The organism is Vreelandella massiliensis, assembly GCF_900155385.1.
Lineage (GTDB): Bacteria > Pseudomonadota > Gammaproteobacteria > Pseudomonadales > Halomonadaceae > Vreelandella > Vreelandella massiliensis.
Genome location: NZ_LT699745.1, coordinates 471,724 through 649,618 on the forward strand (window position 1 = coordinate 471,724; position 177,895 = coordinate 649,618).

At 59.2% G+C, this 177,895-nt stretch carries 163 protein-coding genes, 1 tRNA gene and 9 pseudogenes (1 of these 173 cut by a window edge); 73 read left to right on the top strand and 100 right to left on the bottom strand.

Annotated elements, in window-relative coordinates:
* The 4 genes from BQ9846_RS16350 to BQ9846_RS06765 form a co-directional block, all read left to right on the top strand.
* Positions 1 to 2,528 carry the 3' portion of a PhnD/SsuA/transferrin family substrate-binding protein gene (locus BQ9846_RS16350; RefSeq protein WP_083651505.1) on the top strand. It extends 442 nt beyond the left edge of the window, so 2,528 of the gene's 2,970 nt are visible here — the last part of the coding sequence; the start codon falls outside the window, past its left edge; the stop codon is at positions 2,526 to 2,528.
* Positions 2,528 to 3,853: a sensor histidine kinase gene (locus BQ9846_RS06755; RefSeq protein ID WP_075880109.1), complete on the top strand. Its 1,326-nt coding sequence runs from the start codon at positions 2,528 to 2,530 to the stop codon at positions 3,851 to 3,853. Before BQ9846_RS16350 ends, BQ9846_RS06755 begins: the two co-directional genes overlap by 1 nt.
* A gap of 12 nt (positions 3,854 to 3,865) precedes the next feature.
* Positions 3,866 to 4,291 (top strand): response regulator, encoded by a 426-nt coding sequence (locus BQ9846_RS06760; protein WP_075880112.1) that lies wholly within the window; start codon positions 3,866 to 3,868, stop codon positions 4,289 to 4,291.
* Positions 4,292 to 4,397: 106 nt separating this feature from the next.
* Positions 4,398 to 5,867: a sensor histidine kinase gene (locus BQ9846_RS06765; RefSeq protein WP_075880113.1), complete on the top strand. Its 1,470-nt coding sequence runs from the start codon at positions 4,398 to 4,400 to the stop codon at positions 5,865 to 5,867.
* Between the two features lie 267 nt (positions 5,868 to 6,134).
* Here the strand turns inward: BQ9846_RS06765 and BQ9846_RS06770 are convergent, their stop codons facing one another.
* Together BQ9846_RS06770 and BQ9846_RS06775 are read right to left on the bottom strand one after the other, a co-directional pair.
* On the bottom strand, positions 6,135 to 7,571 hold the full coding sequence (locus BQ9846_RS06770; RefSeq protein ID WP_075880115.1) for an IS1182 family transposase: 1,437 nt from the start codon (positions 7,569 to 7,571) through the stop codon (positions 6,135 to 6,137).
* A gap of 79 nt (positions 7,572 to 7,650) precedes the next feature.
* A complete protein-coding gene (locus BQ9846_RS06775) occupies positions 7,651 to 8,073 on the bottom strand; it encodes an antitoxin Xre/MbcA/ParS toxin-binding domain-containing protein (protein WP_075880117.1) in 423 nt (140 codons plus the stop codon).
* Positions 8,074 to 8,580: 507 nt separating this feature from the next.
* Here BQ9846_RS06775 and BQ9846_RS06785 point away from each other — a divergent pair.
* The 3 genes from BQ9846_RS06785 (at position 8,581) to BQ9846_RS06795 (ending at position 14,832) form a co-directional block, all read left to right on the top strand.
* Entirely contained in the window at positions 8,581 to 9,126 is a 546-nt protein-coding gene (locus BQ9846_RS06785; protein WP_075880121.1) for a hypothetical protein, read from the top strand.
* Positions 9,116 to 11,512: a hypothetical protein gene (locus tag BQ9846_RS06790; protein WP_075880123.1), complete on the top strand. Its 2,397-nt coding sequence runs from the start codon at positions 9,116 to 9,118 to the stop codon at positions 11,510 to 11,512. Before BQ9846_RS06785 ends, BQ9846_RS06790 begins: the two co-directional genes overlap by 11 nt.
* A gap of 404 nt (positions 11,513 to 11,916) precedes the next feature.
* Positions 11,917 to 14,832 carry a site-specific integrase gene (locus BQ9846_RS06795; RefSeq protein ID WP_235818936.1) on the top strand — a complete coding sequence of 972 codons (2,916 nt, stop codon included), beginning with the start codon at positions 11,917 to 11,919 and terminating at the stop codon, positions 14,830 to 14,832.
* A gap of 80 nt (positions 14,833 to 14,912) precedes the next feature.
* Here BQ9846_RS06795 and BQ9846_RS06800 read toward each other — a convergent pair whose 3' ends face one another.
* The 4 genes from BQ9846_RS06800 to BQ9846_RS06815 are packed head-to-tail and all read right to left on the bottom strand — an operon-like array spanning position 14,913 to position 16,910.
* On the bottom strand, positions 14,913 to 15,197 hold the full coding sequence (locus tag BQ9846_RS06800; RefSeq protein WP_075880127.1) for a hypothetical protein: 285 nt from the start codon (positions 15,195 to 15,197) through the stop codon (positions 14,913 to 14,915).
* A complete protein-coding gene (locus BQ9846_RS06805) occupies positions 15,188 to 15,508 on the bottom strand; it encodes a hypothetical protein (RefSeq protein ID WP_075880129.1) in 321 nt (106 codons plus the stop codon). Before BQ9846_RS06805 ends, BQ9846_RS06800 begins: the two co-directional genes overlap by 10 nt.
* Before the next feature lie 9 nt (positions 15,509 to 15,517).
* On the bottom strand, positions 15,518 to 16,681 hold the full coding sequence (locus BQ9846_RS06810) for an Arm DNA-binding domain-containing protein (RefSeq protein ID WP_075880131.1): 1,164 nt from the start codon (positions 16,679 to 16,681) through the stop codon (positions 15,518 to 15,520).
* Positions 16,674 to 16,910 (bottom strand): hypothetical protein, encoded by a 237-nt coding sequence (locus BQ9846_RS06815; RefSeq protein WP_075880133.1) that lies wholly within the window; start codon positions 16,908 to 16,910, stop codon positions 16,674 to 16,676. The genes BQ9846_RS06810 and BQ9846_RS06815 overlap by 8 nt, the downstream gene beginning before the upstream one ends.
* Before the next feature lie 155 nt (positions 16,911 to 17,065).
* Here BQ9846_RS06815 and BQ9846_RS06820 point away from each other — a divergent pair, with 155 nt between their 5' ends.
* Together BQ9846_RS06820 and BQ9846_RS06825 are read left to right on the top strand one after the other, a co-directional pair.
* Positions 17,066 to 17,311: a helix-turn-helix domain-containing protein gene (locus tag BQ9846_RS06820; RefSeq protein ID WP_075880135.1), complete on the top strand. Its 246-nt coding sequence runs from the start codon at positions 17,066 to 17,068 to the stop codon at positions 17,309 to 17,311.
* A 380-nt stretch (positions 17,312 to 17,691) separates the two neighbouring features.
* On the top strand, positions 17,692 to 18,636 hold the full coding sequence (locus BQ9846_RS06825; protein WP_210433180.1) for a hypothetical protein: 945 nt from the start codon (positions 17,692 to 17,694) through the stop codon (positions 18,634 to 18,636).
* A 385-nt stretch (positions 18,637 to 19,021) separates the two neighbouring features.
* Here the strand turns inward: BQ9846_RS06825 and BQ9846_RS06830 are convergent, their stop codons facing one another.
* From BQ9846_RS06830 to BQ9846_RS06935, 21 genes and pseudogenes are all read right to left on the bottom strand, one after another.
* A complete protein-coding gene (locus BQ9846_RS06830) occupies positions 19,022 to 20,332 on the bottom strand; it encodes an ATP-binding protein (RefSeq protein ID WP_083651506.1) in 1,311 nt (436 codons plus the stop codon).
* Positions 20,333 to 20,776: 444 nt separating this feature from the next.
* A tRNA-Arg gene (locus BQ9846_RS06835) sits at positions 20,777 to 20,853 on the bottom strand.
* A 364-nt stretch (positions 20,854 to 21,217) separates the two neighbouring features.
* Positions 21,218 to 23,941 carry an AMP-binding protein gene (locus BQ9846_RS06840; RefSeq protein WP_075880137.1) on the bottom strand — a complete coding sequence of 908 codons (2,724 nt, stop codon included), beginning with the start codon at positions 23,939 to 23,941 and terminating at the stop codon, positions 21,218 to 21,220.
* A gap of 101 nt (positions 23,942 to 24,042) precedes the next feature.
* The gene (locus tag BQ9846_RS06845; protein ID WP_075880139.1) at positions 24,043 to 25,401 is read right to left on the bottom strand and encodes a diguanylate cyclase; all 1,359 of its coding nucleotides are present in this window, start codon (positions 25,399 to 25,401) and stop codon (positions 24,043 to 24,045) included.
* A 101-nt stretch (positions 25,402 to 25,502) separates the two neighbouring features.
* Positions 25,503 to 27,221: a methyl-accepting chemotaxis protein gene (locus tag BQ9846_RS06850; RefSeq protein ID WP_075881677.1), complete on the bottom strand. Its 1,719-nt coding sequence runs from the start codon at positions 27,219 to 27,221 to the stop codon at positions 25,503 to 25,505.
* 318 nt (positions 27,222 to 27,539) lie between these two features.
* Positions 27,540 to 27,833: pseudogene (locus BQ9846_RS06855) on the bottom strand (urease accessory protein UreF); the annotation flags it as partial.
* Positions 27,823 to 28,341, bottom strand: a complete 519-nt coding sequence (gene ureE / locus BQ9846_RS06860) for an urease accessory protein UreE (protein WP_075880140.1) — start codon at positions 28,339 to 28,341, stop codon at positions 27,823 to 27,825. The gene ureE and the pseudogene BQ9846_RS06855, both read right to left, overlap by 11 nt.
* 148 nt (positions 28,342 to 28,489) lie before the next feature.
* The gene (gene ureC, locus BQ9846_RS06865; RefSeq protein ID WP_075880142.1) at positions 28,490 to 30,205 is read right to left on the bottom strand and encodes an urease subunit alpha; all 1,716 of its coding nucleotides are present in this window, start codon (positions 30,203 to 30,205) and stop codon (positions 28,490 to 28,492) included.
* Positions 30,206 to 30,337: 132 nt separating this feature from the next.
* On the bottom strand, positions 30,338 to 30,652 hold the full coding sequence (locus BQ9846_RS06870) for an urease subunit beta (protein ID WP_075881678.1): 315 nt from the start codon (positions 30,650 to 30,652) through the stop codon (positions 30,338 to 30,340).
* Positions 30,653 to 30,824: 172 nt separating this feature from the next.
* Positions 30,825 to 31,127, bottom strand: coding sequence for an urease subunit gamma (locus BQ9846_RS06875; protein WP_075880144.1), 303 nt, complete (start codon positions 31,125 to 31,127; stop codon positions 30,825 to 30,827).
* A 16-nt stretch (positions 31,128 to 31,143) separates the two neighbouring features.
* Positions 31,144 to 32,040 (bottom strand): urease accessory protein UreD, encoded by an 897-nt coding sequence (locus BQ9846_RS06880; protein WP_075880146.1) that lies wholly within the window; start codon positions 32,038 to 32,040, stop codon positions 31,144 to 31,146.
* 468 nt (positions 32,041 to 32,508) lie between these two features.
* On the bottom strand, positions 32,509 to 33,045 hold the full coding sequence (locus BQ9846_RS06885; RefSeq protein WP_210433182.1) for a hypothetical protein: 537 nt from the start codon (positions 33,043 to 33,045) through the stop codon (positions 32,509 to 32,511).
* Between the two features lie 5 nt (positions 33,046 to 33,050).
* The gene (locus BQ9846_RS06890) at positions 33,051 to 34,235 is read right to left on the bottom strand and encodes an AAA family ATPase (RefSeq protein ID WP_075880154.1); all 1,185 of its coding nucleotides are present in this window, start codon (positions 34,233 to 34,235) and stop codon (positions 33,051 to 33,053) included.
* A 253-nt stretch (positions 34,236 to 34,488) separates the two neighbouring features.
* Positions 34,489 to 35,199 (bottom strand): urea ABC transporter ATP-binding subunit UrtE, encoded by a 711-nt coding sequence (gene urtE / locus BQ9846_RS06895; protein ID WP_075880156.1) that lies wholly within the window; start codon positions 35,197 to 35,199, stop codon positions 34,489 to 34,491.
* Positions 35,199 to 36,035 carry an urea ABC transporter ATP-binding protein UrtD gene (gene urtD, locus BQ9846_RS06900; RefSeq protein ID WP_075880158.1) on the bottom strand — a complete coding sequence of 279 codons (837 nt, stop codon included), beginning with the start codon at positions 36,033 to 36,035 and terminating at the stop codon, positions 35,199 to 35,201. Before urtD ends, urtE begins: the two co-directional genes overlap by 1 nt.
* Complete coding sequence (urtC, locus tag BQ9846_RS06905; RefSeq protein WP_422821880.1) at positions 36,032 to 37,189, bottom strand: urea ABC transporter permease subunit UrtC; 1,158 nt, start codon at positions 37,187 to 37,189, stop codon at positions 36,032 to 36,034. Before urtC ends, urtD begins: the two co-directional genes overlap by 4 nt.
* A 3-nt stretch (positions 37,190 to 37,192) precedes the next feature.
* Positions 37,193 to 38,791: an urea ABC transporter permease subunit UrtB gene (gene urtB, locus BQ9846_RS06910; RefSeq protein WP_075880160.1), complete on the bottom strand. Its 1,599-nt coding sequence runs from the start codon at positions 38,789 to 38,791 to the stop codon at positions 37,193 to 37,195.
* 93 nt (positions 38,792 to 38,884) lie between these two features.
* Positions 38,885 to 40,135: an urea ABC transporter substrate-binding protein gene (gene urtA / locus BQ9846_RS06915; RefSeq protein WP_235818975.1), complete on the bottom strand. Its 1,251-nt coding sequence runs from the start codon at positions 40,133 to 40,135 to the stop codon at positions 38,885 to 38,887.
* Positions 40,136 to 40,645: 510 nt separating this feature from the next.
* Complete coding sequence (locus tag BQ9846_RS06925; RefSeq protein ID WP_075880164.1) at positions 40,646 to 41,416, bottom strand: ABC transporter permease; 771 nt, start codon at positions 41,414 to 41,416, stop codon at positions 40,646 to 40,648.
* A 39-nt stretch (positions 41,417 to 41,455) separates the two neighbouring features.
* Positions 41,456 to 42,235: an ABC transporter ATP-binding protein gene (locus tag BQ9846_RS06930; protein WP_075880166.1), complete on the bottom strand. Its 780-nt coding sequence runs from the start codon at positions 42,233 to 42,235 to the stop codon at positions 41,456 to 41,458.
* 2 nt (positions 42,236 to 42,237) lie between these two features.
* Positions 42,238 to 43,308: an ABC transporter substrate-binding protein gene (locus BQ9846_RS06935; protein ID WP_083651508.1), complete on the bottom strand. Its 1,071-nt coding sequence runs from the start codon at positions 43,306 to 43,308 to the stop codon at positions 42,238 to 42,240.
* A gap of 337 nt (positions 43,309 to 43,645) precedes the next feature.
* On the opposite strand from BQ9846_RS06935, the gene BQ9846_RS06940 reads away from it, so the two are divergent.
* Positions 43,646 to 45,205, top strand: a complete 1,560-nt coding sequence (locus BQ9846_RS06940) for a BCCT family transporter (RefSeq protein WP_075881683.1) — start codon at positions 43,646 to 43,648, stop codon at positions 45,203 to 45,205.
* A gap of 16 nt (positions 45,206 to 45,221) precedes the next feature.
* Here the strand turns inward: BQ9846_RS06940 and BQ9846_RS06945 are convergent, their stop codons facing one another.
* The 3 genes from BQ9846_RS06945 to puuE form a co-directional block, all read right to left on the bottom strand.
* Positions 45,222 to 45,716 (bottom strand): ureidoglycolate lyase, encoded by a 495-nt coding sequence (locus BQ9846_RS06945; RefSeq protein ID WP_075880168.1) that lies wholly within the window; start codon positions 45,714 to 45,716, stop codon positions 45,222 to 45,224.
* Positions 45,717 to 45,856: 140 nt separating this feature from the next.
* Complete coding sequence (locus tag BQ9846_RS06950) at positions 45,857 to 46,681, bottom strand: bifunctional allantoicase/(S)-ureidoglycine aminohydrolase (protein WP_075880170.1); 825 nt, start codon at positions 46,679 to 46,681, stop codon at positions 45,857 to 45,859.
* 12 nt (positions 46,682 to 46,693) lie between these two features.
* Positions 46,694 to 47,632 (bottom strand): allantoinase PuuE, encoded by a 939-nt coding sequence (gene puuE, locus BQ9846_RS06955; protein WP_075880172.1) that lies wholly within the window; start codon positions 47,630 to 47,632, stop codon positions 46,694 to 46,696.
* A gap of 362 nt (positions 47,633 to 47,994) precedes the next feature.
* Here puuE and BQ9846_RS06960 point away from each other — a divergent pair, with 362 nt between their 5' ends.
* Together BQ9846_RS06960 and BQ9846_RS06965 are read left to right on the top strand one after the other, a co-directional pair.
* Complete coding sequence (locus BQ9846_RS06960) at positions 47,995 to 50,478, top strand: NAD-dependent epimerase/dehydratase family protein (protein WP_075880174.1); 2,484 nt, start codon at positions 47,995 to 47,997, stop codon at positions 50,476 to 50,478.
* A gap of 7 nt (positions 50,479 to 50,485) precedes the next feature.
* Positions 50,486 to 51,103: a rhomboid family intramembrane serine protease gene (locus BQ9846_RS06965; protein WP_075880176.1), complete on the top strand. Its 618-nt coding sequence runs from the start codon at positions 50,486 to 50,488 to the stop codon at positions 51,101 to 51,103.
* Positions 51,104 to 51,121: 18 nt separating this feature from the next.
* On the opposite strand, the gene BQ9846_RS06970 is transcribed toward BQ9846_RS06965, so the two are convergent.
* The 3 genes from BQ9846_RS06970 to uraH are packed head-to-tail and all read right to left on the bottom strand — an operon-like array spanning position 51,122 to position 53,497.
* Complete coding sequence (locus BQ9846_RS06970) at positions 51,122 to 51,907, bottom strand: GntR family transcriptional regulator (RefSeq protein WP_083651509.1); 786 nt, start codon at positions 51,905 to 51,907, stop codon at positions 51,122 to 51,124.
* 5 nt (positions 51,908 to 51,912) lie between these two features.
* A complete protein-coding gene (locus tag BQ9846_RS06975; RefSeq protein WP_075880178.1) occupies positions 51,913 to 53,112 on the bottom strand; it encodes a urate hydroxylase PuuD in 1,200 nt (399 codons plus the stop codon).
* 31 nt (positions 53,113 to 53,143) lie between these two features.
* Positions 53,144 to 53,497 carry a hydroxyisourate hydrolase gene (gene uraH, locus BQ9846_RS06980; RefSeq protein ID WP_075880180.1) on the bottom strand — a complete coding sequence of 118 codons (354 nt, stop codon included), beginning with the start codon at positions 53,495 to 53,497 and terminating at the stop codon, positions 53,144 to 53,146.
* 134 nt (positions 53,498 to 53,631) lie between these two features.
* On the opposite strand from uraH, the gene uraD reads away from it, so the two are divergent.
* Entirely contained in the window at positions 53,632 to 54,171 is a 540-nt protein-coding gene (uraD, locus tag BQ9846_RS06985; protein WP_075880182.1) for a 2-oxo-4-hydroxy-4-carboxy-5-ureidoimidazoline decarboxylase, read from the top strand.
* 149 nt (positions 54,172 to 54,320) lie between these two features.
* Positions 54,321 to 55,709: a uracil-xanthine permease family protein gene (locus BQ9846_RS06990; RefSeq protein ID WP_075880184.1), complete on the top strand. Its 1,389-nt coding sequence runs from the start codon at positions 54,321 to 54,323 to the stop codon at positions 55,707 to 55,709.
* Positions 55,710 to 55,757: 48 nt separating this feature from the next.
* On the opposite strand, the gene guaD is transcribed toward BQ9846_RS06990, so the two are convergent.
* The 5 genes and pseudogenes from guaD to xdhA form a co-directional block, all read right to left on the bottom strand.
* Positions 55,758 to 57,104, bottom strand: a complete 1,347-nt coding sequence (gene guaD / locus BQ9846_RS06995) for a guanine deaminase (protein ID WP_075880186.1) — start codon at positions 57,102 to 57,104, stop codon at positions 55,758 to 55,760.
* A gap of 4 nt (positions 57,105 to 57,108) precedes the next feature.
* Complete coding sequence (xdhC, locus tag BQ9846_RS07000) at positions 57,109 to 58,011, bottom strand: xanthine dehydrogenase accessory protein XdhC (RefSeq protein WP_075880188.1); 903 nt, start codon at positions 58,009 to 58,011, stop codon at positions 57,109 to 57,111.
* Entirely contained in the window at positions 58,008 to 59,303 is a 1,296-nt protein-coding gene (locus tag BQ9846_RS17235; RefSeq protein ID WP_422821891.1) for a molybdopterin cofactor-binding domain-containing protein, read from the bottom strand. The genes xdhC and BQ9846_RS17235 overlap by 4 nt, the downstream gene beginning before the upstream one ends.
* Positions 59,283 to 60,469, bottom strand: a pseudogene (locus BQ9846_RS17240) (molybdopterin cofactor-binding domain-containing protein); the annotation flags it as partial. The pseudogene BQ9846_RS17240 and the gene BQ9846_RS17235, both read right to left, overlap by 21 nt.
* Positions 60,453 to 61,925 (bottom strand): xanthine dehydrogenase small subunit, encoded by a 1,473-nt coding sequence (xdhA, locus tag BQ9846_RS07010; protein WP_075880190.1) that lies wholly within the window; start codon positions 61,923 to 61,925, stop codon positions 60,453 to 60,455. The gene xdhA and the pseudogene BQ9846_RS17240, both read right to left, overlap by 17 nt.
* Before the next feature lie 100 nt (positions 61,926 to 62,025).
* On the opposite strand from xdhA, the gene BQ9846_RS07015 reads away from it, so the two are divergent.
* From BQ9846_RS07015 to BQ9846_RS07025, 3 genes are all read left to right on the top strand, one after another.
* Positions 62,026 to 62,685: a TetR/AcrR family transcriptional regulator gene (locus BQ9846_RS07015; protein ID WP_075880192.1), complete on the top strand. Its 660-nt coding sequence runs from the start codon at positions 62,026 to 62,028 to the stop codon at positions 62,683 to 62,685.
* A 73-nt stretch (positions 62,686 to 62,758) separates the two neighbouring features.
* The gene (locus BQ9846_RS07020) at positions 62,759 to 63,031 is read left to right on the top strand and encodes a CopG family ribbon-helix-helix protein (protein ID WP_075880194.1); all 273 of its coding nucleotides are present in this window, start codon (positions 62,759 to 62,761) and stop codon (positions 63,029 to 63,031) included.
* Positions 63,028 to 63,309: a type II toxin-antitoxin system RelE/ParE family toxin gene (locus BQ9846_RS07025; protein ID WP_075880196.1), complete on the top strand. Its 282-nt coding sequence runs from the start codon at positions 63,028 to 63,030 to the stop codon at positions 63,307 to 63,309. Before BQ9846_RS07020 ends, BQ9846_RS07025 begins: the two co-directional genes overlap by 4 nt.
* A 33-nt stretch (positions 63,310 to 63,342) precedes the next feature.
* On the opposite strand, the gene folK is transcribed toward BQ9846_RS07025, so the two are convergent.
* Positions 63,343 to 63,774: a 2-amino-4-hydroxy-6-hydroxymethyldihydropteridine diphosphokinase gene (gene folK, locus BQ9846_RS07030; protein ID WP_075880198.1), complete on the bottom strand. Its 432-nt coding sequence runs from the start codon at positions 63,772 to 63,774 to the stop codon at positions 63,343 to 63,345.
* Positions 63,775 to 63,948: 174 nt separating this feature from the next.
* Here folK and BQ9846_RS07035 point away from each other — a divergent pair, with 174 nt between their 5' ends.
* Positions 63,949 to 64,707, top strand: a complete 759-nt coding sequence (locus BQ9846_RS07035; RefSeq protein WP_075880200.1) for an SDR family oxidoreductase — start codon at positions 63,949 to 63,951, stop codon at positions 64,705 to 64,707.
* Between the two features lie 76 nt (positions 64,708 to 64,783).
* On the opposite strand, the gene ybiO is transcribed toward BQ9846_RS07035, so the two are convergent.
* The 6 genes from ybiO to serA form a co-directional block, all read right to left on the bottom strand.
* Complete coding sequence (gene ybiO, locus BQ9846_RS07040) at positions 64,784 to 67,111, bottom strand: mechanosensitive channel protein (RefSeq protein WP_075880209.1); 2,328 nt, start codon at positions 67,109 to 67,111, stop codon at positions 64,784 to 64,786.
* Positions 67,112 to 67,203: 92 nt separating this feature from the next.
* On the bottom strand, positions 67,204 to 67,632 hold the full coding sequence (locus BQ9846_RS07045) for a YqaA family protein (RefSeq protein WP_075880211.1): 429 nt from the start codon (positions 67,630 to 67,632) through the stop codon (positions 67,204 to 67,206).
* 6 nt (positions 67,633 to 67,638) lie between these two features.
* On the bottom strand, positions 67,639 to 68,460 hold the full coding sequence (locus BQ9846_RS07050) for an IclR family transcriptional regulator (protein ID WP_075880213.1): 822 nt from the start codon (positions 68,458 to 68,460) through the stop codon (positions 67,639 to 67,641).
* A 132-nt stretch (positions 68,461 to 68,592) separates the two neighbouring features.
* Entirely contained in the window at positions 68,593 to 69,384 is a 792-nt protein-coding gene (locus BQ9846_RS07055; RefSeq protein WP_422821892.1) for an enoyl-CoA hydratase, read from the bottom strand.
* 33 nt (positions 69,385 to 69,417) lie between these two features.
* Positions 69,418 to 70,383: an oxygen-dependent tRNA uridine(34) hydroxylase TrhO gene (trhO, locus tag BQ9846_RS07060; protein WP_075880217.1), complete on the bottom strand. Its 966-nt coding sequence runs from the start codon at positions 70,381 to 70,383 to the stop codon at positions 69,418 to 69,420.
* A 101-nt stretch (positions 70,384 to 70,484) separates the two neighbouring features.
* On the bottom strand, positions 70,485 to 71,744 hold the full coding sequence (gene serA / locus BQ9846_RS07065; RefSeq protein WP_075880219.1) for a phosphoglycerate dehydrogenase: 1,260 nt from the start codon (positions 71,742 to 71,744) through the stop codon (positions 70,485 to 70,487).
* A gap of 286 nt (positions 71,745 to 72,030) precedes the next feature.
* On the opposite strand from serA, the gene BQ9846_RS07070 reads away from it, so the two are divergent.
* The 5 genes and pseudogenes from BQ9846_RS07070 (at position 72,031) to djlA (ending at position 76,325) form a co-directional block, all read left to right on the top strand.
* Positions 72,031 to 72,339: an exodeoxyribonuclease VII small subunit gene (locus BQ9846_RS07070; protein ID WP_075880221.1), complete on the top strand. Its 309-nt coding sequence runs from the start codon at positions 72,031 to 72,033 to the stop codon at positions 72,337 to 72,339.
* Complete coding sequence (ispA, locus tag BQ9846_RS07075) at positions 72,333 to 73,226, top strand: (2E,6E)-farnesyl diphosphate synthase (protein ID WP_075880223.1); 894 nt, start codon at positions 72,333 to 72,335, stop codon at positions 73,224 to 73,226. Before BQ9846_RS07070 ends, ispA begins: the two co-directional genes overlap by 7 nt.
* An 89-nt stretch (positions 73,227 to 73,315) precedes the next feature.
* A pseudogene (locus BQ9846_RS17245) lies at positions 73,316 to 73,969 on the top strand (1-deoxy-D-xylulose-5-phosphate synthase N-terminal domain-containing protein); the annotation flags it as partial.
* A 21-nt stretch (positions 73,970 to 73,990) separates the two neighbouring features.
* Positions 73,991 to 75,502: pseudogene (dxs, locus tag BQ9846_RS07080) on the top strand (1-deoxy-D-xylulose-5-phosphate synthase); the annotation flags it as partial.
* Positions 75,503 to 75,551: 49 nt separating this feature from the next.
* The gene (gene djlA, locus BQ9846_RS07085) at positions 75,552 to 76,325 is read left to right on the top strand and encodes a co-chaperone DjlA (protein WP_075880227.1); all 774 of its coding nucleotides are present in this window, start codon (positions 75,552 to 75,554) and stop codon (positions 76,323 to 76,325) included.
* Between the two features lie 27 nt (positions 76,326 to 76,352).
* Here the strand turns inward: djlA and ribA are convergent, their stop codons facing one another.
* Positions 76,353 to 76,988, bottom strand: a complete 636-nt coding sequence (gene ribA / locus BQ9846_RS07090) for a GTP cyclohydrolase II (protein ID WP_075880229.1) — start codon at positions 76,986 to 76,988, stop codon at positions 76,353 to 76,355.
* Between the two features lie 228 nt (positions 76,989 to 77,216).
* Here ribA and BQ9846_RS16830 point away from each other — a divergent pair.
* From BQ9846_RS16830 to BQ9846_RS07120, 7 genes and pseudogenes are all read left to right on the top strand, one after another.
* Positions 77,217 to 77,309, top strand: a pseudogene (locus tag BQ9846_RS16830) (hypothetical protein); the annotation flags it as partial.
* 115 nt (positions 77,310 to 77,424) lie between these two features.
* On the top strand, positions 77,425 to 78,432 hold the full coding sequence (gene hemE / locus BQ9846_RS07095; RefSeq protein ID WP_235818937.1) for a uroporphyrinogen decarboxylase: 1,008 nt from the start codon (positions 77,425 to 77,427) through the stop codon (positions 78,430 to 78,432).
* Positions 78,429 to 79,304: a polyamine aminopropyltransferase gene (gene speE / locus BQ9846_RS07100; protein WP_235818938.1), complete on the top strand. Its 876-nt coding sequence runs from the start codon at positions 78,429 to 78,431 to the stop codon at positions 79,302 to 79,304. The genes hemE and speE overlap by 4 nt, the downstream gene beginning before the upstream one ends.
* 269 nt (positions 79,305 to 79,573) lie before the next feature.
* Entirely contained in the window at positions 79,574 to 80,599 is a 1,026-nt protein-coding gene (locus BQ9846_RS07105; RefSeq protein WP_075880230.1) for an amino acid ABC transporter substrate-binding protein, read from the top strand.
* An 85-nt stretch (positions 80,600 to 80,684) separates the two neighbouring features.
* The gene (locus BQ9846_RS07110; RefSeq protein ID WP_075880233.1) at positions 80,685 to 81,875 is read left to right on the top strand and encodes an amino acid ABC transporter permease; all 1,191 of its coding nucleotides are present in this window, start codon (positions 80,685 to 80,687) and stop codon (positions 81,873 to 81,875) included.
* Between the two features lie 19 nt (positions 81,876 to 81,894).
* Complete coding sequence (locus BQ9846_RS07115) at positions 81,895 to 82,995, top strand: amino acid ABC transporter permease (RefSeq protein WP_075880235.1); 1,101 nt, start codon at positions 81,895 to 81,897, stop codon at positions 82,993 to 82,995.
* Positions 82,996 to 83,078: 83 nt separating this feature from the next.
* Positions 83,079 to 83,807, top strand: a complete 729-nt coding sequence (locus BQ9846_RS07120; RefSeq protein WP_075881686.1) for an amino acid ABC transporter ATP-binding protein — start codon at positions 83,079 to 83,081, stop codon at positions 83,805 to 83,807.
* Here the strand turns inward: BQ9846_RS07120 and BQ9846_RS07125 are convergent.
* Positions 83,785 to 85,305 carry a sensor domain-containing diguanylate cyclase gene (locus BQ9846_RS07125; protein WP_075880237.1) on the bottom strand — a complete coding sequence of 507 codons (1,521 nt, stop codon included), beginning with the start codon at positions 85,303 to 85,305 and terminating at the stop codon, positions 83,785 to 83,787. The genes BQ9846_RS07120 and BQ9846_RS07125 overlap by 23 nt on opposite strands.
* Positions 85,306 to 85,463: 158 nt before the next feature.
* Between BQ9846_RS07125 and BQ9846_RS07130 the strand changes: the two genes are divergently transcribed.
* Together BQ9846_RS07130 and BQ9846_RS07135 are read left to right on the top strand one after the other, a co-directional pair.
* On the top strand, positions 85,464 to 85,898 hold the full coding sequence (locus BQ9846_RS07130) for a host attachment protein (protein ID WP_075880239.1): 435 nt from the start codon (positions 85,464 to 85,466) through the stop codon (positions 85,896 to 85,898).
* Between the two features lie 163 nt (positions 85,899 to 86,061).
* On the top strand, positions 86,062 to 87,906 hold the full coding sequence (locus tag BQ9846_RS07135) for a methyl-accepting chemotaxis protein (protein ID WP_075880241.1): 1,845 nt from the start codon (positions 86,062 to 86,064) through the stop codon (positions 87,904 to 87,906).
* 2 nt (positions 87,907 to 87,908) lie between these two features.
* Here the strand turns inward: BQ9846_RS07135 and BQ9846_RS07140 are convergent, their stop codons facing one another.
* Positions 87,909 to 88,835: a LysR family transcriptional regulator gene (locus BQ9846_RS07140; protein ID WP_075880243.1), complete on the bottom strand. Its 927-nt coding sequence runs from the start codon at positions 88,833 to 88,835 to the stop codon at positions 87,909 to 87,911.
* Between the two features lie 188 nt (positions 88,836 to 89,023).
* On the opposite strand from BQ9846_RS07140, the gene BQ9846_RS07145 reads away from it, so the two are divergent.
* Positions 89,024 to 89,800, top strand: coding sequence for a ferredoxin--NADP reductase (locus tag BQ9846_RS07145; protein WP_075880245.1), 777 nt, complete (start codon positions 89,024 to 89,026; stop codon positions 89,798 to 89,800).
* A gap of 102 nt (positions 89,801 to 89,902) precedes the next feature.
* Here BQ9846_RS07145 and glnK read toward each other — a convergent pair whose 3' ends face one another.
* The 3 genes from glnK to BQ9846_RS07160 all read right to left on the bottom strand — a co-directional run bounded on the left by glnK (position 89,903) and on the right by BQ9846_RS07160 (position 92,003).
* Positions 89,903 to 90,241, bottom strand: a complete 339-nt coding sequence (gene glnK, locus BQ9846_RS07150; RefSeq protein WP_009098335.1) for a P-II family nitrogen regulator — start codon at positions 90,239 to 90,241, stop codon at positions 89,903 to 89,905.
* 134 nt (positions 90,242 to 90,375) lie between these two features.
* Complete coding sequence (locus BQ9846_RS07155; protein WP_075880247.1) at positions 90,376 to 91,623, bottom strand: ammonium transporter; 1,248 nt, start codon at positions 91,621 to 91,623, stop codon at positions 90,376 to 90,378.
* 41 nt (positions 91,624 to 91,664) lie between these two features.
* Entirely contained in the window at positions 91,665 to 92,003 is a 339-nt protein-coding gene (locus BQ9846_RS07160; protein WP_075880249.1) for a P-II family nitrogen regulator, read from the bottom strand.
* Positions 92,004 to 92,351: 348 nt separating this feature from the next.
* On the opposite strand from BQ9846_RS07160, the gene BQ9846_RS07165 reads away from it, so the two are divergent.
* A complete protein-coding gene (locus tag BQ9846_RS07165; protein WP_075880251.1) occupies positions 92,352 to 92,705 on the top strand; it encodes an accessory factor UbiK family protein in 354 nt (117 codons plus the stop codon).
* Positions 92,706 to 92,858: 153 nt separating this feature from the next.
* Entirely contained in the window at positions 92,859 to 93,587 is a 729-nt protein-coding gene (gene fhuF, locus BQ9846_RS07170) for a siderophore-iron reductase FhuF (RefSeq protein WP_083651510.1), read from the top strand.
* 79 nt (positions 93,588 to 93,666) lie between these two features.
* Here the strand turns inward: fhuF and BQ9846_RS07175 are convergent, their stop codons facing one another.
* Entirely contained in the window at positions 93,667 to 95,847 is a 2,181-nt protein-coding gene (locus BQ9846_RS07175) for a TonB-dependent siderophore receptor (protein WP_075880253.1), read from the bottom strand.
* 355 nt (positions 95,848 to 96,202) lie between these two features.
* Between BQ9846_RS07175 and BQ9846_RS07180 the strand changes: the two genes are divergently transcribed.
* The 8 genes and pseudogenes from BQ9846_RS07180 (at position 96,203) to BQ9846_RS07215 (ending at position 105,481) form a co-directional block, all read left to right on the top strand.
* Positions 96,203 to 96,970: an ATP-binding cassette domain-containing protein gene (locus BQ9846_RS07180; RefSeq protein WP_075880262.1), complete on the top strand. Its 768-nt coding sequence runs from the start codon at positions 96,203 to 96,205 to the stop codon at positions 96,968 to 96,970.
* A 74-nt stretch (positions 96,971 to 97,044) separates the two neighbouring features.
* Positions 97,045 to 97,881 (top strand): ABC transporter substrate-binding protein, encoded by an 837-nt coding sequence (locus BQ9846_RS07185; protein WP_235818939.1) that lies wholly within the window; start codon positions 97,045 to 97,047, stop codon positions 97,879 to 97,881.
* Positions 97,856 to 99,133 (top strand): annotated as a pseudogene (locus tag BQ9846_RS16355) (iron chelate uptake ABC transporter family permease subunit); the annotation flags it as partial. The gene BQ9846_RS07185 and the pseudogene BQ9846_RS16355, both read left to right, overlap by 26 nt.
* A pseudogene (locus BQ9846_RS16535) lies at positions 99,130 to 99,516 on the top strand (ATP-binding protein); the annotation flags it as partial. The pseudogenes BQ9846_RS16355 and BQ9846_RS16535, both read left to right, overlap by 4 nt.
* Positions 99,517 to 99,835: 319 nt before the next feature.
* A complete protein-coding gene (locus BQ9846_RS07200) occupies positions 99,836 to 102,034 on the top strand; it encodes a helicase HerA domain-containing protein (protein WP_083651512.1) in 2,199 nt (732 codons plus the stop codon).
* Positions 102,035 to 103,348 (top strand): hypothetical protein, encoded by a 1,314-nt coding sequence (locus BQ9846_RS07205; protein ID WP_075880266.1) that lies wholly within the window; start codon positions 102,035 to 102,037, stop codon positions 103,346 to 103,348.
* Entirely contained in the window at positions 103,341 to 104,468 is a 1,128-nt protein-coding gene (locus tag BQ9846_RS07210; RefSeq protein ID WP_075880268.1) for a DNA methyltransferase, read from the top strand. The genes BQ9846_RS07205 and BQ9846_RS07210 overlap by 8 nt, the downstream gene beginning before the upstream one ends.
* Before the next feature lie 389 nt (positions 104,469 to 104,857).
* Positions 104,858 to 105,481, top strand: coding sequence for a recombinase family protein (locus BQ9846_RS07215; protein WP_075880270.1), 624 nt, complete (start codon positions 104,858 to 104,860; stop codon positions 105,479 to 105,481).
* 185 nt (positions 105,482 to 105,666) lie between these two features.
* Here the strand turns inward: BQ9846_RS07215 and BQ9846_RS07220 are convergent, their stop codons facing one another.
* Positions 105,667 to 106,122 carry a transposase gene (locus BQ9846_RS07220; RefSeq protein WP_075880272.1) on the bottom strand — a complete coding sequence of 152 codons (456 nt, stop codon included), beginning with the start codon at positions 106,120 to 106,122 and terminating at the stop codon, positions 105,667 to 105,669.
* Between the two features lie 217 nt (positions 106,123 to 106,339).
* Between BQ9846_RS07220 and BQ9846_RS07225 the strand changes: the two genes are divergently transcribed.
* On the top strand, positions 106,340 to 106,660 hold the full coding sequence (locus BQ9846_RS07225) for a hypothetical protein (protein WP_075880274.1): 321 nt from the start codon (positions 106,340 to 106,342) through the stop codon (positions 106,658 to 106,660).
* Between the two features lie 33 nt (positions 106,661 to 106,693).
* Here the strand turns inward: BQ9846_RS07225 and tnpC are convergent, their stop codons facing one another.
* The 4 genes from tnpC to BQ9846_RS07245 all read right to left on the bottom strand — a co-directional run bounded on the left by tnpC (position 106,694) and on the right by BQ9846_RS07245 (position 111,036).
* A complete protein-coding gene (tnpC, locus tag BQ9846_RS07230; RefSeq protein WP_075878617.1) occupies positions 106,694 to 108,295 on the bottom strand; it encodes an IS66 family transposase in 1,602 nt (533 codons plus the stop codon).
* Positions 108,296 to 108,340: 45 nt separating this feature from the next.
* Positions 108,341 to 108,697 (bottom strand): IS66 family insertion sequence element accessory protein TnpB, encoded by a 357-nt coding sequence (tnpB, locus tag BQ9846_RS07235; RefSeq protein ID WP_075878618.1) that lies wholly within the window; start codon positions 108,695 to 108,697, stop codon positions 108,341 to 108,343.
* Positions 108,694 to 108,906, bottom strand: a complete 213-nt coding sequence (locus BQ9846_RS07240) for a hypothetical protein (RefSeq protein ID WP_075878619.1) — start codon at positions 108,904 to 108,906, stop codon at positions 108,694 to 108,696. Before BQ9846_RS07240 ends, tnpB begins: the two co-directional genes overlap by 4 nt.
* Positions 108,907 to 109,308: 402 nt before the next feature.
* The gene (locus BQ9846_RS07245; RefSeq protein ID WP_075880276.1) at positions 109,309 to 111,036 is read right to left on the bottom strand and encodes a recombinase family protein; all 1,728 of its coding nucleotides are present in this window, start codon (positions 111,034 to 111,036) and stop codon (positions 109,309 to 109,311) included.
* Between the two features lie 37 nt (positions 111,037 to 111,073).
* On the opposite strand from BQ9846_RS07245, the pseudogene BQ9846_RS07250 reads away from it, so the two are divergent.
* The 3 genes and pseudogenes from BQ9846_RS07250 to BQ9846_RS07260 form a co-directional block, all read left to right on the top strand.
* Positions 111,074 to 111,574, top strand: a pseudogene (locus BQ9846_RS07250) (magnesium chelatase subunit ChlI family protein); the annotation flags it as partial.
* A gap of 58 nt (positions 111,575 to 111,632) precedes the next feature.
* Positions 111,633 to 111,914, top strand: coding sequence for a type II toxin-antitoxin system RelE/ParE family toxin (locus BQ9846_RS07255; RefSeq protein ID WP_075880280.1), 282 nt, complete (start codon positions 111,633 to 111,635; stop codon positions 111,912 to 111,914).
* Between the two features lie 13 nt (positions 111,915 to 111,927).
* Positions 111,928 to 112,188 carry a HigA family addiction module antitoxin gene (locus BQ9846_RS07260; protein WP_075880282.1) on the top strand — a complete coding sequence of 87 codons (261 nt, stop codon included), beginning with the start codon at positions 111,928 to 111,930 and terminating at the stop codon, positions 112,186 to 112,188.
* Between the two features lie 11 nt (positions 112,189 to 112,199).
* Here the strand turns inward: BQ9846_RS07260 and BQ9846_RS07265 are convergent, their stop codons facing one another.
* A complete protein-coding gene (locus BQ9846_RS07265; RefSeq protein ID WP_075880284.1) occupies positions 112,200 to 113,180 on the bottom strand; it encodes an alpha/beta hydrolase in 981 nt (326 codons plus the stop codon).
* Positions 113,181 to 113,395: 215 nt separating this feature from the next.
* On the opposite strand from BQ9846_RS07265, the gene BQ9846_RS07270 reads away from it, so the two are divergent.
* Complete coding sequence (locus BQ9846_RS07270; protein ID WP_075880286.1) at positions 113,396 to 115,570, top strand: malate synthase G; 2,175 nt, start codon at positions 113,396 to 113,398, stop codon at positions 115,568 to 115,570.
* 140 nt (positions 115,571 to 115,710) lie between these two features.
* On the top strand, positions 115,711 to 116,127 hold the full coding sequence (locus tag BQ9846_RS07275) for a PaaI family thioesterase (protein WP_075880287.1): 417 nt from the start codon (positions 115,711 to 115,713) through the stop codon (positions 116,125 to 116,127).
* Between the two features lie 15 nt (positions 116,128 to 116,142).
* Here BQ9846_RS07275 and BQ9846_RS07280 read toward each other — a convergent pair whose 3' ends face one another.
* Complete coding sequence (locus tag BQ9846_RS07280; protein ID WP_075880289.1) at positions 116,143 to 116,517, bottom strand: DUF423 domain-containing protein; 375 nt, start codon at positions 116,515 to 116,517, stop codon at positions 116,143 to 116,145.
* A gap of 112 nt (positions 116,518 to 116,629) precedes the next feature.
* Between BQ9846_RS07280 and thiS the strand changes: the two genes are divergently transcribed.
* Genes thiS through trmB form a run of 3 tightly spaced genes read left to right on the top strand, consistent with a single transcriptional unit; the run spans position 116,630 to position 118,477 of the window.
* Positions 116,630 to 116,863 (top strand): sulfur carrier protein ThiS, encoded by a 234-nt coding sequence (thiS, locus tag BQ9846_RS07285; protein WP_075880291.1) that lies wholly within the window; start codon positions 116,630 to 116,632, stop codon positions 116,861 to 116,863.
* A 34-nt stretch (positions 116,864 to 116,897) separates the two neighbouring features.
* A complete protein-coding gene (locus tag BQ9846_RS07290; protein ID WP_075880293.1) occupies positions 116,898 to 117,692 on the top strand; it encodes a thiazole synthase in 795 nt (264 codons plus the stop codon).
* Positions 117,693 to 117,742: 50 nt separating this feature from the next.
* The gene (gene trmB, locus BQ9846_RS07295; protein WP_075880295.1) at positions 117,743 to 118,477 is read left to right on the top strand and encodes a tRNA (guanosine(46)-N7)-methyltransferase TrmB; all 735 of its coding nucleotides are present in this window, start codon (positions 117,743 to 117,745) and stop codon (positions 118,475 to 118,477) included.
* A 5-nt stretch (positions 118,478 to 118,482) separates the two neighbouring features.
* Here trmB and BQ9846_RS07300 read toward each other — a convergent pair whose 3' ends face one another.
* A complete protein-coding gene (locus tag BQ9846_RS07300; RefSeq protein WP_075880297.1) occupies positions 118,483 to 119,103 on the bottom strand; it encodes a glutathione S-transferase family protein in 621 nt (206 codons plus the stop codon).
* Positions 119,104 to 119,369: 266 nt separating this feature from the next.
* On the bottom strand, positions 119,370 to 120,290 hold the full coding sequence (locus BQ9846_RS07305) for an AEC family transporter (protein ID WP_235818940.1): 921 nt from the start codon (positions 120,288 to 120,290) through the stop codon (positions 119,370 to 119,372).
* A 132-nt stretch (positions 120,291 to 120,422) separates the two neighbouring features.
* Here BQ9846_RS07305 and BQ9846_RS07310 point away from each other — a divergent pair, with 132 nt between their 5' ends.
* Both BQ9846_RS07310 and BQ9846_RS07315 read left to right on the top strand, forming a co-directional pair.
* A complete protein-coding gene (locus BQ9846_RS07310) occupies positions 120,423 to 120,938 on the top strand; it encodes a hypothetical protein (RefSeq protein ID WP_075880301.1) in 516 nt (171 codons plus the stop codon).
* 4 nt (positions 120,939 to 120,942) lie between these two features.
* Positions 120,943 to 121,560, top strand: a complete 618-nt coding sequence (locus BQ9846_RS07315) for an SCO family protein (RefSeq protein WP_075880303.1) — start codon at positions 120,943 to 120,945, stop codon at positions 121,558 to 121,560.
* A gap of 8 nt (positions 121,561 to 121,568) precedes the next feature.
* On the opposite strand, the gene BQ9846_RS07320 is transcribed toward BQ9846_RS07315, so the two are convergent.
* The 7 genes from BQ9846_RS07320 to BQ9846_RS07350 form a co-directional block, all read right to left on the bottom strand.
* Positions 121,569 to 122,654, bottom strand: coding sequence for an alpha/beta hydrolase-fold protein (locus BQ9846_RS07320; RefSeq protein ID WP_075880305.1), 1,086 nt, complete (start codon positions 122,652 to 122,654; stop codon positions 121,569 to 121,571).
* 2 nt (positions 122,655 to 122,656) lie between these two features.
* Positions 122,657 to 123,337, bottom strand: a complete 681-nt coding sequence (locus BQ9846_RS07325) for a BamJ family beta-barrel-assembly machinery protein (RefSeq protein ID WP_075880307.1) — start codon at positions 123,335 to 123,337, stop codon at positions 122,657 to 122,659.
* Between the two features lie 109 nt (positions 123,338 to 123,446).
* The gene (locus tag BQ9846_RS07330; RefSeq protein ID WP_075880309.1) at positions 123,447 to 123,890 is read right to left on the bottom strand and encodes a universal stress protein; all 444 of its coding nucleotides are present in this window, start codon (positions 123,888 to 123,890) and stop codon (positions 123,447 to 123,449) included.
* Positions 123,891 to 123,918: 28 nt separating this feature from the next.
* Positions 123,919 to 125,202, bottom strand: a complete 1,284-nt coding sequence (locus BQ9846_RS07335; protein WP_075880311.1) for a TRAP transporter large permease — start codon at positions 125,200 to 125,202, stop codon at positions 123,919 to 123,921.
* Between the two features lie 43 nt (positions 125,203 to 125,245).
* The gene (locus BQ9846_RS07340; protein WP_075880313.1) at positions 125,246 to 125,824 is read right to left on the bottom strand and encodes a TRAP transporter small permease; all 579 of its coding nucleotides are present in this window, start codon (positions 125,822 to 125,824) and stop codon (positions 125,246 to 125,248) included.
* A gap of 227 nt (positions 125,825 to 126,051) precedes the next feature.
* Positions 126,052 to 127,104 (bottom strand): TRAP transporter substrate-binding protein, encoded by a 1,053-nt coding sequence (locus BQ9846_RS07345; protein WP_075880315.1) that lies wholly within the window; start codon positions 127,102 to 127,104, stop codon positions 126,052 to 126,054.
* Positions 127,105 to 127,268: 164 nt separating this feature from the next.
* Entirely contained in the window at positions 127,269 to 127,841 is a 573-nt protein-coding gene (locus BQ9846_RS07350; protein ID WP_075880317.1) for a TIGR02444 family protein, read from the bottom strand.
* A 30-nt stretch (positions 127,842 to 127,871) separates the two neighbouring features.
* On the opposite strand from BQ9846_RS07350, the gene BQ9846_RS07355 reads away from it, so the two are divergent.
* Complete coding sequence (locus tag BQ9846_RS07355) at positions 127,872 to 129,830, top strand: ATP-binding cassette domain-containing protein (RefSeq protein ID WP_075880319.1); 1,959 nt, start codon at positions 127,872 to 127,874, stop codon at positions 129,828 to 129,830.
* Positions 129,831 to 129,838: 8 nt separating this feature from the next.
* Here BQ9846_RS07355 and dtd read toward each other — a convergent pair whose 3' ends face one another.
* The 10 genes from dtd to BQ9846_RS07405 form a co-directional block, all read right to left on the bottom strand.
* A complete protein-coding gene (dtd, locus tag BQ9846_RS07360) occupies positions 129,839 to 130,276 on the bottom strand; it encodes a D-aminoacyl-tRNA deacylase (RefSeq protein ID WP_075880321.1) in 438 nt (145 codons plus the stop codon).
* Between the two features lie 48 nt (positions 130,277 to 130,324).
* Entirely contained in the window at positions 130,325 to 130,900 is a 576-nt protein-coding gene (locus tag BQ9846_RS07365; protein ID WP_075880323.1) for a chalcone isomerase family protein, read from the bottom strand.
* A gap of 82 nt (positions 130,901 to 130,982) precedes the next feature.
* Positions 130,983 to 131,828 carry a universal stress protein gene (locus BQ9846_RS07370; RefSeq protein WP_075880325.1) on the bottom strand — a complete coding sequence of 282 codons (846 nt, stop codon included), beginning with the start codon at positions 131,826 to 131,828 and terminating at the stop codon, positions 130,983 to 130,985.
* Positions 131,829 to 131,928: 100 nt separating this feature from the next.
* Positions 131,929 to 132,759: a bifunctional hydroxymethylpyrimidine kinase/phosphomethylpyrimidine kinase gene (gene thiD, locus BQ9846_RS07375; RefSeq protein WP_075880327.1), complete on the bottom strand. Its 831-nt coding sequence runs from the start codon at positions 132,757 to 132,759 to the stop codon at positions 131,929 to 131,931.
* Between the two features lie 127 nt (positions 132,760 to 132,886).
* Positions 132,887 to 133,999, bottom strand: coding sequence for a TRAP transporter substrate-binding protein (locus BQ9846_RS07380; protein ID WP_075880329.1), 1,113 nt, complete (start codon positions 133,997 to 133,999; stop codon positions 132,887 to 132,889).
* A 126-nt stretch (positions 134,000 to 134,125) separates the two neighbouring features.
* Positions 134,126 to 135,532 carry a TRAP transporter large permease gene (locus BQ9846_RS07385; protein WP_075880331.1) on the bottom strand — a complete coding sequence of 469 codons (1,407 nt, stop codon included), beginning with the start codon at positions 135,530 to 135,532 and terminating at the stop codon, positions 134,126 to 134,128.
* Positions 135,532 to 136,092: a TRAP transporter small permease subunit gene (locus BQ9846_RS07390; RefSeq protein ID WP_075880333.1), complete on the bottom strand. Its 561-nt coding sequence runs from the start codon at positions 136,090 to 136,092 to the stop codon at positions 135,532 to 135,534. The genes BQ9846_RS07385 and BQ9846_RS07390 overlap by 1 nt, the downstream gene beginning before the upstream one ends.
* Positions 136,093 to 136,197: 105 nt before the next feature.
* Positions 136,198 to 137,007, bottom strand: coding sequence for an endonuclease/exonuclease/phosphatase family protein (locus tag BQ9846_RS07395; RefSeq protein ID WP_075880335.1), 810 nt, complete (start codon positions 137,005 to 137,007; stop codon positions 136,198 to 136,200).
* A 46-nt stretch (positions 137,008 to 137,053) separates the two neighbouring features.
* The gene (locus tag BQ9846_RS07400; RefSeq protein ID WP_075880337.1) at positions 137,054 to 137,686 is read right to left on the bottom strand and encodes a thiol:disulfide interchange protein DsbA/DsbL; all 633 of its coding nucleotides are present in this window, start codon (positions 137,684 to 137,686) and stop codon (positions 137,054 to 137,056) included.
* Between the two features lie 123 nt (positions 137,687 to 137,809).
* Positions 137,810 to 138,436 carry a c-type cytochrome gene (locus tag BQ9846_RS07405; protein ID WP_075880339.1) on the bottom strand — a complete coding sequence of 209 codons (627 nt, stop codon included), beginning with the start codon at positions 138,434 to 138,436 and terminating at the stop codon, positions 137,810 to 137,812.
* Between the two features lie 292 nt (positions 138,437 to 138,728).
* Here BQ9846_RS07405 and yihA point away from each other — a divergent pair, with 292 nt between their 5' ends.
* Positions 138,729 to 139,367, top strand: a complete 639-nt coding sequence (yihA, locus tag BQ9846_RS07410) for a ribosome biogenesis GTP-binding protein YihA/YsxC (RefSeq protein WP_075880341.1) — start codon at positions 138,729 to 138,731, stop codon at positions 139,365 to 139,367.
* A gap of 7 nt (positions 139,368 to 139,374) precedes the next feature.
* On the opposite strand, the gene BQ9846_RS07415 is transcribed toward yihA, so the two are convergent.
* From BQ9846_RS07415 to BQ9846_RS07455, 7 genes are all read right to left on the bottom strand, one after another.
* Entirely contained in the window at positions 139,375 to 140,121 is a 747-nt protein-coding gene (locus BQ9846_RS07415) for an HAD family hydrolase (RefSeq protein ID WP_075880343.1), read from the bottom strand.
* Between the two features lie 747 nt (positions 140,122 to 140,868).
* A complete protein-coding gene (locus BQ9846_RS07430; protein WP_075880345.1) occupies positions 140,869 to 141,579 on the bottom strand; it encodes a DUF484 family protein in 711 nt (236 codons plus the stop codon).
* A gap of 25 nt (positions 141,580 to 141,604) precedes the next feature.
* On the bottom strand, positions 141,605 to 142,447 hold the full coding sequence (gene dapF / locus BQ9846_RS07435) for a diaminopimelate epimerase (RefSeq protein WP_075880347.1): 843 nt from the start codon (positions 142,445 to 142,447) through the stop codon (positions 141,605 to 141,607).
* On the bottom strand, positions 142,447 to 143,736 hold the full coding sequence (lysA, locus tag BQ9846_RS07440; protein WP_075880349.1) for a diaminopimelate decarboxylase: 1,290 nt from the start codon (positions 143,734 to 143,736) through the stop codon (positions 142,447 to 142,449). Before lysA ends, dapF begins: the two co-directional genes overlap by 1 nt.
* On the bottom strand, positions 143,737 to 143,862 hold the full coding sequence (gene lptM, locus BQ9846_RS07445; protein WP_083651515.1) for an LPS translocon maturation chaperone LptM: 126 nt from the start codon (positions 143,860 to 143,862) through the stop codon (positions 143,737 to 143,739).
* Positions 143,859 to 145,262, bottom strand: a complete 1,404-nt coding sequence (argH, locus tag BQ9846_RS07450) for an argininosuccinate lyase (RefSeq protein ID WP_075880351.1) — start codon at positions 145,260 to 145,262, stop codon at positions 143,859 to 143,861. Before argH ends, lptM begins: the two co-directional genes overlap by 4 nt.
* Positions 145,263 to 145,377: 115 nt before the next feature.
* The gene (locus BQ9846_RS07455; protein ID WP_075880353.1) at positions 145,378 to 147,873 is read right to left on the bottom strand and encodes an EAL domain-containing protein; all 2,496 of its coding nucleotides are present in this window, start codon (positions 147,871 to 147,873) and stop codon (positions 145,378 to 145,380) included.
* Positions 147,874 to 148,028: 155 nt separating this feature from the next.
* Here BQ9846_RS07455 and hemC point away from each other — a divergent pair, with 155 nt between their 5' ends.
* The 4 genes and pseudogenes from hemC (at position 148,029) to BQ9846_RS07475 (ending at position 152,620) form a co-directional block, all read left to right on the top strand.
* Positions 148,029 to 148,970 carry a hydroxymethylbilane synthase gene (gene hemC, locus BQ9846_RS07460; RefSeq protein WP_075880355.1) on the top strand — a complete coding sequence of 314 codons (942 nt, stop codon included), beginning with the start codon at positions 148,029 to 148,031 and terminating at the stop codon, positions 148,968 to 148,970.
* Positions 148,967 to 149,743, top strand: coding sequence for a uroporphyrinogen-III synthase (locus BQ9846_RS07465; protein ID WP_144049400.1), 777 nt, complete (start codon positions 148,967 to 148,969; stop codon positions 149,741 to 149,743). Before hemC ends, BQ9846_RS07465 begins: the two co-directional genes overlap by 4 nt.
* 16 nt (positions 149,744 to 149,759) lie before the next feature.
* Positions 149,760 to 151,343, top strand: a pseudogene (locus BQ9846_RS07470) (uroporphyrinogen-III C-methyltransferase).
* Positions 151,340 to 152,620, top strand: a complete 1,281-nt coding sequence (locus tag BQ9846_RS07475) for a heme biosynthesis HemY N-terminal domain-containing protein (protein WP_075880359.1) — start codon at positions 151,340 to 151,342, stop codon at positions 152,618 to 152,620. Before BQ9846_RS07470 ends, BQ9846_RS07475 begins: the two are co-directional and overlap by 4 nt.
* A gap of 100 nt (positions 152,621 to 152,720) precedes the next feature.
* Here the strand turns inward: BQ9846_RS07475 and aroQ are convergent, their stop codons facing one another.
* The 9 genes from aroQ to BQ9846_RS07520 form a co-directional block, all read right to left on the bottom strand.
* Positions 152,721 to 153,158: a type II 3-dehydroquinate dehydratase gene (gene aroQ / locus BQ9846_RS07480; RefSeq protein ID WP_075880361.1), complete on the bottom strand. Its 438-nt coding sequence runs from the start codon at positions 153,156 to 153,158 to the stop codon at positions 152,721 to 152,723.
* 157 nt (positions 153,159 to 153,315) lie between these two features.
* Positions 153,316 to 153,957 carry a NapC/NirT family cytochrome c gene (locus tag BQ9846_RS07485; RefSeq protein ID WP_075880363.1) on the bottom strand — a complete coding sequence of 214 codons (642 nt, stop codon included), beginning with the start codon at positions 153,955 to 153,957 and terminating at the stop codon, positions 153,316 to 153,318.
* On the bottom strand, positions 153,954 to 154,445 hold the full coding sequence (locus BQ9846_RS07490; RefSeq protein ID WP_075880365.1) for a nitrate reductase cytochrome c-type subunit: 492 nt from the start codon (positions 154,443 to 154,445) through the stop codon (positions 153,954 to 153,956). Before BQ9846_RS07490 ends, BQ9846_RS07485 begins: the two co-directional genes overlap by 4 nt.
* Positions 154,446 to 154,465: 20 nt before the next feature.
* Entirely contained in the window at positions 154,466 to 156,970 is a 2,505-nt protein-coding gene (napA, locus tag BQ9846_RS07495; RefSeq protein ID WP_075880367.1) for a nitrate reductase catalytic subunit NapA, read from the bottom strand.
* 50 nt (positions 156,971 to 157,020) lie between these two features.
* Complete coding sequence (locus tag BQ9846_RS07500) at positions 157,021 to 157,293, bottom strand: chaperone NapD (RefSeq protein WP_075880369.1); 273 nt, start codon at positions 157,291 to 157,293, stop codon at positions 157,021 to 157,023.
* 12 nt (positions 157,294 to 157,305) lie between these two features.
* Entirely contained in the window at positions 157,306 to 157,830 is a 525-nt protein-coding gene (gene napF / locus BQ9846_RS07505; protein ID WP_075880371.1) for a ferredoxin-type protein NapF, read from the bottom strand.
* A gap of 140 nt (positions 157,831 to 157,970) precedes the next feature.
* On the bottom strand, positions 157,971 to 158,153 hold the full coding sequence (gene napE, locus BQ9846_RS07510) for a periplasmic nitrate reductase, NapE protein (protein WP_075880373.1): 183 nt from the start codon (positions 158,151 to 158,153) through the stop codon (positions 157,971 to 157,973).
* Between the two features lie 147 nt (positions 158,154 to 158,300).
* A complete protein-coding gene (locus BQ9846_RS07515) occupies positions 158,301 to 158,711 on the bottom strand; it encodes a fluoride efflux transporter FluC (protein WP_075880375.1) in 411 nt (136 codons plus the stop codon).
* 4 nt (positions 158,712 to 158,715) lie between these two features.
* A complete protein-coding gene (locus tag BQ9846_RS07520) occupies positions 158,716 to 159,114 on the bottom strand; it encodes a fluoride efflux transporter FluC (protein ID WP_075880377.1) in 399 nt (132 codons plus the stop codon).
* Between the two features lie 30 nt (positions 159,115 to 159,144).
* Between BQ9846_RS07520 and BQ9846_RS07525 the strand changes: the two genes are divergently transcribed.
* Together BQ9846_RS07525 and BQ9846_RS07530 are read left to right on the top strand one after the other, a co-directional pair.
* Positions 159,145 to 159,999, top strand: a complete 855-nt coding sequence (locus tag BQ9846_RS07525; protein WP_075880379.1) for a DUF72 domain-containing protein — start codon at positions 159,145 to 159,147, stop codon at positions 159,997 to 159,999.
* 245 nt (positions 160,000 to 160,244) lie between these two features.
* The gene (locus BQ9846_RS07530) at positions 160,245 to 161,588 is read left to right on the top strand and encodes a sodium-dependent transporter (RefSeq protein ID WP_075880381.1); all 1,344 of its coding nucleotides are present in this window, start codon (positions 160,245 to 160,247) and stop codon (positions 161,586 to 161,588) included.
* Positions 161,589 to 161,652: 64 nt separating this feature from the next.
* Here BQ9846_RS07530 and BQ9846_RS07535 read toward each other — a convergent pair whose 3' ends face one another.
* Positions 161,653 to 161,874 (bottom strand): PA3496 family putative envelope integrity protein, encoded by a 222-nt coding sequence (locus BQ9846_RS07535; protein ID WP_075880383.1) that lies wholly within the window; start codon positions 161,872 to 161,874, stop codon positions 161,653 to 161,655.
* Between the two features lie 278 nt (positions 161,875 to 162,152).
* On the opposite strand from BQ9846_RS07535, the gene hexR reads away from it, so the two are divergent.
* The 4 genes from hexR to BQ9846_RS07555 all read left to right on the top strand — a co-directional run bounded on the left by hexR (position 162,153) and on the right by BQ9846_RS07555 (position 167,004).
* Positions 162,153 to 163,007, top strand: coding sequence for a transcriptional regulator HexR (gene hexR / locus BQ9846_RS07540; RefSeq protein WP_075880385.1), 855 nt, complete (start codon positions 162,153 to 162,155; stop codon positions 163,005 to 163,007).
* 48 nt (positions 163,008 to 163,055) lie between these two features.
* Positions 163,056 to 165,266: a DNA helicase II gene (gene uvrD, locus BQ9846_RS07545; protein WP_075880387.1), complete on the top strand. Its 2,211-nt coding sequence runs from the start codon at positions 163,056 to 163,058 to the stop codon at positions 165,264 to 165,266.
* A 54-nt stretch (positions 165,267 to 165,320) separates the two neighbouring features.
* Positions 165,321 to 165,797, top strand: coding sequence for a phosphate-starvation-inducible PsiE family protein (locus BQ9846_RS07550; protein WP_075880389.1), 477 nt, complete (start codon positions 165,321 to 165,323; stop codon positions 165,795 to 165,797).
* Positions 165,798 to 165,903: 106 nt separating this feature from the next.
* Entirely contained in the window at positions 165,904 to 167,004 is a 1,101-nt protein-coding gene (locus tag BQ9846_RS07555; protein WP_075880391.1) for a TRAP transporter substrate-binding protein, read from the top strand.
* Between the two features lie 67 nt (positions 167,005 to 167,071).
* Here the strand turns inward: BQ9846_RS07555 and BQ9846_RS07560 are convergent, their stop codons facing one another.
* Positions 167,072 to 167,512, bottom strand: coding sequence for an acyl-CoA thioesterase (locus BQ9846_RS07560; protein ID WP_075880393.1), 441 nt, complete (start codon positions 167,510 to 167,512; stop codon positions 167,072 to 167,074).
* 131 nt (positions 167,513 to 167,643) lie between these two features.
* Here BQ9846_RS07560 and BQ9846_RS07565 point away from each other — a divergent pair, with 131 nt between their 5' ends.
* From BQ9846_RS07565 to cysZ, 6 genes are all read left to right on the top strand, one after another.
* Complete coding sequence (locus BQ9846_RS07565; protein WP_075880395.1) at positions 167,644 to 168,585, top strand: PstS family phosphate ABC transporter substrate-binding protein; 942 nt, start codon at positions 167,644 to 167,646, stop codon at positions 168,583 to 168,585.
* 111 nt (positions 168,586 to 168,696) lie between these two features.
* Positions 168,697 to 169,833 (top strand): ABC transporter permease subunit, encoded by a 1,137-nt coding sequence (locus BQ9846_RS07570; RefSeq protein ID WP_075880397.1) that lies wholly within the window; start codon positions 168,697 to 168,699, stop codon positions 169,831 to 169,833.
* Complete coding sequence (gene pstA / locus BQ9846_RS07575) at positions 169,830 to 171,203, top strand: phosphate ABC transporter permease PstA (protein WP_075880399.1); 1,374 nt, start codon at positions 169,830 to 169,832, stop codon at positions 171,201 to 171,203. Before BQ9846_RS07570 ends, pstA begins: the two co-directional genes overlap by 4 nt.
* Positions 171,197 to 171,982, top strand: coding sequence for a phosphate ABC transporter ATP-binding protein PstB (gene pstB / locus BQ9846_RS07580; protein WP_075880401.1), 786 nt, complete (start codon positions 171,197 to 171,199; stop codon positions 171,980 to 171,982). The genes pstA and pstB overlap by 7 nt, the downstream gene beginning before the upstream one ends.
* Positions 171,983 to 172,061: 79 nt before the next feature.
* Entirely contained in the window at positions 172,062 to 172,787 is a 726-nt protein-coding gene (phoU, locus tag BQ9846_RS07585) for a phosphate signaling complex protein PhoU (RefSeq protein WP_075880403.1), read from the top strand.
* 138 nt (positions 172,788 to 172,925) lie between these two features.
* A complete protein-coding gene (gene cysZ, locus BQ9846_RS07590; RefSeq protein WP_075880405.1) occupies positions 172,926 to 173,687 on the top strand; it encodes a sulfate transporter CysZ in 762 nt (253 codons plus the stop codon).
* A gap of 19 nt (positions 173,688 to 173,706) precedes the next feature.
* Here the strand turns inward: cysZ and phoR are convergent, their stop codons facing one another.
* From phoR to BQ9846_RS07610, 4 genes are all read right to left on the bottom strand, one after another.
* On the bottom strand, positions 173,707 to 174,999 hold the full coding sequence (gene phoR / locus BQ9846_RS07595) for a phosphate regulon sensor histidine kinase PhoR (RefSeq protein ID WP_075880407.1): 1,293 nt from the start codon (positions 174,997 to 174,999) through the stop codon (positions 173,707 to 173,709).
* Between the two features lie 2 nt (positions 175,000 to 175,001).
* On the bottom strand, positions 175,002 to 175,688 hold the full coding sequence (gene phoB, locus BQ9846_RS07600) for a phosphate regulon transcriptional regulator PhoB (protein ID WP_075880409.1): 687 nt from the start codon (positions 175,686 to 175,688) through the stop codon (positions 175,002 to 175,004).
* 97 nt (positions 175,689 to 175,785) lie between these two features.
* Positions 175,786 to 176,676: a 4-hydroxybenzoate octaprenyltransferase gene (gene ubiA, locus BQ9846_RS07605; RefSeq protein WP_075880411.1), complete on the bottom strand. Its 891-nt coding sequence runs from the start codon at positions 176,674 to 176,676 to the stop codon at positions 175,786 to 175,788.
* Between the two features lie 38 nt (positions 176,677 to 176,714).
* Positions 176,715 to 177,218: a chorismate--pyruvate lyase family protein gene (locus BQ9846_RS07610; protein WP_075881689.1), complete on the bottom strand. Its 504-nt coding sequence runs from the start codon at positions 177,216 to 177,218 to the stop codon at positions 176,715 to 176,717.
* A gap of 163 nt (positions 177,219 to 177,381) precedes the next feature.
* Between BQ9846_RS07610 and BQ9846_RS07615 the strand changes: the two genes are divergently transcribed.
* On the top strand, positions 177,382 to 177,895 hold a 514-nt coding region (locus BQ9846_RS07615), incomplete at its 3' end, for an FAD-dependent oxidoreductase (protein ID WP_159437916.1).

The window sequence follows — 177,895 nt, forward strand, 5'->3', positions numbered from 1 at the left end:
GCAAACGTTTTCTTGGCGGGTTCCTTGCGCAAGCCTATGAAATACATCAGCAAGGATACGACCCTAAGCGCTTTGCCGACTACCGAGAGCTCGGCTCCCACGACGCGGTCATGCAGGCACTCATGAACGGCGAGATCGACGTTGGCTTTGTGCGCAGCGGCATTCTGGAGGACTGGCTAGCCAGCGGACGTTTAGCGCCGAATACGCTTGATGTCATACACACACACACCTTGCATGCGCACGCACATTTCCCACTGGCACATTCCACCCGGCTCTATCCCGAGTGGGCACTGGCCGCCATGCCGCATGTAACCATGGAAGATATTCGACGTGTCAGCAACACCCTGCTTCGCTTAGATGGCGTGGCGCCTAATGACAAGCACGCAGTAGGGTTTGATCCGCCGCAGGACTATCTTACGGTTGAATTAGCGGCGCGCGCGCTCGGCGTTGCACCTTTCGCGGCAACGCCTCAGACGCTTTGGCAGCAGCTAAAATCTCGCTTCGGCAATGCCATCTGGGTACCCATCGCCCTTGCGGCAGCGTTTTTCTTGTTGCTCGTGCTTTTTGTCGGGCTTTACCTACGCAAATCCCGGCTATTTGAGCGCTTTAACGCGCTTTTTTACTACTCACCGAGTGCCAAGTTATTGCTACGTACCGACGAACAGCATCGATTTGTCATTGCCGAAAGCAATTACGCAGCACTGTCGCTGTTTAAAGCACAAAGCAGTGACGACTTACTGGGCAAGGACATTATCGATCTGTCGCCTAACACGCAGCCCGATGGCCAATCCTCTAGCGCTCGCGCGAAGGAATTGCTAACAGAAGCATCCCATCAACGCCAGCGTTTCATTTGGGAGCACAAAGACCTACAAGGCACGCCCATTCTGGTCGAAGTCACGTTGATTAAGTTTGCTCGCCATTCGCTGCTAGGCGCGCTGAACCAACAGCCGACGCTTTTGGTTGCCCTGCACGACATCACCGAACACGAGAGCGCTCGTCTCGCGCTGGAAGAAGAACGCAATGCGCTGCAAAACATCCTCTGGGGCACCTCGGCGGGCACATGGGAGTGGAACGTCCAAACGGGTGAGACACGCTTTAACGAACGCTGGGCCGAGATGATCGGTTACCGCCTTGATGAGTTAACGCCCTCCACGATTGATACATGGATGGCATTTTGCCATCCCGACGATCTTAAGCGTTCAGAGGCGTTATTAACCGAGCACTTTGAAGGCAAGCGTGATGCCTATGATTTCGAAGCGCGCATGCGTCACCGCAACGGCCAATGGATCTGGGTGCAGGACCGCGGCCGCGTCGTTTCACGCACAAAGGCCGGCGAACCGCTATGGGTCGCCGGTACGCATACGGACATCACCGCGCGTAAAGAAGCAGAAGCCAAAGCCAAATCCGCCATGGAACAAACGCGCAAGCATGCCGCACTCCTGCCGGGCATGCTGTATCAGTTCTGGCTCCACCCCGATGGCCGTTGTGCTTTTCCCTACGCCAGTGTGGGTATTCAGGATATCTACGGCGTGTCACCCGACGAAGTTCAAGAAGATGCCAGTGCGGTATTCGATGTCATCGCGCCTGAGGACTTAGCGGTGGTGTCCAGCAGTATTTCCACCTCGGCCACCGAGCTGACCCTGTGGCGTCAGACATACCGCGTGAACCATCCCGACGGCCATCAAATCTGGGTAGAAGGTATTGCCACACCCGAGCGGCTGAACGATGGCAGCACCATGTGGCATGGCTACTTGCGCGATGTCACCGACGAGCACACCACTCAGTTACAGCTTGAGCAGTACCGCGAATCGCTCGAGCGCTCAAACAAAGAGCTTGAGCACTTTGCTTACGCCACGTCGCACGATCTGCGACAGCCGCTGCGTATGGTGACCAGCTACGCGCAACTGCTTGAACGCCACCTCGGCGAGCTCGACGAAGACGCCGAGATGATGCTGCATTACATGCGCGACGGCGCAACACGAATGGATAGCATGCTGCTGTCGCTGCTGGACTATTCCCGCGTGGGGCGCAAGGGCCAGCCGATGCAAAAGATGCCGTTAAAGGACGCCCTTGATGAAGCGCTGCACTTTTTGACCCCAAATATTGAGCAAGCGAATGCCAAGATCACAGTGACAGGTGAGTGGCCCACCGTTCATGCCAGCCCTGACGAGATGACACGGCTATTTCAAAACCTTATTAGCAATGCCCTCAAATATCGCGCACCAGAAAACACCGGCGTGGACGTCACCATCGACAGCAAGGCACTACCCGATAAGCAGCAGTGGCAAATCAGCGTGACGGATAACGGCATTGGCATCGCCCCGGATCAAATAGAGCGCCTGTTCAAGGTCTTTCAGCGTCTACACACTCGCGAGCAGTATGAGGGCACCGGCGTGGGTTTGGCGGTATGCCGAAAAATTGTGGAGCGCCACGGTGGCCAAATATGGGTGGAATCGGAAGGAGAAGGCAAAGGAAGCCGCTTCACGCTCACACTGCCCATGCCCCCCACCAAAGAGGGTAAAGCATAATGCGACGTTTTATTCGTAGATGCCTTATCGCGAGTGCCTTCGTTCTATCGTGGCTACCGGTAACAAGCTGGGCGCTGGACTTTAGAACGTTTTTCGAGCAACACTCGACGCCCATGTGGATGCTTTCCGTCGATAACGGAGACATTCTGGAGGCCAACCAGGCAGCAGAAGATTTTTACGGCTTCGATCAGCTAGAAGGCATGAACATTGATCAAATCAACATGCTGACGCCGGAGCAGTTAGAAGAAGAGCTAAAGCGTGTCGCGCAAGCCGAGCGCAATCACCTTTACTTTCGTCACCGCCTGGCCAATGGGGAAGTTAAGGTGATGGGGGTCTACACCGACCGTTATAAGGTGGATGGGCGTGAGGTGATGGTCTCTTCACTTTACGATACCAGTGAATTTGAAAGCTCCGCCGAGCGGCACTATGTGGCGCGTGTCGAAGAACAGGTCGACCTGCAAACGCAACAGCTTCAAGATTCACGGCAACGGACGCTATGGCTGGCAATGGGGGCAACCCTGCTACAGCTTGGTGTCATTGCCATTCTCTTGATTGTTCTACTGCGTTTACGTCGCTCTCAGCGAGAAAACCGCCGCTTGATCAAAGAACTTTCCTTTCGTAACCAAGAGCTTGAGCGCTTAAGCCATGTGATGGCGCATCATTTTCAAGAGCCCAGCCGGCGGCTCGTCAGCTTCGCCCAGCAGCTGTCTCAACAGCTCGCTCACAAACCGTCTCTGCCGAAGGCAGACGAGAATAACGAAGAGATGCTGATGGCCACGGGCTTTATTGAGCGCCAAGCGAGGCAGCTCAAAGAGCTGGTCAGCGAGATTCAGCGCTACCTCAGCCTCGATATCAGGCCAAAGCCGGAAACACTCGAGCCGGAACGGGTGATTGAAGCCGTTTGCCATCGTGACCCGGAGCTTGCAGAAATTAGCCGTGCCGGCACTGTGGAAATTCCTCAACGGCTGCCACCGGTAGAAGCGGATGCGCACCAGCTGAAAATGATTTTCCGCGCGATTTTGCACAATGCTTGGCTATACCGTGACCCAGATCGCTCCCTCAAAATCCGTATTACAGCACGCACGCTCGGTGAGCGCGTTCAATTTCGTGTCGAAGACAATGGTAGCGGTATTGCGCCTGAGTACCGCAAACAGGTATTGGATATCTTCTCTCGTTTGGTACCGCATAACGAACAGTACCCAGGTACCGGTATGGGACTCGCCTTAGTGGTCAAGGCCCTGCGCAATGTCGAAGGGCACATCGCTATCGAAGAGGGCATGTCAGGTGGCACCGCCATTATTTTTGACCTACCACGCGCAAGGTGACGTATTTTGGAAATGGAAAGCGATTTTACCGTTCTTCTTGTTGAAGACGAACCGGCCGATGTCCACCTGACAAAGATGGCTTTCAAACAGAGCCGGCTGCTGGTTAACGTATGCGATGTCGGTGATGGGGTTGAAGCCTTGGCCTTTTTACGACAGGAAGGACAGTACGGTGACGCCCCAACGCCCGATATTATCCTGTTGGATCTCAACATGCCGCGGATGGACGGCAAAACCTTTCTCCATCATTTAAAACGGGACGACACCCTAAAACGCATCCCTGTTGTTGTCCTTACCACTTCAGAGGCGGAATCGGACATTGTGGAGTCATATAACCTTGGCTGCGCCGGCTTTGTCACAAAACCCATCGACCTTACGCAATTTCTGCAGGCCATACAGAACGTGGAAAATTACTGGCTGACGCTCGTTAAGCGGCCTTAGGTCAACTACCTCCGGCTAAAAGCCCGATTGACCATGGAAAGCGGTAGCCAACCCAGCACTATTGGGTATCCCGCGCAAGCCTTATGGATATACGACGAGAACATCAATGAGTGAGAATCTCGAGCACGCCGATTACGCCAAGCTGGTTGACCACCATCCGTTCATGCTCAACCGTTTTTTGCCGGATACCACACTGGTTTATACGAATCCGGCAATGGCTGCTTTTTTCGAGGCCGAACCGGAAGCACTGATAGGTAAGCGCTGGTTGGATAGGGTGGGTGAAGAGGAGCGCCACCAATGGCATGAGCACTACGCGCTCTTTATGCCACAGGCACCGCGTCACCGCTTGGTAAATTGTGTCGAAGGGCCAAAGGGTGAACCGCGTTGGGTGGAGTGGACCAATACGGCATTTTTCGATGATGACGGCTCGCTTATGTATTTTCAGGCCGTTGGCATTGATGTGAGCCAGCGTATTCAGGCCCGCACCGCTTTGGAAACAAACGAAGAGCGCTACGCGCTCGCTCAGCAAGCCGCCGGTTTCGGCGTCTGGGAGTGGTACCCTCAGCGCGACGAAATTTTGTGGGACGCACAATGCTACCGCATGCTCGGGCTTTCCCCTTCTCATACCCCCCTTACCTTTAACGAGTGGCTCGCGCGGTTGCACCCCGACGATGTCGAACGCTGTACCAAAGCAGTGAACGAGCAGCTGCTTAAAGGCAATGAGTTCATCATTGAGTTTCGCTATCGAGCGGCAAATGACTACTTCTGGGTGCAGGGGCGCGGCCAAGTATTCGAACGCGATGAGTCTGGGGCGCCCGTGCGCCTGATCGGTACCCATCTGGATATTCAATCGCTCAAATCCGTACAGCAAGAGCTGACGCGCTCCAATCAAGAGCTTGAACAGTTCGCTTATGCGGTTTCGCACGATTTACGCCAGCCGCTGCGCATGGTTAACAGCTACCTGCAGCTTTTAACCCGCGAACTTGGCCACGACTTAAGCGATGACGCCCAAGAGATGATCCACTTTGCCCGGGATGGCGCTGAGCGCATGGATGAAATGATCCTGGGGATTCTCGACTTCTCGCGCGTGGGGCGCAAGACATCGCCAATGGAGTGGGTCGACAGTCGCGCCGTTCTGGAGGAAGTCATGGGCTTTCTTAAACCCATGCTAGCCGACAGCGGCGGCTACGTTCACATCAAGGGCGACTGGCCCGGGGTGTACGCCAGCCGTGACGAGCTCACGAGGCTACTGCAGAACCTGCTTGATAACGCCCTGAAGTACGTTGATGAAGGCACAACACCAGAGGTGACCATTACAGGCCGCCAGCAAGCGTCCGAATGGCAAGTTGACGTGCAGGACAACGGCATCGGGATCGCACCGGCACAACAAGATCGACTCTTTGGTGTTTTTGCACGCTTGCAGCCGCGCAGCCGCTTTGAGGGAACAGGTATTGGACTCGCCATTTGCAAACGTATTGTCGATCACCACGAGGGGCAAATAAGCGTCACCTCCCCCGGCGAAGGTTATGGCAGCTGCTTTACCTTTACCCTGCCAATCACTGGACACTACCAGTAAGAGTGATTGGCCAGCTTCGTCTAAACAAATAGTGTTTGAGAGTATATGCAAAGCGGCTAAAAGGCCGCTTTGGGTCCTGGCCGTGTGAAAACAGAAAAAATCTGGTATGACACAAGAATCTTCCCCTTCAACTGCCCGTTGGCCCCATCTGAGCCATTGCTACGATAATCGCCGACCGCTGCTGTTGTGACATATGGAAATGATGGAATCATCAGGAACCCACTGCATTCGCAATCACGGCCCTAGAATACAGAGAAAAAAGGGCTGTTACGCCCTCGCAGCCCTCATCAACGCATTGACGCCCAGGATCTTTATGACGCGCTTCAGGTTGTACGCCAACACATGAAGACTCATTTCCGTGCTCACATTTCTAAAACGCTTTGTCGCGAAGTGTGTCGCCCCCATCCACGCCTTTAGCGTGCCGAATGGATGCTCCACCGTTTGTCGCCTTAGGCGCATCATCTCTGGATTCCAATCGAGACGTGACTGTGCAGATTCAAGCACATCTTCATGCTCCCAACGTCTGATCCGTCGTTGCTTGCCAGTCGTGCATTTTTCTTTCATAGCGCAGCTTGCACATGCCGAGCTCCAGTAAGTATGCAGCTTCATTCCCTTTTCTATCGTTTCATATCGCCATATGAGCCGCTGACCAGCGGGACAAAAATATTCATTACTTTCAGGCAAGTACCGGAATGCGTCTCTTGGGTAAAAGCCCTTGGCCTGGTTTGGAGATGTCATCGGCTTCGGCAGGTAGGTCGTTATCCCTTCTTTATGGCAGGCGAGAATCTCTTCCCCCTTGAAGTAGCCTCTGTCAGCTACGACCTTCAGCTCCTTAATGCCAGTGGCTTCACGCGCTTGCTTCGCCATGTTGAAGAGCTGCCCCCGATCATGCCCAATATTGGTCACCTCATGGGCCACAATTAAATGGTGCTGGCTATCGACCGCTGTCTGCACGTTATAACCTACCGTCCCGGTGCCTCTACCACTGGTGGCCATCGCCCTGGCATCTGGATCCGTCAAAGATACTTGCTGGTCGGGAGATTGCAGCCGCTGTTCCTCAACTGTTTGTAATCGAGCCGTTTCTTCCCTGAGCTTTATAATTTTCTCCTTCAGGTGTTCCGTCTTGGCCTCGGCCAAGGCGGGCTCCGCGTGGTCGGCTGTGTCTAGTTGACCAAGGTACCTATTGAAGCTTTCTTCGATCTGCTCAAGGCGACGCTTCACCTTGGTCGCTGTGAAATTGCGATTGCGGTTGTTGACGGCTTTGAACTTGCTGCCATCGATGGCCACGATGGCTTGGGAGAACAGCTCCAGTCGCCGGCAAAGCACGATGAACTCTCGACACACACGGCGGATGGCATCGCCATTGTCCTTTCTGAAGTCTGCAATCGTCTTGAAATCTGGTGTCAGGCGCTCTGTCAGCCACATCAGCTCGACATTGCGCTGCGTCTCGCGCTCTAAGCGGCGACTCGACTGGATGCGATTAAGGTAGCCATAGATATAGAGTTTCAGGAGTACAGCGGGATGATAGGCGGGCCTACCTGTTGCATGCGGATCGACGCCCTTGAAACCAAGTTCTCTGAGGTCGAGACCTTCTACGAATGCCTCTATGGCACGGACAGGGTTATCGTCTGCGATGAAGTCGTCCAAAAGCGCAGGGAACAAGGTGCTTTGGTCTCGGGCCTCGCCTACCACGAATCGCTTCATCGCCATTTCCTCATCGGACCTGGTCAAAGTATAGCGGCCAACACGTTTTCACACAGCCTCGGTCGTCTGCTGTCCTTTCTCACTCATTTCCACCCACCTTTCCCAACGGCAATAACGCATAAACGCGCTGAGGATTTGTCTCTAATACAGCAATAGGACGTTGGTTTTCCAGCTGCGCATGGGGGTTTACCATCCAGCGCTGGGCGTGTGCTTCGCCAAGCATATTGACGGCTGCTGCCCGTACGTCTTCCGGGCTGGGAGGGTCTAGCACTTCTCTGCCAACGTCCGGCATGTCGCGCCACGGTTTCATCGCTACCCATCGCGGGAAGATACGCTCCATCGCTTTGCAGGCATTCCTGCGCATCACGGAACATTGGGCCGTGGCTTCATTATTTACCTCACGCGAGACATCAACGCCCTCAGCCAGCATGTACATCTGCGCGCGGTCAAAAATGCGATCCTCAGATTTGTCGTGGGCTTTTGCAAGCTCACGAATCAGCATGTTCAACCCCGCTTTACGCAGTGGCCCCCGGCGAGTGCCGCCGTTAAGGAACACCTACCCATGGGGTGTGTCGTCTATACCGAAATAGCTCACGTTGAGCGGATCCTCAGCCGTGATATGGCCAGAAAGCTGGTAGGCCAGCGGGGTAGCGTTCATGGGCAACCCTGTGCTGATCCAAAAGCGTCGCCGCTATGATGGCATATCGTGCAAGTGGGTGAGTGCAGGGTTTCAGAATCACTTAAAACGTCAAAATGACGATGCCACAGACAAATAAAAAATTAACTATAACTAATAAAATCGAGGTATCATGAAAATTATTTGTGTTAATAAATATCTGCTCACCACCTCTTAGTGCATACTTCACTGTGACATCGTCACGCTGAAGTTTTTTTACATAAAAGGGGTTGCGCCGTTTAAAATTCATGATAAAAAGTAAATATACATACCTTGAAATAGTGCCATTATATGGCAGCGAAAGACATCTCCTTATAAAAAATGGGTGTTGTAATGCTCAAGGACTGTGGCTCAAGAAGGATTTTTCTATCTCAGATCGAGGTAGACCACCATATGTCATATCGCGCTAAAGCGCTCTTCTTGGCTCGCCCACCGTCGCTAAAAGACTCACAGGCAATGACAACTTTAGCTATAAAAGCGCTTATCATTCAGCATCCTCCCATCGTATACGAAGACCCCAAAAAAAAGAGTGGTGCTCAATTCGCGTGCATCGGCAACCTTTATGCACTGCATATCGCAAAATCTCGTTTACCTGGCAGCGAAAAAGTAAGGGTTAACGTCGTTGAAGCTCCCTTGAAAAAAGACGTAGAGGCGCTGGCACTGTCTTTAGCATTTTCAGCCGATGCTTTAAATGCGCTCTCACCCAAAGAATCTTCAACGTACTTAGCATCGCTCTGGCAATACCTAGCTTCTCATCACCCTCAATCGTTAGCGAACGTGTCTGAACAACTAGGACACAAAACCTCCTTTGCTGATGCATTCAATATTAACCGTCGAGACTTGGCGAAAAAGAAAAAGAAGGAGACTCGTGAAAAATAATACGCAGCTTCTCACCCTGCTGGAAGAAATCCTGCAGCCTCGTCAGGACTTCTTTGCCATTGAAAAGCTTCAACCGCTATTGGCACCCACTATTGAAAACGTGGCTAGCATTGGCGACGAAGCCTGGGATTCATCAGCGCTTTTAACGCTGGCCGAGGCTATCAGTAGTGGTAAGTTAGAACTATCGTCACAGGAGGGCCAAGGCGAAAGAGGTATTCACGGCTCAAACCCTGTGCACGGTGCCCTGCTCAAGCTTGCCAAAGCACCAGATGAGACAGAAAGGCTAGATGACCGGCTGATGCTGCTGGCCCACGTCATCTATGCGGCGTATCAATGGCGTGCCGATATGCAGGCTGCTGAAGAAGATCAAAATTTTACCGAACAGCGCGAAAAGCGTCTTAAGAAAACCACCTACCTGAAGAACTTAGAAGCCGCTTGCAAAGTGGTTCGGCGCATAGAAGCCGACTGGCTGGACTTTCTTTCGCCGCTAGACCAACCGACGGAAGAGCTGCGCAAACGGTGCGATGCGTATGAAGTGGATGATGATACCAAGCAACAAGATATTTATATCAAAGAGTTAGGCCGTTTTTTGGCTTACGCATTGAATAAGCGCCAGCCCCGACGGGGATACCAAGAAGAAAAAGAATCCTCTTCAGAAAATAGACCAACTCGTCGGCGTCACTTTGACGATGATCCTGACGACCGCTGGCAGGAAACATCTGCTTCTACCGTTGCCCTACCACCGGATATAAGCGCAAAAGCTGAAGGGGAACTTCGTACGTCGGGGTTATCGACAACAGAGGAGCGTCCATCTACCGAGCTGACACAAAGTGACGCCCCCATCAAAGCCGCAAAGGGCGACTCCTCTCTACAAGCGGTGTTTCGCACGCGTAGCCAGCAAATTTTTCAAGACAAGGCAGCGCAACTGCTGCCGGGGCGGTGGGAACAGCTGAGTGCTTTTGATCTTTATCAGCTAATGCAGCAGCTCAACCAATTAGATTCAAGCAAGCGCCGCCGTATTGGCTGCGTGATCGGATTGTTGTTAACAACTGGCCGAAGCTTGGAAAGCGTTCTCAATGCACAGATTGTTACGCGTAATAAGCAAATCCCTCAAGTCATTAGCGAGCAATCCATTTATGTCTTTTATAGCGACGCTCCCTATTGGATATCCGGCGTCTACCGACCGGAAAGCAGTCGCCAGTTGACGGGTGAGTGGCCTGCCCACATGCGCAGCACAAAAGACCGTATGGCATTCCCTATCTTGCCGTTTTGCTGGCAGATGATGGCATCCCACGCACGCCACCTCGCCTCAAGGGCTAAAGAGCGCTCACATTCATTGCCACTGTTCACAAAAGACGGCTGGGCGGAGCTAGAGCGCGACCTAAAAACACTTCTCTCCGACACTAACCGTCAAACAGGAGCCCGTTTAACCGAATACCGCTTAAGCACTCATCTTTTCAATATGCTCAACCAGGGTGACGCGGATTTAACAGCAGCATGTTTAGTGGCAGCTCGTAATCCCACGCTCGGCCAACAGGCATCGCTCTACTATTACGCACCGAGTACGTGTTATCTGGAACAGCGCTATACCAAGGCCCTAAACGCCATCGAGCATCAGGGCTCAGATGCACAGCATCCAGCAGTAAACGAGAGTGTTGCTATCGCAGGCACGACAAAGCAATCAGAAGAAATGACCTATGTCGGTTCTAAGCTGGTGCCCCAAACGGCTTATATAGCAGATCTCGTTGCTAGCATGCAAACGCAGATCAAAGCCGCCAAAAAGAACGCATCTCCTGTAACGCTTTTCCGAATGCATAACGCCTATGTGGCCTATACCGTCGCCATGCTGATGTTTTCAACCGGCTATCGCAGCGTTCGCGATCCGCTGCCTCTGTGGAACAATATATCCCTGTCACGTCAACTGATTGTGATTGCCGACAAAACCGACGATAAGCAAAGCCATGCGCGTTTTTTACCGCTCACCAACATGATGGTCGAGCAGTTGCAGCACTATCACCGCCACCGCCAAGGCCTTTTAGGGCGCCTGCAATTTTTTCTGCAGAAGGATTGGGACACACCGTTTATGTTTTTGGACGATAACGGCAACCCCAAAGCTGTCACGCCCTCACGGTTGAAAAGCCAGCTCCACTGGCCTGGTGACCCGCCTCTGAATATCAATCGGCATTTCCTTCACACCCACCTAAAGGAAAATGGCTGCTCATCAGAAATTGTTGACGCGTTCATGGGGCACTGGGATGCAGGCCAAGAACCCTGGGCAAGCTACTCAACATTGTGTCCTCAAGAATACCGAAATCTCTTAACGCCGATCATCGAGCGCTTAATGTTGCGCCTAGGCTGGAAAGCTTTAAAAGGAGCAGCACTGTGAACGATAAGACCATCTGGCCCGGCTGGAAGCTAGCGAAACCAACAAAAATGGCAACTGATGGTCAGGAAACACGTCGTTACCAGCGCACAATGGGCCAATATAAGAGCTTATTAGCGACTCTTGAGACTTTGGAAAGTGCCGTACCTGGAGCTTTAGAAGGAAAGCACGGGCTCGTTTTTCCGGACAAAGCCATTACGGCTGTCTTCGACAACCTTCACCAATCAGCCTCGCCTCACGCGCTGCAAATCGCACACAATTTGCTGGTAAAAGGGTTAGAGCGCGGCCATGCCACACTTAGCTGGCAGGTCTCTATTCCTAGCCCCCTGGTGGTCGTTAAGCGGCCTTCACCTACCGTAACGACCCACTCATTCGCCGAATTGCATACGTGGGATCCTGTGGTAGAGATGCACGATGCAATGCCAAGCTCGACGGGACTTAGCGGGCATGCCCTGCATAAATGGCTTACCGGGCGATGGATATTTCAACTAATTCGCGAAGGCGCTCTGCTGCATAAACGTTACTTCGAGCAATTGCCGGATGCTTTTGAGCAAGGCATCACCTTTTCAGCTGGCACGGGGTTTCTCACGTTAAAAGAATGCGTACAGCCCGCCAATGCAGGCGACGAAAATGAAGCCCCAGAAAACGGTAACGACACATCGAATGCCGACCCACTTGCCAAATCGCCCCCTGAACCTCCCATCGAAGAAGAGCAGCGTTTTTGCTACCGGCGCTTATTTTTAAGCCCGCTGAATCAACTGCTGCTTCTTAACACGTATCAGCGTATCGGCAGGATATGGCCTCGTACTGCTTCCAAAATTATCGTGCCCGTCGAGCAGTGCTTGATGTTTTATCTCAATCAGATTGCCGCCAATAAAACACCGGCGAGCTTTTCAGCTCTTTTATCAATGGCTAAAACAGCGGCGGCGCTGGAAATGATGCCGTTGCTGACACATTACGCAAGCAAAACCGATATTGCGTTATCACTACGCCCATCAACGTGGCAGAGACTGCTTCACCGCAACGTGTTAGCCGCTACTGCAATGGAGAGCGCTGGCGATGAGGTTTACCTGGACTTTCAGACACCCACTCTGGCTCGCACTACCGCTTCCGACCAGCTAAAACAACTTCGCCAGCTGCAGCGGTGTTTCTCGGCATCGTTGGTGGGCCAAACAGGCAGACGCGAGGCAATCGCCAATATTGATGCCTTTCTCGCTGTTTCAAACAATAACGATGTCATGGTCACGTTATTGGCAAAATGGTGCCAAAAGTTGATGCAAAAAGGCGGCCGCGTTAAATCCAGGCTTGCCGCCCGGTCTGCTGCTACGTATTTATCGATCATAGCGCGCCCACTTGTCGCCCATAGCCAAGCGTTTGGAGATGTATCTTCAGCGAGTGCTAATGAGTGGGAAGCGCTCTATGAAAACGTCCTGAATAGCATAAAGCCAAACGGAGATCGGGCAAAAACGCAAAACCGCCTCTGCGATTTCCATCATTTTTTGGTCGACACACAGGCAGCGCCCCCTATCGACCTGGAAAACACAAGTGGCGTAAAACAGCGCGTCGATGTGAATATCATTACGCCCGCCGAATTTCGCCGCGCTCTGGCATTGATTGACGCCTCCCAACAGCCCGAGCGCTTTCGTACCATGCAAAAGCTTGCGCTAATACTGGGTTACCGCCTCGGGATTCGACGTAGTGAATGCGCGGGGCTGATGTTAAAAGATGTCCCCTACCTTTTTGATCACGACGCTCAAGATGGCGAGGTCATCATTCGCTCCAATGAGTACCGACAGGGTAAGAGCTACTCGGCCACACGACGGTTGCCGCTGTGGCTGTTGATGCCAGAAGAGCGGAAGCAACTCATTGACTGGGTGAAGCGTCGCCAAGGGGAAATCACCACCAAACAGATACAGAAGCAGTTACTTTTTTGCCGCGGCGGAAATGGCCGTTTACTGCTGGAAGACAAGGCCCTCTTTCACCCCATACAAACCGCCTTGAAAACAGTCAGTGGCGATCACTCGCTACGCTACCACCACCTGCGGCATAGCTTTGTGACCTTTATCCTGCTGCGTCTGCTGGAGCGCGTACCAGGCGAGCTACTACCCCGCACATGGCTAACGGATGACCATCGCACTATCGCAATGCCAAACGCTGACGCCGATATATCGGCTTTAGCCGGCCTTGCGCCTCAAGATCGCCCTTCTCGCAAACGGCTCTGGCAACTCGCGCTTTGGGCAGGGCATGCAAGCCCCGAAGAAACGCTTAGCTCCTATACCCACTTATTGGACTGGGTGCTTGGCCAAGCCCTACGTGAACGCTTTAACCCCACGCTCAGTATCGATCAACAGTTCGTGCTGCTGAACCTTCAAACAAAAACAGCGCTGAGCAGTTGGCGTAATCGCCGGAAGTTAAAAGGCCAGACACAAGCCAGCGAACTATTGCAGTATCTAACAGACGACTGGAAGAAATACCTGACAAAAGATCCTCTGGACGACGAATGGCAACCTTATCAGGCGCCGACCGAAAATCCGCTGGATAACCCCATGGAAGCCGCGTTTGACTGGCCGGAAGCCACGACGATTTATCAAAGCCTACGGCTTGTCGAGCAACAAGAGCAACGCAACGTACCCCTTGATGATGCTATCTGGCAGACCGCCAGGCGGTTCGTTCTCGACCCTGAGCAGCTTTCTCTCTGGTTAGAAAATGGCGAAGTGCTGATGCAACGCAAAACGCGACGCACCAATCAGCAATTTAGCCGTGAAGACAATCGCTATGATCGGTCGCGGCGCGTCGCGTCAAAAAATATTTACCAGCCAGAGCTGGAACGTTGCATGGCCCCGCCGATCAAGCCGCCCGTGTTGAGAGAAGCGGGGCAGTTTTTTCACCGCCTGCTCGATTGGCATCAATCACAGCCCACCGTTGCAGAGGAAAGCCTCATAACGCTGCGTAATCACATGCAACGCAGCACCGGGCAGCTCGCACTACCCGATGCGGAAGCCATTAACTGTGTTCGCGAACTCTTACGCCCGCTGCGCTGTTTTCAGCATGTTTATCTCGTTGTAGAAGTCGAGGCCACGGCGAAGGAGAAGAGCATTAAACAGCATTGGTCTAAAGCGACCGGCATTCCCCATAAGCGTATTGATTTAATACCCACGCCCTCCCCTTCAGGCCGCACCCGCCACTGGTACGGCAATGCCAACCTCAAGATCACGCGGGGCCATTACTCAGAGTTCCAGCAGCCGCTATGGGAAGCGGTTCGCTTTGCCGCGTTCATGGCGATGCTGGTGTTGGGCTTGGGGGATGACTCAACGTCAAGTTAAGTTCTATAAAAACTATCCCCACCGCCTGGCTAAGAGGGGGTGGGGATAAGTCGAGCTGATAGATGAGGATCTGCCTAGCTTTAGCCGCTCAGCACCTCATAGGCGTTGATAAAGCAAAGCTTCTGACTGACAAAGCGCGCCCACTTGACCGTTACGTTTAGCCGCTGCCCCATGGTCGGTACGCCCTGCGCTGTAACGTGACGATCAGTGAGATAGAAGCGGTAATTGCCCTTCGGGCCAATCAGGTAAAGCGACCACACTTGGTGCTGCATCAGCCATTCGGGGCCCTCAACCCCCGCCACATAAAGCTCACCCTCAAACTGACGCCCTGCCCGCTGAGCCGTGGTTTTTTGTGTTACTGCCATGTTTGATCCTCCCACGCCCAGAGCGTGCGCTCGAGTTCCGCCAGCAGCAGCGGAATGGCATAGCGGTTGGCGTCAAGCTTCAGCTGCTTCAGCGTGCTGCCCACCCATGTCACGAGTGCTTCAAAATTATTCGCTTCATGCCCCTCGCCGAGCCACATGACCAACGCGCTGCCGTTGGCTAAATGTGTGGCGACTGCCAGAGACTCCGCTAGGCGCCGTTCGACACGGCGCTGGGCCTGACGCGCTGCCGTCGCGCGTAGTGAATGTTCGATATCGTTCTGAGTCATCATCAGATCATCAAGGTTTTTCATCGCTATCTCCTAGGCGCGTTTTTGTTCGAGCATACGTTCAAAGGCAGAGCCGTCTTGGCGCGTTAGGTTGGGCACAAAGCGCGAGTAAACGCGGAACAGCATTTCCGTGGTGGTATGGCCCATTTGGCGAGCGATCCATTCCGGGCTCTCGCCAGCGGCTAACCACAACGTCGCGGCGGTATGGCGAGTTTGGTAAGGCCGGCGCTTTTTCAAACCAAGCTCTTCAAGCAACGGATACCAAACACGCTTGGTGACGTTGTGATGCGAAAGCTGGGTGCCTTTTCGCGTGGTGAACACCAGCCCTGTCTTGCCCGTCACGGCGTACTGCATCTTCAGCGCGTCAAAAACTGGCTGCGACATATCGATTGAACGATAGGAGCCATCAGTTTTAGTCGGCACGAACTGACCGCGCACCAGCGCTTGATGCACCAGGATTTGCCGGCGAACAAAATCGACGTGCTCCCACGTAAGGCCATCAATCTCCCCGGTCCGCATACCGGTAAAAAAGCGCACGATGTAGTACTGACGAAAGTCGTCGCGCACGTGGTCGATGATCTGCTGCACTTCATCAAGGGAGAATGGCTCAACATCCGTGCGTGGCACATTGAGCGATTTAATCCCGCGATACGGTGAGCTAAACTCATAGCGGTCGGCGGCTTCATTCAACATCATGCGCAATGGCGTCATGATGTGGTTAATACGGCTGGCAGAGATCTTCTTGCCGCTCCGGGTGTTCACTTTGGCGAGGGAAGCCCGGAACTCAAGAATCTCTGCGCGGGTGATGCTGCCGACCTCTTTATCTCCCAAGGCCGGCAAAATGTGCCTATCCAAACACCCTCGCACGGTCACGATCTGCGACTCACGCCATTCGATCTCCTTCTCCGCGAACCACGTCTCGGCAAACTCAAACAGCAGCGGTGTCGCGTGGTAACCGCCGACTGCCGTTAACGCGCGCTTGCTTAGCGTCTTTGCCCGCGGGCTATCCGGAAAGTAACGGCCGTAATCAAATGACCCCAGCGTGATCTCCGCTTCGATCTTCTCCAAAATCCGCTCTAGCTTCTTGCGGTTGGCAGCCGTGTTATCCAGTGACGTTTGTTCGCGGCAGCGTTTCCCTAGATAGCGAAAATCAAAGTACAGCTTGCCGGTCTCTTTACGCGCAGCGACTTTACCCATGGCAAACACCTCCCCCGGCCATCGGCACGCCAATGCTTTCTTCTTTGGAGTGCAGCTGCATGTCGCGCTCGATCGGCTCCCACAGGTACAGAATCTTGCGGCCGCCAAACGGGCGGATGTAGTGAATGCCTTCCAGCAGGACATCGTCTTTTAAACGTTCGCGGATGGTGCGGGCATCATATTTAATGCGTTCGGCAAGCTCGCTTGTTGTCAAGTAGTGAGTAGGCATCTTATGTACTCCTTAGTGGCTTTATGTAGCTTACACGCTACATAATAGACAGAGGAAAGATGATGTCAAGCGCTTTTTGTAGCTTTTACTCAACATTAGATGCGGGAACCCAAAGTGTTTGGTAGGATGAAGCCAATGTAAAAAGGCCACCCACTATGATTCGATTCCGTTTAAAAGAGCTACTTGCTGAGAAAGGCTTCCAAGAAAATCGGCGGGTTACGCTTGATGAAGTGTCGCAAGAAACCGGTATACACCGGACAACCCTGTCGAAAATCGCTAACCAGCGTGGCTACAACACCGGCACTGAAAATGTTGATCGGTTGTGTGCATATTTTGGCTGTAAGGTCGAAGACATCATCGAATATGTGCCCATGTCGGATACGCCCAAATCAGCGGATTAAATTTATTCTCAAGGAAGCAATATGATCCTCACCCTCAACCAGCTTGAGCGGCACCTGTTCAAGGCAGCCGACATCCTGCGCGGGCGTATGGACGCCTCGGAGTTCAAGTAGTACCCCGACTTCTAACGCGGCTGAGTGGGGGATGACCAACGATAAATTAAAGAGAGTGCAAGGATGCCCACATACGGAAACATGTTGGTTTAGCGGAACGAGAAAGCTGAAATAGAGATGGCCCGCAAGGTGCCGATGGGTTTCACCGATGGCCGCAACGAGGCCTGGCTGCGCGACCTGCTCGCCGGCAACCCGGACCTGCTGCCTATCGAGGAGGTTGCGCCCCGCTGGCGCCGCTCTGCATTGAGCTCTCGACCGAGGCCGGCCTGGTGGATGTGGTCTTCATCAACCCCTCCGGCCGGCTGACGCTGGTGGAGTGCAAGCTGTGGCGCAACCCCGAGGCGCGGCGCAAGGTGATCGCCCAGATCCTCGACTACGCCCGGGCCGTCTCCGGCTGGAGCTACGCCGACCTGCAGCGCCGTGTCGCGGCTGCCACGGGGCGCAAGGGCAACGTCCCCTTCAAGGCCGCCCGGGAGCTGCAGCAGGACCTTGACGAGGCCGCCTTCGTGGACGCCACCGCCCGCGCCCTACGCGAGGGGCGTTTCCTGCTGCTGATCGCCGGCGACGGCATCTGCGAAGGCATCAGCGGCATGGCGGACCTGATCACCCGCAATGCTGCACTCGGCTTCAGCTTTGGGCTGGTGGAAGTCGCCCTCTACCAGTTCGGCGAGCAGGGTCTGTTGGTGCAGCCGCGGGTGGTGGCCAGGACCGAGACTATCGAGCGCACCTTCGTCCACCTTCAGACGTGCGATGGTAGCGCGCTGCAGGAGGTCGCCGAGGAAGCCGAAGTCGAGGTAAGAGGCGAAGCCCCCTCAATGAGCGACGAGCGCGCCTGGTGGGAGCCGCTTACGCGCATCAGCTTCGATGACCCGGAGCAGGAAGCGCCGACCTACCGGCCCCGCAACCACGTTAGGGTATCCATGCCTTACCCGGGGATCTGGCTTACCGCTTTCCGTTCGATGGGGGGGATGGTGTCTGTGGCGTGTTTTGCACTGGCGCCAAGTCGGAGGCCAAGCAGATACTCAACCGTCTCAACGAGGAGCGTGAGCAGATCCTCGCCGAGCTCCCCGAGAGGAGCGACAGCCGCCGATCCAACGGTGACCTTGGCTTCGCCAGCTATGCTCAGCTCAGTGACTTCCCCAGTGACGGCGAATGCCGCGAGTGGGTGGCGCAGCAGCTCAACCAGTTCGTCAACGCCTTGTGCCCGAGTTTGAAGGCGATTCAAGGTGCGAATTGACATCCTCCCCTTCCTCAGCTTGCGCTGCCGTCTAACGACGAAAAGGAAGGGGATTCCCAGGTCGTCACCTTCCTGGTTTCTGCTTCTAAGACGACTGCCCGAGGGAATGGCTTGGTTATCGCCGCAAAAGTCCCACAGTGGGGATTTTTACGGTGGCGAGCCAACTCATATCCCCCAGGTCTCACATCGTCTCCACAGACGTATCTTCCCGAGTGCCCCTCGGTAGGCCGTGTCGGCATGGGTAGTATAGCACTGCACAAACCGTCAGCAATGGCATCCGGTGGATGCCGCGCTATCCATCCGCTCACTAAAAGTAAGCGGTTTTCCGCGCTGATTGATAACCAAATGCGGCTATTTCAATGTCACATACCTAGATCCTGGGCCTGATCAGTCAAGGCCTGTAGCGCAGCTTCGCTGGAAATAGCTTGGCCTGGCTCCTCTCCCCACAGCATACCGATAGGAACGGCGAAGCAGCCCGGCACTTGCAGTTTGAGGCAGTGGCGGCCGGTGTAGATTAACATTCCCCCACGGAAGCTTTTGCCGGCCTGATCGGCGAGCCGAGCGAGCCCGGCGGCGTCCTTGGCTTGAATGCTGGCGGCACGCTTGACCTCCACGCCCCAGAGTTCTTGGCCACGCTCAATAACGAGATCAACTTCTACCTGATCCTTGTCTCGATAATGTGAGAACCGCAATTCCGGGTCGAGCCAGGAGGCCTGAGCGACCAGCTGCTCGACCACATGACTCTCCAGCAAAGCACCGAAGCGTTCTGCCTCTGCCAGCCACTGATTCGGTCCCAGGCGTCCCAGTGCTGCGGCAAGACCGGTATCTACCAGGTGCAACTTGGGGCTTTTGATCAGCCGCTTGGCCTGGTTGCGATGCCAGGCAGGGAGCTGATGAACCAGAAATAGACGCTCCAGGATACCGAGGTACTTGGCAACCGTGCTGCGCTCCATTCCTAGCTCCTTGCTCAGATTACTGATGTTGAGCAGGCTCGCGGTGCGGTAAGCGAGCACCTCCATTAGGCGCAGCATCCCGTCCTCGTCCTGTATAGCAGCGATATCTCGCACGTCACGCTGTACGATGGCATTGAGGTACTGCCGATACCACTGACGTGCCCGATGGGGCAGCCGACGGTTGGGTTCAGGATAGCCACCCTGACATAGCACCTCTGCCGTGGGGGAAAGTGGAACACTATCCGTCACCACCCTCGTCGTCATTTGCCCATCCATCAGCGTGGCCAGCAAGGTAGACGTACTCACCCGTTTTTCCTGTTCTGTCAGCGGATGCAGGTAGATAACTTCCATGCGACCAGCGAGGGAGTCCTGCGCCTTAGGCAGCAACAGCAAGTTGGCAGAGCCTGTCAGCAAAAAACGGCCCGGCCGACGATCACGGTCTACTACCGATTTGATCGCCAATAGTAGCTCTGGTGCCCGCTGTACCTCATCTAGAGTGACCCGTTCGGGGAGATTCTCGACAAAGCCGATTGGATCCTGCTGCGCCGCTTCAAGTAGCGTCGAATCATCCAGGTTAAGATAAGTGCGCTCGGGGTCGACACGCTGAGCAAGCGTCGTCTTGCCCACCTGACGAGGACCCAGAAGACAGACCACCGGTGTATCAGTGAGGGAGTCAAGCACTCGATCTCGAATCAACCGGGGAAGATAAGGGGTTACCATACCGCACCTCTTTTAGCGTCCATTTGCTGGGTATTTTATCGTCTATTTGATGACTACACCCTCGTCTAATTGTATTATTAAATGCCGTCCAGCTGTGAGTCTGCGAGCATAGTAACCTTTTGGTTTCCACGCCAAGCAACCCTTTCGTTACCCTCAAAGACGCTTGTCACGCGCTGGAGCAAGACATGACAGGGATCCGGAACCTCTTCATCTATCAACTTGCCCGCTTGTAGCAGCAGCTTCTGATCGGCTCGGAACGGTATCGCGATGGTGGGAACTGAGAGCCATTACGTGTGACCACGACTGTGACCACAAAATGCCGAATGTCATGGCTAACAAAGCGCATTAAGAAGAGGGTCGAGACATTGTGGCCACGATTTGGTCACAGAATGGTCACAGGCAAAAAATAAGGGCCTACGCGTTAACGTAAGCCCTTGAAATCATTGGCGCGCCCGGCAGGATTTGAACCTGCGACCCTCGGCTTCGGAGGCCGATACTCTATCCAACTGAGCTACGGGCGCTTAGTGGTTGCGTATCGTAACCGGGCAGGCCGCTTATGTCTAGGCGAGCGGAGGCGTAGGCGCTAAGGGAATTGATCAGCGTGCTGCTGGTTTATGTGCCAATTCTCGCCGGCTGGTCGGGTGCGTGAGCACGAGTGGAATAACGTACCTCGGTAAAAAGGAGACAAAAAAATGTCACCACGACATAACCTAGGTTAACGCATTCTCCCGACGACCTATGCACAGTAAGGGTGTGGCGGCCAAGGAAAGCCCTTGAGGTCTGAAAGGAAGCGCTCCGAGACACAGGGAGAGAGGAAAAAGGCCTGCCACACCGCTTTGCCGTTGCCCTGACTGTTCCCACTACCCGGTCAGGGCATTTTTTTATTCAGCCTTTAGCCAGCGCGGCGACCTCATCGTGAACGCGTTCGACTATCGCTTGCTCGTCCTCCGCAAAGCGCTCAGGGTCGATCGGCTTGCCAATCACCACCCTGACGCGCTTACGCTTCGGCAGCCATTTCCCCGGTGGCAAGGCCTCCCAGGTGCCTTCAATCCAGACGGGCACCACCGGCACTGGCTTGGCGCGCAGCACTAGCCCCAGACCCGGTTTGAAGCGTTGCAAGCGGCCATCGAGGGAGCGCTGCCCCTCGGGAAACCAAACCAGGCTGTGGCCACGCTCCAGGCAGCTTACCGCCAGTGCCAGGCTGCTGCGGGGCGCCGCCCCAGGGTCGATCGGCAATATCCGCGCGCAGCGACTTAGCCAGTGCGTTACACGCCCGGAAAACAGCATGCCGGTCCAGCCCGCCCAGTAGAGCGACTCCAGCTGGTCGCGGTCGAGTATTCGCGTGAGCACCAGCGGGTCGAGCACGCTTAAATGGCGCGGCGCGAGCAGATACGGGCCTTCGGTGGGTAAACGGCCCTCCACTTTTAGGTCCGCGAAGAGATAAGCGGCCCCCCGCGTCACGCCCAGTAGCCCCACGCCCACGGCCCGCTGCAAGGCGCTGCGCGGCGACAGCGTCGCTTTTTGGTCGTCATCGAGCATGTTGTCGGGTTGCTCAAGCGCGGTCAGCAAGTCTTCTCCCGCGTCCTCGGCGCCGGCGGCCCCCGCCGCCTCGTTGAGCAGGTCGCGCACGCTCTGAACCCGGGAAATGGCGGCATCGTCCAGCTCAATCCCGGCACGCTCGCGCAGCGCTAGGGTCAAATCGACCCAGCTGAGCGAATCGATGCCCAAATCCCGTGCCAGGCTGCTGTCGGGGGTGAGGCGAATGTCGTTGAACCGCTTGGCCAGATAGTGCCAGGTCTGCTCCGCCGCCGGGTCGGAGAGGAGTTGCTGATCCTCCGGCGCCATGGCTTCCGGGGAGATCGGCTCGGGCGCCGCCTGAGACGTCTCATCAACGTCGCCCAGGCTGTCGAATAGTTCTCTCACTTTATGCCGGCGCAGCTTACCCAAGCGGGTGCGGGGCAGCGGGTCGAGGGTGATTCTAAGCTCCCCCGGCCGGTGGTGGCTGGGAAGCTCGCGGGCCGCGTCGCTCACGGCGTCCTCCACGGCGCGGCGGCGCTCTTCCCCACTGGCCTCATCCAGTAGGCCAGGTTCCGGCACCACTACCGCCGCCAGGCGATCTTTGTACTCAAGAATACCGGCTTCGCGGATCTTATCGGAAGCCGCCAGCGCCTTCTCGACGCGCTCGGGGTCCACGTTCTCGCCGCCGGAAAGCACGATCATCGCCGACTTGCGGCCCGCTAGGTAGAGATAGCCGTCCTCGTCCAGCCAGCCGACATCGCCGGTGTGAAACCAGCCGTCTTCATCGAGATCTTCCCGGGTCTTCTCCGGTAGGTTCCAGTAACCACTGAAGACGTTGGGACCACGCGCCAATATCTCACCCTGCTTTGTTTCGCCCTTATGTGTTTCGCCTTCCTGAGCAGGCTTTTCGCTTTCGGCGATGCGCAGCTCAACGCCGGGCAGCGCCGCACCGGCGCTTTTAAGGCGCACGCGCTCGGGCGGGTTCATGGTCAGAATCGGCGAGGTTTCGCTGAGTCCGTAGCCGGTGGCCACTTCCCAGCCCAACCCTTGTAGTTTGGCGCCCAGTTCAGGGTCGAGCGCGGCGCCCCCCGCCACCATCAGGCGCAGCCGCGGGGCCATACGTTGGTGCAGCGTGCCGAACAGGCGTTTGCCCAACCGCCAGCCAAAGCGCCGGCGGGCGATCATCGATATCTGGAGCAACCCAGAAAACAGCGCCGCCGCTAGCTTACCGCGCCCGGCCACGCGCTCGTGCAGCGCACTCCAGATCGCTTCGTAGAGCCGGGGCACCGCCTCTATCAAGGTGGCATCGCCCTCGCGTAGCGCCCGGATGATCTGCGGCCCGACCAAGGAGAAGGGAATGATGATCGGCGCGCCCAGGGTGAAGGGCACCAGAATCCCCACGGTAAAGGGGTAAACGTGGTGAAACGGCAAGGGCACCAGGACGCGATCGCGGCTGTCCGCCAGATCCTGACTGCACAGCGCCTTGACGTTGCTGGCGATGTTGTAATGGGTCAGCGGCACGCCCTTGGGCGGCCCAGTGGTGCCGGAGGTATAAAACAGCGCCGCAGTATCCTCGACGTGCGCGCGAATCGGTATCGGCTCGGCTTCCAGCAAGGTACGCCAAGGCTTGGGTTGGCAAGAACCGGCGTTGGGCTCGTCCTGCGTTTGACCGGACGCTTCTTCATTGGACGCTTCGCCGTCGAGCAGAAACAGCGTCACCGACGCTTCGATCTCGGCCAAACGCGAGCGCAGCGCGCCAGTGGTGATGGCGAAACGCGGCTCACCATCATCAAGGGCATGCTGCAAATCCTCGCCGGGCATCTGGGTATCCAGCGGCACCACCACGCCGCCGGCATGCAGGATGCCCAGCGCCGAGATGATCCAGTCGACGCTGTTGGGGGCGAGGATCACCACCCGGTCGCCGCGCTCAAGCCCTTGCTGCTCAAGCCCGCCGGCGAGACGCGCGCTGCGGTCGAGCACCTCCTGGCGGCGCGTGGTCGCGAGCGACTCTCGCCCTAGCTCAACGACGGCGGGGTGCTGTGCATCCACCTTCGCAGAGGCCAACATCTGATTGAGCGTGGTGACATCCATGGACTCGGCAACTCCTCGCGTTTAAGGATGGCGACGTTGCCTTAACCCTAGTCAAGCCTCGCCGCTACCGCCAAGAGGCGAGGGCGTAATTGCCCCAACAGCTACTGCACGACGACGCAGTTTCGCCCGTTGTGCTTGGCCTGGTAGAGCGCTTGATCGGCGCGCTGCAGCGAGCGCTGATAGTCGGGATGGCCATCGTGCAGGGTAACGCCGACGCTGATGGTGACATTGAGCAGGGTATCGCCCGCGACCAGCATTGGCTCGTGGGCGATTGTGCGGCGCAGCCGTTCGGCGAACAGGCGGCTGCCTTCGGGGTCGGTATCGACCAGCACGAGCAAGAACTCCTCGCCGCCCATGCGGAACACGTAGTCGCCGCCGCGGGTGGCGGCATCCAGAAGGCTGGCCACCTGCTGCAGGACGCTGTCGCCGGCATCGTGGCCATGGTTGTCGTTGAAGGCTTTGAAGTGATCGATATCCACCATCAAGAGCGCGAAACGCTTATTGGCGCGGCGGCCCATTTCGATTTCGCGATTCAGCACCACGGGCAGAAACTTGCGGTTCAGCAGGCTCGTCAAGCTATCGCGCCCGGCCTCTAGGCCGCTGGCGCGCTCAAGCATATTATCCAGCAGCAGCAAAATGGAGCGCGTGGCATCGCGAATATCGCTCAGCGCTTTCAGCCGTGATGCTGACTCCGCGCTGTGAAGCTTATCCAGCCACTGGTTATCTATCTGTTCAATACGCTGATTGATGGTGGTGATTTCCGGTGCGCCTTCAAAGGCGTGGCAGGCTTTGTGCAAATACCACAGGCCAAACTCCGAACTCGCCAGGGGTGGCAGTGAATCGGCGCTTTGCTGCGCCGCCACCGCGTACATTAGCGTGTTTTCCCAGTTCAGTAGCGCCGAGCGCTGGCGTTCGCGCTCATCCCCCACGCTCTGGGTCAAGGAGAACAGCCGGTACGCTTCCTCAGTGCGGGCATTGCGGTCGTTGGCGACCGAGTAGGCGTGGCTCATGATCTCCATGGCCATGTCGATATGGTCGGAGACATACACGGACGCATCGCCGCGCATGGCGGCGTCCATGTCGCGATTGATCTGGCGGTAGAAGGCGAGTTTAAGCTGGCGGGCGCCGTTGAGCACCAGGTTCACGGGGATATCGATCCGCGCGTGCACCTGGCCGATTTTTTCTTGCTGCTCGACCAGGGCTTCAAAATCATCGTGCTCAACGCTGAACATCGCGCCGAGCCAGCGCTGCATCGAGGGATTGAGGCGCTGTTTCACCTGGTCGTTGGAGAGAAAGAGCGAGGCGGTGGTGTCGTCCAGCATCACCTGGTAGAAGTGGGTGGCAAAAGACTCCTGGTGGGTCTCCACCAGCGCCGCAACCGCTTGGCGCGCAGGCGTAGACGTGCGCTGCAAAAGCGTCTGCCACTCGTCGCCAAGCTGTTGTCTATCTTTGTAGCGCATCGCGCACCCCATCTCGTGTTTCGGTCAAAGACGTAATTCTACACCGAAATATACGCACTTACTGCGGGCGAGATAGGGTGCGTTTCGCTAAGGCGGGGCGATTAAAACGTCTCCCACTCGTCCTCTTGGCGGTGGCGACGCGCCGGGGCAGAGAGCGCGGGCTGTGAACCGGACATCTCATCGCCTTGATCGTCTTCACCCAGAACGAAGGCGTTAAGCAGTACGTTTAAGTGTTCGGCATGGCGTCGCATGTCAGCGGCGGCGGTGGTGGACTCTTGTACCATGGCAGCGTTTTGCTGGGTCATGGTATCCATTTCGGCCACGGCGGTGTTGATCTGGCCGATGCCGCTGCTCTGCTCTTTGGCGCCGGCGCTGATTTCGCCGATCACATCGGTGACTTTCGCCACGCTTTCGACGATCTCACGCATGGTGGCACCGGCGTTGCGCACGAGATCGGCGCCGGTGTGGGTGTACTGCACCGAGGTATCGATTAGGGTGCGGATCTCTTTCGAGGCCTCGCTTGAGCGGTTGGCCAGGGTGCGCACTTCCTGGGCGACCACGGCAAAGCCACGGCCGTGCTCCCCGGCCCGCGCCGCCTCTACCGAGGCATTGAGCGCCAGGATGTTGGTCTGGAAGGCGATCGCATCGATCATGGTGACGATTTCGCTGATACGCGTCGCGGAGTCGTTGATGTCCTGCATGGTGCTCTCGACCTGCCCCATGGCGTCTTCACCGCGGTGGGCCACTTCGGCGGTGGATTGCACCAGTTGATTGGCTTGCTGGGCGTTATCCGCGCTATGGGTCACCGTGGAGGTGATCTCCTCCATGGAGGCCGAGGTTTCTTGCAGGTTGGCCGCCGACTGCTCGGTGCGGGTGGCGAGTTCATCGCTGCTGTGGGCGATCTCACCGGCGGCGTGATGCACGCTAATAGAGCTACGGCGCACATCGCGCAGCGTCTCCTGCATACGCGCGACGAAGGCGTTGAACTGCGTGGCCAGGTTGCCGATTTCATCGTGGCTCTCCACCGTTAAACGGCGGGTCAGGTCGCCTTTGCCTTGGGCGATATCGTGCATCGCCGCGGCGGTGCGCTTAATCGGCTGAATGGTGCGGCGGACCAGCAAATAGGCCACTACCGCCACGCCGGCGAAAAGCGCAAGTCCTATCAGCACACTGGCGATAATGGTGGTGCGCAAATCGGCCATCGCGTCCGCTTTAAGCGCCGCCATGGTGTCGTCTACATCGGTGACGTAGACGCCCGCACCGAGCATCCAGCCCCACTTATCCAGGCCATCCACGTAGGAGTGCTTGGGCTGCGGCTCATCGGTACCCGGGTACTCCCAGGGGTATTCGTAGTAACCGCCGCCCTCTTTGGCGATTTTGATCAAGTCGCGCACCAAGTAGTCGCCGTCTGGGGTCTGCACGTTGCGCATATCGGTGCCCTCGCGCTCGGTGGCGTGGGGCAGCACCACGTTGGTGCCATCGTACTGATAGACAAAAATGTAGTTATCGCCCTCAAAGCGGATTGAGCGCAGAATTTCCGCCGCGCGACTTTTGGCCAGGCGATTGGTGGCGCTGGCGTCTGCATAAATGGGAGCAATCGCCGTTTTCGCCGTTTGCACCACGTCGCGTACCGCTTTGCGCCGCTCATCGATCAGCTGCTCGCGCTGCGCGGCCAGGGAGTCCCGGGTATCCTGCACGCGGCTGTAGCTGTCGTAGGCCACCAAGGCGGTCATCACCACGAGCAAGGGGAAAAGGACCAGAAAGAGCACTTTGGTCTGCAGGCTTATGGCCCGACGGGTGCGGGAAGAAGGGGTTGTCATCATGAATACACTCTGGGAACTAGCAAAAGGAATGATTTTTAGCCCGCTTATTATCGACTAACGTCGCCCATAACTTGAGGGGAAACTGCGCTTTCACATATTTCTTTACCCTTTCCCCACACCGGTTACCTAAAAACACAGCCCGAGGCGTGAAAACGCGCTCGGGCTGCATCGGATACCGGCGTTAAGTGTTTATACGCGGCTTTTTGCGCGCACCTGTTTTATCCCTTCCTGCCGCTTACGCCACGCGCGCCGGGCGAGCAGCGCGACGGCCGCCACGCCCAGCACACCGGCGCCTAACAGTAACCAAATCACGGGGCTACCCAGCCAGGCGTCCCACTCGGCGACGCTGGCGCTATCGTGCTCGGCCAGCGCCGTTTGCAGCCGTGCCAGCACCGGCAGCTCGCAGCGGGTCAGGCCGTCACCCAGCACGCCGGAGAGCCACCGGGCGAGGCTCGCCTCGTCCTCCACCCAGCCAAGCTCGAAGGCGCTTTCCAGGCCTTGCGAGAAGGCAAAGGCGCCGATAGGCAGCGCGGGGCTGACCAGCTGCAGCAGGCCCAGCAGCGCCAGGTCGTCCTGCTGTCGGTGGAGTGCGAGCGGCTCAGTGGGCATGGTCGTGCGCATGATTGTGAAAATGGTCGTGGTGAGAATGGTCGTGCCCCCCGACCTGGTTGTAAGCCCCCGGTTCGGGGTCGAACGTCGCCTCGTGATACTCAAGTACGGCGCCTAAACGCGCGGCGAGCTCTTCCAGGACATAATCCGGCGGGAAGCGCACCCAGCCGCCGCGTTCGTCTTCGCGCTGTTCATCGATACCTAGCGCCAACTGCACGTGGCGATTGCCCAAGTGGTAAGCGAGCCGCGCCAGCGGCAAGCCCGCCGCGACACGGGCGGTGACCACGGGCTCGACGGCGGCCTGGACGCGTATCACCTCGCCGTTTTCGGCTTTTAGGCCGTCGCCGCCGCGCAGTACCGGGCCGCGATCGAGAAAGAGCCCCAGCGTGCGGCCGCTATCGCTCTCGGCTTTCAACCGCCCGCGCATGCGCAGCTCAAACGGCAACGTCAGCGTGTCACTCGCCGCGCTCGCCTCCACTGGCCCTAGACGTTCTATCAGTTTCAGCATAACTAGCGTCCTTTCTCGCTCGGGGCGGCCGTGTCGGGGGTAGGCCGTAGAGAGGGTCTTTTGCCATGGATGGCAAAAGTAGCGTACACGGATGTATTAACAGCGCCCTCTCGTAGGCCTACCCCCGGCGCCCTGGATAATATCTCAATCAAAACAAGTGGTACCGCTGAGCCAGCGGCAGCTCGGTGGCGGGCTCGCAGGTCAGAAGCTCCCCATCGCAGCGCACTTCATACGTCTGCGGGTCGACGGTAAGTTCAGGGCAGGCGTCGTTAAGCTTCATGTCCTGCTTACGCACCTGGCGTACGTTCTTGCACGCCGAAAGCGCGCTTTGCAGGCCAAGCTTGTCTTTGATCCCGGCATCCAGCGCCGCCTGGCTGACAAAACTCAGCCGCGTTTGGCTTGCCGCGCGCCCCAGCGCACCGAACATGCGGCGGTAGTGCACCGGCTGCGGCGTCGGAATCGAGGCATTGGGGTCGCCCATGGGGGCCGCCGCGATCATGCCACCTTTGAGGATGAGTGCCGGCTTGGTACCAAAAAAGGCCGGCTTCCACAGCACCAAATCCGCCAGTTTGCCCACTTCCACCGAGCCCACCTCGTGACTGATGCCGTGGGTAATCGCCGGATTGATGGTGTACTTGGCGATATAGCGCCTGGCGCGCAGGTTGTCCGCACCCAAGGCCGCATCTTCCGGTAGCAAGCCACGCTGTACCTTCATTTTGTGCGCGGTCTGCCAGGTGCGGCAGACCACTTCACCGACGCGCCCCATGGCTTGCGAATCGGAGGCGATCATCGAGATCACGCCCAGATCTTGCAGAATGTCCTCGGCGGCGATGGTCTCGCGGCGGATACGCGAGTCGGCGAAGGCCACGTCCTCGGGGATGTTGGGGTCGAGGTGGTGGCACACCATCAGCATGTCGAGGTGCTCGTCGATGGTGTTGACCGTGTAGGGGCGCGTGGGATTGGTGGAGGACGGCAGCACGTAGGCTTTCGAGCAAGCGGTGAGGATATCGGGCGCGTGCCCTCCGCCGGCGCCTTCGGTGTGGTAGGTGTGGATACAGCGTTCGTTGAACGCCGCGAGCGTATCCTCGACAAAGCCCGATTCGTTCAAGGTATCGGTGTGGATCGCGATCTGAACGTCGTAGCGCTCGGCGACACTCAAGCAGTTGTCGATCGAGGCCGGCGTGGTGCCCCAATCCTCGTGTAGCTTCAAGCCCATGGCGCCGGCGTCGAGCTGCGCTTCCAGCGCTTCAGGTAGGCTGGCGTTGCCCTTGCCCAGAAAGCCGATGTTCATCGGCATGTCATCCACCGCTTGGAGCATCTTGCCGATGTGCCACTCCCCCGGCGTGCAGGTGGTGGCGTTGGTGCCGGTGGCAGGCCCTGTGCCGCCGCCAAGCATGGTGGTGATGCCGCTCATCAGCGCCTCTTCCACCTGCTGGGGGCAAATAAAGTGGATATGCGCATCGAGCCCACCGGCGGTGAGAATCTTGCCTTCACCGGCGATGATTTCGGTGCCGGGGCCAATCACGATCTCGATATCGGGCTGGGTGTCGGGGTTACCCGCCTTGCCAATCGCTTTGATGCGACCGCCGCGAATTCCCACGTCGGCTTTGACGATGCCCCACCAGTCGAGAATCAGGGCGTTGGTGATCACGCTGTCCATCACCGTGTCGTCAAAACGCTGACTCTGACCCATGCCGTCGCGGATCACCTTGCCGCCGCCAAATTTCACCTCGTCGCCGTAGTGGGTGGCGTCCTGCTCGACTTCTATCCACAGTTCGGTATCGCCCAAGCGCACGCGGTCGCCCACCGTGGGGCCGTACATATCGGCGTAAGCTTGGCGGCTGATCTTAGTCACTGGCTTCATTGTTTACCTCGTCGGTGTGCAGCCAACAACGCAGCCCCTGCGTGACACGCTGTGAATACTTCCCTGTACGCTCGACTGCCGCTTCCCTGCGGCAGACGGTCACTTCAGGAGCAGCGCGGTTAACTCGCCGCATTAATTAGCGTCCAACTTACCCATTACGTCACCACGGAAACCGTAGATATGGCGCCGGCCCACGAACGGAATCAGCGTCACTTCGCGGCTCTGGCCAGGCTCAAAGCGAATCGCCGTGCCCGCCGCCACGTCCAGCCGGTAGCCGCGCGCCTTGTCGCGGTCGAAAATAAGCGCCGGATTGGCCTCGGCAAAGTGATAGTGCGAGCCGATCTGAATGGGGCGATCGCCGGTATTGGCCACTTCGACCGTAATCCGCTCGGGCCCCGCGCACAGCTCGATCTCGCCGTCTTTCAACTGATACTGTCCTGGAATCATTGGACCGGGAATCATGTTGGTTTTCCCTCTTGTTAATTTTTCGGCACCTAGGTTTAAAACTGAGCGAGCGAAGATCAGGCAAGGCGGTAAGCAACAAAAAAGCGGAGTTGACAACTGTCAATGAGCATTTTTTGGTGTGCAACCAACAAAGCATGATCGAGCACAGCCAGTTTTAATTGATCGGGGTATGGACGGTGACAAGCTTGGTGCCGTCAGGAAAAGTGGCCTCCACCTGCACCTCGTCGACCATCTCGGCCACACCTTCCATCACTTCATCGCGGCTAAGAATCTCGCGGCCATGGCTCATCAGATCCGCCACGCTTCTGCCGTCGCGAGCGCCCTCCATAATCTCGAAGCTAATCAGCGCCACCGCCTCGGGGTAGTTCAACTTCAGGCCACGTGCGCGGCGTCGCTCGGCCAGTTGCGCGGCGGAGAACAGCAACAGCTTATCTTTGTCTCGCGGGGTCAGTTCCATGGTGTCTCCTTGAAAATCAGGTGCGCCAAATACGCGGCGCGTGAGCCTCGCGCGCAATCCAACGGGGGCGCAGCACACGCCAGGCCTGTTCGCAAAGCGCCCAGGCATCGTTGCGGGCATTACCCAGGTAGCGCAGCAGCAGCACGCCGTGGCGCACGGTGACCGCCCAGCACGGGTCGGCGGGAATCATTTCGCGCAGTGCGTTCACGGCCTCAACGTCATCTTCAAGGCCCACGGCCCAGAGTGTGGCCTGCACCGTCGCGCCCCCCTGCCCCCAGTGCCCGGCAAAGCGCGGGTGCGTGGGGTCGAGCGGTTGACGCTCCAGCCACAGCGGTTGACCATCGCGGGTCAGGCGAAAGCGCTGCTCGATGCGACCGGATAGATAGGGGAGCTTGCTAGCCGGGCGACCCAGTGCCATCACTTCCCAGCCCAGGCAGCGGGCGCTGCCGTGAAGATCAATCGTGGTGCGCTGCTCGCCCTTCGAGCCATCAAAGGCGATAGTTTCCTGGGGCAGCCACTCGAGCGTGCCGCCGTCGGCGACATTGAGGTGCGTCTGCTGAGACCACGCCACGCCTTGGCTATCGGCTTTGTAGAGCTTGTTAGCGGCGGGCGTGGTCAAAAGCGCATGAGCGTTAGGTTCGACATGAGCGCCTATGCTCAACGCATCACCGCTCACCAGCCCGCCGGGCGGGTGCAGCAGGTAGACATGGCAGGCACCATCGCGGCCTTCCGGGTAGAACGGCCGCTGCACCCGCAGCGGGCCATGATGGTGCGTGCGTGTCAGCCGGGTCGCGCCATGGCGCTGAGCAAAGGTGAGATTAAGCGACGCCGCCCAGTGCCGTTCACGATCAAAGCGGTGGCCGGAAAAGGTGGGCGATAGGTTCGGCGACAGAGTGGACACGCACTGGTTCATCGCAAGCTCGCTGAAGTGGCCAAAAGTAAGGCCGTCGAAATAAGATGCTATGTAAGCAGCAAGCGCTGTACCAAAATGGTGAATTCGTCTTTTTTATCTTTATTTTCAGAGCCTTAATTATTCAAAAACCACCGCACCAAAAAACTCGGCGCGCCATTTTGGCGCGCCGAGGAAGAATGGATGCACGGTTTTGGGGCGAGGCATGCCTCTGACACTGTTGTAGTACGTCGTACAGGTTCCAGAGTTTCTGGACGACGTCGTTGTGGGTCATGGGGTTCCAGTTATTTTCAGCGCGTTCAAGGAACAGCGCCACATGTATAAACAGTGGCGAAATCTTTGCATGTTACGGGTGACATGTTAAGAAAAGCTGGCTTTCTATACTCGTCGGCTGGGCTATGTCGAAAAAAGCCCAAAAAATCGACATGAATTGAGGCTATGTCGATGCCATCAACATAGCGCATGTTCGCTTCATGGATTTTCTGGAAACAGTGCTCTCTTTACAGCGACCACTGATTTATTGGTGGTTTTTTCGAGAACCGCTTTGGGAAACAGCGCGGTGTAGGCGTCCGGGCGAGTGTGATCGCCGTTTAACCGAGGGTGTAAACGATCTTTTAGCTGCTGAGCCGTTTCATGGGCGTTCACGCGTTCTCCAAGAGAGTCTAGTAACGCACCTTCAAGGCAAGTCGGTGCCCAGAAAATAAGGCTGTAACCGTTTTTGCGCGCTTTATCCCGCTCCTGCTGTGAAGGTGGTATATCGGCATCCAGCACGATAAAGCGCTGATCAAAATCCTGATGGGCGTACTTTCGTGTTGCGTTATCGATAATATTGCCTGGTGACCCACCCGACTGTTTTTCGATCTTCGCTTTGATGCCACTGTGTCTTTGCCGAAGCTGCTGGTGCATATGTTTGATAAAGGCCTGATCATCGGGACCCTCACCGACAATCAAAAGGGCGGTTTTGATGACGTGGCGATTAGGGTTGCGTTGAGAGCGTTTTCTGGCCATAGGCGTCACAGCTCCGGCGTGGCGCCGAGCGCTCCCGCCATATATTTGGCGTAAAGGTTATCATCGGCTCGAAGGCCTGCCATATCGTCCAGGCGCCAGGCTTCACTCTGTTGGTTGCGCTTTTCGATCAGGTATATCTGATGTTTCTGCAGCAGGTTCAGTACCTCAGGGGTATGACAAGTGAAGATCAGCTGCGCCTGATGCGGGTTGGTATGGTCAAACTCAAACCATTCCAGTAGATGTGGAATCAGGTGTGGGTGCAGGTCGTTGTCGATTTCATCGATCACCGCCACGCCGCCGTGTTGCAATGTATGCAAAATAGGCTCCAGTAAAACAAACGCCGACTGGGTACCACTGGATTCCTCAAAGAAGGGCAGCTCAAACGTTTGGCCATTGTCGGTGGCATGCAAACCAAAAGGGACAAACACAGGCTCTTCCCGTCCGGTTTTGTCGCGTGCTGTGAGCTTTCTTATTTCAACACTACTGAGCCCAAGATCGAATTCACACATGGCGTCTGACATTCGTTGGAGCAAGTCAGGTGCCTTCTGATACTTTTCAGCAGCGCCCAAAATATCGCCATGCTGGAAATGCTGGCGTCCTGTGCTCACCACATTGCTCTTTATATGCTCAAAGAACTCAACAAAAGGTTTTGCTTCAACAATATCGTAGCTGTGCGCAGCGCTGATGAGTGACGCATTACAACGCAGTTTTTCAGCCTGCGCCTTGGGAAATGGGAAGCCTTTATGTTTAAAGCGGTACCCCTGCTGGGTTTTTTCACGCTTGAACAAATAGCTGTATTGGGCGCTTGTTTTTTTATAGAGCGCCTCGGAAATGACCGCTTGAGGTGTCAGTTGCAACTGGTAACGGTAGTCGACGCCATCCAACATAAACTCAAGCTCAAAATGGCTTGGGGAATCGGTATGGAGAAGATGTGCTGCAAAGGGAATGTCTCCTTCCGGGTCGCCACCGAGGAAGGACTGGTCGACAAACCAGCTCAAAAAAGCCAGTGGCTTCAAAAATTGGGTTTTACCCGAACCATTCGCACCTACGATGGCGATGGCCTTGTTGAAGCGCTCGCCATTCAGGCTGATGTCGTACCCTGAAGGCGTGGGCTTCTTGCCTAGACCAAAATCAATCATCGTCTCATCGGCAAAGCTATAAAAATTACTGAAGCTCAGATTTTTTATCATATAAATGCCAAATCAACGGAATTTTGTTGATTGTGCGCTCTTATGACTCCCCCTTCAAGAACGGGGTAGCCAGTATTAGGTCACATGGCTTCATTCAACTCCTCCAGCACGCTATCTAGCTTCTCCTCAAGGATTTTATCCAGTTGCCTGGCACCGCCCTTGAACACCGGTAGCCAGTTGGGGGCTAGGGCTTCACCCAACTGGCGGCGTTTGATCAGGGTGGTGTTGGGGTTGGCGACAAAAAACCCGCTCGCTACACCGTCAAATGCTGCTTGATTAGCTCGTCCGAGAGTTCGCCGATGTTGCCTTTGGCGACCGGCCGGCCGCGGTCCATGATCACGAAGCGGTCGGCGTATTTGCGCGCGAAGGGTAGCTTCTGTTCGACCAGCAGTACCGTGAGGCCGTCTTCTTTGATTAGCCGACGGATCACCTGGCCAATCTGGGCGACGATATTGGGCTGAATGCCCTCCCCCGGCTCATCCAGAATCAGAAGCTTGGGCTCGATCACCAGCGCGCGGCCGATGGCGAGCTGCTGCTGCTGTCCGCCGGATAAATCCCCGCCGCGGCGGTGTTTCATCTCCTCCAGCACCGGGAAAAGCTCAAAAATACGCGGGGGGATTTTTTTCACCCCGTCACCGCGCGCGACAAGCCCGGTGCGTAGGTTCTCCTCCACCGTGAGCAGCGGGAAAATCTGCCGCCCTTGGGGCACATAGCCAATACCTAGCCGCGAGCGCGCCTCGATAGGCTTTTTCGTCAGCTCCGTCTCCTCACCCTGTTCCTGCGTATAGCGGATGCTGCCGGAGGCGACCGTGACTTCGCCCATGATGGCCTTCATCAGCGTGGTCTTGCCCACGCCGTTGCGCCCCATCACGCAAGTACACTGCCCGGCGGGCACGTTGAGATCCAGATCCCACAGCGTGTGGCTCTCACCGTAAAACTGGTTGAGCGTTTCAATCGCAAGCATCAGGCCGCCTCCTCGTCGTCCGCACCCAGGTAGACTTCCACCACCTTGGGGTCGCTGGATACCTGATCCATACTGCCCTCCGCCAGCACGCTGCCCTGGTGCAGCACGGTGACTTGACGCGCGATGGAGCGCACAAAGCCCATGTCGTGCTCGACCACGACCACCGACTGTTGGCCCGCGAGCCCGGTCAGAAGCTCGGCGGTGCGCTCCATCTCCTGCTCGGTCATGCCGGCGACCGGCTCATCGACCAGCAAGAGACGCGGACGCTGCATCAACAGCATGCCGATCTCCAGCCACTGCTTCTGGCCGTGGGAGAGAATGCCCGCCGGCTGGTGGTGCAGGACCGTAAGGCCGATCGTCTCCAGTACCTCCTCAATGCGGTCGCGAATCTCGCCGGTCATGCGCGCGGTGAGCGTGGGCAGAATGCGCTTGTCGGCGGCCATGGCCAGCTCCAGGTTGTGAAACACCGAGAGCGCTTCAAACACCGTGGGTTTTTGAAACTTACGCCCGATGCCGAGACTGGCGATGTCGGGCTCGTTCATGGTCAGCAGGTTGTGGCGGCTGCCGAACCAGACGCTGCCCTCGGTGGGCCGCGTCTTGCCGGTGATGATGTCCATCATGGTGGTTTTACCCGCCCCGTTGGGGCCGATAATGCAGCGCAGCTCGCCGTCGTCGATGGTGAGGTTCAGCTTGTTGATCGCCTTGAAGCCATCAAAGCTGACCGTGACATCTTCCATGTAGAGAATCGGGCCGTGTCGCACGTCCACCGGGGAGGCCTGCGGCGCCATGAAGTCGAACACCCGATCGCGGTCTTTGAGCGAATCGATCAAGCTCATGAGGTCGCCTCCTGTGAGTGGGATGGCTGGGTTTCACGCTTTCGGGGTTTACGCCTGAAGTGGGCCAAAAGCCCCGCCACGCCCTTGGGCAGAAAGACCGTGACCAGCACGAAAAGCGCCCCAAGGGCAAACAGCCAGGCATCGGGCATCACCCCGGTAAACACCGTCTTGGCGTAGTTGACCAGCAACGCACCGATCACCGCGCCGTAGAGCGTGGCGCGCCCGCCAAGCGCGACCCACAGCACGATCTCGATGGAAAAAATCGGTGAGAACTCGCTGGGGTTGATAATCCCCACCTGCGGCACGTAGAGCGCCCCGGCAAGCCCCGCGAGCATCGCGGAAACCACGAACACAAAGAGCTGAAAACGCTCGACGCGGTAGCCGAGAAAGCGCGTGCGCGCCTCGGCGTCGCGGGTCGCCACACTCACCCGGCCGAGCTTGCTGGTGACGATCGCCCGACACAGCAGATAGCCCAGCGCCAGCGCTACCCCCGTCGCGAGGAAAAGCCCCAAGCGCGTGGCGTCAGAGCGCAAATCAAAGCCGAGTAGTTCGCGAAAATCGGTCAAGCCATTGTTGCCGCCAAAACCCATCTCGTTGCGGAAAAACGCCAGCATCAGCGCGAACGTCAGCGCCTGGGTGATGATCGACAGGTATACCCCGGTCACCCGCGAACGGAAGGCGAGAAAGCCGAACACCAGCGCCAAAAAACCCGGCGCGAGCAGCACCATGGCGAAGGCAAACCACGCCATATCGAAGCCGTGCCAATACCACGGCAGGCTGTCCCAGTTGAGAAACACCATGAAATCCGGCAGCACCGGGTCGCCGTAGGTGCCCCGGTCGCCGATCTGGCGCATCAGGTACATCCCCATGGCGTAGCCGCCGATGGCGAAAAAGGCGCCATGACCCAGGCTCAAAATCCCCAGATAGCCCCAGACCAGATCCACCGACACGGCCAGCAGCGCGTAGCTTAAATACTTGCCAAACAGATTCACGGTATAGGCGGTGACGTGCAGCGGATGCCCTTGCGGCACCGCCAGGTGCAGTACGGTGACCAGCAACAGAGCCGCAAACAGCACGCCGAGAAACAGCTGCGTGGCGCGCTCACGAAACGGTCGTGTGAGCCAAAAGCGCTGGGAGGATTCCATATTTTGCATCGGTTAACCCTCCGCCGCGCGGCCCTTTTGCGGGAAGAGTCCCCGCGGACGTTTTTGAATGAACAAGATGATGAACACGAGCACGATAATTTTCGCTAGCACCGCCCCGGCCCAGGGCTCCAGTACCTGATTGATCACCCCAAGCGACATGCCCGCGACCAGGGTGCCCCACAGGTTGCCGACGCCGCCGAACACCACCACCATGAACGAATCGATGATGTAGTTTTGCCCCAGGTTGGGGCCGACGTTGGTCAGCTGGGAGAGCGCCACCCCAGCAAGCCCCGCCACACCGGAACCGAGCGCAAAGGTCATGATATCGACGCGGGTGGCGCGGATACCCATCGAACGCGCCATGGCGCGGTTCTGCGTAACCGCGCGCACTTCAAGGCCGAGTCGCGTGCGGCGCATCACAAGCATCAGCGCGGCGAACACGACCAGGGCAAACCCCAGCACATAGAGGCGGTTAAGGGTCAGCGACAGCCCCTCGTTGATCATCAGCGAGCCGCTTAACCACTCGGGCGAAACCACGGTGCGGTTCTGCGGCGAAATCAGCGTGCGCACCAGCTGCTGCAGGATCAGGCTGACGCCGAAGGTGGCCAAGAGCGTTTCCAGCGGGCGCCCCTTGAGAAACTGAATGACGCCGCGCTCGATGGCGATGCCGGCGAGTGCCGCGACCAGAAACCCGGCGGGAATCGACAGCACCAGCGCCAGCCCCGGCTGGCCGGGCAGCAGTTGCTGCATGGCCCAGGTGGTGTAGGCGCCGAGCATTATCAGCTCACCGTGGGCCATGTTGATCACGCCCATCACGCCGAAGGTGATGGCCAGGCCAATCGCCGCGAGCACCAGCACCGAGCCCAGCGATAGGCCGAAGTAGAGCGTCTCCAAGCCGCGATTGAGTTTAAGCTTCTGCTCGATACCCGCAAGCGCGGTGGAGGCGGATTCAGCCAGTACCGGGTCATCGCTGCGCGCTGCTGAATTGAGGGCGGCGCGTACCTCGGGGTTGAGGCTACCTTCCAGCTCGTCGATGGCCGCCACCTCACCCTGCTCCAAGCGATAAATAGCCAAGGCCTGGTTCAGCAGCCGGCGCACCTCGGCGTTGGCCTCGTTGTCTATCACCGCTTCAAGCGGCGCTACCAAGGGAGCATCCACGTCGCCCAGCAGCGCCCTAGCCGCCTCGCGGCGCTCGTCGACGCTGTCGGCACGCAGGTCGAGCACCGCCAAGGCTCCCTGTAACTGCCCACGCAGCGCATTGTTGATGCCGATGCGGTCAAGCTCGCGGCGCGACATCTCGCCGGCATCCTCGAAGCTCAGCGCATCGACCACCGGCCAGCTGCGGCCGCGGTTCTCGAGCACGATGACAAACTGCTTTGTTTCCTTGTGACGCTGCAGTTTGCCGCCGAGCAGGGCTTCCAGCCAGCGGCGACTACGCGGATCACCGCTTTCGATGATCGCCTCGATCGCTTCCGCCTTATCGGCGTAGGCGCGGGTATCCAGCGCTTCCAGCAGCGGCTGACCGGGGTCCTCCTGCGCCTGGCTGACCGCGGGCAGGCCGACACACAGGCAGAAAAGAAGGCCCGATAGAAAGCGTGAGAGCATCCTCATGGGCGTGTCCTGTTTGAGTGAAAAGGGGCCGCCCATGGCGGCCCGTCAGGGTGATGGCACCGCGTGACGACGTGCCATCAAAAGGCGTTGCGGTTACTCGCTTGCGGTTTGACCGCCGCAGCTGCCCTCGACGACGTTGTAGTTGCCGCACTCCATCGGCTTGCGCCAGTCGCTGATCAAATCCCGCGAGCCTTCCAGGTAGTCTGACCACGCATCCCCGGCCACGGTGGAGGGCGTCTGCCAAACGATGGAGAACTGGCCGTTATCCTGAATCTCGCCGATCAACACCGGCTTGGTGATGTGGTGGTTCGGCATCATCGCCGCGTAGCCACCGGTGAGGTTGGGTACCGTCACACCGATAATGGCGTCCTTGACCGCGTCGACATCGGTGGTCTCGGCCTTGCGCACCGCTTCGGCCCACATATTAAAGCCGATGTAGTGCGCCTCCATGGGGTCGTTGGTCACCGCCATCTCATCGCCGGTATGCTCAATCCAGGCATCGATGAAGTCGTAGTTGGCATCGGTATCGACGCTCATGAAGTAGTTCCACGCCGCCAGGTGGCCCACCAGCGGGCCGGTGTCGATACCGGAGAGCTCCTGCTCGCCCACCGAGAACGCCACCACCGGGATATCCGCGGCGTTGACGCCCTGGTTACCCAGCTCGCGGTAGAAGGGCACGTTGGCATCGCCGTTGATGGTCGACACCACGGCGGTCTTTTTACCCTCGCTGCCAAACTGCTTGATCTCGGAGACGATGTTCTGCCAATCGGAGTGACCGAAAGGCGTGTAGTTGATCATGATGTCGTCGTCGCTGACGCCATGACTTTTAAGATAAGCATCGAGGATCTTGTTGGTGGTACGCGGGTAGACGTAATCGGTCCCGGCCAGCACCCAGCGCTCGACGCCGACTTCATTCATCAGGTAATCCACGGCGGGAATCGCCTGCTGGTTGGGCGCCGCGCCGGTGTAGAAGACGTTCTCCGACGACTCCTCCCCCTCATACTGCACCGGGTAAAAGAGCAGGCCGTTGAGTTCCTCGACCACCGGCAGCACCGACTTGCGCGACACCGAGGTCCAGTTGCCAAAGATCACGTCGACCTCCTCCTGGGCCAGCAGCTCGCGCGCCTTTTCGGCGAACAGCGGCCAGTTGGAGGCGGGGTCGACGACGACGGCTTCCAACTCGCGACCCAGCAGGCCGCCCTCGGCGTTCTGCTGATCGATCAGCATCTCGACGGTGTCCTTGAGCACCGTTTCGCTGATCGCCATGGTGCCGGAGAGCGAGTGAAGAATACCGACTTTGATCGGGTCATCGTCTTGCGCGAATGCTTGGCCGCTTGCGCCCATTACCGCACTCGCCAGCACCGCCGTGGCCACGCCTTTGGAAAGCGCGTTTTTAAGCAAGGCGGGTTGAGAAGCGTTTGTGGAATGAGAAGAAGCATTTTTGAACGTCGTCATGGAAGACCCCCTGCGCCCTGATACCGGGCTTTTTGTGTGGGTGGTGAATCCGCTAAGCGGAAACCGTCACTAGCCCATAGGCTCTGCAAGGTGCGCGCCACTTTCCCGCAAAACACTATTTATTTTTTAAATTCAAAAACATGGGAAAACAAAAAACGCTAGCTCCCCCCTCCCCTGTACTTCCTCCAGCGTTATCGCGCCCTGTGACAAAGCACCCCACTGCACCAGCGTTAAGCACTGCACCAAAACAGCAACGCCCGCTTGATAGCGGGCGTTGTGGTTAGCAAGTCTCACTGTGGAAGAGTGGTCTTCGACAAGCTCAGACCGAACGAGGAGGTCAGGCTGGACGGGTAACACGATCACCCTGAGCTTGTCGAAGGGGTATATCCACATGCTGCCTTAGCGGTCCTGGCCGCGATGCGCCCAGGCGGTCATGCGCTTTTCCAGCAGCGCGAAGAGTTCGTACATCACCATCGCCATGGCGCTGATCACGATCAGTCCGGCAAACACCAGCCCCATGCGCATCTGTGAGCCGGCGCTCATCATCAAATAGCCAATGCCCTGATTGGAGGCGACGGTTTCCGATACCACCGTGCCCACGAAGGCCAGGGTGATCGCGACTTTTAACGAGGCAAAGAAGTAAGGCAGCGAGCGCGGCAGGCCAATTTTGAGCAGCACATCCAGGCGCCGGGCGCCGAGCACGCGCAGCACGTCCTCCATCTCGGGTTCGAGCGTGGCGAGCCCCGTCGCCACGTTGACGACGATGGGGAAAAAGCAGATCAAAAACGCCGTCAGAATGGCGGGAACCGAGCCAATGCCGAACCAGACCACCAAGATCGGCACGAAAGCGACTTTGGGGATCGCATTAAACCCCACGAGTAGCGGATAACAGGCGTTATACAAAAAGCGCGACGAGCCGATGATAAACCCAAGCCCCAGCCCAACGGCGACCCCAAGGGCAAACCCCACCAGCGTGGTCCAGAAGGTTTGCCAGGAGTGCATGCCGATGGGCCCGGCGTAGGTGACAAGTGCGGTGGCGGTATCCAACGCGCTGGGGAAAATAAAGCTCGGCACATTAAAAAGCCGTACCGTGACTTCCCAGATCAGCGTCAATACCGCCACCGCGATCCACGGCGCCAGGCGCTCGATCGTTTGGCGAGTAACATTCATAGTGAAGCTCTAGTTTGTCTACATTCAAGTGGTGTGAATTCAGCTGCTGCGGATTTCACCGATCTGGGCACGCAGATCGTGCACCAGGTCGATAAAGGGTTTGTCGTAGGTGATGTCCAGCGCGCGGGGGCGAGGCAGGTCAATCTCACGCCGCTCAACCACTCGCCCGGGGCGGCGACTCATGACGTAGACGGTGTCGGCGAGAAACGCCGCTTCGCGCAAATCGTGGGTCACCAGCACCACGGTAAAGCGCTGCGCCTCCCACAGGTCGCGCAGCACGCACCAAAGCTCCTCACGGGTGAAGGCATCCAAGGCGCCAAACGGCTCGTCGAGCATCAAAAGGCGGGGTTGATGGATCAGCGCGCGGCAGATGGAGGCACGCTGCTGCATGCCACCGGAGAGCTGCCACGGATACTGATCTTCGTAGTCGGCCAGGCCCACGGTTTTCAATAGCTCGCGCGCCCAGCCCACAAACTCCTCACGACGTTTGCGAAACTGATGCCGGTAAGGTTTGACGATTTCCAGCGGCAACAAGACGTTATCCAGGGTCGTGCGCCACGGCAGCAGGTTGGCGTTTTGAAACGCCATGCCGGAGATTTTCAGCGGCTCGGTCACCGCCACCCCATCCACCTGAATCGACCCCGCCGTGGGCGCGTGAAGGCCCGTGCAGAGCTTCATAAAGGTGGATTTACCGCAGCCCGACGGCCCCACGAAGGCGACAAACTCGCCTTCGTGGATATCCAGGTTAATGTCTTCAATGGCATTACCCGAGTCGTCGTAGGCCAGACTGACATGATCGAAGGCAACAAACGCCGACATCGTTATTCACCCCCTGCCGGCAGCAGCATGCGCTCCTCGCGCGGCGGCAGATAACGCGAATCAAAGACTTGGCCGGGTGATGGCAGAGTGGGCAAGTCATAGGCATCGGCCACGAGCTGAATGGCCTCACGTAGGCGCTGCTCATCGACACCCCCCACGCCATACTCGCGGGCATCCGGAGTATCCACCACGCTATCGAGCGCAAGCTTCAAGCGGCGGGTTTCCATCTCGACATCGATCAGCGCATCGCGATTTTTCACGTACTCAATCGCGGCATCGGGATCCTCCAGGGTTTCGCTCAGGGCACGGTTGAAGGCGCGCAAAAAGCCGCGCACCGCTTCAGGGTTCTCTTCGGCAAAGGCTTCGCTTGAGATAATCGCGTTGCCGTAGAGCGGCACGCCGTACTCGGGGAACGGCATGATCGTCAGGTCGTCTTGCCCCATGCCGCGCTCTTCAAGGTTCAGAAGACTGGTGAAGTAAAAGCCCGTGATCGCATCCACATCGCCCCGGGTCAGCAGGGTTTCGCGTAGGGTCGGGTCGACGTTTTGCCACTCCACGGCGTCGGGGTCTAGATCGTTGGCGGCGGCAAAGATGCCCCAGGCGCGATAACCGGTATCGAAGGTGGGCGCGGCAATGGTTTTGCCGGCAAGATCGGCAGGGGTTTCAATACCGCTATCTTTCCGGGAGAAAACCGCCGCGGGCGTGCCGTCGTAGACGCTATATACCCCGGTGATACCGGGCCCGTCGGGGTTTTCGGCCAAGAACTCGATCAGGGCATTCAGATCGCCAAAGCCCATTTCATAGGCGCCGGAGGCCACCCGGTTGATGGCCCCCGCCGAGCCGCTGCCGGAGTCGATCTGGACATCCAATCCCTCCTCGGCAAAGTAGCCGCGCTCGACTGCCATCAAAAAGGGCGCTGAGGGGCCTTCAAAGCGCCAGTCCAATTGAAAGCGGATATCGGTTTCCTGCGCGTGACTCGCCGTTGCCCCCAGCGCCATGGCCATGACCACACCGCCTAACCCTAGCCGGTTCATGCGCTGCTTGATCGGTGCCGCTTTTACCTTCGTATTCATGCTTAACCCTCTTTGTATACAATCAACACAAAGGGATAATGCACAAAAGCGGCCAACATAAAATAAAGTCTTACTTATCAGTATATTGCTGTAAATATATAGTGCGATGTCTGTTTATCTCAAAACGCTGTGCACCAATCGTAAGCAGAGGGGAACTTGAGATGCACCACACCGCACCCATTCGACCTTTGTCTATAAAAATGCTACTGTCCTCGGCGTTTTGTCCTGGCGCCATTCACTCAATGGCGCTTTTTTTATGCCGCTTTTCCAGCGGCTTTGCCCTGAGCGTCTTACACGCATTCCAACCCACACGCTTTTCAATACAACGGTGTATCCCATGCCCCACTCCCCTGACGGCGCCACCAAGCCGCGCGGGCTTCGCGCCTTAGGCGACCCTATCGTGCTGATCTTGAGTATCGGCTTTATTGCGGCCTTTGTTCTGCTATCGCTGTTCGATATTAACCTGGTGGCTGACAGCATCAGCACAGGCTTTGCCTGGACGGCGATCACCCTGGGCACTTACTTTCAGCTATTGCTGCTCGCCACGTTTTTTATCGCCATTGGCCTTGCCATGACACCCGCGGCAAACGCCAAAATCGGCAACCTGGACGCGCCCGAAATGAGCACGTTCAAGTGGTTATCGATCATTTTGTGCACGCTGCTTGCCGGTGGCGGGGTGTTCTTTGCCGCAGGCGAGCCGGTGTATCACTTCGTGGTCACACCGCCCGCCTTTGATACCCAAGCCGGCACACCGGCGGCCGTTTCCGGCGCATTGGCGCAATCGTTTATGCACTGGGGCTTTTTGGCCTGGGCGGTGCTGGGCTCGCTCTCCGCCGTGGTATTGGCGCATGCACACTATGTGAAAGGCCAGCCGCTTAAGCCGCGTACGCTGCTTTACCCGGTATTGGGCCAACGCTTAATGCAGAGCCCGCTAGGCGGGGTGGTCGATGCCTGCTGCGTGATTGCGCTGGTGGCGGGCACCGTGGGCCCGATTGGCTTTTTGGCCACGCAGGTGAGTTTCGGTTTGCACGAACTGTTTGGCCTGCCGCAGGGCTACCCCATGCAGCTGGCGATTCTGGCGCTGTTGGGGGCGGTCTACGTCGCCTCTTCCATGAGCGGAGTACATCGCGGCATCCAGCTGCTGAGCCGCTTCAATGTCTTTTTGGCGCTGGCCATTGGCGCGGTGATTTTTCTGTTTGGGCCGACGCTGTTTTTGATCAACAGCTACGCGGCCGGCATGGGCACTTACGTCAGCGAGTTTTTCACCATGGCGACGCTGACCGCCGAGACGGCACCGGCGTGGTGGATGCAGTGGTGGACGGTCTTTTTCTTTGCCTGGTTTATCGGCTACGCCCCGCTGATGGCGATTTTTGTCGCGCGCATTTCGCGCGGACGCACTGTTCGGCAGATGATTCTGGCCGTTGCCGTGCTGGCGCCTATCGCCACCAGCCTGTGGTTTACCCTGCTGGGCGGCTCGGGCATTCACTACCAGCTCACCGGCGCGATTGATTTGACCGAGGCGCTGAACAACTTTCAGTTCGATGTCGCGACGTTAACGGTGGCGCAGGCGCTGCCGGGCGGGACGTGGATGGCGCTGGCGATTTTGCTGCTGACCACCATTTTTGTCGCCACCACCGGCGACTCCATGAGCTACGCCATCGCCATGGTGGGCGCCGGCCATGATAACCCCAACCCGCTGATTCGCGCGTTTTGGGGCATTGCCATGGCGCTGATGGCGGCGATTCTGCTTTACATGGGGGCCGGGCAAATTAGCGCGCTTCAGCAGTTTATCGTCATCACCGCGATACCGGTGTCGTTGATTATTCTGCCATCGCTATGGAAAGGCCCGCAGGCGGCTTACGCCATGGCCCGCGAGCAAGGGATTATCGCGAAGTGACCTATGCGGCGGCGTGTTAAACCTCGTTTAGCGTGACGCGTAGCGCGATGGGGTACTCGTCGCAGTTGGGGCCGTCGCCGCCGCGATCCACCACCAGGAACTCGCCTTCGCGCTCCAGCACCGATTGAATGGCGTGCCAGGTGCCGGCGTGGTAGTTCACCCCCTGGCGGCCATCGGTGACGAAAGCACGCACCTCGCTCGGCGGGATCTCTTCGCCGGGCGGGGCGACCACGACGATAAAGCGCTCTTCGTGCAGCGGCATAAAGGCCTGGCTGCCCAGCGGGTGACGCTCTAAAAACGTCAGCTCAAGCGGTAGCGTCACCGGCTGGCTAACAAAGATATTGATCAGGGTGCGGGCGTTTTCGCCAAGCGTTTCCACCCTGGCAAGGTCGTGGTGGCGCTGGGTGCGCCCGGCGTTGATGGGAAACGACGTTGAGGTACGCGCGTCGATCACATCGCCAAAGGGCGCGAAGGCCTCAGCCGTTAACGGCTCGGCGTTTAGTTCTAGCATGGTTGTCCCCTTCAATAGAGTCCGCTTCAGGCACTGACACCGGTCATCCCGGCCACTCACACCGGTCATCCCGAGCTTGTCGAGGGAGGCCCTTCGACAAGCTCAAGACCCTTCGACAGGCTCAGGGTGAGCGGAAGTGTTTACAGCCGCAGGGCGGCGTGGCGGTTGACATCTTTATACAGCAAGTAGCGAAACGGCCCTGGACCGCCGGCATAGCAGGCCTGCGGGCAGAAGGCGCGCAGCCACATGAAATCCCCCGCTTCGACCTCCACCCACTGCTGGTTTAAGTGATACACCGCCTTGCCTTCGAGCACGTAAAGACCGTGCTCCATCACGTGGGTTTCATCGAAGGGAATCACGCCACCCGGCTGGAAGGTGACGATATTGACGTGCATGTCGTGGCGCACATCCGTCGGGTCGACAAAGCGCGTGGTCGCCCAACGCCCCTCGGTGCCGGGCATCTCGATGGGAGCAACGTCCTGCTCGTTGGTGACAAAGGCCTCGGGCACCTCCAGCCCGTCGACAAATGCATACGCCTTGCGTACCCAGTGAAAGCGCACCGGCGCTTGCGAGGCATTGCGCACCTGCCACTGGCTCCCCGGGGGAATAAACGCATAGCCGCCCGGCGCCATCACGTGGCGCTCACCGGCAAGCGTCAGCGTTAATTCGCCCTCAACGACAAACAGCACGCCTTCGGCTTGCGGGTCGAGCTCGGGCGTGTCGCTGCCCCCGCCCGGCTGCACCTCCATGATGTACTGGGAAAACGTCTCCGCGAAGCCCGAGAGCGGCCGCGCTAATACCCACAGGCGCGTACCTTCCCAAAACGGCAGCTTGCTGGTGACGATATCCTGCATCACCCCTTTGGGGATCAGCGCATAGGCCTCGGTAAAAACGGCGCGATCCGCGGTTAACTGCGTTTGTGGCGGATGCCCACCCTGCGGGGCGTAGTAGCTGGCTTTGTTCATCTTTTATCCCTTTCAGCGGCTTCGCGCGGGGTGGTGCTCGGCCCAGTGGCGGGCGATATCGACGCGGCGCGTCACCCAGACACGGTCGAATGTCTCGATGTAATCCAGAAAGCGCTGCAGGGCGCGAAAACGCCCCGGGCGGCCGAGCAAGCGGCAGTGCATGCCCACCGAGAGTATTTTGGGGGTGTCTTCGCCTTCGGCGTAAAGCACATCGAAGGCGTCGCGCAGGTAGGTAAAGAAGTGATCGGCGGTGTTAAAGCCCTGCGGCGCGGCAAAGCGCATATCGTTGCTATCCAGCGTGTACGGCATGATTAAATGGTCGTGCTCGCGCCCTTGGCTATCTTGGGCACGGGTCCAGAACGGCAGATCGTCGCCGTAGTAGTCGCTGTCGTATAAAAAGCCGCCTTCATCCAGCAAAAGCCGCCGGGTATTGGGGCTATCGCGACCGGTGTACCAGCCTGCGGGCTTCTCACCGTAGAGGCGCTGGAAAATCTCCAGCGCTTTTTGCAGGTGCTCGCGCTCCACCGCTTCGGGCACTTCCTGGTAATGAATCCAACGATAGCCGTGGCAGGCCACCTCGTGACCCAACTCCTTAAAGGCGTGCGCCACATCGGGGTGGCGCTCCAACGCCATGGCCACGCCGAAAACGGTGAGCGGCAAGCCACGGCGCTCAAACTCGCGCAGAATCCGCCACACGCCCACCCGCGAGCCGTACTCGTAGATCGACTCCATGCTCAGGTGGCGGTCAGGGAAGGCCGGCGCGCCGATGATCTCGGAGAGAAACTGCTCCGAGCCCGCATCGCCGTGGAGCACACTGTTTTCCGCGCCCTCTTCGTAATTAAGCACAAACTGCACGGCGATGCGCGCCCTGCCCGGCCAGTTGGCCTGCGGCGGCGTACGGCCGTAGCCAATGAGGTCACGAGGGTAGGACGAGAAAGATGGGGAAGACATCGGGCAGCTCCTGCGGAAATATACGCTATCGGCTGGTTGTATAAGACAACCATGCAAGCATATCGTATACAAAAAAATGGTAGCGTTCTACTCGCAAGCATCTTATGGGCGACTTTACGCCGGCTTGTAACAGCAAATGGCTTTTTTACCCCGACACGACACTAGAATAATTGTATACAAACCTTTAGTGCCGATAACTCCATTCTGTTTTTGCACTCCCCCTCTCGCTGTCAGCGTGCTATCCACCGGAGTAGGAAAGGAGGCGCTCATTTGCCCTATTGCCGCTTTGCCGACTAGCTTTGTGTAAACGGATTGGCCTTTAACGGCTGGAATTATCACATGTCGGCAAGAGGTTCTCGATCATGCAGGACAACGAGCAGCAGTCACGTAAGGAGAAGCCGATTGTGGTGATTACGGGGGCCGCCGGGGACATCGGTACGGCCCTCACGCGCACGCTCGGCCGCGATTACCGCATCATCGGCCTGGACATGAATAAGGCCGAGAAAGCGGACGATAGCTTTGAGTTCGACCTCACCTCGCTGGATTCCGTCAAGGACGTCTGCCGAACCATTGCCGAGAAGCATGGCAGCAAAATTGCGGCGGTGGTCCACCTGGCTGCCTACTTCGACTTCACAGGCGAGCATTCACCGCTCTACGATAAGGTGAATGTCGAAGGCACCAAGAACCTGCTTGAGGCGCTGAAGGAGCTTGAGGTCGAGCGTTTTATTTACTCCAGCACCATGCTGGTTCACGCGCCGCAAGAACCCGGCAAGCGCGTCAGCGAGGAGACGCCCATCGGCCCGACCTGGGCCTATCCCGAGTCCAAGGCCGAGACCGAGGCGGTCATCAAAGAGCACGCCGGCAACATGCCTTACACGCTGCTGCGCCTGGCCGGTATGTACGACGAGAAAAACGCGATTCCCACCCTCTCGCACCAGATCGCGCGTATTTACGAACAGACCCTGAAGAGCCACTTCTACTCCGGCTACACCGGCGCCGGCCAGGCCTGCGTGCACAAAAAAGACATGATTGACGCCTTTCGCCGGGCCATTGAGCGCCGCCGCGAGCTGCCCAAGGAGAACGCTATCCTGGTCGGCGAGCCACACTGCCTGAGCTACAAGGCCTTGCAGAACCGCCTGGGTGAGCTGATTCACGGCAAGGAGAAGTGGGAAACCTTGATCGCGCCTAAGCTCGTGGCCAAAGCCGGCGCCGCGGTCGAGGAGAAGAGCGAGCCGCTAGTACCCGACGACTTCGACAAGGATGAGAAGCCCTTTATTCGGCCCTTCATGATCGATATGGCCGACGACCACTACGAGCTCGATATCAATAGAGCCCGTAAGCAGCTAGGCTGGGAGCCGCGCCACGAGCTGTACGACTCCCTTGAGGATATCGTCGCGAACCTACTGGATGACCCCAAAGGCTGGTACGCCGCCAACGGTATCACCCCACCTGACTGGGTGGAGAGGGCCGACGAAAAAGGCCACAACCCCGAGCAAGTACGCCAACGCCACCACGACACCGTCATCCGCCAGCACCACTCTTTCCTGTGGGCTCACTTTCTCACCATTGCCCTGGGTTTCTGGCTTCTTGCGTCACCGGCCACCCTGGGTTACGACAACCCGGGAATGATCTATAGCGACACCCTTTCCGGGGTACTACTGGCCATCTTCGGCGGACTGTCGCTCTCTTTTCATCAGCGCTGGGCGCGATTTGGCTCCGCAGCAGTGGGGCTTTGGCTACTGTTCGCGCCGTTGGTGTTCTTAAGCGAAAGTGCCGCGGCCTATCTCAACGGTACCCTGATCGGTGCCCTTGCCATCGGCTTTTCCGCCCTGGCGCTCCCCACGCCCGGCATCTCGCCGGTGGCGGAGACCACCGGACCCACCACACCGCCGGGCTGGAACAACAACCCGTCGAGCTGGTTTCAGCGCATGCCGATTATCATTCTGGCGTTTATCGGCTTCTTTATCTCCCGCTACCTCGCGGCCTATCAGCTGGGCCACATTGATGCCGTGTGGGACCCTTTCTTCGGCGGCACGCGTACGGGGCTTAACGGTACCGAGGACATCATTACATCCAAGGTATCCGAAGCCTGGCCGATTCCCGACGCGGGTCTGGGCGGCATTATCTACCTACTTGAGATCCTGCTCGGCCTTCTGGGCAGCACCCGGCGCTGGCGTACCATGCCGTGGGTAGTAGCCTCCTTTGGCGTGCTGATCGTGCCACTTGGCGTGGTCTCGGTGACCTTCATCATTATTCAGCCCATCGTGATCGGCACGCTCTGCACCCTCTGCCTGATTCAGGCCGGCGCCATGCTGCTGCAGATCGCTTATGCCTTCAATGAGCTTGTCGCCACCGGTGAGTTTCTCAAGCGCCGCCACAAGGCCGGTGCGCCGGTACTCAAGATCTTCTTCACCGGCGATACCGACGAAGGGGAAAGCGAGACGCGCAAGGATGACTTCCAGCGCTCCCCCATCGCCATTGCCCGGGATATCATCACCACTGGGGTCAACCTACCCTGGAACCTGGCGCTCTGCATCGTTATTGGCATCTGGCTGATGTCCACCCGGCTGACCCTGGGGGCCGAGGGCACCATGGCCGATTGGGATCACCTGATTGGCGCGCTGATGATCACTGTCTCGCTTATCGCCATGGCGGAATCGGCGCGCCCGGTGCGCTGGCTGCTGATCCCCTTGGGCAGCATGCTGTTCCTGACCCCTTTCCTGCATGGCGCCGGCGTCCTTGCCCTTTTGGCAAGCCTGGTCTGCGGGGCGGCGGTCATTGCCCTAAGCCTGCGTCGCGGCCCCATCCAAGGGCGCTACGGCAGCTGGGATCGGCTGATCGTCTGAGGCCTACATGCTCAACCTAAGCCAGACGCCTATTACCCTGCTGCTGCTGGCGATCAACACGCTGGTGAGCCTTTTTGTGTTGATGCGCCGGCCGGCCCTTCTCGACTACCTGAGCCTGGTGCCTTGGCGGGTACTGCGCAACGGCGAGCTTCACCGGTTGATCACGGCCGGGTTCGTGCATGTCAATGGCACGCACCTGCTGGTTAATATGATCACCCTCTACTTCTTCGGCCCCTGGATGGAGGTTACCCTGGGCTCGGCGAGCTTTCTGCTGCTCTACTTCGGTGCCGAGCTCGCGGCTCACGGTTTCTCCCTGGTGATTCACCGGCGCAATCCGCGCTATGCGGCCGTGGGCGCCTCGGGGGCCATCAGCGGGGTGCTCTTCGCCTTCTGCCTCTATGAACCCTTCCGGCTGCTGTTTTTGTTCTTCGTGATACCCATTCCGGCCATCGTCTTTGCCATCGGGTTTGTGATTATTTCGCTCATGGCCATGCGTCGACAGGCGGGCCAGGTCGGCGGGTTCGCCCACGAGGCCCACCTAGGCGGCGCTTTTGGGGGCGTGGTGATCGCCATTGTGCTTGACCCGGCGGTGCTGCCGGGCCTGCTGCAGAAGCTGGCTGGCTAAGCGCGCCGGATGGCGGCGTCAGGCCCCGAAAATCTGGTGCAGGTCCGGGGTGCTGTCATCCTTCTCCACGATCGATAGCGACGCTTCTATCGCCTTGAGGTGGCGGCCCATAAACGCTTCGGCCCGTTCGGCGTCGCCTTGTTCGAGAAAGCCGATTAGGTTGTCGTGGTCGTGGGACTCGCACCCCAAATGGCCCCGATGGCCGTAGACCGCCATGATCAGCGACGAGCGCGAGCAGAGCTGCTCAACGAACGCCGCCAGCGTCGCGTTCCCCGACAGCCGCGCCAGTTGAATATGGAAGTCCGCCGAGAGCTTGATCGCCGTGCTGCGCTCACCGCTGCGTAGCGCTTCCCGTTCCTGGCGGGCCATATCGCGCAGCGCGGCCGCTTCTTTCGATGTCATGCGGCGGGCGACGTCGGGCATGAGCCCGCACTCCACCAGCTGGCGGGCGTCGAACACATCCTTGGCCTCATCCGCCGTGGGGCGCGTCACGCTCGCGCCGCGCCGGGGGGTTAGCGTGACCAGCTGCTCCAGCGCCAAGCGCTGAAGAATCTTGCGTATACCGGTGCGGCTAATACCGAACACCTCGGCCAGGGCGTCTTCGCGCAGCCGCGCGCCGGGTTTCAGGCGCTGCTCGATAATGGCGTCGCTCACCGCCCGATAAATCGACTCGTGGCGCGCTTCGCCTGGTTTTTTACCGGCTGGCTTTTTACCCACTGGGTTTTTACCGACCGGGGCTTTATCCGCGTCGAGTTTGTCTACATCGTTTTTGTCTACACCGGGTGCTGCCTGCACATCGCTCATTCCTATCACTCCTCCCAGGCTGCGATGATATCGCGCTCCTCAGCGGTCATGTTAGTGATATTGCCCAGCGGCATATAGTGGTTGCCCACGACCTGCTGGATGGTCTCGCGCTGCTGCGCGATCGCTTCCCAGCTTTCAAAGGCATAGCCCGCGGGAGGCGCGCTGAACGCAGCATGCTCGGGGTCGCGGGCGTGACACTGCACGCAGTGCTGCGCGATGATCGCGCTCACCTGCTCACGCCCCGGGGCTTCACTCTCCGCTGAGGCGGGGCCGGAGGCGCTGGGCGCGCCGACCACGAATGCCAGCACAATCAACGCGGCACCGGCCACCAGGTAGAGCGGTTTGTTGTGGCCTGCGTGCATGAGCACGAAAAACTGGCGAATCACCGCTCCGGCGAAGATGAGCAGCGCCATGACCACCCACGCAAGTTCATGGGAGTAGAGGAACGAGTAGTGGTTACTGATCATCAACAGCACCACCGGCAGCGTGAAGTAGGTGTTGTGCACCGAACGCTGCTTGCCGCGTTTGCCGTCCAGCGGGTTGGGCGTCTCGCCCGCCTGCATCGCGTTCACCATGCGCCGCTGCCCGGGAATGATCCAGAAGAAGACGTTGGCCGACATCGCCGTGGCCATCACCGCGCCGGTGAGCAGAAACGCCGCGCGCCCGGTAAACATCTGGGTGCTCAGATACGCCACCACGACCATCATGACCGCCACGGCGACACTTAGCAGGCCATCACGCTCCATGTTGGGGCTAATGCGCTTGCACAGCTCGTTGTAAACCACCCAGCCGCCGAGCAGAAACGCCAGCGCCAGCAGGTTGGCCTGCCAGCCGTCGAGATCCGCCGCCCACGCCCAGGGGCTATTGGCGTTCACCAGGTAAAAGTCGGGGCTTGCCATGTACAGCACCACGAACAGGGCAAAACCGGTCAGCCAGGTGGTGTAAGCCTTCCAGAACGACCAGTGCAGATCACCGGGCAGTTTGGCCGGCGCGGTGGTGTATTTCTGATTGTGGTAAAAACCGCCGCCGTGGACAGCCCACATTTCACCGAACACGCCCTTTTCGCGGTCCTCCGCGGCTTTGGGTGTTCGCAGGCTGTTATCCAGCATCACGAAGTAGATCGATTCGCCAATCCAGGCAATGGCCGCAATGACGTGCAGCCAGCGCAGCAGCAAATTGACGACATCAACGATATAGCCGTACATGGCGCTCTCCCTTTACGCGTCGTTAACGGCGTTAGCTGCCGCGATAGGTGGTGTAGCCGTAAGGCGAGAGCAGCAGCGGCACGTGGTAATGCTGGCTTTCATCGGCGACGCCAAAGCGCAGCGGAATCACATTCAAAAAGCGCGGCTCCGACGCTTCCTGCTGCTGGCGGCGCAGGTAGTCGCCGGCGTGAAAGACCAGCTCGTACTCCCCTACCGTAAACGCCTCGCCCTCAAGCAGCGGGGCATCGCAGCGGCCGTCGTCATTGGTGGTCACGCTTGCTAGGTGATCGCGCTGCGTGCCTGACAGGCGATACACATCAATGATGATGCCCTGGCCGGGGCGGCCCTGGGCGGTATCCAGTACGTGGGTGGTTAAGCGTCCCATCTTGCCTCCTTAATGAGCATTGGCGGTGAGGTTGAGCGAGACCCGCTGAGCGTTATTCGTCAGTTGAGAGTACCTTCCGTCGTTTTTATTGTATACAGTATTGAAATCAAAACCCACACAATACGGGAGAAAGCATGTCGACCCCTACGCCTCGCTCCGTTCTTGAACCCCGCCCCAGCGCGCTCGATGTAGACGCCTTCGTGGCCCATTACGGTGATATTTACGAGCACTCCCCCTGGGTGGCCGAAGCCGCCTGGCGACAAGGGTTAACCCCGGCGCACGACACCCCCGACGCCCTTGCCGAGCTAATGGGAGAGATGCTTAAACAGGCCAGCAGCGACGAGCAGATTGCGGTGATTCGCGCCCACCCGGATTTGGCCGGCAAAGCGGCTCTCGCGGGAGAGCTCACCTCCGATTCAACGCGTGAGCAAGCCGGCGCGGGGCTGGATCAGTGCACGCCCGAGGAGTTCGCGCGCTTTGAGCGCCTGAACAAAACGTACAAAGATAAATTTGGCTTTCCCTTTGTCATCGCCGTGAAAGGCTTGGACCGCCACGCTATTTTGCGCGCCTTTGAAGCGCGCATCGATAACGACTTAGCGACCGAGCGGCGCACGGCCATCGAGCAGATTAACCGTATCGGCAAGTTGCGCCTGCGCGACCGCCTGACGCGCTAGCCGTGTGTAACGTTTGCCGGCGGGAGGACTGACCGCGCGAACCTTCCACCAAAGTGGTGATTGAAATTTATTCCTGTATACAATCTTATGTGTATATGGATGCAATAAATCACCCTTGAAAGGCCAACAACATACACAAAAGGCTCGCTATGTCTCATCCCCCCGATCAACCCGCTCGCCCGTCACGGACGATTAACCAAGACCCTAACGCGATGCCGCCGCTCTCCAAGGCGGTACCGTTAGGGCTGCAGCACATCATGGCCATGTTCGCCGGCAACGTGACGCCGCCGATCATCATTGCCGGCGTCATCGGTGCCGGCACGGGCGAGCAGATTTTCCTTATTCAGGTGGCGCTGTTTGTCGCGGGTATCGCCACGCTGGTGCAAACCATCGGCGTAGGGCCAGTCGGCGCGCGCCTGCCCATTGTCCAGGGCACCAGCTTCGGCTTTCTGCCGGTGGCCCTGCCGCTGGCGGGATCTTTTGGGCTGGCGGCGGTACTCGGCGCATCGTTCATTGCGGGCTTGTTGCAGGTCGTTTTAGGCACGTTTCTGAAAAAGATTCGCCACTGGTTTTCGCCGGTGGTGACGGGGATCGTCGTGCTGCTGATCGGTATTACGTTAATGCCGGTAGGGATTAACTACGCCGCGGGCGGCGTGGGCGCCGATGATTTCGCCTCCCCCACCAATCTCGGGCTGGCGCTCTTTGTGCTGGTGGTCACGATCGTGGTACACCAATTCGGGCGTGGCTTTCTAAAAGCGTCCTCCGTCCTCATAGGGCTGGTCAGCGGTTACCTGGTCGCGATTGCCATGGGCTTGGTGGACTTTTCCAGCGTCACCGACGCGGCCTGGTTTGCCTTTCCCAAGCCGTTGCAGTATGGCATGGAGTTTCATCTGACCGCGATCATCGGCATGACGTTGATTATGTTTGTCGTCGGCCTGGAAACCATCGGCAATATTTCGGCGATCACAATGGGCGGCGCCGGGCGCCACGCCAAGGATCGCGAGCTATCGGGGGGCGTCATGGCGGATGGGGTGGCTACCTCCTTTGCCGCGCTATTCAATACCCTGCCCAATACCGCCTACGCGCAGAATGTCGGGCTCATTACCCTAACCGGGGTGGTCAGCCGCCACGTGGTCACCATTGGCGGCATCTTATTGATCTGCATGGGGCTATTTCCCAAGCTAGGCGGGTTAGTCGCCGCGATGCCACCGGCCGTACTGGGCGGCGCGGGGGTCGTCATGTTTGGCATGATCGCCTCGGCAGGCTTGAAGATCATTCAGGAGTGCGAGCTGGACCAACGCGCCATGCTGATTATCGCCGTGGCCATGAGCTTGGGCATTGGCCTGCCCGCGGTCGAGGCCATCGCCGAGACCATGCCCGGCCAGGTGGGCTTGCTGTTGAAATCGGGTCTGGTGCCGGCGGCCTTGGCCGCACTTCTGCTTGATGCGGTACTGCCGGGCAAACCCAACCGCCGCGACCGGCTGGAACAAGAGCAGGCGGTGGAACAGGCAAAAGCAGAGGCGAAGGCCCAGGAGTGACGGCCAGCCTGGCGGTGATAGAGTCACCGCCAGGCGTGGACGCGCTCGCTATGAATCGTCACGCCGGTGCTGGCAGCGGCCGTTGGCCCAGGTCTCATAGATGGCGCGGTCGTCGCCGAGCATCATCAGCGCAAACATGCGCTCAGCAAGCGTCTGACAGCGCGCCGTGCGCCGCGCGAGTAGCGGCGTCGCGGCCAGGTCCAGCACCACGAAATCCGCTTCCATCCCCTCGGCCAGCCGGCCGATATGGCCCGCGAGCGAAAGCGCCTGGGCGTTGCCCAGCGTCAGCGCGTAAAAGCCCTGCCAGGCGGTCAGCGCCTCGCCGCGCAGCTGGCCCACCTGGTAGGCGGCCTTGAGCGTTGCCAATCCCGAAAGGTCCGTCCCCGCGCCGATGTCGCTGGCCATACTCACGTTCATGCCGGCCTCCCGGGCGGCGCGGCGGTCGAACAGGCCGCTGCCGAGAAACATATTGGAGCTGGGGCAGAAGGCGATATTGGCACCGCGCTCGGCCAGGCGCGTGCGCATGCCATCATCCAGATGGATGCCGTGGGCAAAGGTGCTGCGCGGGCCGACCAGGCCGGACTGCTCGTAGACATGCAGATAGTCGCGGCTCTCCGGGAACAGTTCAGCCACCCAGGCGATCTCGCCGGTGTTCTCGGCCAGGTGGGTCTGCAACCACAGGCTCGGGTCGCTGCGCAAAAGCCCACCGGCGGCGTCGAGCTGCGCCCGGGTGGAGGTCGGGGCGAAGCGCGGCGTAACGCTATACCCCAGGCGGCCCTTGCCGTGCCAGTCGGCGATCAGGCGCTCGCTATCGCGGATACCACCAAGGGTGTCGTCGGTGAGCGCCTCGGGAGCGTGGCGATCCATCAGCACCTTGCCGGCGAGCATGCGAAGCTCGCGGCGCTGACTGGCGGCAAAGAAGGCGTCCATCGACCCCGGGTGGCTGGAGCCAAACACTTGCGCCGTGGTGGTGCCCACGCGCAAAAGCTCCTCAAGAAACGCCTCAGCCATTGTCTCGGCGTGCTCGCGCGAGGCGAAGCGGCACTCTTCAGGAAAGGTGTAATCGTTGAGCCAGTCGAGTAGCTGCCGCCCGAAGGAGGCCATGATCTCCAGCTGCACGTAGTGCACATGGCTATCGATAAAGCCGGGCATGATGAGCTTGCCGCGATGGTCGATGATCTCGATGCCGTCGGGCAGTTGCGCCGCGAGGTGCTCGAACTCCTCCACCGCGCGAATGTGGCCGTTTTCGAGCCACAGCGCACCGTCGGTTAAGTGGCGCACGCTGCCCGGCAGCGGGGTATCGCCATCGCCGGGGTCGGCATCAAAACTTAGCAGTTCGGCGCGCAGCACAAAGGCGCCGCCGCGGGAGTCGGTAATAGCATCAGTCGCGGTCATAGTGTCAGGTATCATCAGGATGAACAGAAGGGGTGGAAAACAGCGGCTTTAGCGCCTCACGACTCAAGCCGCGCTGCTCACCGCGCACGGGAGTTGTCGCCAGCGGCAACAGCTCGGCGACGGTGGCGAGCGCAATGGCGTAGGGGGTTTTATCGCCGCCCTTGGTTTTATCAATGTTGCTTTTATCAACGTTTGAGCCACTCGCCATCCCCAACGGGCAGCGCACCTTGGCCAGCGCTGCCTCGTCGTGGCCTTCGCGTGAAAGCCAGGCGCGAAAGCTCGCCCACTTGCTCTGCGAGCCAATCAAACCGAGGGAGGCGCAATTGCCGCGCGCGAGCAGCGCGCTGACCAGCGCGCGATCTTCGCTATGGTCATGGGTCATCACCAGCGCATGGGCGCCAGAAGGCAGCGTGGCAACGGCGCTTTTCACCTCAACCACAGCGTGGCAGCTTAAACGCGGCTGCTCGCCGGCCCAGCTGGGGAAAGCGCCCTCGCGGCTATCAAACCATAGCATGCGCCAGCCCAGCGGTGCGGCAAGCTGCACGACGTTGCGCCCGACATGGCCGGCGCCAAAGAGCGCCAGCGTCGTGCCGCTACCCGGAAAGACCTCAAGCAGTACGTTGACGAATCCGCCACAGCACTGGCCGCTACGCCCGCCGAGCGAAAACGCCTCCAGGGACATGCCTGCCTCGCCCGCGGCGAGCTTTTCCCGGGCGGCGGCGATGGTCTGCCACTCAAAGGTCCCGCCTCCTAGGGTATCGAACACGGCGTCCGCGGTGATCACCATGCGCGCGCCCGGCTCCCGGGGCGTGGAGCCCGCGCTGGTCACTTGGGTGGCGAGCACATGGGGCAAGCCTTCGCGCTGCAGCCGGTGGAGCGCGGCGTGCCAGGTATCAGCGGCGTTCAAGGTGCCTCCCGGGCACGCAGCGCTTCGGCGGCCAGCAGCACGCGCTCGGGGGTCGCCGGGGTATCCAGGCGCGGTGAGATGCGGTACTCCTTGAGGCTTGCCAGGGCATCGCGCAGCGCCGACCACACCGAGATGGCCAGCATGAACGGCGGCTCGCCCACCGCTTTGGAGCGGTAGATGCTCGCCATCGAGTTGGGGTGGCCCTCCATCAGCGCGACGTTAAACACCGGCGGCAGATCGCCAAAGGTGGGGATTTTATAGGTCGCGGGGCCGGTGGACATAAGCTGCCCGGCGTCGTTCCACTTGAGCTCCTCGCTGGTCAGCCAACCCATGCCCTGGATAAAGCCGCCCTCGACCTGGCCGATATCGATGGCCGGGTTCAGTGAGTCGCCCACGTCGTGAAGGATATCCACGCGCGTCACCTGGTACTCGCCGCTTAAGGTATCGACGCTGACCTCCGAGACCGCCGCACCGAAAGCGTAGTAGTAGAACGGATTGCCCTGGCCAACGCTGCGATCGTAGTGGATCAGCGGCGTGGCGTAGAAGCCCTTCTCCGAGAGCGAAACGCGGCCAAAGTAGGCCGTCTGAATCAGCTCACCCCACGGGATGCGCTGCTCGCTCTCACCCCAACCGGCGATCAGATGGCCCGCTTCCAAGCGCATAGCGTCAACGTCCGCAGCGTAATGTTCGGCGGCGAAATCAAAAAGGCGCGCCTTGAGCTTCACGCAGGCATCGCGCGCTGCTTGGCCGTTCAAGTCCGCCCCACTAGAGGCGGCGGTGGGCGAGGTATTGGGCACCTTATCGGTACGCGTGGCGCTAATGCGCACCGCGCTGAGGTCAAGGCCCAGCTCGCGGGCCACCACCTGGATGATTTTGGTGTGCAGCCCCTGCCCCATTTCGGTGCCGCCGTGGTTGATCATCACGCTGCCGTCGGTGTAAACGTGCAGCAGAGCGCCGGCTTGATTGAGGTGCTTGGCGGTGAACGAGATACCAAACTTCACCGGCGTCAGTGCCAGGCCCTTTTTAATCACGCGGCTTTGCGCGTTGAAAGCGCTGATCGCCTCACGGCGTGCCCAGTAGTCGCTGCTGGTTTCCAACTGCTCGACCAGCGTATGCAGCAGATCGGTCTGATCCACCGACTGGCCATAGTGGGTGATATTGCGCTGGCTGATACGGTTTTGGCGTTGCGTCGGCGAGGCATCTTTGCGGTAGAGGTTGCGCTTGCGCACCGTGAGCGGGTCTTCGCCCAGACGCCTGGCAATATCATCCATCGCCGCTTCGATCGCCATCATGCCCTGCGGGCCGCCGAAGCCACGAAAGGCGGTATTCGAGGCGGTATGGGTGCGCGCGCGATGGCCCGTCACCCGCGCCGCGCCCAGCGAGTAGGCGTTATCGCTGTGGAACATGGCACGGTCAACGATGGCGTCGGAAAGATCCGGCGAGTAGCCGCAATCGCCGATCACGGTGATCTCGCCGCCCTGAATCACGCCGCTGTCATCCACGCCCAGCCGGTAGCGGTTGTGGAAGGGGTGGCGCTTGCCGGTGGCGCGCATATCCTCGCTACGCGGCAGGCGCACGCGCGCAGCGCGACCGGTGCGGCGGCAGACCAGAAGCCGCCGCCCATGCGGCGCACCTCCACGGTGACCGCGTGCAGCGGGATGCCCAGCACTTCGGCGACGAGCTTCTGGGTCTCGCTGGGGTGCTGGTTGGAGGTGTGAACCACCACGCCTTCGTCCTCGGTGGGCGTGACCAGGCAGGCCTGACCTTCCAGATAGAAGTGCTCCTGGCCGCCGACAAACTGCTCGCCTTCGATCACATGCGCGGCATCGGTCAGCGCCTGCTCCCAGTCGCCGCGCTGCTGCACATGGGTAGGGCGCACCAATTCGCCGCGCTCGGTGGCGGCCACCGGGTCGAGGCTGGGTGCCTGGGCATCCACCTTGACCATGCCGGCGTCGAAAGCGGCCTTGACGGCCTCGCGTGCGGCGCGCTGGCTCTCGGCGGCCACGGCAAACAGCACCTGCCCGGCGTAGCTGATCTCGGACTCAACGAAAATCGGGTCGCCGGGAAATACCGGGCCGATATCGGTGTGCCCCGGCACGTCATCAACGCCGACGGCATCGACCACGCCGGGCAGCAAGCGAATGCGGGCCAGATCCAGCTCCGTGAGCCGGCCGTGGGCGACTTTCGAGAGCCCCAGGGCAATATGTAGCGTATCGGCCGGCGCCTTGAGATCATCGATATAGGCGGCGCGGCCGGTAACGTGCTTCACCGCGCTCTCGTGAGCCTGCGCATGTTGCTGTGAAGGCTGTTGAACGTGGCGCAGCGGCGCGTTATGGACGGTATCCCGCGCCAGCGGACCATCGCCCTTGATGCGCCCCTTCTGCTCTTCGCGGGCGGCGGCGGAGTCGGCGCTCACATCGGGGCCGCGCTCTTGGTTTAGCTTAGTGAGCGTACGCATTGAGCATGACCTCCTCGGCTGAGTCGCAGTCGACCACCACGCGGCGCAGGCGTTCGAGTAAATTAGCGGCGGCCAGGCGGCGATAATCGGCGCTGCCGCGCACGTCGCTCATGGGCGTGAACGCCTCCAGCAGCGCCGAGCGGGCCGCGGTGAAAGTCGCCTCCGTGGGAGGCTGCCCTTCCAGGGCGGACTCGGCGATATAAGCACGCTTAGGGATGGCCGCCATGCCGCCGAAGGCCAGACGCACCTCGCGTAACACGCCGCCCTCTAGGCGCCAGTGAAAGGCCCCCAAAAGCGCGGAGATATCGTCCTCGCGGCGCTTAGAAATTTTCCATACCTTGAGCACATGCTCGGGTTTCGGCGCGGGCAAAAAGATCGCTCGAATCACCTCGCCTTCGCCCAGGGCGGTTTTCTTGTAATCGAGGAAGAAGTCGTCCAACGCCAGCTCGCGCTCGCCCTCGGGGCCGGCCAGCAACAGCCGTGCCTCAAGCGCAAGCAGCACCGGCGGGGTGTCGCCGATCGGCGAGGCGTTGGCGACATTGCCCCCAAGCGTGCCGCGGTTGCGGATCTGCGCCGAGCCCAAGCGGTGGAGCAGGTGGGCAAACGCAGGGAAGTGCTCATCCAAAAGCGGCGTCAAACGCGTGTAGGTCACCGCCGCGCCAACCCACCAGCCTTCGCGCCCATCGTCGAGCGTGGCGGCCTCGATACGGGACAGCTCATCAACGCGGGTAACGTCGATCACGTGCTCATAGCGCGCCAGGTTCTGGGTGACATCCAGCCACAGATCGGTGCCCCCGGCCACCAAGGGGGCGTCAGGGTGGCGCTTGCGCGCGGTGAGCAGCGCGGCCAAGGTAGTGGGCTGAAGAAAGCGTTCGTCAGGTGGTGTACTATCTGCTTCCCCTGCATCCGTCTGCACCGCACTTGCCATCGCAGGCGCCTCAAACCACCACGCCTCGCGCGGCGCCGGATGCTCGCCCATGGTAAGGGCGGCGTCGCGGATTGGCCGGTAGCCGGTGCAGCGGCATAGGTTGCCGCCGAGCGCGGCTTCCAGGCGCTCGGGTGTAAGCGGCGCGGGGGTCTCGGACTGCGCCTCGTGGAGGGTGAACAGCGACATCACAATCCCCGGCGTACAGAAGCCACACTGGCTACCGTGGCAGGCCACCATCGCCGCCTGTGCCGGATGCAGGCTATCGCCGTCGGCGAGCCCTTCGACCGTCACCAGATGGCGGCCTTGCAGTTGATGGGCGGGCATGATGCAGGCGTTGGCACTATGGTAGTGCATTTTTCCCGCCTCATCGGCTTCACCGACCGCGACGGTGCAAGCACCGCAGTCGCCGGAGGCGCAGCCCTCCTTGGTGCCCGTCTGGCCGAGCGTGTCGCGCAAGAGTTCGAGCACGCTGGTATCGGGCGTGGCCGCCACACTGCGCGGCTGGCCGTTAAGCAGGAAGTCGATCATGGCATTAACTCACATGTTGACCAAATGGTCAGGAAGATACCCAAGCATGGGTCAGTCCGTATGACAATGCAAGTCGCGGGCCACCATTTCAGGAGCCGGTATGACGCAACCCCCTTTGGCCGCTAAGGCGCCTGCGAAACGTAACGAGGCCACACGGGCGCGCAACGAGCACATAATCCTCGCCGCCGCCGAGCCCATTTTTGCCCGCCACGGCTATCGCGGCGCGAGCGTGCAGGCGATCGCCGAGGCGGCGGGGCTACCCAAATCCAACGTGCTCTACTACATGGGCAGCAAGAAAGCGCTCTATGTGCGCCTGCTGGCGCGGATGATGCAGCGCTGGAACGCACTGCTTGATGACATTTCGGTGGAGGATAACCCCGCGGACGTGATCACGGCGTTCATTCGCCGCAAGATGCAGCTCTCGCTTCGCCACCCTGAGGGGTCACGGCTCTTTGCCGCGGAGATTCTCGGCGGCGCGCCCTTTCTACAGGAGTATCTGCGCGGGGAGCTGCGCGACTGGGTCGAGAGCCGCGCGCGGATCTTCGAGCAGTGGGCCGAACGCGGCCTGATGGACCCGGTGAATCCGGTCTGGCTGATTTTTCTGATCTGGTCATCGACCCAGCACTACGCCGACTTTGAAGCCCAGGTGCTCGGCATCACCGGCAAAGCCACCCTCAGCGACGACGATATCGAAGAGATCACCGCCTTTCTTACCCGCATCGTACTGAAAGGCTGCGGAGTGCGGGAGAAAACAATATAAGGAGCCAGTGTTTTGCCGCCCCCCGGTGACTATGCTGTAATACATTGTAGTCACCAACCTTGAGGGTACCATTATGGGCGTCACTACCGTTCGCCTTCAGGCAGATGTCGAACAGCACCTGGAAGCCATCGCCGGCAGGCTCCATCGGAGCAAAGGCTGGGTGATCAACCAGGCACTATCGGAATACATAAAAAAACAAGAACGTGAACAAGCGCGCTGGCAGCAAACGCTAGTGGCAATGGAGTCGGCTGCTCAAGGAAAGGTGGTTGATGCTAGCAAGGTTCATAACTGGCTCAACAGCTGGGGAAGCGAAAACGAGCAGGACACACCGAGGTCAGGTAAGTGAAACTGGTTTACACGGATGAAGCCATTGCTGATTTGCACCGCCTACGGGAATTCATCGCGACTCACAACCCCACTGCCGCCAGCAGGATAGCCACGGAGCTGGTGGGTAAAATCGCACTGCTACCCGACTTCCCCAAAATGGGGGCGCCGGTTGAAATGGCGCCGGTGCCCGATTCCGTTCGCGACATGGTTTTTGGCCAGTACGTTATCCGCTATTCGGTGCATGCCAGTGCCATTATTGTTCTCCGAGTATGGCATGAACTCGAAAGCGGACGATAAAGCACCTGGCCACAAGAGCCCTACCACTATCTATCACCCACCGTTCAGCGTGCGGCCGCTCTCTTTAAGAAGTTCATCGACCGGCTCGCGCACGTAGTCGTGGCGATGGTAGCCTTCGTCAACCAGTTCGCCGTCCCAGGCGATGATATCCAAATCCATGGTCCGCGGGCCGGATTTAATCGGCCCACGTTCGCGCCCCAGCCGGTCCTCGATGCGCTTTAGGTACTCTTTGAAATCCGCTTGTGGGAGGGATGTGCGCACCAGCACGGCGCTATTGAGGAAATCGGGCTGCGCCTGATAGCCCACGGGGGTCGTGCGAATGGGCGTGGTATGGGCAATCAGCTCGCACTCTTGGCTGAGAATCTCGATCACCTGCGTATAGTGGTGTTCGGGGTCGATGTTCGAGCCCACCGAAATCACGCACTCATGCGGCGTCTGTGTCGCGGTTGATGAAGCCTTTGGCATAACAGTTCCTTGGCAGTGAGCAAGTGAAAGGGCTGATTTATTAGCCTAACGCTTCCCCCTTTTTGTGCAAGCCCTGTTTGTAGAAGAGACGTACAACTTATTGACAACCGCTCTCCTCACGTCGAGAGTGACGGTTCTTGCCTACCCGCTCTTGCCCACCATGAGGAGACAGCCATGAGCGCACAAGCTGCACTGGTCACCGGCGGCGCCACGCGTCTAGGGCGCCACTTCGCCGAAGCACTGGCGGATGCTGGCTACGATATTGCCCTTCACGTGAATAGCTCGCGCAACGAGGCCCGCGAAGTCGCTAACGACATTCGCAAGAAAGGCCGCGAGTGCGACATCTTCGCCTGCAACTTTTTAAGCGATGCGCCGGAAGATGACCTTGGCCTGCTGATCAGAAACGTCAAAACGCGCTTTACCGGCTTGAGCCTACTGGTTAACAGTGCTTCCGCGTATGAACCCGCTCCCCTTGCCGAAACCGACTTGGGCATGCTGGAGACCCAGTTTCGCGTCAATATGTTTACGCCGCTGCTGCTGACGCGTCACTTTGCCGAGGCCGTCGAGGAGGGCTGCGTGGTCAACATCATCGATAACAAGATCGCCTACCACCAGTACCCTTACGCCGCGTACCTGTTATCCAAAAAGGGCCTAGCCGAGATGACTCGCATGGCGGCGCTGGAGTTCGCTCCGCGCATCCGGGTCAACGGTATCGCCCCCGGCGTGGTACTGCCCGCGTCCCAGCGCACCAGCGACTACATCGAGTGGCGCATCGACGGCATCCCCGCCAAGCGCCAAGGCGACCCGGACCACTTGGTGGCCGCGCTGCGCTATGTGCTGGAGAACCCCTTTGTGGTGGGGCAGATTCTGTTTGTCGACGGCGGCGAGTCGATCAACGTGGAGGGGCGCCACTCGGAGAACTATCCCGCTTAATGATGTGCGCGCGCAGCGTCGTGACTAACCCAAAGGGCCGCCCAATAAGGCGGCCCGTTTGTATCAGGATGCGCTGTTACGACACATCGTCGTCGGTGGGTTTGGTGTGCTCCTCCTCGGCGGAGGTCTGCACCCCGTGCTCCGGATCGTCACGGCTGACCGTTTCGCTGCGCGAACGATCGACCGCGGTGCTTTTGATCACCCGCACGTTCGCCGCCGGGGCGTTGCCCTCTTTGTCTTCGCCGAAGTAGAGCGTGGTATGCGGGAACGGGATCTCGATACCCGCCTCGTCGAAGCGCAATTTAACCAAGCGGTTATAGGCGCGACCCACGGCCCACTGATCGCCCGGTGTGGTCTTGATCACCACGCGGATATTCACCGAACTATCCGCCAGGGCCGTGACACCCGCCACCGTGAGGTCTTCCAGCAGCTTATTGCCGTGCTCTTCGCTGGCCTTCAGGTCTTCAAAGGCGAGCTGGAGCTGATCGACGGCGTCATCAATGCTTTCGCGGTAGGCGATGCCGTACTCGCCGACGTGGTTGCCGTATTCGCGCATGTAGTTCGAGACGGTGTCCACGCTGGAGAACGGTATCAGGTGGTAAGTGCCGGAGAGGTCGCGAATCCCCACCGAGCGAATGCTCAAGCGCTCAGCGGTGCCGGTAATGCCGCCCACCGTGACCACATCGCCGGTATTCATGGCATTCTCCACCTGAATAAAGATGCCGGTGATCACGTCCTGCACCAGCTTCTGGGCGCCGAAACCAATCGCCAAGCCCAGCACACCGGCACCGGCGATTAGCGGGCCAATGTTGATGCCAATTTCGGACAACACGATCATGCCGGTGATGGTCACCATGGCGATCGCCAAGGCATTACGGAACAGGCTCAACAGGGTTTTTGCCCGCGCGGAGGGTTCGCCGCTGCCCGTTTCGGGGTTGAGTTTATGCTCGATCAAGCTGGCGAGCCCCAGCCACACCCCGATCGCGACAATCAAAATCACCGCCACGCTGGTCAGATTGCCTACCATATTGGCGCCGGCCTCGGAGGCGTACCACGCGGGTAGGTCAAAGGCACCCCAGGCATCGAGTACCACCATGATCACCGCCACGCCGATCACCGTGCGCAGGATACGCAGAGCATTGGGAACGTAGCTATTGAGGCGCTTTTCCAGCAGCGGCAGCTTGCGGCGCAGCTCCGGCGAGAGCTTGATCCGCCGGCCGATGGTCTGGGTCAAAAAGGCCGAAGCCAAGAGGCCCAAGACAACCGCCGCCAGGGTTTGTAGTGTCGCGAACATGACAAAGGGCAGCGCATCGCCCGGGCGCGTCAGCGTGAGGACAAACACCACCAGGAAGTAGAGCAGCGCGAACAGATGCCACGTCCGTGCGAACAGTTGTAGCGACACGCGACTGGCGGTAAAGCTTGCGTTGGTCGACATGACATTGATGTTATCGCGCAGGCGTACCCGGTTTTTCAGAATCACCGCCACGGCATAAATAAACGCGCACACCATGATCAGCGTGCCCAGCGCCTGGCCAAGCGCCGGGGCGATATAGAAGTTCACCAGCGGCACGACCACCATCAGCCCGTAACCGACCATGCCCACAAGACGCGCCAGCCAGCGGTTCCAGTAGGCCGCCTCGTCGGCCGAGATGGGCAGCAAGCGCAGGCCTTCGTAGCGCGAGGAGAACAGCATCCGCACCCCGGCTTTGATCAGCTCAATGACCAAAAACGCATTCAGAAATAGCGATGCGCGGGTGGAAAGGTCGCCGCTCTCGCCCACGGCGAAGGTCGCGATCAGATTACCGCCCACGTAGGCAAAGGCGACGATCAGTATGTCGATAACGGCGGCGATCGCCACGCACAGCACCAGCCGCAGCACCGGCGTTAAGCCAGCGCCTTGCTGCGACCAGTGGCTAATCTTGGTGAAAAGCGGCTTGCAAACCCGTCGAAACAGCACAAAGAGCACAAAAGTGGCGAGAATCACCAACCCCAGGTTAATCGCCGCGGTGGTAAACGCCGACATTTCAAACGTGCTGGCGCTTTCGCCGCTGAAGAGATCCGCGACAATCGCCACCGCCTGCTCAAGTTGCCCACCTACGTCACTCACCACGCGGCTGGTGATCTCGGCGAGCTGACGCGGCAACGAGACCTCTTCCGGTGACATCTCGCTGCCTTGCGCGGCGGCTTCAGCCTCGCTTGAGACATCGGCTGCCTGGCTGCGCAGCAGGTCGATCAGCTCTTGACGCGACTGCTCGTTTTCCAGCAAATCGGCCAGGTTGGTTAAAGAGACCTCGCTGCCACTACCCGCATCACTGGCGGTTTGCGCCACGGCAGGCGTCGCCATTAGCGCCAGCAGCGCGAATAGCCAGATGCCCAGCCAAGGCAAGAGTCGTAATCGCGTCACACTTCTTCCTCCCTTATTGAGTCGTGTTTATCAAGACACGCTTAGCGATAGCCTAACACGCTGTTTAGCGATCTTCGCGCCCCTAACAGGCGCTAGCATAGCGGCATAAGCCAGGTTTGCGCCAACCCCAGCACCAACGCGTAGCGTCCGGCTTTTGCCAGTAAAATCCAGGTAAGCGCTCGCCACCACGGTAGGCGAAACACGCCGGCAAGCACCGTGAGCGGATCCCCCACCACCGGCATCCAGGAGAGCAGCAGGCTGTATTCACCCAGGCGGTGATACCAGCGCTCGGCACGCGCGAGCCCCTGCTGGGAAGCAGGAAACCAGCGGCGATCCTGAAAGCGGCGGGCGTAACGCCCCAGCGCCACGTTGATCAAACTGCCCAACGTATTGCCGAGCGTGGCCACCGCCCACAGCGCCAGTGCAGGCTCGCCTAGGCACCACTGCCGCGCGAGCCACACCTCCGAGGCGCCGGGCAGCAGCGTGGCGCTACCCAGGGCAATGAAAAAGAGGCTGAACAAGCGGCGCTACGCCGGGGCGTGGCCACCGAGCTGCGCGGTAATATCCGCCGCGGTGGCCCGCACCAGGCCGCCAAGCTCTTGAAGCCGCGCTTCGGGGATGCGCGCCATGGGGCCGGAAACGGAAATCGCCGCCAGGGGGCTGCCGTACTCGTCGTGGATACAGGCGGCCACGCAGTGCAGGCCGATGGCATGCTCTTCGCGGTCGCAGGCGAAACCGTCGGCGCGAATGCGGGCCATCTCCTCTTGCAGCGCTGCCGCGGTGGCGAGGGTGTTGTCGGTGACTTGAACCAGCTCGCGACCTTCAAGCAGCTGCGCGCGCTCCTCACAGGGCATCCACGCCAGCAGCGCCTTGCCCACGCCGGAGGCGTGCAGCGGCGCCCGCGAGCCTAGCCGGGTAATCATGCGCATCATCTGCGGCGATTCGTGCTGAGCGAGAAACACCGCCGTGGCGCCATCGCGAATGCCTAGGTTGGCCGTTTCGCCGGTGGCCTGGGTCAAGCGACGCAGAAACGGCCGACTGGTGGCGATGAAATCCCGCGCTTCGAGAAAGCTATTGCCGATGCGAAAGGTTTTGACATCGATGCGCCACAGCCCCTGCTCGTTCTCCTGGGTGACAAACCCCTGGCTTTGCAGGGCCTGCAGCAGCCGGTGCGTGGTGGAAGGCGCCAAATCTGCTATCTCGGCAAGCTCGGAGAGCGAAAGCCCGCGCGGGCTCTGCGACAGATCCTCCAGAAGCGTTAATCCGCGCACCAGCGATTGACTATGGCCACCGCTGGCTTTGGCCCCACTCGCCGGCCGCCCGGCGGCTCTGCGTTTGACCTCACTCACCCTGCTTCTCCTCACGCGACAAAAGCGTGAGGATAACGCGCTTTCGCGTCGCCTGTCGCGTTTACGGAAACGCTTTCCAACTTTTTCGGTGTGTCTCACTACCACCACTAGGCGCCGGCCGATCAGGGCGCGCTAGCGGTGCTTCCACTCCGGTGGGCGCTTCTGGATAAAGGCGTCGATCCCTTCGGCCACGTCATCGGCGAGCATATTGCACGCCATGGTCTCGCCGGCGAAAGCGTAGGCTTCATCCAGTGGCATGGCGAGCTGGCGGGCGAACATCGCCTTGCCGGTACGCACCGCTACCGCGCTTTTGGCGCAGATGCTCGCGGTGAGCTCCGCCACCGCCTCATCGAGCTGTTCATCCTCGGCGACGCGGTTAACCAGCCCCCATTCGGCGGCGGTGTCGGCGTCGATAAACTCGCCGGTCAAAAGCATCTCCATCGCCCGCTTGCGCGCCACGTTGCGCGATAGCGCCACCGCCGGCGTCGAACAGAAAAGCCCCACGTTGATACCCGAAACGGCGAAGCGCGCGCTTTTGGCCGCCACGGCCAAATCGCAGCTCGCCACCAGCTGGCAGCCGGCGGCGGTGGCGATGCCTTGGACCTTGGCAATCACCGGCACCGGCAGATTGACGATCGCCTGCATGACCGCGCCGCAGCGGGCAAACAGCGTCTGGTAGTAGGCTTTATCGGGGTTGGCGCGCATCTGCTTTAGGTCGTGCCCGGCGCAGAAGGCTTTGCCTTCGGCGGCGAGCACCACGCAGCGCACGCTCTCGTCGGCTTTGATCGCATCGAGCGCGCCTTGCAGCGCATCAAGCATGGCCTCCGAGAGCGCGTTGAAATTTTTCGGCGCGTTGAGCGTGAGCGTCGCAACGCCCTGGTGGTCGTCGCGTGTAAGCAGCGATTCTGCGGTTGTTGGCGTCATTGTCATTGTTCTCTCCTATCACTTATTGCTCTCTTAGCGCTGGGTATCGCGCGGGTCGCGCCCGAGCGGGTGCGGCTCGCCGCGCGCCTTGGCCAGCTCAATCTGACGCTGACGCTCGCGGGCCGCGGCGCGGGTCTTCTCCGGCAGCGAATCGATGCAGTGGGGGCAGCTGATGCCGGGCTCGTAGGCGCTTGAGTTCATATCTTCGACAGAAATCGGCCGGCGACAGGCGTGGCACTGCTCAAACGCGCCTTCGCTCAAATCGTGGCGCACGGTGACGCGGTTATCAAACACAAAGCAGTCGCCGCGCCACAGCGACTGCGCTTCGGGCACCTTTTCCAGATAGTTCAACACGCCGCCTTTGAGGTGGTAGACCTCGTCAAAGCCCTCCTTGAGCATAAAGCTAGAGGCTTTTTCGCAGCGAATGCCGCCGGTGCAGAACATCGCGACTTTTTTGTGCCGCGCGGGGTCGTAGTGCTCGCGCACGTAGTCGGGGAACTCGCGAAAGGTCGCGGTTTTGGGGTCAATCGCGCCCTCGAAGCTGCCGATCTCGACCTCGTAATCGTTGCGGGTATCGATCACCAGCACTTCCGGGTCCGAGATCAGTGCGTTCCACTGTTCGGGCTCAACGTAAGTGCCGACCGTGTCGTTGGGGTCGATCCCCGGCATGCCTAGCGTGACGATCTCTTTTTTGAGTTTGACCTTGGTGCGGTAAAACGGCGGCACGTCGCAGTAGGACTCTTTATAGTGCGCCGCGTTATGGGGGATATCGCGCAAGCGCGGGTCGGCGGTGAGCCACGCGAGCAGCGCCTCGATGCCTTCGCGGGTGCCGGCGACGGTGCCGTTAATGCCCTCATGGGCCAGCAGCAGCGTGCCTTTGACGCCGTTATCCAGCATGGTTTGGCGCAGCGGCTCGCGTAGCGCTTCAGCGTCATCCAGCGTGACAAACTTGTACATCGCCGCGACCACAATGGGCGGCGTTGAGGTGGGGTGGGGCATGTGAACTCCTGGTTGTCGCCCCCGTAAAGGGCGGACCATTAACAACAACGACGCCCCGCCTAGGCGGGGCGTCGGTTATGACAGCGAAAAACGCGCTGCGTTTAGTCGTTTTGTGTCGCGTCGTTTTGTGTTGAGTAGAGCACGCGAATTTTCAGCGTATGCGAAACGTCCTTGAGCGCTTCAAGCGCCTGCGGGCCGTAGGCTTTGTCCACGTCGATCACCACGTAGCCGACTTTCTCGTTGGTCTGCAGGTACTGCCCGGAGATGTTGATGCCGTTCTCCGACAGCACGCGGTTGATCTCGGAGAGCACGCCCGGCACGTTGTCGTGGATATGCAGCAGGCGGTGCTTGTCCGGATGCGCCGGCAGCGCCACCTCGGGGAAGTTGACCGAGGTGACGGTGGTGCCGTTATCCGAGTAGGTGATCAGCTTCTCGGAGACCTCGATGCCGATATTCTCCTGGGCTTCCAGGGTCGAGCCGCCGATGTGCGGGGTCAAAATCACGTTGGCCAAACCGCGCAGCGGGCTTTCGAACTCTTCGTCGTTGCCCTTGGGTTCGACCGGGAAGACGTCGATCGCCGCGCCGTTGAGCCGACCCGCCTTCAGCGCCTCGGCCAGCGGTTCGATCTCGACCACGCTACCACGCGAGGCGTTGAGCAAAATCGCCCCCGGCTTCATCGCCGCGATCTCTTTCTCGCCGATCATCCAGCGGGTCGAGGCCAAATCCGGCACGTGCAGGCTGACCACGTCGGCGCGGCGCAGAAGCTCCTCAAGGCTTGCGACCTGGGAGGCGTTACCCATGCCCAGCTTGGCGATCACATCGTAGTAAATGACGTTGAAGCCCAGCGACTCCGCAAGCACGGAGAGCTGCGCGCCGATGCTGCCGTAACCCACGATGCCCAGGGTTTTGCCCCGCGCTTCATGGGAGTTTTTCGCCGATTTCAGCCAGCCGCCTTCGTGGGCGCGGGCGTTCTTTTCGGGGATGCCACGCAGCAGCATGATCGCTTCGGCGAGCACCAGTTCGGCCACCGAGCGGGTGTTGGAGTAGGGCGCGTTGAAGACCGCGATGCCGCGCTTAAGCGCCGCGTCCAGGTCGACCTGGTTGGTCCCGATACAGAAACAGCCAACGCCGACAAGCTTCTCTGCCGCGGCAAACACGCGCTCGGTGAGCTGCGTGCGCGAGCGAATGCCGATGAAGTGAACGTCGCGGATCTTCTCGATCAGCGCCTCTTCATCTAGCGAGGTCGGCAGATGCTCGATGTTCTCGTAACCTGCGTTATGAAAATTGTCCACCGCGCTCTGGTGGACGCCCTCGAGCAGCAGGATCTTGATCTTGCTCTTGTCCAGGGACGTTTTAGCCATGGCTGAATCAACCTCATTGATCGGCGGTTTCCGCCGTGTATCGGTTCACGAAAGGCCCGTATATTAGCACAGCCACGGCGCTCGGGCGGGGCCGGCGAGATGAAAAGTCTGCGCGCTTTGCATGAGCGGCGTGCATGGTTTGCCGAGACGTTGACCATATTCACTGACACGCGGGCAGACGCGCCGGGGGGTGGTCGGTGTATACTGGGCGGCTACTATGCATGACACGCGCTCTTAAGCGTGGTCGTTAGAAAACGTGGACTTTGAGAAACGGCAGGCATCGGCGATGAGTGACTCGACATCTTCCTCCCCGCAGGAGTCCCCCGATCAGGGCGCTCCCCAGCAGGACTTTGCGGCCACGGTGGAGCAGCTAGAAGCGCTCGTCGAGCGGCTGGAGTCAGGCGCGCTTTCGCTTGAGGAGTCGCTCACGGCGTTTGAGCAGGGCGTGGCCCTCACCCGCGAGGCGCAAAAACGCCTGGACAACGCCGAACTCAAAGTGCGCGCGCTAAGCGAAGATAGCGACGGACGGCTGGCCGTGACGCCGTTCAACGCGCCGGACCAAGACGCCGGCGGCGAGGAGAACCCGCCATGGTAGCCATGCAAACACCGGTGCTGGAAACCCTGCGCCGCGCGAGCAACGCTCGCGTCGATACCACGCTTGCGGCGCTGTTTGAGGCACGCCCGGCCACGGCTCCGCGCCTGGAAGCCGCCATGCGCCACGGCCTGCTGGTGGGGGGCAAACGCCTGCGCCCGCTTTTGGTCTATCTCGCCGGCCGCGCCCTGGGGGCCGATGACGAGGCGCTCGACGCCCCGGCCGCCGCGATTGAGCTAATCCATGCCTACTCGCTGATTCACGATGACCTGCCGGCGATGGACGACGACGACCTGCGCCGCGGCCAACCCACCGTCCACAAGGCCTTTGACGAGGCCACCGCGATTCTGGCCGGCGATGCCCTGCAGTCACTGGCGTTTGAGGTGCTGGCCAATACGCCCCACCCACGCTTGGGCAGCCTGGTACGCACGCTGGCCACGGCCTCGGGGCGCGAGGGCATGGTGGCCGGCCAAGCGCTGGACTTGGACGCTGTGGGCGGGCATCCGGATGTCGAGGCGCTGGCGCACATGCACGCCCATAAAACCGGCGCGCTGATCGAAGCCGCCGTGCGCTTGGGCGGCCTGATTGCGGTCACCGAAACCGACCCGCGCCTGGACGCGCTGGCCCGCTACGCGCGCGCGATTGGCCTGGCGTTTCAAATTCATGACGATGTCCTGGACGTCACCGGCGACACGGCGACGCTGGGCAAAGCCTCCGGCGCCGATGCCGCCCGGGCCAAGCCCACCTACCCCAGCTTGCTGGGGCTGAGCGGCGCGCAACAAAAAGCCAAGCGCCTCATGGACGAGGCCATCGCCGCACTCTCCCCGCTGGGCGAGAATGCCGCGCCGCTGGCCGAGTTGGCCCACTACATGATCGAGCGCGACTATTAATGCCGATGCCGGCACCACGCGCGCCCGTCCGCGTCGTTTTCTTGCGCCGCATTAAGCGTTTCTTTTTTGTGTCTTTATAAAGAGTGCCCATGAAGCTGTTCGACGAGATTCCCCGCGAGCGCCCGGCCACGCCGCTGCTCGACTCTTTTGACCACCCCGCGGCGCTGCGAGCCATGAGCGCGGCACAGCTCGCCCAGCTCGCCGATGAGCTGCGCGCCTACCTGCTCTACAGCGTCGGCGTCTCCGGCGGTCACTTTGGCGCGGGGCTTGGCGTGGTCGAGCTGAGCGTGGCGCTGCACCACGTGTTTCACACCCCCCACGACCGGCTGGTGTGGGACGTTGGCCACCAGGCTTACCCGCACAAGGTGCTGACCGGGCGCCGCGAGGCGATGCTGAGCATTCGTCAGCACGGGGGGCTGGCCGCTTTCCCACGGCGCGCCGAATCCGAGTACGACACCTTCGGCGTGGGCCATTCGAGCACCTCGATCTCCGCCGCGCTTGGCATGGCGCTGGCGGCCAAGGCGCAAGGCGAGAAGCGCCGCGTGTGCGCGGTGATCGGCGACGGCGCGCTCACCGCGGGCATGGCCTTTGAAGCGCTGGCGCACGCCGGGCATGTCGACGCCAATCTGATGGTGGTGCTCAACGACAACGAGATGTCGATCTCGGAAAACGTCGGCGGTATCGCCACCTACCTCGCCCGGGTGCTCTCCAGCAAGCCCTACCTCAAGATGCGCGAAGAGAGCAAAAAGGTGCTCTCGCATCTNGCCAAGGCGCAAGGCGAGAAGCGCCGCGTGTGCGCGGTGATCGGCGACGGCGCGCTCACCGCGGGCATGGCCTTTGAAGCGCTGGCGCACGCCGGGCATGTCGACGCCAATCTGATGGTGGTGCTCAACGACAACGAGATGTCGATCTCGGAAAACGTCGGCGGTATCGCCACCTACCTCGCCCGGGTGCTCTCCAGCAAGCCCTACCTCAAGATGCGCGAAGAGAGCAAAAAGGTGCTCTCGCATCTGCCCGGCGCCCTGGAGCTAGCGCGGCGCACCGAGGAGCACATGAAGGGCATGGTCAGCCCCGCCACCCTGTTCGAAGAGATGGGCTTTCACTACGTCGGCCCCATCGACGGCCATGATCTCGACTCGCTCACCCAAGCGCTCACCCACCTAAGCGAGCTTGAGGGGCCGCAGTTTCTGCATATCAAGACGATCAAGGGCAAAGGCTTTTTGCCCGCCGAGGCCGACCAGATCGGCTACCACGCGATCACCAAGCTGGAAAAACCCGACCCGCTGGCGAAAACCGCCGCAATCACGCAAGCGCCGGCTAAGAAACCGCCCGTAACGAAACCGCCCGTAAAGAAGAAGTACTGCAACGTCTTCGGCGACTGGCTGTGCGACATGGCCGCAGCGGATAGCCGCTTGATGGGGATTACCCCGGCGATGCGCGAAGGCTCCGATTTGGTGCGCTTCTCCCAAGCCTACCCCGAGCGCTACTTCGACGTGGCGATTGCCGAGCAGCACGCGGTGACGCTTGCCGCCGGCATGGCCTGCGAAGGCATGAAGCCGGTGGTGGCGATCTACTCGACCTTTTTGCAGCGCGGCTACGACCAGTTGATTCACGACGTGGCGGTGCAAGAACTCGATGTCACCTTTGCCATCGACCGCGCGGGGCTGGTCGGCGAGGACGGCCCGACCCATCACGGCAGCATGGACCTCTCGTTTCTACGCTGCGTGCCGGGAGTGGTGATTCTCGCTCCCGCCGATGAGGCCGAGTGCCGCGCCATGTTAAGCGCCGCCTATCACCACCCCGGCCCGGCGGCGGTGCGCTATCCGCGCGGCACGGGGCCGGGCGTTGAGATTCCCACGCACCTTGAGCCTATCCCCATCGGGAAGGCCGAAATCCGCCGCAGCGCCAAAGACGGGGAGGGGATGCGCATTGCCTTGCTCGCGTTTGGCAGCTTGAACAGCGCCGCCGCCGAGGTGGCCGAGCGCTTAAACGCCACCCACATCAATATGCGCGCGATCAAACCGCTTGACCGCGACACGGTACTCCACGCCGCCGACGAGCACGAGCTTTTGGTCACCCTGGAGGAGAACGCGGTGGCCGGCGGCGCCGGCAGTGCGGTGAACGAGCTGCTCGCCGCCGAAGGCGTGCAGCTTGAAGTGTTGAACCTCGGCCTACCCGACGCTTTTGTCGAACACGGCACCCCCGCCGAGCTTCTGCGCGACTGCGGCCTAGACGCCGAAGGGATCGAGCGCGCGATCCGCGCTCGGCTGCCGTAATAGGCTGTTTTTAAAACAGATTTTATCAAACGGCGTCTTGGAGAGAGCCATGCTATTGCTGATTATTGTGTTTGCGCTGATCGGCCTTGCCGTGGGCGGCCCTATTGGCCTCGTGGTGGGCGGTGGCCTGGGTTGGTGGCTGGGGCGCGGCCTGCGCCGTCGTCTGAATGGCGTGCGTCAGCGGCTGCAAGAGGGTTACCTGGAGTCAATCTTCGCGGTGATGGGCTGTTTGTGCCAAGCCGATGGCAACGTCACCGATGGCGAACTCGGCGCTGCCGAAAAGATCTTCGACCAGATGCGCCTGCAGGGCGAGCAGCGCAAGAGGGCTCGCGCGGCGTTTGAGCGCGGCCGCGCCGACGACTTCGACCTCGACGCCGAGCTTGCCAGCGTCAATCGCCTCACGCGTCATCAGCCGGTGATGCGGCAGGTGTTTTTGCAGGTGCAGCTATCGGCGATCGCCGCCGACGGCGTGCTACACGATAGCGAGCACGACATGATGCTGCGTGTCGCTCGTGGCGTGGGCTCCAGCGAAGCCGAGGTACAGCAAATCGAAGCCATGCTGCACGGCGCGGCGGCCAGCTCCCAGGGCGAAAGCCAGGAAGCGCTGAAAGACGCCTACCAGGTGTTGGGGGTCGCGGAGGACGCCAGTGACGCCGAGATTAAAAAGGCCTACCGCCGTCTGATGAGCCAGAACCACCCGGATAAACTCGCCGGCAAAGGCCTACCCGATAGCATGCGTGAGGTGGCCCAAGCGCGTACCAGCGAAATCGGCAACGCCTACGAGCGCATCTGCAAAGCGCGGGAGCGGGCACGCGCCGCCTAGGATGAGGCGGCGCCACACCTCGGGCCGCTACTCCTTGCGCTCGATATCCACGTCGCTGGCCTGGGTGAAATCCCCCAGCGCCATCATATGGCCCAGCTTGCCCGCCTTGGTGGTGAGATACTGCTCGTTGTGCGGGTTCAAGCCGGTGGTGATGGGCAAACGCTCGACCACGTTGACGCCATCGCGGGTCAAGGCCTCCACCTTGCGCGGGTTGTTGGTCATCAGCTTGAGCGCGGTAATGCCTAGGTGATCCAGCATCGGCACGCATAAGTCATAGCGGCGCATATCGGCGCCAAAGCCCAGCCGCTCGTTGGCTTCCACCGTGTCGGCGCCCTGGTCTTGCAAATGGTAGGCGCGGATTTTGTTTAAAAGCCCGATGCCGCGCCCCTCTTGGCGTAGGTAAAGCAGCACGCCCCGCCCTTCGGCCGCAATGCGCTTGAGCGCCTCTTGCAGCTGATAGCCGCAGTCGCAGCGCATGGAGAACAGCGCATCACCGGTTAAACACTCCGAGTGGACACGCCCGAGTACCGGAATTTCGCCGGTCACGTCGCCGAGGGTCAGGGCGATATGGTCTTTGCCCGTCGCCTCGTCTTCGAAGCCGTGCATGGTAAATGTCGCCCAGGGGGTGGGCAGCCGGGAAGCGGCAATAAAGCGAATCGTCACAGGTTACCTCGGTGATCAGCACACCCGCAGATGAAAAGCGTGTTAACGAAATGGTCGCCCATTTTAGCAGGAACCGCCGGCGATTACCGTCTTGGGTGGCGCGAATCCGCTGAGCGCTTGGCGTATCATCCGGCCGCCCTGCTGCCCTATAATCGATGCCACTGTTTATTTGCGTTTCTCTCTTCTAGGACACACGTTTCTAGGCCACACGACTTCAAGAGCCCTGCTATGTCTCAAGTACCGACGTCTCAAGCGTTACACAACGACCGTTTTCTCCGCGCGCTGGCGCGCCAGCCCGTCGACCGCACGCCGGTGTGGATGATGCGCCAGGCCGGGCGCTACCTGCCGGAATACCGCGCCATCCCCCCCGAAAGCTCAGAGGTCATTAGATGCCGCGCGCCACGCAAGCCCACCGCCTGAAGCTTCAATAGCGTGGATGATGCGCCAGGCCGGGCGCTACCTGCCGGAATACCGCGCCTCGCGCGCCGACGCGGGCAGCTTTATGGACCTGTGCCGCAACCAGGACCTGGCCTGCGAAGTCACCCTGCAGCCGCTTGAGCGCTACCCGCTGGACGCCGCGATTCTGTTTTCCGACATCCTCACCATCCCCGATGCGATGGATTTGGGTCTCTATTTCGTCACCGGCGAGGGGCCGAAATTCAAAAAAACCGTGCGCACTCCGGAAGAGGTCGAGGCGCTGAAAGTCCCCGACGCCGAGCGCGACCTGGACTACGTGATGAACGCGGTTTCGACCATTCGCCGTGAGCTGAACGGACGCGTACCGCTGATCGGCTTCTCGGGTAGCCCCTGGACGCTGGCAACCTACATGGTGGAAGGCAGTTCAAGCAAGGACTTCCGCCACGTCAAAACCATGCTCTACGACACGCCGGATGCCATGCACCAGCTGCTCGATAAGCTCGCCCACGCCGTGACCGACTACTTGAACGCCCAGATTCGCGCCGGCGCCCAAGCGGTGCAGATTTTCGACACCTGGGGCGGCGCGCTCTCCACTCCGGCGTATCTGGAGTTTTCGCTGCGCTACATGGAACAGATCGTCTCCGGGCTTATTCGCGAGCACGACGGGCGCCGCGTGCCGGTGATTCTGTTCACCAAAAACGGCGGTCAGTGGCTTGAGCATATCGCCTGCGCCGGTGCCGATGCCCTGGGGATCGACTGGTCAACCGAGCTTTCCGACGCGCGCGGCCGTGTGGGTCACAAAGTGGCGCTGCAGGGCAATCTTGATCCCAACGTGCTGTTTGCCCGGCCTGCCGCGATTCGCGCCGAAGTCGCGCGGATTCTGGAGAGCTACGGCCCCGGCCCCGGCCATGTGTTCAACCTGGGCCACGGCATTAGCCAATTCACCGATCCCGATCACGTCACCGCCTTTATGGACGCGCTGCACGAACTCAGCCCCCAGTATCACCAGGAGATTGCTACTCAATGAGCCCACAAGATAGCCGCCTGATGCCTGAAGAGGCCTGGTTCACCGAAGTGTTTGACCGCCACGGCAGCGCCTTTTCGCTCAAAGTGCGCGAAAAGCTGCTCGACGTTCAGAGCCCCTATCAACACCTTGAAGTCTACGCCACCGAGACCTTTGGCAACCTGATGGTGCTCGATGGCTGCGTGATGCTCACCGATCGCGACAACTTTCTCTATCATGAGATGATTGCGCACCCGGCACTTTTCACCCACGAAGCGCCCAAGCGCGTGGTGATTATCGGCGGCGGCGACTGCGGCACGCTCAAAGAGGTGCTGCGCCACCCGGGGGTTGAACACGTCACCCAGATCGATATCGACGAGGAAGTCACCAAAGCGGCGGAGCGCTTCTTCCCGGCGCTGGTGGAGGCCAACGACGACCCGCGCGCAGAGCTTTTATTCGCCGATGGCGTGAAGTGGGTGGACGAAGCCGACGACGGCAGTATCGATGTGCTGATTATCGACTCCACCGACCCGGTTGGCCCAGCGGAAGGGCTGTTCAAGACCGACTTTCTCAAGCGCTGCCACCGTATTCTCGCTCCCGGCGGGGTCATGGTGCAGCAGAGCGAATCGCCGCTCTACCATAGCGCCACGATCATCCGCGAGCTGCGCCGCGATATGCGCGAAGCGGGCTTTGACAGCGTCGCCACGCTGCCTTTCCCGCAGCCGGTGTACCCCTCGGGCTGGTGGAGCGTGACGCTTGCCGGCAAAGCGTGTGACGTGAATCAGTTCCGCGAGGAGGCTGCGTCCAATCACGCGATGCCGCTCTCTTACTACACCGTAGACGCCCACCGCGGTGCGCTGACGCTCCCGCCCTTTATGCAAAAAGCCCTCGATTAAGCCTGCGCTTCCCTTCTCAATCCACGTTTTTGGTGCCCACTTCAACGGCACCAAAAACGTGCGCAAACGCCACTCCCTTGCACTTTTTACACCGCTTCGTTGCGTTTTATGCACTGCCCTCACCTCGACCTTCGTTGGTCTTGCGTTGAAAAGCGCTGAATTTCGCGGCATACCCCCGATGGCATCATCCTTGCTAGGTTTTAGTGTCATGCCACGGCATGCACAACGACTGAATTCCGAAAGGATGACGATTTTCAAGGGGAACTCCCATGCTCAATAAGAAACACCTGGTTCTCGCCGCCTCCGCCGGCGCCCTCACCCTAGCTAGCGTCACCGGCGCCCATGCCACCACGCTGGAAGACACGCGCGAACGGGGTGCCGTGCAGTGCGGGGTCAGCGACGGTTTGCCGGGTTTCTCGGCGCCGGATGACGCGGGTAATTGGCAAGGGCTCGACGTTGACGTCTGCCGTGCGGTGGCCGCCGCCGTATTCGGCGACGCGGATGCGGTGAACTATGTGTCGCTTAACGCCGTTGAGCGCTTCACCGCGCTGCAATCCGGCGAGGTGGATGTGCTCTCGCGTAACACCACCTGGACCACCACCCGCGACACGACGCTGGGGGTTAACTTCACCGGCGTGAGTTTCTACGACGGCCAGGGCTTCATGGTCAGCCGCGACCTGGGCATCTCCAGCGCCAGCGAGCTTGACGGCGCGGCGATCTGCATTCAGTCCGGCACCACCACCGAGCTGAACGTGGCCGACTACTTCCGTGCCAACGACATGCAGTTCGATCCCATCGTTTTCGACACCTCCGAGCAGACGGTCGGCGGCTACCAGGCGGGCCGTTGCGACGTGCTCACCTCGGATACCTCACAGCTTGCCGCGCTGCGCATCCAGCTTAACGACCCGACCGCATCGGTCATCCTGAAAGACATCATCTCGAAAGAGCCGCTGGGGCCGTCGGTGCGCCAGGGCGACGATGAGTGGTTCAATATCGTCAAGTGGTCGCTGTTCGCCATGATCAACGCCGAAGAGTACGGCATCACCAGCGACAACGTGGACGAAATGACCGCTTCGGAAGACCCCAATATTGCCCGTATTCTCGGCCAGGACGGCAACTACGGCGAGGGCATGGGGCTTGATGCCGACTGGGCGTACAACATCATCAGCCAAGTGGGCAACTACGGCGAAGTGTTTGAGCGCAATGTGGGCATGGGCTCTCCGCTTGAGATCGAGCGCGGCGTCAACGCACTGTGGACCGATGGCGGCATCATGTATGCACCGCCGATTCGCTAAGCGTCTCGTGTAACACCGGCCCGCCGTTCTCCATGGGGAGAGGCGGGCCATCTGATTGACTTAGCGATTCGCGGAGACGCACCTCATGTCAGCACCCCCTTCCTCTCGCCCGGCCGGCCAAAAGCCGCCGTTTTGGCGAGACCGAGCCAAACGTGCGCTGATTTTTCAGCTCCTTTTGGTCGCGGCCATCGCCGCTTTCATGCTCTATATCATCGGTAATACGCAGGAAAACTTGTCCGAGCGCGGCATTACCACCGGGTTTGGTTTCCTGAGTAATACTGCCGGCTTTGGCATTGTGCAGAGTCTGATCGACTACTCCTCCCAGAGCACTTACGGCACCACCTTTATCGTCGGGCTGCTTAATACCTTGCTGGTCGGCGGACTGGGTGTTCTCGCGGCGACCGTTATCGGTTTTACCGTGGGTATCGCGCGCCTGTCGCCGAACTGGCTCTTGGCCCGCTTGGCCAACGCCTACATCGAAACGTTTCGTAATATCCCGCTGCTGCTGCAGATTTTTTTCTGGTACTTCGCCGTGCTGCGAGCACTGCCGAGCGCGCGCGACAGCCTCTCACTTGGCGAGGTGATCTTTCTTAACGTGCGCGGGCTCTACCTGCCGGAACCGCTGTTTGAGTCGGGTTTTGGCTTGATCCCGGCTACCTTTGTCATCGCGATCGTGGTCAGTATCGCGCTCGTGGTATGGAACAAACGCCGTCATGAGGCCACCGGCAAGCGCTTGCCCGCCATTTGGATATCGCTGGCGCTGATCTTCGGCCTGCCGCTTTTGGTGCTCATCGCCACCGGGGTACCGGTCACCTGGGATGTGCCGACGCTTGGCGGCTTTAACTTCAGCGGCGGGATTACCGTTATTCCTGAGTTTCTCGCCCTGTGGCTGGCGCTGTCGATTTATACCGCCTCCTTTATCGCGGAAATCGTCCGCTCGGGCATTCAGGCGATCTCCCATGGTCAGACCGAAGCGGCGCAGGCGCTTAGCCTGCCGCGCAACTTGATTCTCCGCCTGGTGGTAATTCCCCAAGCGCTGCGGGTGATTATTCCACCGCTGACCAGCCAGTACCTGAACCTGATCAAAAACTCGTCGCTGGCCACCGCCATCGGCTACCCCGATCTTGTCTCGGTCTTCGCCGGCACCACGCTCAATCAGACTGGCCAAGCCATTGAGGTCATCGCCATGACCATGGCGGTCTATCTGTCGATCAGCCTGTTGGTGTCGATGTTCATGAACTGGTTCAACGCCCGCGTGGCGCTGGTCGAACGTTAGGCCCGGTGAGGATTCCCCCATGATTCACAATCAAACCCTTATCTCCGAGCGGCCAGCGCCCAAAAGCGCCATTGGCCCGCTTGCCTGGCTACGCGCCAACTTGTTTAGCGGCCCGGTGAACACGCTTTTCACCTTGGCCGGCCTCTACTTGCTCTACCTATTGGTGGTGCCGACGGTACAGTGGGCGTTTATCAACGCCGACTGGATCGGCACCTCGCGCGACGACTGCTCCCGCGAGGGCGCCTGCTGGGTATTTGTCAACGCGCGCTTTAGCCAGTTTATTTACGGCCTCTACCCAAGCGAAGAGACGTGGCGCGCCAATATTGTGTTCGCAGGCTTCTTTGCCCTGATCGCTTGGCTCGCCATCCCCCGGCTACCGCTGAAACGCTGGGTGGCGCTGTTTGCCTTGGTGGCATTTCCGGTCATCGCCTACGTGCTGCTCCACGGCGGCTATTTCGACCTTCCCCGGGTGCCCACCGGCCGCTGGGGCGGGCTGATGCTTACCTTGCTGCTGGCCACGGTCGGCATGGTCGCCGCCCTGCCGATTGGCATTGTCCTGGCGCTGGGGCGACGCTCAAGCATGCCGATCGTCAAAAGCTTTTCGGTGGTGTTTATCGAGTTTTGGCGCGGCGTACCGCTGATTACCGTGCTGTTTATGGCCTCGGTCATGCTGCCGCTGTTTCTGCCCTCCGAGCTCACCGTTGATCGCCTGGTGCGGGCGCTGATCGGCATTACGCTGTTCCAGAGCGCCTATATGGCGGAAGTCATCCGCGGGGGCTTGCAGGCGATTCCCAAGGGGCAGGAGGAAGCGGCCGCGGCGCTGGGGATGACCTACTGGAAGCGCATGGGGCTGATCGTGCTCCCGCAGGCGCTGAAGATGATGATTCCCGGCATCGTGAATACGTTTATTTCGCTGTTTAAAGACACCACGCTGGTCATGATCATCGGCCTTTTCGACCTGCTGGGCATTGTCCAGGCGGCGCTGTCGGATTCGCGCTGGCTGGGCTTCTCGCTGGAAGGCTATGTGTTCGCCGCGTTCATGTTCTGGATTTTCTGTTTCAGCATGTCGCGCTACAGCCAGTACCTCGAACGTAAACTTCACACCGGCCATAAGCGCTAACGCCGCTTTATTGACGACGTCGTTGGTCAAGACTTAGATAGGATTTCAACATGGCACAAGCAGCAACCCAAACCGATGACCTGATGGTCGAGATGCGCGGCGTGAACAAGTGGTACGGTGACTTTCACGTGTTGCGCGACATCAATTTAGAAGTCAAGCGTGGCGAACGCATCGTTATCTGCGGCCCTTCGGGCTCGGGCAAATCGACGATGATTCGCTGCATCAATCACCTCGAAGAGCACCAGCAAGGCGACATCACCGTCGGCGGGGTGGCGCTGACCCAAGACGTGAAGCGCATCGAGCAGATTCGCCGCAGCGTGGGGATGGTGTTTCAGCACTTCAATCTCTTTCCCCACCTGAGCGTGCTGGAGAACTGCTGCATCGCGCCGATGTGGGTGCAAAAAAAGCCCCGCCGCGAAGCGGAAGAGCAGGCGATGCGCTACCTAGAGCGGGTACAGATCGCCGAGCAAGCGAAAAAGTACCCCGGGCAACTCTCGGGTGGGCAGCAGCAGCGCGTGGCGATTGCCCGTTCGCTGTGCATGCACCCCGATGTCATGCTGTTCGACGAGCCCACCTCAGCGCTCGACCCCGAGATGATCAAGGAGGTACTGGATGTCATGGTGGAACTCGCCAACGAGGGCATGACCATGCTCTGCGTGACCCACGAAATGGGCTTTGCCAAAACCGTGGCGGACCGGGTAATTTTTATGGACCAGGGGCAGATCATCGAGGAGAACACCCCCGAGCCGTTCTTTAACGATCCGCAGTCGGAGCGCACGCAGCTCTTTCTCAGTCAGATTCTGGGACACTAACGCAGGCTTGCCAGTAGGCCACCACGCGATCACGCCCGCTCTCTTTGGCGAGATAGAGGGCTTGGTCCGCCTGGGCGATGGCCATCGACTGGCAGTGGCTAAGGCTGCCTGAGAAATGCAGCGTGGCCACGCCCAGACTGATGGTCATCGGTACATTGACTTGCTCGGCATGGGACGTACCACCGATACCGGGCAGCGCCTCAAGCGCGAAAGGATGATGGGCAATACAGCGGCGCAGACGCTCAGCAAGTTGTAGCGCTTTGGCGTGGTTAGGAGCATCAGCCAGTATGGCGAACTCTTCGCCGCCCAAGCGCACCAAGCAGTCCTCAGGACGCAGCTCGGCGCTCAGGCGCTTTACCAGGATTTTGAGCAGCGCATCGCCGGCGGGATGCCCGTAGCGATCATTGATGCTTTTGAAATGATCAATGTCCAGCAACAGTAAATAGGCGCTCTGATAATGGCGAGGCTGATTCGTTTGGCTTTGTCGCAATTCGCGCATATAGCGCACCATACCACGGCGATTGCGCGCGCCGGTGAGTTCGTCGAACTCGGCCGCCGCCTGCGCCTGTACCTCGCCCTGTTTGCGCTGGGAAATGTCGATCGCCAAGCCGGCGATGCGGGCCAATCGCCCGCAGGCATCGTAGTCGGCTTCGATGACCAGTTCGTGCCAACGGGTTTCGCCCTGTTGGTCGATGAGGCGCACATCCAAACGGCAGCTGGTGTCGCAAGCGCCAGAGCAGCGGCGCAGCAGCGCCCATAGCAAGCCGCGATCCTCCGCCACGATGTGAGCCAACAAGCGCCGCAGTGGCAAGCGGGCGTAATCCTGCGGATAGCCCAAGGTGGCGAGCAGCGCCTCGGAGCACCAGGTGGCATAGGTCACCGGGTCGATCTCCCAGATACCGCAAGCCGCCACGCGCTGCAAAAGCTCGACTTGGCGCTTGCGGCTATTGAGCTGGTGGCGATAGATCGCCGAGGCGATCAGCTCAGCGGCAATGGTCAACGCGTGAAGCCCCGACCCTTCCCAGGCCACTTCGCGCTCGCAGTCATCAAACCCGAGCGTGCCCCACCATTGGCCGTTGACCATGATCGGCACCGTGACCATGGAGCGAATACCCTGGCTCTCAAGGTTCTCACGTAGCGTGCCCTGCGGCATTTGCGCCACAATGCAGGTATGAGGCTCACCGCGCTGGCGGCGCGCCACCATGTTGGCGTACTCAGGATCGTCGATCGCCATGGTAAAAAAACGAAAGCGCTTTTGCGTCAATTGGCGATAGCGGGGCGTTGCCGCCCATTCAAAGACGTAATCCTGCAGTAAGCCGTCGGGGGCTTGCTCCAGCAGTTGAAAAATCCAGACACGGCTGACACCCGAGGCCTCACCCAGCGCTTGCAGTAGCTGGTTGACCCCGTTACTCCAAAAACGCCGCTGCAGGAGCGCATCGCTGCCACTGGCGAGGGCATTGAGCAAGCGCGGTGCATCGGGGGTAAAAGGAGCGGGCATTGTCACACACGTCTTAGCACTGTCGAAGTCATGAGCCTAGCACACTAAAATTAATCTGCATTAGCGCTATTCGTCTAGCGTTTGACCAAATCGCAAACGCTTGCCATGGTGAAAGGACACAAGGTAAACGCCATCGATAACAAGGAGGATGCGTAACTATGACAACCTATATCGTGGTAGCCGATGCCGCACGCGCGCGCCTTTTTACCCGTGATGCGCTGACGCTGGAAGAGAAGGAGAGCTTAGTCCACGCCGAAGGGCGCCTGCATGAGGGTGATCTCGTCACCGACCGTCGCGGCGGCGATGTCCACGAGTCGATGTCCACCACGGCACGCTCCTCGGCGGGTGAAGAGGGCACCGCCTCGCAGCATGAAAACGAGCTGTTCGCCAAGCAAATCGCGCAGCGCCTTTACACCGCCCGCACGGAAAACCAGGTCAGCAAGCTGATTGTTGTCGCGCCACCCAAATTCCTGGGGCTACTACGAGAAAAGCTCGACGCGTCCACGCAGAAGCTGATTATCCACACGCTCTCAAAAGACCTCACCAAGGCGACCCTGTCGGATATTCAGGAAGCCGTGAGCGACCTGCGCTAAGCGTTTCATCGCACCGCCCAGGGCAACGCTCGCCCTGAAAAGCAGGAGTCACTGTAAAGAGCCATTAAAGAACGGGGTGGCTCTGCCGATACAGATAGGTTGACGTTAACGCCGCGTGGCACCCGCGCGGCGTTATTCAATCTCCTGATCCCCGAGAGCCACCATGTTTGCATCCCTAAGAGCCCGCCTGCTGTTGGCCGGTTTAGCTGCGGTTATTTTCGCCCTTTGCGCGAACGGTATCGCCAGCTACTGGACGGTCAAAAGCCACAACGACGAACAGATCACACGTAACCTAAACGCGGTCGTAAAAGGCAATACCCAAGCGCTTAACGAGTGGTTTGATGCCCGCCACTCCATGCTCGAAAGCATGGATGAAGCGGCTAAGAGCGACGACCCACGCGCCGCACTCCGCCAGCTCACTACTTCCGGCGATTTTATGGCGACGTATCTTGCCGACCCCACCACCGGCGAGACGACTTTCTTCAATGACTGGCAGCCACCCAGCGACTTCGACCCCCGCGAGCGTCCCTGGTACCAAGCCGCCGTCGCCGAGCGAGATACCATCCTGACCGCGCCGTACGTGGATGCCCAGACCGGTGATCTCGTCGTGACCTTCGCGCGCCCCTATTACGCCAATAACGAACTCGTCGCGGTAATCGGCGCCGATATCACCATTACCGAGGTGATCAACATCGTCGCGGATATTGCCCCGACGGATTCAAGCTTCGCCTTTTTGACCACCGCTGACGGCACACTGGTGGCCCACCCGGACGCTGATCTCACCTTGAAACCCGCCACCGCGATCAGCGACACCTTGACGCCGGAAAAACTGAGCGCGATTGCCCGCGCCAACCAACCCACGCCGCTGACGCTTCAAGGCAGCGATAAACGTTTGCTCGGCGGCAGCGTGGGCGGTGATAGCGGCTGGCAGTTGATCGTGGCGCTCGATGAGCAAGAAGCCACCGCGGGCCTGCGCGCCATTGCCACCACCTCCACCATTACCCTGGTGATTGTGGCTGCGTTAACGGCGGTTGTATTGAGTCTGCTGCTCAAGCTTCTGCTACGGCGCCTGTTCTCCGCGCGCGATGCAATGAACAACATCGCCTCGGGCGAGGGCGACCTTACCCAACGCCTCCCCGAAGAGGGCAACGACGAGGTGACGCAAATCGCTGCCGCGTTTAATCGCTTTGTCGGCCGTATGGATGACGTGCTGATCGATGTGCGCCAAAGCAGCGAAGCGGTGAATAGCGCCGCCACCGAGATTGCCCACGGTGGCCAGGATCTCTCCCGACGCACCGACAATACGGCGTCAAGCCTGCAGCAAACCTCGGCGTCGATGGAGGAGATCACCAGCACCGTCGAGCACACCGCCACTTCTGCACGCGAGGCGAACAAGCTCTCGCAGGACGCCTCTAACGTCGCCGAGCGCGGTGGCCAAGCCGTGTCTCAGGTCATCGCCACCATGGAGGAGATCGCCGACTCCTCGAGCAAAATCGGCGATATCGTCACGCTGATGAACGGCATCGCGTTCCAGACCAACCTTCTCGCCCTTAACGCCTCGGTGGAAGCCGCGCGGGCCGGCGAGCATGGGCGCGGCTTTGCCGTGGTCGCGGAAGAAGTGCGTAAACTGGCCAGCCGTTCAAGCGACGCCGCCAACGAGATCCAAACCCTGGTCGAAACCTCGCAGGGCAAGGTGGAAAACGGCACACAGCTGGTGCAAAACGCAGGCTCGACCATGGACGAGATTGTCAGCCACATCACCCGCGTGACCGACGTGCTTAAGGAGATCACCTCCGCCGCCGGCGAGCAGAGCGACGGTATCGGCCAGGTCAACGTCGCGGTAGCGGATCTGGACCGCATGACCCAAGAGAACGCCGCCATGGTCGAGGAGTCCACCACCGCCGCCGAACAGCTGCGCGAGCAGGCTGACCACTTAACCGCTGTGATTAGCCGCTTCAAGCTCTCATCGGCACCTTCGGCAACACCGGCGCTTAACGCGCCGCGCTAAGACTAGGGCACCGGCGGCAGCGCGATCTCGTCGCTGCGCGTCGCGCCTGCCGACATCTCGCGGCACAGGCGCAAGAACTCGCGCACCCCGGTGGTGAGGTACTTGTGCCGGTGCCAGATAAAGGTGAACTGGCGCTTTAAATCGAGCTCCGGCGTGGGGAGCGGCACTAGGCTTCCGCGCCGGAAGGCGTCGCGCAGGGCGAGCCGGGAAATACAGCCAATCCCCAATCCCGACTCCACCGCGCGCTTAATGCCCTCGGTGTGCTCAAGCTCCAGCAGCGTATTAAACCGCCCGCGCCGATGGCGGGCGGCCTGTTCCAGGGTCAAGCGCGTCCCGGAGCCCTCCTCGCGCATGATCCAATCTTCACGCAAGAGCTCGTCGAGCTCTAGGTGCTCGCGTCCGGCCAGCGGATGGCGCGGCGAGCAGAACACGCAGAGCTCATCTTCCACCCACGGCTGGCTGATAATCCGCTCGTCGTCGCACTGCCCCTCGATCAGGCCAACGTCCAGCGTGTGTTGGCGTACCCCCTCGATAATGTGGCGGGTATTGCGCACCGCCAAGCGCGCCCGGCTACCGGGGTGGCGCTGCATAAAGTCGCTGATCAAAAGCGTCGCCAGGTAGTTGCCGATGGTCAGCGTGGCGCCCACGTCGAGCGTGCCTACCCCTTGCTGGCCGCGCAACAGCTCCTCGACCTCCTCGGCGCGGTCGAGAAGCGCCACCGCCTTGGGCAGCAGCTGAAACCCCAACGCATTGAGCTTTAAGCGCTTGCCCAATCGATCCAGCAACAGGCAGTCAAATTGACGCTCCAGCTCGGCGAGTGCGGTGCTGGTGGCGGATTGCGACAGCGACAACGCCTTCGCCGCGTGCGAGACGCTTTCGTGCTGAGCCACGGCGACAAAGACTTCAAGCTGACGCAGGGTAAAGTGCATAAAAGCTGACCTATATCTATAACGTGGATAAGCGTTATCACTATTATTTGCTTAACAGATATACCACGCTTTTTTAGACTAAGCAGCAACACTTAACCTATTTTTTATTCTTTTATTGCATATAAGGCCGGCCGGTTAGTGCATCATGCCTGGCAGGCAGAGGTCGCCGAACGACATAAGGAGCCGTTATGAGCAAATTTGCCTTGGAAGAAGTGCTTAGTGTTCACCACTGGAACGACACGCTGTTTAGTTTTCGCACCACGCGCGAACGCAGCCTGCGCTTTAAAAACGGCCAATTTGTCATGATTGGCCTTGAAGTCGACGGCAAGCCCTTGATGCGCGCCTACTCAATCGCCAGCCCCAACTACGAAGACCACTTGGAGTTTTTCAGCATCAAGGTGCCGGATGGCCCGCTCACCTCGCGGCTGCAGCACTTAAAGGTCGGCGATCAGATCATGGTGAGCCGCAAGCCCACGGGCACGCTGGTGACCGACGACCTGCTGCCGGGGCGCAATCTCTATATGCTCTCCACCGGCACGGGCCTTGCGCCCTTCTTGAGCCTGATCCAAGACCCGGAAATGTATGAGCGCTTTGAGAAAGTGGTGCTGGTTCACGGTGTACGCGAAGTTTCGGAGCTGGCTTACGCCGACTTCATCACCAAAGAGCTACCGGCGCATGAGTACCTCGGCGATGAGATCGCCGAAAAGCTCGTTTACTACCCCACGGTCACGCGCGAGGAGTTCCATACCATGGGCCGCCTGACCGACCATATCCGCACCGGCAAGCTGTTTGAGGATACCGGCCTGCCGCCGATTGACCCGCGCCAGGATCGCGCCATGATCTGCGGCAGCCCCGCCATGCTCGACGACACCAGCGCCCTGCTCGACGAGCTAGGACTCAACATTTCGCCGCGCATGGGCGAGCCGGGCGACTACGTCATCGAGCGCGCCTTCGTCGAGAAATAACGCCGCTCTACCCTGCCTTCGACGGGCTCAGGATGAACGGCAACCCCGCTCGCCCTGAGCTTGTCGAAGGGTCACCTGGCCTGGAGAAAGATCAAAAGCGCTCTAAACCGCGTCTTTTCCCGTCTCCCCGGTACGGATGCGAATCACCTGCTCAAGCGGCATCACGAAAATCTTACCGTCGCCAATCTTGCCGGTGTTGGCCACCTGGGTGATGGCATCGATCACCTGCTCGGCCATGTCGTCATCCACGGCCACTTCAAGCTTCACCTTGGGCAGAAAATCCACCACGTACTCAGCGCCACGGTAGAGCTCGGTGTGGCCTTTCTGGCGGCCAAAGCCTTTCACTTCCGTCACGGTAATGCCCTGCACACCGATATCGGAGAGCGATTCGCGCACGTCATCAAGCTTGAACGGCTTGATAATGGCAGAAATCAGTTTCATGGAAGTTGTCCTCTAGCGCTTGTGAGTCACACGTTAACCCGCCAAGCATACACCGCCATCGCGCAAGAATAAAAAAGCCTCCCCGAAGGGAGGCCAAGAGGAGCACGCCAGCTCACTCGGTGAGCGTGGGGAAATTACTTACCCACGCCAAACTCGGGGTAGGCCTCAAGACCGCACTCGGCGATATCGACGCCTTCATACTCTTCTTCTTCGCTCACGCGGATGCCCATGATTGCTTTGATGATCAGCCAAACGACCAGGCTGGCAAGGAAGACCCAAGCAAAGATGCCCACGATACCGATGATCTGTGCCATGAAGGTGGCACCGTCATTGGAGAGCGGCACCGCCAGGCAGCCCCAGATGCCGACCACACCGTGAACCGAGATCGCACCGACCGGATCATCCAGCTTGAGCTTATCAAGCATCACGATGGAGGCCACCACAATCACGCCACCCACCATACCAATCAGCATGGCGCCAATCGCGGAAGGTGCCAGCGGCTCGGCGGTGATCGCCACCAGACCGGCCAGCGCGCCGTTGAGCGCCATGGTGAGGTCCGCCTTGCGGAACCACAGTTTGGCCAGCACCAGCGCGGCAATCACACCACCGGCCGCGGCCGCATTAGTGTTCACCAACACCTGCGCCATGTTGTTGGCTGAGGCAACATCGGAGACTTTAAGCTCAGAGCCACCGTTGAAGCCGAACCAGCCCATCCACAGAATGAAAGTACCTACTGTCGCCAGCGGCAGGTTGGCGCCGGGAATCGCGCGGATCGAGCCGTCCTTGCCGTATTTGCCCTTACGCGGCCCCAGAACCAGCACGCCCGCTAGCGCCGCCGCGGCACCCGCCAGGTGAACGATGCCCGAGCCGGCATAGTCGGAGAAGCCGACCGCGGAGATCCAGCCGCCGCCCCAGGTCCAGTAACCGGAAACCGGGTAGATCACGGCGGTCATTACCACGGCGAAGGCGAGAAACGCCCAGAGCTTCATGCGCTCGGCCACCGCACCGGAGACAATCGACATCGCCGTGGCCACAAAGACGACCTGGAAGAAGAAGTCCGCGCGCATGGAGTAGTACGGCGCGTCGTCACCGCCGGCGGTCACCGCATCAACGCTGTTTTCACCGCCGAGAAGAAAGCCCAAGTTGGGCAAGAAGCCGCCCGCGCTGCTGGAGTACATAATGTAGTAGCCCACCAGCAAGTACATGGTGCAGGCAATCGCGAACAGCGCGATATTTTTGGTCAAAATTTCGGCGGTGTTTTTAGAGCGTACAAGCCCCGCTTCCAACATCGAGAAGCCGGCGGCCATCCACATCACCAACACGCCGCAGATTAAGAAGTAAAAGGTATCGAGCGCGTAACTCAGCTCAGCAAACTCGTTCATGTGAAGTTCTCCATCTGACTAGAAAAGAGGCGTCGGTGGGCTTATACGGCGTCGCCGCCGCGCTCACCGGTACGGATACGGATCACGTCTTCCAGCGGCGTGACGAACACCTTGCCGTCGCCGATCTTGCCGCTGTTCGCCGCGCTGCAGATAGCGTCGAGCACGGTTTCCAGACGCGAGTCATCGACCGCGACTTCCACTTTGACTTTGGGCAGGAAATCGACAACGTACTCCGCGCCGCGGTAAAGCTCGGTATGGCCTTTTTGGCGGCCAAAGCCTTTAACCTCGGTCACGGTAATGCCTTGAACGCCGTTATCGGCCAGCGCTTCGCGCACGTCGTCGAGCTTGAACGGCTTGATGATGGCGGTGATGAGTTTCATCCCGTATCTCCCTTGCGTGGTTAACAAGTGCTGGCATAGGCAGTGATGACCACCCGCACCAGTGGCTTGCCCTGCCTAATGCTTATTACGTGCCATGTATAAAAAAAACATTTAAAAACAGAAGCATAAAACCAATAAAACACGTGGTATCGATCGCGGTGTGCAGTGCAGCAAGCCCAGCGATTTTTATACGCACTAAAAAAGGGCGAAATTGTTGCCTCTTTGCATCATTTCGATGCAGCAAATATCACCCAGGAATTTTGCCCGATTCACCGCCTGATACATGCGCGAACGCGCCGGGTTGCGTATCCTTACGGGAGTGATCGACCATTGAGAAAGGAGAGAGCCATGATGCCTCACGACCGTATCAGCCAGCTGGCGCAGCAAATCGGCGACCGGCTACAAAACGCCTCGCAAGCGCCGGAAGATATTCAAAAAGGAGTGCAGCAAGTGGTGCGGGGCGCCTTTGACCGCTTGGAGCTGGTTTCACGGGAAGATTTCGACATCTTGATGGATGTGCTCCAGCGCACGCGCTCTCGGGTGGAGGCACTGGAAGGGCAGGTCGCCGCGCTCGAAGCCGCCATTGAGGCCAAAGAAGGAGGCTTAAGCGAGCTCACACCGGAGACAAACGATTCGGTGTCAACGCCAAGCGAGCATGAGACACCCGACAGCCCTGACGAAAAGCGCGATGACGGGGCGTAAACCGACGACTTTCGCACGAATGATAATCATGCTCATTGACATCTTCGCTCCGCCTGTTACTGTGACAGGCGGCAAGGCGGGAGTGCGTTGCCGCAAACGGTACACGGAGGTCTTGCCTGGCAGGTGTTTGCCTGTGATGCTCAAGGAGCGCAGATGTCGGCACTACAGTGGCTCTATCGCGACGCCCTTAGCGCGTTTAACGTCCCCTCCTGCGGGCCGGTTCCCGCTGAGCCGCTGCTGCCCGGCGACGCGTTAACCGACGCCTCGCAGCTACGCCGTCATGTGCTGCATTTTGGTGCGACAGATCTGCAAAGCGACGACCTCAAAGCCAACGCCTCACTTTGGTCCAAGTGGCATTTCAGTGCGGTGGTCGCCCCGGCACTGGCCGCTCACCTGCTGCTAAACCGCCAGTTGCCCCTCTCGCTCGATCAGGTGGCACTGCACCTTACCACCAGCGGCCGTACTGAACGCCTGCATTTGGCCCACGAAGGCAAAGCCCTCCCCACAAGCGAGCCTTTTGCCGCGTTTTCTCCTTTGATCAACGCGCACTTAGCCCCTGTCATCGAGACGTTAGCGGCCATTTCCGGCGTCTCCCCCAAGGTGTTCTGGAGCAACGCCGGCACCTATTTTGATTACTTCACCCGGCTGCTCGCCGCCCACCCCGACGCCGACCCACAACGCCTGAATGACGCCAACGCGATTTTGACCTCGCGCCAGCGCCCCGACGGCCAGCGCAACCCGCTCTACCAGCCCGTCGTTGAAAGCGCCGATGGCAAGCGCCAACGGCGCCTGTGCTGCCTGCGCTACCGCGCGCCCAAGCTTGGCTATTGCGGCAACTGCCCGCTCTCTTGCCGAAACAAGGCGGAAGCGGCCCAGAACTGACCGCACCAGAACGGCAAAGGCCCTTCCCGTTGCCGGAAAGGGCCTTTTTGCTACCCAAAGGTCCAGTGCCTTATGCGGCTCAGTACTTCCAGGTTAGGTTCGCCATAAAGTGACGCGGCGCACCATAGAAGCTCTGATCCCACTTCAAGCTGGTCAGGTACTTCTCGTCGGTGACGTTGTTGATATTCAAGGAGCCGGTCAGGCTGTCGCTGAAGTCGTAGCTTGCCATCAAATCGACCAGCGCATAGGCGTCCTGATGGTTCTTGCCACCAGCAGAGGTCCGTGCTTGCTCGATATCATCTTGCCAGCGTAAGCGTGCACCCACTTGAAGCTGATCCATGGCCGCCGGGCGATAGCTTGTGGAAGCTCGCACCATATTGCGAGGTATGTAAGTGTTGGCATCGTTGCCGTCAGCGTCTTCGACTTCAAGGTAGGTATAGCCGACGCTCGCCTGCCAGCCCGTCGCGATTTCGCCCGCAAGCGTTGCCTCGAAGCCTTCGCTGGTAATACCGTCGCCACCCGTGTAAACAAATGTACCATCGGGTAGCGTACCATCGGGCTGGGCTACGTTGTCCTGCTCTGTCCGGAATACTGCAAATGAAGCATCGGCACCGCCATTGAACATGTCCGCTTTAATGCCGACTTCTTGAGCCTTTCCGTCAATCGGGTCGAGATACTGGCCACTGCGGTCTGTTTCGGTCTGGGGAGAGAAAATTTCTGTATAGCTGGCGTAGAGCGATGCATTTTCCGTGACGTCGTAGATCAGACCGGCATATGGCGTTACTACGCCATTCGACTCAGTTGCTTGCGACGCCCCATATTGCTCTCCGTAGGCATCGTACCAACTCACCCGTGTACCGGCGACACCTGTCCAACGATCAGCCAGGTCCAGCTTCGCTGCACCGTAAACACTACGCTCCTTGATGGTAGCATCGTTGACGAAGTCGGGGTCACCAAAGCTGGGGTCTGGGTAATCGCCATCCCATTCATCCAATGGTGGCAAATCTTGAGAAGAGGCATCATATAGCGAACTCTGTTGATTGCGGCTCTGGCTCCAGTCGGTTCCCAGCACCAACTGGTGGTTTCGCCCGAATGCTTCGATATCACCCTTGGCATGCAGGTCGACAACCCACTGTTCTAGGTGGCGATCGTACTTGCTTATCCAGAGGCTGCTGCTGGGAATTCGCCCTGTGGAAGCATCTGGAACGGTACCGATATAGAGCAGCTGGGAATCGGAGAGCATGTCCAGGTGCGTCACCGTCCCCTTCAATGACCAGTTATCACCTAGCCGCTGCTGCAGTTCGATGAAGCTGCGCCGTGTTTCCACGTCCCAGTAAGACCAGTCGGGAGCCGGGGAAGTAGACCTATCATAGTCGGTCGGATTGCCTGCCGTGTCGTAGAGCGGCAGCGCACCCCACATGTTGCTATCGGTATTATTATCCTGCCAGGTATGACCCAGGGTAAGCAGTGTGCTGTCGGTAAGATCGGCTTCGATCACGCCATAGAGAAGACCCCGCTCACGGTGCAATCTGTCCAGGTAGGAATCGGTATCCAGCCCTGACGCCACCAGGCGGCCACGCACTCGGCCTTCACTATCCAAGGGGCCAGAGACATCCACATCCAGACGGCGCTGATCCCATGAACCAAGGGTGGCCGAGATAGAGGCTTGGGGCTCAAAAGTTGGCCGCTTGCGAATGAAATTAACCGTGGCCGCCGGGTTGCCTGAACCAGACATCAAGCCTGTGGCGCCACGTACCACTTCGATACGGTCGTAGATCGCAGTGTCCATATCACCATGGACATTGTTGTAGGGCATCGGCACACGCAAGCCATCGACCTGGAAGTTCGAGATCTCGAAGCCGCGTGCGGTGTAATAGGTCCGATCCGTCTCAAGCCGTTCCACGGTCACACCCGGCGTGGATTCCAGTACATCGTTGATGGTATCCAGCTGGAAATCATCCATCTGGGCACGCGTCACTGTCGACACGGACTGCGGTGTTTCACGGGGTGTGAGATCAAGGCGTGTGGCAGTACTGGTAAGCGGGGTGCGATAGCTTTCCGTGCCCTCGGTGACAACCGACAGCGCCTCCGCTTGAACGGTGACGGTATCCAGTTCAGCGGCATCGCCTTCTTCGGAACTGGTCTGTGCCAGGGCGGCGGGCGCGAGGATGCAGAAAGCACTCACAGCCGTAAGGCCGAAGGCTTGGCGGATGGCGAAGGTCAGCGGATTTAGGCCGGTGACGGGGCGTATGTGGGACATTGGGGCATTCCTTTATGGTTCAGGACGGCTAGGGAGTAAATGCTTGGGATTTTGAATGAAAAAAATCCAGCGCATGATAATCGTTACAATTTGCATGTTCAATGGAACGATTCCCATTTCCTGAACTAATTCATTTCACTGATGTCGTGCCGACCCTTTTAACCCAAACGGATTACGCAGATGCCCTGATATAAAAGCCCGCGCAAAAGCACACTTACCGCCACTATCAGTCAGTGCCAAGCGATAAAAGTTAATCACCTCCACCACCAGCGCCTTTGATAAATATTTCTATTTGATTAGAATTCACCCTCGCTGATGAAAACCCTTTCGCCACGTCCCGGGCAGGAGAGGCACCATGTTTGAGGTCAACGCCGCTGGCTTTCAGGTGGCCGATACACCGCTGCTACACGCCACGACCACCACTTTTGCCCCCGGCCAAGTGTGTGGTTTGATCGGCCACAACGGTTCGGGCAAGTCCACGCTGCTGAAACTGCTGGCGCGTCAGCAAAATGCCTCAAAAGGCGAAGTTCGTTTTGCCGAGAGACCGGTAAGCGACTGGGGTCAGCGCGAATTCGCCCGCCAAGTAGCGTACCTTCCTCAGCATCTTCCCCCCACCGAGCACCTGACCGGGCGTGAGCTGGTCGCCATGGGGCGCTACCCGTGGCACGGTTTGCTCGGCCGGCACACCGCGAAGGACCGCGAGGCGGTCGAGCGGGCGCTTGCGCTCACCCACACCGAAGCGATGGCGGACCGCCTGGTGGATACGCTCTCCGGCGGCGAGCGCCAGCGCGTCTGGCTTGCCATGCTGCTGGCACAAGGCAGCCAGTTTTTGCTCCTCGACGAGCCGCTCGCCGCGCTCGATATCGCCCACCAAGTCGACGTGCTGGCGCTGATTCAGCGGCTCACCCACGAGCTGGGGTTGGGCGTGATCATCGTGCTGCACGATATCAACATGGCCGCCCGCTACTGCGACCGGCTGGTGGCGCTGCACGGCGGGCGCCTGCTGGCCGATGACACCCCGGCGCGCTTGATGCGGCGCGATACGCTCAAAGCCATCTACGGCATCGATATGCGCATCGTGGACCATCCCACTTCACGTCACCCTGTTGCCGTGGTGGCGTGATGCGCAGGCGGCTATATCCACTATTACACCCACTGTTGCGCTCACTATCGGTTTTTTTGACGGGCGCTTTTTTGATGCTCGCCAGCACGCTTGGCAGCGCGGCATCACCGCAGTGGGCCACGCTGGACTGGACGCTGGCGGAAACGCTGATCGCGCTGGACGCCCCGTTACGCGGCGTGGCGCAAATCGATGCCTACCACGCCTGGGTGGATAAACCCCGCATCCCCGACACCGCAGTCGATTTAGGTTTGCGCACCCAGCCCAACCTGGAGCTGCTCGCGGACTTGGCGCCCGATGCCATTTTTATCTCGCCCATGTTTAGCTACTTAACCCCGCGGCTATCGCGCATCGCTCCGGTCGAGGCGCTGCCGCTTTACCAGGCCGACAGCGATACCTGGCAGGAGATGCAAACGCTAACGCGCAAGCTTGGCGAACGCGTCGACCGCAAGGCGCAAGCCGAAGCGCTAATTGCCGACACCAAGTCGCTTATTCACCGCCTGAAAAGTCGCGTTTCACCCACGGCGCCGCTACTCATGGTGCAGTTTATGGACGAGCGTCACGTGCGGGTATTTGGCGAAAATGGCCTCTACCACGCCGTTTTGGAGCAGCTGGGTATCGACAACGCTTGGCAAGCGCCCACCAACGCCTGGGGCTTTTCCCTGGTCGGTATCGAAGCCCTCGCGGCGTATCCCGACGCGCAACTGGTGGTGGTTGACCCGCTGCCCGTGGGGGTGGAGGCGTCATTGGCGGAAAGCGGCTTGTGGCAACAGCTTCCCAGCGTGCGCGAGGGGCGCGTCATTACCCTGCCGCCGGTGTGGAGCTTTGGTGCCCTGCCCTCCGCGCAGCGCTTCGCGCGCACCCTGGTGAGCGCGTTGGAGGCACGCCATGACGGCGATATCGATGACAACTAAGCGACTAAAGCGCCATCAACCCACCGTGTTGACGCTGCTGCTCGCGGCACTGGCAGCGGGGCTTGCCGTTTCCGCGCTCTCGCCGGTCACGCTTAACGAGGCGGTCAACCTGCTCTGGGCCCTGGAAGTGCCTTTAACGCCCACGCAGGCGGTGGTGCACTTCAGCTTCTGGCCGCGGCTGGCGATGGCGCTGCTGGCAGGCGCCGGCCTGGGCTTGGCCGGGGTGCTGATGCAGCAGGTGTTGCGCAATCCCTTGGCCTCGCCGACCACGCTTGGCGTTGCCAGCGGCGCCAACCTGGGGTTGATGATGGCGACACTGTTTCTGCCCGACCTGCTGCTCTGGGGGCGCGAATGGGTGGCGCTTGCCGGTGGAGCAGCGGCCATGGGCGGTGTTTTCCTGCTCGCGTGGCGCAGCGACCTGGCCCCCGCCGTGGTCGTGCTAGCGGGGCTGGTGATGAACCTTTACGCCGGCGCGCTGGGGATGGTGCTGCTGCTCTTTCATCAAGAAGCGCTAAAAGGCATGCTGATTTGGGGCGCCGGGTCGCTTGCGCAAAACGGCTGGAGCGACGTTGAGTTTTTGTGGCCGCGCCTGCTGCTTGGCGCCGTCGCAGCGGCACTGCTGCTGCGCCCCTTGCAATTGCTGACGCTGGACGATGCCTCAGCGCGCAGCCTCGGCGCCTCGCTCAAAGCGCTACGCTTTGGCGGGCTGGGCGTGGCGGTCTTTATTACTGCCTGCGTGGTCAGCGTGGTCGGCATCATCGGCTTTATCGGCCTGGCCGCACCCAACCTTGCCCGGCTGGCGGGCGCGCGGCGCCTGGGTGAGCGCGTGGTGTATGCCATGCTGCTGGGGGGCTTGCTGCTGGCCAGCACCGATCTGGCGCTGCAACAGATCCCCGGCATGCTGCCGACGCTGATTCCTACGGGGGCGGCCACCGCCGCGCTGGGCGCGCCGCTTCTGCTGTGGCTGATTACGCGCCTAAAGCTCTCCACCCCGCACGCCGCGCGCGGTATGCCGTCGCACGCCGCCTCTCACTTAGGCCGGCGTAGTGCTCTGCTCATGGGCTTAACGCTACTGAGCATCGTGGGCGCGCTGCTGCTGGGTCAAGGGGCCGATGGCTGGTTTTGGGCCGGGCTAGAGCGTATCGATGTGCTGCAGTGGCGCTGGCCGCGTCTTCTGGCCGCCGCCGGTAGCGGCGTGCTGCTGGCGCTGGCCGGCACGCTGCTGCAGCGGGTCACCGCCAACCCCATGGCCATAATCTCCTGTTCGCCGGCCCGCCCGGCACCGGCAAGACCATGCTGGCGAGCCGCCTGCCCGGTATTCTGCCGCCGCTTTCGGAAGAAGACGCCCTGGCCGTGGCCGCCGTGCGCTCGGTATGCGGGCTCTCGCTCGACGAGCATTGGGGTCAGCGCCCCTTTCGCCAACCGCACCACAGCGCCAGCGCCGCCGCGCTGGTGGGAGGGGGCTCAAAACCCAAACCCGGTGAAATTTCGTTGGCGCATAAAGGCGTGCTGTTTCTCGACGAGCTGCCCGAGTTCTCCCGCCATGTGTTAGAAGTCCTGAGACAGCCGCTGGAAACGGGAGAAATTCATTTGGCCCGCGCTAGCCACGAGCGGCGTTTTCCCGCCCAATTTCAGCAGAATGCAAGGTAATGATGAATTACTTGCCTGCAATTAAATCGCGCTAATTCAGCGGGTTACCTGTTTTGCTCGGTATTGGCTTGGTTGGTATGGACAGAAACCAAAGGATGGTTAACACTGGTAGGTGTGATAAAAGTATAGGTGAATTTCTCATACTTATAGATTATGTTACAATTGTTAAATATTAAGATAACGCTTATCTTTCTGGTATATTTGTACTATGCAAAGGAGTAAGCCAAAGATTTAGAAATAACAGATCAAGCTATAAGCAAAAGATAAAACGTACGAACACATAAATAAATACGCAAGGAATGCTATGAATTCACCAACCAATATCCTTTCGAATCATGTTGAAGAGGAACTAAAAACTGCATCACTAGCAGCAGTAAATTCTCTTCGTTCTGGGTTAAGCGATGACTATGCAGTGGGCGAGCTTCTTGGGTTAGATTTCCAAGAAGCGAAGGTGCTGATTCATGATTATGCAAAGCAAAAAGTCCAAGGACTTCCTCACGGATCTTTTCTGGTTGCTACCCGTATACCGACCTGCTCAGAAAAAAATTCATCTGGAGTATCTGGTTTGGTTGAATCAGGTATTGATGGTGCTGATGACGAGGATGCTTCGCTCCTATTGCTAAGAATAATCGGCGAGTACTCCCTGCCTAACAGCTCCCAGAGTGAAGAATACCGTTTCCAGGCTGGTGTCCGTGCAACAGATTCATCTGATACTTGGGATAGCTCTGACCATATTGATGAATGGACACGTAATGCGCTTCATTATGGTGGGTATCGTTGCCGTGTGCTTGGCACATTTAGAATGAAAAAGTCTGAAGGAGAAGGCTATAAGCTACACTTTGGTCCAGACCTGATTAACTACTATTCTGGGCGAGGAATGAAAGTCTACAAGCCAGTTGGTGCTCTGCTATCTCAGATAGTTAATTATCGCAATTCGCAAGGAACAACCGATGAGGACTTGCCAGTACGGGTTGGAAGAGTACGGTATGCCGCGAGCGAAATATCCCCAAGACCTGATCTTGATGGTGTGCCAGTAGAGCTTAATCCGAACAACTTTGTTGCTAGAAGAACTTTTTATGGAGGCATGAGCCGGGGGGGTAAATCAAATGCAATGAAGATTTCTGCTCGGGCAATTTACCTCCTGAGGAATCATGATTCCAGCAAGCGGATAGGCCAGCTGATCTTCGACCCAAATGGTGAATACGCCAATGAAAACTCACAGAATGCTGCAATCCGAAATTTGTACAAAGAAGTCCCTGGTGCATTAGTTTCGGATGAAGTGTCAGTTTATGGTTTGATCGAAAGAGCAGATGATCCAGACCGCAAAATAGTGAAAGTCAACTTTTTTGGTGACAATGTAACAACATGGTCTAGCGTTGACAGCGTTAGTAGAGATCTTGAACAGCTTTTTGTCGGAAAGGATTTGATCGAGAGTGCTCTAAAAGAAGAAACAGGTATCTATGTTAAATCATTTAGAGACGCTGATCTTAGCCCGCCTCAAGATCTTTCTGATAGAGGTGAGCAAACTAGATACCAACGCCTAATCACTGTATATCGTGGGGCATTAGCTGCTGCGGGTTTTAAACGCCCTAAACCTGAGGTTAATATAAAAAGGCTATTTAGTAAGGCCATCTGTGATGCAATGGCAAGCACTGGTCTTGATACGGCAAGAGACACAGAAAAGAAGCAAAAAATCGAGACAGCGGCAGGTATCCTGCGGAAGGATTCCATTCCTTGGGATGATTTCCGAACAGCCTTGGAAGGATTATTTACATTTATTGAAACGCCAGGAAGTGGTTGGGATGCATTTGATACAGAATATCGTGCCAATAGCAGAACTGGCCAATCATGGGCGGATCAGCGACTGCGCGACGTATTACAAATCTTTAAGTATTCGAATGGTGTAAGGCGTTTGTCACCACTGACTAAGGATCACTCTACATCCACAACAGGTGACTATGCTAAGGCAATTGCTCAAGATCTTCGAGCTGGAAAGCTTGTGATATTCGATCAATCAGTTGGTGATCAAGAACAAAATACCAAAGCTGCAGAGCGTATCTTGTGGTCAATTTTCAACGAGCAAAAATCAGATTTTACAAATCCTAGATTTGTAGATGGCAAGCTAGTACCACCGCCTGATGTGATGGTATATCTTGAAGAGGCTCACAACCTTCTGCCAGCCGTTGGCAAAGCAGATGAGCTAAAATCTATTTGGGCAAGGACAGCTAAAGAAGGATCGAAATATCGTATTGGAATGGTTCTAGCGACGCAGGAGCCATCCTCTGTCATGCCTGCAATATTGAAGAATACAGATAATTGGTTTGTAGCCCATCTCAATAATAGTGATGAGATACGCACTCTGTCAAAATTCTATGACTTCGAAGACTATGCGCATCAAATTAAGACAGTTGCAGAGCCAGGCTTTGTCCGGATGAGGACTCTTTCAAGTCCATTCACAATCCCCGTCCAGATTGATCTTTTCCAGATAGAGGGGGATGTGTGAATGCCATACATTGGCCAGATAGCTACAGGTGAATCTCTTATTTCCCTGTCTCAGAGCAAGCTTTTTAAAGAGTTTGTTGGTGAAATACGCCCGGCTCCGGCTAAAAAGCATAGGGTCCTAAACCCCGCAACTGTCCCCGCTCCAACAGAGACCATCAACACAGTTGTCGCTATCGATGGTTCGATAGTGACCGAAATTGTACGTAATGGTTTCCCTGGAGCTGAAGCAAGTCTTGTGCAAATTGCTATGGTTCTTATAAAGCTTGACAAGCTCAGGCAAAAGAAACCAAAAGAGATACTTCCGCCAAGTATATTTAACAAAATGGACTCGGCTTCAACTGTTCAGGCGGTCTTGCCTGGACGCAATATTGTAAGTGCTACTGGACTTGGTCCGCGTGAATTTTTTCGTTACACGATCTATGAGGCGCTGCAAGGTTCCATACAAGATGGCCATGAAACACTTCTCGATACATATCGCGATTTATTTGGTGGGCGCGATGTCGAGTTTCGATGCCCTATAGATGGATGTAAGGACTCTGTCAGATCAAGTTCTGATGTGTGTGCATGTGAAAAGAAAAATAGGCTCTATCCGACCGATCAGCTACGATTCCATGAAAGGTTCAATGAGACAGGTCCCAATGGCGAAGCGCATGGTGAAGTTATGCGCTTTCTGGAGATAATTCTACTCATCAACACTTTGAGGTTCTTTCTGAAAAACAGGGATGCCATACCCCTCTTACCACGCACTGCGTTTGTTTTTGACGGACCATTGGCTGCATTTGGACAATTTGCTTCAATTGCTCCAAGAGTTCGTGAAGAGCTTTCCCGGATCGACAAGGAGTGTCGCGAAGAAACTGGCAGGGGTATTATCCTGTTTTCCTTGATTAAGACAGGACAATTTGTCGAGCATTTTGACCAAATAGACTTCTGTCCTACCAAGGGTCCTGATCAAAAATTCCCAAACCGTACTGCTCTGCTTCCACCAATTGACTATATTCACGAATCTATAGTGTTTCGACCCCAGGATGCCAAGGAGTGGAGTAAAGATACGTATTTCGGTAGGGTAGTCCTCTACAAGAATGCTAGTGGGCAGAAAATGGTCGTTAATACGCCTAGAACAACTCCTGAATCGGAAGACCTTTCTAACGTTTCATTGGCTGCATTTCCACGAATTGGTGAGATATTAGGAGTTGTAGATCGGCTTTCAACATATCTCTTTGAAGGTGGTTTTGTGCCGATCGTTCGTGCGCATTCCCATGCAGCGATTCCTCTTCGTACAGGTGGTGAATTGCTTAAGGGTCTGTTCGATGAATGAGGAGGCTTTTCAGGAAAAATGGACAGTTGGTACGTCTATAGGGCGTTGGTCTGGGATGGGACCGTACTATGCAATGTTCCCTGTGTCATTCGCAAGAAGCGTGATAGAGGAGTATAGCCAACCTGGACAAAAGGTAATTGACCCCTTTTGTGGGCGTGGCACAACGAACTATGTGAGCCGCGTTTTAGGTCGTGATTCATTCGGGTGTGAAATTAACCCTGTTGGATGGGTTTACGCAAGCGTAAAAACTGATCCGTATAGAAATTATCATGGTGTAATACGACGTATTGAAGCACTCGGTGGCATGGTGTGCGAGGGAGATAAGCAGCCAGAAAATGAATTTCAGACTTGGGCTTGGCATCCAGATGTGCTCGGTTTCCTTCAGGTCGCACGCCGTGAACTTGACTGGAAAGGTTCACGGTTAGATAGAACTGTGATGTCATTCTTGCTTGTATATTTACACGCAAAAATTGGTGGTGGGTTGTCAAATCAAATGCGACAATCAAAATCAATGTCTCCTGAATATTCAATACGGTGGTGGAAAGAAAAGGGGTCTAGCCCCCCTAAGATCGATCCTGTCGCTTTCCTTGTTTCGCGTGTCCTATGGCGTTATAAGAAAGGTTTTCCGGGAAGCGAAGCGACAGCCCGTATTTTCTTAGGAGATGCCCGTGATGGATTGAAACGTCATAGAGGTAAGAAGGGAAAGCTCATTCTGACCTCTCCTCCTTACTTAGCTGTTACTAACTATGAATATGATAATTGGATCCGTCTTTGGTTACTTGGAGGAGCCCCTTATCCTAGCTGGAGTACCAAACACCGTCATGCACATAAGTCTCGTTTCGAGGACCTTTTGCACGAGGTGTTTCAAAATTCAGCTTCTCGTGCTTCCGAAGACGTGAGCGTGGTAGTTAGAACTGATGCGCGTGAAATGACTCTGAATGCTACGATATCTTCCATAAGAAATGCGTGGGATACACATCGGATTTATAGCCGTCATTCCCTTCCTAAGAAAAGGACTCAAACCGCTTTGTTTGGTGACAAAGAAGCTAAGCCAGGCGAGGTGGATATCATCGCTTTGCCAAGCGACAGGTCTCCGCCAGATGGGTTTTTGAGGCTATAGAAGTACAGTGTCCTATAGATTGCATTAATAAAAAAAAGTTTGGTGTTCTGAGTTTTAAAAAGATTGGCAAGAGTATAGGCCTATCAAGGTATCTTCGCGCAGTCTGAGTAGGTGGCGCGCTAGCATTGGCTCGGAGGTGTCATCAACACGCCGATAGCGGAAATGTTCATGCGCCTTGATCCAGAGCAATGGCTCTTCGGCTAGTCTCACCGCTTGCGGCCACGCTCAGAACCAGAAGTGCCGTGTGTTCATATTTCAAGCTGTGGCTTGAAGGTATACCCAAGGCAGTACATGCGCTGAGCGGGACTTGACTGTGTTGATATTTTACTTTTTAAACTCAAAACAATACACTGTATTTCCAACACATCAAAACAGCACAGAGGCTCATCATGTTCATCCGTGCCTACCTTCGCGCCAGCACTCAGGATCAGGATGCCAGCAGGGCCAAGCATAGCCTTCAGAGCTTCACTGAGGCCTTTGGCAAGGCGATAGCCTGTCAGTACATGGAGAACGCCAGTGGAGCCTCAGCGGAGCGCACAGAGCTTCGTAGGCTGCTCTCTGATGCTCAGGCTGGGGATGTGCTGCTGGTTGAGAGCATTGACAGGCTTTCGCGCCTTCCCGCCGATGACTGGAAAAAGCTGCGTGCCGAGATCGAGGTTAAGGGTCTACGTGTCGTTGCCGTAGATTTACCAACATCACATCAGGCCATGAATGCACGTATAAACGATGACTTCACTTCCAGGATCTTGGATGCAGTCAATTCAATGATGCTAGACATGATGGCTGCCATTGCTCGCAAGGACTATGAACAACGTCGTGAGCGCCAGCAGCAGGGCATAGCGAAAGCAAAAGCTGATGGGCGGTATAAGGGTAGGCCTGTAAATTTAGATAAGCATAGGCGCATTCAAGAACTACTCCAAGCAGGGTTCAGTGTCAGGAAGACAGCTGAACATGCAGGTTCCAGCACATACACTGTCCAGAAGGTAAAATCTAAAATGGATAGCGACCAATAGAGGATAAATTCTATAGCTCATGTGATCATCAGGGACCCTACATAAGCTATGTACTAATGAAATGCCCTTCTTCAGGGGCCTGATTGCTCATCACATCACCTGCTTTTTTGAGGGTTTGTGAACAGCTTTCCGGCATGATGCAATATAAGAACCACACTAGCAGCTTACTTCTCTTCCTGACGCCCCTACTGGCGCTTCTCGCATAGCTTTTTTAGACCACGCTTACGCTTGTATTCTCCTTTGGCATTTTTGACTTCTATTTCTCCGTATAACCCCTCGCCTTCCAATATCTCGATGACCTTTGCAGTACCAATAGCAATACCTTCATCCTTCAATTGGTGAGTGATGCTGTTTGCGGATTGGTGCTGAGGATGATTCGCCAGCTCGATAACTCTCAGTGTTGTGCTGGCGCTTACTTGTCGTGCCATCCGTTTTGGACGGCGACTCTCATCGTGAATCTCTTCTTGCTTCACCCACTCAGGATTATCAGCGAGCTTATCGCGCCAGCGACGGTAACTGTCTGGGGAAATCCCTACCTTTTCGCAAGCCTCTGTAGACTTGTAGCCTTGGTAAATAAGCTCTTTGACATCCACGACTGCCTGAAAGCGTGACGTGGGCGTATGAGCATTTTTTTGAGACATCTGAGACTGCACCGTTTTGAGTCACATATATAGATGTAGCCTACCAGCGCCTAACGCATACGGCGATTCGCAAATCCGGTGGGTCACGATAGTAGAAATGGCTTTACCAGTCTGGTTCCTGAATAACGGCGCCTTGGTTATCCTATTATCCAATGAACAGATACATAAAACACATACACGCATCAGCGTTTATAGAATAACATTAGAGGATTATTCAATGAAATTACAAAAGCTAACAAAAAGAGTGTTGGTAGATAGCATAATCTTGACTGAAGAGGAGAAGAAGAAAGAACGTTTTGTATCAGATACTACTGAATGGTTATCAAAAACTGACTGGGATTACTTTCTAACGCTGACCTTCAAGCACCCGGTAAAAGACGAAATAACTGTTACTAAAGCAATAGAGAAATTCATCAATAATTTAAGTAGAAAATCATTTGGCAGTCGGTCAAACAAACGAATTGTTTGTTTCTCGGCGATAGAAAAAAGCTTCGACAATTCGTTGCATATCCATATGATCATTCAAGACCCAACGTAAACGATCCACTAACCACATCTGGGCAGGCATCGCTCAGTCGGGTAACGTTTTCTTCCAGTGCCAGGGTAGCAGCGTAGTGAGCTCGTCATCATTGAGCGTGGGCAGCGTTTCGAAGACGTACTGCAAGTAGTCGTAGGGTGAGAGGCCATTGGCCTTGGCGGTTTCGATCAGGCTGTAGATTGCCGCGCTGGCTTGAGCGCCGCTCGGTGTGTGGCTGAACAGCCAGTTTTTACGCCCCACCACGAAGGGGCGGATAGCGTTTTCGGCCAGGTTGTTGTCCAGCGGGATTCTGCCGTCCTCAAGGAAGCGGGTCAGGCGCGGCCATTGGCTATCCAGGTAATGCAACGCCTTACCCAGCGCGCTTTTGGGCAGCACTTGCGCCAGGGACTTATCGAGCCAGGTGCGTAGCTGAGCGACCAGTGGACGGCTCTTCTGTTCGCGTAAAGCCTGACGTGCTTCTGGCGCCAACGCTTTGGCTTGTTTTTCGACACCATAGAGCTTGCTGATCTGGTTCAGTGCCCAGTCAGCCTTGCCGGTTTTACCGGCTGGCTGTACTTTCTGGGCCTCGATGAACTTGCGTCTTGCATGTGCCCAGCAACCGGCGTGGGTGATGCCATTACGTCGCACCACCTCGGCGTAGCCTTCATAGCCATCGGTCACTAGGCAACCGGCATAGTGGCCCAGCAGACGCATGGGCACGCTTCCCGCACGGCTGGGGGCATAGCCGAACAGCACCACCTGCTGGCCAGGCGGCCCACCTCGTTGTACCCACATGTACGATTTGGCACTGGCCTTGCGTTCCTCTTCCTGGTTGACCTGGAGGGTGGTCTCATCCATGTGGATCAGAGGCGCTGTTAACAGGTGTTGGCGCAGTGTCTCAATGAGCGGGGTGAGGCGCTCACCGGCTTGCACCATCCAGCGGGCTAGCGTGTTGCGCGGGATCTCCGCGCCGTGTCGGGCAAAGATCTGACTTTGCCGGTAGAGCGGCAAGGCATCCTGGTACTTGGCGGTGGCCACGTAGGCTAACAAGGTGGCGCTGGCATTACTCTTGGGCAGCAGTTTGGCCGGTGCAGGGGCCGTTTTGACGTTTTCTTCGCAGGTTGGGCAGGCATATTTGCGCCGCACATGGCGGATCACTTCGACGCGAGCCGGCACCACATGAAGCTCTTCACTGACGTCTTCACCGATGACCTTAAGCTCGGTTCCGTCTTGGGCACAACAACGTTCTGCTTCGTTTAGCTCATGAACCACCTCGACGCGAGGCAGTTCTGGCGGCAGGGCCACACGCCCACCGCGCGGGCGCTTTTTGACAGGAGCGGTAGCGTTATCGGCCAATGACGTTGCGTCGGCGTTCTCCGTCGCTTCATCATCCGCCGCACTGTCCTCTTCATCAACGGCCAGCTCAGCCTCATTGATCAGCAGGTCACCCTGTTGGATGCCGTACTTTTCCGTGGAGGGACCAAACTGGCGCTCCAATGCCAGGCGGAACTGTTCGTACAGGGATTGCTTGGCCGCTTCCCACTGCGCCTCTTTCTTCTCCATCAGGCGATGCAGCTGCGCGTTCTCTTCCTCCAGCGCCTGAACCTGGCGTTGCAGTTGAGAGACGTCATGGGCGGAAGCAGTGGCGTTTTTCATGCCGCAGAGTATATCAAAAACGCCCGTAAAAAAGGAGCAAGAACATCAGCCAACAGACTGAAAATTCAGTGCTTTATGCGGTTGCATCGCTTTCAGGTCGTAGCCATCCAGCAGCCAGTTAAGTTCCTGGCCACTCAGTGTCACCGAGTCCCCATCCAGGTGGGTTGGCCATTTAAAACGTTCGCGTTCTAGGCGCTTGTACCACACCACAAAACCATTGCGCTCCCAGAACAGCAGTTTCACCTTGTCACGCTGCCGATTACCGAACACAAACAGCGCCTTATCGAACGGATTCAACTCCATGGCTTCCTGAACCAATAAGGCCAGTCCGTCGATCTGCTTGCGCATATCCACCGGTTCGCGGCACAGATATACGTTCAAGTCGGTACTGGGACGGATCATGGCGCCACCGCCACTTCGACAAATCGCGCGGGACGATAGCGTGGTGGCACGGGCAACGCCTGGACCTTGAGCCGCCCTTCCCAGGCCAGCAGATCGGCTAACGTTAATCCCTGATGCGTGGCGTACTGGCTTAGCGGCATCTCCAGTACTGAGGCATGGTAAAGATGACCGAGCCAAAAGGCTTGTGTAGCGTTGAGTTCGCGACTCATGAGGCTCTCCCAAATAAAAGAGAGCCTCAGTGTGGTTGGCAACATTCAGCCTGAGAAGATGTGTTTAGTGGACCGTTTACGACCCAACCCCTAGTATACTTAATTATAACAGGCGTAAAAAACTCAATCTTCGAGATGCCATAATTGAGTCATGGGTTGGTGCAAGCTCTTATGCTGGAAACCCCGCACTAACTGCAGTCAATGATGAATGGATAAAGCCAATTGATGATATCAAATCTATCGTGAGATATATGACTAAGCAAATTAACCCTAATCTAAACAACTCCTTAGCATGGGATCAGTTGTCTCTAAACGGACGACGCGATCTATCAAAATGATTCAAACAATCGTCTTAAATGAAGCTATCATCAAAACACCTTGACCTTCTGGAACAGACTCTTATTACTCATTAATTTTAATTTTCATATCATAAAGCTCTGCTCTTTCTGTAAAAAGGTATTCTAGCGCGGCATCTCCATCACGCTTTTCAAGTTCATTCAAAAGCCGACTTTCATCGGATGATGAAACTATAATTCCTTTATAATTTACTGCAAAAAAAACAGTTTCCTCTTTATGAGAAACATCTACCGATTCGTCGTCTGCCAACGGAATAGAATATGCTGGAGTATACCGCTTAACTATATAACAAGCGTATTTTTGAGATCTTCTTACTAATGTAAATTCTACGAAATTTGATGGCCCTGTCTTAACAACCATAGTGTCATCGTTTCCCAGAATCTCATAAGCTGACTTTTTAAGTGTTTCCCTGAGATATATGGAATCTGATACTATATCAAACTGCTGATCATTAGCCAATTTAATAAGTTTGTACCAATACGGATTATCCTTGCAGTCAGAATCGAAGACCACCTCATCTTTTATAAGTGATGATTCGAGAGAATATATTTTAGCATCTATCTCCATCATCCGATTATTGAGAATGGTCATTTTATCTACTGTATTTTGCTGTTTTGGCATAATCAATAAGATTTCTAAAAGATTATCAACTTGATCAGAAATCTCTTGTCTTTCAGACTTCAATGTCTCTATCTCAGTTGCCACACCAGTTTCAGCATAATCAAACGAAGCTTTACCTAAATGCATATCAAATGTTAGGTCGTGTATAGCCATCAAAACTTGATAGGGCCATGTTTTATTATTATTGCAGAAAGGCTTACCCCTTTTAAGATAAGTTGAACAATTTGAATATATTATATAACCATGATTATGATACTTTCTTCTGTAGTAGTACCTAGAACCGCACTGAGAGCATTTTACTAGACCTGATAGATCGTATGTCTGCTCTGGCGACATAACCCTTGCTCTTTCTTTAATCTGCTTCTGAAGTCGATAGAACGTTGCATGGTCAATCAATGGCTCAAATACATTTCGTATGTGATCACCCTTGTTTTCCCATTCCCCAATCAAAGCACGATGCTGAAACCATCTTTTAAGAGTAGTAGGATGAACTCCTTTAAGTTCTTCGTAATCATCCAATAACATCAGAATTATTTTCCTAGTCCCATAACCCTTGAGGTAAAAATCAATACATTTCTTGGTTATCTCCGCTTTTTCTGGAATCAAACTTCCTTCCTTATCCAGCCAGAAGGGAGTTATTATACGAATATCTTCACCTGCTCTAGCTTTCCTTCTCTTAGCTTCATAGGCTGCAATAAGTCTATTTGAAAGTGATTTTGAGTAGTGATGTGCTTGCTGAATCTTACCAATCAGTATGTACAATGATGAAAAATTGTTATTCAACGCATTTCTTGAGTATGTTTGCTGGTCTTCCAAGGTTACAATGTTCACATCCTTAGCAACAATATCTTGTATTAGGCTAATCATATCGAATGGCTCAAGACGTCCTATCCGATCTATAGCTTCTACGAGAATGAAATCTCCTGGGCAGATTTTATCCTCTTCAATAGCTTCTAAGATTCGTCCCAATCCATGCTGAAGATGATCCCCTCTGAATCCACTTTTACCTAGATCCTCTTGGGATAAGTGGGATAGTTGGATGTCTGGATTGTCAGAAAGCCATTGCTGTATTAGCGCCTTTTGTCGCTCTGTGGTAGAGCCTTTGCCTTGTCTACCTGATGAAAAACGTATGTATGAGATGGCTTTGGGCATGCTTTCGATCCGATGTTAAACAATTCATCATAATCTAGCACATTGCCAACTGGTTGCCGCGATGAACCCGTGCCCCTGCGGGCACTTGGGCGACCCGCGCCAACGCTGCCAGTGCACCGCCACGCAAATTCAGCGCTACCAGGCGCGGCTTTCCGGCCCGCTTCTGGACCGTATCGACCTACAGGTGGAAGTACCCGCGCTGCCGCCCGAGCAGCTCACGGCGCAAACCGAAGGCGAGCCCTCCCATGCGGTACGCCAACGGGTAGTAGCAGCCCGCGAACGGCAAATGGCCCGGGGTGCGCTCAATAGCGAGCTTGGTGGCAAAGCGTTGGAGGCCGCCTGCGCGCTGGATGACCGCGAACGCGCCTGGCTTGCCGGCGTGCTGGAAAAGCTCAAGCTCTCGGCCCGCGCCTACCACCGCGTACTGCGCGTGGCGCTGACGCTCGCCGACCTAGAAGACGCCCCCAAACCCACCCAGCCGCACCTGATCGAAGCCATCGGCTACCGTCAGCTGGACAGACTGTTGAAGGGAGGGTAAGTCATTAGCATATATAACGCATTGCGTTATACTGATGCTATAAACACGGAGGTTGGTCGTGATAAAAGGCTTTAAGTGTTCTCAAACCGCTATGATTTATCGTGGGGAACTATCGCGTAAACTGCCACACGACATGCAGCGCAATGCACTCAAAAAGTTGCGGCAACTCGATGCGGCAGCAACCCTCGACGACTTGCGCATTCCGCCAGGAAATCGATTAGAGCCGCTTCGAGGCAATCGCGAAGGCCAGTACAGTATTCGCATTAATGACCAATGGCGCTTATGTTTTCGCTTTGAAAATGGCGATGCTTACGATGTCGAAATAGTCGACTATCACTGAAAGGAGGTAATCCATGACAAAGCTTCCTAACATTCATCCCGGTGAAATCCTGTATGAAGATTTTATACAGCCGATGGGACTGAGCAAAAACGCACTGGCAAAGCAGATGGGTGTGCCCGCCACGCGCATCGGCGAAATCACCCTTGGTCGTCGGGCCATTACGGCGGATACGGATCTACGTCTGGCGCGCATCTTTGGCACTAGCGAAGGCTACTGGTTACGCCTCCAGAACGCTTACGACCTTGAGGAAGCGCGTCGCCACCAAGTCGCCTAAGGACTGCTCTCCTAAAGGCTGGAAAGATCGTCAACAAAACCATCGATAGCGCCAAAAAGCTCCTCGCGAATGGGCGCGGTTTCGTTGACTAGATGGTGGCGCGCCTCAGGATGCCGGTAAACCTGGGCGCGGGGGAATTTCTCCGCCAGAATTTGCAGGTTCCACTCCCAGTCGACGGTCACATCCTGCTCTCCTTGAAAAATCAGCGTCGGCACGGCGACAGGGTCAAGCGCGAGCAGCTGCGGCATCCAGCGGCGCATGGCGCTGATCCACGCCACGCTGAGTTTATCGGGCTGCAGCGGGTCGTGGTCGCGTAAAAAAACGGTAAAGGCCTCGTCGTTGGAGTTGGCGCGGTACTTGCGCGGGATTTCTTTAACAAAAGGGCTCGCGAAAAGGTGCAGCCAGCTCGATTGATGCCAGCCCCAGGGGCGCACCAGCGGCGCCAATAGCACCAATCCTGCCCAGGGCGAAGGCTCGCCTTGGCGTAACGCATCGGTCGCCAGGATCGCCGCCCCCGTACTCTGCCCCACGCCCAACCACGGGGTGGGCGCAAGCTTCTCCTCGCGCAAACGGCTTTGCAGCGCCCGCAGGCAGTGCTGGTAGTCGGCAAAGTCGTCGATCGAGGCGCGCGCACCGCTCGATAGCCCGTGCCCCGGCAAGTCCCACAACACCACGCGCCACTGCTTGGCCAAGAGGTACTCCAGCAGATGGCGATAGAGCCCTAAGTGGTCAAAATAGCCGTGTACCACAAACGCCGTGCCGCGCGGCTCGGGCGGGCTCCACACCTGGCACCAAAGCGAAAAGCGCCCGGTATCCAGAAAGCCCGCGTACACCTCGCTGGTATCGTTAAGCAGGACACCCAGCCCGTAGTGGCCAAAGTAATCCTCCAGCGCTTGCGCCAAGGCACTGCCTGGCTGTAGCTGCAATAACGTCGACTCTCCCGGTACGCGGCGAAAGTGCCCTTCCAGATGGCGAAAATCTTGCCTGCTCACGTTGTGTCTACTCCCACTTTGGCCCACGCCGTCTGGCTTATTTTTTGATCACGCCCTATCTTTTGGTCGAGCATCGGAACGCTTTAGGGTCTACGCTGTTTACATGCCAACTCAAATGTGGAAGTATTTTCCATAAACCTACTCTGACGCCCTGAGCTGACCATCACAAGGCCACTCAGCCCCTAAACAAGCACGCCCTACACCGGAGATTTCCCATGAGCGAGCGTATCACGCGCCACCGTTTACAGGTGGCAGCCGATTTGGACCGTTTCATCAATGAGCAAGCCCTGCCGGGTACCGGCGTCGATCAAGACGCGTTTTGGGCCGGCGTGGATGCCCTGTTTCATGATTTGACCCCCAAAAACCGCCAATTGCTCGAAGAGCGCGACGCGCTGCAAGAGAAGCTCGACACCTGGCACCGTGAAAACCCCGGCCCGGTGAAGGATATGCCGGCCTACCGCGGCTTTTTGCAAGAGATTGGCTATCTCGCCGACGCGCCCGCCAACGTCAACACCACCACGGCCAACGTTGACCGTGAAATCGCCGTGCAAGCCGGCCCGCAGCTGGTGGTGCCGGTTTCCAACGCCCGCTACGCGCTGAACGCCGCCAACGCGCGCTGGGGTAGCCTGTACGACGCGCTCTACGGCACCGATGTCATCTCCGAAGCCGATGGCGCCGAGAAAGGCTCAAGTTTCAACCCCAAGCGCGGCGAAAAAGTCATTGCTTACGCCCGCGGCGTGCTGGATCGCGCAGCGCCCTTGGCCACCGGCTCGCACCGTGACGCGGTGAAATACGCCATCCGCGATGAGCACTTGATCGTGACGCTGGAAGGCGGTCGTGAAACGGGCCTCAAAGACCCCGATAAGTTCATCGGCTTCACCGGTGATACGGCCAAGCCCGACGCCCTGTTGCTGGCCAACAACGGCCTGCACGTTGAGATTCAGATCGACGCCGAGCACCCGATCGGCAAAACCGACCCGGCGAATGTGAAAGATGTCGTCGTCGAAGCCGCGCTGACCACCATCATGGACTGCGAAGACTCCGTCGCCGCGGTGGACGCCGAGGACAAGGTAGGCGTTTACACCAACTGGCTCGGCCTGATGAAGGGCGACCTGGTAGAGACGATCGAAAAGGGCGGCAAACGCTCTGTTCGTAAACTTCACCCCGATCGCACCTGGCAGACCACCGAAGGCGGAAGCGTTACCCTGCCTGGCCGTTCGCTGATGTTCGTGCGTAACGTGGGCCATTTGATGACCACGCCGGCGGTGCTGGACGAGAGCGGTAACGAGCTGCCCGAGGGCATTCTCGACGCGGTAGTGACGTCACTTCTGGCCCTCCACGACCTGAAAAAAGAGGCCGACCAGCCGCGTAACTCGCGCGCAGGCTCGGTGTATATCGTTAAGCCCAAGATGCACGGCCCCCAAGAAGTCGCTCTCTCCAACGAGCTGTTTGGCCGCGTGGAAGACATCCTGGGCATGAGCCGCGATACCCTGAAAATGGGCATCATGGACGAAGAGCGCCGCACGACCGTCAACCTCAAGGCGTGTATCAATGAGGCCGCCTCGCGCGTGGTCTTTATCAACACCGGCTTCCTCGACCGTACCGGTGATGAAATGCACACCGCGATGGAAGCCGGCCCCATGGTGCGCAAAGGCGATATGAAAGGCGCCGCCTGGATTCAGGCTTACGAGAAGAACAACGTCCAAGTGGGTCTCGCCTGTGGCCTGCGGGGCCGCGCGCAGATCGGCAAAGGCATGTGGGCCATGCCCGATTTGATGCACAGCATGCTGGAGCAGAAAATCGGCCACCCGAAAGCCGGCGCCAACACCGCCTGGGTTCCCTCTCCCACCGCCGCGACCCTGCACGCGCTGCACTACCATCAGGTCAACGTCACCGACGTTCAGCGCGAACTCGAAGCCCAGGGCGAGCCGGATTACCTGGACGACCTGCTCACCGTGCCGGTCGCGGAAAACGCCAACTGGTCCGATGACGAGATTCAGCAGGAGCTGGATAACAACTGCCAGGGCATTCTCGGCTATGTCGTGCGCTGGGTAGAGCACGGCGTGGGCTGCTCGAAAGTACCGGATATCCACAACGTCGGCCTGATGGAAGACCGCGCCACGCTGCGCATCTCTAGCCAGCACATCGCGAACTGGCTCCATCACGGTATTGTCGATGCGTCGCGTGTCGAAGAGACGTTGAAGCGCATGGCCAAGGTCGTCGACGAGCAGAACGCCAATGACCCGACCTACACCGCCATGAGCGCTAACTTTGACGACTCCACGGCGTTTAAAGCGGCGTCGGACCTGATCTTCAAGGGCCGCGAGCAGCCGTCGGGCTACACCGAGCCGCTGCTGCATGAGTGGCGCCAGGTTCACAAGGCGAAGTAAACGCCAAGCCAAACGAGCGCACTAGACCATAGTCGCTATCCGCCCCTTAAGGTCTCGCACCTTAAGGGGCTTTTGTTTAGCTTAGGGAAAACCTGACGTTTACGTTCCAGTAAGCAACAAAAACAAGGGAAGGAAAATCAATGACTGTCATGACCGTTGAACAGATCGAGCACTTCCTCGACGAGGTTTTCCCGCAACGCATGGGCAACATCGTGAGCGTGGGAGAAATGTGCGCCACCATGCGCCTTAATATCGGCCATGAGCACTTGCGCCCTGGCCCCCGGGTTTCTGGCCCGACCATGATGGGCTTTGCCGATGTAGCGCTCTATGTGGCGATTCTGGCGCAAATCGGCCCCGAGCCAATGGCCGTGACCAGCGACCTGAACTGCCACTTCCTGCGCGCCGCCTCGGGTGAGCATGACATTATCGCCCACGCCCGGCTGATCAAACTTGGCCGCCGCTTAGCCGTTGGCGAGGTCGAGATCGTCTCCGCCGCCGATGAAACCAAGCCGGTGATCCACGTCACCGCAAGCTACATGCTGCCGGATAACGCCTGACGCTGGCCGTTTTAGCTAGCGATCACCCAACAGCGCCACCACCCCGAGCCCTAGCCAGCCTACGATCAACAGCACCCCGCCAAGCGGGGTAACCAGCCCAAGATTGAGCCCCGCTAGCGCCATCAGGTAGAGCGAGCCGGAAAAGCACACGATGCCCAGCGCCCAGAGGGTGATCACCCAGCGAAGCCCCTTAAGCGGAGTTTGCCACACCAGTAGCGCCATCATGGCGAGCGTATGCCACGCCTGATAGCGCACGCCGGTCTCCACCGCACTGACCAATTGTGCGCTAACACGCGCACTCAGCCCGTGAGCGGCGTAAGCGCCCAGCGCTACCGTGAGCGCCCCGGAGAGCGCCACCCCCACCCAAGCCCACTGATTGACTCGCCGCACCGCTTACCTCCTTTGACGTTTGTGCTGTTTATGGCTGTTTGCCCGCGTTGAAACGGCTACAATAGCGCCCATATTACTGGATACATGCATCCGTCAACCTGTGCCCAATACCATGTCAACTACCATGTCCACGATTAAGATTCGCCTCAATGGCGAGCCTTACTCACTCGAAAGTCGCCGCGACACCCCCGCGTCAGCCGCGGATTTGGTCGACCAACTGGGGCTTGGCGGCCGCCGTGTCGCGGTGGAAGTCAACGAAGCGATCGTGCCCAAAAGCCAGCTCGCCAACACACGCTTGGCCGAGGGCGACCAGGTCGAAATCGTCCACGCCATTGGCGGCGGTTAATCTCTTTTCCCGGGCTAGCCCTAAGGAGTTCATCATGACCCAGCTCACCGATACACCGCTTGCCATTGCCGGCCGCGAATTCAGCTCGCGTCTTTTGGTGGGCACCGGCAAGTATAAGGATTTCGACGAAACCGGTGCGGCGATTGCCGCAAGCGGCGCCGAGATCGTCACCTTTGCCGTGCGCCGCACGAATTTGGGGCAAGATGCGGACGCGCCCAACCTGCTGGACGTGATCTCTCCCGCGCGCTATACGCTGCTGCCCAACACCGCCGGCTGCTACAACGCCAAGGACGCCGTACGCACCTGCCGCCTGGCGCGCGAACTGCTTGATGGTCACAACCTGGTCAAGCTGGAAGTGCTCGGCGACGACGCTACCCTCTACCCCAACGTGGTCGAAACCCTGAAAGCCGCCGAGACGCTGCTTGCCGACGGCTTCGATGTCATGGTGTACACCAGCGACGACCCCATTGTGGCACGCGAACTAGAGACCATGGGCTGCTGCGCCATCATGCCGCTGGGCTCACTGATTGGCTCCGGCCACGGCATTCAGAATCCGCACAACGTGCGCCTGATTGTCGAGCAGAGCCAAGTGCCCGTGCTGGTGGATGCGGGTATCGGCACCGCCTCGGATGCGGCCATGGCGATGGAGCTCGGCTGCGACGGTGTGCTGCTTAACTCCGCCATTGCCCACGCCCGCGAGCCGGTGCGCATGGCCCGCGCGATGCAGCGCGCCGTGGAGGCCGGACGCGATGCGTACTTGGCCGGGCGTATGCCGTGGCGCCAGCACGCCGACCCGTCCTCCCCTTTTGCCGGCCGCATTAACGGCTAATACAGTATTTCCTTTAAAGCCCTATTACGAAGAGCCCTCACAGAGACACCATGACCGACAACACTGAGCCGACCACCGGCCCCGAGAGCCCTGATGCGCCGCTGCACCGGCGCGGTATCAAAAGCTATGTGATTCGCGCAGGCCGCATGACCCAGGCGCAAACCCGCGGCCTGGAAGAGGTCTGGCCGCGCCTGGGGCTCACCCTCGCTGACGGTCGGCAAGATCTCGACGCGCTGTTTGGCCGCCGTGCGCCGCGGGTTTTAGAGGTCGGCTTCGGCATGGGCCAGTCGCTGATTGAGCAGGCGCAGACGCACCCGGATACCGACTTTATCGGCATCGAAGTGCATGCCCCCGGGGTAGGCAAACTGCTGGATGAAGCGGATAAGCGCGGGCTGACCAACCTGCGCGTCTATCGCGAAGATGCGTTGGCGGTGCTGGAGCAGTGCATCCCCGAGAGCCGCCTGGATACCCTGCAGCTCTTCTTTCCCGACCCTTGGCCCAAAAAGAAGCATCACAAGCGGCGTATTCTGCAGCCCGCTTTTGTCGAGCTGATCCGCACGCGCTTAAACATCGGCGGCACGCTGCATATGGCGACCGACTGGGAAGCCTACGCCGAGTGGATGGCGGACGTGATGGAGAACGCGCCGGGCTATACCAATACGGCAACCGCCGAAACGGCGCCGTATGTGCCACGCCCGGCGTTTCGCCCGCTGACGAAGTTCGAAGCGCGCGGCGAAAAGCTCGGTCACGGCGTATGGGATTTGATCTACCGCCGCGATAGCTGAACCGCTTACTCAAACGCCGTCAGAATAAAGCTCTCGCTATCGGTTACCCTGGCGTACCACGTTTGCAGCGCGGGAAAGCGATTTTCCCAATCAAAGGCGGGCAAGCGAAAGCTCAGGTACGCCAGGGCCACCGCCACCACAATCGTATCCAACGTGCGCTCTGTCGGCGCCGTCGCACCCATTATGGCAGGGTGTGCGTCCAGCGCGGCGAGGGTGCGCTCGATGGCACTCACGCGGCGCATCCCCAGCACGCTCGCATCGGCTTCGCTGCCTTGGTGCTTGCGGGCGATCACGGTTTGAAATGCCGCCTCCATCAACCCTTGACCCAACCCGGTAAGCGACAGCACCGCCTCGCGCTGCGCTTCCGGCAACAGTGACACGCCTTCGCTGATGCTATCCACGTAGTACGCGATCAAAAGCGACTCGGTCAGCACCTGCCCCTCGGCCGTCACCAGCGTCGGCACGCGGCTAAGCGGATTGATCTCCAAAAGCTCGCTGTCGGCGGCCCAGGGGTCGCACCAACGCAGCTCGGTCTGCTCAATCAAGCGTGTTTCATGTAGGCACACGTGTGCCACGCGCGCAAAGGGGGATGACGTATTGAGATAGAGGGTGAGAAACGGCTGCATAGCGGGACTCCTTGCACGAGATATAGCTCACAGCATGGAAGGCGGAGGCTAAAAGTGCAATTTGCAAAAAGCGCGCAGCGAAAAAAAAGAAAGCCGCCCAAGGGGGCGGCAAAAAGACCGTGACTAGCAATGAGAGGGAGAAACCATGGCAGGAAACTGGCCGTTTCTGCCTTGGCTGTGGCGCCTCATCCAACGCCACCATCACAATATAATCATTCTCATTTATCCCGTCAACACTAATGCGAATATTTTTTATTTACCTTTCTCTAACCGGTGAGCTGTAGCCAAAGCGGCAGCGTGAGCATGGCGATCAGCGTCTGGCCAGTGATAATCGCCGCCATTAACTCCGCGTCACCGCCGAGCTGACGCGCCAAGATATAGGCCGAGGTGGCCGTGGGGAGCGCGGCAAACAGCAGGGCGACGTCGCGCGTGACGCTATCCAAGCCCAGAAGCCACGAAAGCGCCAGGACAAGCGCGGGCAGCAGCGCAAGCTTCACACTGTTGGTGACCAGCACGCCGCGATCAAGGCGCAACAGCGCGGCAGGGCGCAGCGCCACTCCCACCGCGACCAGCCCCAGCGGCAGCGCGGCACGCCCCAAAAGCGAGACGCTCTCCTCGCTCCAGCCGGGTAATCCTATCTCCGACAGGTTCAAGCCAACACCCACCAGGCAGGCGAGAATCAGCGGATTTTTTACCAGCGCCGCGATACTTTTGCCCAGGCTCGCTCGCCCCAGCGTACCCGCGGCGACAAAACTCGTCACGCACATGACATTGACCACCGGTACCATCAACGCCACCGCCACCGCCGCCGTGGTAGCCCCGGCGCTGCCGTGCAGCGCCGCCGCCCCCGCCACGCCCACATAGGTGTTAAAGCGGATCGCGCCTTGAAACACCGAGGTAAAGGCCGCGGCATCAAGCCCTAGCCGGGGGCGCACGCACCAAAGCAGCAGTGCAAAGAGGCTCAGCGCCCCCAGCAGCACCAGCGCCAGGGACGCCACGGGCACCTGCGCGACATCCGCGCTCGCCAGTGTCGCCAACAACATCGCCGGAAAGAGCACAAAGTAGATCAGCCGCTCCATTTGCGCCCAAAACGCAACGCTAGGCCAGCGCCGATACCCCAGTATCGCGCCAAACAGAATCAGCAAAAAAAGCGGCCCTAGCGCCCCGGTGATACTTTGACTTGCCACGTCCTGCCTCGCCTCCCCCTGCGACATCCCAGCACAGGGACGCCGGCGGATTTGCTGTTAAAGTACGCTGTTAACGTGCGTTGTTACCATACCCCGCCCCCACCCGACGGCTTACGTCACAGTGATTTTGCCATGAAACCGATTTCAGAACCTGTCTCAAAAACCGGCGATGCCGCTCGACTGCCATTACTCAAAGGGCTTATCTTGGTGACCGGCCTCGCGCTGGCCGCGCTTAGTTGGTATGCCTTCTCCCACTGGCTGCGCGGCGATGCGGATACCACCTGGTACCCGCCCGAAACCGGCTGCGACTTACACAGTGCCCCTTGCTCGGCCACCCTAGGCAATCATGGCCACATGACGTTCGCGATCGACGTCGAGGAGCGTATTGAAGCGCTGGAGATTCTGCCGCTTGACGTAAACATTGAAGGTATTGAAGCAACGGCGGTAACCGTCAATTTTGTCGGCCGCGATATGGATATGGGGCTGCACCGCTTTGCGTTAAACGCCACCGGCGGGGGGCATTTTCACGGTCAAGGGCAAGTGAGCGTTTGTACGCAAGCGGTGATGCCGTGGCGTGCCCGCGTTATTGTTAAGACGCCGGAAGGTCGCCTCGGCAGTTGGTTTGATTTTGATGTCATTCGGAGCTAACAGCATGCCCAACCCGCGTTCCACGTCGAAAAGCACGCCTCTTTGGCTAGGCGCTGCGCTGATTGCGCTGCTTCTCATGGCCAGCGCCGTCGGCCTCTACCGCTACACAAGCGCACCCGATACCCAGGGCGAACCTATGGGCGGCCCCATTGAGCTGTCCTCGACCCACGGCGACTTCTCCCTCACCCAGCTTGAGGAGGATCAGTTAGCGGTGGTGTCGTTTGGCTATACCTACTGCCCCGATGTGTGCCCCATGAATCAAGCGGTAAAAAAGCAGGCGCTTGCGCAGTTAACGCCCGAGCAGCGCGCACGCGTCGTGCCCCTGCTGATCTCGGTGGACCCTGAGCGCGACACGCTTGAGCGCTTGCGAGAATATACCGGCTTTTTTGGCGAGCGCTTTATCGGCGCAACGGGCAGCCAAGCAGAGCTTGAAGAGCTCGCCGAGCGCTATGGGGTGATTTGGCGCCGCGTCGAGGCTAAAGACTCCGCCATGGAATACACCATCGACCATAGCGCCTCGCTTTACTTGGTCAACCGGACGGGCGACATCGTGCAACGGGTGCTGTATTCGCCCACCTCAAGCGCCTTGGTGAGCGCTTTAAACACCCACCTGGCGCGTTAGCCTAGCCGTTAGCGCTCGGGCAGCGATGATGCCTGTAACCGCTCAAGCATCGCCGTTAAGGCGCTTACCTGCTCGCCCTCGCGGGTATCGTGCAGCGGGCTGAGCTGCCAGGTGCTTTCGGCAAAGCCCCACCAATCCCAGCAGCCTTGCGGGTTGGCCAAACTGCTCTCGGCTTGAGGATAGAGCACGATCTGCCGGTGCCGATCGGCCCACGCGTTCAGCCCTGTGTGGCGCACGAATGTCTCGCCGATCGCCTCCGCGCTCATTTGGCAACCGTGCAGGGCCACGGTGACACCGCACTCGCCGTCGTCGCAGCCCGCGGGAACGTAGACGTAACCGGTATCGGCCAGGCCTTTGGCATCAAACTCCCCTTGGGCGAACGCCAGTAACTCGCCTTCCTCTTCGGGTGAGGCGGCGCTTCGCTCGGGATGGAGCCAGTCCATCATTTCGCCGGCGATATCTTCATCGCAGGCCAGCACGTGGCTACCCCCGCCCTGGCGGCAACCGCCTAGCGCTTCGGGCGCGGTGCCCGAGTCGCTGGGTAGGCGTACCGGCCAGCCATGGCCGGTCTCCTCGCTACGCGCCACTTTCAACTGCTCCTCATCGGCGAGCCACTGGCGCCACTGCTCGGCGAGCAGATCACCGAGCACCGGATCGACCACCTCATCGGCTTCACCGTGCCAGACATAGGCGCGAAGATCGTCGCGAGCGGCGTCACTACCGACTTGACCTTCGGCGGCGTAGCGCGCCCAACGCGCATCAAGCTCGGCGAGGGAGGGCTCACCGCGGCGGGTCATCATGCATTGATTCAGCGCTAAGCTAAGCGACCCTTGAGAGCATCCCCAAGGGCCTGCCGCCAGCACCCCCACACCCTTAAAGCGCTCCGGCCAGGCGATGGCCAGCTGCATCGCCATATAGCCACCGGAGGAGACGCCCACGACGCTGTTCTGGGCCTCGCTGGCACTCAACGCGGGCAAGGTCGCAGGGTCACTCTCGGTATCGGCCATCGCCGCAAGCGGCACACTCAGCCCTGCGCAGAGCAAAAGCCGAGTCGCCTTAGCGAGTGCAGGAGCAGAGGCGGCAGTCGTTAGCATGGTTATTCGACGTCCAGCAATTCAACGTTAAAGATCAGGACTTCATTGGGGCCAATTGGGCCTTGGCCGGACGCGCCGTAAGCCAAGTCGGACGGGATATAGAGCTTCCATACGTCGCCGACGCTCATCAATTGCAGCGCCTCTTGCCAGCCCTCGATGACCTGATCGACGCGGAAGGTCACCGGCTCGCCGCGCTCGATAGAGCTATCAAAGACGGTGCCGTCAAGCAGCGTGCCTTCGTAGTGCACTTCAACGCTATCCTTTGGGCCAGGTGTGGCACCATCGCCGGATTCGAGCACTTCGTACTGCAGGCCCGAGTCGGTCACGGTGACGTCGTCGCGCTCGGCGTTTTCGGCTAAAAAGGTTTCGCCTTCCGCTTTATTGGCTTCGGCAAGCGCTTCTGCTTGCGCTTCGCGCTCCTGCATGGCGCGCTCTTGGAAGGCGGTCAGGGCGTCGGCGATTTCATCCTCGCTCAAAGCCAGCTCATTGCCGGCAAACACATCGCGCATGCCCTCACTGAAGGCGTCGATATCTAAATCATCCACATCGGCCTGCATGCTTTCGCCGAGCGTGACCCCAAGGCTATACGCCAAGCGCTCCTCGTCGGTCTCGGGAGCCGCTGCGGCATACGGGGCGATTAAAAGCGCGCCAACCAGCGCCGTGGAAGAGAGGAGAGTTTTCATCAATTACCCTTACATCAGAAAAGTGGTCAGATGGAAAGCGTAACACCCGCCGCCTTAGGCTGCATCTACCTAAGAGAGCGGGTGTTGGCCCCAGGTGTTACGACTTGCTTTACACCACCATGGTGGGGCAGTGCGCCGCGCCCGCCACGCGCTGACATACGCTACCTAGCAGTAAGTTTTTATCGCCGTTGGTGCCTTGCGCGCCGATCACGATCAGGTCGCACTCGCGCTTACGGGCAAACCGTACAATGGTACGCGAAGGACGGCCCCCCTTGACGAAAGCGCGCACTCGGGCACTGTCAGCACCCAACTCAACCGCATGCGCCTTGGCATGAACCGCGATCTCGGTGGCGTACTCTTTTAGGGCGTCGTCGGGCAAATCCAGCTTTTGCGGCCGCACCATCGAAAGCGAGGCTTCCAGCAGACTGTGGTGCTTAAAAACACACAGAAAGTAGATTTCCGCGCCGGTGAGCAGATGCAGCCCCACCGCTTTCTCCAGCGCTTTCAACGCCCCTTTTGAACCGTCTACCGGGACCAAAATGCGGTTAAACATGGCTTATCTCCTTATGGTGATGAGCGGCTTAGCGGAAAGCGACGTCACGCAAGAACAGCGCAATTTGCGGGAACATAATCAGCAGCGCAGCCGCTAAAATCAGCATAAAGATAAACGGGGGCGTCCCCTTGATCACTTCCAAGTAGGGGCGCTTGAAAATCGCAATGGCGGTGAAAATATCGCACCCAAACGGCGGTGTGGCCGACCCAATCGCGACTTGCAACGTAATCAGGATACCCACCAGCACGGGGTCGAGCCCTGTCGCCTCAATGGCCGGGGTGAAAATCGGTGTCAGTACCAAAATGACCACGATCGGGTCGACAAACATGCACGCCACGAAAAAGGCGATACAGATCGCAATCAGCACGCCGGTGGGCCCGGCCTCGTTCACCCCGACGGCTTCCAGAATCGCTTGAGGAATTTGCGCGAACGAGATAATCCAAGAGAAGCCATTACCGGCGGCGACCAAAATAAAGACCACCGCCGTGATCAAGCCTGTCGACTTGGCAATGGCATAGATATCGTTCATTTTCAGCGAGCGAAACACCACGAACTCAAGCAGCACGGCATACAGCACACAGGCTGCCGCCGCTTCGGTGGGGCTAAAAATACCGCCATAAATCCCGCCGACAATAATCACCGGGAAACCCAATGGCCACAGCGCTTGTTGCACTGCTTTGGCGCGCTCCTTCCAAGTCGATTTGGGCTCGGTGGGCACATTCTTAACAATGGCGTAAGTCACGCAGTACGCCGAGAACATCATCAGAATCAATAACCCAGGACCAATACCGGCGATAAACAGCTCACCGATCGAGGTGCCCGAAATAACGCCGTAGATGATCATGCCGATACTCGGCGGGATCAAAAAGGCAATATCGCTGGCGTTAATAATAAGCGCCAAGGTAAAGGGGTCGGAGTAGCCCGCTTTCAGCATTTTGGGGCGCAGGGGCGAGCCGACCGCCACTACCGTCGCCTGGGTAGAGCCCGAAACCGCGCCAAATAGCGTACACGAAGCCGCGGTACTGACCGCCAATCCGCCTTTCACGTGGCCGATAAACGACATCACCATCGCGATTAAGCGATTCGCCGACTGACCGCGTGTCATGATGTCCGCTGCCAAAATAAACATGGGCACCGCGATCAGCGAGGCGGGGCGAATGCCGGCCATCATCTGCTGGATCAGCGTATCCATCTGGCCCAGCCCGTTAAACATCATATAAAACCCGATCACTGCTGCGGTGATCAGCGGTATCATCATCGGAAAGCCCAGCAGCAGCAGGCCGATCATGGTTCCTACCATTATGGTCGTCATAGCCGTTCCCCTAAGGTGTCAAACCCTGCGTCAAAGCCCTGCATCAGACTTCGGTTTCCGTGTCTTTATACCCATCAAGCGTGGTGGTCGAGAGATAGACATCCCGTGATGTGACGTTCTTGACCGCGGTGAGCAGATACTGAATCCCGGTAATAAATAACCCTAGCGGCGCCCAGACATAGATGAACCAAATTGGCAGCTGCAAGGCGGGCAGTACACGCCCTCGTCCATGCAAATCAAGGATATAAATAACTGAGTAGTAACAGAGGAAAAACATTACCGCGGCGGTAAATAGCGCGATAAAAATCATCAATACTTTGCGCCCACCCGCCGGCAGCGCATCGTAAATCGCGGACATTCGAATGTGGCGCCCGTGACGCGCGGCATAGCCCACGCCGGCAAAGGTGATCATGATGATCAAAATGCGGTTCAATTCTCCCGAAAACATGATGCTGTTACCGAAAATGAAGCGCGCTATCACGTTGGTGACCGTATTAAGCGCCATCAACAGCACGCCCAACGCTAAAATCACCGCCTCAAGCTTGCTGATAAAGGTATCAATGATCCCGAGAAACCCCGGCAAACCGGAGCGATAATACTTTTCGGATGCTTCATCAGACATCGCCGGACTCCTTCTTTTACGCCCTGGTTTTTCTAGCCCGAAAGCCAAACTTTTGCTATCCGCTTAAAAATCCAACCTGCTGAGGACTAAAAAAGGGGCAGCGCATGCTGCCCCTTAGCGGTTATCGCGGGCACTGTATCGCTACATCGACTGTACTAAACAGAGGGCGGAAACAGTGCGCTACGAACACGGAGCCTACTCCGTTTGGACATTCATCGTGTCAGCGATTAATCGTTATCGCTCTGCACCTCTGCAAGGTCTTCCTTGAACTGGTTCAGCAGCTCTTCACCGCGCTCACCGGTCATCTCGATAAAGGCTTGCTCAACCTGCGGTGCCCGCTCGCGGAACGCCTGGATCTCTTCTTCGCTTAGGCGATTGACCGTGACTTCATCGGAGGCTTCCTGAATCTTGGCCAGCGACTCATCGGCGAGGCCTTGAATGTGCTCGATGGTGTGGTCATACGCCACTTCGGAGGCGGCTTGAACCAGCGCCTGATCTTCTTCAGACAGCCCCTCGTAGAAATCCTGGTTGGCCATCATGGCGGTAGTGAACCAGCCGTGACCGGTAAAGGTCAGGTGCGGCGACACTTCATACAAACCACCAGACTCGATCCAAAAAATGGGGTTCTCTTGGCCGTCGAGAATGCCGGTCTGCAAACCACCGTAAACCTCACCCCAGGGCAGCGGCGTGGGCGTCGCGCCAAAGGCATCGTAGGTTTCCGATAGCAGCGGGTTGGTCATCACGCGGATCTTCTTGTTGTTGAGATCCTCCGGCGAGCTAATGGGCTCGTCGGTGGTGACCACCATTTCGCCTTCCGGATACATCTTGAGAAGCTCAAGCCCCTGCTCAGCGTAGAGCTTGGGGAACATATCATTGATGGCTTCACTCTCGTCGAAGAACTCAAGCACGGTCTCTTCGTCGGTGGGCAGCAGGTAGGGAATGAAGAAAATTTGCGCTTCGGGAATCAACGACCCCGTAAAGCCAGGCGACTGGTTCACAAACTGCAGAATACCGTTTTGCGTCTGCTCCATGATGTCGTCGGATTCACCCAGCTCACCGAAGCGGTAAACCTGAACGGTGTGATCGGAGTTGTCTTCAATATACTCCTTGAAGGCATAGGCGAAGACGTCTTGCACATCACCTTCATACTCTTCGTGAGCGTAACGCCAGTTATCGGCCGAGGCCGCACCGGACAGCCCTAGCAGTAGCGCACTAACGCTGGCGGTAGTGAGAAGCTTGGTAGAGAGAAGCTTGGGAGAAACAGACTTGCTTGCCTTCATGCGTTATTCCTCTTGCAGTGGTAAGCGCTGAACATAGGCTCAGAACCTGCTCAGACCTTTGCATCTGCTGACATCAAGCAACGCTCGCCGGGAGGCACTACCGCCGCCACTAGATGTCATCAGACGCGCCATTAAGGTCATTTAAGAAGCAGTTAAAATTCAGGCTAGCGCGCCGGGATGAAGCGGTCAAGCTGGCCACCCAACACTTCCCAGGCATTTTCCACCCTCGGACTCGGAGCACAGCCGCTACCACTAAATGGGTGAAAATTCGGCGAAAAAAGCTGTAATTGCAGCCAATGCGCACGTTTAGAAGGCTCTCGTGTCGTTTCTTTTGGGTCTGTACGCGTATTTTCAGGCACGAGAGTCCACTGCTGCCAGCGTTGAAGGTTTTCACGCTCGGCGAGCAGTTCGGCCCGCTTGATGGTCGCGCGTAGCTCAGCCACGCCTTCGCTGGCTTGCGCCGCGCCTTTCAATTCGCGACGCAGCTGGCGCAAAACACCGGTAATCTCCTGCTGCCAGCGAACTCGCGTTCGCCGCTCCAACACCAGCGCCGCGTGCTCGGCTTTGCGCCCATGGTGAAAGAGCCAGGCATGCAACAGCAGCTCGCACACATCGACCTTTGCTTCGTCTTGCAGACACAGACACGCATGCTCAACGCCAGGTCGCGTATAGAAATCGAGGGCAAAATCCCACAGCGGATTCTGCTTGAGGGCGGTCAATCGGGTAGAATCGCGCATCACAGCCCACCTTTACGCTCAGGAGCACGCATGATCGCACTGCGCCAAGTCGCCCTGCAACGCGGCACGCAAACCCTGCTGGAAAACGCCGACCTCACCCTGCACAGCGGCGTCAAAGCCGGCATCATCGGTGCCAACGGCGCAGGTAAGTCGAGCCTGTTTAAACTCCTGCTAGGCGAGCTAGGCGTCGATCAAGGCGAGATTGAGATGAGCGGCGGCCAGCGCATTGCGCATATGGCGCAAGAGATCGATGCCCTCGACCGGGCGATTATTGACTACGTGCTTGATGGCGATCACACACTGCGCCAGGCCGAGGCGGACCTTGCCGCAGCCCAAGCCTCGGGCAATGCCCACCGCGAGGCCGAGCTGCATGGGCTGATCGAAACCCTAGACGGCTACCGGGCGCGCTCACGCGCCGCGCAGCTGCTGGTGGGGCTAGGCTTTGTGCAAGCAGACCTAACGCGGCCGTTGTCGGCGTTTTCCGGCGGTTGGCGGATGCGCGTCAACCTCGCCCGCACGCTGTTCACGCCGTCCGACCTACTGCTCCTGGACGAGCCCACTAACCACTTGGATCTGGATGCGCTGCTGTGGCTGGAGCAGTGGCTTACCCGCTACCCCGGCACGCTGCTGTTGATCTCCCACGATCGCGATTTTCTCGACGCCGTGTGCGACCACATCGTGCACATGCACCACAAAACGGTGGAACTCTACCGCGGCAACTACTCGCGCTTTGAGCGCACCCGCGCGGAGAAACTCGCCCTGCAGCAGGCCGAAGCCGCTAAACAGCAGGCCCGCCGCGAAGAGATCGAGCGCTTCATCGCCCGCTTCAAAGCCAAGGCGACCAAGGCCAAGCAGGCCCAGAGCCGGGTGAAGATGCTAGAGCGCATGGAGGAGATCGCCGTGGCCCACGTCGATTCGCCGTTTCACTTCACCCTGCCGGCGGCGGATAGAACCTCGCATCCGCTTCTCGTACTCGATCAAGCAACGCTGGGTTACCGGGGCGAAAACGGCGACAGCGTGCAGCTGGATCACGTTAACATCACGCTGCTCCCCGAACAGCGTATCGGGCTTCTCGGCCCCAACGGCGCGGGCAAATCGACGCTGATTAAATCGCTGATCGGGGAATTGCCGCTCCTGGCCGGCAAGCGCGTGCCCGGTGAGCATCTTGCGGTCGGCTATTTTGCCCAGCATCAGCTTGAAGGCCTGGATATCACCACCACGCCTTTCGTCCACGTACAGCGGCTCTCCCCCACCGCCAGCGACCAGGAGATCCGTAACTTTCTCGGCGGCTTTGGTTTTAAGGGCGACGATGCGTTTGGCGAGGTGGCAACGTTTTCCGGCGGCGAAAAAGCCCGCCTGGCGCTCGCCCTGGTGGCGTGGCAAAAGCCCAACCTGCTGCTGCTCGACGAGCCCACCAACCACTTGGATTTAGAAATGCGCGAGGCGCTGACCGAGGCGCTCGCCAGCTTCGAAGGCACGGTGATTTTGGTCTCCCACGACCGCCACCTGTTACGCGCCACGGTGGATGAGTTTTGGCGCGTGGCGGATCACCGCGTCGAGCCCTTTGACGGCGACCTGGAGGACTACCGCCACTGGCTTAAGGAGCGCCTGGAGGCCGAGCGGCGCGATACTCGCAGCGAAAAAAGCGAGCGCCAGGGCGCGCAGCAAAACGACGATAGCCGCGAAGCGCGCAAAGCCGCACGCCAGGCCGCGGCTAAAATGCGCGAGCGGCTTCGCCCGCTGAAAAAACAGCGCGATCAGGCAGAAAAAGCCATGGAGCGCGAACAAACGGCCCTGGCCGAGGTGGAAGAGGTGCTCGCCGACCCTGAACTCTACACCGACGCGTCGCGAAAAACCGAGTTAACCAAAGCGCTTGCCCGCCAAGCCGAGATCAAATCGCGCCTTGACGCCGCCGAAGCGCAGTGGCTCGGCGCCGAAGAGGAGCTGGAAGCGATGGAAGCCGAGTTGCTGGCCAGTGAAAACGCTTAGGAGCCCGTTCACGTTTCCAGCAAAAACGTCACTGGGCCGTCGTTGATCAGCGATACCTGCATGTTGGCGCCAAACTCGCCGGTGGCGATGGGGATATCACTTTGACGCGCTTGCTTAACGAGGTAGTGGAACAACCGCTCGCCTTCGGCGGGCGGCGCGGCGCTGGAAAAACTGGGCCGCAGCCCTTTTTGCGTATCGGCCGCCAGGGTGAACTGCGACACCAGTAGCAAACCGCCCCCGGCCTGCTGCACATTGAGGTTCATCTTGCCCTCCGCGTCGCTGAAAACGCGGTAATGCAAGAGTTTTTGCAGCAGTTTATCGGCGTGGGCCTCGCTGTCGCCCTTTTCTACGCCCACAAGCGCAAGTAAGCCGTGCTCAATGGCACCCACGGTCTGCGCCTCAACCTCGACGCTCGCGCGGCTTACCCGCTGAATCAGTGCCTTCATCCCTTACTCCTTGCCCGCTTCGTTTTCCCTGACTGACTCTTCCCCGGCTTAGTCTTTCCCCAAAAGCGCATCGCGAAAATCCTCGCCCAACGGTTTTTTTCCGAGCCAAATGCCGAACATGGCACTGGCGGTGTCGCTATCGCCGCCTTCATACACGACCTCGCCATTGAGCGCCAGCCGCAGTGTTTCGCCATCCCAGCTAAGCCGATAGCGGTCGCCCGGCGCCACGTCTTGGTAGCTTTGATTGATGGCGTTGATCTCCTCTTCGACCTGATTGAACTCGTAGCGAGTGAGCGATTTTTCCAGTGTCTCCGTGGTGGCCTCGGCAAAGTCAGCCGCTTCAATGTCATGGAAGTAAGCCAGCTCCAGCAGGCGGGGCACATCGCCAAGCGGCTGCGGCTCGGTTTCGCCTTCCACCTGATAATAAGCGCCGGCGTAGGCGGTCCAGATCATGTAAGTAAACACCCCGCTACCGAGCAGTTCAAAACGCTGCCCGTGAGCTTCCAAGTGGCGCGGGAAGGTTTCGCCGTTTTCGTTCACACTCGTACCGCTTTGCGCCTGGGCTAGCGCCGCAAAAGAGAGGAGCAGCGCAGGTACCAGCCCGCGTAAGGGGGAAAGAGACATGTCGAACCTCCTGTTTAAATGGCACGCACACCATACCTACCATCGCAATAGGTAGAGGTTCCGTATAAAAATGTAACCGTGTCTACCAAGCGCGGCAGAGCATGAGGTCGCAGTGAGGCTCGCTTAACAGCATCTCGGTTAACTGGCTGGCGTAGTGGGGCTGACCGCGGCTACCGATCATGACCAAATCGGGGGTGTGGCGCTTCATGTACTCTTTCACCACCTCGCAGGGCGACCCCGGTTCCAGTAGAAGCTCCACCTCTGGGACGCCATCGAGCTCGCGCATCAGCGACTCGACCTCCTCTTCAAGCTGCGCCCGCAGCGCCGCCACTTCACGTTCGCGCCACTGCGCGTAGCCCCGTTGCGAACCCAGCTCTCGCTCGCCGGGAAGTCTCCAGGCGTGCAGCAGCGTGATTTTGGCCTCCGGAAAGCGTTTCAACGCCTCTCTTAGCGTATGGCGCGCGGTCAGCGAAAAGTCGATGGGGAGCACAATATGCTCCCACGGCTGGGTGGGTAGGTAAGAGGCCACGACGACCGGACACGGCGCGCTGCGCATCACGCGCATCACCGTGGTGCCCGCGAGCAAGTCTTTCTGACCGCGCTTGCGGTGCATCCCCATCACAATCAGTTCGGCGCTACGCTCATGGGCTTCACGCACGATTTCGGCATACGGCGCGCCGGCGACCGTCTGAATCAGCGTTTGCGGCGCCTCCAAGGCGTAATCTTCACGCAGATCGTTCAGTGTGGCGGTGATGTCGTCCACCACCGCGGCTTCTAAATCGTGCAGCATCCGCTTTGGCAGGTAGGGGTCAATCACGTGGAGAATATCGAGCCGGGCACCTTGGGCATAGGCTAAACGCAGCGCCCGGGCAAACGCCGCGCGGTTATCCGCGGAAAGGTCGGTGGCAAACAGCAGCGTAGGCGTCATGGCGTGGCCTCCTCAGCTTACAAGGGCAGGGGAATCGCCCACCACTCAGCATGGTGCGCTTATGCCCGCCGCGCAAGGCCGCCATCGCGACGCAAACGCCTTACCACCAGGCGTGGAAGTGATGCACCGGCCCACGGCCTTGGCCGACGCTGAGCTGGCCACTGGCTTCCAGCGCGGCATGCAGCCACTGCTTGGCTTGGTGAATAGCGGTCACGGGGGCATTGAAATCAGCGTCTGCGGGTAGTTTGGCCAGACAGGCGGCAATCGCGGAAGAGAGTGAGCATCCGGTGCCGTGAAGATTATCGGTATCGATGCGCGAGGCGGGAAGCCATTCAGGCCCTTGCGGTGTCGCCAACAGATCCGGGCAGGTCTCGCCCTGCAGATGCCCCCCTTTGAGCACGGCGTAGGGCGCCCCAAGCTGCATCAGCCGCGGCAGCACGGCTTCCATCTCATCCAGCGTCGTGGGGGCGCGCGCGTCTAAGAGTACGGCGGCTTCCGGCAGGTTGGGGGTGATGACATCGGCAAGCGGCACCAGGATATCGCGCACCGCGTGGATACCGGCATCGTCGACTAAGACATCGCCGCTTTTGGCCACCATTACCGGGTCGAGCACGATCCAGCGCGGCCGGCGCGCGGTGAGCGCAGCGGCGATCACCTCGGCCACGTCGCGGCTCGCCACCATGCCGATTTTGACCGCATCGAGCTGAATATCCGCTAGCAAGGTATCCAACTGCTGGGCGATAAAATCCGCCGGTACGGGGTGTACGCCGCGCACGCCACAGGTGTTTTGCGCCGTGAGCGCGGTAATGACACTGGTGCCATAGGTACCCAGCGCCGAAAACGTCTTGAGATCGGCCTGAATGCCGGCACCGCCGGAGGGGTCGGAGCCGGCAATCGTCAGCACATTACGGGGGCGGGAATCGTTAGACATCGGGCTCCTCGGCAAAATCATCACGTTATTCCCCTAGGATACCCAAGCCGCGCTTTTTGTGCTGCCTTTAACACGCAAATGGCCGCCCGAGGGGCGGCCATTTGCAACCATGCAAAAAAAGTAGGCGTTACTCTGCTGCGTCCCCTACCGGGTTACGGGCGTTGTAGTACGCCTGCTCGGAGATTTCGTGGTAATCCACCACCTTCTCCTGGAAGGCACGATAGGAGTCGTAAATGCGCGTGGCCATCTCGCTGGACTCGGCAAGCTCCGCCACCACATCCGCTGAGTGTTCGCGCGCCTGCGCTAGCACGTCGTCAGGGATGCGGCGCAGCTCAACGCCGTGCTCGTTGATCAGCGTCTCTAGGGCGTCGTTATTACGCGCGGTGTACTCGTCGAGCACGTTGGCGTTGACGTCACGCACGGCGGTTTTCAGGATCGCCTGCAGGTCAGCGGGCAGCTCGGCCATCGCTTCTTCGTTGACGATCGCTTCAAACATCACCGTAGGCTCGTGCCAACCGGGATAGTAGTAGTAATCCGCCGCCTGATGCAGGCCGAAGGCCAGATCGTTGTACGGACCAATCCACTCGGTTGCGTCGATGGCACCGGACTGCAGCGAGGTGAAGATCTCGCCACCCGGCATGTTCACGATGGCGACGCCCATGCGGTTCATCACTTCACCGCCTAGACCGGGCATGCGCATTTTGAGGCCGTCGAGATCATCGACCGAGTTGATCTCTTTGTTGTACCAGCCGCCCATTTGCACACCGGAGGCGCCGGCGACCATGACATCCACGCCGAAGTCGTCGTAGAGTTCGTTCCAAAGCTCCAGACCGCCGCCGAAGTGCAGCCAGGCGTTCATTTCTTGCGCGTTCATGCCAAAGGGCACGGCAGCGAAGAACTGCGCGGCGGGCGCCTTGCCTTTCCAGTAGTAGGAGGCGGAGTGGCCCAGCTCGGCGGTGCCCTCGGAGACCGCGTCGAACACCTCAAATCCTGGCACCAACTGGCCGGCGCCAAAGACCTCAATGGTCAAGCGGCCATCCGACATCTCGTCAACCAGCTCGGCGAGACGCTCCGGCCCCTGGCCGACGCCGGGGAAGTTCTTTGGCCAGGAGGTGACCATTTTCCAGCTGTAGGTCTCTTCCTGGGCTTGAGCCTGGTTATCCAGGCTTGAGACGGCGAAGAGGCCGGCCGACATGGCCGTGCTCATCGCAATGGCGGCGGATAATGTTTTAATTTTCATATAACCCCTTATTGTTACTGTTTTTGCTTGGAAAGGCACCCGCGCGTAAGCGTGTTCTTCTTCCTATCATGGTGCAGATTGCCACGCGCAAGCGTTGATAGCAGCTCCCACTTTCAACTAATAGCACTAACCAAACTGTTCGGGAAGCCACGTCGCCAGCTCAGGATAAAAGGCTAGCATCAGCAGCATACCCAGCTGAATCAGGATAAACGGAATCACGCCACGGTAAATCGCCGACGTCGGCACCGACTCCGGCGCCACGCCGCGCAGATAAAAGAGCGCGAAACCAAACGGCGGGGTCAAGAAGGACGTCTGCAGATTGATGGCGATCATGATGCCGAGCCAAATCGGGTCGAGCCCCATCGCTAGCAGGATCGGGCCGACGATCGGCACGACGACGAAGGTGATTTCGATAAAATCGAGGATAAACCCGAGCAGAAAAATCACCAGCATCACGATAAGCGTCGCGCCCACGACGCCGCCCGGCATACCTTCAAATAGCTCGGTGACCATGTGCTCACCGCCGTAAGCGCGGAAAACCAGCGAGAACAGCGCCGCCCCGATCAAGATCAAAAATACCATGGTGGTCACGTGCGTGGTCGAGCGCAGCACCTCTTTGAGCGTGGCCCAATCGAGCTGGCGATAAGCGAGCGCCAGTACCAGCGCGCCAAAAGCGCCCACCGCCGAGGCTTCCGTGGGGGTGGCAAAGCCGGTCAGAATCGAGCCCAATACCGCCACGATGAGCACCACCGGGGGCACCAAGCCTTTGAGCAGCAGCATGCCGATGCCCTTGGTGTGGCCCAGCTCCTCCATTAGCTCCTGGCGATCCGCGGCGGGGGCTGACTGCGGGCGCCACCACGCGATCACCATCACGTAGATCATGTACATCACGACCAAAAGCAGCCCCGGCACCAGCGCGCCCATAAAGAGATCGCCCACCGACACCGTTTTGGGGCTGAAAATCCCCATATCCAGCTGCGCTTGCTGATACGCCGAAGAGAGCACATCGCCAAGCAGTACCAGCGCAATAGAGGGCGGAATAATCTGTCCGAGCGTGCCGGTGGCGCAAATCGTGCCGGTGGCAAGCGAGGTGGAGTAGCCGCGCTTGAGCATAGTGGGGAGCGACATCAACCCCATGGTGACCACGGTGGCGCCGACGATCCCGGTCGAGGCGGCCATCAGCATGCCCACCAGCGTGACCGAAAGCCCCAAGCCCCCGCGTAGCGAACCAAAGAGCAGCGCCATCGCGTCGAGCAGGGTCTCCGCCACTTTGGATTTTTCCAGCAGCACGCCCATGAGGACGAAAAGCGGCACCGCCAACAGCGTGGTATTGGTCATGATGCCGTAAAGGCGATTCGGCAGCGCGGCTAGATAACCGCTATCGAAATGGGCGTCCACGCCGATGGCTTCAAGGCCAAGCCCCAGCCCGGCGAAAAGCAGTGCGGTCCCCGAAAGGGAGAGCGCCACCGGGAAGCCGAACATCAGCACAATGCAGATCACGGCAAACAGAACGAGAGGCATAAACTCCAGCATCAGACGCGCTCCTCTAGGTGGCTGTCATCCTCTGCGACGGGCGTGATTCGCCCTGTCAGGATATAGATATTCCGCACCACCTCGACGAGACCTTGTACGAGCATGAGCAGCGCAAACACGGGAATCATGGTTTTTAGCAAAAACACCGCAGGGATACCGCCGTAATCCGAGGAGGTCTCCAAAATCTGCCACGATTTGCTGACATAGCCCAGGCTCGAGGCAATGATGAACACCATTACCGGCATCAAAAGCGCCACGATGCCCACCAGGTTGATCAGCGCCTGGCGGCGCGGCGACGCCTTGCGATAGAAAATATCCACCCGAACGTGGCCGTCGTGGCGAAAGGTGTACGCCGCGGCGAGCATAAAGACCGCCGCGTGCATATACATCACCAGCTCCTGCATGAAGATACTGTTGACCGAAAAGATATAGCGCAGCACCACGATCAAAAATTGGATGAGCATCATAATAATGATCAGCCAGGATAGCGTGCGCCCTAACCACTCGGAGGCGCGATCTAGCGCTCCGATCAGAGGCGGTAGTTGTGATTGTTGGGACATGGGGCGTGTCTCGTATAAACGACTAAGGGAAGAACGTAAACGCCCTGACAATAGCGCATCTTGCCCCACAATGCAGCGCTGGCCACTCACGCGCATTGAACGTTTTTATTTTTGCGCGTCGCGCAGTGCGGTCAGGCAAGCCGCTGGCAGCGGCAGATCGATGGCAAGGGGCAGATGATCCGAAAAGAGGTGGTCCAACACCTGAACCTCGGAGACCTCCAAGCTCTGCGAGAGCAGAATGTGATCCAGCGCCCGGCGCGGTTGCCACGACGGGTAGCTGAGAAGCGGTTTTACCGGATGCAGGGGCAGCGACTCGCTAAACCGCTCATGGGCATGAATTTGCTCCGGGGTGCAGTTGAGATCGCCCATCACCACCACATGGCGCAGCGGGCGGATAATGTCGCTTAGGTAGTCGAACTGACGCACGCGGCCGCGATGACTCAGCGCCAAATGCGCCACAAAGACGTGCAGTGCATCCGGGCCATTACCGAAACGCGCGTGAATCGCCCCGCGTCCGGGTAGCGTGCCGGGCAAGCGATGCTCCTCGACCCGCGCCGGTGCCAAACGCGAAAGCAAGCCGTTACTGTGCTGAGCAATGCGCCCCAGGTTACGATTTAGCTGCTGAAAATGGTGGGGAAAGCCGGCACGTGCGGCAAGGTACTCCACCTGATTGACCCGACTTGAGCGAAAACTGCCGCCGTCGACCTCTTGCAGGCCGACGACATCGAATTTCCCCAGCACGTCGCCCATCAAATCCAGGCGCTGGTTACGCCGAGGATGGGGAAGCAGGTGCTGCCAGCTGCGGGTGAAGTAGTGGTGATAAGCGGAGGTCTGGATGCCCACCTGCAAGTTAAACGTAAGCAGGCGCAGATGGCCGTTGGCAAGTAGCGGTGACCGGGCATCCAGATGACTCATGGGCTAACTTCCCAACAGCGTGCTAGTGAGCAATTGATAAGCGTGATTACTCTGCTCGCTCCTCGCGGACTCGCTCAACCAGCGCGTCGGCAATTTGCGGCATATTGGCCAAGCTACCGGCACTGCTTGGCGTGACGAGGTAGCGACCATCGATCATCAGCGCCGGCACGCCCATCAACTGCATATCGCGCATGCGGCTATTGGCACGGCTCACGTCGCTGCGCACGCTAAAGGAGGTCAGCGCTTCGCTCGCCTCCTTTTCACTCACGCCGTAGTTCGAGAAGAATTCGGCCAATTCATCGGTATCCGTCAGCGAGCGGTCTTCTTCGTGAATGGCGTGAAAGAAGTCGGCATGCAGCTCTTCCTGAATGCCAAGGGATTTTGCCGCATAGAAAGCGGTCGCATGGGTGTTCCAATCACCGCCCATCGTCGCGGGTAGGTGAACAACCTGGACATCGTCCTCAAGCGTTTCGTACCACTCGGTCACCTCGGGCTGCAGGCGATAGCAGTGGGGGCAACCGAACCAGAACGCTTCGGTGATTTCGATTTGACCGTCATCCACCCGTGTCTCCACCGGCGTTTCTAGACGCTCGTAGTGCTCGCCTTCAACGATCTCCTGAGCACTCGCCACCGCAGAGAGCGTAAGTCCCGCCACGGCTACCATTAATGCTTTCAACATATCGGGCTTTCTCCAGGTCAAGCCGGCCCCAAAATGGGCAACGAATCAACAGCGAACCATAAGACGCTATCAGCGCCTTATGGTTCCTTTGTCACCACGACACAAGCACAGGCAGTGCGAGGTTTAGTGCAGGCCCAGCACGTAGTTGGCCACCGCTTCCATGTCGTCATCGCTCATTTTAGAGGCGATATCGCGCATGATGGCATTGGGGTCGTTATGGCGCTCACCGGCGGCAAAGTCTTGCAACGTGGAAACCGTATATTCAGCCAGTTGCCCTGACAGGGCCGGATATACCGCCGTACCGATGCCCTGCCCGGTCGGGGTATGACAAGCGGCACAGGCCGGAATGCCTTTGTCCATATCGCCCGCACGATAGAGGACTTGGCCACGCTCAAGCAGCGCTTCATCGTCTTTGGCTTGACCAATGTTGGGGTCCATTTCGGCGAAGTAAGCCGCGACGTCCCAGGCGTCTTGGTCGGAGAAATCGTCGACCTGCCCGGCCATTTGCGCGACTTGACGATCGCCGTCGCGAATATCCATGATCTGTTTAGCGAGGTAGGACATCTGCTGACCCGCTAGATTGGGGAAAGAGCCAATCGCGCTAATGCCATTTTGGCCATGGCAGGCCGCGCACGAGGCCGCCAGTTCTTGGCCAGCGTTGGGGTCTGCATTGGCTTGCAGGTCTTCTTGGGCGTGGGCGGTGCCAACGGCACCCATGGTAATTGCCAGGCTTGCCAGTAACTTTCTCATTGCTATTCCACTATGCCGTTAGTTGGTGACGGGTACGCACCCTGGGCGCTGCCCAGGTTCAGCACACTACCATGGACAGCTCTGAGCGCCGCCAACAACCCTCGCAAAGGTGCGAAATGTCGCTGACGGATAGAGCGCGATGGTACACTAGCGCCCCAGGTCGCAGATATTAAACCGCTTGCATTATAACGAATCACCCCAGCAACGGAAATGCAAGAGCATGCCTGCTTTAGGGGTAATTCCAGCGCGCTTTCGCGCCGACTTCTGCTCTATTTCGCCAGGATACACACCGATGACCGTAACACCTGCCAGCGCTCCGGCACTCAACTATTCGACCGCGAGCTTTATGCTAAGCGCGCCGACGCTCGCCCAGTGCCCCAACGACAGCGGCGCCGAGGTGGCCTTTGCCGGGCGCTCGAACGCGGGGAAATCCAGCGCCATCAATGCGCTTACGCGGCAAAACGCGTTGGCGCGCACCTCGCGCACGCCCGGGCGTACGCAGCTGATCAACTTCTTCAGCTTAATGAACACCACCTCACAGCGCCTGGTGGACTTGCCCGGCTACGGCTACGCCAAAGTACCCGAGGCGGTCAAACGCGAGTGGCAAGAGCACCTCTCCCACTATCTGCGCGGCCGTCAAAGCCTGCGCGGGCTGGTGCTACTCATGGATGTCCGCCACCCGCTCACCGAGTTTGACCAGATGATGCTGGGTTTTGCCGACGAACGCGACCTGCCGGTGCAGATTCTGCTGACAAAAGCGGATAAACTGAAAAAAGGCCCCGCGAGCAGCTCGCTGCAAAAAGTGCGTTCTCAGCTGCGCGACTGGGAAGACCTCGTCTCCGTTCAGCTCTTCTCGGCGCTCAAAAAAGAGGGCCTGGAGCCCCTATCGCAGCGTCTGGACCAGTGGCTAACACTCCCCAATGAGGTATAGCGAAGCGTTATCCGCTATTTTCCCACCACGCTATCACCTCGGGCAGCTCTTTGACGTGGGCGATGCGCGTCACCCGCTCGGGCAGCGCTTGATCGCCCGTCTCGCTGATCCACACGGCGTGCATGCCGAGCTTTTGGGCGGGCAGCACATCCTCCTCCCAGGAGTCGCCCACGTGCATCGACCGCTCGGGCACCGCGCCGAGCTTTTCCAGCGCGGTCAGAAAGGGCGTGGGGTCGGGCTTGGGGGCGAGTAGCTCGCCCGCCGCGATGGCCACCGGGAAGTGGTGCGCCAGCGGCTGCCGGGTTAAGCGGATATTGCCATTGGTGATCGCCGCCAAGCGATAGCGCTTACGCAGCTCATGCAAGAGCGCGTCGACTTCCGGGTGCGGCGTCACCTGCACGCGCAGGCGGTGAAATTCGTTCATCGCCGCCGACGCCCACATCAAGGCGGTACTCTTCTCCACCCCCTGGGCTTGAAGCTGCGCCTCGAGGGCGCGCAGGCGCAGCCAGGTAAAATCGCCGCGCCGCTTTGGCACCTCGCAGGCTAAGCGCTGGCGGCGGGCAAGGTAATCCTGCAAGCCGTTTTCATACGTCAACGCCAGGGGCGGCTCGCCGCGCTCCGCACGCCACACGTTGAACGCGGTGAGCAGCCAGCGGTAGTGGCCCTCTTCGGTGCGCGCCATGACCCCCCGGTTGTCCCACAGGGTGTCATCGAGATCGAAGGTAATCGCTTGCAGCGAAGCCGTTGGGCGCATGGCTATGCCTCGGGAGGTGAATTGGAAGAAGCGTCCGGCGCGCGGCGCCTGGCACGCGGGTGGGCGGCGTCGTAGCTTGCGGCCAGGTGCTGCCAATCCAGCCGCGTATAGACCTGCGTGGTGGAGAGATGGGCGTGGCCCAAGAGCTCCTGCACCGCGCGCAAATCCTGGCTCGATTCCAACAGATGGCTGGCGAACGAGTGGCGCAGCCGGTGCGGGTGAAGATGCTCGGGCAAGCCCCGCTCGATGGCCAACTGCACCAGACGCCTCTGAATCGCGCGGTGACCCAGCCGGGCGCCCCGCTGCCCCACAAACAGCGCGGTTTCGCTCGCCGGAGCGAGCTGTGCCCGTGCCGCGAGCGAGAGGAGGGGTAATGCTTTTGCACTTCACCAAAATGCACGGCCTGGGCAACGACTTCGTGATAGATCGGAAGAGCGTCGTGTAGGGAAAGAGGGTAGATCTCGGTGGTTGCCGTATCATTAAAAAAAAAAAAACGTGCAGTCGCTGAGACCCGCCGCCCGCCGCCGCGCCAGGCTGCGTGGCGCCAGCCCACGGCTGCGCTCACTGGCGAGAAAGGCGCGCAGAAACGTGGTGTTCAGCTGTTTCACCGACACCACGCCGCGTGTCTCGGCGAAGGCGCTTAGCGCGGCCAAATCACGCCGGTACGCCGTCACCGTGGCCGGGCTTGCATGCTGCGAAAGCGCCGCCAAAAACGCCTCGATCTGTGGGGTTAAGTCGGCAGGGACGTTAGTCATGGGGTGAGAGACGGATCAAAAGTCGAGCGACGATATCGCCCAAGTACTCGGTGAACAGCGTGTCCATGCTCGCCCGGTACTGCTCGGGGTCGGGGCTCGCCAGCAGCAGGTAGCCTAGCGGCTCGCCCGCCGAGAGGCGCGTCACCGCGCAGGAGCCGGCTTTCTTGGGCGGCGTGACGTGGGGCAGCAAGCACTTCCAATCGCTTACCCCGAGCTTGGCACAGCGGCTCGTGCGGCCATCCAACAGCGCCGCCAGCCGCGCGCCGGCGTGCTGGTTGAGCACGTACCGCGGTGGCTGCGGCAACGTCGGCTCGGCATCGCTCAACGCTTCAGGGCACCACAGCGCCATCGCCGGCGTGTCGAAACGCTCGCTCATCTGGGTCGCCAGCGCCTGCGCCAGGGCATCGCGGTCCTCGGCCTCGACCAGTGCCAACAGCGTTTCGCGCAGGCGACGATACTGCGCCTCGTTATGTCGCGCTGCGTCGAGCAGCTGCTCCAGGCGCCCTTCCGCCGTCTCGGCACGTTCGCGCAGGTCGATGACCAACCGCTCCAGTAGCGAAACGGCGCCGTCTATGTTGGGGTGCGGCACTTTGAGCTGCTGTAGAAGCCCTTCACGGCCGATAAAAAAATCGGGATGACGAGCCAGCCAGAACGCCACTTGATCAGGGTCGAGCGTCTTGCGCGGTTCAGGGGCTTGAGACATCGCCATTCTCCCTAGGTTATTGATGTTATTGCGATTGATTCAGTGCCACTCGGCCATCAAACACGCGTGTGGCGGGCCCGACCATGATCAGCGAGGCTTCCGGGTCGGGCCACTCGATGGTGAGCGCACCACCAGGCAGGTGGACGTTGACCGGGCTTTTCAGAAGCCCCTGACGAATGCCGCTGGCCACCGCCGCGCATGCGCCGGTGCCACACGCCAGGGTCTCGCCGCTGCCGCGCTCAAACACCCGCAAACGGATCTCGCTGGGGGAAACCACCTGCATAAAGCCGACGTTAACCTTATGGGGAAAGCGCGGGTGCGCTTCAATGGCGGGCCCTAGACGCGCCACCGGGGCGGTATCGACGTTTTCGACCTCCAGCACCGCGTGAGGGTTACCCATCGAGACCACGCTGATGTCGAAGGTTTCACCGTCAACGTCCAACTCATGCAGAGGCTGATCGCCGGGGGCATCGAACGGCAGCGCAGACGGCGTAAAGCGCGGACGGCCCATATCCACACGCACCTGGCCATCGTGCTGAATCGTCAGCATAAGCGGGCCGCCGGCGGTTTCGACGTGAATTTCGTTTTTATGGGTCAGGCGTTGATCGCGCACGAAGCGGGCGAAACAGCGCGCACCGTTGCCGCAGTTCTCCACTTCGCTGCCGTCGGCGTTGAAGATGCGGTAGCGAAAATCCATGTCGGGGTCGCGGGGCGGCTCGACGGTGAGTAACTGATCAAAGCCGATACCGAAGCGCCGGTCGGAGAGTTCGCGGACATGCGCATCGGTCAACCGCGCGCGCTGGGTGACCAGATCCACCATCACGAAGTCGTTGCCCAGGCCGTGCATTTTGGTGAAGTGCAAAAGCATTACCCCTCCTCTCGCTCACCTAGCGCGTGCTCGGGCAGCAGCGCTTCACCGGCCCACAGGCTCTCGACGCTCTCACGGCGGCGCACGACAAAACAGGCGTCGCCATCCACCATCAGCTCCGCCGGGCGCGGGCGGCTGTTGTAGTTCGACGCCATGACAAAGCCGTAGGCGCCGGCCGAGCGCACGGCGAGCAGATCGCCCGCGGCAATCGCCAGTTCGCGCTCTTTACCCAGGAAGTCGCCGGTTTCGCATACCGGGCCGACCACGTCGTAGAGCGCGCGCTCGCGCGTTTCGCGGGTATCCACGGGCACAATCGCCTGCCACGCCTGGTAAAGCGCGGGACGAATCAAATCGTTCATGCCCGCGTCGACAATGGCGAAGTTCTTGGTTTCACCCGGTTTTAAAAACTCCACGCGAGTGAGCATGACGCCGGCGTTGGCGGCGATCGAACGGCCCGGCTCGAACAGCAGGGTGAGCTTTTTGCCGCCTTCCCAGCGTGAAAGCCGCGTCAGTAGCGCACTGGCGTAATCAAACGGCTGGGGCGGTTTTTCATCGCGGTAGGGCACGCCCAGGCCACCGCCAAGATCCAAGTGCTCGATCGCGATACCGCGCTCGTGCAGGCGCTCCATGAGCACCAGCAAACGCTCCAGGGCATCCAGGAAAGGCGCGGTTTCGGTGAGCTGCGAGCCGATGTGGCAATCAAGCCCCACCACTTTGACGTGGGGCAGGCCTGCCGCGAGTTCGTAGACCGAAAGCGCCTCGTCGACGGGAATCCCGAATTTGTTGTCTTTAAGCCCGGTGGAGATATAGGGGTGGGTGCCGGCGTCCACGTCCGGATTGACGCGCAGCGACACCGGCGCGGTTTTACCCGCCTCCCCCGCCACGGCGTTTAAGCGCTCAAGCTCGGGGCGCGATTCGACGTTAAAGCATTTGATCCCGACCTCCAGCGCCCGGGCCATCTCCTCGGCCTGCTTGGCCACGCCCGAAAACACCACCTTCGCCGGGTCACCGCCCGCTTTGAGGACGCGCTCAAGCTCGCCCACCGAGACAATATCAAACCCCGCGCCGAGCTTGGCCAGAAGCCCCAGCACCGCGAGGTTGGAGTTCGCCTTTACCGCGTAGCAGATCAGGTGCGACTGGCTACCCAGCGCCTCGGTGTAGGCGCGAAAATGGCGCTCAAGCGTGGCCTTGGAGTAGACGTAGCAGGGCGTGCCGTGCTCGGCGGCGATACGCGACAGCGCCACGTCCTCGGCGTAGAGCACGCCGTCACGGTAATTAAAATAGTCCATTTACCCCTCCTGCTCGGCGCGGTTGGTCGCGGCTTCATCATCGGGCAGATAGAGCGGCCCTTTTTGGCCGCAGCCTGCCAGCGCCATTAACACGGCGACACCCACTATTAGACGCTTAACGCTCATGCCTGATCCTTAAGCACATCGAGCGCTTCGCGGGCACGCTGCGCGGCCGCGCGGACCTGTTCGGGCGCGGTGCCGCCGATGTGGTTACGCGCCGCGACCGAGCCTTCCAGCGTGAGCACGTCGAAGACGTCGCTTTCGATCTCCTGGGAGAACTGGCGCAGCTCATCAAGCGACATCTGCGAGAGGTCTTTCTCCTCTTTCAGGCCATACGCCACCGACTCCCCCACAATCTCGTGGGCGTCGCGGAAGGCCACGCCTTTGCGCACCAGGTAATCGGCCAGATCAGTGGCGGTAGAGAAGCCCTTGCGCGCCGCTTCAAACATATTGACCTTTTTCGGCTCGATGGCCGGCACCATGTCGGCAAAGGCTTTCAGGCAGTCGCCCACGGTATCCACGGCGTCAAACAGCGGCTCCTTGTCTTCCTGGTTGTCCTTGTTGTAGGCCAGCGGCTGCGACTTCATCAGCGTCAGAAGCCCCATTAGGTGGCCGTAGACGCGCCCGGTTTTGCCCCGCACCAGCTCGGGCACATCGGGGTTTTTCTTCTGCGGCATGATCGAGGAGCCGGTGCAGAAGCGATCCGGCAGGTCGATAAAATCGAACTGCGCGCTGGTCCACAGCACCAGCTCTTCGCTCATGCGCGAGAGGTGCATCAAGAGCAGGCTGGCAAAGCTGACAAACTCGATGGCAAAATCGCGATCCGAGACCGCGTCCAGCGAGTTCTCCGCCGGTCGCTCAAAGCCTAAAAGCTCGGCGGTAACGTGGCGATCGATGGGGTAGGTCGTCCCCGCCAGCGCCGCCGCACCCAGCGGCATCACGTTAACGCGCTTGCGGCAATCCAAAAGGCGCTCATGGTCGCGGGCGAGCATCTCCTGCCAGGCCAGCAAATGGTGGCCAAACGTCACCGGCTGCGCCGTTTGCAGGTGGGTAAAGCCGGGCATGATGGTGTCGGCTTCGCGGTCGGCAAGGGCTATCATGCCTTCGCGTAGGCGAATTAGCTCGGCTTCGATGGCATCGATGGCATCGCGCATGAAGAGGCGAATATCGGTTGCCACCTGGTCGTTGCGCGAGCGGCCGGTGTGGAGCTTTTTACCGGTAATGCCGATTTTGTCGGTCAGCCGCGCTTCGATGTTCATGTGTACGTCTTCCAGCGGCACCGACCACTGGAACTCACCGCGCCGGATCTCTTCACGAATCTCGTTGAGACCGGTGACGATCGCCTCGCGCTCCTCATCGGTCAGCACCCCCACTCGCGCCAGCATGGTGGCGTGGGCGATCGAGCCTTGAATATCTTGCGCCGCCAAGCGCTGATCAAAGTTGACCGAGGCGGTAAAGCGCTCGACAAAGGCATCGGTGGGTTCGCTGAAGCGGCCGCCCCAGGACTGGTTGGTAGCTTGGCTCATGACAACAGTATCCTGCGTAAACATTAAGAAAATCGTTGGCCAAAGTGTACCAGAGTCGCCCTACCAAGCGGCATGGCGTTTTGCGATTTCACCCGCCGCGATGGCGTAAATCCCTTTAGCGCTCCGCCGCCGGATGACGCTCCCTTTGCCCGTGGCGCCACCTTTCCCGCTCGGCATGGCGAAACGCTTCTTGCACCAGCGCGCGCAGCTCGTCGTCGTCCCAGGGCTTGGTAATGAATTTATACACGCCGCCTTGGTTCACCGCCTCGGTCACGGTTTTCAAATTGGTGTAGCCGGAGAGAATCAGCTGCACCGTATCCGGGTAGAGCTCTTTGGCCCGGCGCAAAAACTCCGTGCCGCTCATTTCCGGCATGCGCTGGTCGCTGAGAATGACTTGCACGTCGTTCATGGCCATCTGCTCAAAGGCGTCTTCCGCGCGCTCAACGGCGATAATCCGGTAGCCATCGCGGCGCAGCACCCGGGTAAGGGCACGCAGGATATTGGGCTCATCATCAAGCAGCAGCAGCGTGCGCGCTGCATCGCCCTCAGTGCTGGTCACGCTCGGCAACACCGGGAGCTGCTCGCGCATAAAGCGCACCAGATCGTCAAACGGCATGGGCCGCGCGAAGTAAAACCCCTGAAAGCTTTCGCACAGCTGTTTGCGCAAAAAGGCGTGCTGGGCCGCCGTCTCAACCCCTTCGACAAGCACCTCCAGCTCCATTTTGGCCGCCATCGTGACCACGCCTTCAATAATCGCGGCGTCACGATGATCGCTAATGACCTCGCGCACAAAGGAGCGGTCCATCTTGATCTTATTGATCGGCAGCCGCTTTAAGTAGCTCAGGCTGGAGAAGCCGGTGCCGAAGTCATCCAGGGCGATATGCACGCCGAGTTCCCGCAACGCATTTAGCGTATCGATCGCCTGCTCGGCGCTCTCCATCAACACGCCTTCGGTGAGTTCTAGCTCTAACAGCGTCGGATCGAAATCGCTGGCATTCAGGGTCTGCTGAATCGACGCAAAAAAACCGGGCCGCTGAAACTGCATAGGGGAAATATTCACCGCCAGGCTCACGCGGCCGAAGCCTAGCGCATTGAGCCGCTGACCGTCGCGGCAAGCCGTCGCCAAGACCCAGTCGCTGATGGGGATGATCTGGCCGGTATCCTCGGCGAGGCTGATAAACTCGGCGGGCGAAATATAACCACGCTCTGGGTGGCGCCAGCGCAACAGCGCTTCGATACCGGTCACCCGGCCACTGGGGCTGTGGATCTGCGGCTGATAGTGCAGCTCGAACTGCTTTTGCTCGATGGCCTGCTGCAGCGCGCTGCGTAGGGCCACGCGGGCACTCACTTTTTGGTTGAGCCCCTCGGTGTACCATTGATAGGTATTGCGCCCTTGGCGTTTGGCTTTGTACATCGCCAAGTCCGCCTGCTGAAGGAGAGCCTCCGGGCGGTCGACGTTACCGTCGCTGGTGGTGATGCCGACACTCGCGGTGATGCGCATCTCGCTGCCTTTGTGCCGGTACGGCGTGGCCAACTGGTGCAAAATACGCTCAACGACGTGCAGCGCATCACTCTCTTGGGCGAGATCCGGCAGCAGCGCGACAAACTCGTCGCTACCAAAACGGCCAACGGTATCCCACGGGCGCAACACGCTTTGTAGGCGCTTGGCAGCTTCCACTAGGATGAAGTCGCCCACCTCGTGGCCGAGGGTATCATTAATCGGCTTGAACTCGTCTAAATCGATAAACAGCACGGCCAGATAGCGCTGATGGCGCCGCGCCACTTGGCAACCCTGCGCTAAGCGCCGCGCGAGAGCGTTACGGTTGGGTAGTCCCGTGAGGGTATCGTGACTGGCGTTATAAGCGATTTGGGCTTGGTATTGGCGCTGCTCGGAGATATCGTTTTGCACGCCGATATAGTGCGTCACCGCACCGTTTTCATCGCGCACCGGCGAAATGTACAGCTCATTCCAGAACAGCTCCCCATTGCGGCGGTAATTGCGCAGCGTGACATGCACTTCACGCTCGGCCGCAATTCCCTCACGCAGCTGTCTGACCACCTGAGGGTCGGTCTCCTCGCCCTGTAAAAAACGGCAGTTGTGGCCTAGCACCTCCTCGCGGGGGTAGCCGGTAATGCGCTCAAAGGCGGCGTTAGCGTATACCAGCGGTAGATCGGGCTGCCCGGCATCGGCGATCAAAATGCCGTTGACGCTCGATTCGACCCCGCGCTTGAGTAGCCTGAGCTGGCCTTCAACCGCTTTGCGCTCGGTGATTTGCCGCGCGACGACGTAAATAACGCGATCCGCGCCTAGCGAGGCGTTTACTTCCACCCAGTAGCGCCGCTTTGAGGCGCTGACGACCTGCAGCTCGAAAACATCCACCACCTCGCCCTGCGCTAGCCGCGCCAACATATCGGCGACCAACGGCTGGTCCTCTTCGCACACCACCTGGGCATACGAATGGCCGAGCACCGTGTCTTCGCGGTACTCAAGCAGGGTTAAAAAAGCGGGATTGACCTGCTTAAAACAGCCATCCAAATCCACGCAGCAAAACAGATCGGGAGAGAGGGTATAAAATTGCGCTAACTGCCCTGGGGTTGGGACTCGGGCCATAATGTATCCTAATAAAATTGTGTTTTTGCTGGGTAGGGCCCCACCGCCGGCCAGCGATGTTTTTGTAGCGCTGATTTTTACTGCGTGGCCGGGTGCTTTATGATGAGTCGTAACACAGTTTATCGGGCCGCGATAGCGGCAATAGGGAGAATGACGTGCAACCTATCACCAAGTTGCGTATCGCCACGCGCAAAAGCCAACTGGCTATGTGGCAAGCCGAACATGTGCGTGACCGCTTAATCGCCGCCCATCCCGGGCTTGAAGTCGAGCTGGTCGCGCTGTCGACCAAGGGCGATAAGATCCTCGACACGCCGCTTTCCAAAATCGGCGGCAAAGCGCTGTTCGTCAAAGAGCTGGAAGAAGCCATGCTCGATGGCCGAGCCGATATCGCCGTCCACTCGATGAAAGACGTGCCCATGCATTTCCCCGAGGGGCTCGGCCTATCGGTGATTCTTGAAGGCGCCGACCCCACCGATGCGTTTGTCTCCAACCACTATACAAGCATCGATGAGCTGCCTGAAGGCGCGCGCGTCGGCACGGCCAGCCTGCGCCGCGGCCTACAAATGCGCGAAGCGCGCCCCGACCTTGAGATTCTCAACCTGCGCGGCAACGTGCAAACCCGTTTAGGCAAGCTCGACGCCGGCGAATTCGACGCCATTATCCTGGCCACCTCAGGCCTTAAGCGCTTGGGGCTCGATGCGCGGATCGCCCAGGCCCTACCGCCGGAAATCTGCCTGCCCGCCTGCGGCCAAGGGGCGCTAGGCATCGAGTGCCGCCTGCACGAGCCGGAGCTTGTCTCGCTGCTCGCCACCCTCGATGACCCCGACACCGCCACCCGCGTGCGCGCCGAACGGGCGATGAACACTCGCCTTGAAGGCGGCTGCCAAGTGCCCATCGGCGGCCACGCCGTGCTGGATAAAGCCAACGAAACACTGTGGCTGCGCGGGCTGGTCGGCAACCCGGAAGGCACCGAGGTGCTGCGTGCCGAAGGCAAAGGCTCCATGCATGAGCCGGAAGCGCTGGGTATCCGCGTGGCAGAGGAGCTTTTAGACCTCGGCGCGGGCGACATTCTTGCCGAGGTTTACGGTAGTCAGTGATGTTACCGGTACTGATCACTCGCCCGGGCGAGCGCGGCACGGTGCTTGCCGAGGCGCTTGAGCAAGCGGGGTTCACCGTGGCGCCGCTTGACGTGATGCGCCTGGAAGCGCTGCCCGAAACGCCAGCGCTACGCAGCCTGTGGCTTGATTTTGATCAGTACGCAAAAGTTATCGTTGTCAGCCCCTTTGCCGCCGAGTGCCTAAGTGCCGCGCTCGACCGCTACTGGCCGCAGCTGCCGATCGGCATTGACTACTACAGTGTCGGCCGCGCCACGGCGCAAGCGCTTCACCGCCAGCTCGGCGTACGGGTCCACGTCCCGGCAAGCGGTAGCGACGATACCAGCGAGGCGCTGCTCGCGCTGCCATCGCTTGCGCGCGTGGCGCAGCAAAAAGCGTTGATTATCGCCGGCGAAGGTGGGCGCGAACTTCTGGCCGATACGCTGAGTGCGCGCGGCGCCGACGTCACCCGCGTAAGCGTTTACCGGCGCGTCTACTCGCCGCCCGATACCCACGGGCAAAGGCGTCTGACCCAGGGGAATTACCGGGCGTTGATCGTTACCAGCGGCGAACTGCTGCAACATCTGGCAAAATGGTGCGATCAGGCAGCCTTGAACCAACCGCTAATCGTTTCCAGTCGCCGTTTGGCTACACTGGCACAAACACTGGGCTTTCGAGCCCCTACGGTGGCTTTGGGGGCAACACCGGCTGCACTGACAGCCGCGTTGGCTCAGGCCTGCAACCCGCCGGGGACCGATGTCGATCAAGGAACTTAACAAGGGCTAGCGACAGATGAGCAAACAACCTAACGATCAGGACGAGTCAAAAAAGACGTCCGCCGCGTCGTCGAACGGCCAACCGAAAGCCGGTGACGCTAAAAACAGTGGCCATGCGGGAGGCACTCAAGCAAGCCAACCCGCTGCCGCTAATAAGCGTTCTGAAAACAAGAGCGCTGACAACACGCGTTCCGAAAGCGAGAACTCTGAAAAAAAGAGTGCCAGTAGCTCGGGTTCCCAACGCTCAGCGTCAAACAGCTCAGGGGCCAAGTCTGAGCCCCACGCCTCAACCCGTAAAACCGCCACCAAAGAGGCGGACAGCAAAGCGCAAAGCAGCGCTAGCGACAAGAGTGCGGCCGCCAAGTCGCCCACACAAGCCGCCGCCTCCAGCGGCGCCTCCGACCAAGCGTCGGCGAAAAAAGCCGACAACAGCGCTTCAAGTAAAACACCGCCCCCCGCCAGCACCTCCCAAAGCCACAGCGGTGGCGGCGGCAAAGGCGGCATTGTCGCGATCATTCTGGTGATTCTCCTGGCGATTGCCCTGGCGTGGCTCGCCTGGCAAGGCTGGCAGCGCTTGGAGAACCAGCAGCAACGCATCGACGACGTCGCCCAGCAGGCAGGCAACAGCGCCTCGCAAGACGCGCTCAGCGAGCTGGAATCACGCCTTGAAAGCGCGGAACAGCAGCGCAACCAAGCGCTTGAAGAGACCACCAGCGCGCTGCGCGAGGAGTTCTCAAGCTACCGTGCCGACGTCAATGAGACGCTCGATAACGTGCTCGAGCAGCTCTCCCAAGAGCAGGACACCGACGAGCGCGAATGGCTCCATGCCGAAGCCGCCTACCTTTTACGCCTGGCCAACCAGCGCCTGCAGCTTGAGCGCGATGTCGAAGGCGCCGCCGCGCTCTTGCGTACCGCCGATGCACGCTTAGCCGATGCCGACAACCCGGCGCTGACGCCGGTACGCCGCGAGATCGCCAGCCCCAGCTTTTCAGGGCCGAGGACCCCCGGCTGCCGAGTCCCAAAAAGATGGAGTTTGGGTCCTTTCTCTTATACACATCCCGCGCTCGACGCCGTGCCGCGCGTGGATCGTACCGGCCTTTATCGGGCTTAAACCGCCCAGCAAGAGCGCATCGCCACACTGCGGTTAGACCAAGAAGCCGGGGAAGCCGAGCCGGTCTCCGCCACTATCGAAGAGCCGCCCACCGGCACATTCCAGCGCCAGCTGGCCCGCTTCGGCGAAGAACTCAAAGAGCTGGTGGTGATTCGCGAGCACGACGAAGCGCTGGAAGCGCTGGTGACGCCGGAGCAGGAGTCCTACCTGCGCCAGAGCCTGCGCCTCATCCTTGAGCAGACTCAGCTGGCCCTGCTCAAAGAGGAGCAGGCGCTGTTTGAAGCCAGCATCGATAAAGCGCTGAACCTGCTTAACCGCTACTACGATACCTCACGCAGCGAGACCCAGAGCGTTATCGAGCGCCTAGAAGAGCTCAAGCAGACCCAGGTATCGCCAGAGCTTCCCGATATCAGCGGCTCTCAGCAGGCCCTTGCCGAGTTCATCGACAACCGCTACGAATCGCGTAACGCAAGCGGAGGTGAGGCATGAGAAAGCTCGTTCTCCTCATCATCGTCGGGCTGGCCGTCGGGGCCTTTTTCGGCCACCTGATGATGTCCGTGCCCGGCTACTGGCTGATACGGGTGGGCGATACCTCCGTGCAAACCTCCTTCTGGTTTGGTCTGGTACTGCTGCTCGCGGCGTTTATCGCTTTGCACTTTGCGCTGCGCCTTTTGAGCGGCATCATTCGCCCGGTCGGCCGCTTTCGCACCTGGAACAGCCGCGCCCGCAATCGCCGCGCCATGAAGCGCACCGTCCGCGGGCTTGTCGCCTTGACCGACGGGCGCTGGAAAAAGGCCGAGAAAACCCTGGTACGCGCCGCGGATGACTCCAGTACCCCGCTGGTCAACTACCTCTCCGCCGCGCTCGCCGCGCACTATCAAGGGCAGTACGAAAAATCCCAAGAGCACCTGAACCAGGCGCAGCTCACCACCGACGGGGCGGATACCGCCATTGGGTTGATGCAGGCGCAGTTGATGATCGACCGCCAACAGCCCGAAGAGGCGCTGGCGATTCTCAACCGGTTGGATAAAAAGCTCACCAACCACCCGCAAGTGCTCAAGCTGCTCAAGCAGGTGCATTTAAGCGTTAACGATTGGGACGGCCTACGCCGGTTGATTCCGCGGCTGGCGGCGCAAAAGCTGATCTCGCCCACCGAGCGCGAACAGCTTGAATACCGCGCTTACCGCGAGCTCATCATGTTTGAAAGCAAAAACCCCAGCGACATTGAGCGCGTGCGCGGCCTCTGGGCCGATATGCCCGACTACCTGCGCGCCAATACCGAGCTGATTGTGCTCTACACCGAAGCGCTGGTGCAGGCGGGCGAAGAGCCCATTGCCGAGCGCCTCTTGAGCCACTCGCTCGATCACCACTGGGACGCTCGCCTGGTGAAACGCTACGGCCTGCTCAACGTCGATGCGGGGCGTCAGCTGGCCAAGGCCGAGCAGTGGCTGAAAGAGCGCCCCAATGATCCGGAGCTTCTACTTGCCTGCGGGCGGCTCTCACTTCGCACCGGCCAGTGGAGCAAAGCGCAGGAGTACTTTGAAGCCAGCCAGCGTCAGCGCCCCAGCGGGGTGGTATGCGCCGAACTGGCCCGCTTGTACGCGAGCCTTGGCGAGCACAACAAGAGTCAGCTCTACTACCGCCACAGCGTTGAAATGCTGGCGAAGTCGCTGCCCTCGCTACCCCAGCCCAGCGATAGCAGTGCCTCGAACGGCGACGCTTCCAGCAAAAAATCGGCGAAAGACGAGAGCAAAAAAAGCGCTTAGCGCTTTCTCCTCTCACTCATCGCCAATGCACTCTTCGCCAATGCACATAGCGGGCGCCCCTTGGGGCGCCCGCTTGCGTTTCGGCGACTCTCCTACCTTCTTACTTTGCCGCCGCCATAATCGCCTCCAGCGCGGCGTGGTAGCCCTGCGTGCCCAAGCCGGCGATCACCCCGTCAGCGCGCAGTGACACATAGGAGTGGTGACGAAACGCCTCGCGCTGGTGAACGTTGGAGATATGCACTTCGATCACTTTACCCTCAAAGGCGTTAAGTGCATCCAAAATAGCGATTGAGGTGTGCGTGTAGGCCGCCGGGTTGATAATAATCGCGCAGGTGCCATCATCACGCGCGGTATGGATGGCATCGATAAGCTCGCCTTCGTGATTACTCTGGCGATAGTTCAGCTCCCAGCCGGCTATCAGCGCTTTTTCGTGCAGGGCGTTATTCACACCCGCCAGCGTTTCATGGCCGTAGATCTCCGGCTGCCGAGTACCTAAAAGATTGAGGTTGGGTCCGTGTAATACCAAGATTTTTTGCATGGGTTGCGCTCCTTTATCGTTCTTTCATGATACAAAATTACACTCGCTCCAGCCCTGAATAAAAAAACGGACCTTGAGTCTCCCCAAGATCCGTTTCGCTACGCCTGATGAACGATGCGACGCCAGCGCAGCGCGGCTGTCTCAATTACCTCTTGGCTTAAGGCTCCTCCTCCAGGCGCGCCGCCCAAGAGACGAGATCATCCGAGGTGCGCAGGTTCGCTTCATGGCCCGGCGGCATCTCCGGCAGTTCGTGGGCGATACCTTTGTGGCAGTCGATGCAGGTCGCCTCTCCTGACGCCAGCGATGTCGAGTGGGCGCGCGCGGCGCGCTCGCTCTGCAGGGTGAAGTCCATCGAGTCAAACTCGTGGCAGTTGCGACACTCCAGGGAGTCGTTGGCCTCTAGTCGCTCCCATTCGCGTCGAGCAAGTTCCAGACGCTTGGCTTCGTACTTCTCCTCGGTATCGATGGTGCCGAAAATCCAGCCCCACACCTCTTTTGACGCCTCCATCTTGCGCGCCACTTTGTGGGTCCAGTCGTGGGGCACGTGGCAATCCGAGCAGGTCGCGCGCACGCCGGAGCGGTTGGTGTAGTGAATGGTCGACTTGAGCTCCTCTAGGGGTTGCTGCATCTCATGGCAGGAGACGCAGAAGGCCTCCGTATTGGTCGCCTCCATCGCCGTGTTAAAGCCACCCCAGAAAATGATCCCGGCGATAAAGCCGCCTAGGGTCAGAAAGCCAAGGCTGTAGTGGACGCTGGGACGGGTGAGGATACGCCAGTAGCGGGCAAAAAATCGCTTCATGGCTCACCCCCCTCGCGTTCGCGAATCGCTTCTCTTAACACCTCGTCAATGGGGCGAAACTGATTCTCCACCAGTGGCTTGGCGTCGGTTTGCGGCACGTGACACTGGGTGCAGAAGTAGCGATCCGGCGAGACGGCAGCCAGCACCTGCTTATGGCGATCCATAAAGTGGGTGATGCTCACCATCGGCGCCCCGGCGTCCACGGCATCTTCGCGGCTGTGGCAGGAGAGGCAGCGGTTGCTGCGCTTGTCGACCTGATAGTCGCGAATCGTATGCGGAATGACCGGCGGCTGTTCCGGGTAGTTGAGCACTTCGCGCCCGGCCTGTTTGGGCAGGTTGGCGATGGGATCGGCCGACATTGTTTGGCTGGCGGTACCGGGGGCACGCAGGCCGTCCGGTGCGGAAGGATCAAGCCGCTCCTGCGCGGATGCTCCGCCAAACGCCAGGGCAACGACGAAAACGAACAGAGAAACCGTTAACCGTTTCATCACAAGGCTCCTTATGGCGCTTACGCCAAGTTGACAAGTTCAAGACGCACGGCGCACTTCTTGAAATCGGTTTGCTTGGAGATCGGATCGGTCGCATCCAGCGTGACTTTATTGATCAGGTGCGACGCATCGAAAAACGGCACGTAAACCATCCCTTCGGGTGGCTTCACGCGACCGCGCGTTTCAACGCGCAAATGCACCTCGCCACGGCGACTGGCGACTTTGATTTCGCTCCCGCGGCGGAAGCCTTGCTTGCGGGCATCATCTGGGTGCATATACGCCAGCGCCGCCGGTACCGCTTTATGCAGCTCCGGTACGCGCCGCGTCATGGAGCCTGTGTGCCAGTGCTCCAGCACACGTCCGGTGCAGAGCCAGAAGGGGTACTCCTCATCCGGCGCTTCCGCCGGTGGCTCCTGGGGCAGGGCAAAAATCAGCGCGCGGTTATCGGGTTTGCCGTAGAACTGCACCCCCGTTCCCTCTTCGACGTAGGGGTCGCGGCCTTCGCGATAGCGCCATAGCGTCTCCTCGCCGTCGACGACCGGCCAGCGCAGGCCCCGGGTTTCGTGGTAGACGTCGAAGTTCGCCAGATCCTTGCCTTTACCGCGGCCGAAGCGGGCGTACTCTTCAAACAACCCTTTTTGCAGGTAGAAGCCAAAATCTTCCGACTCGTGGTTACCGTAGCCCTCGGCGATATCGGAAAGCGGATACTGATCCACCTGGCCATTGGCAAAAAGCGCCTCATACAGGGTTTTATCGCGCAGCTCAGGGGCTTTATTCAGCTGCTCCTCCGGCCACACTTCATCGACGCGAATGCGCTTGGAGAGGGCCACCGTTTGCCATAGATCGGAGCGCGCCTCACCGGGTGCCGGCACCAGCTGGCGGAAGAACTGGGTGCGCCGCTCGGAGTTACCAAACGCGCCCTCTTTTTCCACCCAGCCGGCCGCGGGCAGAATCAAGTCGGCGTTTTGGGCTGAAACCGTGGGGTAGATATCCGAGACGATGACAAACGCGTCGGGATTACGCCAGCCGGGCAGAATTTCCTGCCGGGAGTTGGGGCCGGCCTGGACGTTGTTGGTCACCTGAGTCCAGTAAACCTTCAAATCGCCATCGTTTAAACGCCGGCTCTGCTCCACGGCGTGAAAGCCCACCTTGGCGGGAATCGTACCTTCCGGCAGCTTCCAGATCTCTTCGGCTTTTTTTCGGTGGTCGGGGTTCATCACCACCATATCGGCGGGCAAGCGGTGAGCGAAGGTGCCCACTTCACGCGCCGTCCCGCAGGCGGAGGGTTGACCGGTCAGCGAGAAGGGGCTGTTGCCCGGCTCGGAAATCTTGCCGGTCAAAAGGTGCAGGTTATAGATCAGGTTATTCACCCACACGCCCCGGGTATGCTGGTTGACGCCCATGGTCCAGAACGTCATCACCTTCTTATTGGGGTCGGCATAAAGCTCGGCAAGCTCTTGCAGGCGGCTCTCCGATACGCCGGATTCGCGCGCCGCACGCTCTAGCGTATACGGCTTAACGTACTCGGCGAACTCGTCAAACGTCATCGCCGACCAGCTATTGGCGTTATCGGCATTGGCGGCGGCTTGCTGCAGGGGGTGTTCGGGGCGTAGTCCGTAGCCAATGTCATCGGTACCGCGGACAAAGTTAACGTGGTTATTCACGAAGTCCCGGTTGACGCGGTCGGTTTGAATAATATGGTTGGCGATGTAGTTAAGAATGGGGATATCCGCATGGGGGCTCATCACCATGGGGATATCGGCCAAGTCAAAACTTCTGTGCTCAAAGGTTGAGAGCACAGCGACTTGGGTATCCGGGAAAGAGAGACGGCGGTCGGTCACTCGCGTCCAGAGTACCGGGTGCATCTCCGCCATATTGGAGCCCCAGATCACAAAGGCGTCCGCATGCTCAATGTCGTCGTAGACCCCCATGGGCTCATCCGAACCGAACGTGCGAATAAAGCCGAACACCGCAGACGCCATGCAGTGACGCGCGTTGGGGTCGATATTGTTGGTGCGAAAACCGCCCTTGAAGAGCTTGCTCGCGGCGTAGCCTTCCCAAATGGTCCACTGGCCGGAGCCAAACATGCCCACGCTTTCCGGGCCGTGGTCACGAATGGCGGTTTTAAACTTATCGGCCATGATATCGAGCGCTTCGTCCCAAGAGACCGGCTCAAAATCGCCATTTTTGTCATAAACCCCGTTACGTTTGCGCAACAGCGGCTGGGTCAAACGGTCTTCGCCGTACAAAATCTTGGACAGGAAGTAACCCTTGACGCAGTTGAGGCCGCGGTTGACCTCCGACTGGTTATCCCCGTGGGTGGCGACGATTTTATCGTCGTAGGTCCCCACCATCACGCTGCAGCCGACCCCGCAAAAGCGGCACGGGGCCTTGTTCCAGTTAAGCTTTGTTAGCTCGGAATTGGTGATCAAATTACTCGCGCCGGCGGGGATACTCATCCCCGCCGTTGCCGCCGCGGCCGCCGCCGCGTTGGCTTTAACAAACTCTCGACGTGTTAGCTTCATGGCTCCCCCTTCTTGCTTTTTCTGGTTTTTTTGACGCTGGTCTTGAAACGCTAGTCTTGAGGGTCATCAGCGGTGTCTGCCGCTAGCACCTCGTGGTACACCAGCGCCGCATCCAAAACCCCTGGCTGCTCGCGTACCGTATCCATCAGTCCCAGCAGCCTTTTTTCATTGCTGTTTTCGGCAACGACGACGAGTTTTCCCGCTTCGTCTTCGCCTCGGATATCGCAGTTGGGCTGCGCGGCCAACCACTGCGCCGTGGCGGCCAGTGCATCGGGCTTGACGTGAACAATAAAGCTCACGATATGCAGCGTGTTATCTTCCATAGGCTCTCCCCTCTATCCGCTAGCGTGGTCCATGCTCACCATGGTGATGGCACTGTTTGGGCAAGCGGGCTGGCACGCCCCGCAGCCGGTGCAACATTCGCTATCCAGTACCGGCGTGGGCGGCTTACCGCCCGCTACCAGCGGAAACGTGATCGCGCGCCATTCGCAGGCATCCTGGCAGCTCTGGCAGTGGATACCGCCAAGCGCCAAGCAGTGCGGCGCAATTTCAGCGCGCCAGGGGAAAGCGGCCGCATTGACCGCGCCGCTTTGCGGCGGCAAAAGCGCGTCGGGCTCGCACACCTCGACGCACTCTGCGCACAGCGTGCATCCCTCCTGGGCAAAGGAGATTTCGGGATACCCCCCGCCGCCCCGCACCAGCACCTGTTCGGGGCAATGGGTAATGCAGGCATCGCAGCGCGTACACGCCGCCAGAAAATCATCCCGTGCCCAAGGCGGACGTTTAACACTCCCTTTCCCGGTTAAAGAGCGAAACAACTGGCGCCGCTTATCGTTATGGGCGTGATGAGACGCGCGCATAGCAACGCTCCTTAAACTTGCGTTCAAAATATTAAAATGAGAATAAATCCGCTTTAGTGACTGTTTATTGCGTTTTAATTATGCGTCACTTGATGTTTAACGCACCGGCATAAATCCACGTCACGGATACGTATTACATTTTATGCCGGTGGCCCAGGCGGGCCGGCAAACATTTGAAATATCCATACGGCGAAGCCGTAACCGCCTACCACGCCGACGGCCAAGATAGGAAAGAGCAGAATAATAATAAATAAGAAGAGTTTTAATTCTTTGGCTTTAAGCGATTTATTATCACTCGCCATACCGCTATTGCTGTCCGACATTTTTTCTCCCCCCGAAGATATAACTCCACTTTTATGCGGCAGCGGCCAATTAAATAGCGTGCCTGTGATTATTTGACGCAGCTTAAGCCTTAAGGCTGGCTTAATCTTTAACTTAGATCAACCTTCCCACATTCGCGAGTACAGGGCTTAGGTTTTTGACCCGTTTAAGCGCTGCCCGATATGAGCGGCGATAAGCCAGCCGCTAACGCTTAGCAGCCCATAAAGCAGCGCCAGGGGTATCTGATTCCACTGCCACAGCAGCAGCACTTCTAAGCTGAAAAGTGAAAAGGTGGTAAAACCGCCGCAAAAACCGGCAAGCCAAAAGTGGTGCCAGCGGGAGACGTGGCCGTGTGGATATTGATGGGCGTGAGACGCAAGCCAAGCGATCAGCCCCGAGCCGATCACATTGATGACGAGCGTCACCCAGGGAAAAATGGGTCCCAGCGTTTGCACAGCACCCACGCTCAGCCCATAGCGCAGCCCGGCGCCAAGAGCACTGCCCAACCCGGTGGCGAGGTAGCGCTTCAGCGCCTGGTGGTCACGGTGATGGAGCGACATAGCGCTAACCCAATGCCCGCATCAACCCGTGGCTGATAACACTTCCTAGCGCCACCAGCGCAATACCGCCGGCCACGCTGGTGAATAGGTAAGCGGCTGCCTGGCGCTTTTTTTGCTGCCACAGCGTCAGGGTTTGCAGGCTTAACGACGACACCGTGGAGTAACCGCCGAGCAGCCCGGCGGCAATAATGCCCCAACCCAGCCCCTCAAACGACGCCGCTAAACCTTGCCCAGCGCCAAATGCCAGGCCCAGCAAAAGCGTCGCGGTGAGATTCACCGCGAGCGTCCCCCAGGGAAAACGCGTGCCCACACGCCGCGCCACCGTATTACCCACCCACAAGCGCAGCATGCCACCCACCGCACCGCCGAGCATCACGCCAATAAGGCCTGTCACTGTTAACATAGCCTCTCCCCCAATATTAGATGTCCCGTCATGACGCCACCGCTTTATCTCGGCCTACCCCTGTGGGCCAACCCCGATTGGCAAGGCAGCCTCTACCCGCCCCATGCCAAAAGCGAGCTTTTGCGCGACTATGCCGCCGTTTTTTCCAGCGTGGAAGGAAACACGACGTTTTACAGCGGCACTCCCGGCACGGCGACGGTCAATGCCTGGGCACATCAAGCGCCCGCCGCGTTTCGCTTCTGCTTTAAACTGCCGGCCCTTGTCACCCACGAGCAGCGCTTGAGCCGCTTAGACGCGGCATGGGATTTTTTGCACGCGCTCGCCCCGCTTCACGACCGGCTAGGCCCCACCATGGTGCAACTGCCCCGCGACTTTGGCCCGCGCGAGCTGCCTAAATTAGAAGCGCTGCTCGCCGCATGGCCCCACCATTTACCCTGCGCGGTGGAAGTCCGGCACCCCGAATTTTTCCACAAGGGCAGCGCCGAGCGCGACCTCAACCGGTTGTTGATAACTTATCACGCTAACCGCGTGATGCTCGACGTGCGCCCGCTCTTCTCCACACCACCCAAGGCCCATCCCGGCCTTGCGCACGCTCAGCAGGAAAAGCCGAAACTCCCACTACACGTGCTTTCCACGGCAGACCAGCCCGTCATTCGCTACATTGGCCATCTTGACAAACAGATAAACAGCGACTATTTCACGCCCTGGAAAAACCAGCTCAGCTTGTGGATAAATCAGGGGAAAACCCCTTTCTTATTTGTGCATACGGCGGATAATCGCCGCTCGCCTGAGCTGGCGCGCCACCTGTATCAACAGCTTGCCGAATGCATTGGGCTACCCGAACTCGCGCCCTTCCCCGGGGAAAAACAAGCCCCCCTGTTTTAACGTCTTTTTCAGCTAACCCGACTGGCATGCGCGCGTTTGATCGGATAAATTGCCCTTACTTTCGGAAAAAGCTGGCAATTCGACATACGATAGCGGCTATCTGCAGCGGTTTTCGTAGGTCACCGTTCCGAAACGGCGCATTGACGCGCCAACAGCGAATACGCAGCAACGTAATGCTGAACACGGTAGTGCTTAAAACAATAGCGCTGAAAAGTAATACAACGTAATCCAATAACAGGTGATGTATGGCAAAACATGCGCATGCGCAGTGGTCATCGAAGATGGCCTTTGTGCTCGCGGCTGCGGGCTCCGCAGTCGGCCTAGGTAATATATGGCGCTTCTCCTACCTCGTAGGCGAGAGCGGTGGTGCGGCGTTCGTCCTGGTGTATCTCGCCTGCGTGGCGCTGGTGGGCGTGCCGATTTTGATCTCCGAGTGGATGATCGGCCGGCGCGGTCAGAAAAACCCCATCGACAGCATAACGGAGCTCGCCGAAAAGAGCGGCAAGCCCAAAGCCTGGGCGCTGGTAGGGGTAAGCGGCGTGCTTGCGGGGTTCTTAATCCTGTCGTTTTACAGCGTTATTGGCGGCTGGTCGCTCAACTACACCTTAAACGCCGTCACCGGCACGTTTAGCGGCCAGGATGCCGACAGCATCGCGGCAATCTTTACCGGCATGCTGGCAAGCCCGGGCACACTGCTGCTGTGGCACTCCGCCTTTATGCTACTGGTGATCGGCATTGTCGCCCGCGGTGTCACCAAAGGCCTTGAGAGCGCGGCGCGCGCCATGATGCCCGCGCTGATCGTGCTGATGCTGATTCTGGTCGGCTACGGCATGACCACCGGCCACTTTGGCGAAACGCTCGCGTTCATGTTCAGCCCTGACTGGGGCGCGCTGGATGGCGGCGTGGTCTTGGCGGCGATGGGGCAGGCGTTCTTCACGCTCTCACTGGGCATGGGCATCATGATGGCCTACGGCTCTTATCTCGGTGAAGACGTCAACCTGCTGACCACGGCGCGCACGGTGATTATTCTTGATACCGCGATTGCGCTGCTGGCGGGTCTGGCGATCTTCCCCATCGTGTTTGCCAACGGCCTCGATGCTGGCGAAGGCCCAGGGCTGATCTTTATCACCCTGCCCAACGCCTTTGGCAACATGAGTGGCGGTGTGATTCTGGGTCTGATGTTCTTTTTGCTGCTCACCTTCGCCGCGCTTACCTCAGCGATTTCGCTTTTGGAGCCGACGGTCGAGATGCTGGAAGAGCGCACTTCCCTGCCCCGCGTGACGGCCACGCTGGTCAGCGGCCTGGCGGTTTGGGCATTGGGCATTGCGGCACTGCTGTCGTTTAACGCCTGGTCCGACTTCCTGATCTTCGGGCTCAATATCTTCGATCTTCTGGATACCTTCACCGCGAAGATACTGCTGCCGCTGACGGGTCTTGGTGCCGTACTCTTTGTGGGCTGGGCACTTGAGCGTAAAAGCGTGGAAGCCGAGCTCAACCTCTCTGCCACCGGGCTTAGCGTGTGGAATGTCACTGCCCGCGTGATTGCCCCCATCGGCGTTATTTTGGTGTTTATCGCTGGCTTTATGTAAGCCTTGGCGACACCACGATAACCCTCTCGATGGAGCGACGCCCTGCCGTTATGGCAGGGCGTTTTTAATGCAGTTCGTTTTCGATGGGTTCGTCGTCATGCTCGGGCAGATCGGCGATCTCTTGCCAGAGCTTTTGAAATTCGCGGTGCTGCTCGATGCCGCGCCGGGCCCGCAGGCTACGCTTGGCACAGGCGCGCTGGCGCTGGGTATGTTCATCCACGTTCATGCTCATAAAAATATCGAGTAGTTCGCTTTTCACCGAGGTGACTCGTTCGACATTACGCATAATCGACGCTCCTTCGGGTGGCTGTTTTTAACAGCGGACCGTATCCACAGTGCTTTTTCTCCCCGCATTTTCTCTCCGCACCCAGCCGCTTGCCGGCGATGATGCAGTGCGGCACTGGCACTTTTACTATAACCCAGTTGACAAAATGATGACGGCGGCGGCGAAAAACCGTCCACGCCTTTTAAACGCATCATTCAACGCGCACGCGATGCTGCCCATTTTGCCCACGACTCAGGCATACTGTTGCCCCGCACGCATCAATAACGAAGGAGTTGAACGTGAGCCGCGCCCTGTTCGATGAAATGAGACGCCGCATGGAGCACTTTCGCCGCTCCGAGCAAAAAGTGGCGCGCTTTGTGCTGCGCAACCCCGAAGAAGTGATCCACATGCGCATCGTGGATCTGGCCACCGAAGCCAAGGTCAGCGAACCCACCGTGGTGCGCTTTTGCCGAGCGCTGGGCTGCAACGGTTTTCAGGATTTCAAGCTTCAACTCGCGCAGATGCTCGCCACCGGCAGCCAGTTCGCGCAGTTCTCGATGAACGATAGCGATTCGGTCGCCGAGTTTTCGCACAGCATTTTCGACTCCACCGTCGGCACGCTGCTCTCGGTGCGCGACCGTTTGGATAACGATGCCCTCGGCCGCGCGGTGAATGCCCTGGCGATGGCCAACCGGGTCGAGTTTTACGGCTTTGGCGCCTCCGGTGCGGTGGCGTTCGATGCCCAGCACAAGTTCTTCCGCTTGCAGATCTCCACCTCGGCCTACGCCGACCCGCACATGCAGAACATGTCGGCGGTGACGCTCAAAGAGGGCGACGTGGTGGTCGCCATCTCCCAGACAGGGCGTACCAAAGCGCTGGTCGCCAGCGTACGCCTCGCCCGCGAAGCCGGGGCCACGGTGATCGGCCTGTGCCCCAGCGATTCACCGCTGTCCAAAGAGGTGAGCCTGCCGCTGTATATCGATGTCCACGAAGACACCGAAATTTATACCCCGATGAGCTCACGAATTGCCCACCTGGTGCTGGTGGACGTGCTCGCGGTGGGCGTGGCCAAAACCCGCGGCCCCAAACTTGCCCAGCAGCTCAAAGCGGTGAAAAAGAGCCTCAACCCGCTGCGCTTTCCCGAAGAGAACTAGCCCTGTGCTAGACTGAGCGACCATTTTTCGACCCCGGCAGCGGCTTTTATGGATGACGTCACGGCGATTCTCGATCAGCTCAACAGTGACCAGCGCGAAGCGGTAAGCGCCCCGCAAGGCAACCTGTTGGTGCTGGCGGGCGCTGGCTCCGGCAAGACCCGGGTGCTGGTGCACCGCATCGCCTGGCTGATGCAGGCCGAAGGCCTCTCGCCCTACGCGCTCTTGGCGGTCACCTTCACCAACAAGGCCGCGCGCGAGATGCGCACGCGCTTGGAGGCGCTGCTGGGTATCTCGCTGCGCCACGTCTGGGTCGGTACTTTCCACTCGATCGCCCACCGGCTTTTGCGTACCCACTGGCAGGACGCGCGGCTGCCGCAGCACTTTCAAATTATCGACAGCGATGACCAGCTACGCCTGGTCAAACGCCTGCTAAAAGACTTCTCCATCGACGACGAACGCTTCCCGCCGCGTCAGGTGCAGTCCTTCATCGCCGGCTGCAAGGAAGAGGGCCTACGCGCGAATCAGGTGGATGTCGCCGGCGATGCCTACATGGGCCAGATGGTCGAGCTTTACGAGCGCTACCAGCTGACCTGCGAGCGCGGCGGATTGGTGGATTTCGGCGAGCTGCTACTCAGAAGCCTGGAGCTTCTGCGCGATAACCCGGCGCTGCTCGCCCACTACCGCGAGCGCTTTGGCCACCTGCTGGTGGACGAGTTTCAGGATACCAACACCCTGCAGTACGCCTGGCTGAAGCTTTTGAGCGGCATGCAAACGCCGATGACCGTGGTCGGCGACGATGACCAATCAATCTACGGCTGGCGTGGCGCCAAAGTGGAAAATATTCGCCGCTTCGAGCGGGAGTTTCCCCAGGTCAAGACCGTGCGCCTGGAGCAGAACTACCGCTCCACCAGCGCGATATTGGAAGCCGCCAACACGCTGATTCGCCACAACAGCGAACGGATGGGCAAAAACCTCTGGACCGAGGGCGCCGAGGGCGCGCCGATCTCGGTCTACGCCGGGTTTAACGATCTTGAAGAGGCGCGCTTTATCGTCGACACCATCAAGGAGAAGGTCAACGACGGCTTCAACCGGCGCGATATGGCGATTCTCTACCGCTCCAACGCCCAGTCGCGGCTGCTGGAGGAGACCCTGATTCGCCAGGGCATGCCCTACCGCATCTATGGCGGTCACCGCTTCTATGAGCGCTTGGAGATCAAAAACGCCCTGGCCTACCTGCGCCTGCTGCTCAACCGCGACGACGACGCCTCGCTGGAACGGGTGATCAACGTGCCCACCCGCGGTATCGGCACGCGCACGGTGGAGATACTTCGCCATCGCGCCCGCGAGCAGAGCGTCCCGCTGTGGCAGGCGCTGCACGACGCCGCCCAGGACGGCACGCTCAAGGGCCGCGCGGCCAACGCCGTGCAAGCGTTTGCCAACCTGATCGAGCAGCTCGACAACGATGCCGCCGGGCTTTCGCTGCACGAGATTATCGATCACGTCATCGCCCGCACCGGCTTGATCGAGCACCACCAAAGCGAAAAGGGCGAAAAAGGCCAGGCCCGGGTGGAAAACCTGGAGGAATTGGTCAACGCCGCCCGCGCGTTCACTCAAGGCGATGTGTTCGACGCCCCGGAGGCCGGCGAGGGCCTGGCCGCGCTGGAAGCCTTTCTCTCCGAGGCGGCGCTCAACGCGGGTGACCACGAAGCCGAGGAATTCGAGGACAGCGTGCAGCTGATGACCCTGCACTCGGCCAAAGGGCTGGAGTTTCCGGTGGTGTTTATCGCCGGCGTCGAGGAGGGGCTGTTCCCGCACAAGATGTCGCTGGAGGAGCCCGGGCGTTTGGAAGAGGAGCGACGCCTTTGCTACGTCGGCGTCACCCGCGCGATGGAAAAACTCTACCTCACCCACGCCGAAACACGGCGCCTGCACGGCAAGGAAGTCTTTCCGCGCCCGTCGCGTTTTCTGCGCGAACTGCCGCCGCACCTGCTCGAAGAGGTCCGCTTGCGCGGCCAGGTGTCGCGCCCGGTCACGGCCTCGTCCGCTATTTCAACGTCTGGCTTCGCGCAACAGCACGTGGAAGGCGACGGTGACTTGCCCAGCCTGCACGTGGGCCAGCGGGTGGCGCATCCGGTCTTTGGCGAGGGGATCATTCTCAACGCCGAGGGCGAGGGCGCGCGTGCGCGGGTGCAGGTAAGCTTCGAAGGCGAAGGCGTTAAATGGCTCGTGCTAGGGTTTGCTAAGCTGACACCAGTGTAGACCGTTGCCGCCTGCCCCAGGGCCTACCGCCTCATACGCCGTCGAGAGAGCCTTATGAAACAACGCCTAAAACGCCTGTTCCCGGAAGTATGCAACGGCTGGGCCGAGCTAAGCGGCTACCACCGCTTTGAACGCCTGGTCTCGCTGGTACTCACCCTGGCCATTGCCGGTGCCGTCCTGGTCGCCATGTACTACCTGGTGATTCACGTGGTGCAGCTTTTGTTCATCCAAAGCCGCGACCCGTTCGACTACCGCGTCTTCCAAGCGCTGTTCGACATGATCCTCACCGTGCTGATCGCCATGGAGTTTAACAACTCCATTATCCGCACGATGGCCGGCGGCAAAGGCTTTATCCACGTCGAAATCGTGGTGCTGATTGCGATTATGGCGCTGGTGCGCAAGTTTATGGTGCTGGATATGGAAACCATCGACCCTTGGCTGATTGGCGCGCTGGCGGCGGCGGTGTTGGCCCTGGGGGGCTGCTACTGGCTGGTGCGTCACGCCAACCGCATGAAGGATCCCCCGCAATGATGGTGCAGAAAGCTTGCGGGCAAAATTCGCTTTAACGCATACTGAGCGACGGACACTGCGCATTGCGCGCTTACATAAAAACCATACGTTCGGAGTTTTGCTCATTATGCAACGCCGCCACTTTCTTAAAAACACCCTAAAAACCGCCGGCCTAGGGGCCGCCGGGGTCGTCGCCGCCCCGTTTATCTCCACCGCCAAGGCGCAAGAGACCATCACCTGGAACATGGTCACCTCATGGCCGAAAAACTTTCCCGCCTTGGGTACCGGAGCGAACGAATTCGCCGAGCGCATTGAAACCCTCTCCGGCGGGCGCATGCGCGTGCGCGTTCACGGGGCGGGCGAGCTGGTGCCGGCACTGGAAGTCTTTGATGCCGTCTCGTCAGGCACGGCGGAAATGGGCCACTCGGCCTCGTACTACTGGCGCGGCAAGGTCGCGGCATCGCAGTTTTTCACCGCCGTGCCCTTTGGCATGACCACCCAAGAAACCAACGCCTGGCTCTATCACGGCGGCGGCCAGGAGCTTTGGGACGAGGTCTACGCCAAGCACAACCTCAAGCCATTCGCGGTGGGCAACACCACGACGCAACCCGGCGGCTGGTTTAAAAAAGAGATTAACTCGCTTGAGGATCTACAGGGCGTCAAACTGCGCCTACCGGGGCTTGCCGGCGAGGCGATGAACCGCATCGGCGTCACCACGGTCAACATGGCCGGCGGGGAAATCTTCACCGCGATGCAAACCGGCGCGCTCGACGCCGCCGACTGGGTCAGCCCCTACAACGACTTGGCGTTCGGCCTGCACCAAGTGGCGGATTACTACTACACCTCGGCGTGGAACGAGCCCAGTGCCGTGCTTGAAGGCACCGTCAACCTCGACGCCTGGAACGCGCTGCCCGACGACCTCAAAGCCGTGGTCACCGAAGCCGCCCGCGCCGCCAACCTGTCGATGATCAGCGAGTTCACCTTCCGCAACGCGCAGGCACTCGATACGCTGGTGAACGAGCACGACGTCAAGCTGCGCTCCTTCCCGGATGACGTGATGCAAGCACTCTACGACGCCTCGCAAGAGGTGATCCGCGAGCAGACCGAAAGCGACGCCGACTCCAAGAAGGTGTACGACTCCTACCGCGCCTTCCAGGAAACGGTTCGCCCCTCAACCGACAGCGGCTTGTTCACCTACCTGAAAACCCGCGACACGGTCATCAACTAAGCACGGCGCTGACGCACAACACCACCGGTACGCTAAAACGCGCCGGTGGTGTTTGGGTTAAAACCGCTTAGTGCTCGCTATCGTGTACGGCGCGAATACGGCCGTTGTCATCGAGTGCCACCATCACAAAGCGCGCTTCGGTGACTTTTTGCCGCTCATCCTGGCGCTTTTCATGGGGTGGGCGCACCCAGACTTCCACGTCGATCTTCATCGAGCTATGGCCAATATCGCACACGTGGGTATAAACGCTGACCATCGACCCCACCCGCACCGGGCTTAAAAAATCCATCGCCTCAATGGCCACCGTGGCGGTGCGACCGCCCGCTTCACGGCCTGCCGCCAGCTCAGCCGCCTGATCCATCTGATTGACCAGCCAGCCACCGGAAATATCGCCGTAGAGGTTGGTATCCTGGCGCGAGGCCAAAAGTTTAAGCGTTAGCTGTCCCGTGGGGGCCGGTATGTCATCCACTTCGTTAGGCAAAAGCGTCTCGTTGTTTAGCACAGTCATGATAGCGTCGCTTATTGAGTTTATTGTTGTGGAGTAGAAAAGTTGAAGGCACGCATTTTACGCTTTCTCCGCAGCGAGTGTAATTGCTGCAGTGCAATACGTCGTTGCAGTTAACCATAAGGGAGCGCAATTTGAATAGTCGCGTTGTATCGTTACGCCGCTGGGCAGCGCCCATTTGGCTAACTCTCCTGCTTGCCCTGGCGTTCACCCCTGCCCACGCCCAAACGGTGAGCGGCACCTTGGGCGCTATTGGCTCCGATACCATGGCAGGCTTGGTGCTGCGCTGGGGCGAAGCGCTCAAGCAGCGCCATCCAGCGGTGAATATCCAGTTTCAAGCCAGTGGCTCGGCCAATGCGCCGTCGGCGCTTATTGCCGGTACCACGCGGCTTGGCCCCATGTCGCGGCAAATGACCGCGGAAGAGACGCAGGCGTTTATTCAGCGCTACGGCTATCCACCGCTGGAGCTAAAAGTCGCCCGCGACGCGCTGATTGTGATCGTCCACCGCCACAACCCGCTTAACGCCCTATCGCGGCGCCAGGTGGATGCGATTTTTTCCACCACGCGCGAGTGTGGCGCAAGCGAGCCCATCACCCACTGGGAAACGCTGCTCGACCCCGCGCAGTGGCCGTTTCGTCATATCGCGCTGCATGGGCGTAACTCGGCCTCCGGCACGCACGCGCTTTTTCAACAGCGCGCGCTGTGTGGCGGCGAGTTTCGCCGCGATGTCAGCGAGCACCCCGGCGCCTCGCCGGTGGTCGCGGCGGTAGGCGAATCCCCCGGCGCCATGGGCTACGCAGGTTACTACCACTTAAGCGCGGCGGTGAAGGCGTTGAGTATTTACGATGACGACGGCAATATCGTCCCCCCCAGCGAAGAGGCGATTCAAACCGGGGCCTATCCGCTCTCGCGCTACTTATACCTTTACATTAACGCTCCGCCCGATGAGCCATTACCGCCCGCGGAGCGGGCCCTGCTCACGCTGATACTGTCGCCCGAAGGGCAGCAAATTGCCCGCGCCGCCGGCTTTGTGCCCCTCTCGGAGAGGGTGCGCCAACAGCAAGCGCGCAGGTAGACACTGTCACGTGAATGTCATAAACATGCCTTACGCTAAGCGACGCTCAGGAGAAAGCGCCATGCGCGGCGCTCACACCGCGACCACTCCCTACCGCTTCGTTCCACTGCCATGACTTTGCCTTCTCGGCCAACCTACTCAACGCTATCAAGCGTGGCGCACCCCAGGCGTCAACGGCTCGACCGCCTCGCCACGGCCGCGATTACCGTGGGCGCGTTTGCGGTATTGGCGGCGATTTTGGCCATCGGCGTTTTTCTGCTTTGGCAGAGCGTGCCGCTGCTCTCCCTGTCGGAGGCTTTTACGCTGGATACGCTCTCGCCGCTGGTCTGGGGAACACTAAAGGCCGCGCTGGCCGCGATGTTTTTTGCCTTACCCATCGCCTTGGGCGCGGCGATTTACACCGCGCTCTATATGCCACCCCGGCTGCGCAGCCGCTTAAAGCCCGTGCTGGAAATGATGGAAGCGGTACCCAGCGTGGTGGTGGGTTTTATCGCCGGTCTGATTTTAGCCCCCTGGGTGGAGCGCCATTTGGCCAGCACCCTGGTGCTGCTGGTGTGGCTGCCCCTGAGCACGCTACTGGCCGGGGTGTTGTGGCACACGGCGCGGCGCCATCTACGCCGGCGCTTACCCTTTAGCTGGGCGGGGCTGTGGCTTGTGCCCTGGCTGCTGGCGATGACCCTGCTCGCCCTCTGGGCGACACCGTACTTTGAACAGGCGCTCATTGGCGGCGACCTGCGCCAGTGGCTCGAGCAACAGCTGGGGCTTAATTACGCCACGCGCAACGCCATGATCGTGGGGATGGCCATGGGCTTTGCCGTGGTGCCGAGCGTTTACGCGCTGGCCGAAGACGCCCTGGCCGATGTGCCCCCTTCGCTGCTTGAAGGCGCGCGGGCACTCGGCGCCAACCGCTGGCAGGCGCTGTGGAAAGTCGCCCTGCCGGCGGCCGGCCCGGGGATTTTCTCGGCGGTGATGATCGGCGCCGGGCGCGCGGTGGGGGAAACTATGATCGTGCTGATGGCCAGCGGCAATACCGCGCTGTTCAGCGCCCGCCCCCTTGAAGGCATGCGCTCCATCGCCGCCGCCATTGCCATTGAGCTCCCCGAAGCCGCGCCCGGCGGCAGCACTTACCACGTACTGGTTTTTGCTGCCCTGGTGCTGTTTCTGTTCACCTTTTCGGTCAATACCCTGGCCGAAGTCGTTCGTTTACGCCTGCGTAGCCGTCTAAGCCGCATGGGGGGTGGCGCATGAGCCGTGTGTGGCCTTGGCTCTGTGCGGCCAGTGTGGCGCTGTCGTTTCTGATGTTGGCCGCGCTGCTCACGCTTTTACTAAGCCGTGGGCTTGGCCACTTTTGGCCGGCGACCCTGGAAAGCGTCACGCTGGACTCCGGCGAGGTCATCGCCGGCGAAGCGGTGCGCGAAACGCCGCTGCCCCACCGTGACGGTGAAGAGCGGCTCTATTTCACCGGCAACCGCGACCTCGACAGCCAGCGCTGGCGCTGGGTGGCGATCGAGCGTATCGCCGAGCGCAGCACCCCGCGCGAACTGGTGCGTTTGGAGCGCAGCCCTTGGGGCGATTTTATTGGCTACCTGCGCGCCTTTGAGTCCCAGGGGAGCCGGCTGGAGGGCGACGCCGCCTGGCGCGCGTTAACAACAGCGCTCACCCTGCCCGCTGTCGAGCGCCCCGACGCGACCCTTATCCTCCAGAGCGCGGGCGGCGAGACGCTGCGCCAGCCGCTCAATGCCATTCACCGCGCTCAGCGCCCCAACGCCATGTCGTGGTGGGAAAAAACGCAGTTCTGGTCCCAGGGCGTATGGCAGTTTTTAAGCGAAGGGCCGCGGGCGGCAAATACAGGCGGCGGCGTCTGGCCAGCCATATTCGGCACCATCTTGATGGTGATCGTGATGTCGGTGATCGTCATGCCCTTTGGCGTGCTGGCGGCGATTTACTTAAACGAGATCGCCCACCAGGGTCGCCTCACTCGGCTGGTGCGCATCGGCGTGCGCAACCTGGCCGGGGTGCCGTCGATCGTGTATGGCGTGTTCGGCTTGGGCGTGTTTGTCTACGGCATTGGTAGCTCGTTGGATGAGTGGTTTTTTAGCGATTCGCTGCCTTCGCCCACCTTTGGCACCGGCGGGCTTTTATGGGCGTCGCTGACGCTTGCGCTTTTGACCCTGCCGGTGGTGATCGTCGCCACTGAGGAGGGGCTGGCGCGCATCCCCGATGCCCAGCGTGAAGGCGCCGTCGCTCTGGGGGCGACCCGCTTTGAAATGCTCACCCGGGTAGTCATGCCCATGGCGGCGCCGGCGATGCTCACGGCGGTGATACTCGCCATCGCCCGCGCCGCCGGCGAAGTGGCGCCCTTGATGCTGGTGGGCGTGGCCAAGCTCGCGCCGCAAATGCCGGTCGATGGTGAGTTCCCCTATTTGCACCTAGAGCGCAAGTTCATGCACCTGGGCTATCATATCTTTGATACCGCCTTCCACGGCGAGGATGTGCAAGCGGCGATACCGCTGGTCTACGCTACCGCGCTGCTTTTGGTCGTCATTGTGTTGGTGCTTAATCTAACTGCCATATTTCTGCGTCATCATTTACGCCGTCAACGAGGTCAGCCATGTTAGCGCACGTCATGCCGTTTAGCGCCGAGCGGACCTGTCTAAATATTGAAGATTTTAGCCTTGCGTACGCGGGGAAGTCGGCGCTACACGAGTTAACGCTGAGCGTGCCGCGCCATCGGGTGACGGCGTTCATTGGCCCCTCGGGGTGCGGTAAATCCACGCTACTGCGCGCCATCAACCGACTGCACGATTTAAACGAAAGTGTCACCCATAGCGGGCGCATCACCTTCGAGGGCGAGGATATTCACGCCGATAGGATGAACGTTTCGGAGTTGCGCCGACGCATCGGCATGGTGTTTCAGACGCCGAACCCGTTTCCCATGTCGATTTACGAAAACGTCGCGTTTGGGCTGCGGCTGCAAAAGCGCATGAAAAAGCGCCAGCGCGACGACATTATCGAGTGGGCGCTGACCTCGGCGGCCCTTTGGGATGAGGTCAAAGAGCGCTTGCACAAATCCGCCTGGCAGCTATCGGGCGGGCAGCAGCAGCGCCTTGTCATCGCGCGCACGCTCGCCGTGCAGCCCGATATCTTGCTGCTTGATGAGCCCGCCTCGGCGCTTGACCCGATTTCCACGTTAAAAATCGAGGAGTTGATCCGTAACTTAAAGTCTCAGCTCACCTTAATACTGGTGACCCACAATATGCAGCAGGCCGCGCGCGTCTCCGATTACACCGCGTTTTTACACAGCGGCGAGTTGATTGAGTATGGCCCGACGGATCAAGTCTTCACCAATCCGCGCCTGCGCCGCACCGAAAATTACATCACCGGGCGGATGACATAACCCGGTCGAGTGGCCTACCACCGACCCGCCCGACACCGACATATATCACACCGACGAGCATCACGATCAGGAGCGCTCCATGGATATCACCAGCGACACCCACAGCCAACATATTTCCCGTCAGTTCAACCAGGAACTGGAAGAACTTAAAACCCACCTCATGGCCATGGGCGGCCTGGTGGAAAAGCAGGTGCACGATGCCGTTCTCTCGCTGCTTGAAGGCGACACCAAACTGGCCATCAAGGTGCGCGACAGCGACCGCCAGGTCAACGAACTGCAGCTGCAAATCGACGACGAGTGTACCCGCGTGCTGGCCCGCCGCCAGCCCGCCGCCTCCGACCTGCGCCTGGTCGTGGCCGTGATTCGCGCCTCGTCTGATCTTGAGCGTATCGGCGATGAAGCGAGCAAAATCGCGCGCAATGCCATTACCTTAAGCGAGAGCGGTGCCGCCGTTAGAGGCTTGGTGGAAGTGCGCCACATTAGCGATCACGTGCGCAAGATGCTGCGCGACGCGCTGACCTCCTTTGCCCGCTTCGATACCGACCTTGCCCTTGAAGTCGTGCGCGAGGACGAACTGGTGGACGACGAATACAGCAGCGCCATGCGCTCGCTGATCACCTTCATGGCTGAAGACGCGCGCTCTATCTCACCGGTACTCAGCGTGATGTGGGTACTGCGCGCGCTGGAGCGGGTGGGCGACCACGCCGACAACCTCGCCGAGCACGTGGTGTATTTGGTGAAAGGGCTGGATATCCGCCACGCCAACCCGGAAACCCTTGACGAGCAAATGCAGCAGCACAGGTAATCATCGGCTCCAGCCCCTAAAACGCTGGCGAATTATTCGCTTGCCATTCCCCCGATTTTGCGTACTTTATGGGCCGCGTTGCGGTCCATTTTTTTGTGCGTTTTACACCATACGCCTTGATTTAGGAGCCTCACTTCTATGCTCAACGCCCTTACGGCGATCACGCAGGGAACCCGCTGGGTCTACCGCCCGGGCTTACGCCGCTATGTCTTTTTGCCCATTGCGGTTAACTTTTTGCTCTATACCGCTCTGCTGGTGCTGCTCTGGCACTATTTTGAGGGCTGGCTGGCGTACTGGATGAGCCTGGTGCCCGACTGGCTTACGTGGCTCACATGGCTGATTTGGCCGCTGTTTTTTTTGAGCCTAGTGGTGGTGATCTTTTTCTCGTTCACGGTGGTCAGCAGCATGATCGCGGCGCCTTTTTACGGCTTTCTGGCCGAAAAGGTCGAAATCCAAGCCACCGGCCGCCATCCTCAAGATGACCGTAGCCTGACGCGAGCCGCCATCGATGCCTTGGGGCGCGAATTGGTCAAACTGGGCTACATTCTGCCCCGGGCGCTTGCGCTTTTTGTGATCAGCTGGATGCCGGGGCTGAACCTGCTCTCCCCGTTGTTATGGGCGCTATTTTCCGCTTGGGTCGCGGCGATCACCTATCTCGATTACCCCATGGATAACAACAAGGTGAGTTTTGCTGACATGCGTCGGCGGCTCTCCGGCCGGCGGTGGCATAGCTTAAGCTACGGTGGGTTGGTCACGCTGATCACCTGGGTACCGCTGGCGAATCTGTTTTTGATCCCCGGGGCGGTGGCCGGCGCGGTCTTGATGTGGGACGCCCACTATCGTATCGAGATCGAGAATGCGCGCACCGATACGCCGTCAAGCGCCGCGAGCGGGCGTTAAGCGTTAGCACACAGAAGGCTTACTCAAAGCCGGCGAGCCGCTCTTGGGGAAACACGCAGCGAAAGCGGGCGCCTTCACCGGGGCGGGAGTCGATCGTAAGCTTTCCATCGTGGCGCAGCAGCACATGCTTGACGATGGCAAGCCCCAGCCCCGTGCCGCCGGTCGCGGTGCTGCGGCCTTTATCCACGCGATAAAAGCGCTCGGTCAAGCGGGGAATATGTACAGGGTCAATGCCCTCGCCGTCGTCTTCTACCGCCAGGCAGGCGCCCTGCTCGCTCGCTTGCCAGCGCAGGGTAATCTGACTCCCCGGCGGGGTATAACGCACGGCGTTAAACGCCAAGTTGGAGACCGCGCTGCGCAACTCCTGCTCGCTGCCGATAAGCGCCGCGTCGCTCTCCACCTCAACCTCGATGGCGTGCTGGCCTTTGGATAGCGCTAGGGCGTCGTCGCGTACTTTTGCCAACAGTGCTGCCACGTCGATCGGCTGGTGATCCTCCCCCCCCTGGTCGATCTCCAAGCGCGACAGCAGCAGAAGATCATTGACCAAGTTCTGCATTCGCGTGGTCTGCGCCTGCATCTGTTCGATACCCCGACCGAGCCGCGGCGGCAGCTGCTCGGCCAAGTCGGCGTAGGTTTCCAGGTAGCCCGAGAGCACCGTCAAGGGCGTGCGCAGTTCATGGGAGACGTTGGCGACAAAATCGCGGCGCATCTGCTCCAAACGGTGCAAGCGGGTAATATCGCGGGCCATCACCAGGCGCTCATCGTCGCCGTAGAGGGTGATTTGGTACTGCAGAATACGCCGCTCGTCGATGGGAGAGGGGAGCGTTAGCGGCTCGCTGTAATCGCGAGCGTTGAAGTAGCTGACAAAGCGCGGGTCGCGCAGAAAGTTGGTGATGTGCTGGCCGCGGTCGAGCTCAACTTTCAGCCCCAGCATCTGGGCCGCCGCGCTGTTCCACCACTCAAGGTCGCCGTGGCGGTCAAGCATGACCACGCTGTCGCGCATCGCCTCCGAGGACTCTTGAATACGCGCGAGGGTCGCGCGTAGGCGGTTTTGGGTCAGGCGTTGGCTTTTTTGGTAGCGGTAGAGACGGTCAAAAAGCTCCCCCCACAGCCCCGGAGCCGCCGGCGGCTCCTCCTGGGGCGCGCGGGTGAGCCAGTGGTAGAGCGCGCGCAGTTGGTAAAGGTGGAATCCCAAGCAAACCGATAGGCCGACGGCTAGGCCCAGCCCTGGCACGCCCAAAAGCGCCCCCAGCAGCACGCCAACGGCCGAGGGCCACACCAAACGCCAAATTTCACGGCTCCATAGGCGCACGCTTACCCCCGTGCAGAGAAGCGGTAGCCGGTACCGCGCACCGTTTGGATCAGGCGATGGTGGTCGCCCAGCGCTTTGCGCAGCCGGCGGATATGCACATCCACGGTGCGCTCCTCCACATACACATTGCCGCCCCACACTTGGTCAAGCAGCTGGCTGCGGGTGTAGGCGCGCTCCGGGTGGGTCATGAAAAACTGCAGCAGACGGTACTCCGTGGGTCCCATATCGACCGCTTTGCCGTAGGCGCTAACGCGATGGCTGACCGGGTCGAGCAAAAGCCCCTCAATCTCGATGGGGTCTTCCACCCCGCGCGGCGTGGTTCGGCGCAGCACGGCTTTGAGCCGCGCGACAAGCTCGCGGGGGGAGAACGGCTTGGTGATGTAGTCATCCGCGCCGGCTTCCAACCCTTGGATTTTATTATCCTCTTCGCCTTTGGCGGTGAGCATGATAATGGGCAGCTCGGCGGTGGTCTCTTCGCGCTTTAAGCGCCTAGCCAGCTCAATGCCGCTGGTGCCCGGCATCATCCAGTCGAGCAGTAAAAGGTCGGGCTGATGATCCACCACCATGGAGTGGGCATCCTGGGCGTTGTCCGCTTCAAGTACGCGATAGTCAGCCATTTCCAGCGCCACCGCGATCATTTCGCGAATCGGCGCCTCATCATCGACGATCAAAACGGTCTTGGCGGTCATTCCTGAGCCTCATGGTGCTTAAGACGAAAAAGTTCAACACGACATTTCGATGACGATCACACCATGTCTTGATGACAATCTCGTGACACTGCCCCTTTTATCCCACACTTGGCCATAAGCTCAAGGCAATCCCTGCAAACACCAGAAGCCCCGACCAGTGGTTGTTCAAAAAGGCCTGAAAGCAGCGTTGCCGCTCGCGCTGGCGAATCAGCGCCTGCTGATACACGAACGTTGCCGCCATGGCGGCAAGCCCCAACCAGAAGAATCCCCCCAGCGCCAGGCGCATCCCCACCACCGCCAGCAGCGTAAGCGTGGCAAGCTGCAGCAAGCCGATGATCACGCGATCCGCACGGCCGAACAGTACGGCAGTGGATTTAATCCCGATTTTAAGGTCGTCGTCGCGGTCCACCATGGCGTACTCGGTATCGTAAGCGACCGTCCACAGCACGTTGGCCAAAAACAGTATCCAGCCTTCCAGCGGCACATAGCCCAATACCGCCCCGCACGCCATGGGGATCGCCCACGAGAACGCCGCGCCCAAAAACACCTGAGGGAAGTGGGTATAGCGCTTCATAAACGGGTAGATGAACGCCAATACCACGCCGCCCAGCGAGAGCAGGATGGTGAAAAGATTGGTCAACAGCACCAGCACGAACGCCACGGCCACCAGCCCCACGAACAGAAGCTGCGCCTCGCGTTCGCTAATGCGCCCCGTGGCCAGCGGGCGCTCCTTGGTGCGCTTGACGTGCCCATCGAAGTGGCGGTCGGCGTAGTCGTTGCCCCCGCACCCCGCCGCGCGCATCACATCCCCCCCCGCCACGAAGATCAGCAGCACATCGCGCCCCGGCACGCCGTTGGCCGCGATCCACAGCGCCCAGAGCGTCGGCCACATCAAAAGCCAGGTGCCGATTGGCCGGTCGAGCCGGGTCAGGTGAAGAAAATCGGGCACGCGGGCCCAGCCTATCGGCCGCAGCAGAGAACGGTCCATGCTTACCTCGTATCAAGAGAAACGCTAATGCGGTTAGCCTATCGCGAAGGCAGCGAGAGCGCATCCGCCATGGCGGGTAAAAAATACTCCTGCACCAGCAGGGACAAGCCCGCGTGCTCAAACCGCGAGCGCCGCCCCCAGAGCGCCTCCACCGCGGCAAAGCGCGGCGCCTGGGTGCTCACCTCCAGGGGGCCACGCACGAGGTCTGGCTGCTGGAAGAGCCAGCTGCCCAGCGAGCGGCTGCCCAGCGTCTCCAGACGCTGCCCCTGAACCTGCGAAAGCGGTGCCACCGTACGCGCTACCACCCAGGGGGTATTGTCCAGGCACAGCGCCACCTCGCGCCGCCACGCATAGTGGTGACGCGAGGTGCCCAGCGCCTGGGTTTCATCGACAAACGCAGGCCCCACGCTCTGGCGCAGTAAACGCACGCAAAAGCGGCGCCCCTCACCGGCCATGATCAGTCGCGCCGTTAGCGAGTCGGTGGACGCCACCCAGCGCCACCAGGGCAGGGGCATGGCGGGGCGCGCCGCCTTAACCGGCATCCAGCGCGCAACCGGGACAGACGGATGACGCTGCGTTGAGCCACTGTGCTGCAAAGCCTGCTTCTCCCTAGAGAACCGCGAAAGCGGCTAGTGTACCATGCCGATATTGCGGACTTTTTCTGCCTTTTCACTCATCAGAGCGATTTAACCCGATAGGTAACGTATGTCGACTCCCCACGCCGATTTAGTGATCATTGGCACCGGCATGGCCGGTGTGGGCCTTGCGCGCGCGCTGCGCCGCGAAGGCGATACGCGCGCGCTTACCTTGATCAGCGCCGATAGCGGCGACGACTACAGCAAACCGCTGCTTTCCACCGGCTTGGGCAAAAAACTCCCCCCCGAAAAGCTCGCCCAGCGCGATGCCGGCGCACTCGCTGAAGAACTCGACGCCACCGTGCTCGCGCATACCGCCGTTACCGCCGTCGACCCAGAAGCGCGGCGCTTGACGCTTGAGGACGGCAGTGATTACGCCTTCACCCAGCTCGTGCTGGCCACGGGCGCCGCACCCCGCGCACCCTTTGCGATTCCTAGCGACTGCGAATCTCACTGCTTCAGCGTTAACGACCTGGATGACTACCGCCGCTTTCACCGTGCCCTCGGCCACGGCCCCGCGCGGGTGGCGATCGTGGGCGCGGGGTTGGTCGGCTGCGAGTTCGCCAACGACCTGCACGCCGGCG

Excerpts from the sequence above, each read along its gene's own strand:
- urtC (WP_422821880.1), bottom strand. The coding sequence starts at position 37,189 with ATGCAAAATATGGAATCCTCCCAGCGCTTTTGGCTCACACGACCGTTT.
- BQ9846_RS06945 (WP_075880168.1), bottom strand. The coding sequence starts at position 45,716 with ATGCTAGAACTAAACGCCGAGCCGTTAACGGCTGAGGCCTTCGCGCCC.
- BQ9846_RS07340 (WP_075880313.1), bottom strand. The coding sequence starts at position 125,824 with ATGTCTGATGAAGCATCCGAAAAGTATTATCGCTCCGGTTTGCCGGGG.
- BQ9846_RS07240 (WP_075878619.1), bottom strand. The coding sequence starts at position 108,906 with ATGAGTCGCGAACTCAACGCTACACAAGCCTTTTGGCTCGGTCATCTT.
- BQ9846_RS06880 (WP_075880146.1), bottom strand. The coding sequence starts at position 32,040 with ATGAACCAGTGCGTGTCCACTCTGTCGCCGAACCTATCGCCCACCTTT.
- BQ9846_RS07165 (WP_075880251.1), top strand. The coding sequence starts at position 92,352 with ATGATGCCTCACGACCGTATCAGCCAGCTGGCGCAGCAAATCGGCGAC.
- BQ9846_RS06850 (WP_075881677.1), bottom strand. The coding sequence starts at position 27,221 with ATGACAACCCCTTCTTCCCGCACCCGTCGGGCCATAAGCCTGCAGACC.
- urtD (WP_075880158.1), bottom strand. The coding sequence starts at position 36,035 with ATGAGCTTGATCGATTCGCTCAAAGACCGCGATCGGGTGTTCGACTTC.
- BQ9846_RS07560 (WP_075880393.1), bottom strand. The coding sequence starts at position 167,512 with ATGACTGTGCTAAACAACGAGACGCTTTTGCCTAACGAAGTGGATGAC.
- tnpC (WP_075878617.1), bottom strand. The coding sequence starts at position 108,295 with ATGAAAAACGCCACTGCTTCCGCCCATGACGTCTCTCAACTGCAACGC.
- urtB (WP_075880160.1), bottom strand. The coding sequence starts at position 38,791 with ATGAGGATGCTCTCACGCTTTCTATCGGGCCTTCTTTTCTGCCTGTGT.
- pstB (WP_075880401.1), top strand. The coding sequence starts at position 171,197 with ATGTTAGCGCACGTCATGCCGTTTAGCGCCGAGCGGACCTGTCTAAAT.
- napF (WP_075880371.1), bottom strand. The coding sequence starts at position 157,830 with ATGCGCGCGTCTCATCACGCCCATAACGATAAGCGGCGCCAGTTGTTT.
- BQ9846_RS07570 (WP_075880397.1), top strand. The coding sequence starts at position 168,697 with ATGACTTTGCCTTCTCGGCCAACCTACTCAACGCTATCAAGCGTGGCG.
- BQ9846_RS06990 (WP_075880184.1), top strand. The coding sequence starts at position 54,321 with ATGTCTCATCCCCCCGATCAACCCGCTCGCCCGTCACGGACGATTAAC.
- uraH (WP_075880180.1), bottom strand. The coding sequence starts at position 53,497 with ATGGGACGCTTAACCACCCACGTACTGGATACCGCCCAGGGCCGCCCC.
- BQ9846_RS06890 (WP_075880154.1), bottom strand. The coding sequence starts at position 34,235 with ATGATAAAAAATCTGAGCTTCAGTAATTTTTATAGCTTTGCCGATGAG.
- urtE (WP_075880156.1), bottom strand. The coding sequence starts at position 35,199 with ATGCTTGCGATTGAAACGCTCAACCAGTTTTACGGTGAGAGCCACACG.
- BQ9846_RS07105 (WP_075880230.1), top strand. The coding sequence starts at position 79,574 with ATGCTCAATAAGAAACACCTGGTTCTCGCCGCCTCCGCCGGCGCCCTC.
- BQ9846_RS07525 (WP_075880379.1), top strand. The coding sequence starts at position 159,145 with ATGACGCCACCGCTTTATCTCGGCCTACCCCTGTGGGCCAACCCCGAT.
- uraD (WP_075880182.1), top strand. The coding sequence starts at position 53,632 with ATGTCGACCCCTACGCCTCGCTCCGTTCTTGAACCCCGCCCCAGCGCG.
- BQ9846_RS07380 (WP_075880329.1), bottom strand. The coding sequence starts at position 133,999 with ATGAAAATTAAAACATTATCCGCCGCCATTGCGATGAGCACGGCCATG.
- BQ9846_RS07200 (WP_083651512.1), top strand. The coding sequence starts at position 99,836 with ATGAATTCACCAACCAATATCCTTTCGAATCATGTTGAAGAGGAACTA.
- uvrD (WP_075880387.1), top strand. The coding sequence starts at position 163,056 with ATGGATGACGTCACGGCGATTCTCGATCAGCTCAACAGTGACCAGCGC.
- BQ9846_RS07345 (WP_075880315.1), bottom strand. The coding sequence starts at position 127,104 with ATGAAGGCAAGCAAGTCTGTTTCTCCCAAGCTTCTCTCTACCAAGCTT.
- xdhA (WP_075880190.1), bottom strand. The coding sequence starts at position 61,925 with ATGATCGACTTCCTGCTTAACGGCCAGCCGCGCAGTGTGGCGGCCACG.
- BQ9846_RS07530 (WP_075880381.1), top strand. The coding sequence starts at position 160,245 with ATGGCAAAACATGCGCATGCGCAGTGGTCATCGAAGATGGCCTTTGTG.
- BQ9846_RS07310 (WP_075880301.1), top strand. The coding sequence starts at position 120,423 with ATGAAACCGATTTCAGAACCTGTCTCAAAAACCGGCGATGCCGCTCGA.
- BQ9846_RS07245 (WP_075880276.1), bottom strand. The coding sequence starts at position 111,036 with ATGCCCAAAGCCATCTCATACATACGTTTTTCATCAGGTAGACAAGGC.
- BQ9846_RS07130 (WP_075880239.1), top strand. The coding sequence starts at position 85,464 with ATGACAACCTATATCGTGGTAGCCGATGCCGCACGCGCGCGCCTTTTT.
- dtd (WP_075880321.1), bottom strand. The coding sequence starts at position 130,276 with ATGAAGGCACTGATTCAGCGGGTAAGCCGCGCGAGCGTCGAGGTTGAG.
- tnpB (WP_075878618.1), bottom strand. The coding sequence starts at position 108,697 with ATGATCCGTCCCAGTACCGACTTGAACGTATATCTGTGCCGCGAACCG.
- BQ9846_RS06940 (WP_075881683.1), top strand. The coding sequence starts at position 43,646 with ATGCCCCACTCCCCTGACGGCGCCACCAAGCCGCGCGGGCTTCGCGCC.
- cysZ (WP_075880405.1), top strand. The coding sequence starts at position 172,926 with ATGCTCAACGCCCTTACGGCGATCACGCAGGGAACCCGCTGGGTCTAC.
- napE (WP_075880373.1), bottom strand. The coding sequence starts at position 158,153 with ATGTCGGACAGCAATAGCGGTATGGCGAGTGATAATAAATCGCTTAAA.
- aroQ (WP_075880361.1), bottom strand. The coding sequence starts at position 153,158 with ATGCAAAAAATCTTGGTATTACACGGACCCAACCTCAATCTTTTAGGT.
- hemE (WP_235818937.1), top strand. The coding sequence starts at position 77,425 with ATGATGCGCCAGGCCGGGCGCTACCTGCCGGAATACCGCGCCTCGCGC.
- lysA (WP_075880349.1), bottom strand. The coding sequence starts at position 143,736 with ATGGACTATTTTAATTACCGTGACGGCGTGCTCTACGCCGAGGACGTG.
- BQ9846_RS06925 (WP_075880164.1), bottom strand. The coding sequence starts at position 41,416 with ATGAATGTTACTCGCCAAACGATCGAGCGCCTGGCGCCGTGGATCGCG.
- phoB (WP_075880409.1), bottom strand. The coding sequence starts at position 175,688 with ATGACCGCCAAGACCGTTTTGATCGTCGATGATGAGGCGCCGATTCGC.
- speE (WP_235818938.1), top strand. The coding sequence starts at position 78,429 with ATGAGCCCACAAGATAGCCGCCTGATGCCTGAAGAGGCCTGGTTCACC.
- BQ9846_RS07330 (WP_075880309.1), bottom strand. The coding sequence starts at position 123,890 with ATGTTTAACCGCATTTTGGTCCCGGTAGACGGTTCAAAAGGGGCGTTG.
- BQ9846_RS06845 (WP_075880139.1), bottom strand. The coding sequence starts at position 25,401 with ATGCGCTACAAAGATAGACAACAGCTTGGCGACGAGTGGCAGACGCTT.
- argH (WP_075880351.1), bottom strand. The coding sequence starts at position 145,262 with ATGAGCCAAGCTACCAACCAGTCCTGGGGCGGCCGCTTCAGCGAACCC.
- BQ9846_RS07550 (WP_075880389.1), top strand. The coding sequence starts at position 165,321 with ATGAAACAACGCCTAAAACGCCTGTTCCCGGAAGTATGCAACGGCTGG.
- BQ9846_RS07385 (WP_075880331.1), bottom strand. The coding sequence starts at position 135,532 with ATGCTGGAGTTTATGCCTCTCGTTCTGTTTGCCGTGATCTGCATTGTG.
- BQ9846_RS07175 (WP_075880253.1), bottom strand. The coding sequence starts at position 95,847 with ATGTCCCACATACGCCCCGTCACCGGCCTAAATCCGCTGACCTTCGCC.
- BQ9846_RS07260 (WP_075880282.1), top strand. The coding sequence starts at position 111,928 with ATGACAAAGCTTCCTAACATTCATCCCGGTGAAATCCTGTATGAAGAT.
- folK (WP_075880198.1), bottom strand. The coding sequence starts at position 63,774 with ATGCCAAAGGCTTCATCAACCGCGACACAGACGCCGCATGAGTGCGTG.
- BQ9846_RS07395 (WP_075880335.1), bottom strand. The coding sequence starts at position 137,007 with ATGAGTCATCTGGATGCCCGGTCACCGCTACTTGCCAACGGCCATCTG.
- ubiA (WP_075880411.1), bottom strand. The coding sequence starts at position 176,676 with ATGGACCGTTCTCTGCTGCGGCCGATAGGCTGGGCCCGCGTGCCCGAT.
- BQ9846_RS07315 (WP_075880303.1), top strand. The coding sequence starts at position 120,943 with ATGCCCAACCCGCGTTCCACGTCGAAAAGCACGCCTCTTTGGCTAGGC.
- BQ9846_RS07485 (WP_075880363.1), bottom strand. The coding sequence starts at position 153,957 with ATGAAGCGATTTTTTGCCCGCTACTGGCGTATCCTCACCCGTCCCAGC.
- BQ9846_RS07390 (WP_075880333.1), bottom strand. The coding sequence starts at position 136,092 with ATGTCCCAACAATCACAACTACCGCCTCTGATCGGAGCGCTAGATCGC.
- BQ9846_RS07415 (WP_075880343.1), bottom strand. The coding sequence starts at position 140,121 with ATGCGCCCAACGGCTTCGCTGCAAGCGATTACCTTCGATCTCGATGAC.
- BQ9846_RS06950 (WP_075880170.1), bottom strand. The coding sequence starts at position 46,681 with ATGAACAAAGCCAGCTACTACGCCCCGCAGGGTGGGCATCCGCCACAA.
- BQ9846_RS07160 (WP_075880249.1), bottom strand. The coding sequence starts at position 92,003 with ATGAAACTCATCACCGCCATCATCAAGCCGTTCAAGCTCGACGACGTG.
- fhuF (WP_083651510.1), top strand. The coding sequence starts at position 92,859 with ATGTCGGCACTACAGTGGCTCTATCGCGACGCCCTTAGCGCGTTTAAC.
- BQ9846_RS07275 (WP_075880287.1), top strand. The coding sequence starts at position 115,711 with ATGACTGTCATGACCGTTGAACAGATCGAGCACTTCCTCGACGAGGTT.
- ureC (WP_075880142.1), bottom strand. The coding sequence starts at position 30,205 with ATGAAGCCAGTGACTAAGATCAGCCGCCAAGCTTACGCCGATATGTAC.
- BQ9846_RS07180 (WP_075880262.1), top strand. The coding sequence starts at position 96,203 with ATGTTTGAGGTCAACGCCGCTGGCTTTCAGGTGGCCGATACACCGCTG.
- BQ9846_RS07405 (WP_075880339.1), bottom strand. The coding sequence starts at position 138,436 with ATGAGAAAGTTACTGGCAAGCCTGGCAATTACCATGGGTGCCGTTGGC.
- BQ9846_RS07535 (WP_075880383.1), bottom strand. The coding sequence starts at position 161,874 with ATGCGTAATGTCGAACGAGTCACCTCGGTGAAAAGCGAACTACTCGAT.
- ureE (WP_075880140.1), bottom strand. The coding sequence starts at position 28,341 with ATGCTGAAACTGATAGAACGTCTAGGGCCAGTGGAGGCGAGCGCGGCG.
- guaD (WP_075880186.1), bottom strand. The coding sequence starts at position 57,104 with ATGACCGCGACTGATGCTATTACCGACTCCCGCGGCGGCGCCTTTGTG.
- BQ9846_RS07210 (WP_075880268.1), top strand. The coding sequence starts at position 103,341 with ATGAATGAGGAGGCTTTTCAGGAAAAATGGACAGTTGGTACGTCTATA.
- BQ9846_RS06805 (WP_075880129.1), bottom strand. The coding sequence starts at position 15,508 with ATGAAAAACCTTGATGATCTGATGATGACTCAGAACGATATCGAACAT.
- urtA (WP_235818975.1), bottom strand. The coding sequence starts at position 40,135 with ATGGGCGCAAGCGGCCAAGCATTCGCGCAAGACGATGACCCGATCAAA.
- BQ9846_RS07135 (WP_075880241.1), top strand. The coding sequence starts at position 86,062 with ATGTTTGCATCCCTAAGAGCCCGCCTGCTGTTGGCCGGTTTAGCTGCG.
- BQ9846_RS06935 (WP_083651508.1), bottom strand. The coding sequence starts at position 43,308 with ATGAATACGAAGGTAAAAGCGGCACCGATCAAGCAGCGCATGAACCGG.
- BQ9846_RS06975 (WP_075880178.1), bottom strand. The coding sequence starts at position 53,112 with ATGTACGGCTATATCGTTGATGTCGTCAATTTGCTGCTGCGCTGGCTG.
- BQ9846_RS06815 (WP_075880133.1), bottom strand. The coding sequence starts at position 16,910 with ATGCCTACTCACTACTTGACAACAAGCGAGCTTGCCGAACGCATTAAA.
- BQ9846_RS07120 (WP_075881686.1), top strand. The coding sequence starts at position 83,079 with ATGGTCGAGATGCGCGGCGTGAACAAGTGGTACGGTGACTTTCACGTG.
- BQ9846_RS07220 (WP_075880272.1), bottom strand. The coding sequence starts at position 106,122 with ATGTCTCAAAAAAATGCTCATACGCCCACGTCACGCTTTCAGGCAGTC.
- BQ9846_RS07055 (WP_422821892.1), bottom strand. The coding sequence starts at position 69,384 with ATGACGCCAACAACCGCAGAATCGCTGCTTACACGCGACGACCACCAG.
- puuE (WP_075880172.1), bottom strand. The coding sequence starts at position 47,632 with ATGTCTTCCCCATCTTTCTCGTCCTACCCTCGTGACCTCATTGGCTAC.
- BQ9846_RS07515 (WP_075880375.1), bottom strand. The coding sequence starts at position 158,711 with ATGTCGCTCCATCACCGTGACCACCAGGCGCTGAAGCGCTACCTCGCC.
- BQ9846_RS07610 (WP_075881689.1), bottom strand. The coding sequence starts at position 177,218 with ATGCCGGTTAAGGCGGCGCGCCCCGCCATGCCCCTGCCCTGGTGGCGC.
- BQ9846_RS07430 (WP_075880345.1), bottom strand. The coding sequence starts at position 141,579 with ATGTCTCAAGCCCCTGAACCGCGCAAGACGCTCGACCCTGATCAAGTG.
- BQ9846_RS07185 (WP_235818939.1), top strand. The coding sequence starts at position 97,045 with ATGCTCGCCAGCACGCTTGGCAGCGCGGCATCACCGCAGTGGGCCACG.
- BQ9846_RS07370 (WP_075880325.1), bottom strand. The coding sequence starts at position 131,828 with ATGACGCCTACGCTGCTGTTTGCCACCGACCTTTCCGCGGATAACCGC.
- BQ9846_RS06960 (WP_075880174.1), top strand. The coding sequence starts at position 47,995 with ATGCAGGACAACGAGCAGCAGTCACGTAAGGAGAAGCCGATTGTGGTG.
- BQ9846_RS07115 (WP_075880235.1), top strand. The coding sequence starts at position 81,895 with ATGATTCACAATCAAACCCTTATCTCCGAGCGGCCAGCGCCCAAAAGC.
- BQ9846_RS07300 (WP_075880297.1), bottom strand. The coding sequence starts at position 119,103 with ATGCAGCCGTTTCTCACCCTCTATCTCAATACGTCATCCCCCTTTGCG.
- BQ9846_RS06840 (WP_075880137.1), bottom strand. The coding sequence starts at position 23,941 with ATGGATGTCACCACGCTCAATCAGATGTTGGCCTCTGCGAAGGTGGAT.
- thiD (WP_075880327.1), bottom strand. The coding sequence starts at position 132,759 with ATGTCTAACGATTCCCGCCCCCGTAATGTGCTGACGATTGCCGGCTCC.
- BQ9846_RS06755 (WP_075880109.1), top strand. The coding sequence starts at position 2,528 with ATGCGACGTTTTATTCGTAGATGCCTTATCGCGAGTGCCTTCGTTCTA.
- BQ9846_RS07500 (WP_075880369.1), bottom strand. The coding sequence starts at position 157,293 with ATGGAAGATAACACGCTGCATATCGTGAGCTTTATTGTTCACGTCAAG.
- BQ9846_RS06760 (WP_075880112.1), top strand. The coding sequence starts at position 3,866 with ATGGAAAGCGATTTTACCGTTCTTCTTGTTGAAGACGAACCGGCCGAT.
- BQ9846_RS06965 (WP_075880176.1), top strand. The coding sequence starts at position 50,486 with ATGCTCAACCTAAGCCAGACGCCTATTACCCTGCTGCTGCTGGCGATC.
- BQ9846_RS07140 (WP_075880243.1), bottom strand. The coding sequence starts at position 88,835 with ATGCACTTTACCCTGCGTCAGCTTGAAGTCTTTGTCGCCGTGGCTCAG.
- BQ9846_RS06970 (WP_083651509.1), bottom strand. The coding sequence starts at position 51,907 with ATGAGCGATGTGCAGGCAGCACCCGGTGTAGACAAAAACGATGTAGAC.
- glnK (WP_009098335.1), bottom strand. The coding sequence starts at position 90,241 with ATGAAACTGATTTCTGCCATTATCAAGCCGTTCAAGCTTGATGACGTG.
- BQ9846_RS07355 (WP_075880319.1), top strand. The coding sequence starts at position 127,872 with ATGATCGCACTGCGCCAAGTCGCCCTGCAACGCGGCACGCAAACCCTG.
- BQ9846_RS07455 (WP_075880353.1), bottom strand. The coding sequence starts at position 147,873 with ATGGCCCGAGTCCCAACCCCAGGGCAGTTAGCGCAATTTTATACCCTC.
- pstA (WP_075880399.1), top strand. The coding sequence starts at position 169,830 with ATGAGCCGTGTGTGGCCTTGGCTCTGTGCGGCCAGTGTGGCGCTGTCG.
- BQ9846_RS07320 (WP_075880305.1), bottom strand. The coding sequence starts at position 122,654 with ATGCTAACGACTGCCGCCTCTGCTCCTGCACTCGCTAAGGCGACTCGG.
- BQ9846_RS07335 (WP_075880311.1), bottom strand. The coding sequence starts at position 125,202 with ATGACGACCATAATGGTAGGAACCATGATCGGCCTGCTGCTGCTGGGC.
- trmB (WP_075880295.1), top strand. The coding sequence starts at position 117,743 with ATGACCGACAACACTGAGCCGACCACCGGCCCCGAGAGCCCTGATGCG.
- BQ9846_RS07490 (WP_075880365.1), bottom strand. The coding sequence starts at position 154,445 with ATGAAACGGTTAACGGTTTCTCTGTTCGTTTTCGTCGTTGCCCTGGCG.
- BQ9846_RS06830 (WP_083651506.1), bottom strand. The coding sequence starts at position 20,332 with ATGGTAACCCCTTATCTTCCCCGGTTGATTCGAGATCGAGTGCTTGAC.
- napA (WP_075880367.1), bottom strand. The coding sequence starts at position 156,970 with ATGAAGCTAACACGTCGAGAGTTTGTTAAAGCCAACGCGGCGGCGGCC.
- BQ9846_RS07110 (WP_075880233.1), top strand. The coding sequence starts at position 80,685 with ATGTCAGCACCCCCTTCCTCTCGCCCGGCCGGCCAAAAGCCGCCGTTT.
- BQ9846_RS06785 (WP_075880121.1), top strand. The coding sequence starts at position 8,581 with ATGCTCAAGGACTGTGGCTCAAGAAGGATTTTTCTATCTCAGATCGAG.
- BQ9846_RS06930 (WP_075880166.1), bottom strand. The coding sequence starts at position 42,235 with ATGTCGGCGTTTGTTGCCTTCGATCATGTCAGTCTGGCCTACGACGAC.
- thiS (WP_075880291.1), top strand. The coding sequence starts at position 116,630 with ATGTCAACTACCATGTCCACGATTAAGATTCGCCTCAATGGCGAGCCT.
- ispA (WP_075880223.1), top strand. The coding sequence starts at position 72,333 with ATGGTAGCCATGCAAACACCGGTGCTGGAAACCCTGCGCCGCGCGAGC.
- BQ9846_RS07325 (WP_075880307.1), bottom strand. The coding sequence starts at position 123,337 with ATGAAAACTCTCCTCTCTTCCACGGCGCTGGTTGGCGCGCTTTTAATC.
- serA (WP_075880219.1), bottom strand. The coding sequence starts at position 71,744 with ATGGCTAAAACGTCCCTGGACAAGAGCAAGATCAAGATCCTGCTGCTC.
- BQ9846_RS07070 (WP_075880221.1), top strand. The coding sequence starts at position 72,031 with ATGAGTGACTCGACATCTTCCTCCCCGCAGGAGTCCCCCGATCAGGGC.
- BQ9846_RS07400 (WP_075880337.1), bottom strand. The coding sequence starts at position 137,686 with ATGTTGAAAGCATTAATGGTAGCCGTGGCGGGACTTACGCTCTCTGCG.
- yihA (WP_075880341.1), top strand. The coding sequence starts at position 138,729 with ATGACCGTAACACCTGCCAGCGCTCCGGCACTCAACTATTCGACCGCG.
- BQ9846_RS07145 (WP_075880245.1), top strand. The coding sequence starts at position 89,024 with ATGAGCAAATTTGCCTTGGAAGAAGTGCTTAGTGTTCACCACTGGAAC.
- trhO (WP_075880217.1), bottom strand. The coding sequence starts at position 70,383 with ATGCCCCACCCCACCTCAACGCCGCCCATTGTGGTCGCGGCGATGTAC.
- BQ9846_RS06820 (WP_075880135.1), top strand. The coding sequence starts at position 17,066 with ATGATTCGATTCCGTTTAAAAGAGCTACTTGCTGAGAAAGGCTTCCAA.
- BQ9846_RS07035 (WP_075880200.1), top strand. The coding sequence starts at position 63,949 with ATGAGCGCACAAGCTGCACTGGTCACCGGCGGCGCCACGCGTCTAGGG.
- BQ9846_RS06765 (WP_075880113.1), top strand. The coding sequence starts at position 4,398 with ATGAGTGAGAATCTCGAGCACGCCGATTACGCCAAGCTGGTTGACCAC.
- BQ9846_RS06770 (WP_075880115.1), bottom strand. The coding sequence starts at position 7,571 with ATGAAGCGATTCGTGGTAGGCGAGGCCCGAGACCAAAGCACCTTGTTC.
- BQ9846_RS06810 (WP_075880131.1), bottom strand. The coding sequence starts at position 16,681 with ATGGGTAAAGTCGCTGCGCGTAAAGAGACCGGCAAGCTGTACTTTGAT.
- BQ9846_RS07020 (WP_075880194.1), top strand. The coding sequence starts at position 62,759 with ATGGGCGTCACTACCGTTCGCCTTCAGGCAGATGTCGAACAGCACCTG.
- BQ9846_RS07155 (WP_075880247.1), bottom strand. The coding sequence starts at position 91,623 with ATGAACGAGTTTGCTGAGCTGAGTTACGCGCTCGATACCTTTTACTTC.
- BQ9846_RS06870 (WP_075881678.1), bottom strand. The coding sequence starts at position 30,652 with ATGATTCCAGGACAGTATCAGTTGAAAGACGGCGAGATCGAGCTGTGC.
- BQ9846_RS07290 (WP_075880293.1), top strand. The coding sequence starts at position 116,898 with ATGACCCAGCTCACCGATACACCGCTTGCCATTGCCGGCCGCGAATTC.
- BQ9846_RS07520 (WP_075880377.1), bottom strand. The coding sequence starts at position 159,114 with ATGTTAACAGTGACAGGCCTTATTGGCGTGATGCTCGGCGGTGCGGTG.
- BQ9846_RS07225 (WP_075880274.1), top strand. The coding sequence starts at position 106,340 with ATGAAATTACAAAAGCTAACAAAAAGAGTGTTGGTAGATAGCATAATC.
- BQ9846_RS06885 (WP_210433182.1), bottom strand. The coding sequence starts at position 33,045 with ATGGCCAGAAAACGCTCTCAACGCAACCCTAATCGCCACGTCATCAAA.
- BQ9846_RS17235 (WP_422821891.1), bottom strand. The coding sequence starts at position 59,303 with ATGATGGCGATCGAAGCGGCGATGGATGATATTGCCAGGCGTCTGGGC.
- djlA (WP_075880227.1), top strand. The coding sequence starts at position 75,552 with ATGCTATTGCTGATTATTGTGTTTGCGCTGATCGGCCTTGCCGTGGGC.
- BQ9846_RS07365 (WP_075880323.1), bottom strand. The coding sequence starts at position 130,900 with ATGTCTCTTTCCCCCTTACGCGGGCTGGTACCTGCGCTGCTCCTCTCT.
- BQ9846_RS07125 (WP_075880237.1), bottom strand. The coding sequence starts at position 85,305 with ATGCCCGCTCCTTTTACCCCCGATGCACCGCGCTTGCTCAATGCCCTC.
- BQ9846_RS07215 (WP_075880270.1), top strand. The coding sequence starts at position 104,858 with ATGTTCATCCGTGCCTACCTTCGCGCCAGCACTCAGGATCAGGATGCC.
- BQ9846_RS07205 (WP_075880266.1), top strand. The coding sequence starts at position 102,035 with ATGCCATACATTGGCCAGATAGCTACAGGTGAATCTCTTATTTCCCTG.
- dapF (WP_075880347.1), bottom strand. The coding sequence starts at position 142,447 with ATGCTTTTGCACTTCACCAAAATGCACGGCCTGGGCAACGACTTCGTG.
- BQ9846_RS06875 (WP_075880144.1), bottom strand. The coding sequence starts at position 31,127 with ATGGAACTGACCCCGCGAGACAAAGATAAGCTGTTGCTGTTCTCCGCC.
- BQ9846_RS06800 (WP_075880127.1), bottom strand. The coding sequence starts at position 15,197 with ATGGCAGTAACACAAAAAACCACGGCTCAGCGGGCAGGGCGTCAGTTT.
- BQ9846_RS07015 (WP_075880192.1), top strand. The coding sequence starts at position 62,026 with ATGACGCAACCCCCTTTGGCCGCTAAGGCGCCTGCGAAACGTAACGAG.
- BQ9846_RS07475 (WP_075880359.1), top strand. The coding sequence starts at position 151,340 with ATGAGAAAGCTCGTTCTCCTCATCATCGTCGGGCTGGCCGTCGGGGCC.
- BQ9846_RS06795 (WP_235818936.1), top strand. The coding sequence starts at position 11,917 with ATGCACGATGCAATGCCAAGCTCGACGGGACTTAGCGGGCATGCCCTG.
- phoU (WP_075880403.1), top strand. The coding sequence starts at position 172,062 with ATGGATATCACCAGCGACACCCACAGCCAACATATTTCCCGTCAGTTC.
- BQ9846_RS07555 (WP_075880391.1), top strand. The coding sequence starts at position 165,904 with ATGCAACGCCGCCACTTTCTTAAAAACACCCTAAAAACCGCCGGCCTA.
- BQ9846_RS07350 (WP_075880317.1), bottom strand. The coding sequence starts at position 127,841 with ATGCGCGATTCTACCCGATTGACCGCCCTCAAGCAGAATCCGCTGTGG.
- BQ9846_RS07270 (WP_075880286.1), top strand. The coding sequence starts at position 113,396 with ATGAGCGAGCGTATCACGCGCCACCGTTTACAGGTGGCAGCCGATTTG.
- BQ9846_RS06775 (WP_075880117.1), bottom strand. The coding sequence starts at position 8,073 with ATGCTGATTCGTGAGCTTGCAAAAGCCCACGACAAATCTGAGGATCGC.
- lptM (WP_083651515.1), bottom strand. The coding sequence starts at position 143,862 with ATGAGCGTTAAGCGTCTAATAGTGGGTGTCGCCGTGTTAATGGCGCTG.